A 230,686-nucleotide genomic window follows, 5' to 3' on the forward strand; every position below is an offset into this window, starting at 1 on the left:
CTTTGATACAACGCAATACTGTCATCGCCGCCGCCAATATCCAGACCTTTTCCTGACAGCCAGCGAGTACTGAAACGCGCATCAAGCAATCGCCTGTTAATTGACATACAGGTTGATCCCGGTATCCCCGTTCGAAATACGGGGGCGGCAGTCCGGTCTCCTGCCAGAATATGGGTGTTAACGCCGAATTCTCGCCAGCTTTTAGGCCAAAGTACAACGTAGCCCTGGTCATCGGGGTAATGTTTGATGATATGCGTCCCGCTATAGGCCTCAAGCGCTTCCAGAAACGCGTTCTCAGCGTCTTCTGTGGGAGGAGGGAGCGCTTTGCAGCCGGTGGCCTCATGCATGACGCGAAGATAGATACGGCTATCGTCAATAATAATCAGCGCATTATCCGCAAATTCTTTTAGCTGGCGTAACTCATTGAGCAGAGGAAGGCGCGTTTCCTCATTGTATTTATTGCTCTGGTAGTCCTCGAATTTAAAATCCGCGCCGGGGAAGTGTGCATCCAGAAAAACAACGGCGCGCTTGATGAAAAGAGTGCGTTTAATTTCTTCATGGGACAAAAATGTCAGGCTGTCTTCATTGTACAGATGCAGATTGTCTATTTTTGGCGCGGCATCAAATAACGGTTTATAGATTTCACAGGAATAAACTTCTTCAGCACCTGAGCGTAAGGCATATACACTTGATGCACCTTTACCAAAACCTGTTTCAATTACATGAGTAACACGATAGTGACGAATCAGGTGGGGAAGGTTGAAGCGTCGTAATTGCCCCATAATATTGGCCTCGATGAAAATTACGGATAGAACGCAAACGGAACAAAGTTACAAATCAATAAATTACAGCGCATTACCCCTGCTGATACAGCCAGTTTTCGGGTTCGCTGATATTCAACAGATTGGTCAGAATCTCCTGCTGCATATTCATCAGCATGGCGTTGTATTCATTGGTGGCCTGACATTGCGCGACCTGTTGCTGGAGACTTTGCCAGAGAGCGGAAACGGAAGGCTGGTGGGCGGCAGGCAGGCGGGCAATGAGCGTTTGCATGCCCTGCGCGTTGGCGTTAATGCCTAACCGCTCAAGCAGGCGATAACGTTGCTGACTGTGCTGCGACAAGTGCTGGTAGCATGCCATGATTTGCGCGTTCAGCACGTCAAGCTCTGCGGCGCGGCGCGCAATAATGTGGTCGCGCTGCTGTATGAGTAAATCATTCAGGACATGGTAATGCTTACGGTCTTCGGCCATGTCCTGTATCAGTGTTTTAACGCTCTGAGCGGCGTTAGTCATAATTACCTCTGGAAATACTTCTGCATCGCATCCGTCAGCGAATCGAGGTTAACCGCGATTTTACCGCTGCTGATAGCGTCTTTCATTTCAGCTACGCGCGCCATATCCACTTCCGGCAGCGCAGAGAGTTGTGTTTGCGCATCACCCAGTACTGGATCGATCGCGGCGCTGCGCTCAATTTTCGTGCCTTCCTGAGCGACAGTGCGGGTCTGTTCTGCGGCGCTACTCTTGTTGATTGCGGTTGCCAGATTGTATTGATTCGCTACTACTTTCATCGCTTCGCCTCTTTTTCATCTTTTCGTTATGGTTGCGGATGAATCCTGCCCTGCGGAAGGAGGACTTCCGATGCCCTCACCGTTAAAGAGCGGCCTGTTGCCGGTAAAACTTAAACCGCGAATGAATATTTTTAGTTTCCGCTGGCGTAGACCATTTTGACGACGCCAGCGTCCGCGACAATTGCGCTTACCACCCGCTCGCTGCTCTCATTTTTCACCTTAATCATTTCGCCTTTACGTCCCTTTTTCATGGCTTCCCCCATCGTACGGGCCTCTACGCCTCCCTGTTCGGCGATCATCAGAACGCGCTGACCGCGTTCAACCAGCACCGGAGATTCCAGTTGCGTCAGGGTGATCGGCTGTAGTTCACGAATGCGGCGCTTCACGGTCAGCCCAATGGCCTCATCCGGGTCGGTGAGGTAGTTGCCGCGCGTGCTGCTGATGTTGAGCTTTTTGATGGATACGTCGCTGGCGGATAACACCTGGCCGCGCTCCAGCGAATTTTTGGCGATCACCACCGGAAGATAGACATCCGGTTTGACGGTGACGGCGACATCCCAGCCTTGCGGCCCTTCACAGCGCACATCAAAACGCAGGCGGTTGAGATCGATGCGTTCGCCGCCGGGCAGCGACACGGTTAGCGCGTCAGGGCAGGGAGCGTACCGGGAGACGTCGGAAGGGATAAACAGGTTCATCTTCGCCTGATACTCGGGCCACTTGCGGCGCCCGGCCTCCTGGCGAAGGGCTTGCGCTGCGTGATGTTGAACGGCGGCAGTGACCTGCTTACGCGCGCTCTGCACTTTTTCCGGGGCGGCGAAGGATGGCAGCGCCGTAAAAAGCATCAGCAGGAAGGATAACGTTCCAGGGCGGAAGCAACGCTTCACCCGTGTAGGGATAAAACCAATAAAGCCATTAAAAATCATGATGTTAAAACCTTGGCATGAATATTGCTATACAGGGAAGCAGATCATTGCAGGTTTAGCATCACGAGGGTGTGAGTTGTGAGTATTACTTTTGACAAAGCATTGGGCGTTCATCCACAGGCTGTAGCGCTTCGACTTTCCCGAGCAGAGTTGCTGTCAGCCAATCTGGCAAACGTCGATACCCCCAATTTCCAGGCTAAAGATATTGATTTTGCCGCTGAGATGCAACGTTCATCGTGGAGTTTTTCGAATCCGTCAGCGCCGCAAGAGATGTACCGCGTGCCTTATCAGCCCTCTTCCGATGGCAACACCGTTGCGCTGAACGTCGAGCAGGCTGAGTTTGCGAAGAATACCCAGGATTATCAGATGAGCCTGGCATTTTTAAACATGAAATTCACGGGCCTGAAAAAGGCCATTGAAGGTAAGTAATCCTACGCAGGTGATAACGGAATATGGCTTTTACCGATATTTATCGCGTTTCGGGGTCGGCGATGACGGCGCAAACCGTTCGTCTGAATACCATCGCCAGTAACCTCGCTAATGCGGAAACCGCCTCCGCCACCGAAGACGGCGTCTATAAAGCCCGTCGTCCGGTGTTTGCTGCGGTTTATAAGAACGATGAGTTAATGAATAGCAGGGCGTTAACCGGCGCGCGCGTCCAGGTGATGGATGTTGTCGAAACCGGCAATGCCGTACAGCGTTATGAGCCGCATAACCCGATGGCGAATACGGATGGCTATGTCTACTACCCGGATGTCAACGTGGTGGAGGAGATGGCGGACATGATGTCGGCGTCGCGCGGTTTCGAAACCAATGTTGATGTTCTGAACAGTGTTAAAAGCATGCAGCAAAGTCTGCTGAGACTCGGAGAGGTATAAGGATGAATGTAGACGGCACGTCCACCAGAAGCCAGACAGGAACGTCGGATAGCAGCATTGCCAGTAACAACAATAACAGCAGCGCAGCCGGCATGAACACGCTGTTCATGCAGCTTCTGGTCGCGCAGATCCAGAATCAGGACCCGCTGAACCCTACCGATGGCACCGAGTATGTCAGCCAGCTGGCGCAGCTGACGCAAGTTCAGTCAATGGAAACCATGTCGCAACTGATGGCGAACAGTTCCGTATTGATGGACAACCTGCAAACGCTCACTACCGGCAACCTGGTCGGGCAGCATGTGATGGTGCAGACCGACGCTATCAACTCTGATGGCGAAACGACGATTAACGGACGTCTGACGCTGGATCACGCTTCCGGTGTGACGACGGTCATCGTCAAAGACGCGGCCGGCACCGAGCACAAAATTGAGCTGGGGAAACAGGACGCCGGGCAGGTGGACTTCACCATTGACCCGCAGGAGCTGGGCCTGAGCGAAGGGAAATACACCCTTAGCGTTGTGACCGATACGGGCGAAGAAGGCATTCCTGTTGAAGTGGGCGGCATCGTCAACAATGTGCGCATCCCGCTTGATGGCAGCGCCATCCAACTGAATATCACCGGAATCGGTGAGATTGCTTACAACAATATTACCCAGTTTGGCAGCGACTCGCAGAAACGTGCGTAAGTCGGGTTAAACGTTGAGTTAACAGGAATTTATTATGAGTTTTAATATTGCGACCTCCGGTCTGAATGCGATTACCGAGCAGTTGAACGCCATTTCCAACAACATTGCGAACTCCGGCACCGTAGGATTCAAATCCGGCCGTGCGGAATTTTCCTCACTGTATGCGGAAAGCCAGCCGCTGGGCGTAGGGGTTTCTGGTGTGACCCAGAGTATTACCCGAGGCGGAAATATTTCTACCACCGGAAATGCGCTCGATCTGGCGATCAGCGATAGCGGATTTTTCATGGTGCGCGACAGCGCGGGGACCACGGCATATACGCGTGCGGGCTACTTCGGCACCGACAGCAGCGGCAATCTGATCAACAACCTGGGGATGTATCTTCAGGGCTACCCGGTTAATGCTAACGGCGAGATAGAAGTGGGGACGATTGGCAATCTGACGATCAGCAGCGGCTCTATTCCGGCGAAGGCGACCGACAGCCTCGACTTCACCGCCAACCTGGACGCGCGCGCCGCCGAGCCGGAGACGGCGCCTTTCAACCCAAAAGACAGCACTTCCTATAACAATACCTACACCACGCAGGTCTTTGATTCCCTGGGACGCGAGCACACGCTGAACCAGTATTTTGTGAAAACCGGCGAGAACACCTGGCAGGTTCACTATTACATGGACGACGTGGAAATCCCGGACAGCAGCCAGGCGATAGAATTTACCGAGCAGGGCGTCTTGAAAAGCCCGGTTGGCCTGACGAACCTGACCACATCGATCTCCGGCGCGGCGGATCTCTCTATCGATCTGAGCTACAACGGCACCAGCCAGTACGGTTCTGACTTCTCCGTCAGCAAAAACAACAGTAGCGGCTACGCGTCTGGCGAACGTACCGGTCAGGCGATTGATGAAGACGGCAGCGTTTACGCGACCTTCTCCAACGGCGAACGGATGTTGCAGGGGCAACTGGTGCTGGCGAACTTTGCGAACCCGAATGGTCTGGCGTCAAAAGACGGCACGACGTGGGTACAAACCGCCAGTTCCGGCGCGCCGCTGACCGGAACGCCGGGCACCGGTTTGCTGGGTTCTGTGAAATCCGGCGCGCTGGAATCCTCAAACGTGGATTTGACCTCTGAGCTGGTTGGTCTGATGACCGCGCAGCGTAATTACCAGGCGAACACGAAGGTTATCAGCACTAACGACAACATGATGAACGCTCTCTTCCAGGCGGTGTAATGGATCGTTTGATTTTTACCGCCATGAGCGGCGCATCGCGCAGTTTGTCGCAGCAGCAGATCCATGCAAACAACCTGGCGAATGTGAATACCCAGGGGTTTCGTAGCGATCTTGATAATGCGATTTCCCAGCAGGTTAACGGCGAGGGATATGCCTCGCGTTATATGGCGCTGCCTACTCAGGGCGGTGTGGATATGACGCCTGGCGCGGTACGTGAAACGGGGCGCAATCTGGATATCGCCATTAAAGGCGATGGGCTGATTGCGTTGACCAGCGGTAACCGTGAGGTTTACACCCGCAACGGGCAGATCGACGTCAGCCCGGAGGGCGATCTGTCGATCAACGGTCTGCCGGTTGAAGGTGACAACGGCCCGATCGTTTTACCGCCGTTCTCGTCCGTCAGCATCGGTGAGGACGGTGTGATCACTATCGTGCCTGACGACGGCGATATTGCCGCGCCGGTTGATGTTGACCGCATCAAGCTGGTGAACATTCCGGTAAGCGACCTGAGCAAAAATGTGGATGGCTTTCTGGTGAGCAACACGGCGATTAACCCACGCGATGAAGAGGTGATGGTGGCGTCCGGGCATCTGGAAACCGCTAACGTCTCGGCCATTAATGAGATGGTCGCCAGCATTGCGCTGAATCGTCAGTTTGAAGCGCAAATCAAGATGATGAAAGCCGCTGAAGATCTCGCTAATTCAGGCAACCGTCTGATTCGTGGCACCTGATAACAATAAGAAGGAATAAAGATGAATCCCGCTTTATGGATCAGTAAAACCGGCCTGGCGGCGCAGGACGCCAAAATGACCGCGATTTCCAACAACCTGGCGAACGTCAACACCACCGGGTTTAAACGCGATCGCGCGATGTTCGCCGATCTGTTTTATCAGAATCAGCGCACGCCAGGCGGGCAGCTCGATCAGAACAATATCGCGCCGACCGGCATTCAGTATGGCACCGGGGTGAAGATCGTCGGGACGCAGAAAGAGTTTACCGTCGGCAGCATCCAGAACACCGGGCAAACCTTCGACGTGGCAATCACCGGGCAAGGGTTCTTCCAGGTGGAAACTGCGGATGGCGATATCGCGTATACCCGCGCCGGTAATTTCCAGAAAACGCCAGATGGCGTGCTGACGAATGCGCAGGGGCTGCCGCTGGTGCCGCAGATTGAATTGCCGGAGAACGTCAAAGATTTGCAGATTGGTAAAGACGGCACCATCACCGCGACGGTGGCAGGTGAAACCGATCCGGTGGAGCTGGGGCAGTTGACGCTGGTGAACTTCGTCAATCCGGCCGGTCTGGAGGCGATAGGCGGCAACTTATACCGTGAAACGGCGGCCAGCGGCGAAGCGGTTGAAGGCGTACCCGGCGAGGACGCGCTCGGACAACTGGAGCAGGGCTCTCTGGAAGGTTCTAACGTACAGGTCGTTGAAGAGATGGTCGACATGATCACCGTTCAGCGTGCCTACGAAATGAACGCCAAGATGGTCTCTGCCGCCGATGACATGTTGAAGTTTGTCACCCAGTCGATGTAACGACAGGGCTTTAAAGTGAAAGAGAAATGAAAAAGCAGTTAGTTATCAGTCTACTGGCGCTGTTTTTGTCGGGCTGCGAAAGCCCGGCGTTGCTGGTGAAAAAAGACGATGCGGCGTATGCGCCGCCGGAAGATATCGTGGTGCCTGAAACGCAGGTGCGCGGCGGTGGGTTATATAACGGCAACTACAACTGGTCGTTGACCCAGGATCGCCGGGCTTATCGCGTAGGCGACATCCTGACCGTTAAGCTGGATGAGTCTACTCAGGCCAGCAAGCAGGCGCGCACTAACTTTGGTAAGAAAAACGATGTTTCCCTGGGGATACCGGAAGCATTCGGCCATTCAATCGATAAGCTTTCCGGCTCGATTGACGGCAACCGAAACTTTAACGGTAATGCCACCTCGCAGCAGCAGAACAGTCTGCGCGGCGCGATCACCGTTGCGGTTTATAAAGTGTTGCCAAACGGCGTGCTGGCGATTCGCGGGGAGAAATGGCTCACCCTCAACCAGGGGGATGAGTATATGCGGGTGACGGGCCTGGTGCGCGCGGAAGATATCGAACGCGACAACTCCGTCTCTTCACAGCGAATCGCCAATGCCCGTATCTCCTATGCCGGACGCGGCGCGCTCAGCGACGCGAATGCGGCAGGCTGGCTGACCCGCTTCTTCAACCACCCGCTGTTCCCAATTTAATGGAGGCCATGATGCGTAAACTGGCACTCTTTTTCCTGCTGATTTGCAGCATGAACGCGGCGGCGCAGCGTCTTGGCGATGTGGTCGATATTCAGGGCGTGCGCGGCAACCAGCTGGTGGGCTACAGCCTGGTTGTGGGGCTTGACGGTACAGGGGATAAAAACCAGGTCAAATTCACCAGCCAGTCCGTTACCAACATGCTGCGCCAGTTTGGCGTGCAGTTGCCTGCGAAGATTGATCCGAAGGTGAAGAACGTCGCGGCCGTGGCGATTAGCGCCACGCTGCCGCCGGGCTATGCGCGTGGGCAAAGTATTGATGTAACCGTCTCCTCGATTGGCGATGCGAAAAGCCTGCGTGGCGGTACGCTGCTACTGACTCAACTGCGCGGTGCCGATGGCGAAGTGTATGCGCTGGCACAGGGGAATGTGGTGGTAGGCGGCGTGAAAGCCGAGGGCAACAGCGGCTCCAGCGTGACCATCAACACCGCGACCGTTGGCCGTGTGCCAAACGGCGGCTCGGTGGAGCGCGAAGTGCCGAGCGATTTCCAGCAGGAGCCGGTGGTGATGCTGAACCTGAAACGTCCCAGCTTTAAGACTGCCAACAGCGTCGCAGTCGCGCTGAACAACGCCTTTGGTTCCGGCACGGCGACCGCGCAAAGCGCGACTAACGTGGCGGTACGTGCGCCGATGGGCGCGGGCGATCGGGTGGCCTTTATGTCCTCTCTGGAAGATGTGCAGATTAACGCCGGTAAACAGCCGCCACGCGTGGTGTTCAACGCCCGAACGGGAACGGTGGTCATTGGCGATGGCGTAGTGGTGCGCGCTGCGGCGGTATCACACGGCAACCTGACCGTCACCATCCGCGAGTCGTCGAACGTCAGCCAGCCTGGCGCATTCAGCCAGGGAAGAACGGTTGTCACGCCGGAAAGCGACGTCAACGTTAATCGTGGCCGGGGTCAGATGGTGACTATTGCGGCGGGAACCAGCCTGCGCAGCATCGTGAATACCATTAACAGCCTTGGCGCGGCGCCGGACGACACGATGGCTATCTTACAGGCGCTGCATGAAGCCGGCGCGCTGGATGCTGAACTGGTCGTGATTTAAGGAAATACCATGCTGAATGCCATTAACCGACAAACCGCGATTCTGCCCGGCGATCTCTCCGGGCAGGTAAAGCCGCAGAATCTTGAACAGGCCGCCGAACAGTTTGAGGCGCTGATGCTGCGTTCCATGCTGTCGCAAATGCGCAAGGCGTCCGATGTGCTGGGGGAAGACAACCCTTTCAACAGCAAACAGCAGCGGATGATGCGTGATTTTTACGATGACCGACTGGCGTCTGACCTGGCGTCTCAGCGCAGCACCGGGATTACCCAGATGATCATCAACCAGCTTTCGCCGCAGGTGAATACGCCGCTTAAGAAAACGGATGAAATGACCGCTTTAGAAGAGCAACCGAAAGAACTTAAAACGCCTGTGGTTCCGGTAATGCGCGGGCAGGAGTAAGCCATGAGTATGATTAATATTGCCTTCAGCGGTTTGCAGGCAGCCCAGGTGGGCATGAATGTCACCTCGATGAACATCGCTAACCTGCTGACGCCGGGGTACAGCCGCCAGGGCATTATCCAAAGCTCCATCGGCCCAATGGGGGAAGCGGGTTTTACCGCCGGGAACGGGGTACAGGTTGACAGTATTCGCCGCATCTCCAGTCAGTATCTGGTTAATCAGGTGTGGCAGACCAACTCGAAAGCCAGCTATTTCGAAACCGGAAATCAATATATTGGCGCGCTGGAACAGGTGATCGGCACCGACTCTACCAGTCTTGGTAACGGGCTGGATGATTTTGTCAGCGCCCTGAGCGCATTGACCCAGACGCCGGAATCCCCGGCGCTGCGTCAGCAGCTTATTAACCAGGCGGGCGCGCTGGCGACCCGTTTCAATAACGTTAACAACTTCATCTCCAGCCAGAAAGAGTCGATCAACACCCAGCGCAACGCGATGGTTGACCAGATCAACACCCTGAGTACCAGTATTGCGGACTACAACAAAAAAATTACCGACATGGAGTCAACCGGCGGTAACAGTAGCGTACTGCGCGATCAGCGTGATGAACTGGTAAAACAGTTAAGTACGCTGGCGGACGTGAAGGTGACGGACGATGGTTCCAGCGGGTACACCGTCTCAATGGCGAACGGTCAGCCGCTGGTGAGCGGTAAGGTCGCCGGGCAGCTCAGCGCGGGGCAGGACGCCAACGGCAACTCCACGCTGACGCTGAAATTTTCCACCAGCGAGTTCACGCTGAACCCGTCGGCGGGCGGTCAACTTGGCGCGCTGTATGATTATGAAACCGGCACCCTCCAACAGATGAAAGATTCGGTGCAAGGGATGGCGGAATCGGTGGCAAAACTGTTTAACGATCAGCTGGCGAAGGGCTATGACCTGAATGGCAATTCAGGCAAGCCGCTGTTTACTTTCGATCCGAGCAATCCTGCGGGCATGTTGCAGGTGACGGATCTGAAGCCTGAAGAACTGGCGCTGTCCGGCATCCAGGCCGACGACGGCACGGGCGTACCGGGTAACGGTGATAACCTGAAGGCGCTGATCGAACTGAAAAACCAGAAAACGGATATTCCGGGTCTGGGAAATATGAGCCTGAGCGAAGGGGCTGCGGCGATCATTTCCACTATCGGTATTGCCAGTAAGCAGAGCAAAACAGAAATGGAAGCGGCGTCGACGGTGCGCGACCAGGCGCAGAATCAGCGCGATAACCTGAGCGCGGTAAACCAGGATGAAGAGGCGATTAATCTACAGATCTACATGCAGGCTTACCAGTCGAACATGAAGGTGATCTCCACCGGAAATCAGATCTTCAGCGACCTGCTGGGGATGTTTTAAGCGCCATCAGAGAATTTAAATTATGCGTATTAGTAGTCTTTACAACTCAAATGCCATGCTGGCGCAATTAGGCGTTAACGGCACGCGTATCAGTAAGTTGATGGAGCAGATGTCGACGCAAAAGCGCATTAATGTGCCGTCTGACGATCCTGTTTCCGCAAGCCGTCTGGTGCAACTGAACCGTGAGCAGTCTGCGATTAAACAGTATCAGAGCAATATTTCCAGCCTGAGCGGCGCGCTGTCGATTCAGGAGTCGAACATCACCGCGCTCAGTAACCAGATGCTGGCGGTCGGCGATAAGCTGAAGCTGGCGAATAACAGTACGCTCAGCCAGAAAGATATGGCGGGTTACGGCATGGAGCTTTCTTCAATGCTGGATTCGCTGGTCGCCACCCTGAACGCTAAAAATGAAAACGGCAGCTATCTGTTTTCCGGCACGCAGACCGACAGCCAGACGGTAACGTGGGACGAGGCGAAAGGGCAGTATGTGTACGGCGGCAATGACAGCAGCCGCGAAACGATTGTTGCGAACGGCGTCTCTATTACGGAAAACACCCAGGTTGCTCAGGCATTCTCCGGTTCAGGAAACGACCTTGAGATGCTGAATAAATTGAAAGCGCTCAGCGACAAAATGCAGGACCCGAACGCGAATTACGCTGACTATAAAGACGAGCTGGAGGAGATGATCGGTGTCGCGCAAAATACCAGCGATAACATCTCCAGCCTCTTCACCGATCTTGGCGGCCGTCAGAACCGCCTGACGCTGCTCAGCGATGCGCACAGCGATGTCAGCCTTGCGAACGATCAGGTTGTACGGGACCTGTCCGAAACGGACTGGGCGACCACCAGTATCAACCTGCAACTGTATACGCAGTCGGTGCAGATCACTAATAAGGCTTACAGTATGGTGAGTCAGCTTAACTTGTTTAGTCTGTTGTAATTGTTATGCAGGTAGGTTTAAAAACAACGTCCCTTACGACTTCCGCGCCCGCAACCGGGCGCGGAAGCATTGATGCGCCGCAAACGGTCGGCCGCGTCAACGCGCCAGAAATCACCGCGACCCGCAATGCGTTCCCCGAATCGGCGCTGTTGTCCCGCCGTCCGATGCGCTACAACGTACAGCTAAATCAACAACTCACGGCAGTGCAGCAGGCTGACAGCTATCTGGCGCAGACGGAAACGCAATTGTTGCAGGTGCGTCAGTCGTCGCTTCGCGGCGATGCGACGCAGCCGGCGAATACGCTGCAAAAACATTTGATGCGTCGGACGCAGCTTTCCGGCGGCACTGTCGATCGTCATCTGACCGCGTCGCTGGAGCAAAAAAGCACGGTTAACTTTACGCTTCCCGGCAGTGAGAGGCTTCTCAGCCAGCCGGGGGGAGAAACGCTGGTATTTTCACTGGGCGGGCGGCAGAGTGAGATGACCGCCATTTCGTTGCCGGAAGAGGCGACGCCGCGTCAGACGTTGACCCAGTTGAATGTGGGGCTGGGCCGTCTGGGGATTCATGCGCGTCAGACGGCAAACGGGCAACTGATGTTCAGCGTGGATGAAAGCCGTTGGGAGCGGGTCAGCCAACAGCTCACCGTGCGCGGAGAGGGCAGACATTTCCCCGCCGATGCGTTTACGTTGCTCACGCCACAGGCGGAAACGGCAAGCAGTGATGAGGTTGTTTCGCTGGCGACGCGTCGGGAAAGGGAAAGCCAGGTAAAGCTGCAAAATACGCTGGAGCACATTACCACCCAGCGCAGCAGGCTTCGTCAACAGCAGGAGCGCGTGGCGTCGCGCATCAATGATATGGCGACGGTATACAGCCCGGCGCAGGCCCGGGAAACCGCGCGCGGCCTGGGAGAGGCGCTGGCGAGCAGCGCCAGCAGCTACAGCACCCTCTCCAGGGCGCTGGGCGCGCAGGCCAACGTCAGGCTGGCGACGGTAAAAAATTTGCTGGGGTGATTATCGTAACCGGAAGCGGGCCTCCGCCTCCGGTTTTGACTTACTGCTGGATGGGGTAGAGAAAAATCGACCCGCTTTGCCCTACTACCAACGGTTGCCCGTTAAATGCCAGCGGCTCCATCCAGAAATTGGTGTTCATCAGCATATCGACCAGACCATCTATCATCAGCCCCTTGTGCGTGGTGGTGTAGTAGATGGGCGTCAGGTAAAAATAGAGTTTGCCGTTTTTCCCTGACGTCGGCGTAAATTTTTCCTTTAGTACGAAACGATTGTCATCAGGGCTGGTAATGGTCGCCAGAATGGTGCCTTTCGTTGTTTTCATCCGCGAATTATAAATTTCTTTCGTCTGCGACATCAGGTCATAGAAACCAAGCTGGAAAGTCCCTTCCACATCCGTATTGGGGCGCTCTGCGCCGCCTGTGAGGGCACTGGTGCCGAATGCGATGGCGAGAAGCACGGAAATACTCAACAAAATCACAAGATTAACTTTCTTTGCATGTTGCCATTTCATTCAGTTTTCTCCGGGTTTCACGCATAATCAGGTTGTTCAGCCGTGTCGGATCGATACGCCAGTGATAAATCGTCATCGCTAACTGCTTTTTGTCGCACTGGCTGGTAAGGGCGAACGTGTAGTTCAGCGATGAATTGGTGATGCTAAAGTAGACGCTCATCCTGACTGACTGCATTTTGATCTGCTGATTAATGGTATAAAAAGTGTCTTTCAGCTTGGTATACAAGTTATTGGCGTCATAAGACGGTTCGCTGCTCGTCCCAATGGAATACAGGTTGATGTTGCTGTAAACGTTAGGCTGTATCTCCTGGGCGACCAGATGCTCATGACCTTTCAGTTTCATGTACCAGCCGGTAAAGAGTATGCTGCCGATCGCCGTCAGCGCGAGCAGTAAAAACACGGTGGTCCAGTGGATGGATTTTTTCACTGGCCTGGTCGTTGCAGGCGGCGTTACGCGGACGATATCGTTCGCTTGTTCCGCGACAGGAAGTGACGTCTCGTCGACAACCTCATATTCCCCGGCTAAATCGGAGGGGGCGTTTTCTTCCAGCGGAAGATGATTTTCTTCGGGATCGCGAACCTCGCTCTCTTCTTTTTCGATAAAGCAGCAATAATCAGGCTCAAGCAAATACCCTTTTTTAGGGATGGTTTTGATGATTTTTTGCTTTTTGCCGTCGTCTTCCAGTGCCGTACGCAGCGCGTGGATGGCATTGGGCAGACTGTTATTACCGATGACGCGGCGTTCCCAGACCAGCGTGGTGAGTTCTTCACGCGTAAAGATCTTTCCCGCATCTTGCATGAGCGTTTCAAGGAGCTTGAGTTGATATTCTCCCAGACGTTTACGTTCCCCTGTTGTTAAATGGAGAATAGATCCCGAGGGGATATCAACCAGCCAGTTATTAACGGAGTAATAGCGTTTATTCATTTATTCATCGATGGATATACCACCCCAGTAAATGCAACGGCTAAATATCGCAAGAAAATATAGCCTGAACACGGATGTTGACTATCTGTTAATTCCATTTGAAATTCTTAATGAATGCCGCTTGCCTGCGGGAGGTGAGGAAACGAAAAGCGCTTTTGCCGATGGCTGAATTTGTTTTTCAGCCTGAACAGCACTCAGAAACAAGACACCAGCGGCCTGCTGTTGTTCTGATTATCGCGGAATCATCTTTTCCTGGCGCTCTTTTTACGCGATAAAAATGTGATGTGCAACCTCATTTGCAGTGAAAGATTCGCCTTATTATTAATTCTTCTGATTAAAAGTTAATCGAAATAGTTAAAAGATCCTTATGTAAAATCAGGCCATGCGAATGTGAAAAATTTGTGTTCATCAATCTCCTTTCATGGGGTGTGGGTATATTTTTTGGCAGATTAAAACAATAAACAAGAAAAAATAAAGGAGCGGAGTTAATTTTTTTATCGTTTGTGTCGCCTGATTGCATAATTATGGGGTTGGTTTTATTGCCGGGCTAAAGGTGGTTTATTGAGGATGGTATAATAAGAATAATTAATTGGATATTTTTCGTCTTGAAAAAAGAGGGTGACAAATCTTTAAATAAATTTTCATTAAATGAATTTAATTTTTCGTTGTGGTGGGTCGTTTTTATCAGTCAGCAACGACAAGAACCTGATAAAACAGACAGGTAATCCAAGGAGAAATATATTATGTCGCTTTCGATTTTCACCAGTGCTTCTTCTATGGCATCCACCAATGCCCTGAATAAATCCAACAATCTGCTGTCTACCGCAATGGAGCGTCTGGGCACCGGCAAACGCATCAACTCCGCAGCGGACGATGCGGCGGGCTTGCAGATTGCCACTCGCCTTCAGGGTCAGACCAACGGCATGGCCGTTGCGCAGCGTAACATCTCTGATGCCACCGCATTGCTGCAAACCGCAGAAGGCGCGTTCGACGAAGTGAGCAACATCATGTACCGCATGAAAGATCTCGCCACCCAGGCAGCGAACGACACCAACACCACCAAAGACCGTGATGCCATCAACGCTGAAATGAACGACCTGAATGCCGAACTGAAAAACATCATGGGCAACACGTCTTATGCAGGCGATAAATTATTCGGTACCGGCGGTAAATTTGCCGATTCCCTGAACTTCCAGATTGGTTCTTCCTCTGGAGAAACCATGACCGTGAGCCTGGGTGATGAACTGGGCGGTACAGCGAGTGGCCTGTTTAGCGCTTCTGGTTTCTCGGGTATCGGTGACTGGAACAACACCGCTTCCGGTATCAACATCGGGAGCGCCTCCGACGCTACGGCGATGATGAACTCTCTGGAAACGGCGCTGAATGACGTCGGCGCCGTGCGCTCCAAAATGGGTGCGAGCATTAACCGTCTGGGCCACACCGCGGCCAACCTGGCAAACATGAAAGACAACACCGATCTGGCGCTAAGCAATATTCAGGATGCGGACTTCGCCAGCGAAGCCTCCTCCATGACGCGTAACCAGATGCTGGCGCAGACCAGCATGTCCATGCTGAAACAGTCCAACAGCATGTCCAGCATGGTGATGTCTCTGCTGGGTTAACAGTAAGCCGCCGCTTGCCTGGAAAGGCAGGCGATGTGTTCTTATGACGCTGCATCCTGCACGGGGTGCGGCTTTTTTTGTGTCTGCTGTTGCCGTGCAGCTCCTTTTGCCGTCTTTCTTCGCCATTTTTTTCCCCGGGTTGCCTGAAAAATGGTCATTCGAACGTCGTCGGATTTAATTTTCGAAATGGATGTGTCGTTTTGAATCAGTACAACGAATGAATGACCTGAATGAATAAGGAATATCTATGTCGCTTTCTATTTTCACCAGCGCTTCTTCCATGGCATCCACCAATGCCCTGAATAAATCCAACAATCTGCTGTCCACCGCAATGGAACGTCTGGGTACTGGCAAGCGTATTAACTCCGCAGCGGACGATGCGGCGGGTCTACAGATTGCCACCCGTTTGCAGGGCCAGACCAACGGCATGGCCGTTGCACAGCGCAACATCTCTGATGCCACTGCGCTGCTACAGACCTCCGAAGGTGCGTTCGACGAAGTGAGCAACATCATGTACCGCATGAAAGACCTTGCCACCCAGGCAGCGAACGACACCAACACCACCAAAGACCGCGATGCCATCAACGCCGAGCTGAACGACCTGAACTCTGAGTTGCAGAACATCATGAACAACACCTCCTATGCAGGTGACAAACTGTTCGGCGCTTCCGGTAAGTTTGGCGAAGCGATGAACTTCCAGATTGGCTCTTCCACCGATGAAACCATGCAGGTTGATCTGTCTAAAGAGCTGAAAGGTTCTGGCACCGACTCGCTGATTGATGCCAGCGGCGGTTTTGGCACGATTAGCGATACAGGCAGCAGCTACTACTCGGCCAGCGGCATCAACATTACTGACGCTGCCGGCGCGAAAGATCTGATGAACAACCTGGAAACTACGCTGAATGACGTCGGTGCCGTGCGTTCCAAAATGGGTGCGAGCATTAACCGCCTGGGCCACACCGCGGCTAACCTGGCGAACATGAAAGACAACACCGATCTGGCGCTGAGCAACATTCAGGATGCGGACTTCGCCAGCGAAGCCTCCTCTATGACCCGTAACCAGATGCTGGCGCAAACCAGCATGTCCATGCTGAAACAGTCCAACAGCATGTCCAGCATGGTGATGTCTCTGCTGGGTTAATCCTTCGCGGATATCTGCCCCTAAAACACCGCTGTATGGCGGTGTTTTTGTATCCGGCAATGCGCTTCCTTCTGCCGGAAATTGCGGAAGGGGACATTCCTCCTCTTACGTAACTCATTGATAAATAATTATTAAAAAATTGGCACGATAGTTGCTTTATCTACTGTATGTTGAAAGCGGCGCGCGTGCCCGGAGAAACCCACTATGTCTGATTTTGATCCAACGACACTGGCCACACAGTTGGCAGGCTATGACATTCTTGCGCTGCAAACCTCGCTGAAATCACAGACTTCCACGCTGGAAGCGCAGAAAAAAGCGCTTTCCTCGCTGCGTACCGCCCTGTCGGATTTCCGTTCGGCAATCACCGGGCTGAATTCCTCCAGCACCAGCGTGCTGAAAAATACCGCGACCATGAACCAGGAAGGGATCGCGACCATCACCGCCAGCGCGTCTGCCCGTAAAGGGACATACAGCCTGAACGTCACCCAACTGGCTTCTGCGCAGCAGAAAGGGTTTGACGGGCTTGATGATGAGGCGATTAAAAACGCCAGCGGTACGCTGAAGATCAATCTCAACGGCGAGAGCCTTGAAATTGAGATGGATGATTTAGACAGCCTCGCTGATTTTGCCGACGCCATCAATAATGCGGATTTCCCGAGCGCGTCTGACACCGCGACCTCTGACGACGGTCAGAACGGCGTTACCGCTTCGCTGATGCGTATTGATGGCAAGGTGACGCTGATGATGAGCAGCGATCAGAGCGGCGAGAAATACGATATTCAACTGGATACCAGCGGCATGACCAACGGTCAGGATATCTTTAATGGCGAGAATGTGATTACCGCCGGTAAAGATGCCAAATTCACCGTTGGCGATTCCAGCACCGTTTACTCCAGCAGCTCCAATACCCTGGATAACCTGGTAGACGGCGTTTCGATCAAACTGACCGGCACCACCGAAGCCAACAAGCCGCTGGTTATTTCAGTCGACACGGATGCCACGGGGACAAAGGAGCAAATCCAGGCCTTTATCGATGCCTATAACACGTTGCAGGACACCATCTCCGGGCTGACGGCGACCGGCAGCAGCTCTGATTCGCGCGGCGCGTTTGCCGGTGATGCCAGTATCTCCTCGTTAACCAACGATCTGAGCAACATGCTGCGCGGCACCTTCGGCGATCAAAACATGACGAAGTTCGGCATTACTGCCGACAAAGACGGCAAGCTGTCGATCGACGCCGACACGCTCAATGAGCAACTGAAATCAAATCCGCAATCGGTCGCTGATTTCTTCAACGGGAATAACGGGCTGATTAAAGCGATGGATAAATCGCTGGATAAATACCTGAACACCAGCACCGGTTTATTAAAAGGTCGCCAGGAAACGCTCGACAGACAGCAGCGCGACATCGACACCAAAACCGAAAAAATGAACACGCGTTATGAGTCCTCCTATAACCGCTATCTGAAGCAGTTCACGCAGTTACAGTCGATCATGACGCAGATGAATAACACCATGAGTATGTTTAGCTAATTCTTAGGGAATTTAACTTTCAATGTACGGTAACGAGCAGGAAGGCTTCGGCCTCTATCACCAATCTGACCTGGCGATTCAGGCCGCAGCAGCGAATCCGCATCAGTTAGTGCTGATGTTGTTCAATGGCCTGATGGATGAACTGGTACGCGCGAAAAGCCATATTGCGGCGCGTCGCTACGAACGTAAGGCGCAAAGCATTAATAAATGCATCGATATCCTGAACGCGCTGACCAGCGCGCTGGATTTTGAAAAAGGCGGCGAGCTGGCATTAAGTCTGGCGAATCTTTATGACTACTGCGTTTACCGCCTCTATGACGCCAGCCACAAGCTGTCTGTCGAAAATATTGAAGAGGTGGAAGTTATCCTCGGCAATATTCAGGACGGCTGGGAAAAAATGGGTCAGGGAACATGAGCTATGCGTTGACGATGCGAACGCTGATGCAGGCGTTACGCCAGGCCGCAGCCGACCATAACTGGTCTGCCGTACGGAATGTTGACCTGAAGATTGCTGAACTGCTTACCGCTGTCCGGGGTAAACCCCTGGACGCGGCAGACAGCAAAGCCCTGGGCGAGCTGCGGGAGATTCACCGTCAGGTGCGCGATTACTGTCAGGGGCAGAGCGACATTATTGCGAACAAAATGGCGCTCGCCATGCGCAATCGTGAAGGTGCGACGGCGTATGCCGCGTTTATGGACGCAGAGGATATGGGGTAATGGATATTCTCAATCTTTCTCAAAATGCGGGGCACGCTTCCGGTTTGCCGATGCAGGCGGAGACGATCGCCGGACAGAGCGGCGCTCAGTCATCTGCCGGGCAGACGCAGCCAGGATTCAACGATGCGTTGATGAATGTTGTCAGCACGCTGATGGGCGGGCAGGGCAAAAATGCCCTGGGGATTACCGTCAGCGCGCAGCCGGTGAGCGTGCAGGACGAGGATGATACGGGCGATCGGCATCAGAAGGATGCCTCTCCGTTGAAAGACGATGCGCAACAGCAGCTGTTGCAGGCGCTGTTGATGACCGGGCAGATGCCGGTTAAACCCGTCAGCTACGCGGGTCGTTCGCAAAACGAGATGAATGCGCTGACGTTGCAGACGCAGCCGTTACTGGCGGGACAGTTGCAGGATAAGGGGGCGTTATCGCCAACGCTGCGCCCGACGCTGGCGGCAGGGGTTAACGTAACGCCTGCGACCGAGTCGCCGCAGACGCCAACCGCAGGGTTGCAGCACATTACGCCGCAGCTTATGACCGCAGTCGCTGTGGCGACGCCGACAGTGAATGCGCAGCCGGTCTCCGTTGTCTCCACGACGCCAACGGCGGCGGTGACGCCTGATGCAATGTCTGCGCATACCTCGACATTAAAACTTGATACGGAAACCTCCCGCTGGACGCAGCAGTTGCAAAGCGCGTTGGGCGATCGTCTGCAACTTCAGGTGAAGAACCAGATCCAGCACGCCACTATCCGTCTCGATCCGCCTGAAATGGGCAAGATCGACATCTCGTTGCAGCTTGATAACGGGCGCGTACAGGTACAAATCAACGCCAGCCATGCTGAGGTCTATCGTGCGCTTCAGCAAACGAGCAACGATCTGCGCCAGAGCCTGACCGAACAGAACTTTGTTCAGGTAAACGTGCAGGTCTCCTCTCAGTCAGGGCAGCAGCAGGGCAAAGAACAGCAGTTCGCACAACAACACGCCATCATTCAGGCGGGAGATGAGATCGCGGCAGGTCTGCCGGAATCAGAAAGCACCCGCCGTGAAGATGATTCGGTATTACTGACCGTTTAACAAAAAGACATTTATGAACGCAAAAACAATCTCCTTTGGGCTGGTGATCGCTTTGGTTACCGCTTTACTGACGGCATGTTTAACCGTTGCCGGCACCTGGCTACTTCGCGCGGACACGGCATCGGAGAGCAATCCGTTGACGAGCTTATTTAAATCCTCCACGCCGCAACAGGTGGAGTTCGTGGAAATTAAAAACATCCTCATCACCCTGAAAGGGAAAGGTAATGCGGAGCGTTATCTGATGCTGGAACTGAACCTGGCGACCATGAGCGCGGAAAACGCGCGGACGGCGCAAGACATGATCCCTGCGATTCGCGGGGCGACCGTCAATTTGTTTTCTGAAATGGACTATGACGCCGTGCGTGCGCTAAGCGTCAGCAACCTGCACGACAAACTCAAAGCCGCCTATGCCGCCAGATTCGACAGCCTGAAGATGGACGTCCCCTTTGATGACGTCATCATCAGCAAAATGGTCTTCCAGTGATTGATAAGCCGTATTGGACATGATGGATTTTATCGCAAGTGAAACGCTGACGCCTGCGGATGAAGCGCGCTATGTCAGCACGTATCTGCCGCTCGTCAACAAAGTGGTGAAGCAACTCGCTTACCAGACCAGTAGCGTTATTGATCGGGATGATATGGAACAGATCGCGCTAATGGGGTTATTAACCTCGTTGCGCCGTTACGGTCATCCTGATGAGCAGTTTGCCGCTTATGCCATACAACGCGTTCGCGGCGCGGTACTGGATGAGCTGCGGTTGCTTGACTGGCGTCCGCGTCGTTTGCGACAGAAAACGCATAAGCTCAATGACGCGATCCGCGAGATTGCGCGTCAGCTGGGGCGTACGCCCAGCTTTGAGGATATCAGCCACCATCTTTCCATTACGGCTGAAGAGTATCAGGAATATCTCTTACTCGATTGCGCCAAAACGCTGGAGAGTCTCGACGATCTTTTGGGTAATGACGTATATGCGGGGGCGCTGGATAGCCGTCCGCTTGAAGAAGAGATCATCGTCAGCAGAACGCTACGCAACGCGTTGGCGAGTCTTGATGAGCGTGAGCAACTTATTCTCACGCTCTATTACCAGCATGAAATGAGCCTGAAGGAAATTGCGCTGGTCCTCAATTTAACCGAGGCCAGGGTATGTCAGCTCAATAAAATCATTGCGCAAAAAATTCAGTCTTTTTTCCAGAAGTGAAAGGTTTATGCAGAAATTCTTAGGTATTCTCATCATCATGGGGTGTGTTGTCGGCGGCTTTATTTTGTCAGGCGGACACCTCGCCTCATTCTGGCAGCCGGGTGAAATCATCATTATTCTTGGCGCGGGACTGGGGGCGATGGTACTGGCGAACCCCAAAGCGGTGCTGAGCGAAATGTACCGTCAGTTTCGCGGCATTATGCGCAAAAACGAATATACCGATGAGTATCAGCGCCAGCTGCTGATGCTGCTGTATGAACTGCTGGAACTGGTGCAGGACGGCGGCCTGAAGGTGCTGGATGAGCATATCGAAGCACCGGAAAACAGCGCGTTATTCCAGAAATACCCCCTCATGCTGCACGACAAAGCGCTGGTGACGTTCATCTCCGATAACTTCCGCCTGATGGCGATGGGGAAAATCAACGAGCACGAGCTGGAAGGGATTCTCGAACAGGAACTGGTGGCAATGGAAGAGAACCTTCTGCAACCGTCCCGCTCTTTGCAACGTACTGCGGAAGCGATGCCTGGATTTGGCATCTGCGCGGCGGTACTTGGCATCATCATTACCATGCAATCCATTGACGGCTCGATTGCGGTCATCGGTGTGAAGGTTGCGGCCGCTCTGGTGGGAACCTTCCTCGGCGTATTCTTCTGTTACTGCCTGATGGACCCGGTGGCGAACGCCATGGAGCAACGCACCAAAAAGCAAATCTCGGTGCTGGAGTGCGTGCGTACCGTACTGGTGAACCACGTTGCCGGTAAGCCGACGCTGCTGGCGGTCGATGCCGGGCGCAAAATGCTGCCGATGGACACGAAACCGACATTCGCGACGCTGGACGGTTGGGTAAACCAGATGATGGGTGATGCCTGATGCGTAACCGCAGCAAAGAACATACCACGATCATCAAACGCTCCTCGCGTAAAAGCCATGATGAATTTCATGGCGGCGCCTGGAAAGTGGCCTTCGCAGACTTCACGCTGGCAATGATGGCGCTGTTTATGGTGCTGTGGATCATGGGCGCGGTAACGGAAGAAGAACGTAAAGAGATTGTCTCCATGCTTAATGGCGAGTCGGTCTTTGAAGGCAACTCATTAACGCCCATTACGCAAAAAGAGAGGCAGGGCGGGCAGCTTTCGCTGATTGACAGCCGTCATCCGAAAACGCCTAAACCGTCGAAAACGGCAGAGTCGTCAAAACCGTTGACCGATGCGGAGAAGCAGGTTGCTCAGCAGGCGAAACAGACGGAAAGCCTGGACGATGTGAACGCCCGCTCGCGTAATGAGATTGAAGATCTGGCGCGCATTATCATGAAAATCACCTCGACGTACGATGCGCAAGCCAACCTGAAAATGGAAATTGTGCCGCAGGGGCTGCGTATTCTGGTCTCGGACGATCAAAAACGCGAGATGTTCCAGCGCAGTAGCGCAATCCTGACGCCGTTTTTCAAACGCTTACTGACGGAGTTTGCGCCGGAACTGAACAAGATCGACAACAAGATCATCATCACCGGCCATACCGATGCCACGCGTTTTCGCGATCAGGTGCTTTATAACAACTGGAACCTGTCCGGTGAACGCGCCATGCAGGCGCGGGCGGTTCTGACCACCGGGGGGCTGGATCAAAGCAAAATTCTGCAAGTGAGCGGCATGGCGGATCAGATGTTGCTTGACCCGCAACATCCGCTGAGTTCCGCGAACCGCCGCATTGAAATTATGGTGCTGACGCATTCCGCCAGTGATTCTCTGTACCAGTTCTTTGGGCAGCATGGCGAAAAAGTCATTAAACCGCTGACCGATAAACTGACGAAAAACCATTAATTAGATCGTTATTGCTGTGAAACGTTTCATCCGTTCTGTCCGTTTTGTACCTGCCCGGCATGTTCTGTGCCGCCAGGTACCTTTTTTTTCTCTCATCCTGTTATTGCTGATGCCGACGGGTTACAGCATCGCAAAGCCGAAGCCTGTAGAAGCGGGTATGACGCAGCAGGAAAACGCGTTGCAGATGCGGAAAAAAAATCGCGAGCGGCTGATGGCGAAAGTGAAAAAACGGACTGCCGTCGTACCGTTAACGCCGGAACAAAAGCAGCGGGAAACGGCGAAAAAACTGGCTGACCGCACTAAAAATCGCGAGATGCTGGCAATGCATGCCCGCTGGCAGCCCGGTAGCCTGGGCGGCTCCGACACACTGTGGAGTCAAGCGCGCAAAGGGAAGGACAAAACGGGGCGCATCAGCCCGAAACTGGCGTCCCGATTACATACCGTCATCAAGCGTCTGGAAGACCAGTTAGGTAAGCCCTATGTCTGGGGCGGTAAAAATCCGCTGGAAGGATTTGATTGCAGTGGCCTGGTTTTCTACGCCTTCAATCATGTGCTGGAGCGCAAGCTACCCCGCACGGCAAACGGCATGTATCAGGACCCCACTCTTAAACATATTCGCGTAGATAAACTCCGTCGCGGCGATCTGGTGTTTTTTAACATTAACCAGCGACCGGGCGCCGACCATGTTGGCGTCTACCTTGGAAACGATGAGTTTATTGAGGCCCCGCGTAGCGGGCTAAATATCCGCATTAGCCAGCTTTCAGATGATTTCTGGCAATCGCATTACCTCGGCGCTCGCCGCATTCTGACGGAAGAGGCGACGCTGTAAAATGACCCTTAGATTGAGTTAAAACCCATGACCGCAACACGTATGAAATTCGCCATTGATGATGGCTCAACCAATGTGAAAATTAGCTGGATTGAAAACGGTACGCTGAAGACCGTTGTTTCGCCGAACTCCTTCCGTAAGGACTGGAAAAGCGCGGCGCTGCTGCGTGGTCAGTCGGTATACAACTACACCATCGGCACCACGAAATACACCTATGATGCGACCTCGGATAAAGCGCTTTCCACGACGCACATCGAATACCAGTATGACGATTTGAATCTGCTGGCGGTTCATCATGCGCTGCTGCAAACCGGCCTGACGCCGCGTGACGTTGAAGTTATCGTCACACTGCCGATTACGCAATTCTACAAGCCGGACGATTGCCAGCGTAACGATGAGCGCATCGAAGCGAAACGTCGCAACCTGATGCGTGAGATCTCGCTGAATAAAGGCGAGCTGTTCCGTATCGTTGATGTGCATGTTATGCCGGAGAGCCTGCCTGCGGCGCTGTCGCATCTGCTTAACTCCAACGTGAATGAATTCACCAAGTCGCTGGTCATCGACTGCGGCGGGACAACGCTGGACATGGGGGTGATTGTCGGCGAGTTTGACGATGTTTCCGCAATTTACGGCAACAACGAAATCGGCGTGGCGATGGTGACGGACGCCACGCGTAAATTACTGGCGGCGGCGGACAGCGACTCCAGCTATCTGGTGGCGAACGAGCTGATTAAGCGTCGCAACGATCTGGATTTTGTCAGAAGCGTCATCAACGATGAATCGCGGATTGACGAGATCCTTGAGCGGATCGAGATCAAGATTCAGGAGCTTGGCGATCAGGTGGCTTATGAAGCGAAGAAATTCGCTAAGAACCCTAACCGCGTTTATCTGGTTGGCGGCGGCGCGCATCTGATCGAATCCGCTCTGCGCCAGGCCTATTCGACGCTCGGCGAACGCGTGGTGACGCTCGACAACCCGCAAAGCGCGCTCTCGCGCGAGATCTGCCTGTACCATGCTGAGTCAGGCGTTGAGCAGATTGATTCGCCGCAAATGGTTGAGGTAGGCGACGATGAGTAACAGGCAGATCCGCCGTGTTAACCTCTCATTGCATTTGTCGCCAGAGCGATCGCGCGCGGATTTGCGCGCGATGCTGCAACTAAAAAAATGGTATGGCGCAGTGCAGCGGGACGGGAGCGACGTCAATGACGCCAACATGGAGATCCGCCAGTTTCATCGCAATATCTATCTGTCCGGCCTGCAATTGCATCTTCTCAACCCGCAATTGTGCAGCCATGTTGCAGAATCCCTGAGCCGGGAAGGTTTGAGCCTCGAATCCCTTTGCGCGGAATTGCAGGAGAGCAATTTACTGCCCGTCGCCCTCATGACCGGCGATGGCGATGAAGAAAAAGAGAAAGACTTCAGCGAACAGCAGCTGGCGCAAATGCGTACGCTGATGGCGCAGACCCTGCAAAAACAGCAGGTCGCCGCAGCGCCATCGGATAACACGCAGCATGAGGAGACGGCAAAACTGCGTGAAGAGGTCGCCCAGCTCAAAGTCTTGCTGGAACAGCAGCATCTGCTGTTGCAACAGCTGCGCGTGACGGGGCGCACGTCAGCGGCGGAACCGGCTAAATCCGTAAATGCTGAAGAAGTCGATCTCAGTACCGTAGACGCGCCGACGCAGAAGATGAGTAAAGTGCGTCAGAAAGGGATCTTTTAGACTTTCGCCCGGCGCGTCACCAGTGTTGAAAAGGGAACCCGGCGGTTCCCTTTTTATTTTATGCCGCCGCGCATGGCGTACTACCGGTATACCGGCAGAAGGTTAATGCTGGATAGAATATGGATAAGCGCGTTAGCTGCCCCAAAGCATAAAATCAGGACAATCATCGCGTTGCCTCCCCATACCCGATAGTGCGGGCTGTTAAAGCGTTTGCGCGATGCGCGCGCCAGCAGCGCCGGGACAATCGCCGCCCAGACGGTGGCGGCCAGCCCGGCAAAACCGATGGCGTAGATAAACCCATTTGGCCAGATTAAGCCGCCGGTGATGGGCGGCAGAAACGTGACCAGCGCAGTTTTGAAACGTCCTTTTGGCGAGTCGTCGAACCTGAAGAGATCGGCGAGGTAATCAAATAATCCCAGCGTAACGCCGAGGAACGAACTGGCGACGGCAAAGTTGGAGAAGACGGTCAGCAGCAGATCGAGCGTTGAGCTGTTCAGCAAACCGCTCAGCGTCTGTACCAGCACGTCGATATTGCCGCCTTTTTCGGCGATCTCAATAAACGCCGGACGCGGAATATTCCCCATCGTACCGACCAGCCAGATGATATACAGCACCAGCGCCATCAACGTTCCCAGCAGCAGACAGCGGCGGATGGTCAACGGATCTTTGCCGTAATATTTCATCAGACTGGGCACGTTGCCGTGATAACCAAATGAGGCGAGACAGAACGGCAACGTCATCAGGACGTAGGGCAGGTAGCTGGGGCTGACTTCAGCGGTATTGAGTAAAATCGTCGGCTGGACGTGCCAGAGCAAACCGCCAAACGTCATAAAGAAGGTGAGAATTTTGGCGCCCAGCACAATGGTCGTCATACGGCTCACCGCCCGGGTGCTTAGCCAGACAATAAACGCTACCGCCAGGGCGAATAATAACCCGCCGAGCCTGGCCGGAAAGACGATCCCCATTTGTGCAAAGGTATGGTGAATAACCGAACCGCTGGCGGAAATATAGGCGTAAGTCAGAATATACAGCACGAACGCGACGGTCAGACCGTTAATAATATTCCAGCGATTTCCCAGCAGGTCTTTGGTAATCGTGTCGAAGCTGGCGCCAATATGATAATTCAGGTTTGCTTCCAGGATCATTAACCCGGAATGCAGCATACAAAACCAGGTAAAAATTAATGCCAGCAGTGACCAGAAAAACCAGGCGCCAGACATCACCACCGGGAGAGAAAACATGCCCGCGCCAATAATGGTTCCACCGATAATCATTGCCCCGCCGATCAGCGACGGCGCTTTATTTGCGACCGATAATGTAGCCATAGTGCGTTTTCCTCGCGTGGCTATGCCCGTCATTGTGCAGAGAAAAGGGCGATCCCGCTTTTCTCATGCCTGAATGCGTTGAATATCGTATTAAATAGCGGAATCGCGCTCCCGCAGGGGAGCGCGTATCAGAACGTTATTTCACCGGTTTCAGCCGGGCCACAAAGTGGCGCAGCACCGGCGGTTCATAGGTGAAAGTCAGCCCTTTGATCGATGCGGCGCGGGCTTTTACGGCGATTAACGCATCCGCGATATAGTCCATGTGATCGTTGGTGTAGACCCGGCGTGGGATCGTCAGACGCAGTAACTCCATTGGCGACGGTTTTTGTTTGCCAGTGGCCGGATCGCGCCCAAGCAGCAGAGAGCCAATTTCCACGCTGCGAATCCCGGCTTCCAGGTACAATTCGTTATTCAGCGCATGAGCCGGGAACTGTTCTGCCGGAATGTGCGGCAGCAGCAGCTTCGCATCGACAAATACCGCGTGGCCCCCGGTTGGATACTGGATTGGAATCCCCCCTTCGCGCAGCCGTTCGCCCAGGTATTCCACCTGGTTAATCCGATAGGCGAGGAAATCTTCATTCATCCCTTCTTCGAGGCCGATCGCCAGCGCTTCCATATCGCGCCCCGCCAGCCCGCCGTAAGTGACAAACCCTTCCATCGGCACGCAGCGAATGCGCACGTCGTTGAACAGATCTTCATCATCACGGAAGCAGCACAGCCCGCCGATATTGACCATCGGATCTTTCTTCGCCGACATGGTTAGCATATCCCCATACTGGTACATCTCACGGACGATCTCTTTCACCGTTTTATCCGCGTATCCCTCTTCGCGCTGTTTAATAAACCAGGCGTTTTCGCAGAAGCGGGCGGAGTCGATGACCACCGGAATATTGTGCCGCTTCGCTATTTGATACACCTCGCGCATATTGGCGATGGAAACCGGCTGGCCGCCTGAGCTGTTGCAGGTGACGGTGGTGATAATCGCCGCGACGTTTTCTGCGCCATGTTCCGCGATGGTGGCGTTGAGCAGGTCGATATCAAAGTTGCCTTTCCAGTCGTACCATGAGGTGGTGTCGAACGCTTTTGGCGTCACCACGTTGATGGCTTTCGCGCCGTTTAATTCGACATGGGCGGCGGTCGTATCAAAGTGGAAGTTGGAAATAAAGACCGGTTTTTCGGCGTTGCGGCGGGCAATCAGGCAGGGAAACAGAATTTGCTCGGCGCCGCGTCCCTGGTGCGTAGGGATCGTGAACGGGTAGCCGATCAGCTCTTTTACTTTGTCGCACAGATGGTAATAGTTGCGTGAGCCGGCGTAGGCTTCATCGCCCATCATCAGGCCTGACCATTGACGATCGCTCATTGCGCCAGTGCCGGAGTCGGTCAACAGGTCGATATATACATCATCGCTTCTGAGCAGAAAAGGGTTATATCCCGCTTCTTCAAGCGCTTTAACACGGTCGTCCCAGGTGGTCATACGAATGTTTTCTACCATTTTAATGCGGAACGGCTCAGGAATACGTTTCATATTATTTCTCCAATAGCATGTCGCGCTACGCGAACGTTATTTTTGTGCCTTTAACAGGCGCAAGAAATACCGACCAAACGTAGTGTTCAGTTAATTTTTTATTGATGTTGAACGGCTAAGGAGAATTAACGCGGAAAGTCGTTAGAAATACGCGGATCGAGGTTATACCAGAAGTGCAGACCGCCTGCGGCAATGAGGCGATAAAACGATTTGTGTTTCATTACATCGTCCTCCATGAGTGAAAGGGAATTTAAAAATAGCGGAAGATTAAAATTTATCCGCGATAAAAATCACAAAATGTTAAATCTGATACAGTTCAGTTAAGAAAGTTGATGAGGCGCGCATTTTTGCGTTCATTGGGCGGTGTGAGTTTATTCATCTTAATGTGAGGGAATAGCGGGAATACCCTGCCAGAATTGACAGGGTATTTGGACGAGAAGGATCAGAACTCCATTTTTACCGTGAACTGAACTTCACGAGGGTCGCCAATCTGATTACCCAGATTATTGGTGGCAATGGATGAGGTGTAATACGTTTTATCAAACACGTTTTTCACGTTGAGTTGCAGAGTCACCGGGTATTGCAGTTTCATCTTATAGGCTGCAAAGGCATCGGCCACAAAATAACCAGGCAGATAATAGTCCGCGCCGTTGGTGGCGGAACGACGGCTTACGCCATGTCCGCCGCCGCCAATGGTCAACGTATTGCCCATAAAGGCGTTGTGAATGTCATAGGTCAGGAACAATGAACCGGTATGACGCGGTACGTTAGGCAGCGGTTTCCCTTTGTAATCGGGATCTTCCGTGACTTTCGCTGCGGTATAACCGTAGCTGGCGATGATATTGGTATTGGGCGTCAGCGAGCCCGCGACATCCACTTCCACCCCCTGTGAGCGTACGCGCCCTGCGGTTTTCGCCACGGTTTCGCCATCCACGATTTCGTTGTACAGCACGTTGCGCTTATCAATATTGAACAGGGCGATATTGGCGGTGATGCCGTCAAAGAGATCGAATTTCGCCCCCACTTCATAGGCGGTAGAGGTTTCCGGCGGCAGATCGCCAATGTAGCTGGCAATAGAGTATTGCGGCATAAAGGCGCGCGATACGTTGCCGAACAGCGACACAGAAGGGGTCAGCTTATAGACCATGCCGAATTTCGGCACCCACTGCTGATCCGTGCTGTCGGTGTTGACGTTGAACGGGCGGCCCTTCCCGGCATATTCGGTGTAGTACTGATAGCGCATCCCGGCGACGGCGATCCACTTATCGGTCAGATACAGCGCATCCTGTACGTAAGCGGAATAGCTCTCCTGCTTAATCGTCTGGTCGCTGTCGGAGGCCGAGACGCTGGTGCATTTGCCGAGCGTACCGTAGACCGGATTGTAAATATTAAAGCCTTTCACGTTCTTACAGCGAATCATATCCGTGCGCAGCAGATCGTAATTCTCATAAGAGACGCCGGTCAGGATCTCGTTGTAGAAACCAGCGATATCCACGTTTCCTTGTAAATCGGCGCGGGTCGCGTGCATCCGTTGGGTGGAGCCTTGCGTTGCATCCACGCGGCGGGTCAGGTTCCCGGTAGCGGAATCATAAGCCATCACGCGAGCCTGGTTATCGCTGTATTTATCCTGGCTGAAGCTGTAATCAAATTTCGCCGTCCACGCGCTGTTGAAGCGATATTCGGCATTGAGCTGCGCCAGATCCGATTCGCCGTCGGTGATATTGAATTTCTCATCAAAGCGGGTTTTCCGATCCACGTTAACCGGCTGTTTGGTATTGAGATCGAAAATGGTGCCGCGATCGAACGGGGCTTTGTAATTACGGTGCGAATAGAGCACGCTGACCGTCGCGTTGTCGCCAAACCAGGTCAGGGAAGGGGAGATGAAGCTGCTCTGGTTAGTGCCATAGTTGCGCCAGTAGTCCTCGTGCTGATATTCACCGATCAGGCGATACGCCAGTTGGGTGCCTTCAATCGGCCCGGTGATGTCAAACTGACCTGTGCCGCCGCCGAAGCTGGAGGAGGTGGCGGAAATCGAGCCGCCAAATTGCGTTTGCGGACGTTTGGTTACGACGTTAATCAGGCCGCCGGGATCGAGAATACCGTACAGCGTGGAGGCCGGGCCTTTCAGCACTTCCACCCGCGATGTGGCAGCGTTGAAACTGCGCGGCAATACGGTTTTAAGGCCGTTGGTCATCACGGAACCGTCACGATTCGCGCCGAAACCACGGCGAACAAACGCATCCTGCGTTCCGCCCAGCGTGTTGGTTTGCACGACGTTGCTGACGTTATACAGCGCTTCATCGAGGGTTGTGGCGTGCTGATCTTCCAGCACTTTGTCGCTGACGGTATTGACCACCTGCGGGATATCCAGCAGCGGCATCGACGTCAGCGTGGCGGTGGACGAACTCAGCGGTTGATAACCTGACGTGACGGTCTGATCGGCAGAAGAGGCGTCAGCGCGTACGGTCATCGTCTCTTCATTTTTGAGCGGCGAGTTTTCTTTTTCCGCCGCCATGACCGCAGGAGCCGTCGTGATACCCAAAAACAGAGCGGAGCACAGCGCTCGCCCTTTCATCCCAGAAAAATAAGGAGTTAACTTAGCCATCTTTTATTTATTCCGCAAAATACCCTGCCAAAAACGGGAGGGGAAACAGGTTTATCCAGTTCATTGCCCGGCTTGCTAGCCATGCGTTTTATCCATCTTTTAACCAACGTAAACGGCGTCAGATGTGTAATTGAGAATCATTCAATCATGGGCGTTTGTAGTAGTAAACGTAAAAATGAAAAAGAAACTACAGCGGGGTTAACGTCATAAAACCGTAGTGTTATTGCGGGAAAATAATTTTTAATTTATTGATATTTATCTGTTTTTATAAGTTTGTTCGTCTTTTTCTGCGGCGTTTTTGTTGCGTGAGTACGGTGAGGTAACTACAGGGCGTAATTGCTTGACTACTACAGCGCAACCCAGCAAGATCTTAAAGAGAATGAGTTTTATTTTTATTTGAAAGGCTGCGCGCGCTGGCTTTGCCAGGCTGCGACGGCGCAGGAGTGAACATGCCACAGCATGTGGAAAACACCGCCCACAGAACGGGCATTGAGCTGAAACAGCTTTCTGCTGGCTATCGTCACCACGCCATCGTGCATGACGTCTGCCTCACTATCCCGCAAGGTAAAATGACGGTGCTGGCCGGGGCGAACGGCTCAGGCAAATCCACCTTATTAAGTACGATTGCCCGAATGCTGAAGCCGTTGGGCGGCAGCGTGCTGCTTGATGGTAAAGCGATTCATCAACAGCCGACCAAAGCGGTTTCGCGTCAGCTTGGCATCCTGCCGCAATCCCCGCTGGTGCCGGAGGGATTAACGGTTTTTGAACTGGTTTCGCGCGGGCGTTTTCCCTGGCAGAATTTTCTCCAGCAATGGACCGATGATGACGCACAGGCTGTAGAGCAGGCGTTACAGCTCACCGGAACAACCGACTTCGCCCATTTGCCGGTAGAGAGTCTCTCCGGCGGGCAGCGCCAGCGGTGCTGGATTGCGATGGCGCTGGCGCAGCAAACACCGTTTATTTTGCTGGATGAGCCTACAACCTTTCTCGATCTGCGTTATCAGGTAGAGATCCTTGAGCTTCTGCACTCCCTGACCCGCCATCATGGTCGTACCGTGGTGGTGGTGTTACATGATCTCAATTTCGCGGTGAATTACGGCGATATGCTGGTCTTTCTCAGACAGGGGCGGCTGGAGGGGATCGTAAATGAAGGAGAACACTGTACGCCGGAGCTGATCAAATCGGTGTTTGACGTCGATGTGCAGATGTCGGTGAATCCGTTGACCGGAAAGCCGTTTTTCATGCCGTTTCGTGCCAGGGCTGGAGCGGAAGAATGACGGCTATGGTCATTGCATCAGGCCGCCGTCGTGGTCGATTTCTGCTGGCGCTTCCTGTCTTGCTACTGCTGCTGTTTATGCTGTCGGTGATTCATCTGGGCGTCGGGGCGCGTGCCGTCAGTCCGCAGACCGTCATTCAGGCGTTATTTCACTTCGATGCCAAAAACTTTGATCACCGAATCGTTATCTCTCTGCGTCTGTTGCGTATGGCTGCGGCCATGCTGGTTGGCGCGGCTTTGGGCGTAGCCGGCGTTCTGTTACAGGCATTGATTCGCAACCCGCTGGGTGAACCGCACATTCTGGGGCTGAATGCGGGGGCCGCGTTCTCCGTGGTGCTGTGTACCGCGCTGGGCGTCGCGGGGCTCAGTCAGTCACTGGTTGCGGCAGGGGGCGCAGCGGCACTCTTTTCGCTGGTGATGGCGCTCTCTTCCGCCGGGCGTGGCGGACTGACGCCGCTGAAGGTCACGCTCTGCGGCGTGGCGCTGTCGGCGATGGTGTCGTCGCTCACGGCGGCAATCCTTATTCTGGATGAGCAGACGTTGCTGGCGATGCGCACCTGGCTGGTGGGCGATCTCGCGGGGATGAGTTGGGAAAAAGTACGCCAGGCTCTCCTGCCGTCGCTGGTTGGCGTTGTACTGGCGATAGCGATAGCGCCGGGGCTGAATATTCTGGCGCTAGGCGACCGGATGGCCTGTGGGTTGGGCGTTAATATTCTGCGCATTCGTCTGATGGCGATGATCGCCATTGCGCTGCTGTGCGGCGCGGCGGTATCCGTTGCCGGGCCGCTGGGTTTTATCGGGCTGTTGGTTCCGGGCGTCATCAGACGCCTGGTGACGGAAGACATTCGCCAGATGCTCCCGCTGGCGGCGCTGCTGGGGGCGGCAGTGCTGCTACTGGCGGATATCGTTGCCCGAACCCTGCTTGCCCCGCAGGAGCTGGCTACAGGGGTGATGACCGCGCTGGTCGGCGCGCCGGTGTTTATTTTCATTGCGTCGAGATTTCTTAAATGAGCGTTGTTCTGGCGCGTGCCGGGCTGCGCGCATGGCGGGTGGGGAAATTCTCACGCCTTGTCCGGCTGAAAACGGTGTGGTGTGTGCTGGGGTTTGCCACGCTGGCCGCCGTACTGCTGGTTTCGGGCGTGTTGCAGGGGTCGCTTCCCGTTCCGGCTTCCGCCATCGGGCGTGCGTTGTTCTCTCCGCAGGCGTTAACGGAGCAGCAGCAGTATGTTGTCTGGGATGTCCGTCTTCCGCGTTTGCTGATGGCGCTGCTGTGTGGAGCAATGCTGGGGCTGGCTGGCGCGGCGATGCAGTCGATTACCCGTAACGGCCTGGCTGACCCCGGTCTTATCGGCGTGAAAGAGGGGAGTAGCGTGGTGGTACTGGCGTTAGTGCTGCTCTTCCCGTCGGTCAGCCTGGTCTGGCGACCGCTGGCGGGTATTGCTGGCGGATTACTGGTCGCCGCGCTGGTCATGCTGCTGGCCCGTGATTTCTCCCGCCCGCGATTTGTGCTGATCGGCATTGGCGTCTCATGGTTCTTTGCTGCGGGAATGGGCGTTTTTATGACGACAGCCGATGTCCGCGATGTGCAAACGGCGCTGGTCTGGCTAGCCGGAAGCCTGCACGCCGCCACCTGGCCGTTGCTGTGGGTGGCGCTGGGGTGGGCGTTGCCTGCGGCTGTTCTGCTGTTTGCGACGGCGAGAGCATCGGATGTGGCGCTGCTGGGTAATCACACCGCGACCGGGCTCGGGGTGCGTCTGTCTCATCTGGCGCTGCTGCGTTTTATGGCGCCGGTCTTTCTGACCGCCGCCAGCGTCTCCTGCGTGGGCAGCCTGGGGTTTGTCGGCCTGATGGCGCCGCATATGGCGCGTTTTTGCCTGCGCGGAGGGCAAATGGCGTTGCTGTGGGGCAGTGCGCTCATTGGCGCTCTGCTGGTGCTGCTCACGGATACCATCGGGCGTCTGGCCTTTGCGCCGCTGCAAATACCGGCGGGGATCGTGATTGCGCTGGTCGGCGGCCCTTTCTTTTTACTGTTGCTCTGGCGTCGCCGGGATCGTTTGTAATTTTTAAGAGGGTGTATGCGTTTACTTTTTTCGCTGTTGCTGCTGCTGGGGTGCTCTGTACAGGCAGAGGTTGCCACCCGGCCTTTTACCGACGATCTCGGACGCGTGGTGAACGTGCCGCTGCATCCGCAGCGCATTGTGTCGCTACACGATCTTGATATCACCATTCCACTGATTGAGCTGGGTGTTCCGCCGGTCGCCAGCCACGGCAGAACGCGTCCTGACGGCAGCCATTTCCTGCGTTCGGGCGCGCTGCTGACCGGCGTCGATTTTGATCATTCGACAATAAAGTTTATTGGTACGGCAGACATTGATATTGAAGCGATTGTCGCCGCGAAACCCGATTTGATCATCACCGAGCCGAGTCGCCATACGCCCATCGAACAACTGGAGAAAATCGCCCCGACGGTGAGCATTGATCATCTCGACGGCGGCGCGCCGGAAATTTACCGCAAGCTCGCGCAGCTTACCGGAACTCAGGCGCGACTGGCTATTCTGGAGCGTCGCTACCGGGAAGAGATTGACCGGTTGAAGCACACGGTGGATACCCAACACATCACGGTGTCAGTCATTCAGGCAAACCAGGGAAAAATCAATGCGTTGCACACCTATCATTCGTTAGGACGCGTCCTGCGCGATGCCGGGTTTTCCTTCCCGAAACTGATCGACAGCATTCCGCCTGGAGGGCGGATTGACGTGAGCGCGGAGCGTCTGCCAGAGATGGATGCGGATTTTGTTTTTGCCACCTGGCGCGGTGATACCGGTGGTAAGCCGCAGGATGAAATTGCCGCGATGGATGCCGTGTTGCCGGGCTGGTGCGAGTTTCTTACCGCTTGCCAGCGCGGGCACTACGTTTTGATCTCCCGTGAAGAGGCGATTTCGAACTCCTTTGCATCACTCAGCCTGATGGTTGCACAGGTACAGTCGCATATTGCCGGGCGCCACTTACCGGAGGGGAAATAACCATGCTGACGGCGAAGAAAGTGAAAAATCGTATTGATGTCTACGGCGATCGCTTCCGGGCGCGGGCGCATCTGCTTTCGCCGAGGATGCAGGCGGTGGCGCGTTATATCCATGAGAACCGGGAAGTGGTACTGGAATTTACGGCGATAGAAATTGCGGCCGCCACTCAAACTTCTGACGCGACGGTTGTCCGGGCGATTCAGGCATTGGGGTTTGCCGGGCTGCGCGATTTAAAACAGACCATCGAACACTGGTTTGGCCCGGGTATCACCTCGGAAGAGAAAATGACGACCACGGTGAATACGCTTTCCTGCGATGTAAATTCGAGCATTGATTTTGTTCTGCAAGGGCATCAGCGCACCTGCGACGTGCTGTCTACGCCGCAAAACCGTTACGCGATTGCGCAGGCGGTCGCACTGTTGGTGGAGGCGCGTCAGGTGGGGATATTTGGCATTGGCGCATCCGGGATACTTGCGGACTACACGGCGCGTCTGCTCAGCCGTATTGGCTTGCCGTCGGTGGCGTTTAATCGTACCGGGATTAACCTGGCGGAACAGCTGATTGCGCTACAGCGGGGGGATGTGCTGATTATGATGGCGCAGAAATCGCCACATCGCGAAGGGTTGACGACCATCCGCGAGGCGAAGCGGTTGGGCGTGCCGGTGATTTTACTGACCAATGCGCTGGAATCACGTTTTAGCAAGGAGGCGGATGTGGTGATCAATGTGCCGCGCGGCGGTGAGAACGGGAAAATGCCGCTGCACGGTACGGTGCTGGTTTGCCTGGAAATGATCGTGTTGTCTGTCGCTTCGACAGCCCCGCAGCGTTCGATTAAGTCCGTTAAGCGCATCAATGAATTGTACCGGGGAATTGGAAAGTCAGGGGCAAAGAAATAAATTTAAATATTCTCTCCATTTGATTTTCAGATTTTTTTCATTAAATCTCCATAATCTCTCCATTATTTTCCTGGCAAATAATGCAGGAAAATAATAAGCAAAAAAATCCTTTTCAATGTGCGCAGGAGACGTATAATTAGCCAAAATGAGAACGATCATTCTCACTTTTGAGGTGACGAGGAGATGCGATGAGCAGCAAGCTGGAAATCCGCCAGAAACAACGACAGGATGAGATCATCAACGCCGCGCGCCAGTGCTTTCGCGCCAGCGGATTTCACGGCGCCAGCATGTCGCAGATCGCTGCTGAAGCCCGTCTCAGCGTGGGGCAAATCTATCGCTACTTCGCCAGTAAAGATGCCATTATCGAAGAGATGATCCGCCGTATTATCGACTATCGCATCACGCAGATAGAAGATAAAACCCAGACGGAGCGTATCCCCGGAATCCTGGCCTGGCGGCAAACGCTGAGTGAGGATGACGATGCGCTGATGCTGGAGATGGCGGCTGAATCGACCCGCAATCCTCATGTTGCCGCGATGCTCGAAGAGGCGGATGCGCGGATGTTCGACAACGCTTGCGCGCACCTGAGAAAAACGTGTCCGCAACTCAGCGAGGCCCGCATCCGTTGCTGTGTTGAAGTGATTGCAACCATGATGGAAGGGGCGGTTTACCGTCGCCTGACGCCGCAAAAAAGTGACCCTGATGCGTTACAGGAGATATATCGGGATATCGTTACCATGCTTGTGAATGGCTGAATAAAGAATCTAATAATCAAAGGGAAATAAATTATTTCCCTTATTGTCGTTGTGAGAAATAGCTCATGACGCGATACCGCTGTACCTGAAATAACGTTCAGTCGCCTGGTGCTACCTTGTTAATTTTAACGGGGCAGGCGTTTCTCACCCTGGAAAAAAGATGAAATACATAACAACATCAATTATCGCGCTATTGTTATTATCCGGCTGTGATAATACGCAAACCGACAATACCGCTTCTCCGTCTCAGGAAGTGGGCGTCGTGACCCTTAAAACAGAACCCGTTTCTGTCGTCAGTGAACTGACCGGACGCACCAGCGCAGCGCTCAGTGCCGAAGTTCGCCCGCAGGTGGGGGGCATTATTCAAAAACGCCTGTTTAATGAGGGCGATATCGTCAAAGCGGGGCAGGCGCTGTATCAGATCGATCCTGCCAGCTATCGCGCCGCATGGAACGAAGCGAATGCCTCGCTCAGACAGGCGCAGGCGCTGGTGAATGCCGACTGCCAGAAGGCGCAACGTTACGCGCGGCTGGTTAACGATGACGGTGTTTCCCGCCAGGATGCCGATGATGCGCAGGCCACCTGTGCTCAGGACAAAGCCAGCGTGGAAGCAAAGAAAGCCGCATTAGAAAGCGCGCGTATCAATCTGGACTGGACCACCATTACCGCCCCGGTTTCCGGGCGCATTGGTATCTCATCCGTCACGCCCGGCGCGCTGGTGACGGCTTCACAGGAGACGGCGCTGGCGACCATTCGTGGGCTCGACACCATGTATGTCGATCTTACCCGCTCCAGCGTGGATTTGCTGCGCCTGCGTAAGCAGTCTCTGGCGACCAACAGCGATACCCTGAACGTGACGCTGACGCTTGAAGATGGCACGACCTATAGCGAAAAAGGAAAGTTAGCGCTGACGGAAGTGGCGGTAGATGAGTCTACAGGCTCAGTCACGCTGCGGGCGATTTTCCCCAACCCTCAACAGCAGCTGTTACCCGGTATGTTCGTTCGCGCCCGCATTGATGAAGGGATCATGAACGATGCGATCCTCGCGCCGCAGCAGGGGATCACGCGCGATGCGAAAGGCAATGCAACAGCGCTGGTGGTTACTAAAGACAATAAAGTGGCGCAGCGTACCCTGGAAACAGGCGATACCTATGGAGATAAATGGCTGGTGCTGGACGGTTTGCGTAGCGGCGACCGGTTGATCGTTGAGGGATCAAGTAAGGTCACGCCGGGTCAGCAGGTTAACGCCGTTGATGTACAACTGAACGGAGGCAAAGGCTGATGTTCTCCCGTTTCTTTGTGCGCAGGCCCGTTTTCGCCTGGGTTATCGCCATTCTGATCATGCTGGCCGGTATTCTGGCGATTAAAACGCTGCCGGTTGCGCAGTATCCTGACGTGGCACCGCCGTCGGTGAAAATCTCGGCGACCTATACCGGCGCTTCCGCCGAAACGCTGGAAAACAGCGTGACTCAGGTGATTGAACAGCAGCTTACCGGGCTGGATAACCTGCTCTATTTTACCTCGACCAGCAGTTCCGATGGTTCGGTCAGTATTGATGTCACCTTTGAACAGGGCACCGACCCTGACACCGCGCAGGTGCAGGTACAGAACAAGGTGCAGCAGGCGGAATCCCGCTTGCCGAGCGAGGTTCAACAATCCGGCGTCACGGTGGTGAAATCGCAAAGTAACTTCCTGCTGATTGCCGCCGTGTATGATAAGTCCGACCGGGCGAGCAGCTCAGATATCGCTGACTGGCTGGTGAGTAACGTACAGGACCCGCTGGCACGCGTGGAAGGGGTCGGGAGCCTACAGGTGTTTGGGGCGGAATACGCCATGCGTATCTGGCTGGACCCGGCGAAACTGGCCTCCTATTCTTTGATGCCGTCGGATGTGCAGAGCGCCATTGAAGCGCAAAACGTTCAGGTTTCCGCCGGGAAAATCGGTGCGTTACCTTCCCCTGACACACAGCAATTGACCGCTACGGTTCGCGCGCAGTCGCGCTTGCAGACGGTAGAACAATTCAAAAAGATCATTATCAAAAGCCAGTCTGACGGGGCCGTGGTACGCATCCAGGATGTGGCGCGCGTGGAGATGGGCAGTGAAGACTACACCGCCATCGCTAAACTCAACGGCCATCCGGCTGCGGGGGTTGCGGTCATGCTTGCGCCGGGGGCGAACGCGCTGGATACCGCCACGCTGGTAAAAGATAAAGTCGCTGAATTTAAACGGGATATGCCGCAGGGCTATGACGTGGCGTATCCGAAAGACAGCACCGAATTTATTAAGATCTCCGTAGAGGATGTGGTTCAGACGCTGTTTGAAGCCATCATTCTGGTGGTCTGCGTGATGTACCTGTTCTTGCAGAATCTTCGCGCCACGCTGATTCCGGCGCTGGCGGTTCCGGTCGTGCTGCTCGGTACTTTTGGCGTGCTGGCGCTGTTTGGCTACTCCATCAATACGCTGACGCTGTTTGCAATGGTGCTGGCGATAGGCCTGCTGATCGATGACGCCATTGTGGTGGTGGAAAACGTCGAGCGTATTATGCGCGATGAAGGGCTGCCCGCGCGCGAAGCCACCGAAAAATCGATGGGGGAAATCGCTGGCGCGCTGGTGGCTATCGCTCTTGTTTTGTCTGCGGTATTCCTGCCGATGGCGTTCTTTGGTGGCTCTACCGGCGTCATTTATCGCCAGTTTTCAGTGACGATTATCTCGGCAATGCTGCTCTCGGTCGTGGTGGCGTTGACCCTGACCCCAGCCCTGTGCGGTTCGATTCTTAGCCATACCGCGCCGCATAAAAAGGGCTTCTTCGGGATATTCAACCGATTCTATAGCCGAACTGAACAGGGTTATCAGCGCTGCGTCCTGCATGTGCTGCGTCGCAGCGTCAGCGTGATGGGCGTTTATGCGCTGTTATGCGGGGCGATGGCGCTGGCGATGTGGAAGCTGCCCGGCAGCTTCTTACCGACCGAAGATCAGGGTGAAATTATGGTGCAGTACACCCTGCCCGCAGGGGCGACGGCGTCGCGAACCGCAGAGGTCAATCGTCAGGTGACAGACTGGTTTCTCAATAAAGAGAAAGCCAATACGGACGTTATTTTTACCGTCGATGGTTTTAGCTTCAGCGGCAGCGGGCAGAATGCCGGGATGGCGTTCGTTTCGCTGAAAAACTGGTCGGAGCGTAAAGGCGAAGAAAATACCGCACAGGCTATTGCGCTGCGTGCCAGTAAAGAACTGGGCGCCATTCGCGATGCGACGCTTTTTGCGATGACGCCGCCGTCGGTTGAGGGGCTGGGGCAAAGCAACGGCTTCTCTTTTGAGCTGATGGCGAATGGGGCGACCGATCGCGATACCCTGTTACAGATGCGTAATCAGCTGATCGCCCAGGCAAACCAGAGCGATATTCTGCACGCCGTGCGCGCAAATGACCTGCCGCAAATGCCGCAGCTTCAGGTGGATATCGACAGCAATAAGGCCGTCTCGCTGGGGCTTGGCTTAAGCGATGTGACCAGCACCTTATCCAGCGCCTGGGGGGGAACCTATGTCAATGACTTTATCGATCGCGGCCGCGTGAAGAAAGTCTACATTCAGGGCGACAGCGAGTTCCGTTCTTCGCCTGCGGACCTGGGCAAATGGTTCGTGCGCGGCAGCGATAACAGCATGACGCCCTTTTCCGCCTTCGCCACTACCCGTTGGGAGTACGGCCCGGAAAGTCTGGTGCGCTACAACGGCTCTGCCGCCTATGAGATTCAGGGAGAAAACGCCAGCGGTTTCAGCTCCGGCGCCGCGATGGACAAAATGGAAGCGCTGGCAAACAGCTTGCCTGCTGGCACCACATGGGCGTGGAGCGGGTTGTCATTGCAGGAAAAGCTGGCCAGCGGTCAGGCTATGAGCTTGTACGCCATCTCTATTCTGGTGGTTTTCCTCTGCCTGGCGGCGCTGTATGAAAGCTGGTCGGTACCGTTTTCGGTGATTCTGGTCATCCCTCTGGGGCTGTTAGGCGCAGCGCTGGCGGCCTGGATGCGTGATTTAAATAATGATGTTTACTTCCAGGTCGCGCTGCTGACCACCATCGGCCTGTCGTCGAAAAACGCCATTCTGATCGTCGAATTTGCCGAAGCTGCGGTTGCGGAAGGCTATTCCCTGAGCCGGGCTGCGCTGCGAGCGGCGCAGACCCGTTTGCGCCCAATCATTATGACCTCTCTGGCCTTTATTGCCGGGGTTACGCCGCTGGCTATCGCCACAGGGGCCGGGGCGAACAGCCGTGTGGCGATCGGGACCGGAATCATCGGTGGGACATTAACCGCCACGCTGTTGGCTATCTTCTTCGTCCCGCTGTTCTTCGTGCTGGTTAGGCATCTGTTTACCCGCAAGTCCCGTCGTCAGGAGTAAGTTATGTTGCGTATTTTTCTCTTTGTTTTCGCTCTCCTGAGCGCAGGGTGTGTGTCGCTTGATCCGCACTACAGCACGCCCGATGCGCCGGTTCCGGCAAGTTTACCGGGCGCGCAGGGGCAGGGGAACGCTGTCAGCCGCGACTGGCAGCAGATTGTTAACGACGCGCGGCTGCAACAGGTGGTGAACACCGCCCTTAACAGTAACCGTGATGTCCAAAAGGCGATTGCTGATATCGACTCCGCACGGGCGTTGTATGGCGAAGCGCGTGCCTCGTTGTTCCCGACGGTGAATGCTTCACTCAGTTCTACACGCAGCCGTACGCTGGCGAACGGAACCGGAACGAGCGCTGAAGCCGATGGCGCGGTGTCCAGCTTTGAGCTGGATCTGTTTGGCCGCAATCAGAGCCTGTCGCGGGCGGCGCGAGAAACCTGGCTTGCCAGCGAATTTACCGCGCAGAACACCCGTTTGACGTTAATTGCCGAGATCAGCACCGCGTGGCTGACCCTGGCGGCAGATAACAGCAATCTGGCGCTGGCCAGGGAGACGATGGCCAGTGCGGAAAACTCGCTGAAAATTGTTCAACGTCAGCAGCAGGTCGGGACAGCCGCCGCTACGGATGTCAGTGAAGCGATGAGCGTTTACCAGCAGGCGCGCGCCAGCGTAGCCAGCTATCAGACTCAGGTGGCGCAGGATATCAACGCCCTGAACCTGCTGGCGGGCACAACGCTACCGGAAAGCGTGCTGCCCGGTACGCTGGAAAGCCTTGATGCGCAGGTGATTACGCTGGTGCCCGCTGGCGTCTCTTCTTCCGTGCTGTTGCGTCGGCCGGATATTCAGGAAGCGGAACATAACCTGAAAAGCGCCAATGCCGATATTGGCGCGGCGCGAGCGAATTTCTTCCCGACCATCTCCCTGACGGCAAGCGCCGGTGTTGGCAGCGATGCGCTCTCGTCTTTGTTCAGTCATGGCATGAAGGTGTGGTCGTTTGCGCCTTCCATTACGCTGCCGCTGTTTACCGGCGGCAGCAACCTGGCGCAGCTTCGCTATGCCGAAGCGCAAAAACGGGGACTCATTGCTACCTATGAAAAAACGGTGCAAAGCGCGTTCAAAGATGTGGCTGATGCGCTTGCCCGGCGTGCGACGCTGGATGAACAGCTGGATGCCCAGCGCCAGTATGTCGCCGCAGAACAAAAAACGCTGGATGTCGGGATGCGTCGTTATCGCGCCGGGGTCGGGGATTATCTGACCGTACTGACGGCACAACGCACACTGTGGTCGGCGCAGCAGACGCTTATCGCCCTGCAACTGACGGACAATGAAAACCGCATAACGCTCTGGCAGTCGCTCGGCGGCGGGGCCCGGTAATCAGAGGGAGGTGTTTTTATGGCGCGCGTGTCGCTTTCGTGGGTGCTGATCCTCGGTTTGTTAACCGGGATCGGGCCGCTGTGTACCGATCTTTATCTGCCCGCTCTGCCGGAGATGTCCGAACAGCTGGCAACGACGACCACCCTGACGCAACTGACGTTGACGTCTTCGCTGATCGGTCTTGGGCTTGGGCAACTGCTGTTTGGCCCGCTCAGCGACCGGATTGGTCGTAAGGTTCCGTTGATCCTGTCGCTGTTGCTGTTTATTGCCTCTTCGGTACTGTGCGCGACAACTCAGGATATTCACTGGCTGATCGTCTGGCGTTTTGTGCAGGGCGCGGCGGGGGCCGGTGGTTCGGTGCTCTCGCGCTCTATTGCGCGGGACAAATATCAGGGCGTGACCCTGACCCAGTTCTTCGCGCTGCTCATGACGGTGAACGGCATCGCCCCGGTGCTTTCTCCGGTTCTGGGCGGCTACATTGCCACCGCGTTTGACTGGCGTATGTTGTTTTGGGTAATGGCGGGGATTGCGACACTGCTTTTGCTCTGCTGCATCCTGTTTATCAGTGAGACGCTGCCGCAGCGAACGCGCGGCGCATCGTTATTTTCGACCGGGCGCAGCGTGGTGAAAAATCGTCTCTTTATGCGCTTTTGCCTGATGCAGGCCTTCATGCTGGCGGGGTTGTTTGCTTATATCGGCTCTTCGTCATTTGTGCTGCAAAGCGAGTATGGCTTAAGCCCGATGCAGTTCAGCCTGCTGTTTGGCCTTAATGGGATCGGGCTGATCGTCGCCTCGCTGATTTTTTCCCGTCTTGCGCGTCGAATCACGGCAATGACGCTGCTGCGCGGCGGCTTGCTGTTGGCCGTCATCTGCGCGTTAATCACCTTGCTCTGCGCCTGGCTACAGCAGCCGGTTCTGGCGCTGGTGGCGCTCTTTTTTACCGTCGCCTTTTGCAGCGGAATTGGCACCGTGGCGGGCGCTGAGGCGATGAGCGTGGTGGACGTTCAGGAGTCAGGAACCGCCTCCGCGCTGATGGGGATGAGCATGTTTGTTTTCGGTGGCATCGCTGCGCCGTTGTCGGGGCTGGGCGGCGAAACCATGCTGAAAATGAGTCTGGCGGTGGCGCTCTGTTATGTGGCCGCTCTGCTACTGGCTAGCGGTGGTTCACGCCTTCGTAAATCAGCCTGAGGGCGAACACGCCGATGATCGCGCCAATCACCCTGCTGGCAATGCGCTGAATTCGCCCGTAAGCGCGGCGTACCGCCGGTAGGGAAAAGGCCTGGCTCAGGAAGATGCGCCAGATGACGGAAGAGAGCACGATGCCGGCCCAGGCCATCAGTCTTGCCCATGTCGGGGTTTCCGCGCTGAGCGTGACCGAGAAAATACTGATGAAAAACAGCACCGTCTGCGGATTTGACAGATCGGTTAACAGTCCCCGGCGGAAGAACACGCTCCAGGGGGCGGGAATGGGCTGTTGCAGAGTCGGCATTTGCGGGGTGGCCTGATGGCGGATGCTGTTCCAGGCAAACCATAACAAATATGCGCCGCCGACGATTTTGATCAGCGAGAAAATTTCTTCGCACTGGGTAATCAGGGTCGCCATGCCAAACAGTCCCAGCCCGGAATAAATCGCATCGCCAAGCGCCACGCCCAGCCCCGTTAATACACCGGCCCGACGCCCGGAGGCGAGGCTGGTTTGTACCACCACAAAGAGGTTTGCGCCGGGGTTAAAGAAGGTTAAGACGAACAGGCTGACGGTCAGGACAACCGCGTGCAGAGGTTCCATAGTGAGATTTCCAGGGCCTGATAGTTAACGCCATACTATTTATAGTAAAAGTGCAGGGGTGAGAGAAAGATCACAAATTATGATACATCCGGCTGACTGGATTTTTCCGCTAATCTCAACTAGTTATTTAATCACTCAGAACAGAGCATCCGTTCCGAGAAGGCGATGATAGCGTAATAACACAACCGGAGCTTTTATATGAAGACAGGATATAAAGTATTGATTGGTGCGTTAGCGTTTGTCGTAACCAACGTCTATGCCGCGGAACTGTTGACAAAGGTCGAGTTTGAGAAAGTGGAGTCGCAATACACGAAGATAGGCACCATTAATACCAGCAATGAGACGTCAACTATGGAGGCAAAAGAGGATCTGCTTAAAAAGGCCGATGAAAAAGGGGCTGATGTGGTCGTACTGACCTCCGGGCAAACCGATAATAAAATTCATGGTACTGCGGATATCTACAAGAAAAAATAAGCTGTCATCGTGCCGGATGGCGACGTAAACGTCTTATCCGGCCTACGGTTCAGTGCTGCTCGTAGCTCGTAGGCCGGATAAGCGTCAGCGCCATCCGGCGATAAGTTCTCTCTCTGCTCGTAGGCCGGATAAGCGTCAGCGCCATCCGGCAATAAGTTCTCACTCTGCTCGTAGGCCGGATAAGCGTTAGCGCCATCCGGCGATAAGTCCTCACTCTGCTCGTAGGCCGGATAAGCGTCAGCGCCATCCGGCGATAAACCTTCACTCTTTTAATCGTCGCCAGAATGTCGTCCGGCTAATACCCAGATATCGCGCCGCCGCGGTTTTATCGCCGTTAAACTGCGCCAGAACCTGCTGCGGCGTAAGCGCTGATGGCGCTTCGGGAATCGTCGCCAGCTCGGGTAAAAACTGCTGTAAAAACTGGCTATCCAGACTGGGCTGCGGCTCGACGCTTAAAAAAAGCGCCAGGCGCTCCATCATATTCCGCAGCTCGCGAATATTGCCGGGCCAGGCATAGCGCAGAAGAATGGTCTGGCTTTGCGCCAGCCCCTCGCGCACCGATTCGCCAAACGGCGCGTCTAATGCAGCCAGGGACTGTTTCAAAAATCCCTCTGCCAGCGGCACGATATCTGACGGGCGCTCCCGAAGGGGCGGAAGCGTCAGGCGCAGAATGCTGAGACGATAAAACAGATCGGTGCGAAATTGCCCCTGCTTTATCGCCTGTTCCAGATTGCAGTGCGTGGCGCTGATAACCCGTACATCCACCGGGACAGGCTGATGCCCGCCAACGCGCGTCACCTCTTTCTCTTCCAGTACGCGCAGCAGGCGGGTCTGTAAGGGCAGGGGCATTTCCCCGATCTCATCCAGAAACAGCGTCCCGCCGTGGGCGATTTCAAACAGACCGGCGCGTCCGCCGCGTCGGGAACCGGTAAATGCCCCCTCCTCATAACCGAATAACTCTGCTTCAAGCAGCGATTCGGTAATTGCGCCGCAGTTAATGGCCACAAACGGAGGCGTTTTTTTACCGCTGCGCTGGCCCCGACGGGCAAAAAACTCGCGGTGAATCGCCTGCGCCGCCAGCTCTTTACCGGTGCCGGTCTCGCCCTGAATCAACACCGCCGCGCTGGAGCGGGCGTACAGCATGATCGTATGGCGAACCTGCTCCATTTGCGCGGAATGGCCGCGCATATCTCCCAGATCGTAGCGGGTGCGTAGCCCGTTGCCGGAGGCATATTGGCCGCTATGTTGCAGCGTCAGCCGGGTCATATCCAGCGCATCGCTAAACGCCTGACGCACGGTAGCCGCAGAATAGATAAAAATGCCGGTCATCCCGGCCTCTTCCGCCAGATCGGTAATTAGCCCTGCGCCGACTACCGCCTCAATGCCGTTGGCTTTCAGTTCATTAATTTGCCCACGGGCATCCTCTTCGGTGATGTAGCTGCGCTGTTCCAGGCGCAAATTAAACGTTTTTTGAAAGGCGATCAGCGCGGGGATCGTCTCCTGGTAGGTGATAACGCCAATGGACGAAGTCAGTTTGCCGGCTTTCGCCAGCGCCTGGAGCACGTCGAATCCGCTGGGTTTAATCAGGATCACCGGTATGGAGAGGCGGCTTTTTAAATAAGCGCCGTTGGAACCCGCCGCGATAATGGCGTCACAGCGCTCGGTCGCCAGTTTTTTACGGATATAGTTCACCGCTTTTTCAAACCCAAGCTGGATGGGGGTGATGGTCGCCAGATGGTCGAACTCCAGGCTGATGTCGCGAAACAGCTCGAACAGACGCGTTACCGAGACCGTCCAGATCACCGGCTTGTCATGATTATCGCGAGCGGGAAGGTGCGTGTCAGCCATAGCAGTTGATGTTGTATTGAGGGACCGAGATTTTGTTTTAGTCGTGTTTCATAAATGTTGCAATGAAACAGCGCGAACCGTTTCATGAAACGTTAGCTGACACGCTTTTGTCCTGATGAAAGGTATGGTTAAGTTTGTATTTTTTGTTATTTGTTTGAATTATAAGAAAAAACAAAATTCTCTCTTTTTCAGCGACCGCTCTGGCATTCCCTTTGCTTTATGTGAATCAACATTAAATAACAAGTTGATAACAAGAGGACGGGATATGTCTCTACACTCTCCGGGCCAGGCGTTTCGCGCTGCGCTCACCAAAGAAAACCCCTTACAGATCGTCGGCGCCATCAATGCCAATCACGCATTGCTGGCTCAGCGCGCAGGCTATCAGGCGATTTACCTTTCCGGCGGCGGCGTGGCGGCGGGATCGCTGGGTCTGCCTGACCTGGGGATCTCCACGCTGGATGATGTGTTGACCGACATCCGCCGTATTACCGACGTCTGCCCGCTGCCGCTGCTGGTGGATGCCGACATCGGCTTTGGTTCCTCCGCCTTTAACGTGGCGCGTACGGTGAAGTCGATGATCAAAGCCGGCGCCGCTGCGCTGCATATCGAAGATCAGATCGGCGCGAAACGCTGCGGCCATCGCCCGAATAAGGCGATCGTGTCCAAAGAGGAGATGGTGGACAGGATTCGTGCGGCGGTGGATGCGCGTACCGATCCTGACTTCGTGATCATGGCGCGTACCGATGCGCTGGCGGTGGAAGGATTAGAGGCGGCGATCGATCGCGCGCGGGCTTATGTGGAAGCGGGGGCCGACATGCTGTTCCCGGAAGCGATTACCGAGCTGTCAATGTATCGCCAGTTCGCCGATGCCGTACCGGTGCCGATCCTGGCGAATATCACGGAGTTTGGCGCGACGCCGCTGTTTACCACCGACGAACTGCGCAGCGCTAACGTGGCAATGGCGCTCTATCCGCTGTCGGCATTTCGCGCCATGAATCGCGCTGCCGAGCGTGTCTATAACGTGCTGCGCCAGGAAGGCACGCAAAAAAACGTTATCGACATCATGCAGACCCGCAACGAGCTGTACGAAAGCATCAATTATTACCAGTACGAAGAGAAGCTGGATGCGCTGAACCTGAAGTAGAGCTGTAGGCCGGATAAACGAAGTGCCATCCGGCAATGCCCGATGGCGGCTGCGCCTTATCAGGCCTACGGCTTATCAGGCCTACGGCGGCGAAACGTACACCCTCAATACCCTACATATAACAATGACGAGGACAACATGAGCGATACGACGATCCTGCAAAACAACACCCATGTCATTAAGCCCAAGAAATCTGTCGCATTATCGGGCGTTCCGGCCGGAAATACCGCGTTGTGTACCGTGGGAAAAAGCGGCAACGACTTACACTATCGCGGGTACGATATTCTCGATCTCGCGGAGCATTGTGAATTTGAAGAAGTCGCGCATCTGTTAATTCACGGCAAATTGCCCAATAGCGATGAACTCCATGCCTATAAAAATAAGCTGAAAGCATTGCGTGGATTACCGGCCAATGTACGCACCGTGCTGGAAGCATTGCCTGCGGCGTCGCACCCGATGGACGTCATGCGCACCGGCGTGTCGGCGCTCGGCTGTACGCTGCCGGAAAAAGAGGGGCATACCGTTTCCGGCGCGCGCGATATCGCCGACAAACTGCTGGCCTCGCTCAGTTCCATCCTGCTTTACTGGTATCACTACAGCCATAACGGCGAACGTATTCAGCCGGAAACTGACGACGACTCCGTCGGTAGCCATTTCCTGCATCTGCTGCACGGCGAGAAGCCGTCGCAAAGCTGGGAAAAGGCGATGCACATCTCGCTGGTGCTGTATGCCGAGCATGAATTCAACGCGTCCACTTTCACCAGCCGGGTGATTGCAGGGACGGGCTCCGATGTCTACTCCGCCATCATCGGCGCGATTGGCGCGCTGCGCGGCCCGAAGCACGGCGGGGCGAATGAGGTATCGCTGGAAATTCAGCAGCGTTACGAAACGCCGGAGGAAGCCGAGGCGGATATCCGCAAACGCATTGAAAATAAAGAGGTGATCATTGGTTTCGGCCATCCGGTCTACACCATTGCCGATCCGCGCCATCAGGTGATCAAACGCGTGGCGAAACAGCTTTCGGAGGCCGGTGGTTCGCTGAAGATGTACAACATCGCCGACCGTCTGGAAAACGTGATGTGGGAATCGAAAAAGATGTTCCCCAACCTCGACTGGTTCTCGGCGGTCTCCTACAACATGATGGGCGTCCCCACCGAAATGTTCACCCCGCTGTTTGTGATCGCCCGCGTCACCGGCTGGGCGGCGCACATCATCGAACAGCGTCAGGACAACAAAATTATCCGACCTTCCGCCAATTATACCGGCCCGGACGATCGCGAATTTATTCCGCTGGATCAGCGCCAATAACTTTATTTCTCTAACGATAAAACGCAGGAAATGTACCCTATGTCCGCACAAATAATGAACATTCGCCCGGAATTTGACCGTGAAATCGTGGATATCGTCGATTACGTCATGAACTACGACATCACCTCTAAAGTGGCCTGGGACACCGCCCACTACTGCTTGCTCGACACGCTGGGCTGCGGTCTGGAAGCGCTGGAATATCCGGCCTGTAAAAAACTGCTGGGGCCGATCGTTCCGGGCACCGTCGTGCCGAACGGCGTACGCGTACCGGGCACCCAGTTTCAGCTCGATCCGGTGCAGGCGGCGTTTAATATCGGCGCGATGATCCGCTGGCTCGACTTCAACGATACCTGGCTGGCGGCAGAGTGGGGCCACCCCTCTGATAACCTCGGCGGGATTCTGGCAACCGCGGACTGGCTGTCGCGTAATGCGGTTGCCGTAGGCAAAGCGCCGCTGACCATGAAGCAGGTGCTGGCCGGGATGATCAAAGCCCATGAGATTCAGGGCTGCATCGCGCTGGAAAATTCCTTCAACCGCGTCGGCCTGGATCACGTACTGCTGGTCAAAGTGGCTTCGACAGCGGTTGTCGCCGAAATGCTGGGGCTGACGCGTGATGAGATCCTCAACGCGGTGTCGCTGGCGTGGGTGGATGGTCAGTCGCTGCGCACCTATCGCCATGCGCCAAACACCGGTACACGTAAGTCCTGGGCGGCGGGCGATGCCACCTCCCGTGCGGTGCGTCTGGCGCTGATGGCAAAAACCGGTGAGATGGGCTATCCGTCGGCGCTGACGGCGAAAACCTGGGGCTTTTATGACGTCTCTTTCAACGGCGAGCCGTTTCGCTTCCAGCGTCCGTATGGTTCTTACGTCATGGAAAACGTGCTGTTCAAAATCTCCTTCCCGGCGGAGTTCCACTCGCAGACGGCGGTTGAAGCTGCCATGACCCTTTTTGAACAGATGCAGGCGGCGGGCAAAACGGCGGCGGATATTGAGAAAGTGACGATTCGCACCCATGAAGCCTGCATTCGCATCATCGACAAAAAAGGGCCGTTGAATAACCCGGCCGACCGCGACCACTGCATTCAGTACATGGTGGCGATCCCGCTACTGTTCGGGCGCTTAACGGCGGCGGATTATGAGGACGGCGTAGCGCAGGACAAACGCATTGACGCCCTGCGCGAGAAGATAACCTGCTTTGAAGACCCGGCGTTTACCGCCGACTACCACGACCCGGAAAAACGCGCCATCGCCAACGCTATCACCCTTGAATTTACCGATGGTTCACAGTTTGCCGAGGTGGTCGTGGAGTACCCGATTGGCCACGCTCGCCGCCGTACCGACGGCATTCCGAAGCTTATCGATAAATTCAAAATCAACCTGGCGCGTCAGTTCCCGACTCGTCAGCAGCAGCGCATTCTGGATGTCTCCCTGGACAGAACTCGCCTGGAGCAGATGCCGGTCAATGAATACCTCGACTTATTTGTCATCTGAGCCAGCAGGCAGTAAGTTCAACAGGAGAGCTTCATGTCTTTTAGCGAGTTTTATCAGCGTTCCATTACGCAGCCAGCGTCGTTCTGGGCTGAGCAGGCCCGACGTATCGACTGGCAGCAGCCGTTTACTCAAACGCTGGATCACAGCGATCCGCCGTTTGCCCGCTGGTTTTGCGGCGGAACCACTAATTTGTGCCATAACGCTATCGACCGCTGGCTGGACAAGCAGCCGGATGCGCTGGCGCTGATTGCCGTCTCCTCTGAAACGGAAGAGGAGCGCACGTTTACCTTCAGCCAGTTGTATGACGAAGTGAACGTGGTGGCGTCGATGCTGTTGTCGCTGGGCGTGCAGCGCGGCGACCGGGTGCTGGTTTATATGCCGATGATTGCCGAGGCGCACATTACGCTGCTGGCCTGCGCGCGGATTGGCGCGATTCATTCGGTGGTGTTCGGCGGTTTTGCCTCGCACAGCGTAGCGGCGCGAATCGACGACGCTAAGCCGGTGCTGATTGTCTCGGCAGACGCCGGGGCGCGCGGCGGTAAGATTCTGCCGTATAAAAAGCTGCTGGATGATGCCATCGCGCAGGCGCAGCATCAGCCGCGCCACGTTTTACTGGTGGATCGCGGGCTGGCGAAAATGGCGCGAGTACCGACGCGCGATCTCGATTTTGCGTCGCTGCGTCAGCAGCATCTCGGGGCGCGGGTGCCGGTGGCCTGGCTGGAATCCAATGAGATCTCCTGCATTCTCTATACCTCCGGCACGACCGGAAAACCGAAAGGCGTACAGCGCGACGTCGGCGGCTATGCGGTGGCGCTGGCAACCTCGATGGACACTATCTTCGGCGGCAAAGCGGGCGGCGTGTTCTTTTGCGCGTCGGATATCGGCTGGGTTGTGGGGCACTCTTATATTGTCTACGCGCCGTTGCTGGCAGGAATGGCAACCATCGTTTATGAAGGATTGCCGACGTACCCGGACTGCGGCGTCTGGTGGAAGATCGTAGAGAAATACCGCGTCAGCCGGATGTTCTCTGCGCCGACCGCCATCCGCGTGTTGAAAAAGTTCCCGACGGCGCAGATCCGCAATCACGATCTCTCCTCGCTGGAGGTGCTCTATCTGGCCGGTGAGCCGCTGGATGAGCCGACGGCCGCCTGGGTGACGGAGACGCTGGATGTGCCGGTTATCGACAACTACTGGCAGACCGAGTCCGGCTGGCCGATTATGGCGATCGCCCGCGCGCTGGACGACCGGCCTTCACGGCTGGGCAGCCCTGGCGTACCGATGTACGGCTATAACGTGCAGTTGCTCAACGAGGTCACTGGCGAACCTTGCGAGGTGAACGAGAAAGGGATGCTGGTCATTGAGGGGCCGCTGCCGCCTGGCTGCGTTCAGACTATCTGGGGGGACGATGCGCGTTTTGTGAATACCTACTGGTCGCTGTTCTCGCGTCAGGTGTACGCCACTTTCGACTGGGGGATTCGCGACGCGGACGGCTATTATTTCATCCTCGGGCGCACCGATGATGTGATCAACGTCGCCGGGCACCGTCTGGGCACGCGCGAGATCGAGGAAAGCATTTCCAGTTACCCGAACGTGGCGGAAGTGGCGGTGGTGGGGGTGAAAGATGCGCTGAAGGGACAGGTGGCGGTAGCGTTTGTGATCCCGAAACAGAGCGACACGCTGGAGGACAGGGACGTGGCGCAAACGGAAGAGAAGGCGATTATGTCGCTGGTAGACAGTCAGATCGGTAATTTTGGCCGCCCGGCGCACGTCTGGTTTGTTTCACAGTTGCCGAAAACACGCTCTGGCAAAATGCTGCGTCGTACGATCCAGGCGATTTGCGAAGGCCGCGATCCGGGCGATTTGTCCACGCTTGACGATCCCGCTTCGTTGCAACAAATCCGTCAGGTGATTGAGGAGTAACCGAGGTGCCCGATGGCGTTATCGCTTATCGGGCCTGGAAGAAAATGTATCGCAGGCCGGATACGGTGCTTGCACCGCCATCCGGCAGTTTCCCTTTTACCGCCAGCTTATCTGGTAGTGGTAGCGCCCGGCGCTGAGCTGATATTCCGCTGAAACGGAGGGGCTCCAGGAGTCATCGCCGCCCACGCCCATATGGAAACCGTCAATATTGAGCCAGGTGCCCGCTTCCGGCTGGAGCAGATGGCGGTGGCTGGTTTCCATCAGCTGTTTCTGGCCGTAGCGACCGATGTTGAACTGAAAATCGCCGCGCCACTGATGCGCGGCATAACACAATTCACGCGTTCCGCAGCGCAGGCCGTTTTCGCTCGGGAAAACATACGGGGTGTACATCTCTTCCAGCGGCAGATCCCAGCGATCAAAGCAGGCGGCAGAGAGACGATCCGGGTAGTTTTCGTGCGGGCCTAATCCCAGCCAGTTGACCCGCTCCGCCACCTGCGCAAGCTGGCAGCTCAGGCCGATGCGCGCCGGATGCGGTGTCCCGCTGGCGACATCAACATCTACCGTTATCTGCATTTCACCGTTGCCGTCGATACGGTAGGTTTTCCGGCTGATGAACAGCGTCTCGCCCTGATACTGCCAGGCGTGGGCGGTGGTAATCAGTATCGCGCTGGCAAGCGTGTCGGCATCGCATTGCAGTAATGCCGCTTTAGCCTGGTAATGGCCGGCGGCCTTCCAGCGTTCAACCCAGGCGTTAGGGTCGATGCGGGTTGCCTCGCTCACGCCGATGTCGTTGTCCAGCGGCGCGCGGGTGAACTGATCGACAAGCGGAGTCAGCAACTGTGCCTCTTCGCCAATCCAGAATTGCGTCAATACGCCCTGCTGGCGGCTGAACTCCCAGCGTTTCTCGCCTGCGACAATACGGAATGCCGTCCCGCTGCTGGTGAGGTGTGGCGCGTTGCCAGCGTGCTGCGGCCACTGCGTAGCGAGTTTTTCGCTGAGCTTCCACTGTTGCCAGGCGCTGATATGTCCGGCTTGCGACCACGCGGTTGCCTGCGGCTGTTCAACGCGTACCGTCAGCCATAGCTGGCCTGCGGTTTCCGCTTCCGGGAGCGCTGGCAGCGCGATGATCTGACGTCCCTGCGGCGGGATATCCAGCGTCACAACGCCTGCGGTCAGCGGGTTGCCATCCAGCGCCAGTGACCAGTGGAGCACCTCGTTATCGCTATGGCGGAACAGGTATTCGCTGGTCACTTCAATCTGGCATTCGGCTCCCGGCAGCAGCGTAAACTGGAAAAACTGCTGCGCGTGTTTGGCTTCATACAGTGACGGATGCGGCGTACGGTCGGCGAACACCAGGCCGTTCATACAGAACTGACGGTCGTTAGGCGTGTCGCCAAAGTCGCCGCCGTAGGCTGACCACGGCCGACCGTCGTCGTCATATTTGATAAGCGACTGATCCACCCAGTCCCAGACAAAACCGCCTTGCAGGCGCGGATACTGGCGAAACGCCTGCCAGTATTTCGCGTAACCGCCGAGGCTGTTGCCCATCGCGTGGGCGTATTCACACAGGATCAGCGGGCGCTGCTCGCCCGGCATCGACAGCCATTTTTTGATCGACCATTTCGGTACGGCGGGGAAGGGCTGATCCTGATCGACGCGGGCGTACATCGGGCAAATGATGTCGGTTGCCGCCGTATTCGCGCCGCCGCCTTCATACTGCACGGGGCGGGAGGGATCTTCCGACTTAATCCAGCGGTACAGCGCGTCGTGGTTGGCACCGTGCCCGGACTCGTTGCCCAGTGACCAGATAATAATGCTCGGATGGTTGCGGTCGCGCTGTACCATCCGCGTCACGCGCTGGCTCATGGCGGGCAGCCAGACCGGATCGTCGCTCAGGCGATTCATCGGCACCATGCCGTGGGTTTCGATATTGGCCTCATCCACCACGTACAGGCCGTAGCGATCGCACAGGGTGTACCACAGCGGGTGATTCGGATAATGGGAGCAGCGCACGGCGTTAAAATTGTTCTGCTTCATCAGCAGAATGTCTTTAATCATGGTCTCTTTGTCCATCACCTGGCCGTTTTCCGGGTGATGTTCATGGCGGTTGGCGCCGCGGATCAGCAGCGGCTTACCGTTTAACAGCAGCAGACCGTTTTCAATGCTGACCTGACGGAAACCGACGTCGCAGGCTTCGGCTTCAATCAGCGTGCCATCGGCGGCGTGTAGCTGCACAACGGCACGATACAGATGCGGGGTCTCCGCGCTCCACAGCACCGGGTGTTCGACATTCAGACGAAGGGTTGTGCGATCAGGGTAAGCGCCGCGCTCATCAATGATCCCGCTGCCGAGCGGAGCGGTTTTTTCTCCGACGAATGTTTCGCTATCCCACAGCTGTACCGTCACGCGTAAATCATCGCGTCGTTCCCCCGTTGTTCTGACCTCCGCTTCCAGCACTGCGCGGCTGAAATCATCGTTGAAGCAGGTGGTGATGCGCAGGTCACGGATTTGCGTTGCCGGTTTATGCAGCAGCGAGACGTCGCGAAAGATTCCGCTCATCCGCCACATATCCTGATCTTCCAGATAGCTGCCGTCACTCCAGCGCAGCACCATTACCGCGAGGCGGTTTTCACCCTTAAGCAAAAAATGCGTGAGATCGAATTCAGACGGCAGACGGCTGTCCTGACCGTATCCGACCCAGCGACCGTTGCACCACAAATGGAAGGCGGAGTTCACGCCATCAAAAATGATCCGCGTCTGGCCTGCCTGTAGCCAGTCTGCGTCAATACTGAATGTGAGCGAGTAACATCCGGTTGGGTTATCTGCCGGAACGAACGGCGGGTTAACCGGAATGGGATAGGTGACGTTGGTATAAATGGGGGCGTCGTAACCGTCCATTTGCCAGTTAGATGGCACGCGCACGCTATTCGCCTGTTGCAGATCGCTTGTCCGCCAGCTCTCTGGTACTGCTTCAGGCGATGAAAACCAGGCAAACATCCATTCACCGTTCAGGCTGCGCTTGTGTGCGGAGTCACGGTTCGCGCGGGCGTCATCGGCATTACGCCAGCTGCAAAAAGGAGGGTGCGCCTCCAGGCGATTAAGTTGCGTTACGCCAGGGTTTTCCCAGTCGCGACGTTTCAGAACGACGGCGAGTGAATCTGTATTCTGGGGCATAGCGGTATCCTGATTGAGTTTGTTATTCGCTCACAATTTCAGTCAAAATACGAAGAGGGGATTCCTGCTGTAAAGGACAGGAGGTTCAATGAGTGAACTGACTCACACAATTGTTATGCGTTCACATTTTCGGCGCTAACAGCGAAACCTGCCGAGCCAGTTGGATCAGGGAGTCGGCCAACGCCTGCGGAGAAGTGACCTGAGCATTGGGGGGCTGCACGGTTTTACGCTGAACCAATGAAACGGGGAGTCGCTGGTTATCGGTGGCGGGTTCGCCACGGGAGAGTTGCAGCAGTTTGTCGACGCTGGTTGCGCCAAGCAGGGGGAAATTCTGTCTGATGGTGGTCAGCGGTGGGATGTAGCAGGCGCTGTCTTCGGTGTCATCGTAGCCTATCACCGAGATATCCTGCGGGATGCGCAGGCCAAACTCGGCGATCGCCCGCATAGCGCCCAGCGCCATCTGATCGTTAGCCACCAGTATTGCGGTGGGCATCGTTCCGTCATTGAGCATCTGCATGGTTTGCTGGAAACCGGACATCGCGCTCCAGTCGCCTTCCGTTTCTGCCACCGGTCGCAGCTGATAGTGGGTCAGATATTTATGCCAGCCCGCCAGTCTTAGCCGCGCAGAGACGGACGAGTGCGGCCCTGTCAACAGCGCGATGCGCTGGTGCCCGTGTTCTACCAGATGCTCAACGCCCAGACGCGCGCCGTCGTCATGGGAAAAAATAATGCTGTTAACGGGGAACCGATCGGACACGTCGAGAAACAGTACCGGCACGTTGCCGCAGGCGGCGGCAACGGCAATGGCATCGTTCTCATCAAGCGGGTAGTTGATGATCAACCCGCTTACCCGCTGTGCCAGCAGGTTATGTACCGCCGCTTTGCAGGCGTCTACTCCGTTGCGCTCCACCATCGCGATCACCACGCTGGCGCCTGACCTGTCGGCGCGGGATTTAATCGCCGCGACAATTTGCGACGGCGCGTGCAGCGCGAGGTTAGCGGTGGCGACGCCGATGAGCGGGGTTTGTTTACCCGCCAGCTGCTGCGCGACGCGATTGGGAATGTAATTCAGCTCCGCCATCGCGGCTTCGACTTTTTCACGGGTTTTGGCGGAAACGTGGCTGGCCTGATTCACCACGCGAGAGACGGTCTGATAAGAGACGCCTGCACGGTCTGCAACATCATAGAGCGTTACCGGTTTCACATTCATCACCCTGAATTTGTTGTTATCTGCGCGTTATGATGCCACACCCTGAAGGTTTTTCGCCATTCTGCCGGTCTGACGTCAGTTTGTCGGCTGATATCGCCCCTGGCTCCTGACGTTGTCCTCATTCCGTCGTATGAGTGGGGACGGTATGTTCCCACTTCTGTCTGAGCGCCGGTGCGCCGCCTTGTTGCCAGAGTTGTAAGAGATTCTGGCAGCGGAGGCATTATGAGCTGGCGACCCTTTCTTTATCTCATTGTTACTCCTCACCCGGTGCTGAGCGCCCGGCGCGCGCGTTTGCGGCTGGTACAAGGCTGACGGGTCTTTAATAATTGCGTAGCGCTCCCGATTACCGCCCGGCGCGCTGTGTTATGGTGCTTGTTTCATTGCCGATTTCATAAGCAGAAACAGGAGCCAGACTATGTCGCAACATAATCCGTTGAGCGCCATCCTCGATAAACAGGATTTCCTGTTGCTGGACGGGGCGATGGCGACGGAACTGGAAGCGCGCGGCTGTGATTTAGCCGATAGCCTGTGGTCAGCGAAGGTGCTGGTAGAAAACCCGGCGCTGATCCGCGAAGTCCACCTTGATTACTACCGGGCGGGGGCGCAGTGCGCGATTACCGCCAGCTACCAGGCAACGCCCGCAGGACTTGCCGCGCGTGGGTTTGATGAAGCGCAGTCGAAAGCGCTGATCGGCAAGAGCGTGGAACTGGCGCGCAAAGCGCGGGAAGCGTATCTGGCTGAGAACCCGCAGGCGGGCACGCTGCTGGTGGCGGGTTCCGTCGGGCCATATGGCGCGTATCTGGCCGACGGTGCGGAATATCGCGGGGATTACGTATGTACTCCCGAAACGTTCCAGGCTTTTCATCGCCCGCGTGTGGAAGCGCTGCTGGATGCGGGCGTTGACCTGCTGGCCTGCGAAACGCTGCCGAATTTTATTGAGATTAAAGCGCTGGCTGAGTTGTTAACCGAATATCCACGGGCGCGGGCATGGTTTTCGTTTACGCTGCGCGACAGCGAGCATCTGAGCGACGGTACGCCGCTGCGTGACGTGGCGGCGTTCCTCAACGCCTGCCCGCAGGTTGTGGCGACTGGCGTAAACTGCATCGCGCTGGAAAACGTCACCGCCGCATTGCAGCATTTGCACGGGCTGACCGCGCTGCCGCTGGTGGTTTATCCCAATTCGGGCGAGCGGTACGATGCGGTAAGCAAAACCTGGCATCATCACGGCGAAGCGTGCGCCACGTTGGCGGAGTATTTACCGCAGTGGCTGGCGGCGGGTGCGAAGCTGATTGGCGGTTGTTGCCGGACGACACCGAAGGATATTGCTGAATTGAACGCGCAACGTTGAGTGTGTGGGCTGATCCTTACCCGGCCTACAACGTGCACGAACCGTAGGCCGGGTAAGCGGTAGCGCCACCCGGCATCAATTACACTGCATCTGCTAAAACAAACATCCCGTACGGGTGGATTTCGAGGTAATAATTTTCCCCCACGTCCGGCTGCAATCGGGTGGCGTTAACCTGCAATAAAATCTCCTGTCCGTGCCACGCCACCGTCACCTCATACTGCGGCCCCATATAGGCGACATGCTGAATCACACAGCGCTGGCTCTCTTCGCCGCGATCGCTCAAGGTAATCGCTTCCGGGCGCACGCCAACGGTGCCGGAACCCTGGGCGGCAAAGTGCGCCGGGCGCGGCAGCCGGTAGCCGTAGATATCCACATACTCCTGACTGAACGTCGCCGGGAACAGGTTGGCATCGCCCATAAAGCTCGCCATAAAGCGTGACGCAGGTTGACGGTAGAGATCCTGCGGCGAACCGATCTGCATAATATGCCCCTTGTTCATCACCAGCACGGTATCGGAAACCGCAAAGGCTTCGCTCTGATCGTGGGTGACGTACAGCGAGGTGATATCAAACTGCTTTTGCAGTTCGCGGATCTTGTCGCGCATGCTGCGACGCAGGTTGGCGTCGAGGTTACTTAACGGCTCATCAAACAGCAGCACCTTCGGCTTGAGGATCAGCGCGCGCGCCAGCGCCACGCGCTGCTGCTGACCGCCGGAGATCTGATCAACATAGCGGTCTTCGAATCCTTCCAGATCCACCATCGCCAGCGCCTCTTGCACACGGGCTTTCACTTCGCTGCGCGACACGCCAAGCATCTTCAGACCGTAGCCGACGTTTTCCCCCAGCGACATGTGCGGGAACAGGGCATAAGACTGAAAGACCATACAGATATCACGCTGCTGAATAGAGCGATGGGTGACGTCTTCGCCATCAATGAAAATCTGTCCTTCGCTCGGTTTTTCCAGCCCGGCCACCAGACGCAAAATGGTCGTTTTGCCGCAGCCGGAAGGACCGAGCAGCGTCACCATTTGCCCCTGCGGGATGGTGAGATTGATATTATCGATAACCGTGTTGCTGCCGAATCGTTTGGTGACGTTGCGCAGTTCAACAAAATTTTTCTGACTCATAGTGCGCTCCATTACGCCTGGTTTTTGGCTTTTGAACGGGAGATACGCGCTTCCCCGATCAGCCAGTCAAAGATGAAAATAATCGCCAGCATCACCACGATCAGAATCGAGCCGTAGGCGATCGCCACGCCGTATTCGCCGTCTTCCACGCGGTTGAGGATGTAGGCCGTCGCCACGCGGGTGTCTGGCGTGACGAGGAATACAATGGCGCTGACGGTGGTAATGGCGCGCACAAAGCTGTAGATCAGCGCCGAGAGGATCGCTGGGCGCAGCAGTGGCAGCAGGATGTGCGTGATGGTGCGCAAGCTCCCGGCGCGCAGGCTGAGCGACGCTTCATCCAGCGATTTATCGATCTGGCCTAATCCGGCGATCCCGGCGCGAATCCCAACCGGCACGTTACGCATCACCATCGAAATAATCACAATCGCCGCCGTTCCGGTGAGGTACACCGGGGCGCTGTTAAAGGCGAGGATGTACGACACGCCCGCCACGGTGCCCGGTACGGCGAAGCACAGCATGGTGGTGAACTCGATAGTCTTTTTGCCTTTGAACTGCTGGCGTACCACAATCCAGGCGATCAGCAGACCGAAGATGGCGGTGATCGGCGCGGCAATTCCGGCGTAGAGCAACGTATCAAGCAGGGAAGGCCACGCGCCGTCGCTCATACCCTGGCCGAACAGCTTGATAAAGTTCGCCAGCGTCAGGGTGTAATCCACGCCCCAGTTGACGGTGAAGCTACCGTAGAAAATGCTGCCGTAGAGCAGGGCGTTGAAGGCTATCCACACGGCCAGAATGGCGATGACGCTCCACACCAGGGTGACAGGCAGCGGCTGGACGTCGCCACGGTACGATTTCCCGGAGACCGTGACGTAAGAGCGCTTACCGATCCACATATACTGCACACAGAACACCAGCAGCGAGAACAGCAGCAGGAACGCGCCCAGCGTACTGGCGGCCTGATAATCAAGCTGCGAACCGGTGATATAGAAATAGATCTGCGTCGCCAGCACGTCGAAGTTACCGCCGAGCACCAGCGGGTTACTGAAGTCGGCCAGCGACTGCACCACCACGATCAGGAAGGCGTTCGCCAGCGCCGGTTTCAGCAGCGGGACAAACACACCGTTAAAGGTCTGCCAGCGGCTGGCGCGCAGGGTATATGACGCTTCTTCCAGCGATGGATGGATAGTTTTGATCGCCCCGTCGAGGATCATAAACGCCATCGGCGTAAAGGCCAGCACCTGCGCCAGCCAGATGCCGGTAAACCCGTACAGCCAGTTGGTGTTGGTCAGCCCGAACCACTCGACCATAAATTCGGTGACGTAGCCGGAGCGTCCCATCATCAGCGTAACGCCTAAACCCACTACGAACGGCGGCGTGACGATTGGCAAAATCGAGAAGATGCGGCCAATAATGGCGCTGCGTTTGGCAATGCGGGTGGTGTAAATCGCCAGTACCAGGCCGAAGAAGGTACAGCCCACGCCCACCGCAATCGACAGGGCGATGGAGTTGAGGATCACCTGGATGATATGCGCCTGCGACAGCACCGTCATAAACGCCAGCGGCGCGAATTCCCCGGCGTCGTTGGTGAACATCGGGATGAAAATCGCGATACTCGGCCAGACGATAAAGATGCCGATCAGCGCCACAATGGCGGTAAGTGAGCCGATCACGAAGCGGTCGCCGCCCAGCCATTCCAGACGGGTCAACGCCAGCGTCATGATCGCGCCCAGCGCGACGAACAGCACGATAGTGGCGTAGCCTAAACCACGGCCTTCAACGGTGGCGCTGATGACGATAAAGGCCATACACAACAGCGCCCAGCCCGCATCAAGGTAATGGCGGCTGCGCTGTTCGCGCCTGGCTTCATGGAACGGGCGAATCAGTAGCAGGCTTGGCAGCAGATACCACAGCCAACTGATATTGCGCTGTGACCAGCCGTAGGACTCAAGGATTTCATCGCCCGTGGACTCCAGCAGGCCGTAATCCAGGCTCCAGCTCGGCAGCAGGGCAAACGCCAGCCAGCCCAGCAGAACCCAAAAGAATATCGCATCCCGTTTTTTCACGGGATGGTGTGCAAGTGTGTGTGACATAGCGGTTCCGGTATTGTGGGCCGGGTACGGCGTTACGCCGCCACCCGGCAAATGAACGCAATGTGGGCTTATTTACCCATCTTCACTTCGCTAACCCACTTATTGATAAGCTGCTTACGGACGTCGGTAGAACCGTATTTATCCATGTCGTAGTTGATGAGCTTCAGGTCGTCGAGTTTCAGCGAGTTCGGTGACGTTTCCGCTGTGGTGTTGGTCAGGATCTGATAAGACTTGCCTTTCTTCCACGCCAGTTCTTGTGCTTCTTTTGACAGCACCCAGTCCACGAACAGTTTGGCGTTGTCGAGGTTGCGTGCGCCTTTCAGGATGCTGACGCCGCCAATTTCATAGCCGGTGCCTTCGCACGGAGAGATCAGCTCCAGCGGCGCGCCCTGTTCTTTTTCCAGCGAATAGTCGTGCAGGAAGCCAATGCCGATAGCGGTTTCGCCACGGGCGGCGTTACGTGCCGGGGCAATACCGGATTTGGTGTACTGAGACACGTTGGCGTTGAGCTGTTTCAGGTAATCAAAGGCCTGATCTTCGCCCCACAGCTGGGCGAAGGTCGCCAGTGCGGTATACGCAGTGCCTGAACTTTGCGGGTCGGCAATCTGAATCTCGCCTTTGTATTCCGGTTTGGTCAGGTCTTTCCAGCATTTTGGCACCGGCAGATTTTTCTCTTTCAGGCGCTGGGTATTGACGCCAAAACCGAGAATACCGACATACACCGCTGAAGAGAGGTTGCCTTTTACTTTCGCCGGATCGCGGAATTTCTCCATGACCTGCTCAAGATTGGGAGACTTGTAGGGTTGCAGCAGCCCCATTTCACCCGCCTGGGACTGAGGGTCCAGCGTCCCGCCGTACCAGACGTCCGCCTGCGGGTTTTTCTTCTCGGCATCCACTTTCGCCAGCGTACTGCCGGAGCCGTTGCGGATGAACGAGGTTTTGACGTCATATTTGTCGCCAAACGCTTTGGTTTCTGCTTCGCACATTTCGTTGGTGGCGCTGCAATAAACCACCAGGCGGCCTTTGGCCTGCGCGGCGCCGGTTAAGGTTGCCAGCGCAATGCCGGATGCAATCAGGGTAGAGGTAAGCGTCAATTTCATTGTTTTATCCTTTGACTGAGCGAGGTGGTGATGCCCGCCATCAGCAGCGGCATCAGCAATAAACCCATAAGTACCGCGGCGACCGAGAGCAAACTGAACATGCCCGACCAGCCGTAGCGTTCAATGACCAGCGACAGAGGCCAGCCCGCCAGCGCTGCCCCCAGATAGGCGAACAGGCCGAGAAACCCGGTGATGGAACCGGCCGCCGCTTTGTGCCCGCACTCGACGGCGGCAAGGCCTATCAACATTTGCGGGCCAAAAACGAAAAAGCCCACCGTGAAGAAACAGACAGCCAGCAGTGCGTAATGGTGTACCGGCGCTAACCACAATGCGGCGACGGACACCATCAGCCCCAGCGTGAACAGCAAAATCATCGGCGCGCGCTGGCCGCTGAACAGCAAATCCGACCCCCAACCGGCGAACAACGCGCCGAGCAGACCGCCAACTTCAAACAGCATCACCGTGGCGTTGGCGCTGAGCAGATTGACGCCGTGGCTTTCCGTGAGCCAGATGTTGCCCCAGTCGTTGAGGGCGATGCGGATCAGATAGACCAGCACATATGAGACACCCAGCAGCCAGATCATCGGGTTTTTCAGCATCGTGGTGCGCAACATCTGCCACAGTCCCATCGGCGGGCTTTGCTGCTCCTGTCGCAGCTCCAGCGGGTCATGACGCCATGCGCCGACCGTTGGCAATCCCTCTTCCTGCGGCGTGCCTTTCAGCTGTAGCGTGAGCCAGATACCTAATGCCATGCTGATGATCCCCGGCGCCAGCATCGCCGCCTGCCAGCCCCACCAGTGGGCGGCGAAAGCGCTAATCAGCGGGATAATCGCCCCGCCGATGTTGATCGACATATTCCAGCAGCCCCACCAGAAGCCGCGCTCGTTGCGCGAATACCAGTGGGTCAGCAGTCGGGCGCAGGGCGGCCATCCCCAGCCCTGAAAGAAACCGTTCAGCGTCCAGACCGCCAGCAGCAGCGTCAGCGACTCGCCAAAGGCGAACACCACATTCAGCAGGCCGGTGGCGAACAGGCCGACGCCCATAAACCAGCGCTGCCCGTGGCTGTCGTGCCACAGCCCGGCGGTAAACTTCGACAGGCCGTAGGTCAGGTAAAACAGTGAACCCAACAGGCCGATATCGCCTTTATCGAGTCCGAGATCCGTTTGCAGCGCCGGAAGCACGTAATTCACGCTTTTTCGCGTCAGGTAAAATGCGGCGTACCCGATGACCATGCACATCAGCAACCGCAGGCGTAGCGCCCGGTATCGTTGGTCTGTTTCGTTTACTGGGCGTGGATGCATGGCCGTCTCCGTTTGTGCTGACTATAGGAAAGTGAAAACCAAAGGGGATGAGAGAAAGTCCGCAGTGACTAAGACTTTTTCCTGGTCAGGACGTGGTTTGTTGCAAAATTGTGGGCAAGTTAACAATTACCCGCGTGCCGTGCAGCGATTCGAGCGTCAGTTCGCCGCCCAGCGCGCTGACCCGTTCGCGCATCCCCTGAATACCGAATCCCGGCATTTTTTCAGGCTGGATGCCGGTGCCGTTGTCCCGAACTTCCAGATGGAGGGTCTGTTTCTGCTGGCTTAACAGAATCGTGACCTCGCTGGCTTCGGCATGTTTACAGACGTTGTTCAGCAGTTCCTGCAACAGGCGGTAGAGAGTAAACCTGACGGTTTCATTTTCCGGGGTAAGCGTAAGGCGATACTCAAACTGGCAGCGAATCCCACGTTCGGGGAACGCGAATTCGTTGACCAGATGATGCAGCGCCTCTTTAAACGACAGCTCATCCAGCGCGGGGGGACGTAGCTGGCGTAACAGCTGGCGGGTAGAGTGGTGAATACGGCGGGCGAGATCGTTTATCTGGCTGGCGGCGGCCTGCGTCTGCGCCGGATCGCGCGCGCGTTTCACGAGCTGTGACTGGATCTGAATGGCGGTGATGTTCTGCCCGATCTCGTCGTGCAGCTCGCGCGCCAGGTTTTTGCGCGTATCCTCTTCGGTATGGATCAGCTTTTCGGTCAGCGCCCGGCGCGCCGCCAGCTCCGCCTCCAGACGCTGGCGATAGTGGTGCAGGTTTTGCGCCAGATGCTGCTGGCGGCTGATGGCGATCCCAAGACCTATGCCGAGTAGCGCCTGGGTGGCGAGGAAAATCTCCAGCTCGACCAGGTTGTTAAACCCGACGCCGACCTGGCGGGCGATGGTGATCATCATGCTGCCCAGCAGCCCGGAGAGCACGCCGCCCTGCCAGCCAAACTTCCACGCCATCACCACGTTAGGCAGGAACACCACGATCAGCAGCAGGCGTTCAATTTCCGGCGACAGCACCATTTGCGTGCCGATGCCGATAATAAAGAACAGGCTGCACCAGATGATCAGCGAAGTGCGCAGCGGCGGGTTGTTGGTATCCAGCCCCAACAGATGATAACGGTGCTGCTGGCGTAAAAATTCAAATACCAGGTAAACAAAGGGGGTGAGCAGCACGCCGCCGGTAAACGACGCCAGGCCAGTCAGCATTGCCGGGCTTTTTATAAAGGGCGACAGCAGGGCGGTATTCAGCAGCGAGGCCAGCGTGACGGCGGCCAGCAGCAGCGTGAGACGCTGCCAGTACAGGGGAAAACGGTGCCAGAATTTTTGTCCGATGCTGGCCGGGATCAGGCAGATCAGCGGCGCCGCCAGCAGGACGTAGCCGCTGAGCAGTTGCTCGCTATGGAGCCATAAAGGCATCAGCACCGGCGGCAGTATCAGCGCGGGCCAGTAACGGCGGGAGAGTAAAATCAACAGCGCAAGATAAACGCCGTGCGGCAAAAAGAGCGCCGCCTGTTGGCCGTTATGGGTCAGGTAAAAGCCCAGCGTCCATAGCATCAGCCAACCTGTTCCCCAGGCCAGCAGGATAAACAGTGAGATCACCCAGTAACGCACGCCGCGAGACATCAGTGCCCCGTCAGCAGCTGGTGGTCGAGGGCGAAATGCACCAGCTCGATGGTACTGTGACACTGCAATTTACCCAGTACGTTAGCACGGTGGACGTGAACGGTTTTATGGCTGAGGTCGAGCTTAAATGCGATCTCTTTGACGCTGTCGCCTTTGACCAGTAAATCAAAAACTTCTCGCTCGCGGGGGGTTAACACCTCCAGCACCTGCGCCGGCTGTTCGCCGCCGCGCAGCGCCCGCAACGCATCGGCACACAGATAGTGGCCGCCCATACCGACGGAACGCACCGCCTGAACCAGCTCTTCCGGCCCGCAGCGTTTGGTCAGATAGCCGCTGGCGCCTGCATCCAGCGCGCTTTGCACAAACGCTGGCGTGTCGTAAATGCTGAGGACGATGGCGCGAAACGTGGGTTTTTGCGCGCGTAGCCGCTTTAACAGACTCAGCCCGTTTTCGTCCGGCATCGCGATATCCAGCACCGCGACGTTAACGTCATCGCGCAATAATGCGGGCCAGGCTTCCGCCGCGCTGCTGTACTGGCCTGCTACGTCCAGATCGTCTTCAAGACTTAATAATTGCGCAAAGCCGGAACGCACCACCACATGGTCATCAACCAGCACCACACGAATCATATGCTTACTCTCTTGCCGAATAATGCCTCTATGATGCCTGCCCCCGCTGCGCTGGCAATCATCCGGGTGTGGTTATGGAATGAATGTAACAAAATCGCAATAATTTGCAGGGTGTTGTTGTCGTGGTAGGCCGGATAAGCACAGCGCCATCAGGCATGGATTGCCGGATGGCGGCGCAAGCGCCTGATCTGGCCTGCAACTCAATGCTAAATACATTTCCACACTAACCATTCCCGTTTTTTTTCTAAAAACGCTTTGCTATTAGCAAGAATTTTTAATTCCTTTATCAAACTCGGCCGCAACGAAATACTGCCCCCATAACAAGACAGGGGAGCAGACAATAATGGGTATTTCATCGCGTAACACACTTCTCGCCGCACTGGCGTTTATTGCATTCCAGGCGCAGGCGGTTAACGTCACCGTCGCGTATCAGACATCCGCCGAACCGGCGAAAGTGGCGCAGGCGGATAACACCTTCGCCAAAGAGAGCGGGGCGACCGTTGACTGGCGTAAATTCGACAGCGGCGCGAGCATCGTGCGCGCGCTGGCTTCCGGTGATGTACAGATCGGCAACCTCGGCTCCAGCCCACTGGCGGTCGCCGCCAGCCAACAGGTGCCGATTGAGGTTTTCCTGCTGGCGTCAAAACTGGGGGAATCCGAAGCGCTGGTGGTGAAGAAAACGATCGCTAAGCCGGAGGATCTCATCGGCAAACGCATTGCGGTGCCGTTTATCTCCACCACTCATTACAGCCTGCTGGCCGCGCTGAAACACTGGGGCATTAAGCCCGGGCAGGTCGAAATCATCAATCTGCAACCACCGGCGATCATTGCCGCCTGGCAGCGTGGCGATATTGACGGCGCTTACGTCTGGGCGCCCGCCGTTAACGCGCTGGAAAAAGACGGGAACGTGCTGACAGACTCGGGGAAAGTCGGCGAATGGGGCTCGCCGACGCTGGATGTGTGGGTAGTGCGTAAAGACTTCGCGGAAAAACATCCAGAGGTGGTCAAGGCATTCGCGAAAAGCGCCATCGACGCGCAGCAACCCTACATTGCCAATCCTGAGGCGTGGCTTCAGCAGCCGGATAACATCAGCAAACTGTCGCGCTTAAGCGGCGTGCCGGAAACGGACGTGCCGGGGCTGGTGAAAGGCAATACCTACCTGACGGCGCAACAGCAGGCCGTTGAGCTGAACGGGCCGGTCAATAAAGCGATTATCGACACCGCGCAGTTCCTGAAAGAGCAGGGCAAAGTGCCCGCCGTCGCGACGGATTACAGCCAGTACGTCACCGATCGCTTTGTGCAATAAGGAGGCGCGGATGCTGCAAGTTTCCCATCTCTTTGCTGATTACGCCGGTAAACCGGCGCTGGAAGATATCAATCTGACGCTCGACAGCGGTGAGTTGTTAGTGGTGCTGGGCCCGTCAGGGTGTGGGAAAACCACGTTGCTGAATCTGATCGCCGGTTTTCTGCCTTATCAGCACGGCACGATCCAACTGGCGGGCAAACGGGTCGATGGGCCGGGTGCGGAGCGCGGCGTCGTCTTTCAGAACGAAGGGCTGCTGCCCTGGCGCAACGTGCAGGATAACGTCGGACTTGGCCTGCAACTGGCGGGAGCGGACAAAACCCGGCGTCAGCACGTTGCGCAGCAGATGCTGAAAAAAGTCGGGCTGGAAGGGGCGGGAAAACGCTTTATCTGGCAGCTTTCCGGCGGGCAGCGCCAGCGTGTCGGCATCGCCCGCGCGCTGGCGGCAAATCCTCAACTCCTGCTGCTGGATGAGCCTTTCGGCGCGCTGGACGCTTTCACCCGTGAGCAGATGCAAACGCTGTTGCTGAAACTCTGGCATGAGACCGGCAAGCAGGTATTGCTCATTACGCATGATATTGAAGAGGCTGTGTTTATGGCGACGGAGCTGGTGCTGCTTTCTCCTGGCCCCGGTCGCGTACAGGAGCGGCTGTCGCTTGATTTCGCCCGCCGCTTTGTGGGGGGAGAATCCTGCCGCAGCATTAAATCCGATCCGCAGTTTATCGAGACGCGGGAGTATGTGTTAAGCCGCGTCTTTGAACAACGGGAGGCCTTCTCATGAGCGTGGTCATCAACGATAAGCTGCGTCAACGCGGGTTGAAATGGCGCTGGCCGTTCTCTCGTCGCATTACCCTGAGTATCAGCACATTAGCGGTGATTCTGGCCGTGTGGTGGAGCGTAGCGGCGTTGCAGTTAATCAGCCCGCTGTTTCTGCCGCCGCCGGGGCAGGTGCTGCAAAAACTGATCGCCATCGCCGGGCCGCAAGGGTTTATGGACGCCACGCTGTGGCAGCATCTGGCGGCGAGCCTGACGCGCATTCTGCTGGCGCTTCTGGCCGCCGTGATTATCGGCATTCCGGTGGGCATTGCGATGGGGCTAAGCCCAACGATACGCGGCATTCTCGATCCGATCATTGAACTCTACCGACCAGTCCCGCCGCTTGCGTATTTACCGCTGATGGTGATCTGGTTTGGGATTGGCGAGACCTCCAAGATCCTGCTGATCTATCTGGCGATTTTCGCCCCGGTCGCTATGTCGGCGCTGGCGGGCGTCAAAAGCGCACAGCAGGTTCGCATTCGTGCGGCGCAGTCGTTAGGCGCCGGACGAGTACAGGTATTGTGGTTTGTGATTCTGCCCGGCGCGCTGCCGGAGATCCTCACCGGATTACGCATTGGCCTGGGCGTGGGCTGGTCAACGCTGGTGGCGGCTGAGCTGATTGCCGCCACCCGGGGTTTAGGGTTTATGGTGCAGTCCGCCGGGGAATTTCTGGCAACTGACGTGGTGCTGGCGGGGATCGCGGTGATTGCGGTGATCGCGTTTATTTTAGAACTGGGTCTGCGTGCGCTTCAGCGCCGCCTGACGCCCTGGCATGGAGAAGTACAATGAGTGAACGTCTGAGCATTACCCCGCTGGGGCCGTATATTGGCGCGCTGGTTTCCGGCGCGGATCTGACCCGCCCGCTGAGCGATAATCAATTCGAACAGCTGTATCACGCGGTGCTGCGCCACCAGGTGGTTTTTCTGCGTGAACAAGCCATTACGCCGCAGCAACAGCGCGCGCTGGCACAGCGTTTTGGCGATCTGCATATTCATCCGGTCTATCCCCACGCCGAAGGCGTCGAAGAGATTATTGTGCTGGATACCCATAACGATAACCCGCCGGATAATGATAACTGGCACACCGATGTGACCTTTATTGAGACGCCGCCAGCAGGGGCGATTCTGGCGGCAAAGGAACTGCCCTCTAGCGGCGGGGATACGCTATGGGCCAGCGGCATTGCCGCATATGACGCACTTTCCGAACCGTTTCGCCAGTTGCTGAGCGGTTTGCGGGCGGAGCATGATTTCCGTAAATCGTTCCCGGAATACAAATACCGCAAAACTGATGAGGATCATCAGCGCTGGCTTGAGGCGGTAGCAAAACATCCGCCTTTGCTGCATCCGGTGGTGCGTACCCATCCGGTGAGCGGCAAACAAGCGCTGTTTGTGAATGAAGGCTTTACCACGCGGATTGTCGATGTGACGGAGAAAGAGAGCGAGGCGCTGCTTGGATTCTTGTTTGCGCACATCACAAAACCGGAGTTTCAGGTGCGCTGGCGCTGGCAGCCTGATGACGTAGCCATCTGGGATAACCGCGTCACCCAGCATTATGCCAACGCTGATTACCTGCCGCAGCGGCGCATTATGCACCGGGCGACGATTCTGGGAGATAAGCCGTTTTATCGCGTGCCGTAATAGATAATCACACTATTCGGTTAGGGAACGGTTAGGGAAATTCAGGCCTGATAAGCGCAGTGCCATCAGGCACGATGTGGCACCGCGCCGGATGGCGGCGTAAACGCCTTATTCTGCCTGGAAACCCAAATGCGCGCCAATATAGCGCTGATACCTGTTTGCCTTCAGATAGGTTAAATCGACCAGCACCAGACCATCCACGCAGTTGCTGAACGCCGGATCGTTACCGAAATCAATAAACTGTACGCCGCCGGGGTCGCAAAGTTCGGAGTACTGTTTGTAGAGCGGGGGAATACCGCAGCCCAGATTGCCGAGCAGCGATTTCAGCCGCGTCAGATCGTCGTTGTAGCTTTTGCCTTCAAACTGCGCCAGTACGTCCGGCAATGACGCGGGGTAGGGCTGGCGTGATATTGCCAGCGGGTGCGTCGGCGGGAACCACAGGCGATAAAAGGCCACCAGTAAATCCCGCGCATCCGCAGGCAGACCGCCGGAAATAGACACCGGGCCGAACAGGTATCGGTATTGCGGATAGCGCGCCAGATAAGCGCCAATGCCAGACCAGAGATAGTCCAGCCCGCGACGCCCCCAGTAACGCGGCTGGATAAAACTGCGACCCAGCTCAATGCCGTGCTGCATCACTTGCGCCATCTGCTCGTCGTAATGGAACAAACTGTAGCTGTAAAGCCCTTCTATGCCACGTTTTTCCTGCTGCTGCGCGCAGGGAATGAACCGATAGGCGCCAACAATTTCCAGATCGTCTTCGTCCCATAAAATCAGATGCAGATAGTCGTCATCATAGCGGTCGGTGTCCCGACGCTTTCCGCTGCCTTCGCCAACCGCGCGAAAGGCGATTTCACGCAGCCGCCCCAGTTCCCGCAGGATGGGGACATCCTCTTTGCCGTTGCGCTGCCAGAGGTAAATGTGCTTCCCGTCGGCGGTGTGCCCAAGGCATTCCGCCTGGGCGAGATCGCGTTTGAGGTGCGCTCTGTCTTCTGCGCGGGCTATCGTACTTTCGGTGGTGAATAACCCGGGGTGTCCTTTACCTAATGCCGCGACGTGCTGACGGCATTTTTCGGCCTGCTCGCGGACGTTGGTTTTCGTGGCGGACCACTGCGTCCAGGCGATTTGTTGGCCGATGCGGAGCGGCAGGCTGCTGCGACGCCGACGAAACATCTGCTGCATCAGGAGCAGCAATGCGAAGGTGGGGGACACCAGGCTGCTGGCGTAAAACAGCGAGCTGTTACGCGCGTTGATATGTACGGGAAGCAGCGGCGTGCGGTATTTCTCCGCCACCCGGATAAACCCGGAATGCCATCGGCCTTCCCTGATTCCCTGCGATGTGAAGCGCGCCACTTCGCCCGCCGGAAAGAAAATTAACGCTCCGCCAGCCTGTAAATGCGCATCTATCTGTTGTAGCGATGATTTTGGCGTGCGCCCGCCGATGTTGTCCACGGGAATGAAAAGTGAACTGAGCGGTTGCAGATGCGAGAGCAGGCGGTTGGTCACTACTTTCACGTCACGGCGCACACGCGAGATGGCATACAGCAGAGCCAGCCCATCAAGCGTGCCTGTCGGGTGGTTGGCAATGATGACCAGCGGGCCATGTGCGGGGATGTTTTCGAGGTCGTGTGCGGGGATATCGCAGCGTATTTCAAGGTGTTCGAGAACCTGTTCCACCATGTCCACCCCTTTCAGATGGGGATGGCGGGATGCAAATTGCTGAAATTCTTCTTCATACAGCAACCGCCTGAGCAGATTTTTTTGCCAGGGTGTCGGCCTCGCCTGAGGCCACAGGTCGTCGAGTACGTTATCGAGACTAAACATAGCGGCTCCTCCTCCCGTCCTGTGCTGACAGTAGAAGGTACAAATGTCGTTTGTATGACGATGAGGTGACGTTTTGTGACAGTGCCGGATGGCGGCACCCGGCCCACAGATGTCAATTCCGTAGGCCGGATAAGCGCAGCGCCAGCAGGCACCGCAGGTCAGAAAGGATTAACGCAGGATTTTTTTCTCCGCCAGATCCAGCGCGAAGTAGCTGAAGATCAGATCCGCGCCCGCGCGTTTGATCGAGCCTAAACTTTCCAGCACCACTTTCTCTTCGTCGATCGCGCCCGCCATCGCGGCGAATTTGATCATGGCGTATTCGCCGCTGACCTGATACGCGCCGAGCGGTAATTCGGTACGATCGCGGATATCACGCAGAATATCCAGATAAGCGCCAGCGGGTTTCACCATCAGGCAGTCCGCGCCCTGCGCTTCGTCGAGCAACGACTCGCGAATCGCTTCACGGCGGTTCATCGGATTCATTTGATAGGTCTTACGATCGCCTTTCAGTGCCGTACCGGCCGCTTCACGGAACGGGCCGTAGAAAGAGGAGGCGAACTTGGTGGAGTAGGACATGATGGCTGTATCCGTAAACCCGGCGGCATCCAGCGCCTGGCGAATCGCCTGCACCTGACCGTCCATCGCGGCGGAAGGGGCAATAAAATCAGCGCCCGCAGCGGCGGCGACCACCGCTTGTTTACCGAGGTTCGCCAGGGTTGCATCGTTGTCGACGCCGTGTTCGCACAGCACGCCGCAGTGACCGTGGGAGGTGTACTCACAGAAACAGGTGTCAGACATCACGATCATTTCCGGCACGGTTTGCTTGCAGATGCGCGACATGCGCGCCACCAGGCCGTCTTCTTTCCAGGCATCGCTGCCGGTGTCGTCGGTATGGTGGGAAATGCCGAAGGTCATCACTGACCGAATGCCGGCGTTGGCGATGCGTTCAATCTCGCGCGCCAGGTGTTTTTCAGGAATGCGCATGACGCCAGGCATGGCGTCGATCGCTTTGTAGTCGTCGAGTTCTTCTTCAACAAAAATCGGCAACACCAGGTCGTTTAAACTGAGTGTTGTCTCTTCAAACATGGCGCGCAGCGCAGCGGATTTGCGCAGGCGACGGGGGCGTTGGATTAGGTCTGTCATGGTATGCCTGATGTTTGTGGAATCGAAACGTCGAGTATACCTGAACCTGCCGCGAGGTGTTTTACGAAAGTTGTCCTTATGTGAAGTATTGCGGGTTGCTGTTAATGAAGCGATTAAATATTCGCAATTAGTATTTCTATGAATAAGATTATTTTTGTTAGTGATACATTTATTTCTGGTTTTAATTTTATTAAATGTTGTTTTAAGCTCTTCTGTCCTTTATTTATTGGTGATTTCTTTATTTCTTCATCATATATCATTCAGTTAAATAAGTAACTTCTATTTCCCTTTCTAATTTATTGAAAACTGGCGATTTAAAAAATATCTGTGATTTTGCTGGTGATTTTTTAATTGTCCGCTTTCGGACATTAAACAAAGAATAATTGAACCTTTCAATGCTGACGCCGCATAATCGACCTGCGAAACATAAAATGTTTTCTATGCATTGATAATTGATGGATCAACTATATTACGTCCCTGAGGAGGGATGACAAATGCACTCCTGGAAAAAGAAACTTGTAGTCTCACAATTAGCACTGGCCTGCACTCTGGCAATCACCTCTCAGGCAAATGCTTCTACGGATATTTCTGGAACCACCTACACAACATTCAACCACTATAACGACGCAACCTACGCTGATGGTGTTTATTATGATGGTTACGTAGGCTGGAACAACTACGCGACCGATAGCGTTTATAACGGTGATATTTATCCGGTTATCAACAACGCTACCGTTAACGGCGTAATCTCAACCTACTATCTGGATGATGGTCTTTCTACCAACACCAACAGTAATAGTCTGACAATCAAAAACAGCACCATTCACGGGATGATCACCTCTGAGTGCATGACCACCGATTGCGTGGGTCGCGATGCGACCGGTTATGTTTATGACCGTCTGGCGCTGACTGTTGATAACTCAACCATCGATGATAACTACGAGCATTATACCTATAATGGCACGTACACTGATGGTACGGCGGATACGCATGTTGTTGACGTTTACAACCTGGGTACTGCGATTACGCTGGATCAGGAAGTTGACCTGGTCATCAAAAATAATTCCCACGTTGCGGGTATTACGCTGACTCAGGGTTATGAGTGGGAAGACATTGACGATAATACCGTTAGCACCGGCGTCAACAGCGCTGAAGTGTTCAACAACACCGTCACGGTGACTGACTCTACGGTGACCTCTGGCTCATGGTCAGATGAAGGGACTTCCGGTTGGTTCGGTAATACCAACAACGCGAGCGATTACAGCGATTCTTATACTGCTGATGACGTGGCGATTGCGGCGATTGCGCATCCGAATGCGGATAACGCAATGCAGACCACTGTTAACCTCAGCAATTCTACCCTGATGGGCGACGTTGTTTTCTCCAGCAACTTTGACGAAAACTTCTTCCCGAACGGGGCGGATACTTATCGCGATACGGACGCTGACCTGGACACCAACGGTTGGGATGGCACTGACCGTATGGATGTTACGCTGAACAACGGCAGCAAGTGGGTTGGCGCGGCAATGTCCGTACATCAGGTTGATTCTGATGGTGACGGCGTGTACGACAGCTTTGCTGCGGGCACCGATGCCACTGCGACGCTGATCGACATTGCGGCTAACAGCCTGTGGCCTTCCTCTACTTACGGCATTGACAATAATGACACCGCGTATGGCGAAGATGGTCATGTTGTTGGTAACGAGGTCTATCAGAGCGGCCTGTTCAATGTGACGCTGAACGGTGGTTCACAGTGGGATACCACGAAAACCTCGCTGATTGATACGCTGAGCATCAACAGCGGTTCCGTCGTGAATGTGGCAGACTCTGATCTGGTTTCTGACAGCATCTCCCTGACCGGCGGCGCGGCCCTGAATATCAATGAAGATGGTCATGTTGCAACTGATGAACTGACAATCAACAACAGTACCGTCACGATTGCTGATGATGTGTCTGCTGGCTGGGGCGTGTACGATGCCGCACTGTATGCAAACACCATCAACGTCACCAACAACGGCGTTCTGGATGTGGGCAACAGCACCGCGTATGCGCTGCAAGCTGATACCCTGAATCTGACCAGCTACACCGATGCTAACGGTAACGTGAATGCCGGTGTCTTCAACGTTCACAGCAACAGCTTTGTGCTGGATGCCGATCTGACTAACGATCGTACTAACGACATCACTAAGTCTAACTACGGCTACGGTGTGATCGCGATGAACTCTGATGGCCACCTGACCATCAACGGTAATGGCGATGCCTGGACTGGCGATCAATCTGAAGTCGATAACGCGGGTGATAACGTTGCTGCGGCAACCGGTAACTACAAAGTGCGTATTGATAACGCGACCGGTGAAGGTTCTGTCGCTGATTACAAAGGCAAAGAGCTGATCTACGTTAACGACAAGAACAGCAAAGCCACCTTCTCCGCAGCGAACAAAGCTGACTTGGGGGCATACACCTATCAGGCTCAGCAGGAAGGCAACACTGTTGTTATGCAACAGATGGAACTGACCGACTACGCGAACATGGCGCTGAGCATCCCGTCTGCAAACACCAATATCTGGAACCTGGAACAAGACACCGTTGGTACTCGTCTGACCAACTCTCGTCATGGTCTGGCTGATAACGGCGGCGCATGGGTGAGCTACTTTGGCGGCAGCTTCGATGGCGACAACGGCACCATTAACTACGATCAGGATGTGAACGGCATCATGGTCGGTGTTGATACCAAAATTGACGGTAACAACGCTAAGTGGATTGTCGGTGCGGCGGCTGGCTTTGCGAAAGGTGACATGAGCGACCGTACCGGTCAGGTGGATCAGGACAGCCAGTCTGCCTATATCTACTCTTCTGCTCGCTTTGCCAACAATGTCTTTGTTGATGGTAGCCTGAGCTATTCTCACTTCAACAACGATCTGTCTGCCAACATGAGCAACGGCCAGTACGTTGATGGCAACACCTCTGCGGATGCGTGGGGCTTTGGTCTGAAACTGGGTTATGACTGGAAACTGGGCGACGCTGGCTATGTCACGCCGTACGGTAGCGTATCCGGCCTGTTCCAGTCCGGCGACGATTATCAGCTCAGCAATGACATGAAAGTTGACGGTCAGTCTTATGACAGCATGCGTTATGAACTGGGTGTTGATGCAGGTTATACCTTCACCTACAGCGAAGATCAGGCGCTGACGCCTTACTTCAAGCTGGCCTATGTTTATGACGACGCAAATAACGACGCCGACGTAAATGGCGATTCCATCGATAACGGCGTAGAAGGTTCTGCGGTACGTGTTGGTCTGGGCACTCAGTTCAGCTTCACCAAAAACTTCAGCGCTTATACCGATGCCAACTACCTCGGTGGTGGTGATGTCGATCAAGACTGGTCCGCGAATGTGGGCGTTAAATACACCTGGTAATTGTTTTTCATGATGAAAACGCAGGTGATTTAATCAAAGGAAATGCCCGTCATGGATATGGCGGGCATTAATGCAAGGATGCGCATATGCTGTCTCTGAATAAACCACTTCAGGAATTTAGTAAGCTCGATAAGTGCCTGTCTAAATACGGCACGTACTTTGAGTACGCCGATGAAAAGCAGGTTGTCTATTCGAATGATGCCAATCAAGGCGATACGTTTGTCATTTTAGACGGTCTCATCTCTTTGCGCAGAGGGGAGAACGTGCTTATGGGGATAACGCAGGCTCCCTTTATTATGGGTATTGCTGATGGCGTGATGAAAAATGATATCGAATATAAATTAGTCACGGAAAGTCGTTGTACCGGTTATTTTCTTCCTTCTTCCCACGCGATAAAAATCCTTGAGCAACACCAGTTATGGCGTGAAGCCTTTTGCTGGCTGGCATGGGAAAACAGAACTCTGGAACTGCGCGATCTGCAATTAATTGGCAACAACTCGTATGATCAAATTCGGGCGACGTTGATCGCGATGGTTGACTGGGATGAGGGCCTGCGAGCGCGTATTGGCGTGATGAACTACATTCATCAGAGAACGCGAATTTCCCGTTCCGTAGTGGCTGAAGTGCTCGCCGCGTTACGCAAAGGGAACTACATCGAAATGAAAAAAGGCAAACTGGTCAATATCAACCATTTGCCTTCAGAGTATTGATCAGGACGCAGGCACGATCAGCGGTTTATTTCCGCTCAATTCTGTTACCAGGTCGTTGATGCCATCGCTCATATTAGTAAATCGCGTAAGCGGTGAGCGAGTGACGACCACAAAAGCGCCAACGTTGTGTTGCGGAATCATCGCCATATAGGTGATGAAACCACCGCCGCCGCCGGTTTTTTGAATAATCCCCGGACGTCCGTTTTTAGGCGCCATATAGACCCAGCCTAAGCCCAGCGCATCGGCTTTGCCCGGCACGTCCATACCTGTCACCCGTGTGAGCTGAGTTCGCTGATAAATCAGCGTCTGCATACGATCGGCCTGATTACTGCGATGATAAAAGTCGGATGAGAGATATTGCTGCATCCAGCGCATCATATCTCCCGGCGTGGAATAGACGCCGCCGCTGCCAATTGCCGCCAGCGTGTTGTTACAGGGACTGGCCCCTTTCTCCGCCACCATCAGGCGCTTGCACTGATCGGGGGAGGGGGTAAAGGTTGTGTCTTTCATCCCCAATGGGCGCGTAATCTGTTCTTCAAATAACTGCGTGTAGGGTTTGCCGGATGCGGTTGCCAGCGCGTCAGCCAGCAGGTCAAACGCAAGGTTGGAATAAGACGCCTGCGAGCCAGGAGCCGCTTTTAGCGTTGCGGTAGAGAGGTAGCTCCAGCGCTGTTCGCGGGTTGGCCAGACAAATACCGGGCGATGCGGCGCGCCGCCGGGTTGCTCACGCGGCAGGGCGCTGGTATGGGTCGCCAGATTCACCAGGGTGATAGGCGTTCCGTTGTAGGTCGGTACGCGCGCACCGGGCGGGGCATACTTGCTCAGCGGGTCGTGTAATTTCACCGTCCCCTGATCGAGCAGTTTGACCAGCATCTCGCTGGTCATGAGTTTCGTGATAGACGCAATGCGAATAACGGAGTCCAGTTGAGGATGTACGTTATTGCCGGGGCGAGTCTCCCCGAAACTGCGGAACACGCGTTGATTACCATCAATCACTACCAGCGCCATTCCCGTCGCGCCGCTGCCGTAAAAGATATGGTTGGCATAACGATCAACGATATCGGAAGCGAAAACCGGATCGGTGATTGGCTGTGCCGCCTGGACAGATGTCAATGACGCCGCGCACAGCACGGCAGAAAAAAGCAGACTACGTTTCAACGGTTGTGTCCATCAGTTAAATGAAAAAACTATGCGTATTTATACTACCTGGCGGCGCGTTGCAAAGCGCTAAAAAGACAATAATAGTGTGAAAAACGTAACGACGAGTAAACAGGGCATTTTTTCCCAATCGCGAATGTCCGCTTTTGTGATCCCGCGCTTGTGGTAACCTTGGTCGGTTTTTGGGTTTCGCCTTCCTGTTGCTGTTGAAGGGAGCCGAAACTCGCTGAAACAATTCTGAAAAAACGATGTGCGAACTAAGCTGGCGAATACGGGTCACAATGCTCGGTTTCCGTCGCGGTTTTGTTGGGGCAGGCCCGTCTTGTCGCGCTCAGCGCGGCGGCAAAAGCACAGCAGTCGTCATAACGATAAGAAGTTAGCAGGAGAGCATCATGTTTAAGTCTTTTTTCCCAAAGCCGGGGCCGTTTTTTATCTCGGCGTTTTTTTGGGCGCTTGTCGCCGTCATTTTCTGGCAAGCGGGCGGAGGCGCCTGGGTTGCGCATCTTACTGGCGCTTCCGGTGATGTTCCCATCAGTGCCGCACGCTTCTGGTCGCTGGACTACCTGATTTTCTACGCATATTACGTCCTTTGCGTCGGATTGTTTGCGATGTTCTGGTTTATTTATAGCCCGCATCGCTGGCAATACTGGTCGATTCTGGGCACCTCGTTGATCATCTTTGTGACCTGGTTTTTGGTGGAAGTGGGCGTGGCGGTCAACGCCTGGTACGCGCCGTTTTACGACCTGATCCAGACGGCGCTGAGCTCGCCGCATAAGGTCACTATCGAACAGTTTTACCGTGAAGTCGGCGTGTTCCTCGGGATAGCGCTGATTGCCGTAGTGATTGGCGTGATGAACAATTTCTTCGTCAGCCATTATGTGTTTCGCTGGCGTACCGCGATGAACGAGCACTACATGGCACACTGGCAGCATTTGCGCCATATTGAAGGCGCCGCGCAGCGTGTGCAGGAAGATACGATGCGTTTTGCCTCTACGCTGGAGAATATGGGCGTAAGCTTTATCAATGCCATCATGACGTTGATCGCCTTTTTACCCGTACTGGTTACGCTGTCTGCGCACGTACCGGATCTGCCGATCGTCGGGCATATTCCTTATGGGCTGGTTATCGCGGCTATCATCTGGTCGCTGATGGGAACAGGATTGCTGGCCGTGGTGGGGATCAAACTGCCGGGGCTGGAGTTTAAAAACCAGCGGGTTGAGGCCGCTTACCGTAAGGAGCTGGTCTACGGTGAAGACGACGCCAGCCGCGCTACGCCGCCCACCGTGCGTGAGTTGTTCAGCGCGGTGCGCCAGAACTATTTCCGCCTCTACTTCCATTATATGTACTTCAACATTGCGCGCATTCTCTATCTACAGGTGGATAACGTTTTCGGTCTGTTCCTGCTGTTTCCGTCGATTGTTGCCGGTACGATTACGTTGGGCCTGATGACGCAGATTACCAACGTGTTTGGTCAGGTGCGCGGTTCCTTCCAGTATCTGATTAACTCCTGGACCACGCTGGTGGAACTGATGTCCATCTATAAACGTCTGCGCAGCTTTGAGCGCGAACTGGATGGACAGGATATCCAGGAAGTGACGAATACATTTAGCTAACAAACAAAAGGAAACGTTATGTCGGCGGCGTCCCGTCTTTACCCTTTATCATTCCTGGCTGCGTTGGTGTTGGCAGGGTGTAGTAGCCAGCCTTCGCAACCGCTGAAAAAAGGGGAAAAACCTGTCGATGTGGCAAGCGTGGTGCGCCAGAAAATGCCCTCCAGCGTAAAAGACAGGGACGCGTGGGCGCAGGACATCGCAAAGACCTTCGAAAGCCAGGGGCTGGCGCCAACGGTTGAGAATGTTTGCTCGGTGCTGGCGGTGGCGCAGCAGGAGTCTAACTATCAGGCGGACCCGGTGGTGCCGGGGTTGAGCAAAATCGCCTGGCAGGAGATCGACAGGCGTGCTGAGCGGATGCATATCCCCGTTTTTCTGGTGCATACCGCGCTGAAAATTAACTCCCCGAATGGAAAAAGCTACAGCGAACGTCTGGACGCGGTGAAAACGGAAAAACAGCTCAGTGCGATTTTTGATGATTTTATTAATATGGTGCCGATGGGGCAGACGCTGTTCGGTTCGCTTAATCCGGTGCATACCGGCGGGCCGATGCAGGTCAGCATCGCCTTTGCTGAACAGCACACAAAAGGTTATCCGTGGACCATGAACGGGACGGTTCGCCAGGAGGTCTTTAGCCGCCGTGGCGGACTGTGGTTTGGAACCTGGCATCTGTTGAACTATCCGGCGAATTACAGCGCGCCTGTATTCCGTTTTGCTGATTTTAATGCCGGTTGGTACGCCAGTCGTAATGCGGCATTTCAGAATGCGGTCAGTAAAGCCAGCGGCGTTAAGCTGGCGCTGGACGGCGACTTGATTCGTTATGACAGCAAAGAGGCCGGGAAAACGGAACAGGCAATCCGTAAGCTGGCGGGCAAACTGGACATGAGCGACAGCGCGATTCGACGTCAACTGGAAAAGGGAGACAGCCTCGCTTTTGAGGAGACGGCGTTGTACGAGAAAGTGTATAAGCTGGCGGAAGCCAAAACCGGTAAGGCATTACCGCGCGAGATGTTGCCAGGTATTCAGCTGGAAAGTCCGAAGATCACCCGTAATCTCACTACCGCGTGGTTTGCTAAACGTGTGGATGAACGTCGGGTGCGTTGTATGAATTTGTAGGCCGGATAAACCTGGCGTCATCCGGCACAGGGAGGGTTACTGATGACGGTGACGCCAGCGCAAAATTACGGCAATGACGCCAAAAATCAGGCAACCTGTCAGGAAAGGCACCAGTCCGAAAATGGTGCCGACGCCTAATCCAATTTCCACGCGGGGGCGTCCGGTCTCTTGCATCTGCATCAGATGTTCATAAACGCCAGGCGCGTGAACCAGAAGGTTCAGGATCTGCGCCCCTGCCCAAAAGCAAAACAGCACAAACACGGCATAGGCGATATTACCTGGCGTGGAGGAGGTATCTCGATGTTTCCCGCTAAACAGGGATTTTGAGAGGGTAAAGTCAGCCATAAAGACCTCCGGGATAGTCTTCTGCACGAATCTGGCGTCATGCCAGCGGCTTATCGTGAAGTCTGACAGGTCATCGTGTTTGTCAATATCAGAATGATGGTAATTTCACTCAGGGATGACTCCTGGATTGCGGATTTTTTGTCTGATGTCACAATTTTGTTACCTTAATCTAAATTGATTAACATTTGAGAAATTCCGCACAGGCCACAGACGCTCAGGCAGAAATGTGCGAGGATGATTTTTTATTGTTTTAGCGTCGGAGCTGTCATGAACCTGCCTGTAAAAATTCGCCGTGACTGGCACTATTATGCTTTCGCCATTGGACTGATCTTTATTTTGAATGGCGTGGTGGGGTTGTTGGGCTTTGAAGCAAAAGGATGGCAAACCTACGCGGTAGGCCTGGTGACGTGGGTATTCAGTTTCTGGCTTGCCGGGCTGATTATTCGTCGCCGTGAGGATGATAAAACCGAAGAAGCTTAATGCGGTAGTGTGCCGGATGGCGGCATCGGCCTACGAGCGTAAAACGTCGTAGGCCTGATAAGCCAAAGCGCCATCAGGCGATCAACACCAGATGGCGCATCGTCATCATGACATGCTGGTTTTCAGGGCGTTATCCGCCGCATGACGTTCCAGCGCCAGTTCAATCAGACGGGTAATCAAATCAGTATACCCTAAGCCACTTGCCTGCCAGAGTTTCGGGTACATGCTAATGTTGGTGAATCCCGGCAGCGTATTGATCTCGTTAATCACCACCTCGTTTTCCGCTGTTAAGAAGACGTCCACGCGCGCCATTCCCGCGCAACCTAACGTCTGGTACGCCTGAATGGCGATCTGGCGGATCTTGTCGTTCACCTCTTGCGGGATCTGGGCGGGAACCACGACCTGCGCCCCGTTGTCGTCGATATATTTGGTGTCGTAAGCGTAAAAATCGCTGTTCAGGACGATCTCGCCGCAGGTGCTGGCCTGCGGGTGATCGTTGCCCAGCACGGCGCACTCGATCTCACGGCCTTTGATCCCTTGCTCAACAACCACTTTGTGATCGAATTCGAACGCCAGCGCGACGGCCTGTTCATATTGCGCTTCGCTGGTGACTTTGCTGACGCCCACAGAGGAGCCCTGATTTGCGGGTTTCACAAACAGCGGCAGACCCAGCCGGGACGCCACTTCCGCAAAACGGATCGCATCGCGATTCGCGCGGGTCAGCGTAATAAACGGCGCGATGTTCAGCCCGGCATCGCGCAGCAGACGTTTGGTGACGTCTTTATCCATGCAGGCGGCGGAACCCAGCACATCGGAGCCGACAAACGGTAAATTCGCTACGCGCAGCATCCCTTGCAGCGAGCCGTCTTCCCCCAGCGTGCCGTGTACGATCGGGAAAATGACGTCCACCGTCGGCAACGGCTGGCCGTTCTGTGCGTCAATTAACTGGTGTTCGTGTTTGCCCGGAACCTGCGCCAGGCTGGTAGAAGAGGGGCGCAGCGTAATGTGCGCGGGGTCGTTTGCATTCAGCAGATAGTTTTCGGCATCGCTGACATGCCATTGCCCTTGTTTATCAATGCCTAACAGCACAACGTCAAAGCGGGCTTTGTCGATGGCATCGACAATATTTTTTGCCGATTGCAAAGACACTTCATGTTCCGCTGATTTACCACCAAATACGATACCTACCCGCAATTTTGCCATCTTAAAAACCCATTCCATCGAACGCAAAGCGTATACATTACCACGACAAAACGTCGGATTCGCGGGCTTCTGCCATAATGTTTAAGGGAATCAGAGAGGAGGGGGCGTGAAAGGTAAGGGTTGGCTTGCGATTGTGCTGCTGGGGGCCGTGGGTGTGGTGGGTTACCGCTCTCTTCCGTCGCATTACAATCCTTTTGTTCCCCTGCAACTGTCCGATCCTCCGGGCTGGCTCACCAAATTCAAACTACAGCGTCTGACGCCGCAACAGTGCCAGGGATTACTTGAGCAGGCCAATCGCCAGGGAATGATCTCGTCGCAAACCGTCGCTGACAGCGCGGGCGAATGTCCGCTGTCAGACGTGGTACGGGTCAGGCATTTTGGCTCCGTGTCGTTGAGTAGCAGTTTCCTGGCCTCTTGCCCGCTGGCGCTGAGTTCTGCGCTGTTTGTGGCGCGCCAGGCGAAACCGCTAACCCAGTCGTTTATGGGCAGTCAACTGATCAGTATTGAGCACCTTGGCAGCTATGCCTGTCGCAATATCTATCACCGGGCGGATGCGCGTCGCAGTGAACATGCCAGCGCGCAGGCGTGGGATATCAGCGGTTTTCAACTGGCGGACGGTCGAAAAGTTACGGTTCTGCGGGGATGGAAGGATGAGAAAACCGCCCCCTGGCTGCGCGCGATGCTTAACGCCAGTTGCACTTATTATGGCAATGGACTGGGGCCGGAGTACAACGCCGCGCACGCCAACCATTTCCATCTCGGTATGCGCGGATACGGGCTTTGTCGTTGAAGCATAAATCCCTGTTCTGAGCGGGTATATAATGTGACATATTTCACAAATCTGATGAACGGGGAGATAAAATAGCAAAATAGAGGTTACCGCATCTCTGGAACCGCTTCTGCTGGCGCAACTTGCTAAGCTGGTGAGCGTTTTCAGCTATTTATCGTTATGAGCACTTATGGAATCCTGGAAGGTTAATCTTATCTCCGTCTGGTTCGGCTGCTTTTTTACCGGGCTGGCGATCAGCCAGATCCTGCCATTTTTACCGCTGTATATCTCGCAAATGGGCGTCACTTCGCATGAAGCGCTCTCCATGTGGTCTGGCTTAACCTTCAGTATTACCTTTCTCATCTCCGCGATTGTTTCGCCCATGTGGGGCAGTCTGGCTGACCGTAAAGGCCGCAAACTGATGCTACTGCGCGCATCGCTCGGCATGGCGATCGCGATTTTACTTCAGGCGTTTGCGACCAATGTCTGGCAACTGTTTCTTTTGCGCGGCGTCATGGGGCTTACCTCCGGGTACATTCCTAACGCGATGGCGCTGGTGGCTTCGCAGGTGCCGAGAGAGCGTAGCGGCTGGGCGCTCAGTACGCTTTCCACCGCCCAGATCAGCGGGGTGATTGGTGGGCCGTTAATGGGCGGAGTTATTGCCGATCATATCGGGCTGCGGGCGGTCTTTTTTATTACTGCCACGCTGTTGATGGTGAGCTTTCTGGTAACGCTGTTTTTAATTAAAGAGGGCGTTCGTCCGACTCTCAAAAAGAGTGAACGACTGAGCGGCAAAGCGGTTTTTGCCTCATTGCCCTATCCGGGTCTGGTGATTAGCCTGTTTTTCACGACGATGGTGATACAGCTCTGTAACGGTTCGATCAGCCCCATCCTGGCGCTGTTTATCAAATCCATGCTGCCGGACAGCACGAACATTGCCTTTTTGAGCGGATTAATTGCGTCGGTGCCCGGCGTTTCAGCGCTCATTTCCGCCCCCCGCCTTGGCAAACTTGGCGACAGGATCGGGACGGAAAGGATTCTGATGGCGACGCTGGTCTGTGCCGTGGTGCTGTTTTTCGCCATGTCGTGGGTGACGACGCCGTTCCAGTTGGGGGTTCTGCGTTTTCTGTTAGGTTTTGCCGATGGCGCGATGCTGCCTGCCGTACAGACCTTATTGGTGAAGTATTCCAGCGATCGAATAACCGGCCGTATCTTTGGTTATAACCAGTCGTTTATGTATCTCGGAAATGTGGCCGGGCCGCTGATGGGGGCATCCGTATCGGCGATGGCGGGCTTTCGCTGGGTATTTGTCGCGACGGCGCTCATTGTGCTGGTGAATATCTGGCAACTGGCGATTGCGTTGCGCCGCCGTCACGCTGCCTGAGATCCGCTGCTAATCGTGATCATGTGCAGAAAGCATTCTGTACATGATCCCTTCTTTGCTACCAAATCCAACGTAGATCACAAATTGACCATTAGTTGTGTAAGAGAACTTCTTTTTTCTACTGTTACGCGTATACAGTTACGCGTAACAGCTATCGAAAAAGAGGTTTTTGATGAAAAGTATTTTTAGTCTTGCAGGTAAACGCGCATTGATTACGGGGTCAGCGCAGGGAATCGGTAATTTGCTGGCAAGGGGGCTGGCAGAGCATGGCGCCAGCCTGTTGATTAACGACATTACGCAGCAGCGGGCGGAACAGGCCGCGAGCACACTGACGGCTCTGGGTTATGACGCCGTGGGTTATGGGTTTGATGTCACTCACGCGGCGGAGGTGGAAAAAGCGATTGCGCATATTGAGCAGGAAATTGGGGCGATTGATATTCTCATCAATAATGCCGGTATCCAGCGTCGTTACCCCCTGACGGAATTTCCTGAAGCAGAGTGGGATCGCGTTATTGATGTCAATCAGAAATCCGTCTTCCTTGTTTCTCAACAGGTGGCCAAATATATGATGGCGCGCCGGGAAGGGAAGATTATTAATATTTGTTCCATGCAGAGTGAATTAGGCCGGAAAACAATTACACCCTACGCTGCTTCAAAAGGCGCGGTGAAAATGTTGACGCGAGGAATGTGCGTGGAACTGGCGGAATATAATATTCAGGTTAACGGTATTGCGCCGGGCTATTTTGCCACAGAGATGACGGAAGCGCTGGTGAACGACGACGCCTTTTCCGCCTGGCTGTACCAGCGTACGCCCGCCGCGCGTTGGGGAAAGCCGGAGGAGTTGATTGGCGCGGCGGTTTATCTTGCGGCCCCGGCCTCGAATTTTGTTAACGGTCATATTCTCTTCGTCGACGGCGGAATGTTAGCTGCGGTATAGACTCATTATCAAAAGGAATGTGTATGAACGCTCTTGCTAAATTACCAGCCCGGCGCTGGTGGTATTTAATGCCGATTATTTTTATTACTTACAGCTTAGCGTATCTCGATCGCGCCAATTATGGTTTTGCCGCCGCGGCAGGTATTGAAACCGATCTGGGTATTACGAAAGGAACCGCATCCTTAATTGGCGCGCTTTTTTTCCTCGGGTATTTCTTTTTTCAGGTGCCGGGAGCTTTGTACGCCGTTAAACGCAGCGTACGGAAAATGATCTTTTTCAGCCTGATCCTGTGGGGAATATGTGCCGCCGCGACGGGGTTTGTCAGTAATATTCCCATGCTGATGGCGATCCGTTTTACTCTTGGCGTGGTTGAGGCGGCGGTGATGCCAGCCATGCTGATTTATATCAGCAACTGGTTTACGAAAACCGAGCGCTCGCGGGCGAATACCTTTTTGATTTTGGGTAATCCGGTCACCGTGTTGTGGATGTCGATTGTCTCTGGTTATCTGATTCAGGCCTGGGGATGGCGCGAGATGTTCATTATTGAGGGCATCCCGGCGGTACTGTGGGCATTTTGTTGGTGGGTGCTGGTTCGTGATAAACCGGCCGATGCCAGCTGGCTGACGGCGGAGGAAAAAGAGACGCTGCAACAGGCGATGGATCGTGAGCAAACCCATATTAAACCGGTACGTAACTACGGCGAAGCCATGCGCTCGCGTAACGTTGTCATGCTGTGCGCGGTACATGCTTTGTGGAGTATCGGCGTGTACGGATTCATGATGTGGATGCCATCCATCCTGAAATCAGCGGCCCAAATGGATATCGTATCCGTCGGCTGGCTGGCCGCCGTGCCTTATCTGGCGGCGATCTGTCTGATGCTTACCGTGTCGTGGTTATCGGATAAGTTTCAGAACCGTAAGCTGTTTATCTGGCCGTTGCTGCTGATTGCCGCCATCGCTTTCTTATGTTCCTGGCTGTTGGGGAGCAACGCTTTCTGGCTCTCTTATGGATTACTGGTGGTTGCCGCAGCCTGCATGTACGCGCCTTACGGCCCGTTTTTTGCCTTAATTCCTGAACTGTTGCCGCGTAATGTGGCGGGCGTGTCGATGGGCTTAATCAACAGTTTCGGCGCGTTAGGGGCATTCCTCGGCGCATGGCTGGTGGGGTATCTCAATGGCCTGACGGGCGGGCCGGGCGTTTCGTACACCTTTATGGCGATTTCCCTGCTGGCCTCGGTGGTATTGATGTATAACGTGCGCGCTAATCAGGCGCCGTCGTCCACATCCTTACAAACCGGGAAAGCGGTGGGCTAATCCGGCCGGATAAGATGCAGTCCCTCGCTGGCTGTGTTAAGGTTCTCTGCGAATTGATCACGCTGTCTTTCGCAGAGAACTTCATGAAAAACAATCGGATGACCTTGCAGGATATCGCCACGCTGGCTGGGCTAAATAAGATGACGGTAAGCCGTTATCTTCGCGATCCCAATCAGGTCTCGCAGCGTAGCCGCGAGCTGATTTCGAAGATCATGGAGGAGAATAATTATATTCCCAATCGCGCCCCCGAGATTTTGCTTAATGCGCGCAGTAAAACGATCGGGGTGCTGATTCCCTCCTTTCGCAACCAGATTTTTGCCGATGTCCTGGCGGGGATTGAGTCGGTGACTTCCGCTCATCAATACCAGACGCTGATCGCTAACTATGAATATGACCCGGAGCGGGAAGAGCGCGAAGTGCTTAACCTGCTCTCCTACAACATTGATGCGCTGATTCTGACCGGAAAACAACATACTGAACGTATGGTGCAGTATGTGCGCGCCAGCGGTATCCCCGTGGCGGAGTTAATGGATATCACCGAGCATTGTCTGGATATGCAGGTTGGTATTGATAACGAAAAAGCCGCGTGGGATATGACTCAGGCGTTTCTGGAGGCGGGAAAACGCGCCGTGGCGTTTTTCGGCTCAATGGACGACCCGCGTGATGTCAGTCGCTATCGCGGCGTTGAGCGTGCGCTGAACGAACAGGGGTTACAGCCTTACCATGTGGTGCCAAAAGCCATTTCGTCACTGGCCTTAGGTCGTCAGTTGTTTTTGCAGACGATGCGCGACAGACCGGATATTAACGCGATTTTTTGCACCAATGACGACTTAGCCGTTGGCGCGCTGCTGGAGTGTCAGTCGCAGCAGATCCCCGTTCCGCAACAGGTTGCTATTGCCGGATTTCATGGCCTGGAAATCGGCCGCGCACGTTTGCAAAAAATAGCGAGCGTGATTACCCCCCGCTACGATATGGGAAGCGTAGCCGCAGATATGCTGATTAAACGTCTGGGCGGAAAAGAGACGCTGGACAGGGTCAATCTGGGATATCAAATATATTATGGCGATACGCTTTAAGTTAAATTCTGGCGTATTTACCATAACTTTAATTTATGTAATGGCGTGACTATTTATACCCTGATTTTTTACGGTTGAATTATTTTCTCGCGAGAAACGTTTCGCTCCATTTTGTCAGCACATTATTTACAGAAAGTCTTTCCTTTATCATAAAAATACTACTTTTACCCTCTAGGCAGTCGTGAACCATAATGATAACGTCAGCATTCCTCGGATAAGGAAATACGGTCATGAAAAATCTCATTTCAGAGTTGTTGCTGAGGCTCGCCCAAAAAGAAGAAGAGTCGAAAGAACTGGTTGCTCAGGTAGAAGCGTTAGAGATTATTGTCACGGCGATGCTGCGTAATATGGCGCAAAATGAGCAGCAGAAGCTCATTCATCAGGTTGAGGATGCGCTCGACGGCGTAAAGCCGGATGCCAGCGTTCCAGATTACGATACGGAATTGCTGCGCCAGTATGTAAAAAAGTTACTGAGGCATCCTCGTAGCTGATCGTATTCAGAGTAAACACTGTCATAACCTTGTCACGTCAGTTACCTATAGTCGCTTTGTTTTTATTTTACTGTATTTATACCCGTTGTACTTCAGGTTGCATATGCATTGGCTTTCTGTAACCCGAATTATTTAGGGTAGGCACATGGAGAAAATAAAGTGAAACAAAGCGCTATTGCTATTGCCCTGTTACCTCTGCTGTTTACCCCCATTACGCATGCCAGGACGTCCACGATGACGGTGCTGGATAATCGTGCCGCACAGGGAGATATTACCACGCCGGGCGGGGCGCGCCGATTAGCGGGCGATCAAACGGCGGCGCTGCGAGATTCGCTGAGCGATAAACCGGCCAAAAATATTATCCTGCTGATTGGCGACGGTATGGGTGATTCTGAAATCACTGCGGCGCGAAATTATGCGCAAGGGGCCGGCGGCTTTTTTAAAGGAATTGATGCTTTACCGTTGACCGGGCAATACACCCATTACGCGCTGGATAAAGAAACGGGTAAACCGGATTACGTCACAGACTCCGCCGCGTCGGCAACGGCGTGGTCGACGGGAGTTAAAACCTATAACGGCGCGTTAGGCGTCGATATCCACGAAAAAGATCACACCACGATCCTGGAGATGGCCAAAGCGGCAGGTCTGGCGACGGGCAACGTCTCGACCGCAGAATTACAGGATGCGACACCCGCCGCGTTAGTCTCCCATGTAACCTCACGCAAATGCTACGGCCCCAACCTTACCAGCACTCTTTGCCCGACAAACGCGCTGGAGAAGGGTGGAAAAGGGTCGATCACCGAGCAACTGCTGAATACGCGGGCGGACGTTACGCTTGGTGGCGGCGCGGCCACCTTTGCTGAAATGGCGACAGCAGGCGAATGGCAGGGGAAAACGCTGCGTGAGCAGGCGCTGGCGCGGGGATATCAGCTGGTGAACGATGCCGACTCGCTGAAGGCGGTAACGGCGGCAAATCAGGATAAGCCGCTGCTGGGCTTGTTCTCCGACGGCAACATGCCGGTTCGCTGGGAAGGCCCGAAAGCCTCTTATCACGGCAACCTTGAACAACCTGCGGTGACCTGCAAGGCAAACCCGCAGCGCGATGATACCGTGCCTACGCTGGCGCAAATGACGGACAAAGCGATTGAGCTGTTGAGTAAGAATGAAAAAGGTTTCTTCTTGCAGGTTGAAGGCGCGTCTATCGATAAACAGGATCACGCCGCCAACCCATGCGGGCAGATTGGTGAAACGGTCGATCTGGACGAAGCCGTACAGCGTGCGCTCGCATTCGCTAAAAAAGAGGGCAATACCCTGGTTGTGGTGACTGCCGATCATGCGCATTCCAGCCAGATTATCGCGCCGGAAAGCAAAGCGCCGGGACTGACGCAGGCGTTAAATACCAAAGATGGCGCGGTGATGGTCATCAGCTACGGCAACTCGGAAGAGGAGTCGCAGGAACATACCGGCAGCCAGTTGCGCATTGCCGCATACGGCCCGCATGCGGCGAATGTCGTCGGATTAACGGACCAGACCGATCTGTTCTACACCATGAAAGCGGCGTTGGGACTGAAGTAAACGGACTCCTGACGGCAATACTTTTGCCGTCAGGTGGTATTTTCGTCGTCAGCAGCCAGACTTAGAGTTAGCCTCCTTCGGTTACGGCGCACGTAACCAGAAGGATGACGTGTAGTGTCAACACTCACAGAAGGATGGTGCTATGAAAATAACATTACTGGTTACCCTGCTGTTTGGGCTGGTTTTTTTAACCGCCGTCGGCGCTGCCGAGAAGACATTAACCCCGCAACAACAGCGTATGACGAGCTGCAATCAGCAGGCGACGGCGCAGGCGTTAAAAGGGGATGCGCGTAAGACCTACATGAGCGATTGCCTGAAAAACAGTAAATCCGCCCCTGGTGAGAAAAGCCTGACGCCGCAGCAACAGAGAATGCGTGAGTGCAACCAGCAGGCGACGGACCAGTCGCTGAAAGGCGACGATCGCAGCAAGTTTATGAGTGCCTGTCTGAAAAAATCCGCATAGTGCTAACGGGTGAGCTGAGAAAATCACTCACCCGAAATTTCATACTTCCTTCACAATCCCCCTCTCTATAATTTGGGAAAATTGTTTCAGAATGTTCCCAAAAAATAATGAATGATGAAAACTTTTACAAAAAAGCGGTCGCACAGAGTGAGCCACCTCACTCTCCTCAAAATGACCATCAACGCTCCGGGCTGCGATTCGCCAGGCGGGTGAGACTGCCGCGTGCGGTAGGACTGGGATGGATGTTTCTCCCGATCGCCGCCGTACTGGCTTCACAACCGATTGCGGGAGGATGGTGGTTGTTTCTGGTCGGCTGGTCTTTCGTCTGGCCGCACCTGGCGTGGCAACTGGCGAGTAAAGCCATCGATCCCTTAAGCCGGGAAATATACAACTTAAAGGCGGACGCCATTCTTGCTGGCGTCTGGGTTGGGGTGATGGGCGTCAACGTGCTGCCCTCCACGGCTCTGCTGATGATGATGTGTATGAATTTGATGGGCGCGGGAGGGCTGCGGCTCTTTATTGCCGGTATGGTGTTAATGGTTGTGTCATGTCTGGTGACGTTACAGCTGACCGGAATTACCGTGGCTTTTCGCAGCGCGCCGCTGGAGTGGTGGTTCTCCCTGCCGGTGATTGTGATTTATCCCTTGCTGTTTGCCTGGGTGAGTTACCAGACGGCGACTAAGCTGGCGGAACATAAACGCAGGCTACAGGTGATGAGCATGCGGGATGGCATGACCGGGGTCTATAACCGGCGTCACTGGGAAATATTGTTGCGTAATGAATTTGATAACTGTCGCCGCTACCACCGGGACGCCACGTTGCTCATCATCGATATCGATCACTTTAAGAGCATTAACGATACCTGGGGGCACGATGTCGGAGATGAGGCGATTATTGCCCTGACGCGCCAGTTGCAGATGACGCTGCGCGGCAGCGATGTGATAGGACGTTTTGGCGGCGACGAGTTTGCGGTGATCATGTGCGGTACGCCAGCGGATAACGCGATTGCCGCGATGTCGCGGGTTCATGAGCGATTAAACGCGTTACGCCTGCCGTGCGCGCCACAGGTTATTTTGCGCATCAGCGTGGGCGTTGCGCCATTGACCACGCAAATCGGACACTACCGGGAATGGCTGAAATCGGCGGATATGGCGCTTTATAAAGCAAAGAACGCCGGACGTAACCGTACCGAAGTGGCGGCCTGACGTCCGGCAACTGGCTCAGGACTTACTGAGTTTCTCTGATTTTTCCATACACTTCGCCATCGCTTCGATAATCGACGCCCGGAACCCTCGCTCCTCCAGCACCCGAACGGCTTCAATGGTCGTCCCGCCAGGCGAGCACACCATATCTTTCAGTTCACCCGGATGTTTACCCGTTTCGAGCACCATTTTGGCGGAGCCCATTACGGCCTGCGCGGCGAATTTATAGGCCTGCGCGCGAGGCATTCCGCCCAGCACTGCGGCATCGGCCATCGCCTCAATAAACATGAAGACATAAGCCGGAGCGGAACCGCTGACCCCAACGACGGGGTGGATCATCGACTCGGCAATCACTTCCGCTTCGCCAAAGCAGCGGAAAATGTTCAGCACGTCAGCGGTATCTTCCGGCGTGACCAGCGCATTTGGCGTTATGGAGGTCATGCCCGCGTTGACTAAAGACGGCGTGTTTGGCATCGCGCGAACAATTTTGCGATCGTGCCCCAGCGCGCGCGCCAGCTGATCGAGCGTGACCCCCGCAGCGATAGAGACGACTAATGAGTCCTTGTTCAGGCTGGAGCTGATTTCGCTCAGCACTTTAATCATGATGCCCGGCTTCACGGCGCCGAAAACGATATCCGCAACCTGCGCGACGTCCTGCGCACTCTGCGCCGCATTGATGCCGTACCGATCGTGCAGCGCGGCGACGTTATCCGGGGACGGGGTATAGACCCAGATTTGCCCGGGGAGAACCTGACCGCTGGCAATCAGGCCGCCCAGAATGGCTTTTCCCATATTACCGCAACCGATAAAACCGATTTTCTTCTCCATTTCGTCACTCCCTATGCGTATTTTTAGTTGGGGTTATTAGCTTAACGTGGATTGAAAGTCTCATGAAGGAGAAACAGCACTTTGACGGAAGACAAAAGCACGAGACAATAGACGATTGCACATGAGCCTGGAGCGGTTATGACAATATGGGTGGATGCGGATGCGTGTCCGAATGTGATTAAAGAGATTCTGTACCGTGCGTCTGAACGTATGCAGATGCCGCTTATTCTGGTGGCGAACCAGAATTTACGCGTACCGCCTTCGCGTTTTATCCGCACACTGCGCGTACCCGCCGGATTTGATGTCGCTGACAACGAGATTGTGCGTCAGTGCGAAGCCGGAGATTTGGTCATTACGGCGGATATCCCGCTGGCCTCTGAAGTGCTGGAAAAAGGGGCGGCGGCGCTGAATCCACGCGGCGAGCGCTATACGGAGTCAACGATCCGTGAACGCCTGACAATGCGTGACTTTATGGATACCCTGCGCGCCAGCGGGATTCAGACGGGCGGGCCGGACAGCCTTTCTCCGCGCGATCGCCAGCATTTCGCCGCTGAGCTGGATAAGTGGTGGCTGGAAGTCCAGCGCAGAACGCGCTAAATGTACTGTTATTTTTACACTTTGCTGCTGATGATTTCTTGTTATAGTAAGCGCGTACAATCTTTCACGGTTTTTGTGGAATGATTTATTTACATTTAACGATGTACTAGTTTGGTGGTATGATTATTACTTTGATGACATCAGATCCCGCACCTTTGCGGCTCTCTGGGGAAAGCCCGCTATGACGCAACCTCTCTTTCTTGTTGGCCCTCGCGGCTGTGGTAAAACAACAACCGGTATGGCGCTTGCGCAGGCAGTGGATTTCCAGTTTGTTGATACCGATCGGTGGTTGCAATCGCACGTCCAGATGACGGTTGCGGAGATTGTTGACCGGGAAGGGTGGGACAGCTTTCGCGCCAGAGAAACAGCAGCGCTGAAGGCGGTTACCGCGCCGTCAACGGTGGTTGCGACGGGGGGAGGGATCATCCTCACCGAATACAATCGTCGCTATATGCGCGAAAATGGCATTGTGATTTATTTAAGCGCACCAGTGTCCACGCTGGTGAACCGGCTGGAGGCCGCGCCAGAAGAGGGACTGCGCCCGACGCTAACCGGCAAGCCCTTAAGTGAAGAGGTGCAGGAAGTGCTCGAACAGCGCGACGCGCTGTATCGTGAAGCTGCGCATTACATCATCGATGCGAGCCATGCCCCTGACCAGGTTGTTTCTGAAATTCTTGCGGCGTTGTCGCAGGCGGCGCAACGATTGCAGGGCGGCGTCTATAATTAAAGTTCATCCAGTAAAAAGGAAGAACTATGCCAACAAAACCGCCTTATCCCCGGGAAGCGTATATCGTCACCGTTGAGAAAGGAACGCCAGGTCAGACGGTGACCTGGTATCAGCTTCGCGCCGACTATCCCGAACCTAACGCACTGATCAGCGAGCATCCTTCCGCGCAGGAAGCGATGGACGCCAAAACGCGCTATGAAGATCCTGATAAAAGCTGATAAATCCTGACGTGTGGAACGCCCGGCAAGGCGCCTGAGTCACGTCACAACGTACTTGCATCACACTTTTCACTCATTGCCGCATTCTGCTAAAACTGAAAATTAAGCGATAACAATATACTACTGGAGTGATTTGGAATCTTTACACAATGCATTGCCGATCTCCTGCTACGCTTTTCTGCATTTGTAGCGCAGGGCAGGTAAGTGTTCAGGCATTTACCCGGGAATTAACGACGAAGTAAAAAGAAGGTGGAACAGAAAATGAGTGCGTCGTTGGCTATCCTCACGATCGGCGTTGTGCCAATGAGCGAAGTGCTGCCGCTTCTGACGGAGTATATCGATGAGCAACATATTACCCATCATAGTCTGTTGGGTGAGATCAGCCGTGAAGAGGTGTTGGCGGAGTACGCCGTCGAGGCCGGAGACGATCCGCTATTAACGTTGCTCAGTGATAACCAAATCGTCCATGTTTCGCGCCAGAAAGTGGAGCGCGACCTGCAAAGTATTATCGAAGTGCTGGATAACCAGGGCTACGATGTCATTTTATTGATGAATACCGCCGCGATTAACAGTATGACCGCGCGTAACACGATCCTGCTGGAGCCGTTGCGTATTATCCCGCCGTTAGTGGCGTCGATTGTTGATGGCCACCAGGTGGGCGTGATTGTGCCGGTTGAAGAGTTACTGGATGTACAGGCGAGAAAATGGCAGGTCTTACAACGTCCTCCGGTCTTTTCTTTGGCGAATCCCGTGCAGGGATCGGAACAACAACTGATTGATGCCGGTAAAGATTTGCTGGAACAGGGCGCGGATGTGATCATGCTGGATTCCATTGGATTTAATCAGCGTCATCGTGATTTATTGCAAAGAGCGCTGGATGTTCCGGTCTTGCTCTCTAATGTATTGATTGCACGGCTGGCTTCGGAATTACTCGGTTAATTTTGCGTGACAGGCAGAAGGTCGCGACCCTATATTGGTGCTTAACGTAACCATGAGAAAGGGCCAGTTTATGCTACAAAGTAACGAATACTTTTCCGGCAAAGTGAAATCGATCGGCTTTACCAGCAGCAGTACTGGTCGCGCCAGTGTCGGCGTGATGGCGGAAGGCGAATATGCCTTTAGCACTGCCGCGCCGGAGGAGATGACGGTGGTCAGTGGCGCGTTGAACGTACTGCTTCCGGGGGAAACCGAGTGGAAAGTCTACGCAGCGGGCGAGGTGTTTAACGTCCCTGGCCAAAGTGAGTTCCATTTGCAGGTGGCTGAACCGACGTCCTATCTTTGCCGCTATTTATAATGGCGCTTCCCTCTCCCGGCGGAGAGGGAATATTCACTTAGCGTTGCGCTTCGCCGCCCAGACCTTCAACCAGGCTTTGAATTAACGCCGCCAACTCACCCGTCATCAGAATGAAATCGGCATCAAAACGCTGAGCGTAGTCTTCGCGATCGATATCTTCGTTTTGATCGCGCAGTTCATCGCTGAACTTCAGGCGTTTGATCGAACCGTCATCGCAGATCAAGAACTGAATGCGCTGCTGCCAGTCGAGCGCCAGTTTCGTGACCACTTTACCCGCTTCAATGTGCACGGCGATCTCGTCGCTGACCAGATCCTGTTTCTTCGCGCGGATCACGCCGCCGTCTTCCAGCATTGCTTTCAGTTCTGCTTCGTCCAGCAACTGGAATCCCTGCGCCACCGTACCGGAACGCACCCATTCGGTGAGCGTCAGCTCGATAGGATTTTCCAGCGCCAGCGGAACCACCGGCAGCGAGCCGAGGCTTTTACGCAGCAACGCCAGCGTATCTTCCGCTTTTTTAGCGCTTGCGCAATCGACCATGATCAGACCGTTAACGGTGTCGATCCACATCATTGTCTGACTAAAACGGCTAAAGGCGCGCGGCAGCAGTGAGTGCAGCACTTCATCTTTCAGCGAGTCTTTTTCCGTTTTTTTCAGCTTGCGCCCCTGGTCAGCTTCCAGTTTGGCGATTTTCGCTTCCAGCGCTTGCTTGATCACCGGCGACGGCAGAATTTTCTCTTCTTTGCGCGCGCAGATAATAATTTGGCCATTGGCAGTATGCGTTAACGCATCGCTGTGCGAGCCCATTGGCGGAACCCAGCCCATTTTTGCCATATCCTGGCTGCCGCAAGGGGTAAACGTCATCGAGGCTAGCTGTTTTTCCATCTCCTCGGCGCGCAACGAAATATCGCGGCTAAGACGGTAAACCATTAAATTTTTGAACCACAGCATGATAATTTCCACGGCCTTGTCGTTAAATCCAGCGGGTATAATAACGAATTGTCGGCGGGCTTGCATTGCCAACCAGAACTCCCGCCTCTACTCTGTTGATATTCCCTAAAAATGAGGAGCGATGTGTGCGTATAGGTATCGATTTAGGCGGCACGAAAACGGAAGTGATTGCGCTCGGCGATGCGGGGGAACAGCTGTTTCGCCATCGTCTGCCTACGCCGCGGGATGATTATCGACAAACGATAGAGACCATCGCTTCGCTGGTCGAGATGGCGGAAAAGGCGACGGGCCAGACGGGTACGGTAGGGATGGGTATTCCCGGTTCGATCTCGCCCTATACCGGTGTGGTAAAGAACGCCAACTCAACCTGGCTTAACGGTCAGCCGTTCGATAAAGATTTGAGTGCGCGTTTGCAGCGGGAAGTGCGCCTGGCGAACGACGCCAACTGTCTGGCGGTGTCCGAAGCGGTGGATGGCGCGGCGGCCGGAGCGCAGACCGTTTTTGCGGTGATCATCGGCACCGGGTGTGGGGCTGGCGTGGCGCTGAACGGTCGGGCGCATACCGGCGGCAACGGTACAGCAGGCGAGTGGGGACACAATCCCTTGCCGTGGATGGATGAAGATGAACTGCGCTACCGTGAAGAAGTGCCCTGCTATTGTGGCAAACAAGGCTGCATTGAAACCTTTATCTCAGGAACCGGGTTTGCCACGGATTACCATCGTCTGAGTGGTCATCCGCTGAAAGGGAATGACATTATCCGTCTGGTTAACGAGCAGGACGCGCTGGCGGAACGGGCGCTTAGCCGTTATGAACTGCGCCTGGCGAAATCGTTAGCCCATGTGGTCAACATCCTCGACCCGGACGTTATCGTGTTAGGCGGCGGGATGAGCAATGTCGATCGGTTGTACAACACCGTGCCATCGTTGATTAAACCGTTTGTTTTTGGCGGCGAATGCGAAACGCCGGTTCGTAAGGCGTTACATGGCGATTCCAGCGGCGTTCGCGGCGCGGCATGGTTGTGGCCGCAGGAGTAAATCGTTTTTTACCGGATAAGGCATAATGCCCGGAGGCGCTACGCTTACCGGGCCTACAATGTGCTCCCTGTAGGCCGGATAAGGCGTTTACGCCGCCATCCGGCGTAATGCCCGGTGGCGCTACGCTTACCGGGCCTACAATGTGCTCCCTGTAGGCCGGATAAGGCGTTTACGCCGCCATCCGGTATAATGCCCGGTGGCGCTATGCTTACCGGGCCTACAATGTGCTCCCTGTAGGCCGGATAAGGCGGTTACGCCGCCATCCGGCGTAATGCCCGGTGGCGCTACGCTTACCGGGCCTACAACGTGCTCCCTGTAGGCCGGATAAGGCGGTTACGCCGTCATCCGGCATAGTGCCCGGTGGCGCTACGCTTACCGGGCCTACAACGTGCTCCCTGTAGGCCGGATAAGGCGTTTACGCCGCCATCCGGCAAAACAACCGTCATTCCACAGCAAACATCTTATCCAGTTTGCTGTAACCCAGCCCATTGATTTTCTTCACCTTAATTTGCACAGGAATGCGTTCTTTCATCGCTTCCACATGGCTTATTACGCCAATCGTCTTACCGGTGGCATTCAGCGCGTCCAGGGCATCCAGCGCGGTATCCAGCGTCTCGCTGTCCAGCGTGCCGAACCCTTCATCAAGGAACAGAGAGTCGATGCGCGTTTTGTGGCTAACCAGATCGGACAACGCCAGCGCTAGCGCCAGACTGACCAGGAAACTTTCGCCGCCGGACAGCGTGCGGGTATCGCGAACGGCATCCGCTTGCCAGGTATCGACCACCTCCAGTTCCAGCGCTTCGCTGGCCTTGCGCTGGAGCAGGTAACGACCATGCAGGCGAGTCAGCTGATTGTTCGCCAGCCAGACCAGGTTATCCAGCGTCAGTCCCTGAGCAAATTTGCGGAATTTATCGCCCTCTTTAGAGCCGATTAACGCGTTCAGATAACCCCAGTCCTCCACCTGCTGCGAGGCGTTTTCAATCTCCAGCATCAGAGACTGCTGCTGTTGGCGGTTATCCGCATCCTGTTTGAGCTGCTGGCGGATCTCCCCCTGACGCGTCGTATTGTCCCGCAGTTGTCCGGTTAATTGCGTCACGGCCTGCTGAATGTGTTCAGGCGTGAGCGTGAGATCCAGCCCCTCGGGCGGATGTTGTTGATGTTCTGCCAGCGCCTGGCTCGCCTGAGCGGCTAAGGCCTGCGCCTGCTGTAACTGGTTTTCCAGCGCCTGGCGATATTGTTCGAGGCGGGCGATGGTCTCATCGTCCAGCAGCGCGGCAAGGAAGGCGGCGCGATCGTTAAATACGCTGGCCTTGAGCGCGGCGTCAAAGTGCGCCTGCGCCTGTGCTACCCGCTGCATTTCCTGCGCTTCCTGCTGCTGCAAGGTCTGCCACTGGCTCTGTAGCGAAACGCAATCATCATGTACCTGCCGCCAGTTATCCAGCGCCACGCGCTCATCGCTCTCCGGGAGAATATCTGTTTCCGGTAGTGTCTCCAGCAGGGGAGTCAACTGCGCGATGCGCGTTTGTAGCTCACCCAGTTCCGTCTGGCGCTGTTGCCATGTTTGCGCGTCATCCGCGCGGGCGTTTAACCACGACGCTTCTTCTCCGTCGGCGGGCAGGGATAACCCGTAGCGGCGCAGTTCAGACAGCAGCGTGGTTTGACGCTGGTCGATTTGCTGCTGAAATTGCGTAACCTGCCCGGTATGGGCGGCGATCTGCGCCTGCAACATATGGCGCTGGCTGAGCTGATACAGCTGTTGTTCATAGTCCTGCCGGGCGGTCAGCCACGGTGAAATATCGTCCTGAGGGTGCAGCGTAACGTTCAGCGCGTCACACAGCGTTTGCCATTCTTGAGTGAGCGCTTGCTCCTCTTTTACCAGTGCCTGCGCTTCGCTTTCGTCGCGGTGTAGCTGCTGCGTTAATGTTTCCAGTTGCCCGCGTAAGGCGGCGCCTTCTTCCGTCAGCGTCTTGACCTCTTTTTCCAGTGCATCGCGCCGCGCCTGATTCACGCCGGGTTCGAGTGCCTGATAGGATGCAATCGCCGGATGCGAGGTCGATCCGCAGAGCGGGCATGGCTGACCGGATTGCAGCAGCGCTCGCTGGCTTTCCAGATCTTTGATGCGCGCCTCCTGCTCGCAAATCGTTTTCACATCCATGAACTGCTGATTTTTTTCTTTATATTTCTGCCGCTTATCCTCCAGCGCCGCATTGCGTCGGGCCAACTCCTGCTGACTATTCTGGATAGCGGTTTGCAGTTGTTCCCGTCGTTTTTGCTTAGGCGCTATCTGCCCATGCAGGCTGGCGAGACGCTGACGCAGCGGCTGCTGCTGCGTATGCTGCGCCAGCGCTGCCGTGGCCTCTTCTGGCGTAAGCGTCAGAGGATTCGGTGGAAGCGCGTCACGCTTGCGGATATCGCTTGCACACTGCTGCTGCCATTTAAGCAACTGCGCTTTATCGCTGGACTGTTGAGCAAACAGCGCACGCCAGCCTGCCAGTTCACTGCTCCACAAGCGGAAGCGTTCATGTTCGGTGAGCCACCCGGTCAGCGTCTGCATGGTGGCATGCAGTTCGGCGGATTGTTGTTGAGCGCTGTGTCGAATGCGGCTGCGCAGGTGTAATACGCTTTGTAAGCGAGTATTCACTTCCTGAATTTGCTGGCGTGTGCGCCCGGCGGCAGCGGTTTGTTCCTCAATGCGTTCCCAGTGTGGGCGTAACTGCCGGGCAGGATGCGCCAGCTTCAGCGCGGCCAGCTGCGGCTGCGCGTTTTCCTGTTCTTCCTGGGCGACCCGCAGCGCCTGCTGGCGGCGATTCATTTCAGCCTGCAACTCATTCTGACGGGTCAGCCAGTGCAGATGTTGCTGGTGAAGCTGCTGGCGGGCGAGCAGCTGTTTTTCTTCGTCAGTGAGCGCCTGCAAACTTTCATTGAGGGAATGCTGCTGCTCCGGCGCTAACAGCGAGACGCCGCTGGCCTGCGCCTGAAGCTTTTCCAGGTCGGTACGGGCGGTCTTGTGCTTTTCAAACACCAGCGCGGAGATCTGCCCGTAGATTTCTGTTCCGGTCAGCTCTTCCAGAAGCTCGGCGCGTTCTTTCGGCTTCGCATTGAGAAACGCAGCGAACTGCCCCTGCGACAGCAGCATGGAGCGGGTAAAGCGTCCGTAATCCAGCCCGGTGAGCGATGCCGTCATCTCCAGCTTATCTTTGACCTTATCGGCGAGGATTTTTCCGTCGGCGCAGCGCGCCAGCTCCACGCGCGGCACTTGCAGGTTTCCGTCCGGCTGATTGCGGGCGCGGTTCTGGCTCCAGAAAGCGCGGTAAGACTCGCCTTTAACCTCGAACTCCACTTCGGCAAGGCATTCGGCCGTATCGCGGGTCATCAGATCGTTTTGCGATTGCGAAACGGTGCTCAGGCGCGGCGTCTCGTGATAGAGCGCAAGACAGATGGCGTCGAGCAGCGTGGTTTTCCCCGCGCCGGTCGGCCCGGTGATGGCAAACAGCCCGTTGCTGGCAAAAGGTTCTGCCGTGAAATCGACTTTCCATTCTCCCTTCAGGGAGTTGAGGTTTTTCAGGCGCAGGCTGAGAATCTTCATGCGTCATGCTCCCCGGACAGCGAATGTAGGGTGGTGGTAAAAAGCTGCGTCAGACGTTCACGCTGGGGCTCATCCAGCTCTTCCAGCGCCAGACGGCGGGTAAAAACGTCTTCCACGCGCAGTTCGCTCAGGGTTTCACGTCGTTCGTTAGCCATAATGCGTTCGCGATTTTCCCGACTGCGGCGCACCAGTAAAACCTCAACGGGCAGCGACTCCGTTAATGCCTGAATTTTGCGCTGCATATCGTGAAGGTATTCGTCGGTGGTGATTTCAATATCCAGCCAGACGGGGGGCTCCTGGTGAGCATCTCGCCATTGCTCAAGTTGTTCGGTGATGGAGGCCAGATCGCCTTTCAGCACCGCCAGCGGTTGAGTGACGGGAACGGTGAGGTTCTCTACTTGATGTAATTTGCCGTTTGCAAAACTGACCAGATGGACGCATTTGCTTTTGCCGCACTCATCAAAGCTCAGCGCGATCGGAGAGCCGCAGTAGCGGATGTGTTCCGTGCCGCCAATGATCTGCGCCCGGTGAATGTGTCCCAGCGCGATATAATCGGCAGGAGGGAAGTTTTGCGCCGGGAAGGCGTCCAGCGTGCCGATATAGATGTCACGTACCGCGTCACTTTTACTGGCGCCGACGGTGGTCAGGTGCCCGGTGGCGATAACCGGCAGAGTTTGATCGCCGTCGCCGCGCAGCTTACAGGCTTCCTGATACTGTTGTTGGTAGTAATCCGTGATCGCACCGAGCAGATGCTGCTGTTTTTCATTGCCCGAAAGCCCCGCCTGGCTGGTGATGATGTCGCGCGGGCGTAAAAACGGAATCGGGCAAAGCACGGCGCCCGGCGTACCATCGCGACGGTAAAGGTACTGCGGCGCGTGGCCTGCGCTGGCGACCACGGTGGTGTTGAGAAACGCCAGAATATCGCGGGATTCGTTGAGCGTGGCGACGGAATCATGGTTTCCGGCCAGCACCACCAGATGACAGCCGGTTTGCTGTAAATTGACAACAAACCGGTTATACAACTCGCGGGCATAGCTTGGCGGCGATCCTGTATCAAAAATGTCACCCGCGACAATAATCGCATCCACCTGGCGAGATTGCGCGGTTTCCAGCAGCCAGTTGAGAAACGCCTGGTGCTCGGCGGCGCGGCTTTTGCTGTAGAAGTTTTGTCCCAGATGCCAGTCAGAGGTGTGAAGGATGCGCATAACGGTTCCATGACGAAAAAGCGTGGGCAGGATTATAACCCGTCGGGAACGGTAATATCTTGTTTCGTGACTGTCATAAATCAATAACCTGAGCCGAATGTCGACTATCTTTTTCATAAATCTGTCATAAATCTGACGCATAATGGCGCCGCATTGATGACAACGACTTATTTAAACAGGGCAAATCATGGCGAGACGTATTCTGGTCGTAGAAGATGAAGCTCCAATTCGTGAAATGGTCTGCTTCGTGCTCGAGCAAAATGGCTTTCAGCCAGTAGAAGCCGAAGATTATGACAGTGCTGTGAACCAACTGAATGAACCCTGGCCGGATTTAATCCTCCTTGACTGGATGTTGCCCGGCGGGTCGGGCCTTCAGTTTATTAAACACCTCAAGCGTGAAGCGATGACCCGGGATATCCCTGTGGTTATGCTGACGGCAAGAGGCGAAGAGGAAGACCGCGTGCGCGGGCTGGAAACCGGGGCGGATGACTATGTCACCAAGCCGTTTTCCCCTAAAGAGCTGGTGGCGCGTATCAAAGCTGTGATGCGCCGCATTTCGCCGATGGCGGTAGAAGAGGTGATTGAGATGCAGGGGCTTAGCCTCGATCCAACCTCGCACCGCGTGATGACCGGGGAAAATCCGCTCGATATGGGGCCGACCGAATTTAAATTGTTACACTTCTTTATGACGCACCCTGAGCGCGTCTACAGTCGCGAGCAGCTCCTCAACCATGTCTGGGGAACGAATGTGTATGTTGAAGACCGTACGGTCGATGTGCATATTCGTCGTTTGCGTAAAGCGCTGGAGCACAGCGGTCACGATCGTATGGTGCAAACGGTACGCGGAACCGGGTATCGCTTTTCGACCCGTTTTTAATACATTGCCGCCAGACCGGCATCTCGGTGTGGCGGGCGGGTTTACTATTCTGAAGGGAGTGTGACGCGTGCTGGAACGGCTGTCATGGAAAAGGCTGGTGCTGGAGCTGATCCTCTGCTGCATCCCCGCTTTTATCCTCAGTGCTTTTTTTGGTTATCTGCCCTGGTTTTTACTGGCGTCGGTAACGGGATTGCTGATCTGGCATTTCTGGAATTTATTGCGCCTCTCCTGGTGGCTGTGGGTCGATATGAGTATGACGCCGCCGCCGGGACGCGGGAGCTGGGAGCCGCTGCTGTACGGTCTGCACCAGATGCAGTTGCGTAATAAAAAGCGGCGTCGCGAACTGGGAAACCTGATTAAACGCTTTCGCAGCGGGGCGGAATCCCTCCCCGACGCGGTGGTGCTGACAACCGAAGACGGCGGGATTTTCTGGTGTAACGGACTGGCGCAACAGGTGCTTGGGCTGCGCTGGCCGGACGACAACGGGCAAAACATTCTGAACCTGCTGCGCTACCCGGAATTTACGCAGTATCTCAAAACACGCGATTTTATCCGGCCGCTCAATCTGGTGCTCAACACCGGGCGGCATCTGGAGATTCGCGTGATGCCCTATACCGATCAGCAACTGTTGATGGTCGCGCGCGACGTGACGCAGATGCACCAGCTTGAAGGCGCGCGGCGCAATTTCTTCGCAAACGTCAGCCATGAACTACGCACGCCGCTCACCGTCTTGCAGGGCTATCTGGAGATGATGCAGGAGCAGCCTCTGGAAGGCGCGACGCGGGAGAAGGCGCTGCATACGATGCGTGAGCAAACGCACCGGATGGAAGGGCTGGTGAAACAACTGCTGACGCTGTCGAAAATTGAGGCGGCGCCCGCGCTGCTGTTAAATGAAAGGGTAGATGTGCCGATGATGCTGCGCGTTGTTGAGCGTGAGGCGCAGGCGCTCAGCCAGCAGAAACACACCTTTACGTTTGAAGTGGATGCCCGGCTGAGCGTATTGGGCAACGAAGAACAGTTGCGCAGTGCGATTTCGAACCTGGTCTATAACGCGGTGAATCACACGCCTGCGGGAACGCATATTACCGTGCGCTGGCAGCATGTGACCCACGGTGCGGAGTTCAGCGTGGAAGATAACGGGCCGGGGATTGCGCCTGAGCATATTCCGCGTCTGACGGAGCGTTTCTACCGTGTGGACAAAGCGCGGTCGCGGCAAACCGGGGGAAGTGGATTAGGTCTGGCGATTGTGAAACATGCGCTGAATCATCACGAGAGTCGATTGATTATCGACAGTTCGCCGGGTAAAGGGACGCGCTTCAGCTTTGTGCTGCCGGAACGATTAATTGCCAAAAATTGCGCTTAATTGTGGTTCGTAAGGTTAGCTTTCCATAAGCCAGCGGATGCTGGCTTATTTTCTTTGCAGTAAAGAAGACTCCGCTGAATTTTTCAACGCCTGATGCTTTTTTGTTCGCATGATTAGCCATGACTTTTTCTTATGGATAGCGTTTTGTACTGGTTGCTAATTTCATATCGCTATATTCTTCTGGTTTTTGGATCTCACCTTGCTTTAAAACGTTATAAGCGTTTAAATTGCGCTCCAGATGCTGTCATACCGACTGCATTTACGCGGTAAATCGAAAAACTATTCTTCGCCGCGCCAGCCCAGGAGCATATCCCGCTGGAATTGCTTAAAAATGCCGCTGTATCGTCCCGCAGGGAAGGGCAGAAAATTTAACGTTTTCAACACCACATCCACAGGCAGTAAAACTTTATGACCCATCAGTTAAAATCGCGCGATATTATCGCTCTGGGCTTTATGACATTTGCGCTGTTCGTTGGCGCAGGCAATATTATCTTTCCGCCGATGGTCGGTTTGCAGGCAGGCGAACACGTCTGGACTGCGGCGTTCGGCTTTCTGATTACTGCCGTTGGTCTTCCGGTACTTACCGTTGTGGCGCTGGCGAAAGTCGGCGGCGGCGTTGATAGCCTGAGCACCCCGATTGGTAAAGTGGCTGGCGTTCTGCTGGCGACCGTCTGTTATCTGGCGGTGGGGCCGTTATTCGCAACGCCGCGTACGGCGACCGTCTCCTTTGAAGTCGGGATTGCGCCGCTGACCGGCGATTCCGCACTGCCGCTGTTTATCTACAGCCTGGTGTATTTCGCCATTGTGATTCTGGTATCGCTCTATCCGGGCAAACTGCTGGACACGGTGGGTAACTTCCTGGCGCCGCTGAAAATCATCGCGCTGATTATTCTCTCCGTTGCGGCAATCATCTGGCCTGCCGGCCCGATTAGCGACGCGATGGACGCCTACCAGAACGCGGCGTTCTCTAATGGTTTTGTGAATGGCTATCTGACGATGGATACGCTGGGCGCAATGGTGTTTGGTATCGTTATCGTCAATGCGGCGCGCTCGCGCGGCGTTAAAGAAGCGCGTCTGCTGACCCGTTATACCGTCTGGGCGGGACTGATGGCGGGTGTGGGTTTGACGCTGCTGTACCTTGCGCTGTTCCGTCTGGGATCGGATAGCGCGACGCTGGTCGATCAGTCTGCTAACGGCGCGGCAATCCTGCACGCTTACGTTCAGCATACCTTCGGCGGCGCGGGTAGCCTGCTGCTGGCGGCGCTGATTTTCATCGCCTGTCTGGTGACGGCGGTTGGCCTGACCTGCGCATGTGCGGAGTTCTTTGCGCAGTACGTCCCACTCTCTTATCGCACGCTGGTGTTTATTCTGGGCGGCTTCTCAATGGTGGTATCGAATCTGGGTCTGAGCCATCTGATTCAGATTTCTATTCCGGTGCTGACAGCCATCTATCCGCCGTGTATCGCACTGGTTGTATTAAGCTTTACCCGCTCATGGTGGCATAATTCTTCCCGCGTCATTGCTCCGGCGATGTTTATCAGCTTGGTTTTTGGTATCCTTGACGGGATTAAAGCCTCTGCGATTGGTGACATCTTACCGGCCTGGACCCAGCGTTTACCGCTGGCGGAACAGGGGCTGGCGTGGTTGATGCCAACAGTGGTGATGGTTGTTCTGGCAATTATCTGGGATCGCGCCGCAGGTCGACAAGTGACCTCCAGCGCTCACTAAGATCACTGACAGTATGTTTTAACCACGGGGCTACAGGCCCCGTGGTTTTTTTATTATTTTGATGGGTTCGGAATTGATGGAAAGCAATAACAAGCTAAAGCGTGGGCTGAGCACCCGGCACATTCGCTTTATGGCATTGGGATCGGCAATTGGCACCGGATTATTTTATGGCTCGGCAGACGCCATCAAAATGGCCGGGCCAAGCGTGTTGCTGGCCTACATTATCGGCGGGGTCGCGGCGTACATTATTATGCGCGCGCTGGGCGAAATGTCCGTGCATAACCCCGCCGCCAGCTCGTTCTCGCGCTATGCGCAGGAAAACCTCGGCCCGCTCGCCGGTTACATTACCGGCTGGACTTACTGTTTTGAAATTCTGATTGTCGCCATTGCCGACGTGACCGCCTTCGGTATCTATATGGGGGTCTGGTTCCCTACGGTGCCGCACTGGATCTGGGTGCTGAGCGTGGTGCTGCTTATCTGTGCCATCAACCTGATGAGCGTGAAGGTATTCGGCGAGCTGGAATTCTGGTTCTCGTTCTTTAAAGTCGCCACTATCATCATCATGATTGTTGCCGGCTTCGGCATCATTATCTGGGGGATTGGCAACGGCGGGCAGCCGACCGGGGTCCACAACCTGTGGAGCAACGGCGGGTTCTTCAGCAACGGCTGGCTGGGGATGGTGATGTCGCTGCAAATGGTGATGTTCGCTTACGGCGGGATTGAAATTATCGGCATCACCGCCGGAGAAGCGAAAGACCCGGAAAAATCTATTCCGCGCGCCATCAATTCTGTGCCGATGCGTATTCTGGTGTTCTACGTGGGCACGCTGTTCGTCATCATGTCTATCTACCCGTGGAACCAGGTTGGCACCAACGGCAGCCCGTTCGTCCTGACCTTCCAGCATCTTGGCATTACGTTTGCCGCCAGCATCCTGAACTTTGTGGTGCTGACCGCTTCGCTGTCGGCGATTAACTCCGACGTGTTCGGCGTGGGGCGTATGCTGCACGGTATGGCGGAGCAGGGCAGTGCGCCGAAAGTGTTCGCTAAAACGTCGCGTCGCGGTATTCCGTGGGTGACGGTTATGGTGATGACCATTGCGCTGCTGTTCGCGGTTTACCTGAACTACATCATGCCGGAAAACGTCTTCCTGGTGATTGCTTCGCTGGCGACCTTCGCCACGGTATGGGTATGGATTATGATCCTGCTGTCGCAGATTGCGTTCCGCCGCCGTCTGCCGCCGGATGAGGTGAAGGCGCTGAAATTTAAAGTGCCGGGCGGCGTGGCGACAACCGTTACGGGCCTGATTTTCCTGGTCTTTATTATCGCGCTTATCGGCTACCATCCAGATACCCGTATTTCGCTGTACGTCGGTTTCGCCTGGATCGCACTGCTGTTGGTCGGCTGGATGTTTAAACGCCGCCGCGACCGCCAACTGGCTGAAGTGGGGTGATTCCCCGCCGGATGGCGCTAACGCTTATCCGGCCTACAGGCAACCGTAGGCCGGGTCAGGCGAAGTCGCCGCCCGGCAGTATCAAACAATATCCTCCCCCGGACTCCTCCCCCAATAAACATTAAGATGATGAGTTATCCTTGATGTCGCTATGGCAAGGTGGCTTCATTTTCATCAAAGGGGATACGTGATGTTGAACGCCTGGCACCTTCCGGTTGCCCCATTTGTTAAGCAAAACAAAGAACAACTGACCATAACGTTATGGCTGAGCGGGGAGAACCCGCCCCAGCGTGTGACGCTACGCGCTGAGAACGATAATGAAGAAATCTCGCTGGCGATGCATCGGCTGCGCAGTCAACCGCAACCGGGCGTCACGGCATGGCGGGCGGCGATCGATCTCGCCAGCGGACAGCCGCGCCGTCGCTACAGCTTTAAGCTGCTCTGGCACGATCGCCAGCTGTGGTTCACGCCGCAGGGATTTAGCCGTTTCCCGCCCGCGCGGCTGGAGCAGTTTGCCGTCGATGTGCCGGACAATGGCCCACAATGGGTCGCCGATCAGATTTTCTATCAAATCTTCCCGGATCGCTTTGCCCGCAGCCAGCCGCGCGAAGCGGAACAGGATAATGTCTATTACCATCATGCCGCCGGTCAGGATATCGTCTTGCACGACTGGGACGATCCGGTGACTGCGCAGGCCGGGGGATCGACGTTCTACGGCGGCGATCTGGACGGGATCAGCGAGAAACTGCCGTACCTGAAAAAACTGGGGGTGACGGCGCTGTACCTGAACCCGGTCTTTAGCGCGCCAAGCGTCCATAAATACGATACGGAAGATTATCGTCACGTTGATCCGCAGTTTGGCGGCGATCGGGCGCTGTTGCGCCTGCGGCAGCATACGCAGCAGCAGGGAATGCGCCTGGTGCTGGACGGCGTCTTTAACCATAGCGGCGACTCGCACGCCTGGTTTGACAGGCACAATCGGGGAAGCGGCGGCGCATGCCACAACCCGGATTCGCCCTGGCGTGACTGGTACTCTTTCTCCCCGGAGGGCGTGGCGCTGGACTGGCTGGGGTATCCGAGTCTGCCCAAGCTGGATTTCCAGTCGGAAAGCCTGGTCAATGAAATCTACCGTGGTGAAGACAGCATTGTGCGTCACTGGCTGAAAGCGCCGTGGCATATGGACGGCTGGCGGCTTGATGTGGTGCATATGCTGGGCGAGGCCGGAGGCGCGCGCAATAACCTGCAACACGTTGCCGGTATTACGCAGGCGGCAAAAGAGACGCAGCCTGACGCCTATATCGTTGGCGAGCATTTTGGCGATGCGCGGCAATGGCTCCAGGCGGATGCGGAAGACGCCGCCATGAACTATCGCGGCTTTACTTTCCCGCTGTGGGGATTTCTCGCCAATACCGATATCTCTTACGATCCGCAGCACATTGACGCGCAAACCTGCATCGCCTGGATGGATAACTACCGTGCTGGCCTGTCGCATCAGCAGCAGTTACGGATGTTTAACCAACTGGACAGCCACGATACCGCCCGTTTCAAATCGCTGCTGGGCAAAGACGTGGCGCGTTTGCCGCTGGCGGTCGTCTGGCTGTTTACCTGGCCTGGCGTTCCCTGCATCTATTACGGCGATGAAGTGGGGCTGGACGGTAATAACGATCCGTTCTGTCGTAAGCCGTTCCCGTGGCAGGTTGAAAAACAGGATGCCACGCTGTTGGCGCTGTACCAGCGTCTGGGGAAACTTCGCCAGCGCACGCAGGCGCTACGTCACGGCGGTTGCCAGGTGATTTATGCCGAAGAAGATGTGGTGGTCTTTGTGCGAGTCTATCACCAGCAGCGCGTACTGGTGGCGATCAACCGGGGCGAGGCCTGTGAGGTCGTATTGCCTGCCTCACCGTTGCTTAACGTCAGCGAATGGCGAGGCAAAGAGGGGAAAGGCCAACTGGCTGAGGGTGTTCTCAGCCTGCCCGCCATTTCCGCTACGGTCTGGGTGAATCACTGATAGAGCTGCGCGACTTCCGGGCTGGCGAGCAGGGCTTCTCGCCACCAGCGCTGCGCCAGACCATCGCTGTGGTTGCGCCATGCCATATAGGCGACATCTTTCTGCCGAAAAGAGATGACGGATTTCTCCACCAGCTCGCCGGTGGCAAGCCACGGTTTGGCAATATGGCGGGGGAGGAATCCGCACCCTAAACCGGCGCGCAGCAGCGTCACTTTGCTGTCGAAGTCATCCACGCGAATTTGCGGCTGCTCATCCATTAAATTGGATTGCAGGGGATGGCAGAAGCGGGCGCTGTCGCTGATCACCACCGCCCGGTGCAGACAGAGTTGCTCATTGGTCAGGCCGTCCGTGGCGGCGGCCAGCGGGTGCGAAGGCGCGACCACAAATACGTTGTCCAGGGTGCCGAGCATTTTATATGACCAGGCGGCGGAGGTCGGAGGCTCGTTAATTGCGCCGAGAATGATGTCCGCGCCGTTGTGCGTCAGCTCTTCCCACGATCCCGCCAGCGTATGGTGTGTAAAATTGAGGCGCGTTTGCTTATTCAGCGCATAAAACGCATCAATAACGGGCAGCAGCGTCTCGAAAGGGAAGGAATCATCCAGCGCTATCGCCAGCTCTTTTTCCCAGCCAGAGCTTAACTGCACGGCTTGTTTCTCCAGGTCTTTTGCGGCGTTGAGCAGCAGACGCCCTTTTTCCAGCATCATCCGTCCGGTATCGGTAAATTTTGCCCGGTGGCCGGAGCGATCGAGAAGCTCAATATCGAGATCGTTTTCCAGTTTCTGAATCATATAGCTAAGCGCCGCGGGGGTTTTAAACAGCGACCCGGCCGCAGCGGCAAACGAGCCGTGTTTGTCGATAGCATCAAGAATGAGCAGAACGTCCAGATTGATTCGCATGATCTGAAAATATCCTGAAAATGAAATAAGTACGTTGTACAGACTGTCGAAAAACAATGCCAGTGAATAATTTAGACCAAAGCATGGCATTTTTTTGAGGGTGTCTGTTATGCAAAATAAGATGAAATAACCACATTATTAGCATGGTTCATTTCCTCAATAATGCATTCAAAATGGTCGGCTCTATTCGCCCCGAAGCCGCGTTCTGGTTTACGCTGCGATCCGGCATTTTCACCTTCAGGGATGGCAAAAATGTAATAATCTATGTCATTCTGGTCTGTCCTTGTACAGTGAAGGTGGAAACATGGATGAGCTTTTAATCCTTGGCTGCATTGTTTTATTCTTCGCGCTGGTGGTGGTTCCCATTCTCGCGATTGTCGCGCTCAACCGCAGCGCGTCGGTTCGCTTTGAGCTGGCGGTGTTGCGCCGACGGGTTGAGCAACTTGAACAGCAGCGTGCGGGAGAAGCGCCTGCGGTACAGGTGACGGCGGAACCTTCGCTACCTGCGAAAGAGCGTGTCGCGCCATCGCCGCCTGATGCCATCGAAGCGGCCATACCTGAGCCGGAAAATCCCTGGGCTGCGCAGGAAACCCTCGCAAAACCGCTCCCGGCGCCTGCTAAAACGGCAAAACCTTCCGCGTTCGGCGGCGTTTTCACCTCGCTGGCGCGCTGGTTTATGCAGGGAAATCCGCTGGCGAAGCTGGGCATTCTGCTCCTCTTTTTCGGTTTATCCTTCCTGTTGCGTTATACGGTTGAACACGCGCTGTTTCCGCTTGAACTGCGTCTTGTCACTGCGGCGCTGTGTGCCGTAGTGCTGCTCGCGACAGGCTGGCGTTTGCGACACAAACAGCCGGTCTATGCGCTGATCCTGCAAGGCGGCGCGACAGGCGCGCTCTATCTGACCGTCTTTGGCGCATTTCGGCTGTGGCAAATGCTGCCGATGACGCTGGCGTTTGCGCTGTTGGTGCTGATTTGCGCCGCAAGCGTAGGACTGGCTATTTTGCAAAAAGCGCTTAGCCTGGCGATGCTGGCCAGCCTGGGCGGTTATCTTGCGCCGCTGCTGCTGTCGACGGGCAGCGGGAACTATGTGGCGCTGTTCTCGTTCTATCTCCTGCTGTCGGCAGGCATTCTTGCCATAAGCGTCTGGCAGCACTGGCGTGAGCTTAATCTGCTGGGGTTATTATTCACTTTCGGGGTCGGCGGTCTGTGGGGCGTCAGCGACTACCAGCCTGAATACTGGCTCAACTGCCAGCTTTTCCTGATTGCCAATATCATTATTTTCGGTGTGCTGAGCGTGGCGCTGTCGCTGCGGGCGCAGGAAAAAGGCAAACATATTGTTGATGGCGTGCTGTTGTTTGCGCCGCCGCTGGTTGGGTTTGGCATGCAGTACGCCATTACCCAACATATGGATTATGGTCCGGCGCTCAGTGCGCTGGGCTACGGCGCGTTCTATATGGCGCTGGCGTGGCTGGCGCTGCGCCGCTACCCGTCGATGGGAAGGCCGCTGGTGCTGGCGGCGCTCGCGTTGGGTGGCGCGTTTACCACCCTCGCCATCCCGCTGGCGCTTTCGGCGCGCTGGACGGCAATGGCCTGGGCGCTGGAGGGGCTTGGCGTATTGTGGCTGGGTATGCAGCAACAGCAGCGGCGGATGAGCTATAGCGGCACTGCGCTAATGCTACTGGCTGTGGGCAGCGCGCTGTGGGCGCTGGCCGATGACGCCGCGCCGCTGACGGTGATGATGATCTTCGCCGTGCTGAGTCTGTGCTGGCTGGGCGGCGCGTGGCTGTGGCGCAGCGAGAAGAAGGAGGTCAGTTGGGCGCTGCTGGCGGGCGGCATCGCCTTCTGGATCGTCGCGCTGACGGGCGCCTCGCAACTGGCGCTGGCGCGTTATGCTGCCGAATGGTCTGGCGTGCTGGCGCTACTCGCCGCGTCCGCCTGGCTCTGGCGTTATCTGAGCGGGCGGCTCGCCTGGCGGGCGTTAGGTTACAGCCCCTGGCTGCTGTGGCCTGCGATGCTGCTGGCATTGCTGTACCAGATTGAAGAACGCCAGATTTTCGCCGCAGGCTGGCAAAATCTGGCGTGGTGCGTGGCGCTGCCTTGTGCGGTGTTCATGCTTTATCGTGATGATGCGCATCTGCCGCCGCGCATCTCCCGGGCGCTGCATTTATCCTTGTTCTGGATGGTGCTTTTAGCGCTCGGGATGGAGCTGTTCTGGTTTGTGCAGTCGTTGCCGTGGGGAATGGACGCCTGGCGCAGCGGGTTGATGATGGCGGCGGGCGGAATCGTCATACTGCTGGTACACGCCGCGCTGCGCCGCGATTTGTGGCCGTTCAAATGCTGGCCTGCGTTGTACGGCGCGCTGGCGTTGGCGCCCGTGGCAGCGATCCTGCTGTTGCTTCTGGTGCTGGCGAATTTACAGGATGGCGTGGTTTTCCAACAGCGCTATCTGCCAGTGGTGAACCCGCTTGAGGAGGGAGCCGCTTTCGCCTTGCTGGGATTGTTCCTCCTTGCGCGTTTCTCTCGTCGTTTTCTGCCGTCGCCGTTAGTGAAATATCACGCATGGGCGCCTGTGGTGCTGGCGGCGCTCGCATTCTGGTGGTTGAATGGAGGGCTGATGCGGGCGCTGGCGTGGTATGGCGAGGTGGCGTGGAGCATGGAGACATTGTGGCATTCGCGGTTGATCCAGACCTGTTTCGCCCTGTTCTGGATGCTGACGGCATTAGTTATGATGTTGCTCGCGACCCGTCGCCGTTCGCGGCGGGAATGGTTATGCGGCGCGGTGCTTTTGGGGATCGTCATTGTTAAGCTGATGCTGGTGGATAGCGCGCGCGGCGGCGGGCTGGCGCGCGCCATCGCTTTTATCGGCGTGGCGATCCTGGTACTTATCGTCGGGTATTTCTCACCGTTACCGCCCAAAGCAGGAGAAGAAAAATGAAATGGATGAAAGCGGTAGTCTGGAGCGCGTTGCTGAGTGTGGCGTGGCCGGCGTTCAGCCGTGACGAAGCCCCGGAAACGCCGCAGGATTATGCCATCGGCATGATGCTGGAAGCGACGGGTTCATCGCCGTGGTATCGCGTTTCGCTGCCGCTGGCGCTTTACCAACAAAGCGCCTGGCCGGATTTACGCGATGTGCGGGTTTTTAACCGCCAGGGCGATACGGTGCCCTTTGCGCTGACGGCGCAGAAAACGCCGTCTGTTACGCCAGAGACGGTGGCGCTGCGGCTTTTTCCTCTGGATATGTCGCCAGTATCACCGCGGGAAGGGGAGCGCCGTGGAAGCGAATCCTTTGTCTTGCGTTCAAAGACCGGCGTGGAAATTCATCTGGAAAGCGATGACGTTAACGCGGTTGGGCAGAGCTATTTACTGACTCTGCCGGAAGAGATGACGGCGGCCTTTTCGCTGGCGCAACTGCGCCTGAACTGGAACACGCCTGCGGGCAACTGGCAGGGGAAGGCGTCCGTTTATGCCAGCCGTGATTTACGTTACTGGCAACCCGTGCAAGAAGACGCGCCGCTGATGGATCTGACGCGCGATAACGATCGGCTGAAAATGGACACCATCAGCGCCAGCCTGACGCTCTCTGCGGAAGGCCGTCGCTACCTGCTGGTGATTCTCGATTCGCAAAGTCCGCCGCTGACGTTAAACAGCGTAAGCGCCATTGCGGACAGCGGAGAACCGGCGTCGGAGCGTATTGCGCTGGAGGCCCACGCAAAGAAAGTGTCGGAAACAGAAGCCGTATGGCGCTGGAATCAGCCGCAGCCGCTGACGTCGCTCAGAATTGCGCTGGAAAACGAGGGCGTTTTACCGGTTGAGCTGGCATGGCGCGGCGGGGAAAAAGAGGCGTGGCGTCCACTGACGAAAACGATCCTGTACCGCCTCGACGGGAAGCGTTCGGAAGATATTTTTCTTTCAGGTCAACAGGTTGAAGCTATCCGTATGACCACCATCAACGCCCGATTGCCGGAAACGCTGCCTGCGCTGAGCGGCGCGCGGGACAGTTATCAACTGGTGTTCAATACGCAAGGGAAAGGCCCGTATATGCTGGCCTGGGGAAACCGGGCGGCAGAAAAAGCCGATGTTGAGCTGGATATGCTGATCCCGGCGTCGCTGCGCAAAACGCAGGATGTTAACGACCTGCCCTGGGCGATGACGCAGCAGCGCGTAACGCTGGGCGGTGAGGCGCGGCTGACGGCAACGTCGGCTGCGGAGCAGCAAAGCCGCTGGAAAACGTTACTGGTGTGGGGGGCGTTGATTGCTGGCGTCGCGGTACTGTTGGTGATGGCGTGGCGGATCTGGCGCGAGGTGAAAAAGGACGGCGCGGCGTAAACGCTACGTGTTTGCAGGCCCGGTAAACGGCGAGCCACCGGGCACTACGCCGGATGGCGGCGGAACGCCTTATCCGGCCTACAAAAATCCATAGGCCTGATAAGCGCAATAAAAAAGCTCGCCATAGCGAGCTTTTTTCAATTCGAGCCGATTACAGGCTGGCGACGTTTTCAGTCAGGTATTTTGCCACGCCGTCTGGAGAGGCGTTCATCCCTTCTTTGCCTTTTTCCCACTGTGCCGGGCACACTTCGCCGTGCTCTTCGTGGAACTGCAACGCGTCAACCATACGCAGCATTTCGTCGATGTTACGGCCCAGTGGCAGGTCGTTAACCACCTGGTGACGAACCACGCCGTTGGCGTCGATCAGGAAAGAACCGCGCAGGGCAACGCCCGCTTCCGGGTGTTCGATACCGTAGGCTTTCTGGATTTCACGCTTCACGTCAGCAACCATTGCGTATTTCACTGCACCGATGCCGCCTTTATCGACAGGGGTGTTACGCCATGCGTTGTGGACGAATTCAGAGTCAAAAGAAACGCCGACAACTTCTACGCCACGCGCCTGGAACTCTTCATAACGTTTGTCGAAAGCAATCAGTTCAGACGGGCAAACGAAGGTGAAGTCCATCGGCCAGAAGAACAGAACGGTTGTTTTGCCGTTGGTGTGCTGTTTGAAGTTGAAGTTTTCAACAATCTCACCGCTACCCAGTACGGCGGCTGCTGTGAAGTCCGGGGCCTGACGAGTAACCAGTACCATATAAATACTCCTGCAAAGTTAAGGGGTTTGGAACGCAACGCGGGCAAGTATAGGGAGGGGAAGAGGGCAACTCAACGCGGTGCTGACAATCAATGAGACAGGTTTCACCTATCAATTTTTTGCCTGATGGCGTTACGCTTATCAGGCAGCTAAAGCGACTTCTGACGCGCCTGCGCCATCATGCGCGGGTAGAAGCGCCAGAAGCGCGCTTCTAACGCATCGTAGTGCGCATCCAGATCGTACCAGGAGTCGCGCAGGGCATCGAGGCGTGGGCGGCGATTCGCCATCCCGTTGAGGACATTCTGGATAAAATCCATATCGCGATAACGCTCCAGCCACTTTTCCGACCACAGATAATCGTTCAGATTCACAAAACGCGGCGGCGAGTCGGGCAAAATAGTGCTGACCTGCGCATGGGCGTAGCCCACGAATGCCTGCAACGGGAAATCGGGAGATATTGTCGCCCAGTGGCGCGACAGGAAGTGGTCCCACATCACATCCAGAGTGATGGGGGCTACACGACGGGTTTCGCTGCGAAACCATTCCCGCGCTTCACGCACTTCCGGCAGATTATCGGTCATGACGTCAATCCGCCGATGCATATAAATCCCTTCCACCACGTCAGGGGGAAAATTCGCCTCCGGGTTTCCCCGAACAAAATCAGCCAGTAAATTGCCGGAAAGCGAGCTGTCGGCGAGATGCGCTAAGTGCAGGTGTGCAAGAAAATTCATATCCACTTCATCCTTCAAACTGCCTCTTTGTTGGCTGCGAGTTACTCGGCCCATCCCCGGGCCTCACCCCTGCGGGGCCGCTGCAAGCAGCGTTCAAATTCGTTCCTGACGAATTTGTCATTCAGTTGCCGCCTCGATGCATCCTGAATGATTTTGTCTATAGCTTATATCTCTTAACTTGAGGGGTAACGGTTGCAGGGAGCGCGCCCCGGCACTAGACTACCCGCCTCTTATTTTAGTCTGAGTCAGTGTCATGCGCGTTACCGATTTTTCCTTTGAATTACCCGAATCCCTGATTGCCCACTATCCGCAGCCTGAGCGCAGTCGTTGCCGCTTGCTGTCACTGGACGGGCCGACGGGCGCGCTGACGCACGGTACTTTCACCGATCTGCTCGATAAGCTCAACCCTGGCGATCTGCTGGTCTTTAATAATACCCGCGTCATCCCGGCGCGTCTGTTTGGCCGTAAAGCCAGCGGCGGTAAGATTGAAGTGCTGGTTGAGCGGATGCTGGATGACAAACGCATTCTGGCGCATATTCGCGCTTCCAAAGCGCCGAAACCGGGCGCGGAACTGCTGTTGGGCGATGACGAAAGCATTAACGCCACCATGACCGCGCGTCATGGCGCGCTGTTTGAAGTTGAGTTCAACGACGCGCGCCCGGTTCTGGAGATTCTCAACGCGATCGGCCATATGCCGCTGCCGCCGTACATCGACCGCCCGGATGAAGACGCCGACCGTGAGTTGTATCAGACGGTCTACAGTGAAAAACCGGGGGCCGTTGCCGCGCCAACCGCAGGTTTGCACTTTGACGATCCGCTGCTGGCCGCGCTGCGCGAAAAAGGCATTGAGATGGCGTTTGTGACGCTGCACGTCGGCGCGGGGACGTTCCAGCCGGTGCGTGTGGAGACCATTGAAGATCACATCATGCACTCGGAGTACGCCGAAGTCCCGCAGGAGGTGGTTGATGCGGTGCTGGCGGCAAAAGCGCGGGGCAATCGGATCATCGCGGTGGGCACCACCTCGGTACGCTCGCTGGAGAGTGCGGCGCAGGCGGCGAAAAACGACCTGATCGAACCGTTCTTCGGCGATACGCAAATCTTCATCTACCCAGGTTATCAATACAAAGTGATTGATGCGCTGGTGACCAATTTTCACCTGCCGGAATCGACGCTGATTATGCTGGTGTCCGCTTTTGCGGGTTATCAGCACACGATGAATGCGTACAAGGCTGCGGTAGAACAAAATTATCGCTTTTTTAGCTACGGGGACGCGATGTTTATCACGTACAATCCGCAGGCTTTGAATGAGCGTGTCGGGAAGTAGGTTCGCGGCACAGGTTTAAACGTCAGACTGTTTTTCTGGCGTATGGAGAGAAAATGAAATTCGAACTGGATACTACCGACGGACGCGCTCGCCGTGGCCGCCTGGTGTTTGATCGTGGCGTAGTGGAAACGCCTGCTTTTATGCCCGTCGGTACGTATGGCACCGTTAAAGGCATGACGCCGGAAGAAGTTGAAGCCACCGGCGCACAAATTATTCTCGGCAACACCTTCCACCTGTGGCTGCGCCCGGGTCAGGAAATCATGAAACTGCATGGCGATCTGCATGATTTCATGCAGTGGAAAGGCCCGATCCTGACGGACTCCGGCGGTTTCCAGGTGTTCAGCCTCGGCGATATTCGCAAGATCACCGAGCAAGGCGTGCATTTCCGCAACCCGATCAACGGCGATCCGATTTTCCTCGATCCTGAAAAATCCATGGAGATTCAGTACGATCTCGGTTCCGATATCGTCATGATTTTCGACGAATGTACGCCGTATCCGGCGGACTGGGATTATGCTAAACGCTCTATGGAGATGTCTTTACGCTGGGCGAAGCGTAGCCGCGACCGTTTTGATGGTTTGGGCAACAAAAATGCGCTTTTTGGCATCATTCAGGGCAGCGTTTACGAAGATTTACGCGATATCTCCGTCAAAGGTCTGGTAGAGATTGGCTTTGATGGCTACGCTGTCGGCGGTCTGGCTGTGGGTGAGCCGAAGGAAGACATGCACCGCATTCTGGAGCATGTCTGCCCGCAAATCCCGGCGGACAAACCTCGTTACCTGATGGGCGTCGGCAAACCGGAAGATCTGGTGGAAGGCGTGCGTCGCGGTATCGATATGTTTGACTGCGTTATGCCAACACGCAATGCCCGTAATGGTCACCTGTTCGTGACTGACGGCGTGGTGAAAATTCGTAATGCGAAGCATAAAAGCGACACCAGCCCGCTCGATGCCGAGTGTGATTGCTACACCTGTCGCAATTATTCGCGTGCCTACTTGCATCATCTCGACCGTTGCAACGAAATATTGGGCGCGCGACTCAACACGATTCATAACCTGCGTTACTACCAGCGTTTGATGGCGGGTTTACGCAAGGCTATTGAAGAGGGTAAATTAGAGAGCTTCGTGACCGATTTTTACCAACGTCAGGGTCGACCTGTTCCACCTTTGAACGTTGATTAATTTTAATAATGAGGGAAATTTAATGAGCTTTTTTATTTCTGATGCGGTAGCGGCAACAGGTGCTCCGGCGCAGGGCAGCCCGATGTCTCTGATTTTGATGCTGGTGGTGTTTGGTCTGATTTTCTACTTCATGATCCTGCGTCCACAGCAGAAGCGCACCAAAGAACACAAAAACCTGATGAGCTCCATCGCAAAAGGCGATGAAGTGCTGACTAACGGTGGCCTGGTGGGTCGTGTAACGAAAGTAGCGGAATCCGGCTACATCGTTATCGCGCTGAATGACACCACTGAAGTGGTTATCAAACGTGACTTCGTAGCTGCCGTTCTGCCGAAAGGCACTATGAAGGCGCTGTAATCTATTGTTTTCCCAAAGGGAACTGCCGTGTTAAACCGTTATCCTTTGTGGAAGTACATCATGCTGGTCGTCGTGATTGTCGTCGGCCTGCTTTACGCACTTCCCAACCTGTATGGTGAGGATCCGGCTGTTCAAATCACTGGCGCGCGCGGCGTCGCCGCCAGTGAGCAAACGCTGATCCAGGTCCAGAAAACGTTACAAGAAGAAAAAATTACCGCTAAGTCTGTGGCTCTGGAAGAGGGCGCTATTCTTGCGCGCTTCGACACCACCGACATCCAGCTGCGCGCCCGTGAAGCGCTGGTTGGCGTGCTAGGTGATAAATACGTCGTGGCGCTTAACCTTGCTCCGGCAACGCCTCGTTGGCTGGCGGCCATTAAAGCCGAGCCGATGAAACTTGGCCTTGACCTGCGTGGCGGCGTTCACTTCCTGATGGAAGTGGATATGGACACCGCGTTAGGTAAGCTTCAGGAGCAAAATATCGATAGCCTGCGCAGCGACCTGCGTGAAAAAGGCATTCCTTATACCACTGTTCGCAAAGAAGATAACTACGGTCTGAGCATCACGTTCCGCGATAACAAAGCGCGTGATGAAGCGATCTCTTATCTGAGCGGGCGTCACCGCGATCTGGTGATTACCAGCCAGGGCAATACGGCGCTGCGTGCGGTCATGTCTGATGCGCGTCTGAGCGAAGCGCGTGAATATGCCGTTCAGCAGAACATCAACATTCTGCGTAACCGTGTAAACCAATTGGGCGTGGCTGAGCCGGTTGTCCAGCGTCAGGGTGCGGATCGCATCGTCGTTGAGCTGCCGGGTATTCAGGATACCGCGCGTGCGAAAGAGATCCTGGGCGCTACCGCGACCCTCGAATTCCGTCTGGTAAACACCAACGTTGACCAGTCTGCGGCGGCATCCGGGCGCGTACCCGGTGACTCGGAAGTGAAACAGACGCGCGAAGGCCAGCCGGTTGTGCTGTACAAACGCGTGATCCTGACCGGTGACCATATCACCGACTCCACTTCCAGCCAGGACGAATACAACCAACCGCAGGTTAACATCTCGCTGGATAGCGCAGGTGGCAACATCATGTCTAACTTCACCAAAGACAATATCGGCAAGCCGATGGCGACCTTGTTTGTGGAGTACAAAGACAGCGGTAAGAAAGATGCCAACGGTCGTGCGGTACTGGTGAAGCAGGAAGAGGTGATCAACATCGCCAACATCCAGTCTCGCTTGGGCAACAGCTTCCGTATTACCGGTATCAACAACCCGAACGAAGCCCGCCAGCTCTCTCTGCTGCTGCGCGCCGGGGCGCTGATTGCGCCGATTCAGATTGTTGAAGAACGGACTATCGGCCCGACGCTGGGTATGCAGAACATCAAACAGGGCCTGGAAGCGTGTCTGGCCGGTCTGGTGGTCTCCATCCTGTTCATGATCTTCTTCTACAAGAAGTTCGGTCTGATTGCGACAAGCGCGCTGGTGGCCAACCTGGTATTGATTGTCGGTATCATGTCGCTGCTGCCGGGGGCCACGCTGAGTATGCCGGGGATTGCCGGTATCGTGCTAACCCTTGCGGTGGCGGTCGACGCCAACGTACTGATCAACGAACGTATTAAAGAAGAGTTGAGCAACGGGCGTACGGTTCAGCAGGCGATTGATGAAGGTTATAAAGGCGCGTTCAGTTCCATCTTCGATGCGAACATCACCACGCTGATTAAAGTCATCATCCTGTACGCAGTCGGCACCGGGGCAATTAAAGGGTTCGCGATTACTACCGGTATCGGTGTGGCAACGTCGATGTTTACCGCGATTGTCGGTACGCGTGCCATCGTAAACCTGTTGTATGGCGGCAAACGCATCAACAAGCTGTCAATCTGAGGAGTGCGATGTGGCACAGGAATATACTGTTGAACAATTGAACCACGGCCGTAAAGTCTATGACTTTATGCGCTGGGACTACTGGGCTTTCGGCATCTCTGGTTTCCTGCTGATTGCGGCCATCGTGGTGATGGGCGTGCGCGGTTTTAACTGGGGTCTCGATTTTACCGGTGGTACGGTTATCGAAATCACGCTGGAAAAACCGGCCGAAATGGACGTGATGCGCGATGCGCTGGAAAAAGCGGGCTTTGCTGAGCCGCTGTTGCAGAACTTCGGTAGCAGCCACGACATTATGGTGCGTATGCCGCCGACGGAAGGTGAAGACGGCGGTCAGGTGCTGGGTAGCAAGGTGCTGAGTGTCATTAACGAAGCCACCAGCCAGAACGCCGCCGTGAAGCGTATTGAGTTTGTCGGGCCGAGCGTGGGCGCCGATCTGGCGCAAACCGGTGCGATGGCGCTGATTGTCGCGCTGATCTCTATCCTCATTTATGTCGGTTTCCGCTTTGAGTGGCGACTGGCGGCGGGGGTGGTTATCGCGCTGGCGCACGACGTGATTATCACCTTAGGGATTCTGTCGTTGTTCCATATTGAGATCGACCTGACGATCGTTGCATCGTTGATGTCGGTTATCGGTTACTCGCTGAACGACAGTATCGTGGTATCTGACCGTATTCGTGAAAACTTCCGCAAAATTCGTCGCGGGACGCCTTACGAAATCTTTAACGTGTCGTTGACCCAGACGCTGCACCGTACGTTGATCACCTCCGGGACGACGTTAGTGGTGATTCTGATGCTGTACCTCTTCGGTGGTCCGGTACTGGAAGGCTTCTCTCTGACCATGCTGATCGGTGTTTCTATCGGTACGGCATCGTCGATCTACGTGGCCTCGGCGCTGGCGCTGAAGCTGGGCATGAAGCGCGAGCATATGTTGCAGCAGAAAGTTGAGAAAGAAGGGGCGGATCAGCCGTCTATTCTGCCTTAATCACGCAGTCACGTTATTACTGGAATCCCGGTCGCATGGCCGGGATTTTTTTATCGCTAAAAAAGCCTGTGGTTAAGCGGGCTTCTGCATCCTTCACGGGCAATGGGGTACGCAGAGTGTTAAACTTGCTCATAACCCTACATTCAACGCAGATACAGAGTCACTATGGCGATTATCCCTAAAAACTATACGCGGCTGGAAAACGGCTATCGTGAAAAGGCGCTCAAATTATTTCCGTGGGTATGCGGGCGATGTTCTCGCGAATTTGTTTACTCTAACCTGCGCGAATTAACCGTCCATCATATCGATCACGACCACACCAATAACCCGGAAGACGGCAGTAACTGGGAGTTGCTGTGTCTGTACTGTCACGATCATGAGCATTCGAAATATACCGAAGCCGATCAGTATGGCTCAACCGTTATTGCCGGGGAGGATGCGCAGAAAGATGTCGGCGCTGCGATGCATAACCCTTTCGCTAATCTGAAAGCGATGATGGATCAGAAGAAATAAAAAAGCACCGGCGCGTTGCGCGTTCGGTGCTCTTTCTGTGCCCGGCGCTGTGCTGGCCGGGCGGCAAATAAACCGCTTAGAAGTTGTAACCGACAACCAGGTAGCCACCCCAACCGGTAGCTTTAACCGTTTCGGATTGCCATACCGGCTGAGCGCCGTTTTCCCACTGTCCGCCGTTATGGAAGTAACGAGCCACCACAGAGTAGTGCCAGTGATCGTAGTTCAGCGCCAGGATGTGGCTGGATGCGATAGAGTTGCTGGTACGGTACTGAGAGTCGCCCAGATCGGAGCCCCAGTCAAAGTTAGTGAAACCGATGTAGCTCAGGTTACCGCCCCACAGCTCGGTGAGTGGCACGAAGTATTTCACTTTGAAACGGTAGCCGTCCCACTCGTTTTCGTTATCAGCCAGGTAGTTCTGCCACTGGTACTTCGCATAGACGTTCAGAGACAGGCTCATCGGCAGACCGGTTTCGATGTCAGTACCCAGACCCATGTACCAGGTGCTCTGACGGCCAGACTTGTTACGGCCCATGTCATAGATGTAGTTGTTAGCGAAATACCACTCTTTGAACGGGCCAAAGCTCAGGTCGGCTCCGGTCAGTTTGTCGATAGAGAAACGCGGTTCAATTTCCATGAACAGCGGGGAACCGTGGTTCCAGATACCCTTCGCGTTGGTGTTACCGCCGAAGAATACCGGCGCATCCATATAGCCGTAGAAATCGAACCAGTCTTTTTTCGCGAATGCTTCATATTCCAGATAGGTATCGTTACGGAGCTGCGGTCCGAAACGGGTATGGTAGCTGCCTACGACGTTAACGCTCTGGTGCCACCAGTCTGAAAGGTATTGCGGTTTGTCATTTTCTGCTGCGTTAACAGTAAAGGATGATGAGAGCGCCAGCACTGCACCGGCTGCAAGTAATGTTTTTTTCATATTGTATGCCACTGTTTGAAATCCCTTGAAGGGAATGAAAAAGGCGCAATTTGCGTTTCTAAATATTTCGTGTTTCTGCGGAGCCTATTATAGAAATCATTGCTCACAAAAATATGTCTTGTTTCACAGATCTATCATCTACGTAATCGATTGCGTTCACGTTTGCGTACTTTAAGCGCGGCGATTGTACTGACTTTCATGAATGTTGCCAACTTTTAGCAAAAATTGCGGTGATGTCAGAGGAGTAACAAAAAGCCGGGGAGGGATGTTGCGGAACGCACAAAACGCTCCGCCGGAGGTTTATTGATTAACAGGCTGGATATCGTGAACGCGGACAAAACCTAACTGGTCGGGCGTCAATCCGTTTAATTGTAACGGGATGTCCACATCGCTCGGCGCCAGGATGCTGGCCGGGGCGTTAATCAGTTGATTCTGGACATTCACTTCCTGATAGTTATCCGTGGTGCCCTGAATCTGCCCGTATTCGACAGTACCGCTAAACGCCGGTAACGGATCGTTGGACTCACCCTGAATGCGCAGCGTCACGCGTGTGCCGTCGGCATTGGGCGCGATATTCACCAGGGACATACGCAGCGTACCGATCTGACTGTTCAGGCGGGCAGGCGTTTTTGAACCCGGCAGCAGATAGACCCCGCTGGTGGATTTCGCATTCAACATATTTTGCTGAGTAATCTTCACGGTTTCCTGGTTTAACTGCGCCATTTCCGTATTCAGCGTGCTGACGCTTTGGTTCATCTGGCGAACTTCGCTCTGCTGCGCGCAGGCGCTCAGGCTAAAGAGGCTTCCCACCAGGAGAATTCTTAGGTAACGTCTTGTCATGTAGATTATTTCCTTCATGGTCGCGATACCCTAATGGTAGATCGCAAAGGGGCGTAAGGTATCGATCCTTTGTCTCAAAAGTGCTCCGCCTTTGTTGTCGCGCCAGTTCAGGGTAAAATAGATTTCTGTTAACCACCTGGTCAGGACGCCGTATGCATTGCCCATTCTGTTTCGCCGTAGACACTAAGGTTATTGACTCTCGTCTCGTGGGTGAGGGCTCTTCCGTACGCCGCCGTCGGCAGTGTCTGGTCTGTAATGAACGTTTCACTACCTTTGAAGTGGCAGAGCTTGTTATGCCGCGCGTAGTGAAAAGTAACGATGTGCGTGAACCTTTCAACGAAGAGAAGTTGCGCAGCGGTATGCTAAGAGCGCTGGAAAAACGCCCTGTCAGCTCTGATGACGTCGAAATGGCGTTGAATCACATCAAATCACAGCTGCGAGCCACCGGGGAACGCGAAGTTCCCAGCAAAATGATTGGCAACCTGGTGATGGAGCAACTGAAAAAGCTCGATAAAGTGGCTTACATCCGCTTTGCCTCCGTCTATCGGAGTTTCGAAGACATCAAAGAATTCGGCGAAGAGATTGCTCGCCTACAGGATTAAGCCATGCTGGATGAGTTTTACATGGCGCGTGCGCTGAAGCTGGCGCAGCGCGGGCGTTTCACCACGCACCCGAACCCGAATGTAGGCTGTGTGATCGTCAAAGATGGCGAAATCGTTGGCGAAGGCTACCATCATCGCGCGGGTGAACCGCATGCTGAAGTCCATGCGCTGCGTATGGCGGGAGACAAAGCCAAAGGCGCGACCGCGTATGTCACGCTTGAACCGTGCAGCCATCATGGCCGTACGCCGCCGTGCTGCGATGCGTTGATTGCCGCTGGCGTGGCGCGGGTCGTTGCGGCGATGCAGGACCCCAATCCGCAGGTCGCGGGACGTGGGCTGTACCGTTTGCAGCAGGCGGGGATCGACGTCAGCCACGGGCTGATGATGAGCGAAACGGAACAGCTGAACAAAGGTTTCCTCAAGCGGATGCGCACCGGCTTCCCGTATGTGCAGCTCAAGCTCGGCGCATCGCTGGATGGCCGCACGGCGATGGCCAGCGGTGAAAGCCAGTGGATTACCTCCCCGCAGGCGCGGCGCGATGTGCAGCGTTTACGGGCGCAAAGCCACGCGATTCTGACCAGCAGCGCGACGGTGCTGGCTGACGACCCGGCGTTAACGGTTCGCTGGCCTGAACTGGATGCCTCAACCCAGACTCTCTATCCGCAGGAAAACCTGCGTCAGCCGATTCGCATTGTCCTCGACAGCCAAAACCGCGTGACGCCGGAGCACCGTATTGTGCAGCAGCCGGGAGAAACCTGGTTTGCCCGTACACAGGACGATTCCCGCATCTGGCCTGAGACGGTTCGCAGCCTGCGGGTGCCGGAGCATAACGGTCATCTGGATCTGGTGGTGCTGATGATGCTGTTGGGTAAACAGCAGATTAACAGCATCTGGGTGGAGGCCGGGCCGGTGCTTGCGGGCGCGCTGTTGCAGGCGGGCGTGGTGGACGAGCTTATCGTCTATGTTGCGCCTAAACTGTTAGGAAGTGATGCGCGAGGATTATGTGTGCTGCCGGGGCTTGAGAAACTGAGCGAGGCACCCCATTTTAAATTCAACGAGATACGCCATGTAGGCCCGGATGTTTGCCTGCATTTGATTCCCGCGTAAAGGCTTCGAAATAGAGAAGCGGCGCGTCGAGTATTATGATAAAATCCGCCCCCCTGCGGGGCCATATCGAACCCGAAGGAAGAATATGAACATTATTGAAGCTAACGTTGCTACCCCGGACGCTCGCGTCGCCATCACCATTGCGCGTTTCAACAATTTTATCAATGACAGTCTGCTGGAAGGCGCGATTGACGCCCTGAAGCGTATTGGTCAGGTAAAAGATGAAAATATTACCGTGGTTTGGGTTCCTGGCGCGTATGAACTGCCGCTGGCGGCTGGCGCATTGGCAAAAACCGGTAAATATGACGCGGTGATTGCGCTGGGTACAGTGATTCGTGGCGGTACCGCGCACTTTGAATATGTGGCTGGCGGTGCAAGCAACGGCCTGGCGCACGTCGCCCAGGACAGCGAAATCCCGGTAGCCTTTGGTGTTCTGACCACTGAAAGTATTGAACAAGCTATCGAACGTGCTGGCACTAAAGCTGGCAACAAAGGTGCGGAAGCCGCACTGACCGCGCTTGAAATGATTAATGTATTGAAAGCCATCAAGGCCTGATTTTTGTAAGGGGAAATCCGTGAAACCTGCTGCTCGTCGCCGCGCTCGTGAGTGTGCCGTTCAGGCGCTCTACTCCTGGCAGTTGTCCCAGAACGACATCGCTGATGTTGAATACCAGTTCCTGGCGGAACAGGACGTAAAAGATGTCGACGTTCTGTATTTCCGTGAACTGCTGTCCGGGGTGGCGACTAACAGCGCGTACCTGGACGGATTGATGAAACCGTACCTGTCTCGTCTGCTGGAAGAGCTGGGTCAGGTAGAAAAAGCTGTGCTGCGTATTGCGCTGTTTGAACTGTCTAAACGTAGCGATGTGCCATATAAAGTGGCCATCAACGAAGCGATTGAACTGGCGAAGACCTTCGGTGCCGAAGACAGCCACAAGTTCGTCAACGGCGTACTGGACAAAGCAGCACCTGTGATTCGCCCCAACAAAAAGTAATCTCCAGGTCGGCTGGTGGCGGGATGTATTCCCGCTATCTCCGGCCTTTTCTTTTTTTCTGCTGAGGCATAACGTATGGCATGCGGCGAGTTCTCCCTGATTGCCCGTTATTTTGACCGTGTTAGAAGCTCTCGTCTCGACGTCGAAACCGGTATCGGTGACGATTGCGCTCTCCTGAATATTCCTGAAAAACAGACGCTGGCGATCAGTACCGATACGCTGGTGGCGGGCAACCATTTCCTGACTGATATCGATCCTGCCGATCTGGCCTGGAAAGCGCTGGCGGTTAACTTAAGCGATCTGGCGGCGATGGGGGCCGATCCGGCCTGGCTGACGCTGGCCCTGACGTTGCCGGACGTTGACGAAGCGTGGCTGGAAGCGTTTAGCGACAGCCTGTTTGACCTGCTGAATTACTACGATATGCAGCTGATTGGCGGCGACACCACGCGTGGGCCGCTGTCGATGACGCTGGGTATTCATGGCTATGTGCCCGTGGGACGCGCGCTCAAGCGTTCCGGGGCAAAACCTGGCGACAGGATTTACATCACCGGCACGCCGGGGGACAGCGCCGCTGGGCTGGCGATTTTACAGCATCGCTTACAGGTGGCGGATGCGAAAGACGCAGACTACTTGATTAAGCGGCACCTGCGCCCGACGCCGCGTATTTTGCAGGGGCAAGCCCTGCGCGACCTGGCGAATGCGGCGATCGATCTTTCCGATGGCCTGATTTCTGATTTGCGGCATATCGTTAACGCCAGCGGCTGTGGCGCGCGGGTGGATGTGGATGCGCTGCGGTATTCTGAGGCGGTTACCCGTCATGTTGATCCCGGGCAGGCGCTGCGCTGGGCGCTTTCCGGCGGTGAAGATTATGAATTATGCTTCACTGTACCGGAGTTGAACCGTGGCGCGCTGGATGTGGCGCTGGGGAATCTTGGCGTACCGTTTACCTGCATCGGACAAATGAGTGCGGATGTGGAAGGCATCAGCTTCATGCGTGACGGAAAGCCTGTCACTTTTGACTGGAAAGGATATGACCATTTTGCCACGCCATAAAGATGTTGCCAAAAGTCGGCTAAGCCTGCGTAATCCGTGGCACTTGCTGGCTACCGGGTTTGGCAGCGGCCTCAGCCCGATTATTCCGGGAACAATGGGGTCGTTAGCGGCGATCCCATTCTGGTATCTGATGACATTTCTGCCCTGGCAGCTCTACTCGCTGGTGGTGATGTTGGGGATCTGTATTGGCGTTTATCTTTGCCACCGAACGGCGAAGGATATGGGCGTTCACGATCACGGCAGTATTGTCTGGGATGAGTTTATCGGGATGTGGATCACCCTGATGGCGATCCCTACGATGGACTGGCAGTGGGTCGCCGCCGGATTTGTGATTTTCCGTATTCTGGATATGTGGAAACCCTGGCCGATTCGCTGGTTCGACCGTAACGTACACGGCGGAATGGGGATAATGGTTGACGATATCGTCGCAGGGGTTATTTCCGCCGGTCTGCTTTATTTCATCGGGCACCATTGGCCCATCGGGTTGTTTTAAACCTGTAGGCCCGATAAGCGTAGCGCCATCGGGCGTGGTATGGCCGGATGGCGGCATACATGCCTTATCCGGCCTACATGCTCATCGGGCAATATTATTTAAACCCGACCACCGGGTGCTGTTTATATGGCGTTTCCAGATCTCGTAGGCCTGATAAGCGTAGCGTCATCAAGCAATTATCTGTTTATTATCAGTCCCATAATTTACTCTTTTTTAATCTATATTCTATATAATTAATTATTTATTAATTTACTAAATCAATAATGCAATTGTTACTGGACATAGATATCCGAAATCGAACAAACTAAACGTCTCTTTCTGTAATGGTGTTGATTTGTGATGGCAACCGATCTCAGTTTTGATTTCCTTGAACAGTTTAAAGAAAAGAGCCTAGCGCTCAAACTTCTGCGCTCAACGCACTTCTCGCTTATTACCAGTTTCCTGCATCAAACTTTTGTCATTACCAATCGACGCAGTGTCCCGTACCAGGAGCTTGTTGGCCTACTGGAACAGCATCTTTTTGATATTAAAGAGAGCTATGGTGAAGATAAATTTCCTAAAAATGCCAGAAACTATCTGGACGACTGGATTAATAGCAAAGGTGGCTATTTAAGAAAATATCTGACTGAAGATAGCGATGAGCCGGAATGCGACCTCCTTCCTGAAGTGGAAAAAGTTCTGCACTGGATTGAAGAACTTCAGGGACGCCAGTTTGTCGGAACGGAATCACGTTTGAAACTTTTGTTGGATATGATCGGTGAACTGGTTGAAGGGACCAGTGAAGATCCGCAGCAAAAACTACAGCAGCTCAAACTGCGTAAAGCAGAGATTGAGCAATCTATTGCCGCTGTCGAGCTTGGGCAAGATCAAGGATTTTCAGCAACACAGATTAAAGAGCGGCTTTATTTACTGTCTGATATGTCTCGTCAGCTGTTAGGGGATTTTCGTCAGGTTGAAACTAACTTTCGTCAGCTTGACAAAGACTCCCGCAGGACGATCAGTTCTGGCGGTAATATGAAAGGCGAAGTGCTGGATAAAATATTTGAACATCAGGATGTGATTGATGATTCCGATGAAGGAAAATCATTTAGCGCTTTTTTTGAATTATTGATGACGCCAAAAATGCGCAGCGGTATGCGGGAAAACTTGCAGCTTTTGCTGGATAATGAGCAGGGGCGGGAAGTTATTCGCCACGATCGTCTGTTAATCAATCTATATAGCTGGCTGTTAGATGCCGGAGGGAAAGTTAATACCACCCGGCAGCAAATAACCGATCAGTTACGTCGTTATATTCAGGAGCAATCTCAGGATACTCGCAGGGTGCTGGAGATTATTCGTGAGTTTGAAATTGAAGCGCATCTTTTTGGTGAACGAGATGAGGCGTGCGATTTTATTGCGCTGGGCGGTGTACAGGCTGAGATAAACCCCTTATTAAGCCGTCAGCTCTGGCAGCCCAAACAGGACGAACAGCTTGATAGCCAGGCCGCCGTTGCTGAACGTGAGCCTGAGGTCGATTTTAGCCAACTGCTGGCATTAAGCCACATCAGCGAACGGCAGTTGCAGCGTAATATTCTGCAGTGTCTGATGGATAATCACGGGCAGGTCACGCTTGCTGACGTTCTTGAACGTTACCCACTTGAATTCGGTCTTGACGAGTTGCTTACCTATATTAAGCTAGCCTGCGAGCAGGTTGTGACGGCGGATATCAACAGGCAGTATAAACAGCAAATCTCCTGGCAGCCGGAACCCGGTCTGGTAAGAACGGTTTCGGTACCCAAAATCACTTTTGTTCGGAGTTTATGACTGATGACGGATCTCTTTACCTCCACGCTATTCAGCGAAGATTCCCGCAATATGTCGTCGCGGATTTTGATCCGTTTGTTAAAAGGGCCGCTTTATCGTTCGCGTCACCGCGATCTGTGGGAGGCGATGGTGCGCGATCAGCAAAGCATTCGCAGCTATTTTCAACCTTTAGGTTTGTCGTTGACGCTGGATGAGGCTGAAGGTTTTGCTTTTTTGGTGCAGCAACAACCGGAAAACGATGATTTTCCGCGCCTGATCCCCAGACGCAATTTGACTTTTACTCAGAGCGTGCTACTGGTGTCGTTAAGAAAGCGACTTGCTGAACATGATGCGGAAGAAGGCGCTCCACGCCTGATCGTGACGAGGCAGGAGATTTACTCCTGGCTAAAGCCTTATCTGCCGGAGGTGAATAATGAGGTTAAGCAGAACAAAGATCTGGACGCATTAATTAAGAAATTCAGTGAAATGGGCTTTATTAGCGTACTGACCAATCATCCTGACGAATTTGAAGTATTGCGTATTATTAAAGCGATAGTGACGGCAGAACAGATCAATACTTTCATTCAGTTGTTCAGAGAACGAAATAGTGCTCAGGAGCGGGAAGGAGAAAGCGATGAGTGATGATAAAACGCTAAAAGGGTTTCGTCTTGCGCGTATGGAAGTGTTGAACTGGGGGACTTTTGATCGGAACATCTGGTCAATTACACCGGAGGGAAAAAATAGTCTGCTGACTGGCAATATCGGCAGCGGAAAATCCACGCTGGTTGATGCGCTGACCACGTTGCTGGTACCGCCCCGACGGCTTGCTTATAACAAAGCCGCAGGCGCGGAAGAAAAAGAGCGCTCTGCTGAGTCCTATTTTTTTGGTCACTATACTTCTGTTCAGGATGATAACGGCAAGGCCAGAGCGAAAGGATTGCGTGCAGATGATAAACATTACAGCGTATTACTGGCGGTGTTTTATTCTGAAGCATTACAGAAAACAATTTCGCTGGCGCAAGTTTTCTGGCTGAAACCAGGTGAGACAAAGTTAAAACGTCTCTATATTGTTGCTCAACGAGCAATATCGGTGGAGAGCGACTTTTCTGGTTTTGGTTCCAGAGTTAACGAGCTGCGTAAGAAATTACGTAGAGATAGCGCCCTTGAGCTTGCCGATACTTTTCCTCCTTACCAGCAAGCTTTTTCGAAACAGCTTGGGTTAGGCAGCGATGGACGGGCGCTGGAACTGTTTAACCAGACCATTTCGATGAAGTCTGTTGGTTCGGTGACTGACTTTGTACGTCATAACATGCTTGAACAGCCTGATATTGAGAAACAATTGCTGGAGCTTGAGCGTAATTATGACGCGCTTCGTGGTTTGCATGATGCAGTAGTTGCGGCACGCCAGAAAATCCAGCTTTTGGAACCGGTGAGCCGCCTGGGAGATGAGGCAAAACAGGCCGCTCAGGAACGTGAAACTTATAACCGAAGCCGAAACGTCCTTGAACCCTGGATGAGTACCAAAGCGATTGTTTTATATCGTTCCCGCCTTGAGCGCCAGCAGCAGGATCTGGCAAAACAGGCGATTGAACTGGACAATCTTGATAACTCCGCCATGACCGCACAGCAGCGTATTGAACATATCCGTGACGAGATCGCAGGGAATGGCGGCGGTCGACTCCAGCAGCTTGCTGCCGACATTAAGCAAAAAGAGGCTGAACGCGACGAAAGACGTAAGAATTATCATTTCTATCAGGGAATTGCGCAGGCGTTAGAATTAAATACCCAACTTGATCCTGCGACCTTCGTCAGCAATATTGAGCAGGCGAAAATTCATGCGGAAAGTATTAGCCAGAAACTTGAAGCGCATGAAGAGAGGCGTGATGAATTAAATCGTCGTTTATGGCAAAAAAATTCAGAGCAGAAAAAAATTGCTGACGAACTGACCGCGCTTAACAAGCGCCAATCCAATATCCCCTCACGCCAGTTAGCAATTCGAGAGCAACTGTGTGAAACGCTGGATCTTGCAGAAAATGAGTTACCATTTGTCGGTGAATTGTTGCAGATAAAATCCACGCAGCAGCACTGGCAAGGGGCTGTGGAAAGGGTGATGCATGGTTTTGCCCTTAGTCTTCTGGTCCCCGATGCGTTTTATCAGCAGGTTTCTGATTTTATAGAAAATACCCACCTGGGTGGTCGTCTGGTTTATTATCGGGTTAAACAGAAAAGTGATTTTTTGCCTGCCGTCAATTTGTCCGGGTTATTGCCGGAAAAGATAGAAATCAGGCCTGATAGCCCTTTCTATGCATGGCTTGATAAAGAAATCAGACAGCGCTTTAACTATTGGTGTTGCGACTCATTGACCGATTTTCGTCGTAGTGAAAGGGCGATTACCCTGAATGGCCAGGTAAAGACGGGGCCGGATCGCCACGAAAAAGACGACAGATATCAGATTCAGGATAAAAGTCGCTATGTGCTGGGATGGAGTAATAAAGAGAAAATTCAGCTACTGGCGGTGCAATATAGCCAGATGCAAACTCAGATAGCCAAAATAAATGAGGAACTTGGCGAGTCGCGTAAGTTTAAAGAGTCTCTTGATGAACTTCGGCGAAAAGCTCTGCAGCTTGCTGATTTCAGCTATACATTTGCGCAGATCAACTGGCCACTTTCCAGTGAGCAGGTTGAATCGCTTTTTGCGGAATACCGTCTGCTGGAATCCTCTTCCGATACGCTCAAGCAATTACAAAGCGACCTTGATATGGCGCGCCTTGAACTACGTCAGGTACAGGCCGCGCGTGATGAACTGCACAGTAAGCAAGGAGAGCTGAAAAATAAAATTGCGACCAATCAGGGAGATCTGAATCAGCAGCAGATCCTGGCCTCCACCATCACAGCGCAGCAGCAGGACGAGTGTTATCCTCTGCTGGAAGAGCTGTTTGCGCGTTACGGTGCAGGCGAGGGATTGCGTATTGAAATGCTGACTAATCAACTGTCACTACTGCGCACTAAGCTGAATGAAAAAATCCAGCATCTTGAGGAAAGGCGTACCAAAAAGCAGGACGGTATGATCGCGGCGATGGGGGATTTTATTCATGCTTTTCCGAATGATTCCACAGAACTGGATCGCAGTTTGGCAGCGTTGCCGGAATATCAGCAGCTTTTGGCACAACTGCAAAAAGAAGATCTGCCTCGTCATGAGGCGCGTTTTAAGGAAATGCTCAATCGTGATACGATTCGCGCGATGACTCTGTTCCGCAGTCAGTTAGATAAACAAGAGGAAGAGATTAAGAACAGGATTCGGGTGATTAACCATTCGCTTATTGATTTAGACTACCAGCCAGGTACATATATTGAGGTGATGGGCGTATCGTCTCCAGATGTTGAAATCCGGGAGTTTAAACAGCGGCTTAAGCAGTGTGTGGAATATAGTACCGATGACAATTTTTATTCAGAACAGAAATTTGAGCAGGTAAAATCACTGATTGAACAGATGCGTAATCAGCCTAAATGGACACAAAAAGTGGTCGATGTACGCTATTGGTTTCTGTTCAATGTTATTGAGCGCTACCGGGAAGATAATAGTGAGAAAGAGTGTTACTCCGATTCTGGTGGCAAGTCCGGTGGGCAAAAAGAGAAACTTGCTTATTCTATTCTGGCTGCGGCGATTATGTTGCAATATCATCTTGTTGATGAAGGTGAAAATAACGTCAATGCCAGACGTTTTAATTTAGTGGTGATTGACGAAGCCTTCGCCAGAGGCTCAAAAGACAGCACCCGATTTGGGCTTGAGTTGTTTAAAAAATTGGGGTTACAACTGCTGTTAGTAACGCCATTGCAGAAGTTGGATGTGATTGAGAACTATGTTAATCATGTTCATTTTGTCGATCAGAAAGACAACCGTTCAATGGTGCTAAATATGTCAATTGAAGATTATCGTCAGCGTTTACAGCAGAATAAAGCATTGCAGGGATATGCCGAACTGGTAGAAGAAGGTGACTGTAATGTTTGAAATAAAAGCGTTGCGTGAAAAGCTAATGAAGATGTGGCGGCGATATGACTTTCATCAACGCTGGCTGACGGACAGTTTTGAGTTCCCGTTGTATCTCTCTTTGCCGAAAATAACGGATCGACAACTGATGCATGGTTTTACCGATCTGCAACAGCAGGTCATTCGGTTTCGCAACGACTGCGAAAGTAAGCCGGGTATTGAGTTGGTTGAAAAAGAGTTCAATTTCTCATCAATGGGGCGACAGAGAATACCGGTTGCTGTTGCATTGACATCACTGGATTCGGTATGTCACTTTCTTGGACAGAAAGCCTGTTGGGATAATTTCGTTAATGATGTTGTTTTACTACGTAATCACTTTCCTCAAATTGAACCGTGGCTTAGCGAGAATATTTCTCTAATTGAGCAACACCACGGCGACTGGATTAAGTTAATCCATGTATGCCGTTATTTTCTGGCAACGCCGCATCCGGGACTCTATTTACGCCAGCTTGATATTATTGATATCGACAGTAAGTTTATCGAAACGCATAAGCGAGTTTTGCGACAGCTGCTAGACTATTTGTTGCCGCAAGAATGTATCGATCTACGTTATTCCCAACTAACCGGCCATGGGTTTGAACAACGCTATGGTTTGCAGTATGAAAAACCGGTTATTCGTTTTCGGCTGCTTGATCCTGCGTTGGCAAGGCGTTTTTGTGGCGTTCGGGATATGGCGATCCCGATTGATGAATTTGTGCGTCTGGAATTGTTTCCGAAAAAAATTTATATCACTGAAAATAAAGTTAATTTTCTTACATTTCCTGATGTTCCTGATGCGATGGTGATATTTGGTCAGGGTTATGGTGTTCAAATGTTGAAGGAAGTGGCATGGCTAAATTGGGTGAAAATCTATTATTGGGGGGATATTGATACCAACGGTTTTGCTATTTTATCCCAGCTGCGCGGCTATTATCCCCACGTTGAGTCATTACTGATGGATGAAGAAACAATTCTAGTGTGCAGAACATTCTGGGGTGATGAACCGGAGAAAAATTGCCACTCGGCTGAGCTATTGCCGTTCCTTACCGAAAAGGAATCTCTGGTTTATCAGGGGATTAAATCTCACTATTGGAAAAAGTTTCTGAGAGTTGAGCAGGAGAGAATTCCGTTTCATCTCCTGCAGCAGGCGCTTTCGAAGTTGGGATAATTATTTAAACCCGACCACCGGATGCTGTTTATATGGCGTTTCCAGCTCGGCAATCTGCTCTGGCTTCAACGTCAAATCCACCGCGCTGAGCAACTCATCCAGCTGTTCTTCCCGCGATGTACCGATAATCGGCGCAGCGATGCCTGGTTTACTCAATAGCCATGCCAGCGCCACCTGCGCACGCGTTGCGCCAAGATCCTCACTGACGCCCGTCAGACGCTCTGCAATCCGTGCGTCATTCTCATCGCTCTCGCTGTACAGCGTCTTGCCGAACTCATCGGATACCGAACGTGCGGTGGTTTCTCCCCACGGGCGCGTCAGTCGTCCTCGTGCCAGCGGGCTCCACGGAATCACCGCGATCCCTTCGTGATAGCACAGTGGCAGCATTTCGCGCTCTTCTTCGCGATAGATGAGATTGTAATGATCCTGCATACTGACAAACTGTGCCCAGCCGTGCTGTTTTTGCAGCGCCAGCGCCTGGGCAAACTGCGCGGCGTGCATGGAGGAGGCGCCGATATAGCGCGCCTTACCGGCCTTCACCACATCATTCAGCGCTTCCAGCGTCTCTTCTATCGGCGTGTTGTAATCCCAGCGATGAATTTGCAGGATATCCACATAGTCCATACCCAGACGTCTCAGGCTGTCATCAATGGAACGCAGGATTTGCGCGCGGGATAATCCTTCTGGCAGGTCGCCGACGCGATGAAAAACTTTGGTGGCGACCACCACTTCTTCGCGGCGGGCGAAATCACGCAGCGCGCGACCCACAATCTCTTCGCTGCTGCCTGCGGAATAGCTATTGGCGGTATCAAAAAAGTTAATACCGCCTTCAAGCGCGCGCTTAATGATGGGGCGGCTGCTTTCTTCCGGTAGCGTCCAGGCGTGATTGCCGCGATCCGGTTCACCGAACGTCATGCAGCCCAGACAAAGGCGAGAAACCCGTAGATCTGTTTTTCCTAAGGTGTTGTATTGCATTGTTCCGCTCCTGTTATACCCGTTATTGATTAAGCATAGCAGGAGCGGGGAGGGGATTATGCCAGCCAGTCCTTGATTTTGGCCTCAATTCCGGCGGCATCCAGACCGAGTTCCGCGCGGGCCTCGTCCTGTGTACCCTGCGGGATAAAGAAGTCCGGCAGGCCGATATTCAGTACCGGAACGACTTTACGATGCGCCATCAGCACTTCGTTAACGCCGCTGCCTGCGCCGCCCATAATGGCGTTCTCTTCAAGAGTGATCAGCGCTTCGTGACGTTCAGCCATCTCCAGAATCAACGTTTCATCCAGCGGCTTCACAAAGCGCATATCGACTAAGGTCGCGTTCAGGGATTCGGCGACTTTTGCCGCTTCCGGCAGTAGCGTACCAAAGTTCAGAATCGCCAGTTTTTCACCCTGACGTTTGACGAGTCCTTTGCCGATCGGCAGTTTTTCCAGCGGCATCAGTTCCACGCCAACGGCGTTGCCACGCGGATAACGCACTGCCGTTGGGCCATCGTTATAGTGATAGCCGGTGTACAGCATCTGGCGGCACTCGTTTTCATCGCTCGGCGTCATAATGACCATTTCCGGGATGCAGCGCAGGTAAGAGAGATCGAACGCGCCCTGGTGCGTCTGCCCGTCAGCGCCGACGATACCGGCGCGGTCGATAGCAAACATTACCGGCAGTTTTTGGATCGCGACGTCATGCAGCACCTGATCGTAGGCGCGTTGCAGGAAGGTGGAGTAGATCGCCACGATCGGCTTATAACCACCGATCGCCAGACCGGCGGCAAAGGTCACTGCATGCTGCTCGGCAATCGCCACGTCAAAGTAGCGGTCGGGGAATTTACGTGAAAACTCCACCATGCCGGAACCTTCGCGCATTGCCGGGGTGATTGCCATCAGCTTGCTGTCTTTGGCGGCGGTTTCGCACAGCCAGTCGCCGAAGATCTTTGAATAGCTCGGCAGGCCGCCGCTGCTTTTTGGCAGGCAGCCGCTGGATGGATCGAATTTTGGCACCGCGTGGAAGGTGATCGGATCTTTTTCCGCCGGTTCATAGCCACGACCTTTTTTGGTCATGATATGCAGGAACTGCGGGCCTTTCAGATCGCGCATGTTCTTCAGCGTGGTAATCAGCCCCAGCACGTCGTGACCATCGACCGGGCCGATATAGTTAAAGCCCAGCTCTTCAAACAGCGTGCCTGGCACGACCATGCCTTTGATATGTTCTTCGGTGCGTTTGAGCAGCTCTTTGATAGGCGGCACGCCGGAGAACACTTTCTTCCCGCCTTCACGCAGGGACGAGTAGAGCTTGCCGGAAAGCAGCTGCGCCAGGTGGTTGTTCAGCGCGCCGACGTTTTCCGAGATCGACATTTCGTTGTCGTTGAGAATGACCAGCATGTCCGGCTTGATATCGCCCGCGTGGTTCATCGCTTCGAACGCCATCCCGGCGGTGATCGCCCCGTCGCCAATGACGCAAACGGTGCGACGGTCTTTGCCTTCTTTTTCTGCGGCGACCGCAATGCCAATACCTGCGCTAATGGAGGTAGAGGAGTGGCCGACGCTCAGTACGTCGTATTCGCTTTCACCGCGCCACGGGAAGGGGTGCAAACCGCCTTTCTGACGAATGGTGCCTATTTTATCACGACGCCCGGTGAGAATTTTGTGCGGATAAGCCTGATGCCCCACGTCCCAGATTAACTGGTCAAACGGGGTGTTATAGACATAGTGCAGCGCCACGGTGAGCTCCACCGTGCCCAGCCCGGAGGCGAAATGTCCGCTGGAACGACTGACGCTGTCGAGTAAATAGCGGCGCAGTTCGTCGCAGAGTTTCGGCAGACTCTCTTTTGGTAGCAGGCGTAACTCCGAAGTGGAGTCGACCAGTGCCAGGGTCGGGTATTTGGCTATATCAAAACTCATCAGAGGCCTATTAAGTAAGACTTGTTGTTTGTTTATTTATCACGCTGGATTATGTAGTCCGCTAGCGCTTCCAGTGCCGAGGTATCGAGTGAGAGGTCTGCCAGCTGCGTTAACGACTGACGGGCGTCTTCGATCAGATCCCGGGCTTTATTCCGGGCTTGCTCAAGGCCCAGAAGTGCAGGGTAGGTACTTTTGCCAAGTTGCTGGTCAGCCCCCTGACGTTTACCCAACGTTGCAGTATCGCCCACCACATCCAGAATGTCATCCTGGACCTGGAAGGCAAGGCCGATACTTTCTGCGTACTTATCGAGTATCGGCAAGGCGTTTCGTCCGATTTCTCCGGCACTTAGCGCGCCAAGACGAACCGCAGCGCGAATCAGCGCGCCCGTTTTATGACGATGGATACGCTCCAGCGCCTCCAGCGGCACCTGTTTCCCTTCGGCATCAAGATCCAACGCCTGGCCACCGCACATTCCGGCGATGCCGCTGGCGTTCGCCAGTTCAGAAATCATAGCAATGCGGTCGCGGTCGGCCACTTCCGGCATCGGGGCATCGCTGATGATAGAAAACGCCAGCGTTTGCAGGGCATCTCCGGCCAGAATGGCATTCGCTTCGCCAAATTTGACGTGACAGGTCGGCAGACCGCGACGCAGGTCGTCGTCGTCCATCGCGGGTAAATCGTCATGAATCAACGAATAAGCGTGAATGCACTCAACGGCGGCTGCCGGGGCATCCAGCGTGGACAGGCTTACGCCAAACATCCTGCCCGTTGCGTAAACCAGGAACGGGCGCAGACGTTTACCGCCTAATAATGCGCCATACTGCATGGTTTCGACCACGGGAGTGTTCTGAAAGGGCAGTGGTGCGATAAAACGGCTCAGCGCCTGGTTGGCCTGCTCGACGCAAGCCTGTAGCTGCTGCGAAAAGTCCATTTACTCATTATCCGGTGTAAAAGGCTCAGGAGATGCATCTTCATTGTCAGACAGCAGAATCTGCACACGCTGTTCGGCCTGTTGCAACTTTGCCTGCCCCTGACGCGCCAGCTGCACGCCACGTTCAAATTCGTTCAGCGCCTCTTCCAGCGGCAGGTCGCCGCTTTCCAGACGGGTAACAATCTGTTCCAGCTCGCTCAGCGCTGTTTCAAAGCTGGCGGGCGCCTCATTTTTCTTCGGCATAATGAATATCTGACTCTCAATATTTTCAGCTCTGATATGGTAACGGACTCAGAGCAATTATCAAATAACGCGCAATGTGCACAGGACGACCATGATGGTGGTATACTTCCGCGCCTGGATGCAGCTCCATGTATGGGCTGCTGTACTCTTTTCTCCACGACAAGCCTTGATGCTTGCTTAAGAACCATTGCCGCCATGAAGTTTATCATTAAATTGTTCCCGGAAATCACTATCAAAAGCCAATCTGTGCGTTTGCGCTTTATAAAAATTCTGACCGGGAACATCCGTAACGTGTTAAAGCACTACGATGAGACCCTCGCCGTTGTTCGCCACTGGGATAACATTGAAGTTCGCGCCAAAGATGAAAATCAACGCCTGGCGATTCGCGACGCGCTGACCCGTATTCCGGGCATCCACCATATTCTCGAAGTCGAAGATGTGCCGTTCACTGATATGCACGATATCTTTGAGAAAGCGCTGGTGCAGTATCGCGATCGGCTTGAGGGCAAAACCTTCTGTGTGCGCGTTAAACGTCGTGGTAAGCATGAGTTTAGCTCCATTGAGGTGGAACGTTACGTCGGCGGCGGTTTAAATCAGCATATTGAATCGGCGCGCGTGAAGCTGACCAACCCGGATGTGACGGTACATCTGGAAGTGGAAGACGATCGTCTGCTGCTGATTAAAGGCCGTTACGAAGGTATCGGCGGTTTCCCGATCGGCACCCAGGAAGATGTCCTGTCGCTGATCTCCGGCGGTTTCGACTCCGGCGTTTCCAGCTATATGCTGATGCGTCGCGGCTGCCGCGTACACTACTGCTTCTTTAACCTTGGCGGCGCGGCGCATGAAATCGGCGTTCGCCAGGTGGCGCATTACCTGTGGAACCGCTTTGGCAGTTCGCATCGCGTGCGTTTTGTCGCCATCAACTTTGAACCGGTGGTCGGCGAGATCCTCGAAAAAGTCGATGACGGTCAGATGGGCGTGGTGCTGAAGCGCATGATGGTGCGCGCGGCGTCGAAAGTGGCGGAGCGCTACGGCGTACAGGCGCTGGTGACGGGTGAAGCGCTGGGGCAGGTTTCCAGCCAGACGCTGACTAACCTGCGTCTTATCGACAACGTTTCCGATACGCTGATCCTGCGCCCGCTGATCTCTTACGACAAAGAGCACATCATCAACCTGGCGCGCCAGATTGGTACGGAAGATTTTGCCCGCACGATGCCGGAATACTGCGGCGTTATCTCGAAAAGCCCGACGGTGAAAGCGATCAAGGCGAAGATTGAAGCGGAAGAAGAGCACTTCGACTTTAGCATTCTCGATAAAGTGGTTGAGGAAGCGAGCAATGTCGATATTCGCGAAATCGCCCAACAGACCGGGCAGGACGTGGTGGAAGTGGAAACCGTCAGCGGCTTTGGCCCGAACGACGTGATTCTGGATATTCGCTCCGTTGATGAGCAGGATGACAAACCGCTGAAAATCGAAGGCGTGGATGTGGTTTCTCTGCCGTTCTACAAGCTGAGCACGAAGTTTGGCGATCTTGACCAGAGCAAAACCTGGCTGCTGTGGTGTGAGCGCGGCGTGATGAGCCGTTTGCAGGCGCTCTATCTGCGTGAGCAGGGCTTCCAGAATGTGAAGGTGTATCGTCCGTAATTGTTAGCACGATTGCAGGCCTGATATGCATCGCGCTATCAGGCGCAACGTATTGCCGGATGACGGCGTAACCGCCTTATCCGGCCTACGCACCGCCATCCGGCGCTATTCGTAGTAATTATAAATTCCCGCCGCCATCACCAGCTGTGACGCCACTTCATGGGCTTTTTCACGGCCAACCAGCAGATCGATAATTTTCAGTCCGAAGTCAATCGACGTTCCTGGCGCCTGGCTGGTCAGCAGCTTCACGCGCGGGTCCCACACCACACGTTTATCCTGCCACTGTTCGGCGGGAATGTTGTCTTTCAACGCCGGGAAGCCGGTCATATTGCCGATGGGAAAGATATCGTGCGGAACGAGAACCGTGGCGGCCGCTGCGCAAATCGCGGCGACAATACGCCCGGAACGGTGGAACTGCTTAACGGTTTCGACCAGCAACGGGCTGTCGCGAAAACACTCCGCCCCCTTTATGCCGCCAGGCAATACAATGATGTCGTAATCGCCGTCGGCTACCTCGACCAGCGGCGCATCCGCCAGCAGTTTTACGCCACGCGAACAGACAATGGTGAGATTTCCGTCACTGGCGACGCTCGCGGTCGTGACCTGAATACCGCCACGAACCAGCAGATCGATAGTGGTGACCGCTTCGGTCTCTTCACTACCAGGGGCGAGGCATACCAGTGCCGATGCGCTCATACTCACTCTCCTTTCGCTTTACCATTTCAAACAGACGGGCATTTTCCGGGACGGCGATGCCATGCGCGCGGGCGCGCTTTAACAAATAACCCGTAATATAGTCGATCTCGGTATGACGCAGGGCACGCATGTCCTGCAACATAGACGAGATATTTTCTGCCGTACTCTCAATCACTTGATCGACATAATAACGTAAATCGTCCGCCGACGTATGGTGTCCTTCGCGCTCGATAACCGCAGCGACCTCCTGACATATCGCCATTACCGCTTCCGGGTGGTGGCGTAATTCGCCGTTGGGGCAGTCCCATAGCGCGGTAAGGGGATTAATCACACAGTTTACCGCCAGTTTGCGCCACATCTCTGCGCGAATGTTGTTGTGCCAGGCGACGTCAGGCAGCACGCCCTGCAAAATATCGGCCAGATAGCTGTAGTCCCCGTCCTGCTCACGCGCCGGGCCAATATGGGTAGTGCCGTTGGCGACATGAATGATGACATTCCCGTCGCGTCTGGCGGCATGCGTCGTGGTGCCCATCAGTAACGGCTGCGGGATGTTTTGCAACTCTTCGATTGTGCCCATCCCGTTGTGAATCAGCAGGATCGGCGTGGTTTCAGGCAGAGTGGCGACCAGACCTCTTACGGCATCGTAGACCTGCCAGGCTTTCAGCGTGACCAGCAGCAGATCGCTGTTGGCCAGAAAATCAGGATCGTTCGCCGTCAGGGATTCGTTAAATATTGAACCGTCCGTCTCTATCAGATTCACGCTGCAATAGGGTTGCGGTACGCGCAGCCAACCCTGTACTTCATGTCCATGTTTGCACAGCGCTGTAAGCCAAAGTTGCCCTAAGGCTCCGCATCCCAGTACGGTAATTTTCATTGTTCCTCCTCACCTGCAACAGCGCCAGGTGTTATGGCCTAAGTATAGCGCCATCAGCTAAGCTTCTCGTTATGTCTCGTTACGGGTATTATGCTTCGCATCAAAAACGAAGGGAGAGGAAAAGATGCCATCTTTCGATATTGTCTCTGAAGTCGATCTTCAGGAAGCGCGTAACGCAGTAGATAATGCGACTCGCGAAGTTGAATCACGCTTTGATTTTCGTGGCGTTGAGGCCACGTTTGAATTAAACGACGCGAACAAAACCATCAAAGTACTGAGCGAATCGGATTTCCAGGTGAATCAGCTGCTGGATATTCTGCGCGCGAAGCTGCTCAAGCGCGGCATTGAAGGCAGTTCGCTGGATGTGCCGGAAGCGTTCGTCCACAGCGGTAAAACCTGGTTTGTGGAAGCGAAGCTGAAGCAGGGCATTGAAAGCGCGGTTCAGAAGAAGATCGTGAAGCTGATTAAAGACAGAAAGCTGAAAGTGCAGGCGCAAATTCAGGGGGAAGAGATCCGTGTGACCGGAAAATCCCGTGACGATCTGCAATCCGTCATGGCGCTGGTGCGCGGCGGGGATTTGGGACAGCCGTTCCAGTTCAAAAACTTCCGCGATTAAGTTGTGATGCCTGATGGCGCTGCGCTTATCCGGCCTACGGACAATGCGGTCTTGTAGGCCGGATAAGGCGGTAGCCGCCATCCGGCATTTCTCACGCCAGCCTGATCGCCTGCTCAACCTCAAAACGGTTGGTCACTTTGCTGTCGATCTTCACATAGGCGGAATGCTCTTTCTCTGCGATCAGTACCTCACTCACACCTTCAGTCGCCAGCAGACGCTGTTTCAGCGCGTCATCGGCGGCAATCTCCGGCGGAATTTCCACGCGTAAGCTGCTGACATACGGCGGTTCTTTCATCGTACTTGCTACCGCCAGCCAGACGACGGTCAGCAATGCGCCAGCCAGAAATACCGCCTGACCGCCGAACAGACCATTCACCCAGCCGCCCAGCGAGCCGCCAATCGCGACGCCGAGGAACTGGCTGGTGGAGTAAACGCCCATCGCGGTGCCCTTATAACCGGCTGGAGACTCTTTGCTGATCAGCGAGGGGAGGAGGGCTTCCATCAGGTTAAAAGCGAGGAAGAACAGCTGTACCCCGGCAATTAACCCCCAGAAGTGCACGCCTGCGCCCCACAGCACGACTTCGGCAATCAGTATCAACGCGACGCACAGCAGAAAGACCCGCTTCATCCGGCGTTTGACTTCGGCGTAGATAATGAACGGGACTACGGAGCCAAATGAGATCAGCATTGTGACCAGATAAATCTTCCAGTGTTCGGCGGCGGGGAAACCAGCAGCGGCAAGTTGGCCGGGGAGGGCGACGAAGGTCGACATCAGCAGAATATGCAGACACATGATGCCGAAGTTAAGCTTCAACAGCTTAGGTTCGGCCAGCACTTTGCTGAAACTGCCTTTCACCATGCCGGATTCACGGTTCAATACGTGGGTTGTGCTGTTGGGGACAACCCAAACGGTCAGGGCGATGCCGAGCGCGGCGAGTGCGGCAATCATCCAGAACAGGGCGTTCAGCCCCAGTTTGTGGGTGACGATCGGCCCAAGCACCATCGCAATAGCGAAGGTAATACCAAAACTGACGCCGATAAACGCCATCGCTTTGGTTCGGTTTTGCTCGCGGGTTAAGTCAGACAGCAGCGCCATGACGGCGGCGGCGATTGCGCCAGAGCCTTGCAGCGCGCGGCCAAGAATAATCCCCCAGATGGAGTCAGACAGCGCGGCGATCACGCTACCCAGCACGAACACGGCCAGACCGCCGATAATTAACGGCTTACGCCCGACGCGGTCTGAGAGTAACCCAAAGGGGATCTGGAAAACGGCTTGCGCCAGGCCGTAAATACCGATAGCAATGCCGATCAAGGCTTCGCTGGCGCCCTGAAGCGCCATACCATAGGTGGTCAGAACCGGCAGGACCATAAACATGCCAAGCATGCGCAAAGAAAATACAGTCCCTAAACCCCAGGTGGCGCGCAACTCACCCGGCGTCATTTTGTAATCGTTCATTCCCACCTCTGTATAAAATCCGCGACTAGTGTAAAGCGGCGAGGTAACAGGGTAAACCACTACGGTATGTAGAATTGTGTTGAGACTTAAAAGAAATAGTTACCAGTGCAACTAATTTACTTGCGATAATTACAGGCGTAGTCTTTTTGTGGTTATTTCTAATGGAAAGCGGGAAAAGGAAAATGGCGATTCCAGGCAATATGTGGATTTATGACGATGGCGGCGCGCTGATTAAGGGTGGCTGCGATGTAAAAGATAGGGAATACAGTATTGAATTTAAAGGCTTTCACCACAATTTATCTATTCCAACTGATAACGCAACAGGTAAGCCGACGGGCACACGCCAGCACTCACCGATGATGATCGTCAAAGAGTTCGATTACTCCAGCCCGTATTTATACAAAGCTGTTGCAACAGGCCAAAATCTTAAATCAGCAGAGATACGCTGGTACAAAATTAACGATGCGGGTCAGGAGGTCGAGTATTTTAATATGTTGCTCGAAGGTGTGCGGATTGTTTCTGTCTCTCCAACGATGGCAGGGCCAGAAGACAAGAACAACAACCATCTTGAAACCATAGAATTACGTTACGAGAAAATCACCTGGAAGCACTGTGATGGCAATATTATCTACAGTGATGCATGGAATGATCGGCAGTCCGTCTGAGGGAGGCGTCAATGGATACGACGGAAGAAGCGAATGGAACTTATTGGTATCATGGGCACGCTAATGTAACGCCTGGTGAACTATTTGATTTGATATTTATTGAGCAGTTAGCTGATTCATTAGGGATAACCACTGAAGCCGCTACGTTAGTGTTGATAGGTCAACCATTGATTCCCGTAAAAGGAAAATTATCAGCAGCCACGAACACACCGGGTACCAGCATTGCATCTATCTTATGCAGAAAACTTCTGAAAGGGGCTCGTTTCCCATTTGGATTAAGACCGCATGCGCCTATGGGGAAATTTTCTAAATTGAAGATGGTTCCCACAAACCAAATTGCAACTTATATAGGTCGATGGATTCCTTTTATCGGTCATGCTCAGCTAATCATGCTGCTGTTCATGGTTACAAAACATACGCGTGATAAATACAACCTTATCGCACGACCCAAAGATCGCATACAGTGGACATCTTTCTGATGAGAAATTATGAAGCTGAAGTAATTGAGTACATCATGAAGAACTACCCAATCAGGGAACGTTGGTTTAGGCCTGGCCTTAAACAGGTTACTAAAGAGTGGACCCTGGAAGATGATTTTCAGTTTGTACCAGAAGATGCCGATGATTTTTTAGTCGATTTATTTGAACATTTTGATATTGAGTATTCAAACTTTGATGCGCGGAATTATATTGAATATGAATATCCATTCTGGCAAAAAAAGCTGCCTGAAATAGAGTTAAAGCCTTTGACAGTAGAGATGATTATAGAGTCAGCAAAGGCGGGTAAATGGCTTTATGACTGAATAACATCCCTCAGATAAAAAAGGGTGCCGAAGCACCCTTGTAGCATTCGCTGATTTTACCCGACCCAGGTCAGCAGGCTGTGTGAGTCCGGCACCATAAAGTCGACGGACATCATCACGCTTAACGCAGTGATGGCAATGATGGAAAAGCCGAACAGCTTACGCGCCCAGACTTTGTCATCTTCCACTTTGTAACCGCGCAGGGCCATACCGAGCCACCAGACGCTCACGGCTGCCGCGACCACCAGATATTTGTATCCGGCATAGCCGCCCAGGGAGAGCATCAGCGTCGCAACGGCAAAGGCGATGATATACAGCGTGATATGGTTCTTCGCCACCGAGATGCCTTTCACCACCGGCAGAACCGGAATGTTGGCAGCCTGATAATCCTTGAAGCGGAAAATCGCGATGGCGTAAGAGTGCGGCATCTGCCACAGGCTAAAGATCGCCAGCAGAATCAGCGCGCCGCTGTCGAACTCGCCCGTTACGGCGCAGTAGCCAATCACCGGCGGCGCAGCGCCGGAGAGAGAACCAATCAGCGTGCCGTAAACGGAGTGGCGTTTCATGTACAGACTATAAATGCCGACATACACCACGAAGCCCATCACCCCCAGCCAGCAGGCCAGAGGATTCGCGCCAAACCACAGCAGCATAAAGCCAGCAATACCCAGCAAGGTGGCGTACACCAGCGAGACAGCAGGAGAAATCAGGCCTTTGACCAGCACCCGATTCTTGGTCCTTTCCATCTTCCTGTCGATATCCCTGTCGATGTAGTTGTTAAATACACAACCCGACGCCACAACCAGTGACACCCCGACCAGCGTATAGATAAACAGGGGATAGTCGATGCTGCCTTTAGAAGCCAGCAGGAATCCCCCAATCACCGAGATCAGGTTGCCAAAGATGATGCCTGGTTTCGTTACTTGCAGGTATTGCTTAAACATCATAACCGCCGCTCTTAGTGCATCATCATATTGTAGTTCAGGTTCCACATAATCCAGATGGAGCCCACCACCAGAATGGCAATGATCAGCACGGTAAAGACAAAGGCCGTCATGTTCCAGCCTTCGTCAGATTTCGTATTCATGTGCAGGAAGCACACCAGATGCACCAGAATCTGCACCACTGCCATCGCCAGGATAGTCCCCAGAATCACGGCCGGGGAACCTGTACCCGTCATCACCATCCAGAACGGAATGACCGTCAGGATGATCGACAGAATAAAACCTGTCATGTAGGTTTTTACGCTGCCGTGGGACGCGCCGCTGTGATCGGTAGAATGACTCATTACATCGCCCCCATCAGATAAACAACAGTGAACACACAGATCCACACCACATCCAGGAAGTGCCAGAACAGGCTCAGGCACATGATGCGGGTACGGTTAGTGCTGGTCAGGCCGCGACGGGCGATCTGCACCATCAGCACCGCCATCCAGATAAGACCGGAGGTGACGTGCAGACCGTGCGTACCGACCAGCGCGAAGAACGCAGACAGGAAGCCGCTGCGATCCGGGCCCATGCCTTCAACAATCAGGTGATGGAATTCGTAGATTTCCATCCCGATAAATCCGGCACCGAACAAGAAGGTCAACGCCAGCCAGGAGACAACCTGGCTCTTGTTATCCTTGTGCATGGCGATCGCCGCCATGCCGTAGGTGATGGAGCTGAACAACAGCAGGAAAGTTTCAACCAGAACGAACGGCAGTTCAAAAATGTCCTTACCTGTCGGGCCGCCTGCGGTGCCGTTCACCAGAACGGCATAGGTTGCGAACAGAATAGAGAACAGAATGCAGTCGCTCATCAGGTAGATCCAAAATCCGAAGATTTTGGTCTGGCCTGCATCGTGGTGCCCGTGTTCGTGCGCGTGGGCAGTCGCGTGCGTTTGCGCTAAAGTATCAGTTGCCATTTTTCAGCCCTGCCTTAGAAATCTCATCGAAATGCTGGTTTTCCAGTTTTTCGACTTCCGGGACTGGTACGTAGTAGTCCACGTCCTCGTCAAAGCTCTTAACAATCCAGCTGATGATCATGCCTGCGAAGCTTGCAATCGCCAGCCACCAGATATGCCAGATCATGGCGAAACCAAAAATAGTGGAGAAGGCGGCGATAACGATGCCCGCACCGCTGTTTTTCGGCATATGAATTTCTTCATAATGCGCAGGCTGTTTGTACGCTTCGCCTTTTTCTTTCATTTCCCAGAAGGCATCACGCTCGTGAACGTGCGGCACAACGGCAAAGTTATAGAACGGAGGCGGAGAAGAGGTTGCCCACTCCAGCGTACGCGCGCCCCACGGGTCGCCGGTCAGGTCGCGGTTCTGCTCGCGGTCGCGAATAGAAACGAAGATCTGAATCAGCTGGCACAGGATGCCCAGTGCAATCAGCGCGGCGCCACAGGCGGCAATCAGCAGCATTGGATGGAACTGCGGGTCAATCTGCTGGCTGAGACGACGGGTCATCCCCATGAAGCCCAGCACGTACAGCGGCATAAACGCCACGAAGAAGCCGATGATCCAGAACCAGAATGCGCGTTTACCCCAGGTCTCGTTCAGCGTGAAGCCGAACGCTTTCGGCCACCAGTAGGTCATACCGGCGAAGCACCCGAAGACCACACCGCCGATGATAACGTTATGGAAGTGCGCAATCAGGAACAGGCTGTTGTGCAGAACGAAGTCCGCGCCCGGAACCGCCAGCAGAACGCCAGTCATACCGCCGACCGAGAAGGTCACGATAAAGCCGATCGTCCATAGCATCGCTGAGTGGAAGACGATACGCCCCTGGTACATGGTGAACAGCCAGTTGAAGATCTTAACCCCGGTCGGGATTGCGATAATCATCGTGGTAATACCGAAGAAGGCGTTTACGTTCGCGCCCGCACCCATGGTGAAGAAGTGGTGCAGCCAAACGATGAACGACAGAACGGTGATACACACGGTCGCCCAAACCAGCGAGGTGTAACCAAACAGGCGTTTACGCGAGAAGGTTGCGGCGATTTCGGAGAACACCCCGAAGACCGGCAGAACCAGGATGTACACTTCCGGGTGGCCCCAGGCCCAAATCAGGTTGATGTACATCATCATGTTGCCGCCCATATCGTTGGTAAAGAAATGGGTGCCCAGATAGCGATCCAGGGTCAGCAGCGCGACGGTGACAGTCAGAATTGGGAAGGAGGCGATAATCAGGATGTTCGCGCACAGCGATGCCCAGGTAAATACCGGCATCTTGAACATGGTCATGCCCGGCGCACGCATCTTCAGAATCGTCACGAAGAAGTTGATACCGGTCAGCGTCGTACCGATACCGGATAGCTGGAGACTCCAGATCCAGTAATCGACCCCGACACTCGGACTGTACTCTATTCCCGAGAGCGGCGGATAAGCCAGCCAGCCGGTCTGCGCGAACTCACCAACGCCCAGAGACAGGTTAACCAGGATAACGCCGACAACGGTGAACCAGAAGCTCAGGTTGTTCAGGAACGGGAACGCAACGTCACGCGCGCCGATCTGCAACGGAACCACCAGGTTCATCAGACCGATAACGAATGGCATTGCCACGAAGAAGATCATGATCACGCCGTGAGCGGTGAAGATCTGATCGTAGTGATGCGGCGGCAGGAAGCCCGCTTCACCCGCAGAAGCCAGCGCCTGCTGGCTACGCATCATGATGGCGTCGGCAAAGCCGCGTATCAACATAACAATTGCGACGATGACATACATGATGCCAAGACGCTTGTGGTCAACCGAAGTAAGCCACTCTTTCCATAGGTAGGTCCACTTACCGAAGTAAGTGATCAAGGCTAAAAGCGCCAGACCCCCGACGATAATGGCAGCGATCGTAACCATGACGATAGGTTCATGGAACGGGACTGCATCCAGTGTCAATTTTCCGAACATCGTTTTCTTCCTCGGCCCCTTAGTGAGCGGATTCCGCGTGGCTCATGTCCATGCCTTCATGCGAGCTGTGCTCACCTTCCGGTTGGGTCATGTCCATGCTCTTACCGTGAGCCATAAATTTGTTAATGACGTCTTTAAACAAATCCGGTTTCACGTTGGAGAAATATTCCACCTGGTTGTATTCGCTTGGCGCAGCCACTTTCTCGAACGCAGCCATGTCGCTCATGGTGTTCGGTGACTGTTTAGCTTTAGCAACCCACTGGTCGAATGTGGCGCGGTCCGGCGTGGCGATAGCTTTGAACTTCATACCGGAGAAACCAGGGCCGCTATAGCTTGCGGAAATACCATCATAGGTACCGGCTTCGTTGGCAATCAGATGCAGTCGAGTCTGCATACCGGCCATGGCATAAATCTGGCTACCCAGACGCGGGATAAAGAAGGAGTTCATCACGGAGTTGGAGGTCACTTTGAAATAAACCGGAGTGTTCGCCGGGAAGGCGATTTCATTCACGGTTGCGATGCCCTGTTCCGGGTAGATGAAGAACCATTTCCAGTCCATGGAAACCACTTCGATGGTAATGGGCTTCTCGTCATGCGCCAGCGGCTTGCTTGGCTCAAGAGCGTGAGTGGTTTTCCAGGTAAGTACAGCAAGGAAAATGATGATCAGAATCGGCACCGTCCAGACCACAGCTTCCACTTTATTGGAGTGTGACCAGTTCGGGCTGTACTTCGCATCTTTATTGCTCGCACGGTACTTCCAGGCGAAACCAACAGCCATCAAGATGGCGGGAATAACGACAATCAACATCAGGCCAAAAGCCGTCAGTATCAGTGAACGTTGTTCCAGTCCAATCTGTCCTTTGGGGTCAAGAAGTGCAGAATTACAGCCACTGAGTAATGCAGTGCCTGCAATTAATGACAACCATCCCAAACTTTTATTGTATTTCCTGAGTCTCATTTAACGACCTCAATTCCACGGGACCTGGTGGCGTTTAAAGTGTGTGGGCATTTTACGGGAAGGTTACATTACTGTAAACATGATTGGATCTGTGTTACTGGGTTCTGCCGGGCATGTCACATATGTTGCAGGATATGTCGCGTTGACTTTAAGAACCTGTTGCAACATCACGTTATAACGAAAGAGGGCTGGAAGGCAGGGCTTACAGGGTAATTGGTATAACCAATGCGAAATTAAAACAATTGTTTAACAATTAATTATCAACAAAGAGACAAATGAAAAACAAAAAATAAAACTATATTGGCTGAATCGAGTAAGGAAAATAAAATCTATAAAAGGCGTCAATAATTTCCAGATGCTATTGCGCACAAAACAACAAATATTATTTTTCGCAACTGCCGCTTATTTAGCCGTTATAATTTCGCTCTGTTATTACAACGGCAAATAACGTTGCCCGCTTACACAAGACGTGTTTTGCGTAGCGCCAGATAATCCAGCACCCCGCCGAACAAAATGCCGCATATCGCCACCATGACCCCCGCCTCAAGCAGTTCGGGCAGGAAGGAGAAGCGAGTGTAGTCCACGGCGTTCATCGTCAGCAGCAACAGCCATACCGCCAGCAGGCCGCAACCGATCATTAGCGTCAGCAGCGCCAGACCATACGCCCCGCGAAATTCCGTACGGGGGATGAAGCTTTCGCTTTCCCAACTGTGTTCAAGGGTTTGACGACAAACCAGCAGAAGCAGAAGGCCAGGCACGGCCGCTGCGACGGAGAAGAGATAAAACGTGGGCCAGCCATGCGCTTCGACAAACCATCCGGCAACGGGGCCGACATACACGCGTCCCACCGCAGAGAGCGCGGAGAGCAGGGCAAACTGGGTGGCGGAAAACGATTTGTTGCACAGCGTCATTAACAATGCGACAAAGGCCGCCGTTCCCATCCCGCCGCACAGGTTCTCGAAGAAGACCGCTGCGGCCATGCTGAACATATGCTTGTCCGTCACGGAAAGCAGCCAGTAACCGGCGTTGGAAACGCCTTGCAGAATGCCGAAAATCAGCAGCGCGCGGAAAAGGGAAAGGCGCTGCATCAGGATGCCGCCGTACAGCGCGCCGACAATCGTCGCCAGCAGTCCCAGCGTTTTATTGACCACGCCGACTTCACCGGCATCAAAACCAACGCCGCGAATCAAAAAGGTGGTGGTCAGACTCATGGCGAACGCATCGCCCAGCTTATACAGCACGATTAACAACAAGATCAGCCAGGCGTTGTTGCGGCCAAAAAAGTCGCGCAGCGGAGCGGCGACCGCCTGTTCCAGCGTTTTAGGCACTGGAATGGAATCTTCAGGTTCAGGGGCCAGGAGCGTGGCGATAATACAGGGCACAAGCAGCGCCGCCATCAGCCAGTACATCCCCTGCCAGCCGAGCCAGCGATCCGCCAGCCACAGCGCCAGACCACCGGAGACCAGCATTCCTAGCCGATAGCCCAGTACGCTAATCGCCGCTCCGGTGCCGCGTTCTTCCGCAGGCAGAACATCCGTTTTCCACGCGTCAAAGACAATGTCCTGAGATGCGGAACAGAAGGCGATGATAACCGCCAGCGCCGCCATCCAGCGCAGCTGCGTACCGGGTTCCAGAAACCCCATCGCCGCAATGGCGAGCAGCAGCAGAATCTGCGTGGTAATCAGCCAGCCGCGACGACGACCTAAAAAAGGCGGCGTGTAACGGTCCATGACCGGAGACCAGAGGAATTTAAAGACGTAGGCCTGGCCCACCAGAGAGAAGAAACCAATGGTTTTGAGATCGATATTCTCAACGGTCATCCAGGCCTGTAGCGTGCCGGAGGTGAGCGCGAGGGGTAAACCTGATGCAAACCCCAGAATCAACAGGATAGCTGAACGCGGTTGCTGAAAAATACGTAAATATTGGTTGGGCATGGGCATCTACAGGCCCGACAAGCGCCGGGCCATCTGGACAGAAATTAACGTGCGTTCTGCTTAATGAATTCGTGAATGCTGGTGTCCTGAGACATATCAGCGATGGTGTCGGTCAGGACGCTGTTAACCGCGTTGGCGATATTCTGGTTGGACGCCTGGAATGCGCCTTCAACAGAGTAGCTCGCACGGTAGTTTTTCGTCATCTTGTTGCCGTTTGCCGCCGTCGCGATGATGGCGATATCCGCTTTGGTGGCGATGTTGTAGCGAACGTTACCCTGAGATACATCGGCATACAGCTGATTTACGATGATTTGCAGGTTAACAGCGCCGTTTGGCCCCACCATATAACCGCGTGCGGTCATCTGTTTTTCCAGCACTTCTTGCAGCAGGAAGCGCAGATCGCGGGAGGCGGTCAGAGTAACCAGTTGGTTATTACGCGTAACTTTCGCCAGCGCCTGATCCTGACGCTGGTCGGCGCCGTTGATGCTCACAGTAACGCCCATCAGACTTGGATCTTGTTGCGGCAGTGTGATTTTCGGCGATACGTCAATGGTTGTCGGCGGTGTTGCGCACCCTGCCAGCATAACCAGAGCAATTAATGGAAAGAGGATTTTCTTTAACATGTTCGGGCTCTCAGTGACTCTTAAGCGTGATAGATAAAAATTCCCGCCATCATAACATTGCCAACGGCGAGGGGAAGTGGTCAACGCATGTAAATTCATCGCGTTGTCTGTTTTCTGACCCTCGGTACACCTTACTTCGGGTTTTCGCAACCAAATGAATGGATAAGTCAGTAAACTTCATACGTTTGAATGAAAATATCAGACGAACGCTAAATTTTTGTTGTCATGATGTAATGTAAACGGTAAAAGCGGCTAGTATTTAAAGGGATGGGTGACATCTCAGCGTTGTCGGAGGAGATATTTCATGATGATACGTGAGCAAATAGAAGAAAAATTAAGGGCAGCGTTCGAACCCGTGTTCCTCGAAGTTGTGGATGAAAGCTATCGTCACAATGTTCCGGCAGGCTCTGAGAGCCACTTTAAGGTTGTGCTGGTCAGCGATCGCTTCACTGGCGAACGTTTTCTTAATCGCCACCGGATGATTTACGGTACGTTAACGGCAGAACTCTCCACAACCGTACATGCGCTGGCCCTGCATACCTATACCATTAAGGAGTGGGAAGGATTGCAGGATACGATCTTCGCATCGCCTCCTTGCCGTGGCGCAGGAAGCATCGCGTAGAAAAACGCATTTGCAACTGTTGGCGCTTTTCCAGTATGTTGCTACAGATTATGTGAAAACGGCCTGCGGGCCGTTTTGTTTTGTCTGAATTTTGAGCGAGATGTACAGTATTCAGACCAAAATTAGCCGGGAATTGTGAAAAAAGCCGCAGCAACGCGCGATAACCGTTCTCGACTCATAAAAGTGATGCCGCTATAATGCGGCGTCTTATTTTTCGGAATGTCTTCGGGATGATTCTGACGACAGGGAATGTGATTGATTATGAGAACATCCCGGTTCCGCGAAGCCAACAACCTGTGCTTGCGGAGTAGAGTTGACCGAGCACTGTGATTTTTTGAGGTAACAAGATGCAAGTTTCAGTTGAAACCACTCAAGGCCTTGGCCGCCGTGTAACGATTACTATCGCTGCTGACAGCATCGAGACCGCTGTGAAAAGCGAGCTGGTCAACGTAGCGAAGAAAGTGCGTATTGACGGCTTCCGCAAGGGCAAAGTACCGATGAATGTTGTTGCTCAGCGTTATGGCGCTTCTGTTCGCCAGGACGTTCTGGGTGACCTGATGAGCCGTAACTTCGTTGACGCGATCATCAAAGAAAAAATCAACCCGGCTGGCGCACCGAACTATGTTCCGGGCGAATACAAACTGGGCGAAGACTTCACCTACGCTGTAGAATTTGAAGTCTACCCGGAAGTTGAACTGACCGGTCTGGAATCCATCGAAGTTGAAAAACCGGTTGTTGAAGTGACCGACGCCGATGTTGACGTGATGCTGGACACCCTGCGTAAACAGCAGGCAACCTGGAAAGACAAAGACGGCGCTGCTGATGCAGAAGACCGTGTAACCATCGACTTCACCGGTTCTGTTGACGGTGAAGAGTTCGAAGGCGGCAAAGCGTCTGACTTCGTACTGGCGATGGGCCAGGGTCGTATGATCCCGGGCTTTGAAGACGGTATCAAAGGTCACAAAGCAGGCGAAGAGTTCACTATCGACGTGACCTTCCCGGAAGAATATCACGCTGAAAACCTGAAAGGTAAAGCCGCTAAATTCGCTATCAACCTGAAGAAAGTTGAAGAGCGCGAGCTGCCGGAACTGACCGAAGAATTCATCAAGCGTTTCGGCGTTGAAGATGGTTCTGTTGCTGGTCTGCGTACTGAAGTGCGTAAAAACATGGAACGCGAGCTGAAAGGCGCGGTGCGTAACCGCGTGAAGTCTCAGGCGATTGAAGGCCTGGTGAAAGCGAACGACATCGACGTTCCATCTGCGCTGATCGACAGCGAAGTTGACGTTCTGCGTCGTCAGGCTGCACAGCGTTTCGGCGGCAACGAGAAACAAGCGCTGGAACTGCCGCGTGAACTGTTCGAAGAACAGGCTAAGCGTCGCGTTGTTGTCGGCCTGCTGCTGGGCGAAGTGATTCGCACTCAGGAGCTGAAAGCTGACGAAGAGCGCGTTAAAGGTCTGATCGAAGAGATGGCTTCTGCGTACGAAGATCCGAAAGAAGTTATCGAGTTCTACAGCAAAAACAAAGAGCTGATGGACAACATGCGTAACGTCGCTCTGGAAGAGCAGGCCGTTGAAGCCGTTCTGGCGAAAGCGAAAGTGACTGAAAAAGCCACTTCCTTCAACGAACTGATGAACCAGCAGGCGTAATTCGTCGCTTAATTAGCACGAAATTCGCACAAGAGCCCGTCACCTCCAGGTGGCGGGCTTTTTTTTGTCACGCATTTTGCATGGAAGAGTGCGAAAACAGCGTTTCAGTGTTAGCGTTACAACAAAAGATTGTTATGCTTGAATTATGGCGATGCCGTACCCATAACAGAGGGACTAGCTGATAATCCGTCCATAAGGTTACAATCGGTACAGCAGGTTTTTTCAATTTTTATCCAGGAGACGGAAATGTCATACAGCGGCGAACGAGATAACTTTGCACCCCATATGGCGCTGGTGCCGATGGTCATTGAACAGACCTCACGTGGTGAGCGCTCTTTTGATATCTATTCTCGTCTACTTAAGGAACGTGTCATTTTTCTGACCGGCCAGGTCGAAGACCATATGGCTAACCTGATTGTGGCGCAGATGCTGTTCCTGGAAGCGGAAAACCCGGAAAAAGATATCTACCTGTACATTAACTCCCCAGGCGGGGTTATCACCGCAGGGATGTCTATCTACGACACCATGCAGTTTATTAAGCCGGACGTTAGCACGATTTGTATGGGCCAGGCGGCTTCTATGGGCGCGTTCCTGCTGACTGCTGGCGCAAAAGGCAAACGTTTCTGCCTGCCTAACTCTCGCGTCATGATTCACCAGCCTCTCGGCGGTTATCAGGGCCAGGCGACAGATATTGAAATTCATGCCCGTGAAATCCTGAAGGTGAAAGGGCGCATGAATGAACTTATGGCGCACCATACGGGTCAGTCTCTTGAGCAGATTGAACGTGATACCGAGCGCGACCGCTTCCTCTCCGCGTCTGAAGCGGTGGAGTACGGTCTGGTCGACTCGATTTTGACCCATCGTAATTGATGCCCAGGGCGCAGGTGTGCCGCTATAATACTATCCAGGGGCGGCACAACGCTGACAAGCGACTTGCGCCTGAGAATGGCATTTGCGTCGTCGTGTGCGGCACAAAGAACAAAGAAGAGGTTTTGACTCATGACAGATAAACGCAAAGATGGCTCGGGCAAATTGTTGTACTGCTCTTTTTGCGGCAAAAGCCAGCATGAAGTGCGCAAGCTGATTGCCGGTCCATCCGTGTATATCTGCGACGAATGTGTTGATCTATGTAACGACATCATTCGCGAAGAGATTAAGGAAGTGGCACCGCACCGTGAACGCAGTGCGCTGCCGACGCCACATGAAATTCGCAACCATCTGGACGATTATGTTATCGGCCAGGAGCAGGCGAAAAAAGTGCTGGCGGTCGCGGTATACAACCACTACAAACGTCTGCGCAACGGCGACACCAGCAATGGCGTTGAGTTGGGCAAAAGTAACATTCTGCTGATCGGGCCGACCGGTTCCGGTAAAACGCTGCTGGCCGAAACGCTGGCGCGTCTGCTGGACGTACCGTTCACCATGGCGGATGCCACCACCCTGACTGAAGCCGGTTATGTGGGCGAAGATGTTGAGAACATCATTCAGAAGCTGTTGCAAAAATGCGATTACGATGTGCAGAAAGCGCAGCGCGGTATTGTCTACATCGATGAAATCGACAAGATTTCCCGTAAGTCTGACAACCCGTCCATTACCCGTGACGTTTCCGGTGAAGGCGTACAGCAGGCGCTGTTGAAACTGATCGAAGGGACGGTTGCCGCCGTTCCGCCGCAGGGAGGACGCAAGCATCCGCAGCAGGAGTTCTTGCAGGTTGATACCTCTAAGATCCTGTTTATCTGCGGCGGCGCGTTCGCCGGTCTGGATAAAGTGATTGCTAACCGTGTTGAAACCGGCTCCGGCATTGGTTTTGGCGCAACGGTCAAAGCGCAATCCGACAAGGCCAGCGAGGGCGAACTGCTGGCGCAGGTTGAGCCGGAAGATCTGATCAAATTTGGTCTGATTCCTGAGTTCATTGGTCGTCTGCCGGTTGTGGCGACGCTGAATGAGCTGAGTGAAGAAGCGCTGATCCAGATCCTGAAAGAGCCGAAAAACGCCCTGACCAAACAGTATCAGGCGCTGTTTAACCTGGAAGGCGTCGATCTGGAATTTCGTGACGAAGCGTTGGATGCTATCGCGAAGAAAGCGATGGCGCGTAAAACCGGCGCTCGTGGTCTGCGTTCCATCGTTGAAGCGGCGCTGCTTGATACCATGTACGATCTGCCTTCTATGGAAGACGTCGAAAAAGTGGTTATCGACGAGTCCGTCATCGGCGGTCAGAGCAAGCCGTTGCTGATTTACGGCAAGCCGGAAGCGCAGCAGGCATCTGGTGAATAATTAACCAACTCATACAATCAGTTAACGAAAAAGGGGGGATTTTATCCCCCCTTTTATTTTTCCGTAAACATGGCGTTGAATGTGTGGGAAACATCCCCATATACTGACATACATGTTAATGGCTGCGTGAAGCACAGTCGCGCAGTCTGATTACCTGGCGGACACTAAACTAAGAGAGAGCTCTATGAATCCTGAGCGTTCTGAACGCATTGAAATCCCCGTATTGCCGTTGCGCGATGTGGTGGTTTATCCGCACATGGTCATACCCTTATTTGTAGGGCGGGAAAAATCTATCCGTTGTCTGGAAGCGGCTATGGACCATGATAAAAAAATCATGCTGGTCGCCCAGAAAGAAGCATCAACGGATGAGCCGGGTGTAAACGATCTTTTCACCGTCGGGACCGTGGCCTCAATTTTGCAAATGCTGAAACTGCCTGACGGTACTGTCAAAGTGCTGGTTGAGGGGTTGCAGCGCGCGCGTATTTCTGCGCTGTCAGATAACGGCGAACACTTTTCCGCTAAGGCGGAATACCTTGAATCGCCGGCGATTGATGAGCGCGAGCAGGAAGTGCTGGTGCGCACTGCCATCAGTCAGTTCGAAGGCTACATCAAGCTGAACAAAAAAATCCCACCGGAAGTGCTGACGTCGCTCAATAGCATTGACGATCCTGCGCGTCTGGCGGACACCATCGCTGCCCATATGCCGCTGAAACTGGCGGATAAGCAGTCCGTGCTGGAGATGTCCGACGTTAACGAACGTCTGGAGTATCTGATGGCGATGATGGAATCTGAAATCGATCTGTTGCAGGTTGAGAAGCGTATTCGCAACCGCGTTAAAAAGCAGATGGAGAAATCTCAGCGTGAGTACTATCTGAATGAGCAAATGAAGGCCATTCAGAAAGAACTGGGCGAGATGGACGACGCGCCGGATGAAAACGAAGCGCTGAAGCGTAAAATCGATGCGGCGAAAATGCCGAAAGAGGCAAAAGAGAAAGCGGAAGCAGAATTGCAGAAGCTGAAAATGATGTCTCCGATGTCGGCGGAAGCGACGGTTGTACGCGGCTACATCGACTGGATGGTGCAGGTGCCGTGGAACGCGCGTAGCAAGGTCAAAAAAGACCTGCGTCAGGCACAGGAAATTCTCGACACAGACCATTACGGTCTGGAGCGTGTGAAAGATCGCATCCTTGAATATCTCGCGGTACAAAGCCGTGTAAACAAAATCAAAGGGCCGATCCTGTGTCTGGTTGGGCCGCCGGGGGTAGGTAAAACCTCTCTGGGCCAGTCCATCGCCAAAGCGACCGGGCGTAAATATATCCGTATGGCGCTTGGCGGCGTGCGTGATGAAGCAGAAATCCGCGGCCACCGCCGGACATACATCGGCTCTATGCCGGGTAAACTGATCCAGAAAATGGCCAAAGTGGGCGTTAAAAACCCGCTGTTCCTGCTCGATGAGATCGACAAAATGTCTTCCGACATGCGTGGCGATCCGGCCTCTGCGCTGCTTGAGGTGCTGGACCCTGAGCAGAACGTGGCGTTCAGCGATCACTACCTGGAAGTGGATTACGATCTCAGCGACGTGATGTTCGTTGCCACCTCCAACTCCATGAACATTCCGGCGCCACTGCTGGATCGTATGGAAGTGATTCGTCTGTCCGGTTATACCGAAGACGAGAAGCTGAACATTGCTAAACAGCACCTGCTGCCGAAACAGATCGAGCGTAACGCGCTGAAGAAAGGCGAGCTGACGGTTGAGGATAGCGCCATTATCGGCATTATCCGTTACTACACCCGTGAAGCGGGCGTGCGTAGCCTGGAGCGTGAAATCTCCAAACTGTGCCGCAAAGCCGTGAAACAGCTGCTGCTGGATAAGTCGCTGAAACACATTGTGATCGATGGCGATAACCTGCATGACTACCTCGGCGTACAGCGCTTTGACTATGGCCGCGCGGACAACGAAAACCGTGTGGGTCAGGTAACGGGTCTGGCATGGACGGAAGTGGGCGGCGACCTGCTGACCATCGAAACCGCCTGTGTGCCGGGTAAAGGCAAACTGACTTACACCGGTTCTCTCGGTGAGGTTATGCAGGAGTCTATTCAGGCTGCGCTGACCGTGGTGCGTGCGCGTGCGGAAAAACTGGGTATTAATCCAGACTTTTACGAAAAACGTGACATCCACGTTCACGTACCGGAAGGGGCGACGCCGAAAGACGGCCCGAGCGCCGGTATTGCGATGTGTACCGCGCTGGTCTCCTGCCTGACGGGTAATCCTGTTCGCGCTGATGTGGCGATGACCGGGGAAATTACCCTGCGAGGCCAGGTACTGCCTATCGGCGGCCTGAAAGAGAAACTGCTGGCGGCGCACCGTGGCGGGATCAAAACCGTGTTAATTCCGTTTGAGAATAAACGCGATCTGGAAGAGATTCCAGACAACGTTATTGCCGATCTGGACATTCATCCGGTGAAACGCATTGAGGAAGTTCTGACTCTTGCGTTGCAAAATGAGCCGTCCGGCATACAGGTTGTCACCGCAAAATAGTGACCTCGCGCAAATAGCGCTAAGAAAAACAGGGCTGGCAGGGCATTTCGTGCTTGCCAGCCTTTTTTTGTATAGCTAATTTAGATGACGGATCGGGCTTGCCATCATTAACGGGTGTTGTAAGGGCATGGCAGGCCTGATATAACTGCTGCGCGGTCGCACTTTGAAGGATTCCGGTGCGATATAAATTATAAAAGAGGAAGAGAAGAGTGAATAAATCTCAACTGATCGACAAAATTGCTGCAGGGGCTGATATCTCTAAGGCTGCGGCTGGACGTGCGTTAGATGCAATTATTGCTTCTGTCACTGAATCACTGAAAGAAGGTGATGATGTAGCGCTGGTAGGTTTTGGTACTTTTGCTGTTAAAGAGCGTGCTGCCCGTACTGGTCGCAACCCGCAAACAGGTAAAGAGATCACCATCGCCGCCGCTAAAGTGCCGGGTTTCCGTGCAGGTAAAGCGCTGAAAGACGCGGTAAACTAAGAGCTTCTCCCCCTGGGGATGTGACAAAGTACAAGGGCGCATCATCTGATGTGCCTTTTTTATTTGTCCAGTACTACTTTATTTGAGTTTATGCTGGTTGTGGGCTGACAATTACCCCGGTTTCTTGTCACAATACAGCTTTCCGCGCAGCGTTCAGAAAACGCTATGCTGCGTGAAGTATGAATACGCAAAACAGTCACCTACAGCGGAGTGTGGTTACACCATGATGGACAGCTTACGCACGGCTGCTAACAGTCTCGTGCTCAAGATTATTTTCGGTATCATTATCGTGTCGTTCATTTTGACCGGCGTGAGTGGTTACCTGATTGGCGGAAGCAATAACTACGCCGCAAAAGTGAATGACCAGGAAATCAGCCGCTCGCAGTTTGAGAATGCGTTTAACAGCGAACGTAATCGTATGCAGCAGCAGCTGGGCGATCAGTATTCTGAACTGGCGGCGAATGAAGGCTACATGAAAACGCTGCGTCAGCAGGTACTGAATCGTCTTATCGATGAAGCCTTGCTGGATCAATACGCGCATGAGCTTAAACTCAGCATCAGCGACGAACAGGTTAAGCAGGCCATCTTTTCAACGGCGGCTTTCCAGGTTGACGGCAAATTTGATAACAACCGCTACAACGCGATTGTGAATCAGATGGGGATGACAGCCGATCAGTATGCTCAGGCATTGCGTAACCAGCTCACCACCCAGCAACTGATTGCTGGCGTTGCCGGTACTGATTTCATGCTGAAAGGTGAAACGGACGAGCTGGCGGCGTTAGTCGCGCAGCAGCGTGTGGTGCGTGAAGCGACGATTGACGTGAACGCACTGGCTGCGAAGCAGCAGGCTACCGATCAGGAAGTGTCCAGCTACTACGAGCAGAACAAAAACCGCTTTATGACCCCGGAGCAGTTCCGCGTGAGCTACATCAAGCTGGATGCGGCTGCTATGCAGGAAACGGTCAACGATGCGGATATCCAGTCTTACTATGACCAGCATCAGGATCAGTTCACCCAGCCGCAGCGTAACCGTTACAGCGTCATTCAGACCAAAACGGAAGATGAAGCGAAAGCGGTGCTGGACGCGCTGAACAAAGGCGGTGATTTTGCCGCGCTGGCGAAAGAGAAATCCGCAGACATTATCTCTGCGCGCAACGGCGGCGATATGGGCTGGCTGGAAGACGCCACCACGCCGGACGAACTGAAAAATGCCGGCCTGAAAGAAAAAGGCCAGCTGTCTGGCGTGATTAAATCCTCTGTTGGCTTCCTGGTTGCGCGTCTGGATGATGTTCAGCCTGCGAAAGTGAAGCCGCTGAGCGAAGCGCGTGATGACATTGCCGCGAAAGTGAAGCAGGAAAAAGCGCTGGATGCCTATTACGCGCTGCAACAAAAAGTCAGCGATGCGGCGAGCAACGATACCGAATCTCTGGCGGGCGCTGAACAGGCCGCTGGCGTGAAAGCGGTTGAAACCGGCTGGTTCAGCCATGACAACCTGCCAGAAGAGCTGAATTTTAAACCGGTTGCCGATGCTATCTTCAACGGTGGTCTGGTTGGCGAGAACGGTACGCCGGGCAGCAACTCCGATATCATCACCGTGGATGGCGACCGCGCATTCGTGCTACGCATCAGCGAGCATAAACCTGAAGCGGTTAAGCCTCTGGCTGACGTGAAAGAGCAGGTGGCTGCGCTCGTTAAGCACAACAAAGCAGAGCAGCAGGCAAAACTGGATGCTGACAAACTGCTGGTTGAGCTGAAAGCGGGTAAAGGCGCAGAAGCGATGAAAGCGGCCGGTCTGAGCTTTGGCGAAGCGAAAACGCTGAGCCGTACCGGGCAGGACCCGGTAAGCCAGGCTGCGTTTGCGCTGGGCCTGCCAGAGAAAGATAAGCCGAGCTATGGCGTCGCTAACGATATGCAGGGCAACGTTGTGCTGCTGGCGCTGGACGACGTGAAAGCGGGCTCTATGCCGGAAGAGCAGAAAAAAGCGATGGTTCAGGGTATTACCCAGAATAACGCGCAGATTACCTTTGAAGCGCTGATGAGTAACCTGCGTAAAGCGGCGAAAATCAAAGTCGGCGATGCGCTGGAACAGCAGTAATCACCGAGACGCTTCGCAAAAAACTGCAAAAAGTTGTAACCCTCAAAGGCCGCCTTCGCGGCCTTTTCCATTTCTGATATTTGCTATTTGTTTGCCTTTCTCCGCCCCGCTATCGTGATGCCACTGTTAACACACAAGGAGAAAACAGTATGAAACATGGAATCAACGCACTGCTGGTCACGATGACTCTGGCCTGCGCAGGCATGACGCACAACGCGCTGGCTGCCGGAACGGTAGAGAAAAATCAGGTGGTACAAACAAAGGCGGATTCGTCTGCGTCCGCGCAGACTAAAGCCTCCGTGCCAGCAAAGGCCAGCGATGATGAAGGCGCGAGGGTCAGTATCAACACGGCTTCAGCGGAAGATCTGGCGCGGGTGATGAATGGCGTCGGGCTGAAAAAAGCGCAGGCGATAGTCAACTATCGGGAAGAGTATGGGCCGTTTAAAACGGTGGATGATTTAAAGCAGGTTCCGGGGATGGGGAGTTCGCTGGTGGAGCGCAATCTGGCGGTGCTGATGCTGTAATAACTTGCACTGTGGCAAAAGTTTGCCAGGATAATGAGGTCATACCAGTTATGGCCTCTGTTCCTATAACAACAACGTAAGGTTATTGCGCTATGCAAACACAAATCAAAGTCCGTGGTTATCACCTTGATGTTTATCAGCACGTTAATAATGCCCGCTATCTTGAGTTTCTTGAAGAGGCACGCTGGGATGGGCTGGAAAACAGTGACAGCTTTCAATGGATGACGGCCCGCAATATCGCTTTTGTGGTGGTGAATATTAATATTAACTACCGTCGCCCCGCCGTGCTGAGCGATCTGCTGACCGTCACCAGTCAGGTGCAGCAGTTAAACGGGAAGAGCGGCATTTTAAGCCAGGTCATTACGCTTGAGCCGGAAGGGCAGGTTGTGGTGGACGCACAGATTACTTTTGTCTGTATTGATTTGAAAACGCAGAAAGCATTGCCGCTGGAAGGTGAGTTACGCGAGAAACTGGAGCAGATGGTGAAGTAACGGAAAGTTGCCTGATGGCGCTTCGCTTATCAGGCCTGCGGGCGACATTGACCACGGTGAATGTCGCCAGGCCGGATAAGGTGCGTGCACCGCCATCCGGCAAAACGATCACTTTAACCCTGTTTTCTGCTTCATTGCCGCCATCACTGCCGGTTTATCCGTCAGATAATGCTTCAGGCCGTTGGCGCGCAGATTACAGGCGGCGCACTGCCCGCAACCGTCACCTTTGATGCCGTTATAACAGGTCAGCGTCTCTTCGCGCACCAGATCCAGCTTGCCCCAGTAATCGGCGAGTGCCCAGGTTTCGGCTTTATCAATCCACATCAGCGGGGTTTCAAAGCGAATATCCTTCGCCATACCCAGGGTGACGGCATGATTCAGCGCTTTGACAAACTCATCGCGGCAGTCCGGGTAGCCGGAGAAATCCGTCTCGCAAACGCCGGTGATCACCGCTTCGGCTTTCACCTGATAGGCATAAATCGCCGCCAGAGTCAGAAACAGAATATTACGCCCAGGGACAAACGTATTCGGAATACCGTCGGCATCCGGTTCATAGTCCGGTACGGGAATGTTATCGCGCGTCAGGCTACTGACCGCCAGTTCGCTCAGCAGCGTTACGTCCAGCACCTTATGCGCACGCGCGCCGAGTTTTAAGGCCAGATTACGTGCGACATCAATCTCAGCGCGATGACGCTGACCATAATCAAAGGTGACACAGTGCACTTCATCATACTGATGCAGCGCTTGCGCCAGACAGGTTGTGGAGTCCTGGCCTCCACTGAATACAACGACGGCACGTTTCATAACTTATCCTGACAAAAACGAAAAACGCTATGGTAGCGCCTGCGGATGGCCGCGACCAGCTTCTTCACCGCGCGGCGGCGGAAGCCATGCTTTCTCAAACTCAAACCAGCCGCGTGGATTGAGTTGAACGCCATTGACGCCCGGCGGCGCGCTAATACGGTAGTGATAGTTAAAAAGCGGCGTAAGCGTGGCGTCATTCATCAGACTCGTGAATACCTGTTGTAACGCAGTATAGCGGTCGTCTTCACCGGGCTGCGTTTGTAAGGCATCCAGCGTGGCCTGAAGATGGGCGAAAGCAGGGGCATCCAGCACATGCGGCCAGAGTTGATCGCAGCGTAGCCACTGCTCAAGCGTATATTCCGGCGCTTCGCCAATCAGTCTGTCGCCCATCATGAGATCCGCTTTTGCCAGCGAAGGGCAGTTATCCCAGTTTTTCGCGTTGTGGAAAATCAACGTTAATTCACAGCCGAGCGTTGCCAGATATTGCTGGAGTTGCTCCGCCATGGTGTGCAACTCAACGGGAAGGTGGTAGACCAGCGTCAGTTTTTTCGGTAACTCAACGGATTCTAGCCCCTTCCATTGCGGCATTACCCAGCCTGGCAGCAGCGCGTTGCTGGGCGTGATTAGATTTTCATCTACCGGCAGCGTCTGTAATAACGACGTATGATGAATGATGTCTACCAGGCGACGCGCCTGTTGCAGGCTGAGTTTCGAGCCTTTTTTAAGCGTCAGGTAGCAAAATCCCAGGCTAATACCGCTGCTCACCTGGCTAAGTGAGGCCAGCTCCTCTGGGTTGCCGATGGCAATCTGTACCGGATGACGACAGCTGGTGCCTAAATCCTGATCAAAAAGCTGAGGCGTGATCCAGTATTCAATCGCCTTTAGCAGCGGGTGGCAAAGGTGATAATTGTCGTGGCTTTCCAGGCGTACCAGCTCCGGCGTAAATAACGTCAGCCGAAAAGGTCCGGTGCCTGACAGCGGCTGATGCGGGTGCGCCAGGTGGCTACAGTAGCTTGCCAGACGGTGCGCCAGCCAGTAATCAGGGCGATGGAGAATGAACGTCAGGCATTGCGGATGGGTGACTTCAATCCGCTTGACGCTGATAAACAATTTATTGAGGGCTGGCAGGTCAAGCAGCATCAGCAGGCGCGTGTGCAGCTGCGCAGTTTTTACCGTATCGCCATTATGCCAGTGCAGGGTAGAGCGAATATAAAAATCCCAGCGCATACCGTCGGCGGAGATATCCCAGTGATGTGCTAAATCCCCGCAGGGGCGCTGGCTGGCGTTGTCAAAGCGGGTGAGGCCGGAGAAAATTTGTCCCGCAAGATGCTGTTCTGCGCGACCGGGCAGAAATCCCGGATGCAACGGGTCCAGCGGACGATAGTAGGGAATACGCAGGGTCGGCGTGTCGTTTTGCCACTGACCGCCCATAAACGGTTGCAGCATGGTACGCAGTTCGCCTGGCGCCAGCTGTGCCAGCTCCAGCACATTAAGCTGCTGACCTTTTTCCAGCGCTTGCTCCATCATGGTATTGCGCAGTGACTCCGGCGTGACCAGAAATTGCAGTTTACCGCGCTTACCCCGCCCGGATTGCGCCTCCCATGTTAACCAACCGGCTTCCTGCGCCTGGCGTAGTAGCGTACGGATGTGGCGTTCGCTACAAAAACAGCGCTCCGCCAGTTCCCCAACGGTGACCGACTGAGGTTCTCCGGCCGAGGGCTGCCAGAGACGTTGATATTGTTTTAAACGGTTGAGAAGTCTCATTGAAACCCGGAACAATTCATTTTATCTATTCACTATTACTTCCGTATATCTCAGGTGATACTCAATCACAAGTTAATTGCGTCACAGTGTGGAGAAAGAGATGGCTCGTCTGGCTGCATTTGATATGGATGGCACGCTTTTGATGCCAAACCACCATCTGGGTCATGAGACCCTTGCAACGCTGGCGCGTCTGCGTGAACGCGATATCACTTTGACGTTTGCGACCGGTCGGCATGTGCTGGAAATGCGGCATATTCTGGGGTCTATCTCAATGAATGCGTTTTTGATAACCGGCAACGGGACGCGCATTCATTCGCAGGAAGGCGATATGCTGCATCGCCAGGATCTGGACCCCGCCATTGCGGATCGCGTATTGCACCAGGCGTGGGATACCCGGGCCAGTATGCACGTATTCAACGATAATGGCTGGTTTACGGGGAGCGCGATCCCCGCGCTATTACAGGCGCATGTCTACAGCGGGTTCCACTATCAGATCGTGGATGTCAAACGTATCCCGGCCCACCAGGTCACGAAGATCTGTTTCTGTGGCGATCACGACGATCTGATCCGGCTGCGTATTCAACTGAATGAGGTGCTGGGCGAGCGGGCGAATCTCTGCTTTTCCGCTGTGGATTGCCTGGAAGTGCTGCCGCTCGGCTGTAATAAAGGTTCCGCGCTGGCGGTATTAAGCGACCATTTGGGGCTGTCGCTGACGGAATGCATGGCGTTTGGCGATGCGATGAACGATCGCGAAATGCTGGAGAGCGTGGGACGTGGTTTGATTATGGGCAACGCGATGCCGCAACTGATCGCTGAACTGCCTCATCTTTCAGTGATTGGCCATTGTCGTAATCAGGCGGTCTCTCACTTTTTAACGCATTGGCTGGATAATCCGCATCTACCTTATTCCCCCGAATGAGCGATCCTTTCCAGCAAGCCAGGCCCGTAAAGCCTGGCTTTTTTTATGCCGCTTAACGGACGTTCAGCAGTTGGGTAATTTCCGCCTGCCACGGCGCTAAATCGCCAATGTGATCGTTAACCCACTGGGGATTGTAATAGGTGTCGAGATAGCGTTCGCCGCTGTCACACAGCAGCGTGACGAGAGAACCGGTCTCTCCGGCGTCGCGCATTCTGGCTGCGATCTGCAACGTTCCCCACATATTAGTGCCGGTGGAGGCGCCCACTTTACGGCCCAGCTGCGTTTCCAGCCAGTGCGCGGTCGCGACGCTGGCGGCGTCGGGTACGCGCAGCATTTCGTCCACCACATCCGGGATGAAGGAGGGTTCCACGCGCGGGCGGCCAATCCCCTCAATTTTGCTGCCCACCGGGCTGCGCAATGTGGCGTCGCGATCCTGCCAGTAGGGCAGGAAGACCGAGTTTTCCGGGTCAACCACCATCAGGCGCGTGTCATACCCATGACAGCGAATATAGCGGCCAATTGTCGCTGACGTGCCGCCTGTCCCCGCGCTCATCACGATATGCTTCGGCACCGGATTCGGCTCACGCTGCATCTGATGGAAAATACTGTCGGCGATATTATTGTTGCCGCGCCAGTCGGTGGCGCGTTCGGCATAGGTGAACTGATCCATATAGTGACCGTTCAGTTCGTGCGCCAGTTGCTCAGAGGCGGCGTAAATCTCGCAGGCGCTTTCGACAAAGTGGCAGCGACCGCCATAAAACGCAATTTGTTCGATTTTGCGTTTTGCCGTGCAGGAAGGCATTACCGCGATAAACGGCAGGCCGAGCAGTCGGGCGAACCAGGCTTCGGAAACCGCCGTTGAACCGGAGGAGGATTCAATAATGGTCGTGTTTTCTTTAATCCAGCCGTTACACAACCCATACAGGAACAATGAACGCGCCAGACGGTGCTTCAGGCTGCCGGTCGGATGGGTGCTTTCATCCTTCAGGTAGATCTGGATGCCCGGAAACGCCGGTAGCGACAACCGGATCAGGTGCGTGTCGGCTGAACGCTGATAGTCAGCGTTAATTTCATTAATGGCGTTTTTAACCCAGGTGCTATTCATCATTAATTTCCATTTGTCATTTTGTGCCCAGATTAGCGAAAAGCACGGAAAAAATTGTTGCCATTTCACCTTTAAAATAGAATGTAAGGAGAAAAATCTTCTCTGTGGGGTGGGTATGTTAGATAAAATTGACCGTAAGCTGCTGCTTTTGTTGCAGCAGGACTGCACCCTCTCTTTGCAGGCGCTGGCCGATGCCGTTAATCTGACCACCACACCCTGCTGGAAACGGCTGAAACGTCTGGAAGACGACGGCATTCTCCTCGGTAAAGTCGCGCTGCTGGACCCAGAGAAATTGGGTCTGGGGTTAACGGCGTTCGTACTGATCAAAACCCAGCATCACAGCAGTGAATGGTACAGCCGCTTCGTGACGGTGGTCACCGAAATGCCGGAAGTGCTGGGGTTCTGGCGTATGGCCGGGGAATACGACTATCTGATGCGGGTTCAGGTAGCAGATATGAAGCGTTATGACGACTTCTACAAACGTCTGGTGAACAGTGTTCCGGGATTGTCAGACGTAACGTCGAGCTTTGCGATGGAACAGATTAAGTACACAACCGCTCTGCCTATTGAATAATTCTCCCGGAAAATATTGCCGGAAATCATGTCAGGATATAACGCGTGCGATTATTTGCTCAATTAAGCTGGTACTTCCGTCGGGAGTGGCGTCGCTATCTCGGCGCCGTGGCCTTGCTTATCATTATCGCTGTCCTTCAGTTGATCCCGCCCAAAGTGGTCGGGATCGTTGTGGATGGCGTCACTGCGCAACATTTCACTACCGGTCAGGTATTGATGTGGGTGGGCACGATGGCCATGATTGCGGTAATCGTCTATTTGTTGCGCTATGTCTGGCGCGTGCTGCTGTTCGGCGCCTCTTATCAACTGGCGGTTGAACTGCGTGAAGATTACTACCGCCAGCTCAGTCGCCAGCACCCGGAATTTTATCTGCGACACCGCACCGGCGACTTAATGGCGCGCGCGACTAACGACGTCGATCGTGTCGTCTTTGCCGCCGGGGAAGGGGTGCTCACGCTGGTGGATTCGCTGGTGATGGGCTGCGCCGTGCTGATCGTGATGTCAACGCAGCTCAGTTGGCAACTGACGCTGTTCGCGCTGCTGCCTATGCCGATTATGGCGCTGATGATCAAGCGCTACGGCGACCGTCTGCATAACCGCTTCAAACTGGCGCAGGCGGCGTTTTCCAGTCTGAACGATCGTACCCAGGAGAGCCTGACCAGCATTCGCATGATCAAAGCTTTTGGCCTTGAAGATCGACAGTCGTCGCTGTTTGCGGCGGACGCGGAAGATACCGGGAAGAAAAATATGCGGGTAGCACGTATCGACGCCCGTTTTGATCCCACGATTTATATTGCCATCGGCATGGCTAATCTGCTTGCCATCGGCGGCGGAAGCTGGATGGTAGTGCACGGTACGCTGACGCTTGGGGAACTGACCAGCTTTATGATGTACCTCGGGCTGATGATCTGGCCTATGTTAGCGCTGGCCTGGATGTTTAACATTGTTGAACGCGGTAGCGCAGCGTACAGCCGTATCCGCGCGATGCTGGCGGAAGCGCCGGTCGTCAACGACGGAACGGAGGCGGTGCCGGAAGGTCGGGGAGCGCTGACGGTCTCCATTCGTGAATTCAGCTACCCGCAAACCGCGCATCCGGCGCTGGAAAATGTGCAATTCCAGCTTGAGCCAGGGCAGATGCTGGGGATCTGTGGGCCGACAGGCGCGGGGAAAAGCACTCTTCTTTCGCTTATTCAGCGCCATTTCGATATTACGCAGGGGGATATCCGTTTTCATGATATTCCGCTGACGCGCTTGCAGCTTGATAGCTGGCGCAGTCGCCTGGCGGTCGTCAGCCAGACGCCGTTCCTGTTCTCCGACACGGTCGGCAATAACATCGCGCTGGGGCGCCCAAACGCGACGCAGGAAGAGATTGAACAGGTGGCGCGGCTGGCCAGCGTGCATGAGGATATTTTGCGTCTGCCTCAAGGATATGACACCGAAGTGGGCGAACGCGGCGTCATGCTGTCCGGCGGACAAAAACAGCGCATTTCTATTGCGCGTGCGTTACTGCTCAATGCGGAAATCCTGATTCTGGATGATGCGCTGTCGGCGGTAGATGGCCGTACCGAACACCAGATCCTGCATAATTTACGCCAGTGGGGAGAGGGGCGCACCGTGATTATTAGCGCGCACCGCTTATCCGCTCTGACGGAAGCCAACGAGATTATCGTGATGCAGCATGGCCATATCGCCCAGCGTGGCGATCACGATGAATTAGTGCTGCAAACGGGCTGGTATCGCGATATGTATCGCTATCAGCAACTGGAGGCGGCGCTGACTGACGCTCCTGAAATCAACGAGGAGACGGCAGATGCGTAGTTTTGGACAGTTATGGCCGACCCTGAAAAGGCTGCTGGCGTATGGTTCGCCGTGGCGTAAACCGCTTGCCATCGCCGTGGTGATGCTGTGGATCGCGGCGGCGGCGGAAGTCAGCGGCCCGTTACTTATCAGCTACTTTATCGACAATATGGTCGCGAAGAGCCACCTGCCGCTGGGCATGGTCGCGGGTCTGGTGGCGGCGTACATTGGCTTACAGTTTCTGGCGGCGGGGCTGCATTATGCGCAGTCGCTGTTGTTTAATCAGGCGGCCGTCGGCGTAGTGCAACAGCTGCGTACCGATGTGATGGATGCCGCTTTGCGCCAGCCACTGAGCGCCTTCGACACGCAGCCGGTGGGGCAACTGATCTCTCGCGTGACCAATGATACGGAAGTCATCCGCGACCTTTACGTTACGGTCGTGGCGACGGTGCTGCGTAGCGCGGCGTTAATTGGCGCGATGCTGGTCGCCATGTTCAGCCTCGACTGGCGGATGGCGCTGGTCGCGATGGCGATTTTCCCGGCGGTGCTGGTGGTGATGGTGATTTACCAGCGCTATAGCACGCCGATTGTGCGCCGCGTGCGGGCATATCTGGCGGACATCAATGATGGCTTCAATGAGGTCATTAACGGCATGAGCGTCATTCAGCAGTTCCGCCAGCAGGCGCGGTTCGGCGAGAGAATGGGGGAGGCCAGCCGCTCGCACTATATGGCGCGGATGCAGACCCTGCGACTGGACGGCTTTTTATTGCGCCCGCTGCTCAGCCTTTTTTCCGCGCTGATCCTCTGCGGATTACTGATGCTGTTTAGCTTTACCTCGCGCGGCACCATTGAAGTCGGGGTGTTGTACGCCTTTATCAGCTATCTGGGGCGTCTGAACGAGCCATTGATTGAACTGACGACCCAACAGTCGATGTTGCAGCAGGCTGCGGTGGCGGGGGAGCGCGTATTCGAACTGATGGACGGCCCACGCCAGGATTATGGTCGGGATGAGCGCCCGTTGCAGTCGGGCAGGATTGACGTTGATGACGTCTCCTTCGCCTACCGTGACGACAATCTGGTGCTGCAAAACATTACGCTCTCCGTTCCGTCGCGCAGCTTTGTGGCGCTGGTCGGGCATACCGGCAGCGGCAAGAGTACCCTCGCCAGCCTGCTGATGGGGTATTACCCGCTTACACAGGGAGACATTCGCCTTGACGACCGTTCGCTGTCAACGTTGAGCCACGGGGTTTTACGTCAGGGAGTCGCGATGGTGCAGCAGGACCCGGTGGTGATGGCGGATACGTTCCTGGCAAACGTCACGCTGGGGCGCGATATTTCTGAGGAACAGGTCTGGCAGGCGCTGGAAACCGTGCAACTGGCGGAGCTGGCGCGTAGTCTGAGCGAGGGTATCCACACCCGGCTGGGCGAGCAGGGCAATAATCTGTCCGTCGGGCAGAAACAGCTGCTGGCGCTGGCGCGGGTGCTGGTTGATACGCCGCAGGTTCTGATTCTGGATGAAGCCACCGCCAGCATTGACTCCGGTACTGAGCAGGCGATTCAGCAAGCGCTGGCGGCAGTGCGTGAACACACCACGCTGGTGGTGATTGCACATCGCCTGTCAACCATTGTTGATGCGGACACCATTCTGGTGCTGCATCGCGGGCAGGCGGTCGAGCGCGGTACGCATCAACAACTGCTCGAAGCGCAAGGGCGTTACTGGCAGATGTACCAACTACAGCTTGCCGGTGAAGAGCTGGCGGCCAGCGCGCGTGAGGAATCGCTCAGCGCCTGATGGTGCTGCGCTTATCAGGCCTACGGACAATGCGCTCTTGTAGGCCGAATAAGGTGCTTACGCCGCCATCCGGCAATCAACAATCTGGTGCAAAAATGTAACGTACCATGCACCGTTATAGTGCGTTTTTTCTTTTCCTTCCCCGGCCGCACCCTACAAGCCTGAATTATCCCGCGTTTTTCATTTCTGGCACACCCCTTGCAATATCCCTGTCGTGAAGCGGCAGACATTATCGAATTCTGACAGGAGGGGATCTATGAAGCTGGTTACCGTGGTAATCAAACCGTTCAAACTGGAAGACGTCCGTGAAGCACTGTCTTCGATTGGTATTCAAGGGCTGACAGTCACCGAAGTGAAAGGCTTCGGGCGTCAGAAAGGTCATGCCGAGCTGTACCGCGGTGCGGAATACAGCGTCAACTTCCTGCCCAAAGTGAAGATTGATGTGGCGATTGCCGACGACCAGCTTGATGAAGTCATTGAGGTCATCAGCAAGGCGGCCTACACCGGAAAAATTGGCGACGGCAAAATTTTTGTCGCTGAGCTGCAACGTGTCATTCGTATTCGTACCGGCGAAGCCGACGAAGCGGCACTGTAACTCCTGGCACACAGTGATAGGGAACGAAAAGATGAAGATAGCAACGATGAAAACTGGCCTTGCTTCACTGGCTTTGCTTCCAGGTCTGGCAATGGCGGCTCCGGCGGTTGTGGATAAAGCCGACAATGCCTTTATGATGATTTGCACCGCGCTGGTGCTGTTCATGACCATTCCGGGCATTGCCCTGTTTTATGGCGGATTGATCCGTGGAAAGAACGTGCTGTCGATGTTGACGCAGGTTGCCGTCACCTTCGCGCTGGTCTGTATTTTATGGGTTGTTTACGGCTATTCGCTGGCCTTTGGCGAGGGGAACAACTTCTTTGGCGACTTCAACTGGGTGATGCTGAAAAATATTGAGCTCACGGCAGTGATGGGCAGTTTCTACCAGTATATTCACGTTGCTTTCCAGGGCTCTTTCGCCTGCATTACCGTCGGGCTGATCGTGGGGGCGCTGGCTGAACGTATCCGCTTCTCTGCGGTACTGATTTTCGTGGTGGTGTGGCTGACGCTCTCCTATATCCCGATTGCGCATATGGTCTGGGGCGGCGGTTTGCTGGCTTCTCACGGCGCGCTGGATTTTGCGGGCGGTACGGTCGTGCATATCAATGCGGCGATTGCTGGTCTGGTGGGCGCTTATCTGATTGGCAAACGTGTCGGCTTTGGTAAAGAGGCGTTCAAACCCCATAACCTGCCGATGGTTTTCACCGGCACCGCGATCCTCTATATCGGCTGGTTTGGCTTTAACGCCGGGTCGGCAGGGATGGCGAACGAGATTGCTGCACTGGCCTTTGTTAACACCGTGGTGGCAACGGCTGCCGCTATTCTGGGGTGGATTTTCGGCGAGTGGGCGCTGCGCGGTAAACCGTCTCTGCTGGGCGCCTGCTCCGGCGCTATCGCGGGACTGGTCGGCATAACGCCAGCCTGTGGTTACATTGGCGTCGGCGGCGCGTTGATTCTCGGTGTCGTTGCGGGGCTGGCGGGTCTGTGGGGCGTGACGATGCTTAAACGTCTGCTGCGTGTGGACGATCCTTGCGATGTGTTTGGCATCCACGGCGTTTGCGGCATCGTTGGGTGTATCCTGACCGGGATCTTTGCATCCACCACCCTCGGCGGTGTAGGGTTTGCCGAAGGCGTGACGATGGGGCATCAGCTGCTGGTACAACTGGAGAGTATCGCTATCACCATCGTCTGGTCTGGCGTAGTGGCGTTTATCGGCTACAAACTGGCAGATATCACCGTTGGGCTGCGCGTACCGGAAGAGCAGGAGCGCGAAGGTCTGGACGTCAACAGCCACGGCGAGAATGCGTATAACGCCTGATTATCAACAGGCCGGAGGCGACGCTTTTGCGTCGCCATTCGGCCATTTTCAATTGCGATTGCGCATCACGCCTTCCTGAACGGTCGATGCGACCATCACGCCATCCCGCGTGTAAAACTCCCCACGAACAAAACCACGGGCGCTGGAAGCCGAGGTGCTCTCTACGCTGTACAGCAACCATTCGTTCATGTTGAAAGGACGATGGAACCACATTGAATGGTCGATCGTGGCAATTTGCAGACCTTTCTCCAGAAAGCCGATGCCGTAGGGTTGCAGCGCGACGGGCAGGAAATTCAGATCGGAAGCATAACCCAGCAGATACTGATGAATGCGGATATCATCCGGTATCGTACCGTTGGCGCGGATCCAGACCTGGCGCGTCGGGTTCGCAACGTGGCCTTTTAACGGGTTGTGGAACTCTACCGGGCGGATCTCCAGCGGGCGGTCGCTGATAAATTTCTCTTTCAGCACGGGCGGCAGCAGATGCGCCAATGAACGGGCGATCTCCGTCTCCGATTGCAGCGTTTCCGGCGCAGGGGCGTCCGGCATGGTTTTCTGATGCTCAAATCCCTCTTCCGGCGCCTGGAAGGAGGCTGTCATATAGAAAATAGGCTTCCCGTTCTGGATGGCGGCGACGCGACGCGCGCTGAAACTGTTGCCGTCGCGCAGAACTTCCACATCGTAAATAATGGGCTTCAGGCTGTCGCCGGGGCGCAGAAAGTAGCTGTGAAAAGAGTGAACCAGACGTTGTTCAGGTACGGTCTCTTTGGCGGCATACAGCGCCTGACCGACCACCTGACCACCAAAAACCTGACGTAATCCTAAGTCTTCACTTTGGCCCCGAAAGAGTCCTTCTTCAATTTTTTCCAGATCTAACAATGACAGCAAATTATTCAGTGCCTGACTCATACGTGCTCTCCAGGTAACAACGGCGCCGAAGCGAGGTAGGCAGAGTATAACGCAATTTTGAAAGTGGTCCGATGGGTGCAATAGTCTGAATTACGGACTAATTCCAGGCAAAAATAAGTGAGATATGCCACACTTAGTCACGTTATGTCTTTGTTAACCACTCTTCCGGCGGGTAAAACACCTCCCGCTGATGCATTGATGATAAGGAGAATTTAATGAAACTCGTGCACATGGTAAGTGGTTTAGCGGTTGCGGTTGCTCTGGCAGCCTGCGCAGACAGAAGCGCAGATATCCAGACGCCTGCGCCTGACCCAAATACTTCTGGCGTGGCTACACAGTCAACGATTCAGCAACCTAATGTCTCCGGTACCGTCTGGATCCGTCAGAAAGTGGCTCTGCCACCGGATGCCGTACTGACTGTGACGCTGTCTGATGCCTCACTGGCGGATGCGCCGTCGAAAGTGCTGTCGCAGAAAGCGGTGCGCACCGAGGGGAAACAGTCGCCATTTAGCTTTGTACTGCCGTTTAACCCGGCTGACATCCAGCCAAATGCGCGGATTCTGTTGAGCGCCGCCGTGACGATTAATGACAAACTGGTCTTTATCACCGATACCGTACAGCCGGTCATTAATCAGGGCGGCACGAAAGCGGATCTGACGCTGGTGCCGGTTCAGCAAACGGCAGTGCCTGTTCAGGCCAGCGGCGGCGCAGCGACAACCGTACCGTCAACGTCACCGACGCAGGTGAACCCGTCTTCCGCCGTACCGGCGCCGACACAGTACTAAGCTCTCACAGGACAACCCTCTCCGGCCGGAGAGGGTTAATAAATCCAGCGATATCGTTGCATATCGATTTGCCCACTCCCCGAGACCACCACGCCTTCTGACAGTAACGCCTGACGTTGGCGTTGCAGGTCTGGCCCGGTCAGGGAGATGGCGCCATGACGATTCACGACCCGATGCCAGGGGAGTGTGCTGCCTTCCGGCAATCGTTTTAATACGCCGCCGACCTGACGCGCGGCACGAGGTGAACCGGCGAGGCGGGCGACGTCGCCATAAGTCGTGACAAACCCTTCGGGGATTGAGGCCACGATTTGCCAGACGCGTTGGGGGAAAGTGTCTTGTCTGTCCATCATTCATTCCTGCGATAATCTCCCAGCATAATCGTGAACCGCCGGGGAGTGAAGTCTCATTGCGCAAGAAAACAGCATCCGATGTTGGATGGGTTGCATTTACAGGGGCCAGCAGTGATAATGCGCCTGCGCGTTGGTTAACAACGCTCTCAATGGGGGCTCTGTTGGTTCTCCCGCAACGCTACTCTGTTTACCAGGTCAGGTCCGGAAGGAAGCAGCCAGAGCAGATGACGTGTGTGCCGGGATGTAGCTGGCAGGGCCCCCACCCAATTCTGCCGTCCGGCAACCTCTTCATTTTCCTCCTCTTGTCATATTAACGTCATTATTTTGTCATCAAATGCTGGCAGAGTGTTATCGGGACGTTATTAATCAGTTTGTGCCCTGATATTCACGCGGTGACGATAGCTGTGTCGCACACGACGTGTTTTGCCTGTTTACAAGGACTCTTTACGATGGCTACTGCTGTACTAAATGTCAAAATCGATGAGACGTTAAAAGAGAAGCTTCGCCATTATGCCGAAGCAAATAATGAGAACTTAAGTATCACCACAGAAAAACTGCTGCTGATTGCATTTGAGGCCGCAGAAGAGGCGGGAGTCTCGGCGAGTGATATCGACAGTCAGCATACGGAAGAATCCGTGGATGAGCCGCTTACTCCTAAAGAAATCAAAGCATTACGCAGATTACTCAAGAAGAAAAAATGAAACAACAACTCTCAATCGCCAGTAATTATGGCGAAGCCTGCGAATTACTGCGTTCCGGCTATGTGAAGCATGTTCGTCTTAACTGGAATGTTGGTAGTGATGAATTCTTTCGTATTGCCTCCGACTGGTGCGATGCCGGGGCAAAAATAAAGAAAGACGGCGAGAACTTCATTATTTCCCTGAAAGGTTTCCCCGTCCCACGCCAGCAATAAAACGACGATGACAGGCCATATTAGATAATTTTGCGTATTTTCCCTGCGCTGTTTTGTGAGCGCAGGTTGTCCCATATCGGCTGTAATGTCTGAAAAGCCGATCGCAGTGTTTCATCCGGCAGGGTGAACGGCATACGTAAGAAACGATCAAACGCACCCGCGAGACCAAAACGCGTACCGGTGCCCAGTTGAATCCCTTCGCTTTCGGCGCGCGTTGCAAAGAGCGTGGCCAGCGTGTCGGGTAACTCCACCCAAAAAGAGAGCCCGCCCTGCGGCTGCCTGAAGCGCCATTCAGGAAAATGCGCGTGCATCAGTTCACAACACAAGTCGCGTCGTTGGGACAGCAACTGCCGTCTGTCAGGAAGAAAGCTGGCGGCATTATCAAGCAGCCAGCCGGTCGCTAACTGCTCCAGTACCGGCGATCCTAAATCAAACGTATCCCGGGTTTGTACCAGCGCGGCGATTGTCCGTGATGAGGCGCGAACCCACCCCAGACGCAACCCGCCCCAGAAACTTTTTCCTGCCGATCCCAGCATAATAATCGGCGCGTCGGCGTTGTAATGTGCGAGCGGGGGCGGCGGCGGGGCGTTGTACCACAAATTAACCATCGTCTCGTCCACAACCAGCGTGGTATGCGTTCTGGCGGCAATATCCGCGACCGCTTGCCGCGTGGCGGCATCCATACAGCGCCCGGTGGGATTATGGAAATCCGGCATCAGATAAGCCATTCTCGGCGCGGTTTGCGCAATGGTCGCCATCAGACCGGCGGTGTCCCAACCCTGTTCGGGCAATGAGACGCCAACGGGGCGACAGGAGGCTCCCTGAATCGCGGCGATTGCGAGCGGGTAGGTCGGGTGATCCACCACTACGCGATCGCCCGGGCCCGTCAGGAGTCGCAGGAGTAGCGCCAGCCCGCTCACGGCGCCATTGACCACCATGATTTCATCAGGGCGGGTTGGCAAGCCGCGCTCGCAATAGTGCCGGGCGATAGATTCACGTAAAGAGAGCAGACCTTGCGGCAGATACCCGGAACTCAGCAGATGCTGCGGCATTGCGCAAAGCGCCTGCTGGTAAGCCTGGTGAATTTCAGGGCCTGCGCTGAGCGCGGCGGTAGAGAGATCCAATGCCATATTGGCTCCGCCGCGCGTGGGCACAGGGTGGATGGCATCCGGTAAGATCACCCGCGAGCCGCTACCCTGACGGCTTTCCAGATAGCCTTCTTCCCGAAGTTGCGCCATTGCGCTGGCGACGGTTGTTCGGCTGATCTTCAATACGGCGGCCAGTTCGCGTTCGCCGGGCAGTCGGCTATCGAGCGCCAGTCGGCCATCAAGAATCAGCAGGCGCAGGGCCTCCGCCAGCTGACGCCAGACAGGAGTACGTGAGGGAGTCTCCTGCCAGTGCCCAAGCAGGCGCTGAAGAGACTGGCTTCCATAGCGGCGTGATGACATAGCAGTCCACTTTTTTAAAACTGGACATTAATCATAGTGCCAATTGCGGTGAAGATGAAAGGTATCTGAACGGGGAGAATGGAAGAATGCTGCGTCGTCTGATTCAACTGTATACCGGTCTGGCTCTTTATGGCGTATCGACCGCAATGTTTGTGCGTGCGGACTTAGGGGCCGATCCGTGGAACGTTTTCCACCTTGGCGTGGCGAATTTGCTGTCAATGAACATTGGCATGGTGATTATCGCCGTTGGCGTGCTGGTGTTATTACTGTGGATTCCGCTGCGTCAACGCCCGGGCCTTGGCACCATCAGCAACGTAATCGTTATTGGGCTGGCGGCGGATGTTGCGCTGGCCGTACTGCCCGCTTTTGAGTCGTTGCTTGTCCGCAGTGTTCTGTTGATCTCCGCTGTAGTGATCAACGCGCTGGCGACCAGCATGTATATTGGGGCCGGTTTCGGCGCAGGCCCGCGAGATGGCCTGATGACCGGGATTCACGCGCGCACCGGTTGGTCGATACGCGCCATCCGCACGGCGATTGAAGTTTCGGTATTGCTGAGCGGCTGGTTGCTGGGGGGGACGCTGGGCGTCGGTACGGTATTGTATGCGCTGGCTATCGGGCCGCTGATTCAGATCTGCTTGCCGTGGTTTCGCTATCAACCCCGGGCACGCATTCGGGTTCGTCATTCGCCCACAGCAGAGTAACGCGATGGCGACTAGACTTAACAACGACTGACGCGGCCAGAATTGGCTTGCCGCGCAGTACGCTTCGGAGGTTTTTCTCATGAAGTATGTTGATGGTTTTGTGGTTGCCGTACCTGCTGAAAACAAGGAGGCGTATCGGGAAATGGCGGCAAAAGCGGCTCCTCTCTTTAAAGAGTTTGGGGCGTTACGCGTCGTTGAGTGTTGGGCTGATGATGTGCCGGACGGCAAATTGACCGACTTTCGCATGGCGGTAAAAGCGGAAGATCACGAAGAGGTGGTGTTTAGCTGGATTGAATACCCTTCGAAAGAGGTTCGCGACGCGGCGAATCAGAAAATGATGTCAGATCCACGAATGAAAGAGTTTGGCGATGCCATGCCTTTTGATGGCAAGCGCATGATTTACGGCGGATTTTCTCCCATTCTGGATGACTGAAGCGACAGGCTGTGCGGCGTGCCGCCAGCCGTCCCCATTCTAAATCCGTTTTTCCGCCCATAAAATAAATTCTGCGGCGGGCAGCGCTTTGCTGTAAAGCCATCCCTGACCATACTGCACGCCGTGCTGGCGTAACCAGTCCTCCTGATGCGTCGTTTCAATACCTTCCGCCACCATTTTCAGCTTCAGCGTTTTCGCCATTTCAATAATATGCGGCGTCACATTTTTGTAGGCCAGCGCATCAACAAAGGACTTGTCGATCTTCAGAATATCCACGTCCAGATTCTGTAAGTAGCAAAGACTGGAATAGCCGGTGCCAAAGTCATCAAGATAAATCGCGTGACCGGCTTTGCGGTATCTGGCAATGACTGGCGCGCTGGTTTTGGGATCGGCAAACTCACGCTCGGTCAGCTCCAGCGCGATTTGCGACGGTGAAATCTGACTCCGGTTAAGCAACTGGCTGAGATGTACCGGAAGTTTCTCTGACGCAAGGGTCGTTGCCTCAATATTGATAGAAATGTGCTGCTCAGGGTGTTGTCGCAGCCATGTTCCCATCTCCTCAAAAACGGTCTCTAAAATCAGGTGGGTGAGCGGTTCGGAAAGCCCCGTTTGTTCTGCGAGGGGAATAAACATTTCCGGCGAAAGGTAGCTGCCGTCGGTTTGCGGCCAGCGAGCCAGCGCTTCCGCGCCTGCTATCTTCCCGCTACTCAGCGAAATAATCGGCTGATAATGCACCTTAATATCACGGTTATGGATGGCGTCCAGTAAACGGTGGCGTGGTGATTGTAAGCGGCGAAGAATGCGCAGAATAAACGCCGCCGCCAGCAGGCTCGCCATCATCCCCAGCGGCAGCCAGGTAAAAGCCTGGCGATACCAGTTCTTTTGTAGCGGCAGCGTGGAGGCCCAGGTCACGATGGCGATGTTCATTTCAGGAGAGCGCTGAATCGTGTAGACACTGTTGCGATCTTCCCGGTATTGACCGGGCGACTGCTGCAATTGTCGAATAATGTCGGGATCGAGCCGATTGCTACTGGCGGCCACGATGTTATTTGCTTCGCCAATAATAGCGGCATCAATATGCCATGAACTAAATGGGATCACATCAATGAAGGAGGCGGGGTCCATCATGACCACATAGTGTCCTTTACCCACAGCGACCATAAAGCGCTTGAGCCCTAAATCATTTTGCGAGGTAAGCCATATGCGGTAGCCGTCCAGGGTGATCTTTTCCGGTTTGGGGAAAACGAAGGGGGCGCTTTTTTGCTCCAGCGATGAGCAAACAGGCATATTTTGGTCGAGGTATAGCACTTCCTGAATGTAGCGTAGGCTGTAAGATATTCGGCGCATTGTCAGTAAATGCGCATTACTACAAGGCGTACCGCGAAAGGCGTTTAGCTGGTCTAACGCCAGTTTGCTCTGGGAGGCAACTTTGTCAGCGCGTAAGGCTACGCGTGATGAATAGACGTTAAGTTCCTCAATAAATTTCTTTTCAACCTGGCGATGAGCGAGCCAGAGGCTTAATCCAACAGGGGCAAGGACAGACAGAATGAGCACCCCTGTGACCAGGCTGACCAAATGTCGTGTTGTCACGGTGATATCCTTATTGATGCAGCATATGGCGAGTATATCTGAACGTAAAAAAGCCCTTCGTTTAATCACGTTATTCTAACTGCTTTTGCTCTTTCTGGCTCAATAAGGGCTTGTTTCGACTTAAAACGTACAATGTTGAAGGATAACCACATCATTATGAGGGTTGAAAAGCGGCAATTTGCGGCGTATTTTATTGTTACGTTATAACATAATATTGAGGCTGTCATGAAACCGAATATCCATCCTGCCTATCGCACCGTGGTGTTCCACGATACCAGTGCGAATGAATACTTTAAGGTGGGGTCAACGATCAAAACCGAGCGTGAGATTGAGCTTGAGGGCGTGACCTATCCGTATGTCACCATTGAGGTGTCTTCTAAATCACACCCTTATTACACCGGAAAACAAAAAACCTTTGATAACGAAGGCAGCGCAGCACGTTTCCAGAAACGTTTCGGAAATTTTATTGGCGCTAAGCGAGGATAAGATGCAGGTACTGAATTCATTGCGTAGCGCAAAGCAGCGGCACCCGGACTGCCAGATAGTTAAACGCAAAGGGCGTTTATATGTGATCTGCAAATCCAATCCACGTTTTAAAGCGGTGCAGGGTCGTAAAAAAAGACGTTAATGATTTGCCAACATTGCAGGGACTACAGTGCGTGCCAGGGACGGTACGCACTTTTTACATCTGCAACAGTGAGAAAACTAGTGGCTTGTTTCTGTGCGAGTGAGCGTGAAAACATCGTAGAAAGAGAGTTCGCCTTTACGCGTTATCATCTTCTGTAATTGTGCTTTCTGGTCGCTGCCAACATGCGGTGACTGAAGAATAGCGTGGATCAGCGCAGGAGGAACGAAGCGCGTGTTATACCATTCTCCGTTATAGCAAACCCTGAAATCCAGCACGTCGATATCCTCGTAGCGATAACGCGGGGCGACATCAAAAAAGAAAAAACCATTCAACAGGACGAATAATACGACCAGCAGCCACACTGAATCCACCAGCGTGTCTGATTGCAGCATGACGGCCAGCGTGGCCAACCAGGCGATATACATGCCAATAAACAGCCCCGGATGTTTGCGAATAAAACTAATACTGAAACGCGGTCTGTTGTCGCGTTTCTCGCGAGCATTGAGATCGTCAATCGTTTCCGTCAGCAGGCGCTGTATTTCTGTCATCATTTGCCTTTGTGATTTCTGTAACATTCAGGGAACAGCCCATTTTAGAAGGGCGAACTTCATGAAAAAAGTAACAGATTAACCACAATTTATCATAACAGTTACAATTCGCTTTACAGCGTTTTAATGATTCGCGCGGGATTTCCACCGACCACAACGTTGGCCGGAACGCTTTTGGTCACGACGGCGCCCGATGCGACAACGGCGTTGTCGCCAATGGTGACGCCAGGGTTAATCACGGCGCGACCGCCGATCCAGACATTATTCCCGATGGTTACAGGTTTACCCAGTTCCCTACCGCTGTTGCGTTCTGTGGCATCCAGCGGGTGCGTCGCCGTATAGATATGCACGCCAGGCGCGAGCATACAATTGTCGCCGATATGAATCGGGCAGACATCCAGCATCACACAGTCGAAGTTAGCGTAAAATGCTTTGCCGAGGTAAATATTGTAACCGTAATCACAGCGGAAGGAGGGCTCAATATACGCACCGTCGCTCTGGCCTAGCAGGTCGCTCAGAATAGCCTGTCGCGCATTCTTCTCGTCCGGTGCGGAGTGGTTGTATCGATGAAGCAACTGGCGCGCCCGCAGGCGGTCGTTGCGCAATGTCTCATCGGCCGGGCAATATAACTCACCGGCAATCATCTTCTGCTTTTCTTCGCTCATTATGCACTCTTCTGTTTGTGGATTAACTGCCGCAGTACAGTAAAGCGCAACGCCTTTTAAGGGAACGTTCCCGTTACCTTGATGTGATCTAAATCACGAGACGTAAAATAGGAATTAACGGTAAATACAGGGAAACCCTCAGTCAGGCAGAACGAACGTATTCTCCATAGCGTTATGCAAAAATTAGCGAATGAATTTCCACACGGAGGTGGGAATCTTGTCGTAGAGCTTATTCATCGTCAATTCTGCAAGACGGTGATCTGCTGCTGAGTAAAATACAGCCAATTCATTGTCAGACAATTCATATTTATTTTTCTCTATTACACGTTCCAGCGTGTCTATTGTCTGGCAGCGTCGTAAACGCATCAAATAATCTGTTTTCGTTAATGGTTTATCGGACATAAATCTTACCTATGATTGTAATAATTTTTAACATGACAAGCTAACAGGATTCGCCCTGGTGGCATTGACGAAGCAGCGAAACAGGCGGTTTCCTGATTTTCGCCATTTTTGCAGATCCTGCGCATTAATGCCGTAACTGCTGAACAACATAAAGGTGTCATCCAGATATTCATCTATCTGTGCAATCAGCTTATTGTCCTCATTATACTTAATTTTATAATTAAGTGCGAAGGTTGCAATATGCTCTATCAGTTCATTGAGCTGAAGATTGATTGCCGAAGTAGGGTCATTAACCCAACCGTGGTTGCTTTCTTCAAGGTTTGCAAGACAGTCATGATACAGGGTTTCACAGAGAAATTTAAGCTGTGCGATATCATGTCTTTTGGGTGAGTACTCATCCATAACGCATCCCCTTCTTAGTGGCTTGAACTAACCGAACACCTTTCGGGATGGATACAACTAACTGACCTGGAACTTGCGCTCTTCTCCTGATGTTTTAACTATAATCCACTCTAAAAAAGATTTCATCGTCCTATTACGAAAAATTACAATTAGGTAAAAGTATGTTGCCCCAACGCAATTTTACATTTTAACCGTAAAAGACGATGCCTGAAATGAGGCGATCTTTTTATTGTTTTTGCAATCATTGAGTTATCGTCATTTGTGCTAACGACGATTGTTAAGAAGGCTGTTACACTCACGATATACCAGGAATAATCTTAATGATTTCTTAATTAACGGAAAAAATAAGAAATGACCAGACTCTCTAAGAATAGCCTTTAGCACGCTGGGGATTATATGTCTTATTTATTCTACGGTGAATAAACAAACTAACAATAAGCGCTTTTTATGATTTTTATCCAGAAAAAAGGCCGCTTGCGCGGCCTTTTCACAGGAGATGAATCAATGATGCTCTACCGAATGGCTGTGCTCAATGTCTTCGCTCTTGCGACTAAAGCGGCGGCGTACCACCACAAAGAAGACCGGAACGAAGAAGATAGCCAGAACCGTTGCGGTGACCATCCCGCCCATTACGCCGGTGCCCACAGCGTTCTGCGCGCCGGAACCTGCGCCAGAGCTGATAACCAGCGGCATAACACCGAGGATAAACGCCAGAGACGTCATCAGGATCGGGCGTAAACGCATACGTACCGCTTCCAGCGTTGCTTCTATCAGACCTTTGCCTTCTTTATCCATTAAGTCTTTGGCGAATTCGACGATAAGTATCGCGTTCTTCGCCGACAACCCAATGGTTGTGAGCAGGCCCACCTGGAAGTAAACGTCGTTGGTCAGGCCACGGAAGGTTGCCGCCAACAGCGCGCCGATAACCCCGAGCGGCACCACCAGCATAACGGAGAACGGAATAGACCAGCTCTCATACAGCGCCGCCAGACACAGGAAGACCACGATCAGTGAAATGGCGTACAGGGCAGGCGCCTGGTTGCCGGACAGTCGTTCCTGATAAGACATCCCGGTCCAGTCGTAGCCGATGCCGGATGGCAGTTTGCTTGCCAGCTCTTCCATCATCGCCATTGCTTCACCGGTACTCTTACCTGGTGCCGCCTGGCCGAGGATTTCCATTGAAGGCAGACCGTTATAGCGCTCCAGACGCGGTGAACCGTATTCCCAGCGCGAGGAGGAGAAGGCCGAGAACGGCACCATCTGACCATCGCTACCGCGCACATACCAGTTTCCGATATCTTCCGGCAACATACGGTATTTCGCTTCAGACATGACGTAAACTTTCTTCACACGACCACGGTCGATGAAGTCGTTCACATAGCTGCCGCCCCATGCTGCGCCCAGCGTCGTGTTAATATCGCTAATGGAAACACCCAGCGCCTGCGCTTTTTCCTGATCGATATCGACCTTGAACTGCGGCGTATCTTCCAGACCGTTCGGACGAACGCCGACCAGCAGATCCGGGTGTTTTGCAACTTCGCCAAACAGCTGGTTACGCGCCTGCGTCAGTTTTTCATGACCGAGGCCGCCCTGGTCAATCAACTGGAAGTCGAAGCCCGTTGCCGTACCCAGTTCGACAATCGCTGGCAGGTTAAAGGCGAACACCATCGCATCTTTAATCTGGGAGAATGCGCCCATCGCGCGACCGGTGATCGCATCGACTTTATTCTCATCCCCCGGACGGTCGGCCCAGTCTTTCAACGAGACGAACGCGATACCGGTGTTCTGACCACGACCAGCAAAACCAAAGCCGTTAACCGCAAAGACGGATTCAACGTTATCTTTCTCTTTGGTGAGATAATAGTCGGTCATCTCATCGAGAACTTTCTGCGTACGCTCCTGGGTTGCGCCCGCTGGCAGCTGCGCCATGCTCAGGAAGACCCCCTGGTCCTCGTCCGGCAAGAAGGAGCTTGGCAGACGAACGAACAGGTAAGCCATGCCGACCACGATGATCAGATAGAGCAGCAGATAACGACCGGTGCTGCGCAGGATGTTGCCTACGCTGTCGGTGTAGTGGTGCGTGCTCTTCTCGAACATGTTGTTGAACCAGCCAAAGAAACCTTTGGTTGACCCGTGGCTGCCTTTGGCAACCGGCTTAAGCATGGTGGCGCACAGGGCTGGCGTCAGGATCAATGCCACCAGCACTGACAGCGCCATTGCGGACACAATGGTGATGGAGAACTGACGATAAATAGCCCCTGTAGACCCGCCGAAGAAGGCCATCGGGATAAATACCGCTGACAGCACCATTGCGATCCCCACCAGCGCGCCCTGAATCTGGCCCATTGATTTTCGCGTGGCTTCTTTCGGCGGCAATCCTTCTTCGGACATTACACGCTCAACGTTCTCTACCACCACGATGGCGTCATCCACCAACAGGCCGATGGCGAGCACCATCCCGAACATTGTTAGCGTGTTTATCGAGAAACCGAACGCCGAAAGCACGGCGAATGTCCCCAACAGCACCACCGGCACCGCGATTGTCGGAATCAACGTCGCGCGGAAGTTTTGCAGGAACAGGTACATGACCAGGAACACGAGGATGATGGCTTCTACCAGCGTTTTCACCACTTCGTGAATGGAGATCGTCACGAACGGGGTGGTGTCATACGGGTAAACGATCTTCATCCCTGACGGGAAGAACGGTTCCATCTTCTTCAGTTCTGCACGGATGGCGTTTGCGGTATCCAGCGCGTTCGCACCGGTCGCCAGCTTGATCCCCAGACCAGACGCAGGCTGTCCGTTGAACTTCGCAATGATGTCGTAGTTCTCACCGCCCAGTTCAATTCTTGCTACATCGCGCAGGCGAACCTGGGAGCCGTCCTGGTTCACTTTCAGCAGAATTTTACCGAACTCTTCCGTAGAGGTCAGACGCGTTTGTGCGATGATGGAGGCGTTCAGTTGCTGGCCTTTCACCGGCGGCGTACCGCCAAGCTGACCGGCCGCAACCTGGGCGTTCTGCGCTTTGATCGCGTTAATCACATCCACTGGCGTGAGCTGGAAGTTGTTCAGCTTCGTTGGGTCCATCCAGATACGCATCGCGTACTGCGAACCAAACAGCTGCACGTCACCCACACCTGACGTACGGCTGATGGCGTCTTTCATGTTCGCCGCAACGTAGTCAGAGATATCCTCCTGTGTCATGGTGCCGTCGGTGTTAATGACGCCCACAACCATCAGGAAGCTGCTGGATGATTTCTCAACGCTCACACCCTGCTGTTGAACCTCCTGAGGAAGCAGCGGCATGGCCAGTTGCAGCTTGTTCTGCACCTGAACCTGCGCGATATCTGCATCCGTACCGGATTCGAAGGTCAGGGTGATCTGCACGGTACCCGTGGAGTCACTGTTTGAGGACATGTACATCAGGTTATCGATACCGTTCATGTTCTGTTCGATAACCTGCGTCACCGTGTCCTGCACGGTTTTCGCATCAGCGCCAGGGTAAGTCGCGGAGATCGTCACTGCGGGCGGCGCAATCGTTGGATATTGCGCTACCGGCAGTTTGAGGATCGCGAGGCCCCCTGCCAACATGATGATAATGGCGATCACCCACGCAAATATAGGGCGATCGATAAAGAAATTAGGCATGTCTTAACGGCTCCTGTTTAAGTTAAGACTTAGACTGTTCAGACGGGTTAGCGCTTGCGGCTTGCTGTTCATTATCCGCGGTGACTTCCTGCGCTTTAACCTGCGCGCCAGGACGCACTTTTTGCAGCCCGGTAACAATCACGCGATCGCCCGATTTGAGTCCATCAGTGACTAACCACTTATCGCCAATCGCCTGGTTTGCGACGATCTGACGGGTTTCCACTTTGTCATCGGCGCCGACAACCAATGCACTGGCATCACCGCGTGGCGTACGGGTAACGCCCTGCTGGGGAACCAGCAATGCATCAGGATTGGTGCCTTCTTCCAGACGTGCGCGAACAAACATACCAGGCAGTAAGGTATGGTCCGGGTTAGGGAAGATTGCGCGTAACGTAATCGAACCGGTGGTTTGGTCGACGGTGACGTCAGAAAACTCAAGCGTACCGGATTGCGGATAGGTAATGCCGTCGCTGGTGACCAGCTCGACTTTCGCTTTGCCGTTCTCTTGCTTCAGTTTGCCGCTCGCCAACTCCTGTTTCAGGCGCAGGAAGTCGTTGCTTGACTGCGTTACATCCACATAGATCGGGTCGAGTTGCTGTACTGTCGCGAGGGCGGTAGCCTGGCCGTTTTGTACCAGCGCGCCTTCCGTTACGGATGATTTACCGATACGGCCGTTAATCGGGGAGGTCACTTTGGTATACGCCAGATTAATGCGTGCGGTTTCAACGGCCGCTTTTGCCGCCACAACAGACGCATTCGCCTGTTGCGCATCTGCCAGCGCGCTATCGTAGTCTTGTTGGCTGATGTATTTCGTACCCAACAGTTTCTGATAACGTTTAACCGTTAACTGAGCGATATTTGCAGCCGCCTGCGCTTTAGCGAGATCGCCTTTGGCGCTTTCGTAAGCTGCCTGGTAAGTCGCAGGATCAATCTGATAGAGAGACACACCCGCTTCAATGTCGCCGCCTTCCGTAAAGTTACGTTTCAGGATAATTCCGCTTACCTGAGGACGAACTTCCGCAATACGGTATGCATTGGTGCGACCCGGGAGTTCAGTAGTGATCTGTAGAGGTTCAGTTTTGAGCGTCACAACCCCAACTTCTGGCATCTGCTGACCACCTTGTTGGGCCTGTTTGTCGTCACATCCTGTTAGCGCTAAGCTGCCTGAGAGCATCAGAACGACCGCCAGAGGCGTAAACCCTCTGTTTTTGTTCATATGTAAACCTCGAGTGTCCGATTTCAAATTGATCAATGGTCAAAAGTCCACAAACCCATTGCTGCGTTTATATTATCGTCGTGCTATGGTACATACATCCACAAATGTATGTAAATCTAACGCCTGTAAATTCACCGACATATGGCACGAAAAACCAAACAACAAGCACAGGAAACTCGGCAACACATCCTGGATGTAGCTCTGCGTTTGTTCTCGCGACAAGGGGTATCATCCACTTCGCTCGCGGAGATTGCAAAAGCCGCTGGCGTCACACGCGGTGCAATCTATTGGCACTTCAAAAACAAGTCGGATTTATTCAGTGAAATCTGGGAGCTATCAGAATCCAATATTGGTGAGCTTGAGATTGAGTATCAGGCAAAATTCCCCGACGATCCACTATCAGTATTAAGAGAAATTTTAGTCCATCTTCTTGAAGCAACCGTGACGGAAGAGCGCCGACGTTTATTGATGGAAATTATATTCCACAAATGCGAATTCGTGGGTGAAATGGCGGTAGTGCAACAGGCGCAGCGAAGCATCTGCGTGGAAAGCTATGATCGCATTGAACAAACGCTAACACATTGTATTAAAGCAAAAATGCTCCCGGGAAACCTGATGACGCGTCGTGCGGCAATATTAATGCGCGGCTATATTTCCGGCATCATGGAAAACTGGCTCTTTGCGCCGCAATCCTTTGATCTGAAAAAAGAAGCGCGAGATTACGTCGCCATCTTGTTGGAAATGTATCTGCTTTGCCCGACGCTGAGAGCGGCGCCTGTCCTCGAAAGCCCCTGATATCATTCCAGGAATTATCCTGGACATTTTCCGTTCCGCTATTCTGTCCGTCACCGCCGTGATATTCTTGTGGCTTGACTATTTCCGGTCATTCTTCCGGTTCAGAAACCTTCACTCCCATGACTATGTTGCAGCTCTATAAACGTTCATCGCATCTTGTTTTTATCTCAATCATTTTCTTTGTGTTATTGCTGTGCGGTCAGTCGTCGGCGTTTGCCCGTGCGCAAACGAATGGCGATCTGCCGTCGAAAGCGGACGTGCAAAGCCAGCTGGATGCGCTGGGTAAACAGAAAGACCTCTCGGCGCTGGATAAACTGGTCCAGCAGGATCTCATCGATACGCTCGCCACGCTTGATAAAATCGATCGGGTAAAAGAGGAGACCACGCAATTACGTCAGAAAGTCGCGCAGGCGCCGGAAAAAATGCGTCAGGCGACGGACGCGCTGAATGCCCTCAGCGATGTGGATAATGACGACGAAACGCGAAAAACGTTGAGCACGCTTTCGCTGCGCCAGCTGGAACTTCGGGTTGCGCAGGTGCTGGATGATTTGCAGAACTCGCAAAACGATCTGGCGACTTACAATAGTCAGCTGGTTTCGCTCCAGACGCAGCCTGAGCGTGTGCAAAACGCGATGTATACCGCGTCGCAGCAAATGCAGCAAATCCGTAATCGACTGGACGGCACCAGTGTCGGGGACGGCGCATTGCGCCCGAGTCAACAGGCTCTGCTACAGGCGCAACAGGCGTTGCTTAACGCGCAAATCGATCAGCAGCGCAAAAGTCTGGAAGGCAATACGGTTTTGCAGGATACCCTGCAAAAGCAGCGCGATTACGTCACGGCGAACACCAATCGACTGGAACACCAGCTCCAGCTTTTGCAGGAAGCGGTCAACAGCAAACGTCTGACGCTAACCGAGAAAACGGCGCAGGAGGCGATCTCGCCGGATGAAACGGCGCGTATTCAGGCTAACCCTCTTGTGAAGCAGGAGCTGGATGTCAATCATCAACTGAGCCAGCGCCTGATCACGGCAACCGAAAACGGCAACGCGCTCATGCAGCAGAACATCAAAGTCAAAAACTGGCTTGATCGCGCGCTGCAATCAGAGCGCAATATCAAAGAGCAGATTGCGGTGCTGAGAGGCAGTTTGCTGTTGTCGCGTATCTTGTATCAGCAGCAGCAAACGCTGCCGTCGGCAGATGAACTTGTCGATATGACCAACCGGATTGCGGATTTGCGTCTGGAGCAGTTTGAAGTTAACCAGCAGCGTGACGCTTTGTTCCAGAACGATGCCTTTGTGGCCAAACTGGAAGAAGGGCACACTGACGAGGTTAATGACGAAGTGCATGATGCGCTGCTGCAAGTGGTTGATATGCGCAGGGAATTACTGGATCAGTTGAATAAGCAGCTGGGCAATCAGTTGATGATGGCCATTAACCTGCAAATCAATCAACAGCAGCTGATGAGCGTCTCGAAAAACCTTAAAGAGATCCTGACTCAGCAAATCTTTTGGGTTAACAGTAACCGCCCGATGGACTGGGACTGGATTAAAGCCTTCCCGCAAACGCTGAAAGATCAGTTCAGGTCGATGAAAATTACGGTGAACTGGGAAAAGGCCTGGCCTGCGGTATTCATCGCATTCCTCGCGGGGCTGCCTTTGCTGCTGATCGCCGGGGTGATTCGCTGGCGACTGAAATGGCTTAAAGCGTACCAGGAGAAGCTGGCGGCCGCGGTGGGATCATTGCGTAACGACAGCCAGCTCAATACGCCGAAAGCGATTTTCATCGATCTGATTCGCGCCTTGCCGGTTTGTCTGATAATCCTTGCGGTAGGGCTGATCCTCCTCACCATGCAGTTGAATATTAGCGACCTGTTATGGGCGTTCAGTAAAAAGCTGGCGTTGTTCTGGCTGGTATTCGGTCTGTGCTGGAAGGTGCTGGAGAAAGAGGGCGTTGCCATTCGGCACTTCGGCATGCCGGCGAAATTGACCAGCCACTGGCGCCGTCAGATTGTGCGCATCAGTCTGGCGCTACTGCCGCTGCATTTCTGGTCGGTGGTCGCTGAACTTTCTCCGCTGCACCTGATGGATGATGTGCTGGGGCAGGTGGTGATTTTCCTCAACCTTCTGCTTATTACTCTGCTGGTGTGGCCAATGTGCCGCGATAGCTGGCGTGATAAGGAGTCGCATGGTTTACGTCTGATCACGATTACCGTGCTCTCCATCATTCCCGTCGCGTTGATGGTGTTGACCGCGACGGGCTATTTCTATACCACGCTACGCCTGTCCGGGCGCTGGATTGAAACCGTCTATCTGGTGATTATCTGGAACCTGCTGTATCAGACCGTGTTACGCGGCCTGAGCGTCGCGGCGCGTCGTATTGCCTGGCGCCGTGCGCTGGCGCGTCGTCAGAATCTGGTGAAAGAGGGGGCAGAAGGCGCGGAGCCGCAGGAAGAACCGACCATTGCGCTGGAACAGGTTAACCAGCAAACGCTGCGCATCACCATGCTGCTGATGATTGCCCTGTTCGGGGTGATGTTCTGGGCGATTTGGTCCGATCTGATCACCGTGTTCAGCTATCTCGACAGCATCACGCTCTGGCACTACAACGGCACGGAAGCGGGCGCCGCGGTGGTTAAAAACGTTACGATGGGCAGCCTGCTGTTTGCCATTATTGTGTCAATGGTGGCCTGGGCGCTGATCCGTAACTTACCTGGCCTGCTGGAAGTTCTGGTACTTTCCAGACTGAAAATGCGCCAGGGGGCTTCGTATGCGATCACCACGATCCTCAACTACATCATCATTGCCGTTGGCGCGATGACGGTATTCGGATCGCTTGGCGTATCGTGGGACAAACTACAGTGGCTGGCGGCGGCGTTATCGGTTGGTCTTGGTTTCGGCTTGCAGGAGATTTTCGGTAACTTCGTCTCTGGCATTATTATCCTGTTTGAACGCCCGGTACGCATTGGCGATACGGTGACTATCGGCACCTTCTCCGGGACGGTCAGCAAGATCCGTATTCGTGCGACCACCATTACCGACTTCGATCGTAAAGAGGTGATCATTCCGAACAAAGCCTTCGTGACCGAACGATTGATCAACTGGTCGCTGTCCGACACCACCACCCGGCTGGTGATCCGCCTTGGCGTCGCCTATGGCTCGGATCTGGACAAAGTGAAAAAAGTGCTGTTGCAGGCGGCGACGGAGCACCCGAAAGTGATGCGTGAGCCAGAACCTGCGGTGTTCTTTACCACGTTTGGCGCCAGTACGCTCGATCATGAACTGCGTCTGTACGTGCGTGAACTGCGCGATCGCAGCCATACAGTGGATGAGCTGAACCGGACCATCGATCGTTTGTGCCGTGAAAATAACATCGACATCGCTTTTAACCAGCTTGAAGTGCATCTGCGCAATGAGAAAGGTGACGAAGTGACGGAAGTTAAACGCGAAATCAAAGGCGACGATCCGACGCCATCGGTGGGCTAAGTTCTGTTCAGGGCGGCCAGGCCGCCCTGAGTGTCTCTAATGGGAGAGCGCAGACAGCTCTTCTGGCGAGAGTCCGGTTAGGTGGGTGATCAGATCGGGGGCCAGACCGCTGTCGAGCATTTTGAGAGCGATGCTGCGTGCTTCGGCCTGACGACCTTCTTCTAAGCCCTTCTGCCGTCCTTGCTGCATTCCTTTTTGCAGCCCGTCTGCTCTGCCTTTCTCTTCCAGCCATTCGGCAATGCTCATCAGTTGCTCCTTATACTGGGGGGCGCTGCTGGCCAGTTTGCGGATCAACGCGCCGGGGTTCGTGGTATTCCCAACCTGCAACATATAGTGTATCAGCACGCTGATTTGGCTACGGGTCAGGTGTTCCTGCGTTAATAGCGTGATTAATTGATCCTGTAATTCGGCCAGATCGCGTCGGCGTATATGCTTTTGCAGTAACTCCAGCATCGCCATCCGCCGATGCCGCATGATCTGATTATCCGGCATTACGGTCAGGTCCACCAGCGCAAATTCATTGCTGTAAAGGCTATTGGCAAGCGCGGGCTCACAAAACATATTCTGCCAGTTCAGGCTGTAGGGCCACGGACTAATTGATCCGTGGTAGAACAGTAAGGGAACCACTAACGGCAGCGTGTCGTGCCCGGCATCAAGATGCCGCTGCATGGCGGCGATGGCATAACGCATCAGGCGAAACGCCATGAATTTATCGGGTTTGCTTTGATGCTCAATCAGCGCATAAACGTAGCCTGGTCCATGCGTAGTTTGCAGGGAATAGAGGATGTCTGAATAGCTGGCCCGTAAGTTGTCTTCGACAAAACTTCCTGACTCCAGCGTCAGGGAATCCAGATTGCAGATGCGAAGAAAGGTGTCAGGTAAATGGATCTGTAAAAAATCCCGCGCGATCGCTTTTTGCGTCAGCAGTTGCCGAAATACCGCATCATGCGGCGTGGTTGAAAGTCGTTCCATGAACTGTCCGTCGTCATTGTGTCCCGACGCAGACTCTGACATTGACGGTGGGGACGCACCAGCTCCCTTTTAATCGCTTTGCGAGGCGTCTTCCGCGTTTTTTAGTTTGTTTTCATAATCACGCTTCACAATTTCCAGCGCGCGTAGCACGGTTTGCGCGGGCAGCTGATTCTCTTCAAGCAGGACGATCAGATCGACGGCCAGTTTGACGTCGTCCGGGGCATTCTCAAGCGACATATTTTCTCCAGTGGTTAACGGGTCAGGCGCGCCAGTACGCGCTCTATTTTTTCCAGCGCATGGCGACAGCGCGCCAGACGGCCTTCAAACGCCTCGATTTCCCGGTGCAGCGCCTGCTGCTCGGTGAAGCCGGTGACCTGTGCCAGACGGGCTTTACGCTCCTCGGTCATTTCCAGCAGACGACGCTCAAACTCCTGATGTTTTACGCGTTTACGTTGCCAGCGCGCCAGCCCCGGGGAGGCGCTGTCCCACTCCCTGAGCGACCAGGTCGCGGTTTCCCGTGTTATCGCCTCAATCTGTGAAACCAGGCGTTCCGCCAGCCAGGCAATCTGCGGCAACGTCTGTTGTTCAACCGCATGGCGCAACGCGTCAAGGTTGGTTCCGGCTTCATCCAGATACGCCTTCAATAGCGTGCTGCGGGTGCGAAAAAGATGCCTGTCAAAGCGTGCGCTGAGCGTCGCATGCTGTGCCAGCGGCGCGCTCTGCTGGCGCAGACTGGCGAGCTGGCTTTCCAGCCTGTGTAACAGCATGGCGGTTTTCAATGTAACACTCCGATGAAAATGATAACTGTTATGCTACAGTAGCAGCCTTGTGTGCTACGTACTGTCATTATGAAACGTACTATTTTAATCATCATTGGCTGGCTGGCGGTAGTGTTAGGGACGCTGGGCGTCGTGTTGCCGCTATTGCCTACTACGCCGTTTATTTTACTGGCGGCCTGGTGTTTTGCCCGTTCGTCGCCGCGCTTTCATGACTGGCTGCTTTACCGCTCCTGGTTTGGCGGCTATTTGCGTCACTGGCAAAAGCATCGCGCGATGCCGCCGGGGGCGAAACCGCGCGCTATTGCGTTGATATTGATTACATTCGGTATCTCGCTTTGGCTGGTGCATATGATGTGGGTACGAATACTGCTGCTGGCGATCCTGGCCTGCCTGTTGATTTTTATGTGGCGGATACCGGTGATTGATGAAAAGCAACAAAAGCACTGAAGCGCAATAATCGCTGTTGCAATTGTCTTACGCAGCCAGTAAATTCGACCGTTTTCGAGCACAGGCGCAGACGGTTAAAGGTTAAACAATCGTTACTTTGACCCCCTTAATTCGCGCCGTGAGTAACACCGTAATAGCAGGCATATATCCATGACCGCGACTGCACAGCAGCTTGAGTTTCTCAAAAATAGCATTAAAAGCATTCACGACTACCCGAAACCGGGCATTCTTTTCCGTGATGTCACCAGCTTGCTGGAAGACCCGAAAGCCTATGCGCTCAGCATTGAGTTGCTGGTTGAACGATACAAAAATGCAGGCATCACCAAAGTTGTCGGCACCGAAGCGCGTGGCTTCCTGTTTGGCGCGCCGGTCGCGCTGGGCCTGGGCGTCGGGTTTGTTCCGGTGCGTAAACCGCGCAAACTGCCGCGTGAAACGATCGCTGAAAGCTATGAGCTTGAGTACGGCACCGATCAGCTGGAAATCCACGTTGATGCCATCAAACCGGGCGATAAAGTGCTGGTGGTGGACGATCTCCTGGCGACCGGCGGCACAATCGAAGCGACTGTGAAGCTGATCCGTCGTCTGGGTGGGGAAGTGACCGATGCCGCTTTCATCATCAATCTGTTCGATCTGGGTGGTGAGCAGCGTCTGGCAAAACAGGGGATTACCTGTTATAGCCTGGTTCCCTTCCCGGGGCACTGATTCAGGCTATCTTATTCGCCACTCCGGTTCCGGCCAGTGCTCGGCAAAACGCATTTGCGTTTTGAACGCCGCTTGCGGCGGCCCAAAAGGGTGAGCGTCGCGAATAAAGCCTCACAACCTCGCTGTATTTGCGAGGTTGTGTTAGCATTCCCCCCATGAATCCACCTTCCAGCGTTTCAGAGCCAGCCAATGAGTTATCAGGTCTTAGCCCGAAAATGGCGCCCACAAACCTTTGCTGACGTCGTCGGCCAGGAACATGTGCTGACCGCACTGGCGAACGGCTTGTCGTTAGGGCGTATTCATCACGCATATCTTTTTTCCGGCACCCGTGGCGTCGGTAAAACCTCCATCGCCCGTCTGTTGGCGAAGGGACTGAACTGTGAAACCGGTATCACCGCCACGCCGTGCGGCGTATGTGACAACTGCCGGGAAATCGAGCAGGGGCGTTTTGTCGATCTGATTGAGATCGACGCCGCATCGCGCACCAAAGTGGAAGATACCCGCGACCTGCTGGACAACGTCCAGTACGCGCCCGCGCGCGGCCGGTTTAAGGTCTATCTGATCGACGAAGTGCATATGCTCTCGCGGCACAGCTTCAACGCGTTGCTTAAAACGCTCGAAGAACCGCCCGCGCACGTCAAGTTTCTGCTGGCGACCACCGATCCGCAGAAGCTGCCGGTGACGATCTTGTCGCGCTGCCTGCAATTCCATCTCAAGGCGCTGGATGTCGAACAAATTCGCCATCAGCTTGAGCATATCCTTAACGAAGAACATATCGCGCATGAGCCGCGCGCGCTGCAACTGCTCTCCCGCGCAGCGGATGGCAGCCTGCGCGATGCGCTAAGCCTGACCGACCAGGCGATCGCCAGCGGTGACGGGCAGGTCTCCACCCTGGCGGTGAGCGCGATGCTCGGCACGCTGGATGATGACCAGGCGCTTTCGCTGGTCGAGGCGGTGGTTGCCGCCAATGGCGAGCGCGTGATGTCGCTGGTGAATGATGCCGCCGCGCGCGGTATTGAGTGGGAAGCGCTGCTGGTCGAAATGCTGGGGCTGTTGCACCGCATTGCGATGGTGCAGCTGTCGCCTGCCGCGCTGGGTAACGATATGGCGGCGATTGAGCAGCGCATGCGTGAACTGGCGCGAACTGTGCCGCCAGCGGACATACAGCTTTATTACCAGACGCTGTTGATTGGCCGCAAAGAGCTGCCTTACGCGCCGGACAGACGGATGGGCGTTGAAATGACGCTATTACGCGCGCTGGCATTCCACCCACGTATGCCGCTGCCGGAACCGGAAAGACCGCAGCAATCTTTTGCGCCGGTCGCGCCAACGGCGGTGATGACGCCGACGCAGGTGCCTTCGCAACAATTCGCTCCGGTACGCCAGGAGGTGCCGTTGCCAGATGCCACCAGCCAGGTGCTGGCGGCGCGCAACCAGCTTCAGCGTGCTCAGGGAGCAACCAAAACAAAAAAGAGTGAACCGGCAGCCGCTTCCCGCGCGCGGCCGGTAAATAACGCTGCGCTGGAAAGATTAGCCTCTGTCTCTGAACGCGTTCAGGCGCGTCCGGCGCCGTCTGCGCTGGAACAGACGCCGACGAAGAAAGAAGCCTACCGCTGGAAGGCGACCAATCCGGTGGTGGAAGTAAAAGAGGTTGTGGCCACGCCGAAAGCGCTGAAAAAGGCGCTGGAGCATGAAAAAACACCGGAACTGGCGACCAAACTGGCCACGGAAGCGACCGAACGCGATCCGTGGGCGGCACAAATTAGCCAGCTCTCCCTGCCGAAGCTGGTGGAACAGGTGGCGTTAAACGCCTGGAAAGAGGAGAACGGCAATACTATTTGCCTGCATCTGCGCTCCACGCAGCGACACCTTAACTCCACTGGCGCGCAGCAAAAGCTGGCGGAAGCATTGAGTGCCCTGACGGGAACGACGGTTGAACTGACCATCGTTGAAGATGATAATCCGGCGGTGCGAACGCCGCTGGAGTGGCGTCAGGCGATTTATGAAGAGAAACTTGCGCAGGCGCGTGAGTCGATTATCGCGGATAACAACATTCAGACGCTGCGTCGATTCTTTGACGCGGATCTGGATGAAGAGAGTATTCGCCCCATTTGATCGTAAGCCCGGCTTGCGATTGTAAACCATCAAGAGAGAGAGCTTATGTTTGGAAAAGGCGGTCTGGGCAACCTGATGAAGCAAGCCCAGCAGATGCAAGAAAAAATGCAGCAGATGCAGGAAGAAATCGCCAAACTGGAAGTCACCGGCGAGTCTGGCGCAGGTCTGGTGAAAGTGACCATTAACGGTGCGCACAACTGCCGCCGCGTGGAAATCGACCCAAGCCTGCTGGAAGACGACAAAGAGATGCTGGAAGATCTGGTCGCTGCGGCGTTCAACGATGCGGCGCGTCGCATTGAAGAGACCCAGAAAGAGAAGATGGCGTCTGTCTCCTCCGGTATGCAACTGCCGCCTGGCTTTAAGATGCCGTTCTGATGCAAACCAGCCCGCTGTTAACTCAGCTTATGGAAGCACTGCGCTGTCTGCCGGGCGTTGGCCCGAAGTCAGCGCAGCGCATGGCGTTTACGCTGCTTCAGCGTGACCGCAGCGGCGGGATGCGTCTGGCGCAAGCGCTCACCCGGGCGATGTCGGAAATCGGCCACTGTGCCGATTGCCGCACCTTCACTGAGCAGGACGTGTGCAATATCTGTTCGAATCCGCGTCGTCAGGAAAACGGTCAAATCTGCGTGGTGGAGAGTCCGGCGGACATCTACGCCATTGAGCAGACCGGGCAATTCTCTGGCCGCTACTTCGTGCTGATGGGGCATCTGTCGCCGCTCGACGGCATCGGGCCGGACGATATCGGTCTCGATCGTCTGGAGCAGCGTCTGGCGTCAGAACAGCTCAGCGAAGTGATCCTCGCGACCAACCCGACGGTCGAAGGGGAGGCTACCGCGAACTATATTGCCGAACTTTGTGCGCAATATGGCGTTGAAGCCAGCCGTATCGCCCACGGCGTACCGGTGGGCGGCGAACTGGAAATGGTCGACGGCACCACGCTGTCCCACTCGCTTGCCGGGCGTCATAAGATTCGTTTTTAATCAAACGGGAGAACATTCGCGTTCTCCCGCTTGAAAACTCATTTCCCGTCCCCATCTCTCCCTCAACGCATTTTGACCTTGTAAATGGCATTGTTGAGGTATTTATCCAATGAAAGGACAAGAAACTCGTGGTTTTCAGTCAGAAGTAAAACAGCTTCTGCACCTGATGATCCATTCTCTGTACTCCAATAAAGAAATTTTCCTGCGTGAGCTTATCTCTAACGCCTCAGATGCGGCGGACAAGCTGCGTTTTCGCGCGCTGTCGAACCCGGATCTGTATGAAGGCGACGGCGAGCTGCGCGTGCGTGTCTCCTTCGATAAAGATAAGCGTACGCTGACCATCGCCGATAATGGCGTGGGGATGAACCGTGATGACGTTATCGATCATCTGGGGACCATTGCGAAATCCGGCACTAAATCTTTCCTCGAATCAATGGGTTCCGATCAGGCGAAAGACAGCCAGTTGATCGGCCAGTTCGGGGTCGGCTTCTACTCTGCGTTTATCGTCGCGGATAAAGTGACCGTGCGTACCCGCGCGGCGGGCGATAAGCCGGAAAACGGCGTGTTCTGGGAATCGGCGGGCGAAGGTGAGTACACCGTCGCGGATATCACTAAAGACGATCGCGGTACGGAAATCACCCTGCACCTGCGTGAAGGCGAAGACGAGTTCCTTGATGACTGGCGCGTACGCTCCATCATCAGCAAATATTCCGACCATATCGCACTGCCGGTAGAGATTGAAAAACAGGAAGAAAAAGACGGTGAAACGATCGTCTCCTGGGAGAAAATCAACAAGGCGCAGGCGTTGTGGACGCGTAACAAGTCAGAAATCAAAGACGACGAGTATAACGAGTTCTACAAGCACATTGCTCACGACTTCACCGACCCGCTGACCTGGAGCCACAACCGCGTGGAAGGTAAGCAGGAGTACACCAGCCTGCTGTACATCCCGTCTCAGGCGCCGTGGGATATGTGGAACCGCGATCACAAACATGGGCTGAAACTGTACGTACAGCGCGTCTTTATCATGGACGACGCCGAGCAGTTTATGCCGAACTATCTGCGCTTCGTGCGTGGTCTGATTGATTCCAACGATCTGCCGCTGAACGTTTCCCGCGAAATCCTTCAGGACAGCACCGTTACCCGCAACCTGCGCAGCGCGTTGACCAAACGTGTTCTGCAAATGCTGGAAAAACTGGCGAAAGATGATGCGGAAAAATACCAGACCTTCTGGAAACAGTTTGGTCTGGTGCTGAAAGAAGGCCCGGCGGAAGATCATGCCAACCAGGAAGCCATCGCGAAACTGATGCGCTTTGCCTCAACGCATACGGACTCTTCCGCACAAACCGTCTCTCTGGAAGATTATATCTCCCGCATGAAAGAAGGGCAGGAGAAGATCTACTACATCACGGCAGACAGCTACGCGGCGGCGAAGAGCAGCCCGCACCTGGAGCTGCTGCGTAAGAAAGGCATCGAAGTGCTGCTGCTTTCCGATCGCATTGATGAGTGGATGATGAATTACCTGACCGAGTTTGACGGTAAGGCGTTCCAGTCCGTATCTAAAGTTGACGAATCGCTGGAAAAACTGGCGGATGAAGTCGATGAAAGCGCAAAAGAAGCGGAAAAAGCGCTGACGCCGTTCGTTGAGCGCGTGAAAACCCTGCTGGGCGATCGTGTGAAAGAGGTGCGTCTGACGCATCGTCTGACCGATACTCCGGCCATTGTCACCACCGACGCTGACGAGATGAGTACCCAGATGGCGAAGCTGTTTGCCGCTGCCGGTCAGGCCGTGCCGGAAGTGAAATACATCTTTGAACTCAACCCGGATCACGTACTGGTGAAACGCACGGCGGATACCCAGGACGAAGCGCAGTTTAACGAGTGGGTAGAGCTGCTGTTGGATCAGGCGCTGTTTGCCGAACGCGGTACGCTGGAAGATCCGAACCAGTTTATCCGTCGTATGAACCAGTTGCTGGTGTCTTAATCGGCACCGCGTCATGCCGGATGGCGCTAATGCTTATCCGGCCTACGAGCAGGTTGCTTATGTAGGCCCGATAAGCGCAGCGCCATCGGGCATTTTTTATTTTATCCTCTCTTTTTCTTCATTTTCCCGCCGTTAACCGTTTCAGCGCAGGGCGCCTTCCTTGAGCGAATTGCGTGATGGTGGTATCGTTTAGCGCTTTTTTAAAAAATATCGACAACCTTTAAGGGGATTTTCGTAATGCGTATCATTCTGCTTGGCGCTCCGGGCGCGGGTAAAGGAACTCAGGCTCAGTTCATCATGGAGAAATATGGTATTGTGCAAATCTCCACTGGCGACATGCTGCGTGCCGCCGTGAAATCTGGCTCCGAGCTGGGTAAACAAGCGAAAGACATCATGGACGCCGGCAAGCTGGTGACCGATGAGCTGGTGATTGCGCTGGTAAAAGAGCGTATCGCGCAGGACGATTGCCGCAACGGTTTCCTGCTGGACGGCTTCCCGCGTACAATTCCGCAGGCCGACGCCATGAAAGAAGCGGGCATTGCGGTTGACTATGTTCTCGAATTCGACGTACCGGACGAGCTGATCGTTGACCGCATCGTGGGCCGTCGCGTGCACGCGGCGTCTGGCCGTGTTTATCACATCAAATTCAATCCGCCGAAAGTGGAAGGCAAGGACGATGTGACCGGCGAAGAGCTGACCACCCGTAAAGACGATCAGGAAGAGACCGTTCGTAAGCGTCTGGTGGAATACCATCAGATGACTGCGCCGCTGATTGGTTACTACCAGAAAGAAGCGGAAGCGGGTAACACTAAATACGCGAAAGTGGACGGTACTCAGGCCGTTGCCGATGTGCGTGCCGACCTTGAAAAAATCCTCGGTTAAGTTTTAGCGCGGTTAATGCCGGATGGCGGTGTAATCACCTTATCCGGCCTACGATTTTCTTGTAGGCCCGATAAGCGTAGCGCCATCAGGCAAATTCTCATCTTACCTCTCACAGCAATTAGTTCTTCTTCCTCGCTTTTCCGCTACAATTATCAACAATTTGAATCAACAAGAGGCGGTAATGCGTCAGACGAAAACCGGTATCCTGCTGGCTAACCTCGGCACTCCCGATGCCCCAACTCCTGAAGCGGTTAAACGCTATCTGAAGCAATTTTTAAGCGATGAGCGCGTGGTGGATACTTCCCGCCTGCTGTGGTGGCCGCTTTTGCGTGGTGTGATTTTGCCGCTGCGCGCGCCGCGTGTCGCAAAACTGTACCAGTCTATCTGGCAGGAAGGCGGATCGCCGTTGCTGGTTTACAGCAGGGAGCAACAGCAGGCGCTGGCAGAGCGTCTCCCGGATACGCCCGTTGCGCTGGGGATGAGCTACGGTTCGCCGTCGCTGGAAAGCGCGGTGGATGAACTGCTGGCGAACCACGTCGATCACATCGTGGTGCTGCCGCTCTACCCACAATACTCCTGTTCGACGGTGGCGGCCGTCTGGGACGAACTGGCGCGTATTCTGGCGCGTAAACGCAGTATTCCAGGCGTCTCGTTTATTCGTGACTACGCTGATGACAATAGCTATATCACCGCCCTGGCAAATAGCGCCCGTGCCTCGTTTGCCCAACATGGCGAGCCGGACTTGCTGCTGCTCTCGTATCACGGCATCCCGCAGCGTTACGCTGACGAAGGCGACGACTACCCGCAACGCTGTCGCGATACTACCCGTGAACTGGTCTCCGCGCTTGGTCTGGCGCCAGAAAAAGTGATGATGACCTTCCAGTCGCGCTTTGGCCGCGAGCCGTGGCTGACGCCGTATACTGACGAAACGCTGAAAATGCTGGGCGAAAAAGGCACCGGGCATATTCAGGTGATGTGTCCGGGTTTTGCGGCGGATTGTCTGGAAACGCTGGAGGAGATCGCGTTGCAAAACCGGGAAATCTTCCTTGAGGCGGGCGGTAAAAAATACGAATACATTCCGGCGCTCAATGCCGCGCCGGAACACATCGATATGATGCTGAAGCTGACCGCACCGTACCTCTGAGGCTATTTTAACTGCGCCATAAAGAAACGCGCGCCATCCTGTAGCGCATCGTCAGCGGTTTTCATCATGCGTGAATAGTGCAGGAAGGCGTGCAGCGTGCCGGGGTACATCCGGTACTCACTGGGCTGATTATGCGCCTGGAGCGTCTGGTGCAGCAGACGGCTGTCATCAAGTAACGGATCGAACTCCGCGCCGGCAATAAAGCAGGGTGGCACATTGCGGGTCAGATCGTTATTGAACAGGCAATACCAGGGGGATTCGCGATCCTGCTCATCACGCAGATAGGCGTTTTCATACCTCTCCAGATCCTGACGGGTTAAGCCGTCCCATTCCCCGCCAAATAAACGGCGGCTGGGCGAATCCTGTAACCCGTAGAGACCATACCACAGCAGCGTGGCGATCACGTTCCCGCATACAATCTGCTTATCGCGCAGCCACAGCGCGCTGGCGAGCGCCAGCATAGCGCCTGCGGAATCCCCGGCAAAACCGATTTGCGCCATGTTCAATGCGTATTCATCGGCGCGTTGATGAAAGAACCGACATGCCGCGATGGTCTCCTCAATCGCCTGTGGGAAACGCGCCTCGGGAGAGAGCGTATAGTCGATGCCGACGACCGTACACCGCGTATAGCTCGCCAGCAGCCGCATAATGCGGTCGTGGGTATCCAGATTGCCGAGAATAAATCCGCCGCCGTGCAGATAAAACAGCGTTGCCCTGCTGTTGTGCTGTGGATAATACAGACGCGTGGCGACCTCGCCGTAGGGTGTGGGAACCGCCGCCGTCCGCGTTGCCATCTGCGGCGCTCCGGCGTTCCAGAACTGGCGCTCGCGGGTGTAGTGCTGGCGCTGCGCCGCAATGTCATCCGCAGGCCACGGCGGCAGCTCCGCCTGATGAACGTTGATGACGGCCCTCATCTGCGCAGAAATAAGATCGAGAACGGGAATTTTGTTTTCCGGCTTCATAACGCGCTCCTTGTGAAATGCCTCCATTGTAGAAAGCGATCGCCAATAAACTGCGATCTCACCGTCCGATATTGAAACTCCGCGCCTCGTCGCGCGGGCAGGGGGGAATGTGCTACCATGCACCGCTCAGTTATCCACCTGTAAACACAATCATGAAATTTCCCGGTAAACGTAAATCCAAACACTATTTCCCCGTTAATGCCCGTGACCCGCTGTTGCAACAAATTCAGGCTGAAAATGAAACCAGCGCGTCATGGGTGGTTGGTATCGATCAGACGCTGGTGGATATTGAAGCGAAAGTCGATGATGACTTTGTGAAACGTTATGGATTGAGCGCCGGGCATTCTCTGGTGATTGAGGATGATGTCGCAGAAGCGTTGTATCAGGAGCTGGTGCGTGAAAACCTGATCACCCACCAGTTTGCCGGTGGCACCATTGGTAACACTATGCACAACTACTCGGTGCTGGCGGACGATCGCTCCGTTCTGCTGGGCGTGATGTGCAGCAACATTGAGATTGGCAGCTACGCCTATCGCTATTTATGTAACACATCGAGCCGTACCGACCTCAACCACCTGCAAGGGGTTGATGGCCCCATTGGCCGCTGCTTTACGCTGATTGGCGAATCCGGCGAGCGTACCTTCGCCATCAGTCCCGGCCACATGAACCAGCTTCGGGCGGAGAGCATCCCGGAATCGGTGATTGCGGGCGCATCTGCGCTGGTGCTGACCTCCTATCTGGTGCGCTGTAAACCGGGCGAGCCGATGCCGGAAGCGACCATGAAAGCCATTGAGTACGCGAAAAAGCATAATGTGCCGGTGGTGCTGACCCTGGGGACGAAGTTTGTTATCGCCGATAATCCGCAGTGGTGGCAGGCGTTCCTCAAAGAGCATGTCTCCATTCTGGCGATGAATGAAGAAGAGGCGGAAGCGTTAACCGGCGAGAACGATCCGCTGCTGGCGTCTGACAAGGCGCTGGACTGGGTGGATCTGGTGCTGTGTACCGCCGGGCCGATTGGGTTGTATATGGCGGGCTTTACCGAAGATGAAGCGAAACGCAAAACCCAGCACCCGCTGCTGCCGGGGGCGATTGCCGAGTTTAATCAGTATGAGTTCAGCCGTGCGATGCGGCATAAAGATTGTCTCCATCCGCTGCGGGTCTACTCGCACATCGCCCCGTACATGGGCGGGCCGGAAAAAATCATGAATACCAATGGCGCGGGAGACGGCGCGCTGGCGGCGCTGTTACATGATATTACCGCCAATAATTATCACCGCACCAATGTGCCTAACTCCAGTAAGCATAAATTCACCTGGCTGACTTATTCGTCTCTGGCGCAGGTGTGTAAGTATGCGAACCGTGTGAGTTATCAGGTATTGAACCAGCATTCCCCGCGGTTGACGCGCGGTCTGCCGGAACGGGAAGACAGCCTCGAAGAGTCTTACTGGGATCGCTGAGTTATTGCCCGATGGCGCTGCGCTTATCGGGCCTACAAGAAAATCGTAGGCCGGATAAGGTGATTACACCGCCATCCGGCATCACACCGTTTAACCCGTCACCACTTCGCCTGCGGGCGGGGTTTCCAGCAGCTCCAGCATGGTGCGGGCAATTTCACGCTCGCCCATTACCACCTGATTCGCCCCGCGCTCGGTGATGTATTCCACCTCATCGTCATAATGCGCGCGTGCGATAATCTCAATATGCGGGCATTTCTCGCGGGCGGAGGCCACGATTTCACCGGCCTCGTAACCGTTCGGAATGGTCAGCAACAGCCAGCGAGCGCAGTCCAGATGCGCCAGGTTCATGATCTCTTCGTTAGCGGCATTCCCCAGTACGGCGCGAATACCGCGTTCACGCAGCTCATCCACGCGGGTACGTGAGGTTTCAATGACCACCAGCGGAATGCCTGCCGCCATCAGTTTTTCGCCCAGCAGACTACCGACGCGGCCAAAACCGACCAGCAGCGCGTGGTTGCAGATATCCACCGGAATCTGTTTCTCTTCTTCGATCGCTTCTTCCAGCGTCTGCTCTTCCAGCGTTTCCGTTTTGGCGAGGTATTTCTCTAACAGCGCAAACAGCACCGGGTTGAGCATAATCGACAGAATCGCGCCCGCCAGCACCAGGTTCTGCCCTGCCTGCGGCAGCAGATCCAACGCCATGCCCAGACCTGCCAGAATAAAGGCAAATTCACCAATCTGCGCCAGGCTGGCGGCGATGGTCAGCGCGGTGCGCGGCGAGTGCCCGAACAGGCGAACCAGGAAGAAAGCGGCAACCGATTTACCAAAGATAATAATGGCCAGCGTAGCCAGTACCGCCATCGGCTGTTGAATCAGGATTAACGGGTCAAACAGCATCCCGACGGAGACAAAGAACAGGACCGCAAAGGCGTCGCGAAGCGGCAGCGTATCGTGCGCGGCGCGGTGGCTCAATTCTGATTCGTTTAACACCATCCCGGCAAAGAAAGCGCCCAGCGCAAAGGAGACATCGAACAGCTCGACGGCGCCAAAGGCGATGCCCAGCGCCAGCGCCAGTACGGAAAGGGTAAACAGTTCACGGGAGCCGGTGGCGGCGCTGCGCGCCATAATCCACGGCACCAGACGGCGCCCAACCAGCATCATAATGGCGATAAACGCCACCACTTTACCGATGGTGATACCCATATCGACCGCCAGCGACGCGAAACCGACATCGCCTTTTTCCAGCATTCCCGCCACGGCGGGCAGAAGAACCAGCGTCAGAACCATCACCAGATCTTCCACAATCAGCCAGCCGATGGCGATTTGCCCGCGCTGACTGTCAATAAGCTGTCTCTCTTCAAGCGCGCGCAGCAGCACCACGGTACTGGCGGTTGAAAGACATAACCCGAAGACGATACCGGTCATGAGCGACCAGCCCAACACCGCTGAAAGCGCCATACCCAGCAACGTCGCCACGGCTATCTGGGCGATCGCGCCGGGAATGGCGATGGCCTTTACCGCCATCAGATCCTTCAATGAAAAGTGCAACCCGACGCCGAACATCAGCAGGATTACGCCAAGCTCCGCCAGTTCAGGCGCAAGTTTGGTATCCGCGACAAAACCCGGAGTAAATGGCCCCGCAAGAACGCCCGCTAACAGATATCCCACCAGAGGAGAAATACGCAGTTTATTGGCAAGCATGCCGAGTATAAAAGCGAGCACGAGGCCGCCAACAATGGTGGTAATAAGCGGGGTGGCGTGATGCATTCCGTCTCCTTTGGTCGTTATGTTGATCCATTTTTGGTCGCCCTGGCGTCATCGCTCGCACAGCCTCACAAGCGATGGCGCCAGAGAAACCAAAATTCCAGGTAATAGTTTATGACAATTTCGATGTTTATGTTTATGAATAATTGTTGAAATTTGATGAAAAGTGGAATTTAGAATAAAAAAGGCACGGATTGGAAAACTGGCGGGGTGTCTGTGAGCTAAAGGCTTACGGTGACTGGAAGAGAGTGCGACCAAAGTTTACCTTTGGCCGCAGGAAAATCAGGCTTTATGTCGGTTGTCAGGCAAGAATATGGTCAGTATCCCCAGAAGTGGCAGGAAAGCACATATTTTGTAGACCAAATCAATACTGGTGTGGTCGGCGAGCAGGCCTAATACCGCAGCGCCAAGGCCTCCCATACCGAACGCGAAACCGAAAAAGAGCCCAGAAACCATACCGATACGCCCCGGAAGCAGTTCCTGCGCATACACCAGGATGGCAGAAAAGGCCGATGCGAGGATAAAACCAATTATCACGGTTAAAATCCCCGTCCAGTGCAGGGTTGCATAGGGTAAAACGAGAGTAAACGGCGCTACACCCAGAATTGAGCCCCAAATAACATATTTTCGGCCTATTTTATCACCCAGAGGCCCGCCGATTACCGTTCCAGCCGCAACGGCAAACAGGAAGGCAAACAGATGAAACTGTGCGTTTTGTACCGATAATCCGAATTTTTGCATCAGATAAAAGGTGTAATAGCTGCTGATGCTCGCCATATAGAAGTATTTGGAGAAAATCAGGACTAACAGCACGCTGACGGCAAGTATCACTTTATTGCGCGGCAGCGGATTGACGATGGTCGCCTTCGGTTTTCCTTTACTTATCCGGTGTTGCGCGGCATACCAGCGGCTGATCTGCGCCAGCACAATAATGGCCAGCAACGCGGCCAATACAAACCAGGCCACATTACCTTTGCCATATGGCGCGATGATGACAGCAGCCAGTAGCGGCCCCAGCGAACTGCCGAAGTTGCCGCCAACCTGGAAGATGGATTGCGCCAGCCCGTGGCGCCCGCCGGAGGCCATACGCGCCACGCGGGAAGATTCTGGATGAAATACCGAAGAACCGGTGCCGACCAGCGCCGCCGCCAGCAGCACGGCGCCAAAACTGCCCGCCAGCGCCAGCAGTACCAGACCGCTCAGCGTAAAGCACATCCCAATGGGGAGCGACCACGGCATGGGATATTTATCCGTCCAGTATCCGACGACCGGCTGGAGCAGGGAGGAGGCGAGCTGGAAGGTCAGGGTAATCATCCCTATCTGCATAAAGGTCAGGGAAAACTCTGATTGCAGCAGCGGGTAAATCGCTAAAATTAGCGACTGGATCATATCGTTCAACAAATGAGACAGGCTGATCGCGCCTAAGATGCCAAACGAGGTGCGTGCTTTAGTCGCCGCAGCAGAGGCGCCCGCTAACGGCTGGGTTGGTTCACTCATTGCCATAGAATGTCACTTCTGTTTTGTTTGCGATGTTGGGGATAATCGAATTTGTAATTATTACTCGACTAACATACCTGTGGACGGTGTTTGAAGGAAGTCTCAATTCTGAAAACATTTTCGACTATTATTTCAGATCATTGTAATTTCAGCGGTTGATATTGAGTCAGGGAGAGAAGCATGAAATTTTTGAAACGGGGTGTGGCGCTGGCATTGTTTGCCGCGTTTACGCTGGCAAGCCAGCCTGTTCAGGCTTATGAAAAAGATAAAACCTATAAAATCACCATCCTGCATACTAACGATCACCACGGCCATTTCTGGCGCAGCGAATACGGCGAGTACGGTTTATCGGCGCAAAAAACGCTGGTGGACGGCATTCGCAAAGAGGTCGCGGCTGAAGGCGGCAGCGTGCTGCTGCTTTCCGGCGGCGACATTAACACTGGCGTACCGGAATCCGACTTGCAGGACGCGGAACCTGACTTTCGTGGTATGAACCTGATTGGCTACGATGCGATGGCCGTCGGTAATCATGAGTTTGATAATCCGCTTAGCGTGCTGCGTCAGCAGGAAAAGTGGGCCAAATTCCCCTTCCTCTCCGCCAATATCTACCAAAAGAGTACCGGAGAACGCCTGTTCAAGCCCTGGGCTATTTTTAAACGCCAGGATCTGAAAATCGCCGTCCTCGGATTGACGACGGACGACACCGCGAAGATCGGTAACCCGGAATTCTTCACCGATATCGAGTTCCGTAAACCGGCTGAAGAAGCGAAGGTGGTGATTCAGGAACTGCAAGTGAATGAAAAGCCGGACATCATTATCGCCACTACCCACATGGGGCACTATGACAACGGCGATCACGGTTCGAACGCGCCGGGCGATGTTGAAATGGCGCGTAGTCTGCCAAAAGGCTCGTTGGCGATGATTGTGGGTGGTCACTCACAGGACCCGGTGTGCATGGCGTCCGAAAACAAAAAGCAGGTTGATTATGTGCCGGGTACGCCTTGCGCGCCGGATAAGCAGAACGGCATCTGGATTGTGCAGGCGCATGAGTGGGGGAAATACGTTGGCCGCGCGGACTTTGAGTTCCGTAACGGCGAGATGAAAATGGTCAACTATCAGCTCATTCCGGTAAACCTGAAGAAGAAAGTCACCTGGGATAACGGGAAAAGTGAGCGCGTACTTTACACCCCGGAAATTTCAGAAAATCAGCAAATGCTCTCGCTTCTGACGCCATTCCAGAACAAAGGTAAAGCACAACTGGACGTGAAGATTGGCAGCGTCAATGGTCGTCTTGAAGGGGATCGCAACAAAGTTCGCTTTGTGCAGACTAATATGGGCCATCTGATTCTGGCCGCGCAAATCGCGCGCACCAGCGCCGATTTCGGCGTGATGAGCGGCGGGGGGATTCGCGACTCCATTGAAGGCGGCAACATTACCTATAAAAGCGTGCTCAAGGTGCAGCCGTTTGGCAACGTTGTGGTCTATGCCGACATGAGCGGTAAAGAGGTGATTGATTACCTGACCGCCGTCGCGCAGATGAAGCCGGATTCCGGGGCGTATCCGCAGTTTGCGAACGTCAGTTTTGTGGCGAAAGACGGCAAACTTCATGACCTGAAAATTAAAGGCGAGCCTGTTGACCCGGCGAAAACCTACCGTATGGCGACGCTGAGCTTCAATGCGACGGGCGGCGACGGGTATCCGCAAATTGATAATAAACCGGGATACGTGAATACCGGGTTTATTGATGCGGAAGTGCTGAAAGAGTACGTGCAGAAGAACTCACCGCTGGATGCCAGCGCGTATGAGCCGAAGGGCGAAGTCAGCTGGCAGTAACAGGGCGTAGTGCCGGTACGGGTCAATGCGGTTTGTAGGCCTGATAAGCGTAGCGCCATCAGGCAATCATTCTAAAATCGCTTAATCCCGGCGAGCGATATCGGCGAATTTCGCATCCAGAATTTTGGCTAAATCGCCCGCCGCCAGCTCGATGTCCAGCCCGCGTTTGCCGCCGGAAACATAAATGGTGGCGAACGTTTGGGCCGGTGCGTCAATCAGCGTCGGCAGCCGTTTTTTCTGCCCCAGCGGGCTGATGCCGCCAACCAGATAACCTGTCGTCCGTTGGGCGACCATCGGATCGGCCATATCGACCTTTTTAGCCCCCAGCGCTTTCGCTACTTTTTTCAGATCCAGCTGTCCGGCAACGGGCGTTACCGCGACCGCCAGGTGCTTCATATCGCCGTTTACGGCAACCAGCAGCGTCTTGTAAACCTGATCAGGATTCAGGCCTAATTTGCGCACCACTTCATCGCCAAAATTGGTTTCTGACGGATCGTGATCGTAGGCGTGGATCTGAAAAGTAATGTTGTTTTTTTCGAGTAATTTTACGGCGGGTGTCATAGCAATTATTCCTGGCCCAGACAAAATACCCTTAAAGCATACGCCTGATGGTGGTCTAAAAAATAGTACCATCTTGCGCAATAGTATTGGCAGGATGGTGACTTTGAGCGACAATCGACATAACCAGGGCGCTACGTCCTGGCATAATAATAACGATGAAATTCCTCTTTGACGGGCCAATAGAAATATTGGCCATTTTTTTAACGCATTAGCGCAGGCAAATTGCCTTCCCCGTAAAGATGAAGCGCGCCGACCGCCACGACGTACCGACCCGGCGGCATGGCATGCAGACGCTCCCGCCAGGCGACATTTCGCTGATGCATCAGCACATCATACAGCGACTGACTGAAGGTATTCGGCAACGAAATAGCATTATTCTGCGGGGGCGATTTCAGCCACCAGCTCATCATCTGTTGCAGCAGTCTGGCGTTGGTATGCCAGTGCGTCAGGGTATCATCCAGTAGCGCCAGTCCGTTATCAGGGAGCTGGCACAGCAGATCGATCTGGCTGGAAGCGCCTTCCAGTTCGATGATCGGTTTTTGCGCCTGTTTTGCCGTTTTCAGCAACTGGTAATCAATACCGTATTCCGGTCGCAGCCCCAGTTGTTGCGCCTGAGTCGCCTGCAATATCATGGCGATTTGCCATAACGGCTGGGTCGAAAAGAGAGAAGGGGAAATGCCCAGTTCATGGGTGATTTTATGCAGGCGCTGACGTAACTCGTCGCTAATTCGCTCATCCAGGTCGGCAAAGGCAGGCAGGTCGGTAAAAGGCGAATCGTTGCCTGAAACATCGGCTTCAACAATCAGCGCGTCCGCCTGCCTGAGCTTTTTAAGCAGTTTTGCCGGAAGGGGGGCCATATCGCGCGTTCCCATGTGAATACTGCCCACAAGATGAAAACAGCGATCGCCGGGTAACATGATGTCGATGGCAGGCCAGGTATAATGGTTGCCGCGCAGTGCAGCCCATAACGCTTTTACCCGGTATAACAGATCCATACGCCCTCCCTTAGTGGAAAACCATGCTAGCGTGTGGCTCTGGAAGGTGCAATGCGTGAAATGCCGGATGGCGACGCAAAAGCGTCTTATCCGGCCTACGATGAGAGTGCTGCGTAGGCCGGATAAGCGTTAGCGCAGGCGCCTTATTCTTTTGGTTTAAAGCGCAACAACCGGTTGGCGTTGCTCACCACGGTAATTGAGGAAAGCGCCATTGCCGCGCCTGCCACAACCGGGTTAAGCAGCGTGCCGGTGAACGGCCACAGAATCCCGGCGGCAACGGGGATGCCGATGCTGTTATAGATAAACGCGCCGAGCAGGTTCTGCTTCATGTTTCGCAGGGTCGCCCGTGAGATGGCCAGCGCGTCAGCTACGCCCATCAGGCTATGGCGCATCAGGGTTATCGCCGCAGTTTCAATCGCCACGTCGCTGCCGCCGCCCATAGCGATGCCGACATCCGCCTGCGCCAGCGCCGGTGCGTCGTTGATGCCATCGCCGACCATTGCGACCTGACGCCCCTGACTTTGCAGACGCTTAATCGCATCGGCTTTACCGTCCGGCAGCACGCCCGCGATCACCTCATCAATCCCGGCTTCTTTGGCAATGGCGTTGGCGGTGGTCGGGTTATCCCCGGTTAACATCACCAGACGATACCCGGCGCGGTGCAGGCGCTGAAGCGCTGCGACGCTGTCGCTGCGCAGCGGATCGCGGATCGCCAGCAGCGCCGCAGCTTTTCCGTCAATCGCCAACAATACGGGCGTTGCCCCCTGAAAAGCCTGCGCTGAAATTTCAGCGTCCATTGCGGTCGTGACAACCTGTTGTTCATTCAGCAGCGCCTGATTGCCTAACAGCAACGTATGCCCGTCCGCTTCGCCGCTAACGCCTAAGCCACGTAGCGTCCGAAAGTTATTCACCTGAGGCAGGGTGGCGTCGGCGGCTTTTTCCAGGATAGCGTGCGCCAGCGGGTGGCTGGAGCCTTGTTCCAGCGCGGCCGCCAGACGTAAGGCGTTCGCCTCATCGGTATCGCCAAATGTCCTGATGGCGACGACCTGCGGTTTACCTTCCGTCAGCGTACCGGTTTTATCAAATATCACGGTGTCCAGCGTGCTGGCGCGTTGCAGCGCGTCGGCATCGCGTACCAGGACGCCAAATTCAGCGGCGCGTCCGACGCCAGAGATAATCGACATCGGTGTCGCCAGGCCCAACGCACACGGACAGGCGATAATCAGGACGGTGGTGGCGATCACCAGCGTGTAAACAATTTGCGGCGCCGGCCCAAAGACATACCAGATACCTGCGCTCACCAGGGCAATCACCACCACGACTGGCACGAACACCGAGGAGATTTTATCGGCAAGCTGACCGATTTCCGGTTTGCTGCTCTGTGCCTGGCGCACCATGCGAATAATGCGCGACAGGGTGGTATGGCTGCCGACTGCGCTTGCGCGAAACAGCACGCTGCCGTCCTGCACCACGGTTCCGGCATGAACGCTGTCGCCTTCGCCTTTCTGCTGCGGGATCGGTTCGCCAGTGAGCATCGCTTCATCCAGCCAGGCTTCGCCCTGAGTGATTTCTCCGTCTACCGGCACACGGTCGCCGGTGGTCAGACGCAGCAACATGCCCGGCTGTACATCCGCCAGAGGTACGCTTTTTTCACCGTCATCAGTGACCACGCGCGCCGTCGGCGGGGTTAAGTCGAGCAATTTTTCCAGCGCTTTAGAAGAGCGCTGACGCGCGCGGGCTTCCAGCATGTGTCCGAGGTTGATCAGACCGATGATCATCGCACTGGCTTCATAATAGAGATGGCGCGCTTCCATCGGGAACCACTGCGGCCACAGGTTGACGCTCATCGAGTAGAGCCAGGCCACCCCGGTGCCGAGCGCCACCAGCGTATCCATCGTGGCGGTGCCGTTCATCAGGCTTTTCCATGCGCTGCGGTAGAAGTGTCCGCCCGCAAAAACCATCACGGCAAGGGTCGCCAGGCCGATTGCCAGCCACAGGCTGCGGTTATCGGCAGTGACCATCATGTTGTCGCCGAGCATCCCCCAGACCATCACCGGCACGCCGACCAGCAGCGCGACAATCGCCTGCCAGCGGAAGCGTTTCATGGTAGCGAGTGCGGTTTCCTGCTGGCGTTCGCGGCGTTTAACGTCATCTTCGATCGCTTCTGCGCCGTAGCCTGCTTTCTCTACCGCCTGCACTAAATCTGCGGCGGACGCGCTGCCCATTACCAGCGCAGTGCGTTCCGCCAGGTTTACCCGTGCCTGTGTGACGCCCGGTACGCTTTGCAACGCGTTTTGCACCCGGGAAACACAGCTGGCGCAGCTCATGCCGCTTAACAGCAGCTGTTGGCTTTCATCATCATCGGCCGTCGCTGCCGGAAGCTCAGGGGGAACCGCTGTCAGTGCTTCCGACGGGATTGATGACTCCGCCAGCGGTTTAGCCTTTGGGTGGCTTAACTCCGCGCCGTAACCGGCTTGTTTAATGGTTTCAATAAGCGCTTCGGCACTGGCGCTGCCGGTAACGTGCGCTTCAGTTACCGTGACGTCTGCCTGTTCAACGTCAGGACGTTGTTCAAGACTTTCTTTCACGCGTTTGACGCAGTGGCCACAGGACAGACCGTCCAGGGTCAGGTCGATAGTTTGAGACATAACACACTCCTTTATGACAGGATTAACTGACTGTGATAAAGGGTAAACCTTCCATCAAGGGGAAGGTCAAGCGAGTTTTATTAAGCAGGGAAACATTTCTGTAAAAACGGGAGCGCCACGGCTGACGCTCCCGCTAAGTCAGTGATCCAGAACGATGAACGGAGTGTGATTTCCCGGTTCGTTTAAAACCGTGATATCCGCGCCGTAAAGCGTTTTCAGCGCCTGTTGTTTCAGCACCTCCTGCGGCCTGCCGTTATCAATAAGGCGGCCGTTTGCCATCAGCACCACCCGGTCGGCATAGCGTGCGGCAAGATTGAGATCGTGCAGCACGCAGCAGACGTTGAACTGCCGTTCACGCACCAGTTGGCGCAGCAGACGGAAAAGATGCTGCTGGTGGTGAATATCCAGCGCGGAGGTGGGTTCATCCAGAAACAGCCATTTGGGCGAGGGCTCGGGTTCCCAGAGCTGAACCAGCAGGCGCGCCAGCTGTACCCGCTGCTGTTCGCCGCCTGACAACTGCCGGTAATCACGCGAGGCCAGCTGGCTGCAATCGCACAACGCCATGATGTGCTCGGTTTCATCGCGTGGATTATGCGTCCGATGAGGATGCCTGCCCATGCGAATGACTTCCCGAACGCTGAACGGAAACGCCATGTGGCTGTTCTGGCGCATTACCGCGCGGGTCTTCGCCAGTTCCGTCAGCGGCCATTCGGTCAGCGGCTTGCCCAGAAGCGTACAGCGACCAGAGTCGGGCTTCAGATACCCGGTAAGCTGGCGCAGCAGCGTGGATTTCCCGGCGCCATTCGGCCCTAAAATAGCGACGATTTCACCACCAGGCAGAGTCAGCGAAACATTGTCCGTTAAACGGCGTCCATGAATGCTGTAAACCAGATTTTGGGCATCAATCATACCACCCTCCGGCTGTTCAGAATGAGCCACAGGAACCAGGGGCCGCCAATCAGGCTGGTCAGAAGGCCGACCGGCATCTCCGCAGGCTGTACCAGCGTGCGTGCCAGCGTGTCGGCAACCAGGAGCAAACATGCCCCTGCAAGTGTAGAGCAGGGAATGAGCCAGCGATGGTCTGCGCCGATGATCATGCGAATTAAATGGGGAACCACCAGACCGATAAAGCCAATTACGCCGCTTACCGAAACGGCAGCGCCCACCAGCAGGGAACTGAGCAACAACAGCTGCTGACGTTTACGCTTTACGTTTACCCCCAAATAGTGCGCCTCTTCATCCCCTAATTGCAGCAGGTTCAGCGTCCCGGAAAGACAGGCGGTGGCGGCGATGGCGGGCAGTGCGAACGAACTGGCCACCAGTAGCGTCGGCCACTGCGCCTGACCGAGGCTGCCCATCATCCATAGCGTCAACTGACGTAATTGCTGTTCGTCGCCAACATAGCTCAGTATGCCGATAGCCGCCCCGCACAGCGCATTAATCGCAATCCCGGCCAGCAGCAGTTGCATCATGCCGCCGTGAGCGTGGCGCAGGCTGATCAGAAAAATAACCGCGCAGACCACCACGCTGCCTGCGACGGCAAAGATCATCTGTTCATAGAGCGCCAGAACGAAGGGCAACGAAAGAGGGAAAACGATCGCGACGCCGACCATTAACGCAGAGCCGCTGCTGACGCCGAGCAACCCCGGATCGGCCATCGGGTTGCGAAAAAGTCCCTGCATGATCACGCCCGCCGTCGCCAGCGCGCCGCCAACCAGCACGGCCAACAGAACGCGGGGCAAACGGATGTTCAGCCAGATATCCCGGTACTCTTGGTTAAACAGCGCGCTGAAGCTGATGTTCAGCGCCCCCTGGCTGGCGCCGAACAGCACCAGTGCGATCAGCAAGAGTGAAAGCCCCGTCAATACACTGAGGGAAGAGAGTGAATCCTTGAACACTCGAATCTCCATAACGTCATTGCGGCGCGGATGTCCGCGCCGCGAGGGGATCACACCGGCTTTAGTTCAGGCTCAACCAGACTGTAGATCTGATTGTTAAGCGCAGGCGCGCAGGCCAGTTCATGAATATGGGCGGCGACATCCGCACGCATCACAAACCCGTGGCACTCCTGTCCCTGGTAGCGCTGCGCTTTACCTGTCGCATCGCCATTCAGTAAACCGCCTGGCCGCAGGATGGCATAATCCAGCTGACTGGTTTGCAGCCAACTTTCCGCCAGCGTTTTTTCCCGCACGGCCTGGCCGAATGCGGCTTTCGCGCGAGGGGATAAAAATGCCCAACTGTCGCCGCATCCCAGCGACGTCACCAGAATCATGCGTTTGATGCCCACTTTTTCGGCTTCATCAATAACGGTTCTGTGCGCCAGATAATCCTGGTTTCCCCCCATTGATGAAATGACAAGCGCCTCCGGCCCTGCGGCATGGCAGGCGCAGGACACGACGCTTGCGTCGCAGGCATCGCCAATAAATACCTGAACGCCTTTGCTTTGCAAAAGGGCCGCGGTTTCCGGGTGACGAATCACGGCAACGACCGGGCGCTGTTGCGCCAGCGCGAGTTCAAGCGTTCTGGCACCCACGCCTGTACCGCCGGCACCGAAAAGTAACCACGGCGTCATCAGGCGTTTTCCTTCAGAGAGGAGGCCAGTGTGCGGAAGGCGTCAACCTGTTCGCCCAGTAGCTGACGATGCTCGTCGCGACCGAGGAAGACTTTAAACATGGCGCTGCCCGCCTGGTTGAGGAACAGAATAGACGCAGTGTCCATGCCCATAAACTTGCGTTCCACTAAGGCGATGTGCGTGCAGTTTTCCGCTTTGATATGGCCGGTCATGCCTTTTTTACCGCGCAGATTGAAATAACCGTGACGATGGAAGCCGGAGGGCAGTTCACCGGTAAATTCGAGAATGACATCGGCGGTGTGCACCAGGGTTGTGACTTTGCCCCATTCGCTGACGGTGTCCCAGACGGTATCGAATTTATCGCCGCTGACCAGGGTATGAGAGGGCAGGTTTTTGACTACGTCTAAAAGCGTGGTGTTGTACTGTGCGGCGATCGCTTCCAGCGTTCCGTCCGGCTCAGTGCGCAAAAAATCCTGTAAAGAGACATGGCTCATAAGTTACTCCTTTTATGGTTTATCTACCGCGATGCGCGGTGCGTTAATTTCCTGAATCAGCTCGTCAAGAGACTGCAAAATATTGCTTGCCCAGAAGCGTCCTTCGTTGGTCAGACGCAGGCAGGTTGACGCATCGCGGGTCAGCCCCGCGTTGTGCCATTGGGTCAGTAACGGAATCAGTTGCTCCGCGTGAGGCGTCAGCTCATCAAGCGGTACGCGCGCCGTTTCAATCCCCGCCTGTAACGTATGGCGCCACTGAAAGCCGCGTTCGGCGGTACGCATCATCATCATTAACGGCTTTTTCCCGGCGGCGATAGTTTCATGCCAGGTGGAAAGGTTTCTCTCCACCATCCAGGAGTAGCCGTTGACCGAACCGCCTGCGCCGGAGCCGAAGGCGAGGCAGTCAGCGCCTTGCTTGATCAGCAGGTTGTACAGGTTGCGTTCTCGGGTGGTACGCGCCCAGTGGCTGTTGCTGATGCAACGCCAGCCCGCGCTATCCATAAAATCGCAGCCCTGAAGGTAGAGGTCGCGACGCGCTGAGGGGGAAGGAACGGTCGTCCGGCCACTTTCAACCGCTTTACCGAGCGGCGTATTGGGAAGCAAATTCAGCGCATACAGATCGATCCCATCCAGCCCGATATCGCGGGCTATCGCCAGATCTTCGCCCCACAGGGTGGCATCCTGACCGGGCAGGCCGAACAGCAGATCGCACACCACGGCGGCGCGATCCCGCCGCACCAGGCCGTTCATAAAGGCGATGGCGGTTGGGCCGTCCGAGGTGCGCGCCATTTTCTTGCGGATCTTGCTGTTGAAAGACTGAATGCCGATAGAAAACCGATTGGCGCCCGCATCAAGACAGGCATCAACACGGGCATCATCAAAGTTGAGCACCCGACCTTCGATAGTGATTTCGCAATCCGGCGCCAGCGGCAGTTTTTCACGCAGCGTGGTGATGATCCTGGCCAGATCCCTGGCCGACAGCGCAGATGGCGTTCCGCCGCCGAAATACACCGCATGAATGGGCGCTGACTGGTGCAGCGTGCTGTCGGCTTCCATCTCTATTTCACGTAGCAGAGCGTCGGTATAGCGTGCGCAGTGATCCTCTTCAAAGCGGTTCTGATAAAAACCGCAGAAAGTACAGTGGGTTGCGCAAAAAGGGATATGTAAATACACCAGTCTTTTGCGCGGTGGAACGGTCTGGCTGATGACGTTCTGCCAGGTTTGCGACAATTGCTCTTTTGCAACAGGAATCGCACCACGCCACGGCATCGTGGCCCGACGATCCTTAAAGGGCTGGTTCCCCTCCAGCGCGAAATGTGGAGTGAGATCCAGCGTGTGTTGAGTATTCATAATTGTAATGCCAAATCCATTTAATGAGGCCAGAGTTGCTGGTGCAGAGTTTCAACGGCGTCAGCGACGCGGGGACCCATCCCCAGAATCAACGCCTGATCAATGGCGACGATCCGCTGATTTTTCCAGGCGGAGGTATGGGTGATACCGGCAATGGCGCGCAGGCGATTGATGTCGCCCTCGACCATCTGTGATGTCACAACAATCACCTGCGGGTTTGCCGCAATCAGCGATTCCGCGCTGTAACTTTTATATTGCGCATGCTGGGCGACATTCTGCGCGCCAGCGAGGGTCAGAATCGCGTCAGCGACGCTGCCCTTACCGGCGATCTGCGGGGCGCTGCCCCCCGCAGAAAGAATAAACATCGCCTTAACCGGCGCGCCTTTCGCCTTCACGCTGTCCTGCACACGATCCAGCCGCTGGCGAATGCGGTTAACCAGCGCGTCGCCCTGTTCAGGAACCTGGAGCGTGTTCGCCAGGGCATGAATATTGGCATACATCTGGTCAACGGTGGCCGGAACGCGCGGCAGGGTGACAACGTTGACTTTCTGGGTGCGCAACTGCTCCAGCACAATATGAGGGCCCGCGTCCTGCCAGGTGATAAAGCTGTCCGGGCGCAGCGATAAAATGCCCTCACTGTTCAGTTGCTTCCAGTAGCCAATATGCGGCAGTGCAGCGGTTTCGGGGGGATAAGAGGTGGTTTCATCCACCCCGACAACGCGATCGCCGATGCCCATTGCAAAAATAAGCTCGCTGAGAGAACCGCCCGCCACCACCAGTCGTTCGGCCGCCTGCACGCTGAAGGCGCTAACCAGCGCCAGCAAGCCAATGACAAGTCTCTTCATCGTCAGAAATTCCACGCAAAACCAATCGCCGCGTTAAAGCCCGCCGCTGGAATGGATTCATGAGCGGTCTGGTAACGTTTATCGGTCAGGTTGTTCAGCGCCAGATTGACCTGATACTGATCCTGCGGACCAAACTCAGTATTAAAGGCGAGGTTAAGCGTCGCCCAGCCCGGATAGCGAATTTCAGTCTCTCCCGTGTTGTCTTTGGCGCTGGATGCCGCACGGATGAAGAGATCGGAAGTGATATTCGCGGCATTGAGCAGCAGCGTGTGTTTCAGACCTGCGCGGCCTGTCAGCATCGGTTCGCCGGTATCCCAGGTTTTCTGCACGTCGCCTTCATACTGACGACGAATCAGGTTGCCGCTCAGATAAGGTGATACGGCCCAGGCGTTGTATTCCGCCGTCAGCTCCATCCCCCAGGTTTTGGCGCGGTCAATGTTGTCGTAGTAGTAGGATGAGGTGCTGCTGCCATTACAAATTGCTTGCCCTGAACAGGCGAGACTGGCGATATAGTCTTTGGCTTCGGAGTAGTAAATCGCCCCGTCAATCAGCCACATATTGCCTTTGTAACGCGCACCCAGTTCATAGTTATTGGAGTGCTCAGCCTTCAGGTCAGGATTGCCATAGGTGATTCTGCCGCCCGCAGACGTTTGCATAAACAACTGAACCAGCGTCGGGAAGACATATCCCTGAGCATAGGCTGCGCGTAGCTCAAGATTATCAAAACCGGAGTAACGCAGGCTGGTTGAGGTGACTAACTCATCGTCATGCGCTGACTTTCCACCGGATGACTGCCAGGTTGTGCCGCTCAGACTGTCGCTACGGTTCAGTTTAGAAGAGAGCCAGTACTGACGTGCGCCGACGGTCCAGGTCCAGTCATCGGCAAAACGCCAGTCGTTTTGCGCAAATATTGAGGCGTTACCTTGTTCAGCCTCAATATGTGACAGGGTATTGGTCTGGATATCGAAGACGCCGGTTGCCGCTGTCTGACGCGTGCTGCTATTGGTGTCCTGCTTCACTTTGTCGTGCTGATACTGCGTCCCGATAACCAGCTCGTTGTTCGCTGGCAGTGAGAAGTTGCTCTGTAACGTCACACCCTGCGTGTACTGTTTATCATTGGTGTTGGTCTGATTGCTGACTGTCAGCGCCTGAATCATCGGGCTTGGGATGACCTGGGTGGTTTTTACCCGATTCTCAAATTTACGCTCAATGGTCTGGCTGTAAGCGTCGAGGTGGATTTTTTTCAGGTAATCGCCATCGGCATCATAGTCATAGAAAACGCCGACCTTTTCGCGTTCCAGTTTCGGAATACGGACGCTGAATTCGTCATACTGGTTATCCGCATCGCTAATCCAGGTTTGGGTAGACGTTTTGTAGCGATCGAGTGATAGTCCAAATTTATGGCGATCGAGATTGTAGCCAAGCCAGACGCCCTGGCTGTTGTTGCGGAAATTGGTGTTGGGCAATCTGCCGTCAGGCGTGTCGCGGTTGCCCTGATCGGAATAACTGCCGTTAATGCGGTAGTCAAAGTTGCCGATGCTGCCCCAGGCGGCGGCCGACTCCTCCCAGCCTGCGGTCGCGGAGTTGTAAACGGCTTTGACGCTTCCGCCAAGCGGCTTATCGCCGCCTTTTTTCGTAATAAAGTTCACCACGCCGCCAATGGCCTGCGAGCCATAGAGCACCGAGTAGGGGCCTTTAACGATTTCAATACGCTCAAGCGACGATTCATCAATGAGCAAGCCGGCGCCGTAGTTTTGCCCGGCGCGCTGATAGCTGACGACCTGGCCGTCAATCAAAATTAATACGCGTGAAGAGGCTTCGCCGCGAATGCGGATCTGTTTGCGTCCTGCCAGAGAGTTATCAGTAACCTCAACGCCGGGGATGTCCTGTAGGTCGTCCGCAATCGACACGCTGGTGGAATTCTGTATGGCCTGGCGGTCGATAACCTGAATCGTGGCCGGGCTTTCCCAAAGGCTACTTTCTGAGCGGTTAGCGGTGACGATTAACGTGTCGTCATCCGATACTTTATGATGTTGTGCTGTAGTTGTCGTGGCTGCTGAAACAGCACCTGAAACGCATAATGTCAGGGCCGAAAGAATAAATGGCCGTTGGCTAATCCGTGGCAACATGTGAGAACCTTTATGAGTATGTAAATGATCATCATTATCATTCGTGTTTATATAGAAGATGTATCCACAAGTTCAAGGTTGAAAGGTGTATAATTAATACACCTTTGATCTGTATCAATATGTTGCAAGCAAGACAGCCATAAGTGTGAGCGAGATCGCACATAACAGTAGGATTGATAAGGATTTATTGCACAGGCGCCAGGGGCATTCCACCCCGTGATAGCATGGGGGCGATGTGGGTTATAATGAGCTTCGGCATCAACATGCTCTGCGGGGGGAGATGTGAATATTAGCGATGTTGCGAAAAAAACAGGCTTAACCAGCAAGGCCATTCGATTTTATGAAGAGAAAGGGCTGGTGACGCCGCCGCTGCGCAGTGAAAACGGATACCGCACTTACAGCCAGCAGCATTTAAACGAGTTAACGCTGTTGCGTCAGGCGCGTCAGGTCGGTTTTAACCTGGAAGAGTGCGGTGAACTGGTGAATTTGTTTAACGATCCGGGGCGCCATAGCGCAGATGTGAAAAAACGCACGCTGGAAAAGGTCGCTGAGATTGAACGCCATATCAGCGAATTGCAGGCTATGCGCACGCAATTACTGGCCCTGGCGGAGTCATGCCCGGGTGATGACAGCGCCGATTGCCCGATCATTGATAATCTTTCCGGCTGCTGTCATCACAAAGGTAAAGCCCACCGTTGATCACACGGCCCTAATGCGCAACGTTATCCCTTCGATGGCAATCACCTCCACCTGCGTTCCGGCGCTCAGATCCGCGTCGGCGCTGACGGGCCAGGAGCTGTCGCCGACGCGCATGTGGCCGCGTCCGTTGACCAGCGCGGTTTCCAGAATAAAGCGGTGGCCTACCAGCTGTTTCCCGCGTTGATTAAGGTGACTGTCAGCCGGTTTTTGCTCACGCACGCGCCGTGCCAGCCACTTCCACCACAGCCAGGCCGCCAGCAGCGTCAATACGGCGAACATAACGCCTTGCCACTCCCAGCCGAGCGGCACCAGCCAGACCACCAGGCCAGTAATCACGGCGGCGACACCGCTCCACAGCAGGTAGCCGTTCCCTCCCAGCATCTCGGCGGCCAGCAGTAGCCCACCAAGACTCAGCCAGAAAATATGCGGGTGAACCAGAATCATCGCTATCATGATTTGTTCCGTTCGCTGGTGCTGTCCTTGATAAGTTCGGTGATCCCGGCAATGGAGCCCATCAGACTGCTGGCGTCCAGCGGCATCATGACAACCTTACTGTTGCCCGACGAACCAATCTGCTGCAACGCTTCGGTGTATTTCTGCGCCACGAAGTAGTTCACCGCCTGAATATCCCCGGCGGCGATCGCTTCAGAGACCATCTGGGTGGCGCGGGCTTCCGCTTCGGCGGAACGTTCACGCGCTTCAGCCTGTAAGAAGGCAGACTGGCGTTCGCCTTCCGCTTTCAGGATCTGCGACTGTTTTTCACCCTCAGCTTTCAGAATTTCAGCCTGGCGCACCCCTTCCGCCTCCAGAATGTAGGCGCGTTTGGTACGTTCCGCTTTCATCTGGGCGTTCATGGATGAAATCAATTCCGCCGGTGGACGAACATCGCGGATCTCAATACGCGTAACCTTGACGCCCCAGGGATTGGTGGCCTCATCGACAATGTGCAACAGGCGCGTGTTGATGCTGTCGCGCTGGGAAAGCATTTCATCCAGCTCCATTGACCCCAGTACGGTACGGATGTTGGTCATGGTGAGGTTGATAATGGCCAGCTCAAGATTGCTGACTTCATAGGCCGCGCGCGGAGCGTCGATAACCTGAATAAAGCACACCGCGTCAATGGTGACGTTGGCGTTATCTTTTGAGATAACCTCCTGCGACGGGATATCGAGTACCTGTTCCATCATATTGATCTTGCGACCAATTCTGTCCATAAACGGCACCACCAGGCTCAGGCCTGGTTGCAGGGTTTTGGTGTAACGGCCAAAACGCTCCACGGTCCACTGGTATCCCTGTGGGACAATTTTGACGCCTGCGCCGACTATCACCAACGCCACGAAAATGAGAATAGGGATAAAAATAAGCATTGATAAACCTCCTGTCGTGCTGTCCATGTAAAAAAACGGTCTTTGCGGTCTGTTTAATCAAATTATACCCGATTAATCAAAGTGAGTTCCCCTCTTATAAATTACAGGGATACACTGTTTACTTTAAAGATGTGAAAAATGGATGTGAGATGAAAGAGAGCAGCCCTTTGCTCCAGCTAAGAAAGGTGGGATACCAGGCTGGCGCCACAAAAATTCTCAATAACATCAGTTTCATGCTGAATGCCGGGGAATTTAAACTGATTACCGGCCCATCCGGGTGCGGTAAAAGCACATTGCTAAAGATTGTGGCGTCATTAATCAGCCCGGATACGGGGGATATCCTGTTTGAAGGCGAAGAGATTGCCACGCTTAAGCCCGAAACTTACCGCCAGCAGGTCTCTTATTGCGCCCAGACGCCAGTGCTGTTTGGCGATACGGTGTATGACAACCTGATTTTCCCCTGGCAGATCCGCAACAAAACGCCGGAACCGAAGGCTTTTCTCGCCGATCTGGCGCAGTTTGAGCTACCGGAAACCATTTTACAGAAAAACATTACGGCGCTTTCCGGCGGGGAAAAACAACGTATCTCATTGATCCGTAATTTACAGTTTCTGCCGCAGGTTCTGCTGCTGGATGAGATCACCAGTGCGCTGGATGAGCGCAATAAAGAGAATGTGAATGACATTATTCATCGCTATGTTCGCGATAAAAATATTGCCGTGCTGTGGGTAACGCACGATAAAGATGAAATTAATCATGCGGATAATGTGATTACGCTTCAGCCTCATGCCGGAGAAATGCAGGAAGCTACCTATGAACGAGCATAATATAACGAATGAGTCGCTGGCGTTATCGATGATGCTGGTGGTTGTGGCTATTCTGATTAGCCACAAAGAGAAACTGGCGCTGGAAAAAGATATTCTCTGGAGCGTTGCCCGGGCGGTAATCCAGCTTGTTATCGTCGGCTATGTTCTGAAATACATTTTTGGCGTCAATCACGCCATCCTGACATTATTGATGGTGCTGTTTATCTGTTTTAACGCGGCGTATAACGCGCAAAAACGCAGTAAATATATTGATAAAGCGTTTACCTCGTCGTTTATTGCGATTACGACCGGAGCGGGGCTGACGCTGGCGGTACTGGTATTGTCAGGATCTATCGAGTTTACGCCGATGCAGGTGATCCCGATTTCCGGCATGATTGCGGGTAACGCGATGGTGGCGGTAGGGCTGTGCTACAACAATCTGGGCCAGCGATTCAGCAGCGAGCAGCAGCAAATTCAGGAGAAGCTCAGTCTGGGCGCAACGCCGAAAACGGCGTCTGCGGGGCTTATTCGCGACAGTATTCGCGCGTCGCTGATCCCGACCATTGATTCGGCAAAAACGGTTGGGCTGGTGAGCTTACCGGGGATGATGTCCGGGTTGATTTTTGCCGGTATCGATCCGGTAAAAGCGATTAAGTATCAGATAATGGTGACTTTTATGCTGCTATCCACAGCAAGCCTGTCGACCATTATCGCCTGCTATTTAACCTACCGGAAATTCTATAATTCGCGCCACCAACTGGTGGTGACGCATTTAAAGAAGATGTGATGCCGGAGGGATCGGTATTTTTAGCGTTTGTAGGCCCGATAAGCGTAGCGCCATCGGGCAAAATGTAGCGGATTAGTACAACAGCGCGTACAGCTGGCGGCGGAATTTCGACGCCAGCGCATCGCCGGTGCCTAACGCGGCGAGGATCTCCTGGAACGTTTTCCGCGCCTGACCGTCTGCGGCGGCGAGATCTTTCTTCAAATGGCTGAACAATAACTCCAGCGCCTCTTCGTTACGCCCGACCTGATGCAGTTGCAGCGCCAGTTGCGCCGCCAGCGCCGCATCTTCTGGATTGTCCGCAACCTGCTGTTGCAGTTGCTGGATTTCCGGGGTGTCGGCCGCCTGTTTCAGTAAATCAATCTGCGCGACCAGGCCCTGATAGCGGGTGTCCTGATCCTGTAACGGAATGGTTTTCAGCACGGCTTCGGCGTCTTCCGTACGGTTGAGGGCAATCTGGGTTTCCGCCAGCAGCAGGCCGATCTCGCCGTTCTGATGAGAGAGCTGCCAGGCGTCTTTCAGCAGCGGCAGCGCTTCAATGTAGTTGCCTTCCTGCATCAGTTGCATCGCCTGCTGCGCTTTCAGCTCTTCTTCACGCGGCAGCACTTTGTCGAGCAGCGCGCGAATCGCTTCTTCCGGCTGCGGCCCCTGGAAGCCGTCGACCGGCTGACCGTTCTGGAACAGATACACGGTAGGAATAGCGCGCAAGCCAAACTGGGAGGCGATCATCTGCTCGGCGTCGCAGTCGAGCTTCGCGAGGATAAACTGGCCGTTGTACTGTGCGGCAAGGCTTTCCAGCACCGGCGTCAGTTGCAGACAATGCTGGCTGCGTTCAGACCAAAAATAGAACAGAACCGGGGTGGTCATCGACTGTTCGAGGGTCTGTTGCAGGTTAGATTCGTTAATATTGACAATATTTTGTACGGACATGGAGTCACTCTCTTTATGTCTGGTTCTCTTTTACATGGGGGCTGACGCGCGTGCTTCAACTCAACCCTGCAAAATTTTGTCCATCGCGCGTCCCGGCAGCACGCGCTTCAGCAGCGTGATCGCCCACGTCACCATCGTAACCGGGTAGCGTAATTTCGGTTTGTCGCTCTCAAAAGCATGGCGGACTTTAGCGACAACGGCTTCTGGCCCGAGCGTAAAACGCGCGGCAATCCCCGGATTTTCTACCGGTTTGTCGCTCTGGGTCTGGCTGACGTTATCGGTAAACCGGGTACGAATCGGGCCGGGTTCGATCAGGCTGACCTTAATACCCGTGTGGCGCAGCTCCATGCGCAGCGCATCGGACCAGGCTTCCAGCGCATATTTGCTGGCGGCATAGGCGCCGCGCCCTGGCGTGGAGATCAGCCCCATCACGGATGAGGTCATCACAATGCGCCCTTCGCCGTACGGCAGCATAGCAGGGAGCAGGCGCATAGTGAGCTGGTGCGCGCCAAAGAAATTGGCGGAAAACTGCTGCTCCATCTGCGCGCGGCTGATAGTGGTAAGCGGGCCATACACGCCGTATCCGGCATTGTTAAAGATCCCATATAAACGATTATCGGTCAGGGCGATCACGTCGTCTGCGGCGCGATCCACGCTTTCCGGCGAGTCGAGGTCGATCAGCACGCCGGTGAATCCCATGCTGTTCATCCGCGTGACGTCATCGGGTTTACGGCAACCTGCCAGAATTTGAAAACCCTGACGTTTCAGTTCAAGAGCGCTTTCCAGACCGATTCCGCTGGAACATCCTGTAATTAAGACCGATTTTTGCATAACTTTACCTGTCAGGATCTCCGTTGATTTACGAGTCGTGGTTAACTAATGGGGTTAGTTGTTGCGCCATCCAGTCGGCAATAAACGGCTGGGCGTCGCGATTAGGATGAATACCGTCGTCCTGCATCCATTGTGGTTTCAGATAAACCTCTTCCATAAAAAAGGGCAGAAGCGGAATATCAAACTCTTTAGCAAGCCGTGGGTAGATGGCGCTAAAGGTTTCATTATAACGGCGACCATAGTTTGCGGGCAGACGAATTTGCATGAGCAACGGCTCGGCGTTTGCGGCCTTCACATCCAGCAGAATTTTACGCAGGGTTTGCTCGGTTTGCTGAGGTTGAAAACCGCGCAGGCCGTCATTGCCGCCAAGCTCGACCAGAACCCAGCGGGGCTGATGCTGCTTCAGCAGCGCAGGCAGACGCGCCAGGCCTTGCTGCGAGGTGTCGCCGCTAATGCTGGCATTGATGACCGGCGTTTTGTCCTGCCATTTGTCGTTAAGCAGCGCAGGCCAGGCCGCGCTGGCGGACATGCGGTATCCGGCGCTCAGGCTGTCACCCAGAATTAATAACGTGTCCGCTGCGGCGGCGCGGAACGTTAACAGGACCAGAAACAGGAAGGGCAAATGCCAGCGGAAAACATTGTTGAAGTTCATCGTCTTAAGAAGTCCGTCGGTCAGGGTGAGCATGAGCTTTCCATCCTTACCGGAGTTGAACTGGTTGTCAAACGCGCCGAGACCATTGCGCTGATCGGCGAGTCAGGATCGGGGAAATCGACGCTGCTGGCGATTCTGGCCGGGCTGGATGATGGCAGCAGCGGCGAGGTGAATCTGGTCGGGCAGTCTCTGCACACGATGGATGAAGAGGCGCGGGCGCAGCTGCGCGCGCAGCATGTCGGCTTTGTTTTCCAGTCTTTTATGTTGATTCCCACGCTGAATGCCCTGGAAAACGTTGAACTGCCCGCCTTGCTGCGGGGAGAGAACAGCGGGAAAAGCCGCGATGGCGCGAAAGCGTTGCTGGAACAGTTAGGCCTGGGGAAACGTCTTGATCATCTTCCGGCCCAGCTTTCCGGCGGCGAGCAGCAGCGTGTGGCACTGGCGAGAGCGTTCAACGGGCGGCCGGACGTGCTGTTTGCCGATGAACCGACGGGAAACCTTGACCGGCAGACCGGGGATAAAATCGCCGACCTGCTGTTTTCGCTTAATCGCGAACATGGCACCACCCTGATTCTGGTGACGCATGACCCGCAGCTGGCGGCGCGTTGCGACCGGCGATTACGCCTGGTGGATGGGCAGTTGCAGGAGGAGGCATGATTGCACGCTGGTTCTGGCGCGAATGGCGCTCACCTTCCTTACTGATTGTCTGGCTGGCGCTGAGTCTGGCGGTGGCCTGCGTGCTGGCGCTGGGCAATATCAGCGACCGCATGGAAAAGGGTTTAAGTCAGCAAAGCCGTGATTTTATGGCCGGAGACCGGGCGCTGCGCAGTTCGCGCGAGGTGCCGCTGGCGTGGATCGATGAGGCGCGCAAACGCGGTCTGAAAGTGGGCGAACAGATGACCTTCGCCACCATGACCTTCGCGGACGATACGCCGCAGTTGGCCAGCGTCAAAGCGGTGGATGACGTTTATCCGATGTACGGTGAGCTGCAAACGAATCCGCCGGGGTTAAAACCGCAGCCGGGTTCCGTGTTGCTGGCGCCAAGACTGATGGCGCTCCTCAACCTGAAAACGGGTG

General features: G+C 54.6%; 213 protein-coding genes, 1 other RNA gene, 1 pseudogene and 1 other annotated feature (2 of these 216 only partly in view). Of the genes and pseudogenes, 133 read left to right on the top strand and 82 right to left on the bottom strand.

Features of this window, described 5'->3' with window-relative positions:
* The 4 genes from OGX80_RS03345 to flgA form a co-directional block, all read right to left on the bottom strand.
* Positions 1-782: the 5' portion of a class I SAM-dependent methyltransferase gene (locus OGX80_RS03345; protein WP_172958462.1), read on the bottom strand. Its footprint begins 466 nt before the window's first position; 782 of the gene's 1,248 nt are visible here — the first part of the coding sequence; it begins with the start codon at positions 780-782; its stop codon lies beyond the left edge, outside the window.
* Between the two features lie 73 nt (positions 783-855).
* On the bottom strand, positions 856-1,293 hold the full coding sequence (locus OGX80_RS03350; RefSeq protein ID WP_012133706.1) for a flagella synthesis protein FlgN: 438 nt from the start codon (positions 1,291-1,293) through the stop codon (positions 856-858).
* Between the two features lie 2 nt (positions 1,294-1,295).
* Positions 1,296-1,568, bottom strand: coding sequence for a flagellar biosynthesis anti-sigma factor FlgM (gene flgM, locus OGX80_RS03355; protein WP_012133704.1), 273 nt, complete (start codon positions 1,566-1,568; stop codon positions 1,296-1,298).
* A gap of 131 nt (positions 1,569-1,699) precedes the next feature.
* Positions 1,700-2,491 carry a flagellar basal body P-ring formation chaperone FlgA gene (gene flgA / locus OGX80_RS03360; protein WP_047458630.1) on the bottom strand — a complete coding sequence of 264 codons (792 nt, stop codon included), beginning with the start codon at positions 2,489-2,491 and terminating at the stop codon, positions 1,700-1,702.
* A gap of 78 nt (positions 2,492-2,569) precedes the next feature.
* Between flgA and flgB the strand changes: the two genes are divergently transcribed.
* Genes flgB through OGX80_RS03420 form a run of 12 tightly spaced genes read left to right on the top strand, consistent with a single transcriptional unit; the run spans position 2,570 to position 12,351 of the window.
* Entirely contained in the window at positions 2,570-2,920 is a 351-nt protein-coding gene (gene flgB, locus OGX80_RS03365) for a flagellar basal body rod protein FlgB (RefSeq protein ID WP_012133701.1), read from the top strand.
* Positions 2,921-2,943: 23 nt separating this feature from the next.
* Positions 2,944-3,369 carry a flagellar basal body rod protein FlgC gene (gene flgC, locus OGX80_RS03370; RefSeq protein ID WP_012133700.1) on the top strand — a complete coding sequence of 142 codons (426 nt, stop codon included), beginning with the start codon at positions 2,944-2,946 and terminating at the stop codon, positions 3,367-3,369.
* A 2-nt stretch (positions 3,370-3,371) separates the two neighbouring features.
* On the top strand, positions 3,372-4,055 hold the full coding sequence (flgD, locus tag OGX80_RS03375) for a flagellar hook assembly protein FlgD (protein WP_012133699.1): 684 nt from the start codon (positions 3,372-3,374) through the stop codon (positions 4,053-4,055).
* 34 nt (positions 4,056-4,089) lie between these two features.
* Entirely contained in the window at positions 4,090-5,280 is a 1,191-nt protein-coding gene (gene flgE / locus OGX80_RS03380; protein ID WP_115181939.1) for a flagellar hook protein FlgE, read from the top strand.
* A complete protein-coding gene (locus OGX80_RS03385; protein ID WP_058668668.1) occupies positions 5,280-6,011 on the top strand; it encodes a flagellar basal body rod protein FlgF in 732 nt (243 codons plus the stop codon). The genes flgE and OGX80_RS03385 overlap by 1 nt, the downstream gene beginning before the upstream one ends.
* Positions 6,012-6,032: 21 nt before the next feature.
* Complete coding sequence (gene flgG / locus OGX80_RS03390; RefSeq protein WP_012133696.1) at positions 6,033-6,818, top strand: flagellar basal-body rod protein FlgG; 786 nt, start codon at positions 6,033-6,035, stop codon at positions 6,816-6,818.
* A gap of 26 nt (positions 6,819-6,844) precedes the next feature.
* On the top strand, positions 6,845-7,510 hold the full coding sequence (gene flgH, locus OGX80_RS03395) for a flagellar basal body L-ring protein FlgH (protein ID WP_012133695.1): 666 nt from the start codon (positions 6,845-6,847) through the stop codon (positions 7,508-7,510).
* Positions 7,510-8,613 carry a flagellar basal body P-ring protein FlgI gene (locus OGX80_RS03400; protein WP_012133694.1) on the top strand — a complete coding sequence of 368 codons (1,104 nt, stop codon included), beginning with the start codon at positions 7,510-7,512 and terminating at the stop codon, positions 8,611-8,613. The genes flgH and OGX80_RS03400 overlap by 1 nt, the downstream gene beginning before the upstream one ends.
* 9 nt (positions 8,614-8,622) lie before the next feature.
* Complete coding sequence (locus OGX80_RS03405; RefSeq protein ID WP_012133693.1) at positions 8,623-9,012, top strand: rod-binding protein; 390 nt, start codon at positions 8,623-8,625, stop codon at positions 9,010-9,012.
* A gap of 3 nt (positions 9,013-9,015) precedes the next feature.
* On the top strand, positions 9,016-10,401 hold the full coding sequence (flgK, locus tag OGX80_RS03410) for a flagellar hook-associated protein FlgK (RefSeq protein WP_012133692.1): 1,386 nt from the start codon (positions 9,016-9,018) through the stop codon (positions 10,399-10,401).
* Between the two features lie 22 nt (positions 10,402-10,423).
* On the top strand, positions 10,424-11,341 hold the full coding sequence (flgL, locus tag OGX80_RS03415) for a flagellar hook-associated protein FlgL (RefSeq protein WP_071818870.1): 918 nt from the start codon (positions 10,424-10,426) through the stop codon (positions 11,339-11,341).
* 5 nt (positions 11,342-11,346) lie between these two features.
* On the top strand, positions 11,347-12,351 hold the full coding sequence (locus tag OGX80_RS03420; protein ID WP_233644129.1) for a hypothetical protein: 1,005 nt from the start codon (positions 11,347-11,349) through the stop codon (positions 12,349-12,351).
* Positions 12,352-12,391: 40 nt separating this feature from the next.
* On the opposite strand, the gene OGX80_RS03425 is transcribed toward OGX80_RS03420, so the two are convergent.
* Both OGX80_RS03425 and OGX80_RS03430 read right to left on the bottom strand, forming a co-directional pair.
* A complete protein-coding gene (locus tag OGX80_RS03425; protein ID WP_047458624.1) occupies positions 12,392-12,862 on the bottom strand; it encodes a hypothetical protein in 471 nt (156 codons plus the stop codon).
* A complete protein-coding gene (locus OGX80_RS03430) occupies positions 12,834-13,787 on the bottom strand; it encodes a winged helix-turn-helix domain-containing protein (protein WP_012133688.1) in 954 nt (317 codons plus the stop codon). Before OGX80_RS03430 ends, OGX80_RS03425 begins: the two co-directional genes overlap by 29 nt.
* Positions 13,788-14,530: 743 nt before the next feature.
* Here OGX80_RS03430 and OGX80_RS03435 point away from each other — a divergent pair.
* The 13 genes from OGX80_RS03435 to OGX80_RS03495 all read left to right on the top strand — a co-directional run bounded on the left by OGX80_RS03435 (position 14,531) and on the right by OGX80_RS03495 (position 25,439).
* Complete coding sequence (locus OGX80_RS03435; protein WP_024130628.1) at positions 14,531-15,409, top strand: flagellin N-terminal helical domain-containing protein; 879 nt, start codon at positions 14,531-14,533, stop codon at positions 15,407-15,409.
* Between the two features lie 247 nt (positions 15,410-15,656).
* Positions 15,657-16,550 carry a flagellin N-terminal helical domain-containing protein gene (locus tag OGX80_RS03440; RefSeq protein WP_058668671.1) on the top strand — a complete coding sequence of 298 codons (894 nt, stop codon included), beginning with the start codon at positions 15,657-15,659 and terminating at the stop codon, positions 16,548-16,550.
* Between the two features lie 204 nt (positions 16,551-16,754).
* Positions 16,755-18,083 (top strand): flagellar filament capping protein FliD, encoded by a 1,329-nt coding sequence (gene fliD / locus OGX80_RS03445; RefSeq protein ID WP_047458617.1) that lies wholly within the window; start codon positions 16,755-16,757, stop codon positions 18,081-18,083.
* Between the two features lie 22 nt (positions 18,084-18,105).
* Complete coding sequence (gene fliS / locus OGX80_RS03450; RefSeq protein WP_012133681.1) at positions 18,106-18,498, top strand: flagellar export chaperone FliS; 393 nt, start codon at positions 18,106-18,108, stop codon at positions 18,496-18,498.
* Positions 18,495-18,800 (top strand): hypothetical protein, encoded by a 306-nt coding sequence (locus OGX80_RS03455; protein WP_115181937.1) that lies wholly within the window; start codon positions 18,495-18,497, stop codon positions 18,798-18,800. The genes fliS and OGX80_RS03455 overlap by 4 nt, the downstream gene beginning before the upstream one ends.
* The gene (locus tag OGX80_RS03460; protein ID WP_115181936.1) at positions 18,800-19,873 is read left to right on the top strand and encodes a flagellar hook-length control protein FliK; all 1,074 of its coding nucleotides are present in this window, start codon (positions 18,800-18,802) and stop codon (positions 19,871-19,873) included. The genes OGX80_RS03455 and OGX80_RS03460 overlap by 1 nt, the downstream gene beginning before the upstream one ends.
* Before the next feature lie 13 nt (positions 19,874-19,886).
* A complete protein-coding gene (locus OGX80_RS03465) occupies positions 19,887-20,357 on the top strand; it encodes a flagellar basal body-associated FliL family protein (RefSeq protein ID WP_115181935.1) in 471 nt (156 codons plus the stop codon).
* A gap of 19 nt (positions 20,358-20,376) precedes the next feature.
* A complete protein-coding gene (locus OGX80_RS03470; protein WP_012133675.1) occupies positions 20,377-21,072 on the top strand; it encodes a FliA/WhiG family RNA polymerase sigma factor in 696 nt (231 codons plus the stop codon).
* A 7-nt stretch (positions 21,073-21,079) separates the two neighbouring features.
* Positions 21,080-21,943: a flagellar motor stator protein MotA gene (gene motA / locus OGX80_RS03475; protein WP_012133674.1), complete on the top strand. Its 864-nt coding sequence runs from the start codon at positions 21,080-21,082 to the stop codon at positions 21,941-21,943.
* Positions 21,943-22,890 carry a putative lateral flagellar export/assembly protein LafU gene (gene lafU, locus OGX80_RS03480; RefSeq protein WP_115181934.1) on the top strand — a complete coding sequence of 316 codons (948 nt, stop codon included), beginning with the start codon at positions 21,943-21,945 and terminating at the stop codon, positions 22,888-22,890. Before motA ends, lafU begins: the two co-directional genes overlap by 1 nt.
* A 16-nt stretch (positions 22,891-22,906) precedes the next feature.
* Positions 22,907-23,719, top strand: a complete 813-nt coding sequence (locus OGX80_RS03485) for a C40 family peptidase (RefSeq protein WP_309544871.1) — start codon at positions 22,907-22,909, stop codon at positions 23,717-23,719.
* Positions 23,720-23,761: 42 nt separating this feature from the next.
* On the top strand, positions 23,762-24,796 hold the full coding sequence (gene parM, locus OGX80_RS03490) for a plasmid segregation protein ParM domain-containing protein (RefSeq protein ID WP_196491298.1): 1,035 nt from the start codon (positions 23,762-23,764) through the stop codon (positions 24,794-24,796).
* Positions 24,789-25,439, top strand: coding sequence for a hypothetical protein (locus tag OGX80_RS03495; RefSeq protein WP_115591170.1), 651 nt, complete (start codon positions 24,789-24,791; stop codon positions 25,437-25,439). Before parM ends, OGX80_RS03495 begins: the two co-directional genes overlap by 8 nt.
* 80 nt (positions 25,440-25,519) lie before the next feature.
* Here the strand turns inward: OGX80_RS03495 and mtr are convergent, their stop codons facing one another.
* The 4 genes from mtr to OGX80_RS03515 all read right to left on the bottom strand — a co-directional run bounded on the left by mtr (position 25,520) and on the right by OGX80_RS03515 (position 30,894).
* A complete protein-coding gene (mtr, locus tag OGX80_RS03500) occupies positions 25,520-26,764 on the bottom strand; it encodes a tryptophan permease (RefSeq protein WP_024130622.1) in 1,245 nt (414 codons plus the stop codon).
* Between the two features lie 136 nt (positions 26,765-26,900).
* A complete protein-coding gene (tnaA, locus tag OGX80_RS03505) occupies positions 26,901-28,289 on the bottom strand; it encodes a tryptophanase (protein WP_012133668.1) in 1,389 nt (462 codons plus the stop codon).
* A gap of 125 nt (positions 28,290-28,414) precedes the next feature.
* Complete coding sequence (tnaC, locus tag OGX80_RS03510; protein WP_024130621.1) at positions 28,415-28,510, bottom strand: tryptophanase leader peptide; 96 nt, start codon at positions 28,508-28,510, stop codon at positions 28,415-28,417.
* A 221-nt stretch (positions 28,511-28,731) separates the two neighbouring features.
* The gene (locus tag OGX80_RS03515; RefSeq protein ID WP_024130620.1) at positions 28,732-30,894 is read right to left on the bottom strand and encodes a TonB-dependent siderophore receptor; all 2,163 of its coding nucleotides are present in this window, start codon (positions 30,892-30,894) and stop codon (positions 28,732-28,734) included.
* 449 nt (positions 30,895-31,343) lie between these two features.
* On the opposite strand from OGX80_RS03515, the gene OGX80_RS03520 reads away from it, so the two are divergent.
* The 10 genes from OGX80_RS03520 (at position 31,344) to OGX80_RS03565 (ending at position 43,789) form a co-directional block, all read left to right on the top strand.
* Entirely contained in the window at positions 31,344-32,171 is an 828-nt protein-coding gene (locus tag OGX80_RS03520) for an ABC transporter ATP-binding protein (RefSeq protein WP_115181932.1), read from the top strand.
* Complete coding sequence (locus OGX80_RS03525; protein ID WP_104869025.1) at positions 32,168-33,181, top strand: FecCD family ABC transporter permease; 1,014 nt, start codon at positions 32,168-32,170, stop codon at positions 33,179-33,181. Before OGX80_RS03520 ends, OGX80_RS03525 begins: the two co-directional genes overlap by 4 nt.
* Complete coding sequence (locus OGX80_RS03530) at positions 33,178-34,230, top strand: FecCD family ABC transporter permease (protein WP_047458603.1); 1,053 nt, start codon at positions 33,178-33,180, stop codon at positions 34,228-34,230. Before OGX80_RS03525 ends, OGX80_RS03530 begins: the two co-directional genes overlap by 4 nt.
* 15 nt (positions 34,231-34,245) lie before the next feature.
* Positions 34,246-35,193 carry an iron-siderophore ABC transporter substrate-binding protein gene (locus OGX80_RS03535; protein WP_012133661.1) on the top strand — a complete coding sequence of 316 codons (948 nt, stop codon included), beginning with the start codon at positions 34,246-34,248 and terminating at the stop codon, positions 35,191-35,193.
* A gap of 2 nt (positions 35,194-35,195) precedes the next feature.
* Positions 35,196-36,089, top strand: a complete 894-nt coding sequence (locus OGX80_RS03540; RefSeq protein WP_012133660.1) for a MurR/RpiR family transcriptional regulator — start codon at positions 35,196-35,198, stop codon at positions 36,087-36,089.
* A 188-nt stretch (positions 36,090-36,277) separates the two neighbouring features.
* Positions 36,278-36,844, top strand: a complete 567-nt coding sequence (locus tag OGX80_RS03545; RefSeq protein ID WP_049009383.1) for a TetR/AcrR family transcriptional regulator — start codon at positions 36,278-36,280, stop codon at positions 36,842-36,844.
* A gap of 160 nt (positions 36,845-37,004) precedes the next feature.
* On the top strand, positions 37,005-38,126 hold the full coding sequence (locus OGX80_RS03550) for an efflux RND transporter periplasmic adaptor subunit (RefSeq protein WP_012133656.1): 1,122 nt from the start codon (positions 37,005-37,007) through the stop codon (positions 38,124-38,126).
* Positions 38,126-41,233, top strand: a complete 3,108-nt coding sequence (locus OGX80_RS03555) for an efflux RND transporter permease subunit (protein ID WP_286471103.1) — start codon at positions 38,126-38,128, stop codon at positions 41,231-41,233. The genes OGX80_RS03550 and OGX80_RS03555 overlap by 1 nt, the downstream gene beginning before the upstream one ends.
* 3 nt (positions 41,234-41,236) lie before the next feature.
* The gene (locus OGX80_RS03560) at positions 41,237-42,601 is read left to right on the top strand and encodes an efflux transporter outer membrane subunit (protein WP_012133654.1); all 1,365 of its coding nucleotides are present in this window, start codon (positions 41,237-41,239) and stop codon (positions 42,599-42,601) included.
* 18 nt (positions 42,602-42,619) lie between these two features.
* Entirely contained in the window at positions 42,620-43,789 is a 1,170-nt protein-coding gene (locus tag OGX80_RS03565; protein WP_115181930.1) for a multidrug effflux MFS transporter, read from the top strand.
* Here OGX80_RS03565 and OGX80_RS03570 read toward each other — a convergent pair.
* Positions 43,755-44,387 carry a LysE family transporter gene (locus OGX80_RS03570; RefSeq protein ID WP_115181929.1) on the bottom strand — a complete coding sequence of 211 codons (633 nt, stop codon included), beginning with the start codon at positions 44,385-44,387 and terminating at the stop codon, positions 43,755-43,757. The genes OGX80_RS03565 and OGX80_RS03570 overlap by 35 nt on opposite strands.
* Positions 44,388-44,585: 198 nt before the next feature.
* On the opposite strand from OGX80_RS03570, the gene yahO reads away from it, so the two are divergent.
* Positions 44,586-44,861, top strand: coding sequence for a DUF1471 family periplasmic protein YahO (gene yahO, locus OGX80_RS03575; protein ID WP_012133651.1), 276 nt, complete (start codon positions 44,586-44,588; stop codon positions 44,859-44,861).
* A 261-nt stretch (positions 44,862-45,122) separates the two neighbouring features.
* Here yahO and prpR read toward each other — a convergent pair whose 3' ends face one another.
* On the bottom strand, positions 45,123-46,709 hold the full coding sequence (gene prpR, locus OGX80_RS03580; RefSeq protein ID WP_058668678.1) for a propionate catabolism operon regulatory protein PrpR: 1,587 nt from the start codon (positions 46,707-46,709) through the stop codon (positions 45,123-45,125).
* 265 nt (positions 46,710-46,974) lie between these two features.
* Between prpR and prpB the strand changes: the two genes are divergently transcribed.
* From prpB to prpE, 4 genes are all read left to right on the top strand, one after another.
* Positions 46,975-47,853, top strand: coding sequence for a methylisocitrate lyase (prpB, locus tag OGX80_RS03585; RefSeq protein WP_024130618.1), 879 nt, complete (start codon positions 46,975-46,977; stop codon positions 47,851-47,853).
* Between the two features lie 138 nt (positions 47,854-47,991).
* Entirely contained in the window at positions 47,992-49,161 is a 1,170-nt protein-coding gene (gene prpC / locus OGX80_RS03590) for a bifunctional 2-methylcitrate synthase/citrate synthase (RefSeq protein WP_024130617.1), read from the top strand.
* Positions 49,162-49,200: 39 nt separating this feature from the next.
* Positions 49,201-50,652, top strand: a complete 1,452-nt coding sequence (locus OGX80_RS03595; protein ID WP_115181928.1) for a bifunctional 2-methylcitrate dehydratase/aconitate hydratase — start codon at positions 49,201-49,203, stop codon at positions 50,650-50,652.
* A 33-nt stretch (positions 50,653-50,685) separates the two neighbouring features.
* Positions 50,686-52,572, top strand: a complete 1,887-nt coding sequence (prpE, locus tag OGX80_RS03600; RefSeq protein WP_114847692.1) for a propionate--CoA ligase — start codon at positions 50,686-50,688, stop codon at positions 52,570-52,572.
* A 96-nt stretch (positions 52,573-52,668) separates the two neighbouring features.
* On the opposite strand, the gene OGX80_RS03605 is transcribed toward prpE, so the two are convergent.
* Both OGX80_RS03605 and OGX80_RS03610 read right to left on the bottom strand, forming a co-directional pair.
* On the bottom strand, positions 52,669-55,746 hold the full coding sequence (locus OGX80_RS03605; RefSeq protein WP_115181927.1) for a beta-galactosidase: 3,078 nt from the start codon (positions 55,744-55,746) through the stop codon (positions 52,669-52,671).
* A gap of 121 nt (positions 55,747-55,867) precedes the next feature.
* Positions 55,868-56,950 (bottom strand): LacI family DNA-binding transcriptional regulator, encoded by a 1,083-nt coding sequence (locus OGX80_RS03610; RefSeq protein WP_112002472.1) that lies wholly within the window; start codon positions 56,948-56,950, stop codon positions 55,868-55,870.
* Positions 56,951-57,371: 421 nt separating this feature from the next.
* On the opposite strand from OGX80_RS03610, the gene mmuM reads away from it, so the two are divergent.
* A complete protein-coding gene (gene mmuM, locus OGX80_RS03615; protein WP_012133641.1) occupies positions 57,372-58,304 on the top strand; it encodes a homocysteine S-methyltransferase in 933 nt (310 codons plus the stop codon).
* A 79-nt stretch (positions 58,305-58,383) separates the two neighbouring features.
* On the opposite strand, the gene fbpC is transcribed toward mmuM, so the two are convergent.
* The 6 genes from fbpC to OGX80_RS03645 form a co-directional block, all read right to left on the bottom strand.
* The gene (fbpC, locus tag OGX80_RS03620; protein ID WP_024130614.1) at positions 58,384-59,430 is read right to left on the bottom strand and encodes a ferric ABC transporter ATP-binding protein; all 1,047 of its coding nucleotides are present in this window, start codon (positions 59,428-59,430) and stop codon (positions 58,384-58,386) included.
* Positions 59,431-59,441: 11 nt separating this feature from the next.
* On the bottom strand, positions 59,442-61,520 hold the full coding sequence (locus tag OGX80_RS03625) for an ABC transporter permease (protein ID WP_012133639.1): 2,079 nt from the start codon (positions 61,518-61,520) through the stop codon (positions 59,442-59,444).
* 68 nt (positions 61,521-61,588) lie between these two features.
* Positions 61,589-62,620: an ABC transporter substrate-binding protein gene (locus OGX80_RS03630; RefSeq protein WP_012133638.1), complete on the bottom strand. Its 1,032-nt coding sequence runs from the start codon at positions 62,618-62,620 to the stop codon at positions 61,589-61,591.
* Positions 62,617-63,921 carry an MFS transporter family glucose-6-phosphate receptor UhpC gene (uhpC, locus tag OGX80_RS03635; protein ID WP_024130613.1) on the bottom strand — a complete coding sequence of 435 codons (1,305 nt, stop codon included), beginning with the start codon at positions 63,919-63,921 and terminating at the stop codon, positions 62,617-62,619. The genes OGX80_RS03630 and uhpC overlap by 4 nt, the downstream gene beginning before the upstream one ends.
* Before the next feature lie 85 nt (positions 63,922-64,006).
* Positions 64,007-65,548, bottom strand: a complete 1,542-nt coding sequence (locus OGX80_RS03640; RefSeq protein ID WP_012133636.1) for an MASE1 domain-containing sensor histidine kinase — start codon at positions 65,546-65,548, stop codon at positions 64,007-64,009.
* A complete protein-coding gene (locus OGX80_RS03645) occupies positions 65,548-66,177 on the bottom strand; it encodes a response regulator transcription factor (protein WP_047458568.1) in 630 nt (209 codons plus the stop codon). The genes OGX80_RS03640 and OGX80_RS03645 overlap by 1 nt, the downstream gene beginning before the upstream one ends.
* 343 nt (positions 66,178-66,520) lie before the next feature.
* Here OGX80_RS03645 and tauA point away from each other — a divergent pair, with 343 nt between their 5' ends.
* The 4 genes from tauA to tauD are packed head-to-tail and all read left to right on the top strand — an operon-like array spanning position 66,521 to position 69,933.
* Positions 66,521-67,483 (top strand): taurine ABC transporter substrate-binding protein, encoded by a 963-nt coding sequence (gene tauA / locus OGX80_RS03650; RefSeq protein WP_012133631.1) that lies wholly within the window; start codon positions 66,521-66,523, stop codon positions 67,481-67,483.
* Between the two features lie 10 nt (positions 67,484-67,493).
* Positions 67,494-68,261: a taurine ABC transporter ATP-binding subunit gene (gene tauB, locus OGX80_RS03655; RefSeq protein WP_012133630.1), complete on the top strand. Its 768-nt coding sequence runs from the start codon at positions 67,494-67,496 to the stop codon at positions 68,259-68,261.
* Positions 68,258-69,085, top strand: a complete 828-nt coding sequence (tauC, locus tag OGX80_RS03660; protein WP_012133629.1) for a taurine ABC transporter permease TauC — start codon at positions 68,258-68,260, stop codon at positions 69,083-69,085. The genes tauB and tauC overlap by 4 nt, the downstream gene beginning before the upstream one ends.
* On the top strand, positions 69,082-69,933 hold the full coding sequence (gene tauD, locus OGX80_RS03665; protein ID WP_115181926.1) for a taurine dioxygenase: 852 nt from the start codon (positions 69,082-69,084) through the stop codon (positions 69,931-69,933). The genes tauC and tauD overlap by 4 nt, the downstream gene beginning before the upstream one ends.
* A gap of 108 nt (positions 69,934-70,041) precedes the next feature.
* Here tauD and olsF read toward each other — a convergent pair whose 3' ends face one another.
* Both olsF and hemB read right to left on the bottom strand, forming a co-directional pair.
* Positions 70,042-71,757: a bifunctional ornithine lipid synthase OlsF gene (gene olsF / locus OGX80_RS03670; protein ID WP_115181925.1), complete on the bottom strand. Its 1,716-nt coding sequence runs from the start codon at positions 71,755-71,757 to the stop codon at positions 70,042-70,044.
* Positions 71,758-71,925: 168 nt separating this feature from the next.
* Complete coding sequence (gene hemB, locus OGX80_RS03675; RefSeq protein WP_012133626.1) at positions 71,926-72,900, bottom strand: porphobilinogen synthase; 975 nt, start codon at positions 72,898-72,900, stop codon at positions 71,926-71,928.
* Between the two features lie 494 nt (positions 72,901-73,394).
* On the opposite strand from hemB, the gene ehaB reads away from it, so the two are divergent.
* A complete protein-coding gene (ehaB, locus tag OGX80_RS03680) occupies positions 73,395-76,316 on the top strand; it encodes an autotransporter adhesin EhaB (protein WP_012133624.1) in 2,922 nt (973 codons plus the stop codon).
* Between the two features lie 86 nt (positions 76,317-76,402).
* Positions 76,403-77,026 carry a hydrogen peroxide resistance inhibitor IprA gene (gene iprA, locus OGX80_RS03685; RefSeq protein ID WP_047458555.1) on the top strand — a complete coding sequence of 208 codons (624 nt, stop codon included), beginning with the start codon at positions 76,403-76,405 and terminating at the stop codon, positions 77,024-77,026.
* On the opposite strand, the gene ampH is transcribed toward iprA, so the two are convergent.
* Entirely contained in the window at positions 77,027-78,184 is a 1,158-nt protein-coding gene (ampH, locus tag OGX80_RS03690) for a D-alanyl-D-alanine-carboxypeptidase/endopeptidase AmpH (RefSeq protein WP_049011959.1), read from the bottom strand.
* A 392-nt stretch (positions 78,185-78,576) separates the two neighbouring features.
* On the opposite strand from ampH, the gene sbmA reads away from it, so the two are divergent.
* Both sbmA and OGX80_RS03700 read left to right on the top strand, forming a co-directional pair.
* A complete protein-coding gene (sbmA, locus tag OGX80_RS03695; protein WP_047458548.1) occupies positions 78,577-79,797 on the top strand; it encodes a peptide antibiotic transporter SbmA in 1,221 nt (406 codons plus the stop codon).
* Positions 79,798-79,815: 18 nt separating this feature from the next.
* Positions 79,816-80,910, top strand: coding sequence for a DUF1615 domain-containing protein (locus OGX80_RS03700; RefSeq protein ID WP_115181924.1), 1,095 nt, complete (start codon positions 79,816-79,818; stop codon positions 80,908-80,910).
* 36 nt (positions 80,911-80,946) lie between these two features.
* Here OGX80_RS03700 and OGX80_RS03705 read toward each other — a convergent pair whose 3' ends face one another.
* Positions 80,947-81,255 carry a YaiY family protein gene (locus OGX80_RS03705; protein WP_024130611.1) on the bottom strand — a complete coding sequence of 103 codons (309 nt, stop codon included), beginning with the start codon at positions 81,253-81,255 and terminating at the stop codon, positions 80,947-80,949.
* Between the two features lie 267 nt (positions 81,256-81,522).
* On the opposite strand from OGX80_RS03705, the gene OGX80_RS03710 reads away from it, so the two are divergent.
* The gene (locus tag OGX80_RS03710; RefSeq protein WP_024130610.1) at positions 81,523-81,735 is read left to right on the top strand and encodes a DUF2754 family protein; all 213 of its coding nucleotides are present in this window, start codon (positions 81,523-81,525) and stop codon (positions 81,733-81,735) included.
* Between the two features lie 105 nt (positions 81,736-81,840).
* Here OGX80_RS03710 and ddlA read toward each other — a convergent pair whose 3' ends face one another.
* Positions 81,841-82,938, bottom strand: coding sequence for a D-alanine--D-alanine ligase (ddlA, locus tag OGX80_RS03715; protein WP_047458545.1), 1,098 nt, complete (start codon positions 82,936-82,938; stop codon positions 81,841-81,843).
* A 106-nt stretch (positions 82,939-83,044) separates the two neighbouring features.
* Between ddlA and OGX80_RS03720 the strand changes: the two genes are divergently transcribed.
* The 9 genes from OGX80_RS03720 (at position 83,045) to adrA (ending at position 92,151) form a co-directional block, all read left to right on the top strand.
* Positions 83,045-83,728: an extensin-like domain-containing protein gene (locus OGX80_RS03720; RefSeq protein ID WP_115181923.1), complete on the top strand. Its 684-nt coding sequence runs from the start codon at positions 83,045-83,047 to the stop codon at positions 83,726-83,728.
* Between the two features lie 169 nt (positions 83,729-83,897).
* Positions 83,898-85,091, top strand: coding sequence for a multidrug efflux MFS transporter (locus OGX80_RS03725; RefSeq protein WP_012133614.1), 1,194 nt, complete (start codon positions 83,898-83,900; stop codon positions 85,089-85,091).
* A gap of 172 nt (positions 85,092-85,263) precedes the next feature.
* Positions 85,264-86,028: a gluconate 5-dehydrogenase gene (gene idnO, locus OGX80_RS03730; protein WP_115181922.1), complete on the top strand. Its 765-nt coding sequence runs from the start codon at positions 85,264-85,266 to the stop codon at positions 86,026-86,028.
* A gap of 23 nt (positions 86,029-86,051) precedes the next feature.
* The gene (locus OGX80_RS03735; protein WP_024130608.1) at positions 86,052-87,341 is read left to right on the top strand and encodes an MFS transporter; all 1,290 of its coding nucleotides are present in this window, start codon (positions 86,052-86,054) and stop codon (positions 87,339-87,341) included.
* Positions 87,342-87,424: 83 nt separating this feature from the next.
* The gene (gene idnR / locus OGX80_RS03740; protein WP_024130607.1) at positions 87,425-88,417 is read left to right on the top strand and encodes a DNA-binding transcriptional regulator IdnR; all 993 of its coding nucleotides are present in this window, start codon (positions 87,425-87,427) and stop codon (positions 88,415-88,417) included.
* A gap of 230 nt (positions 88,418-88,647) precedes the next feature.
* Positions 88,648-88,908: an anti-adapter protein IraP gene (gene iraP, locus OGX80_RS03745; RefSeq protein WP_012133608.1), complete on the top strand. Its 261-nt coding sequence runs from the start codon at positions 88,648-88,650 to the stop codon at positions 88,906-88,908.
* Between the two features lie 159 nt (positions 88,909-89,067).
* The gene (phoA, locus tag OGX80_RS03750; RefSeq protein ID WP_012133607.1) at positions 89,068-90,483 is read left to right on the top strand and encodes an alkaline phosphatase; all 1,416 of its coding nucleotides are present in this window, start codon (positions 89,068-89,070) and stop codon (positions 90,481-90,483) included.
* Between the two features lie 142 nt (positions 90,484-90,625).
* Positions 90,626-90,946 (top strand): phosphate starvation-inducible protein PsiF, encoded by a 321-nt coding sequence (psiF, locus tag OGX80_RS03755; RefSeq protein WP_012133606.1) that lies wholly within the window; start codon positions 90,626-90,628, stop codon positions 90,944-90,946.
* 107 nt (positions 90,947-91,053) lie between these two features.
* The gene (gene adrA / locus OGX80_RS03760) at positions 91,054-92,151 is read left to right on the top strand and encodes a diguanylate cyclase AdrA (RefSeq protein ID WP_012133605.1); all 1,098 of its coding nucleotides are present in this window, start codon (positions 91,054-91,056) and stop codon (positions 92,149-92,151) included.
* A gap of 15 nt (positions 92,152-92,166) precedes the next feature.
* Here adrA and proC read toward each other — a convergent pair whose 3' ends face one another.
* Positions 92,167-92,976 (bottom strand): pyrroline-5-carboxylate reductase, encoded by an 810-nt coding sequence (proC, locus tag OGX80_RS03765; RefSeq protein ID WP_047458533.1) that lies wholly within the window; start codon positions 92,974-92,976, stop codon positions 92,167-92,169.
* Positions 92,977-93,114: 138 nt separating this feature from the next.
* Between proC and OGX80_RS03770 the strand changes: the two genes are divergently transcribed.
* The 5 genes from OGX80_RS03770 (at position 93,115) to ppnP (ending at position 95,812) form a co-directional block, all read left to right on the top strand.
* Positions 93,115-93,573 (top strand): YaiI/YqxD family protein, encoded by a 459-nt coding sequence (locus tag OGX80_RS03770; protein WP_012133603.1) that lies wholly within the window; start codon positions 93,115-93,117, stop codon positions 93,571-93,573.
* Positions 93,574-93,754: 181 nt separating this feature from the next.
* Positions 93,755-94,300, top strand: coding sequence for a shikimate kinase AroL (gene aroL, locus OGX80_RS03775; protein ID WP_047458531.1), 546 nt, complete (start codon positions 93,755-93,757; stop codon positions 94,298-94,300).
* Positions 94,301-94,326: 26 nt separating this feature from the next.
* The gene (gene yaiA, locus OGX80_RS03780) at positions 94,327-94,518 is read left to right on the top strand and encodes a protein YaiA (RefSeq protein WP_012133601.1); all 192 of its coding nucleotides are present in this window, start codon (positions 94,327-94,329) and stop codon (positions 94,516-94,518) included.
* Between the two features lie 261 nt (positions 94,519-94,779).
* Positions 94,780-95,457, top strand: a complete 678-nt coding sequence (locus OGX80_RS03785) for an AroM family protein (RefSeq protein WP_012133600.1) — start codon at positions 94,780-94,782, stop codon at positions 95,455-95,457.
* A gap of 70 nt (positions 95,458-95,527) precedes the next feature.
* A complete protein-coding gene (ppnP, locus tag OGX80_RS03790) occupies positions 95,528-95,812 on the top strand; it encodes a pyrimidine/purine nucleoside phosphorylase (RefSeq protein ID WP_024130605.1) in 285 nt (94 codons plus the stop codon).
* 37 nt (positions 95,813-95,849) lie between these two features.
* Here the strand turns inward: ppnP and rdgC are convergent, their stop codons facing one another.
* Entirely contained in the window at positions 95,850-96,761 is a 912-nt protein-coding gene (gene rdgC, locus OGX80_RS03795) for a recombination-associated protein RdgC (protein ID WP_024130604.1), read from the bottom strand.
* A gap of 125 nt (positions 96,762-96,886) precedes the next feature.
* Between rdgC and mak the strand changes: the two genes are divergently transcribed.
* Complete coding sequence (gene mak / locus OGX80_RS03800; protein WP_047458524.1) at positions 96,887-97,795, top strand: fructokinase; 909 nt, start codon at positions 96,887-96,889, stop codon at positions 97,793-97,795.
* Between the two features lie 442 nt (positions 97,796-98,237).
* Here mak and sbcC read toward each other — a convergent pair whose 3' ends face one another.
* Both sbcC and sbcD read right to left on the bottom strand, forming a co-directional pair.
* Positions 98,238-101,381 (bottom strand): exonuclease subunit SbcC, encoded by a 3,144-nt coding sequence (gene sbcC, locus OGX80_RS03805; RefSeq protein WP_115181921.1) that lies wholly within the window; start codon positions 101,379-101,381, stop codon positions 98,238-98,240.
* Positions 101,378-102,586, bottom strand: coding sequence for an exonuclease subunit SbcD (gene sbcD, locus OGX80_RS03810; RefSeq protein WP_115181920.1), 1,209 nt, complete (start codon positions 102,584-102,586; stop codon positions 101,378-101,380). Before sbcD ends, sbcC begins: the two co-directional genes overlap by 4 nt.
* 187 nt (positions 102,587-102,773) lie before the next feature.
* Here sbcD and phoB point away from each other — a divergent pair, with 187 nt between their 5' ends.
* From phoB to malZ, 5 genes are all read left to right on the top strand, one after another.
* Entirely contained in the window at positions 102,774-103,463 is a 690-nt protein-coding gene (gene phoB / locus OGX80_RS03815) for a phosphate response regulator transcription factor PhoB (protein WP_012133591.1), read from the top strand.
* Positions 103,464-103,530: 67 nt separating this feature from the next.
* Entirely contained in the window at positions 103,531-104,826 is a 1,296-nt protein-coding gene (phoR, locus tag OGX80_RS03820) for a phosphate regulon sensor histidine kinase PhoR (RefSeq protein ID WP_012133590.1), read from the top strand.
* Between the two features lie 408 nt (positions 104,827-105,234).
* The gene (gene brnQ / locus OGX80_RS03825; protein WP_012133587.1) at positions 105,235-106,554 is read left to right on the top strand and encodes a branched-chain amino acid transporter carrier protein BrnQ; all 1,320 of its coding nucleotides are present in this window, start codon (positions 105,235-105,237) and stop codon (positions 106,552-106,554) included.
* 76 nt (positions 106,555-106,630) lie between these two features.
* The gene (proY, locus tag OGX80_RS03830; RefSeq protein WP_024130602.1) at positions 106,631-108,004 is read left to right on the top strand and encodes a proline-specific permease ProY; all 1,374 of its coding nucleotides are present in this window, start codon (positions 106,631-106,633) and stop codon (positions 108,002-108,004) included.
* A 190-nt stretch (positions 108,005-108,194) separates the two neighbouring features.
* Positions 108,195-110,012 carry a maltodextrin glucosidase gene (gene malZ, locus OGX80_RS03835; protein WP_048902404.1) on the top strand — a complete coding sequence of 606 codons (1,818 nt, stop codon included), beginning with the start codon at positions 108,195-108,197 and terminating at the stop codon, positions 110,010-110,012.
* Here the strand turns inward: malZ and OGX80_RS03840 are convergent.
* Positions 110,006-110,908 (bottom strand): LysR family transcriptional regulator, encoded by a 903-nt coding sequence (locus OGX80_RS03840; protein WP_115181919.1) that lies wholly within the window; start codon positions 110,906-110,908, stop codon positions 110,006-110,008. The genes malZ and OGX80_RS03840 overlap by 7 nt on opposite strands.
* A gap of 304 nt (positions 110,909-111,212) precedes the next feature.
* Here OGX80_RS03840 and OGX80_RS03845 point away from each other — a divergent pair, with 304 nt between their 5' ends.
* Positions 111,213-113,843 (top strand): DUF2339 domain-containing protein, encoded by a 2,631-nt coding sequence (locus tag OGX80_RS03845; RefSeq protein WP_115181918.1) that lies wholly within the window; start codon positions 111,213-111,215, stop codon positions 113,841-113,843.
* The gene (locus OGX80_RS03850) at positions 113,840-115,234 is read left to right on the top strand and encodes a DUF3999 domain-containing protein (RefSeq protein WP_115181917.1); all 1,395 of its coding nucleotides are present in this window, start codon (positions 113,840-113,842) and stop codon (positions 115,232-115,234) included. The genes OGX80_RS03845 and OGX80_RS03850 overlap by 4 nt, the downstream gene beginning before the upstream one ends.
* Positions 115,235-115,385: 151 nt before the next feature.
* Here the strand turns inward: OGX80_RS03850 and OGX80_RS03855 are convergent, their stop codons facing one another.
* Positions 115,386-115,988: a peroxiredoxin gene (locus OGX80_RS03855; protein ID WP_115181916.1), complete on the bottom strand. Its 603-nt coding sequence runs from the start codon at positions 115,986-115,988 to the stop codon at positions 115,386-115,388.
* Between the two features lie 149 nt (positions 115,989-116,137).
* Positions 116,138-116,719 carry an ACP phosphodiesterase gene (acpH, locus tag OGX80_RS03860; RefSeq protein ID WP_049009713.1) on the bottom strand — a complete coding sequence of 194 codons (582 nt, stop codon included), beginning with the start codon at positions 116,717-116,719 and terminating at the stop codon, positions 116,138-116,140.
* A gap of 253 nt (positions 116,720-116,972) precedes the next feature.
* Here acpH and queA point away from each other — a divergent pair, with 253 nt between their 5' ends.
* From queA to yajD, 6 genes are all read left to right on the top strand, one after another.
* Positions 116,973-118,043: a tRNA preQ1(34) S-adenosylmethionine ribosyltransferase-isomerase QueA gene (gene queA, locus OGX80_RS03865; protein ID WP_012133575.1), complete on the top strand. Its 1,071-nt coding sequence runs from the start codon at positions 116,973-116,975 to the stop codon at positions 118,041-118,043.
* A 53-nt stretch (positions 118,044-118,096) separates the two neighbouring features.
* A complete protein-coding gene (gene tgt, locus OGX80_RS03870; RefSeq protein ID WP_012133574.1) occupies positions 118,097-119,224 on the top strand; it encodes a tRNA guanosine(34) transglycosylase Tgt in 1,128 nt (375 codons plus the stop codon).
* A gap of 22 nt (positions 119,225-119,246) precedes the next feature.
* Positions 119,247-119,579 (top strand): preprotein translocase subunit YajC, encoded by a 333-nt coding sequence (gene yajC, locus OGX80_RS03875; RefSeq protein ID WP_012133573.1) that lies wholly within the window; start codon positions 119,247-119,249, stop codon positions 119,577-119,579.
* 27 nt (positions 119,580-119,606) lie between these two features.
* Positions 119,607-121,454: a protein translocase subunit SecD gene (gene secD, locus OGX80_RS03880; protein ID WP_102987559.1), complete on the top strand. Its 1,848-nt coding sequence runs from the start codon at positions 119,607-119,609 to the stop codon at positions 121,452-121,454.
* 10 nt (positions 121,455-121,464) lie between these two features.
* On the top strand, positions 121,465-122,436 hold the full coding sequence (gene secF, locus OGX80_RS03885) for a protein translocase subunit SecF (RefSeq protein ID WP_024130598.1): 972 nt from the start codon (positions 121,465-121,467) through the stop codon (positions 122,434-122,436).
* Between the two features lie 165 nt (positions 122,437-122,601).
* On the top strand, positions 122,602-122,949 hold the full coding sequence (gene yajD / locus OGX80_RS03890; RefSeq protein WP_047458501.1) for an HNH nuclease YajD: 348 nt from the start codon (positions 122,602-122,604) through the stop codon (positions 122,947-122,949).
* Between the two features lie 76 nt (positions 122,950-123,025).
* Here the strand turns inward: yajD and OGX80_RS03895 are convergent, their stop codons facing one another.
* Both OGX80_RS03895 and OGX80_RS03900 read right to left on the bottom strand, forming a co-directional pair.
* The gene (locus tag OGX80_RS03895; RefSeq protein WP_012133569.1) at positions 123,026-123,880 is read right to left on the bottom strand and encodes a nucleoside-specific channel-forming protein Tsx; all 855 of its coding nucleotides are present in this window, start codon (positions 123,878-123,880) and stop codon (positions 123,026-123,028) included.
* Between the two features lie 300 nt (positions 123,881-124,180).
* Positions 124,181-124,720: a SadB/YajI family lipoprotein gene (locus OGX80_RS03900; protein ID WP_024130597.1), complete on the bottom strand. Its 540-nt coding sequence runs from the start codon at positions 124,718-124,720 to the stop codon at positions 124,181-124,183.
* Between the two features lie 152 nt (positions 124,721-124,872).
* Here OGX80_RS03900 and nrdR point away from each other — a divergent pair, with 152 nt between their 5' ends.
* The 10 genes from nrdR to OGX80_RS03950 all read left to right on the top strand — a co-directional run bounded on the left by nrdR (position 124,873) and on the right by OGX80_RS03950 (position 135,947).
* Positions 124,873-125,322, top strand: coding sequence for a transcriptional regulator NrdR (gene nrdR, locus OGX80_RS03905; protein WP_012904816.1), 450 nt, complete (start codon positions 124,873-124,875; stop codon positions 125,320-125,322).
* Between the two features lie 3 nt (positions 125,323-125,325).
* Positions 125,326-126,429: a bifunctional diaminohydroxyphosphoribosylaminopyrimidine deaminase/5-amino-6-(5-phosphoribosylamino)uracil reductase RibD gene (gene ribD / locus OGX80_RS03910; protein WP_058668695.1), complete on the top strand. Its 1,104-nt coding sequence runs from the start codon at positions 125,326-125,328 to the stop codon at positions 126,427-126,429.
* Positions 126,430-126,514: 85 nt separating this feature from the next.
* Positions 126,515-126,985 carry a 6,7-dimethyl-8-ribityllumazine synthase gene (gene ribH, locus OGX80_RS03915; RefSeq protein WP_001021161.1) on the top strand — a complete coding sequence of 157 codons (471 nt, stop codon included), beginning with the start codon at positions 126,515-126,517 and terminating at the stop codon, positions 126,983-126,985.
* Positions 126,986-127,004: 19 nt separating this feature from the next.
* Positions 127,005-127,424, top strand: a complete 420-nt coding sequence (gene nusB / locus OGX80_RS03920; RefSeq protein ID WP_000801129.1) for a transcription antitermination factor NusB — start codon at positions 127,005-127,007, stop codon at positions 127,422-127,424.
* Between the two features lie 75 nt (positions 127,425-127,499).
* On the top strand, positions 127,500-128,477 hold the full coding sequence (thiL, locus tag OGX80_RS03925; RefSeq protein ID WP_012133565.1) for a thiamine-phosphate kinase: 978 nt from the start codon (positions 127,500-127,502) through the stop codon (positions 128,475-128,477).
* On the top strand, positions 128,455-128,970 hold the full coding sequence (gene pgpA / locus OGX80_RS03930; RefSeq protein ID WP_115181915.1) for a phosphatidylglycerophosphatase A: 516 nt from the start codon (positions 128,455-128,457) through the stop codon (positions 128,968-128,970). The genes thiL and pgpA overlap by 23 nt, the downstream gene beginning before the upstream one ends.
* 339 nt (positions 128,971-129,309) lie before the next feature.
* Positions 129,310-130,773: a DUF3375 domain-containing protein gene (locus tag OGX80_RS03935; RefSeq protein ID WP_115181914.1), complete on the top strand. Its 1,464-nt coding sequence runs from the start codon at positions 129,310-129,312 to the stop codon at positions 130,771-130,773.
* 3 nt (positions 130,774-130,776) lie between these two features.
* On the top strand, positions 130,777-131,394 hold the full coding sequence (locus OGX80_RS03940; RefSeq protein ID WP_115181913.1) for a DUF4194 domain-containing protein: 618 nt from the start codon (positions 130,777-130,779) through the stop codon (positions 131,392-131,394).
* Positions 131,387-134,761: an ATP-binding protein gene (locus tag OGX80_RS03945; protein ID WP_115181912.1), complete on the top strand. Its 3,375-nt coding sequence runs from the start codon at positions 131,387-131,389 to the stop codon at positions 134,759-134,761. Before OGX80_RS03940 ends, OGX80_RS03945 begins: the two co-directional genes overlap by 8 nt.
* Positions 134,754-135,947: a Wadjet anti-phage system protein JetD domain-containing protein gene (locus OGX80_RS03950; protein WP_115181911.1), complete on the top strand. Its 1,194-nt coding sequence runs from the start codon at positions 134,754-134,756 to the stop codon at positions 135,945-135,947. Before OGX80_RS03945 ends, OGX80_RS03950 begins: the two co-directional genes overlap by 8 nt.
* On the opposite strand, the gene yajO is transcribed toward OGX80_RS03950, so the two are convergent.
* From yajO to xseB, 4 genes are read right to left on the bottom strand one after another with little or no spacing between them, the layout of a single operon-like run.
* Positions 135,948-136,922 (bottom strand): 1-deoxyxylulose-5-phosphate synthase YajO, encoded by a 975-nt coding sequence (yajO, locus tag OGX80_RS03955; protein ID WP_115181910.1) that lies wholly within the window; start codon positions 136,920-136,922, stop codon positions 135,948-135,950. It abuts the gene before it with no gap.
* A 56-nt stretch (positions 136,923-136,978) separates the two neighbouring features.
* A complete protein-coding gene (dxs, locus tag OGX80_RS03960) occupies positions 136,979-138,841 on the bottom strand; it encodes a 1-deoxy-D-xylulose-5-phosphate synthase (protein WP_115181909.1) in 1,863 nt (620 codons plus the stop codon).
* 32 nt (positions 138,842-138,873) lie between these two features.
* Positions 138,874-139,773: a (2E,6E)-farnesyl diphosphate synthase gene (gene ispA, locus OGX80_RS03965; protein ID WP_115181908.1), complete on the bottom strand. Its 900-nt coding sequence runs from the start codon at positions 139,771-139,773 to the stop codon at positions 138,874-138,876.
* The gene (gene xseB / locus OGX80_RS03970) at positions 139,774-140,016 is read right to left on the bottom strand and encodes an exodeoxyribonuclease VII small subunit (protein ID WP_012133560.1); all 243 of its coding nucleotides are present in this window, start codon (positions 140,014-140,016) and stop codon (positions 139,774-139,776) included.
* Positions 140,017-140,211: 195 nt separating this feature from the next.
* On the opposite strand from xseB, the gene thiI reads away from it, so the two are divergent.
* The gene (thiI, locus tag OGX80_RS03975) at positions 140,212-141,660 is read left to right on the top strand and encodes a tRNA uracil 4-sulfurtransferase ThiI (protein WP_049008398.1); all 1,449 of its coding nucleotides are present in this window, start codon (positions 140,212-140,214) and stop codon (positions 141,658-141,660) included.
* A 105-nt stretch (positions 141,661-141,765) separates the two neighbouring features.
* Here thiI and yajL read toward each other — a convergent pair whose 3' ends face one another.
* A complete protein-coding gene (yajL, locus tag OGX80_RS03980; protein ID WP_012133558.1) occupies positions 141,766-142,356 on the bottom strand; it encodes a protein deglycase YajL in 591 nt (196 codons plus the stop codon).
* Complete coding sequence (gene panE, locus OGX80_RS03985) at positions 142,319-143,230, bottom strand: 2-dehydropantoate 2-reductase (protein ID WP_047458477.1); 912 nt, start codon at positions 143,228-143,230, stop codon at positions 142,319-142,321. Before panE ends, yajL begins: the two co-directional genes overlap by 38 nt.
* Before the next feature lie 124 nt (positions 143,231-143,354).
* On the opposite strand from panE, the gene OGX80_RS03990 reads away from it, so the two are divergent.
* Positions 143,355-143,846, top strand: a complete 492-nt coding sequence (locus OGX80_RS03990; protein WP_115181907.1) for a YajQ family cyclic di-GMP-binding protein — start codon at positions 143,355-143,357, stop codon at positions 143,844-143,846.
* A gap of 91 nt (positions 143,847-143,937) precedes the next feature.
* On the opposite strand, the gene OGX80_RS03995 is transcribed toward OGX80_RS03990, so the two are convergent.
* Positions 143,938-145,302: an MFS transporter gene (locus OGX80_RS03995; RefSeq protein WP_012133555.1), complete on the bottom strand. Its 1,365-nt coding sequence runs from the start codon at positions 145,300-145,302 to the stop codon at positions 143,938-143,940.
* A gap of 182 nt (positions 145,303-145,484) precedes the next feature.
* On the opposite strand from OGX80_RS03995, the gene OGX80_RS04000 reads away from it, so the two are divergent.
* From OGX80_RS04000 to OGX80_RS04010, 3 genes are read left to right on the top strand one after another with little or no spacing between them, the layout of a single operon-like run.
* Entirely contained in the window at positions 145,485-145,967 is a 483-nt protein-coding gene (locus OGX80_RS04000) for an Hcp family type VI secretion system effector (RefSeq protein ID WP_115182354.1), read from the top strand.
* 11 nt (positions 145,968-145,978) lie between these two features.
* On the top strand, positions 145,979-146,446 hold the full coding sequence (locus OGX80_RS04005) for an STM2901 family protein (protein ID WP_071259901.1): 468 nt from the start codon (positions 145,979-145,981) through the stop codon (positions 146,444-146,446).
* Positions 146,446-146,769: a DUF1493 family protein gene (locus OGX80_RS04010; RefSeq protein WP_071259899.1), complete on the top strand. Its 324-nt coding sequence runs from the start codon at positions 146,446-146,448 to the stop codon at positions 146,767-146,769. Before OGX80_RS04005 ends, OGX80_RS04010 begins: the two co-directional genes overlap by 1 nt.
* Before the next feature lie 56 nt (positions 146,770-146,825).
* On the opposite strand, the gene cyoE is transcribed toward OGX80_RS04010, so the two are convergent.
* The 7 genes from cyoE to OGX80_RS04045 form a co-directional block, all read right to left on the bottom strand.
* A complete protein-coding gene (cyoE, locus tag OGX80_RS04015) occupies positions 146,826-147,716 on the bottom strand; it encodes a heme o synthase (RefSeq protein WP_081353222.1) in 891 nt (296 codons plus the stop codon).
* Positions 147,717-147,727: 11 nt separating this feature from the next.
* A complete protein-coding gene (locus OGX80_RS04020) occupies positions 147,728-148,057 on the bottom strand; it encodes a cytochrome o ubiquinol oxidase subunit IV (protein ID WP_012133553.1) in 330 nt (109 codons plus the stop codon).
* On the bottom strand, positions 148,057-148,677 hold the full coding sequence (locus OGX80_RS04025; RefSeq protein ID WP_012133552.1) for a cytochrome o ubiquinol oxidase subunit III: 621 nt from the start codon (positions 148,675-148,677) through the stop codon (positions 148,057-148,059). The genes OGX80_RS04020 and OGX80_RS04025 overlap by 1 nt, the downstream gene beginning before the upstream one ends.
* A complete protein-coding gene (gene cyoB, locus OGX80_RS04030) occupies positions 148,667-150,658 on the bottom strand; it encodes a cytochrome o ubiquinol oxidase subunit I (protein ID WP_115181906.1) in 1,992 nt (663 codons plus the stop codon). Before cyoB ends, OGX80_RS04025 begins: the two co-directional genes overlap by 11 nt.
* 19 nt (positions 150,659-150,677) lie before the next feature.
* The gene (cyoA, locus tag OGX80_RS04035; protein WP_115181905.1) at positions 150,678-151,616 is read right to left on the bottom strand and encodes a cytochrome o ubiquinol oxidase subunit II; all 939 of its coding nucleotides are present in this window, start codon (positions 151,614-151,616) and stop codon (positions 150,678-150,680) included.
* Positions 151,617-152,074: 458 nt separating this feature from the next.
* On the bottom strand, positions 152,075-153,550 hold the full coding sequence (gene ampG / locus OGX80_RS04040; protein ID WP_024130594.1) for a muropeptide MFS transporter AmpG: 1,476 nt from the start codon (positions 153,548-153,550) through the stop codon (positions 152,075-152,077).
* A gap of 44 nt (positions 153,551-153,594) precedes the next feature.
* On the bottom strand, positions 153,595-154,173 hold the full coding sequence (locus tag OGX80_RS04045) for a lipoprotein (protein ID WP_012133548.1): 579 nt from the start codon (positions 154,171-154,173) through the stop codon (positions 153,595-153,597).
* 304 nt (positions 154,174-154,477) lie between these two features.
* Here OGX80_RS04045 and bolA point away from each other — a divergent pair, with 304 nt between their 5' ends.
* From bolA to fadM, 9 genes are all read left to right on the top strand, one after another.
* Positions 154,478-154,795, top strand: a complete 318-nt coding sequence (gene bolA / locus OGX80_RS04050; RefSeq protein WP_012133546.1) for a transcriptional regulator BolA — start codon at positions 154,478-154,480, stop codon at positions 154,793-154,795.
* 347 nt (positions 154,796-155,142) lie between these two features.
* A complete protein-coding gene (gene tig, locus OGX80_RS04055; protein ID WP_012133545.1) occupies positions 155,143-156,441 on the top strand; it encodes a trigger factor in 1,299 nt (432 codons plus the stop codon).
* A gap of 246 nt (positions 156,442-156,687) precedes the next feature.
* On the top strand, positions 156,688-157,311 hold the full coding sequence (gene clpP / locus OGX80_RS04060) for an ATP-dependent Clp endopeptidase proteolytic subunit ClpP (protein WP_003021624.1): 624 nt from the start codon (positions 156,688-156,690) through the stop codon (positions 157,309-157,311).
* Between the two features lie 129 nt (positions 157,312-157,440).
* Positions 157,441-158,715 (top strand): ATP-dependent protease ATP-binding subunit ClpX, encoded by a 1,275-nt coding sequence (gene clpX / locus OGX80_RS04065; RefSeq protein WP_115181904.1) that lies wholly within the window; start codon positions 157,441-157,443, stop codon positions 158,713-158,715.
* A 184-nt stretch (positions 158,716-158,899) separates the two neighbouring features.
* The gene (gene lon / locus OGX80_RS04070) at positions 158,900-161,254 is read left to right on the top strand and encodes an endopeptidase La (RefSeq protein ID WP_012133542.1); all 2,355 of its coding nucleotides are present in this window, start codon (positions 158,900-158,902) and stop codon (positions 161,252-161,254) included.
* A gap of 209 nt (positions 161,255-161,463) precedes the next feature.
* Positions 161,464-161,736: a nucleoid-associated protein HU-beta gene (hupB, locus tag OGX80_RS04075; protein ID WP_003021629.1), complete on the top strand. Its 273-nt coding sequence runs from the start codon at positions 161,464-161,466 to the stop codon at positions 161,734-161,736.
* 223 nt (positions 161,737-161,959) lie between these two features.
* Positions 161,960-163,831 (top strand): peptidylprolyl isomerase, encoded by a 1,872-nt coding sequence (gene ppiD, locus OGX80_RS04080; RefSeq protein ID WP_012133541.1) that lies wholly within the window; start codon positions 161,960-161,962, stop codon positions 163,829-163,831.
* Between the two features lie 149 nt (positions 163,832-163,980).
* Positions 163,981-164,355: a helix-hairpin-helix domain-containing protein gene (locus tag OGX80_RS04085; RefSeq protein WP_115181902.1), complete on the top strand. Its 375-nt coding sequence runs from the start codon at positions 163,981-163,983 to the stop codon at positions 164,353-164,355.
* A 92-nt stretch (positions 164,356-164,447) separates the two neighbouring features.
* Positions 164,448-164,846: a long-chain acyl-CoA thioesterase FadM gene (gene fadM, locus OGX80_RS04090; RefSeq protein ID WP_012133539.1), complete on the top strand. Its 399-nt coding sequence runs from the start codon at positions 164,448-164,450 to the stop codon at positions 164,844-164,846.
* A gap of 108 nt (positions 164,847-164,954) precedes the next feature.
* Here the strand turns inward: fadM and queC are convergent, their stop codons facing one another.
* Both queC and OGX80_RS04100 read right to left on the bottom strand, forming a co-directional pair.
* Positions 164,955-165,650, bottom strand: coding sequence for a 7-cyano-7-deazaguanine synthase QueC (queC, locus tag OGX80_RS04095; protein WP_047458463.1), 696 nt, complete (start codon positions 165,648-165,650; stop codon positions 164,955-164,957).
* 27 nt (positions 165,651-165,677) lie between these two features.
* Positions 165,678-167,414 carry an SgrR family transcriptional regulator gene (locus OGX80_RS04100; RefSeq protein WP_115181901.1) on the bottom strand — a complete coding sequence of 579 codons (1,737 nt, stop codon included), beginning with the start codon at positions 167,412-167,414 and terminating at the stop codon, positions 165,678-165,680.
* A gap of 100 nt (positions 167,415-167,514) precedes the next feature.
* On the opposite strand from OGX80_RS04100, the gene cof reads away from it, so the two are divergent.
* Complete coding sequence (gene cof, locus OGX80_RS04105; RefSeq protein ID WP_115181900.1) at positions 167,515-168,333, top strand: HMP-PP phosphatase; 819 nt, start codon at positions 167,515-167,517, stop codon at positions 168,331-168,333.
* Positions 168,334-168,385: 52 nt separating this feature from the next.
* On the opposite strand, the gene OGX80_RS04110 is transcribed toward cof, so the two are convergent.
* Entirely contained in the window at positions 168,386-169,441 is a 1,056-nt protein-coding gene (locus OGX80_RS04110; RefSeq protein WP_115181899.1) for a PLP-dependent cysteine synthase family protein, read from the bottom strand.
* A 112-nt stretch (positions 169,442-169,553) separates the two neighbouring features.
* Here OGX80_RS04110 and decR point away from each other — a divergent pair, with 112 nt between their 5' ends.
* From decR to amtB, 5 genes are all read left to right on the top strand, one after another.
* The gene (decR, locus tag OGX80_RS04115; RefSeq protein ID WP_012133534.1) at positions 169,554-170,012 is read left to right on the top strand and encodes a DNA-binding transcriptional regulator DecR; all 459 of its coding nucleotides are present in this window, start codon (positions 169,554-169,556) and stop codon (positions 170,010-170,012) included.
* Positions 170,013-170,056: 44 nt separating this feature from the next.
* Positions 170,057-171,829 carry a SmdA family multidrug ABC transporter permease/ATP-binding protein gene (locus OGX80_RS04120; protein WP_024130591.1) on the top strand — a complete coding sequence of 591 codons (1,773 nt, stop codon included), beginning with the start codon at positions 170,057-170,059 and terminating at the stop codon, positions 171,827-171,829.
* On the top strand, positions 171,822-173,600 hold the full coding sequence (locus OGX80_RS04125) for a SmdB family multidrug efflux ABC transporter permease/ATP-binding protein (protein ID WP_047458452.1): 1,779 nt from the start codon (positions 171,822-171,824) through the stop codon (positions 173,598-173,600). Before OGX80_RS04120 ends, OGX80_RS04125 begins: the two co-directional genes overlap by 8 nt.
* A gap of 256 nt (positions 173,601-173,856) precedes the next feature.
* Positions 173,857-174,195: a P-II family nitrogen regulator gene (glnK, locus tag OGX80_RS04130; protein ID WP_012133530.1), complete on the top strand. Its 339-nt coding sequence runs from the start codon at positions 173,857-173,859 to the stop codon at positions 174,193-174,195.
* A gap of 31 nt (positions 174,196-174,226) precedes the next feature.
* On the top strand, positions 174,227-175,513 hold the full coding sequence (gene amtB, locus OGX80_RS04135; RefSeq protein ID WP_024130590.1) for an ammonium transporter AmtB: 1,287 nt from the start codon (positions 174,227-174,229) through the stop codon (positions 175,511-175,513).
* A gap of 48 nt (positions 175,514-175,561) precedes the next feature.
* On the opposite strand, the gene tesB is transcribed toward amtB, so the two are convergent.
* Positions 175,562-176,422 (bottom strand): acyl-CoA thioesterase II, encoded by an 861-nt coding sequence (gene tesB, locus OGX80_RS04140; protein WP_012133528.1) that lies wholly within the window; start codon positions 176,420-176,422, stop codon positions 175,562-175,564.
* 215 nt (positions 176,423-176,637) lie between these two features.
* Between tesB and OGX80_RS04145 the strand changes: the two genes are divergently transcribed.
* Complete coding sequence (locus OGX80_RS04145) at positions 176,638-177,207, top strand: YbaY family lipoprotein (RefSeq protein WP_012133527.1); 570 nt, start codon at positions 176,638-176,640, stop codon at positions 177,205-177,207.
* Positions 177,208-177,242: 35 nt separating this feature from the next.
* Here the strand turns inward: OGX80_RS04145 and OGX80_RS04150 are convergent.
* A pseudogene (locus OGX80_RS04150) lies at positions 177,243-177,632 on the bottom strand (MGMT family protein).
* 84 nt (positions 177,633-177,716) lie between these two features.
* Between OGX80_RS04150 and ffs the strand changes: the two are divergent.
* The 3 genes from ffs (at position 177,717) to OGX80_RS04165 (ending at position 178,470) form a co-directional block, all read left to right on the top strand.
* Positions 177,717-177,813, top strand: an RNA gene (ffs, locus tag OGX80_RS04155) — signal recognition particle sRNA small type.
* Positions 177,814-178,006: 193 nt separating this feature from the next.
* Positions 178,007-178,258: a hypothetical protein gene (locus OGX80_RS04160; RefSeq protein ID WP_012133525.1), complete on the top strand. Its 252-nt coding sequence runs from the start codon at positions 178,007-178,009 to the stop codon at positions 178,256-178,258.
* Positions 178,255-178,470: a hypothetical protein gene (locus OGX80_RS04165; RefSeq protein WP_012133524.1), complete on the top strand. Its 216-nt coding sequence runs from the start codon at positions 178,255-178,257 to the stop codon at positions 178,468-178,470. Before OGX80_RS04160 ends, OGX80_RS04165 begins: the two co-directional genes overlap by 4 nt.
* Positions 178,471-178,490: 20 nt before the next feature.
* On the opposite strand, the gene yczR is transcribed toward OGX80_RS04165, so the two are convergent.
* Positions 178,491-179,918, bottom strand: a complete 1,428-nt coding sequence (gene yczR / locus OGX80_RS04170) for a MocR-like transcription factor YczR (RefSeq protein ID WP_104868984.1) — start codon at positions 179,916-179,918, stop codon at positions 178,491-178,493.
* A gap of 86 nt (positions 179,919-180,004) precedes the next feature.
* On the opposite strand from yczR, the gene yczE reads away from it, so the two are divergent.
* Entirely contained in the window at positions 180,005-180,619 is a 615-nt protein-coding gene (gene yczE / locus OGX80_RS04175; RefSeq protein ID WP_115181896.1) for a membrane protein YczE, read from the top strand.
* Positions 180,620-180,698: 79 nt separating this feature from the next.
* Positions 180,699-181,052 (top strand): DUF1428 domain-containing protein, encoded by a 354-nt coding sequence (locus OGX80_RS04180; RefSeq protein WP_012133521.1) that lies wholly within the window; start codon positions 180,699-180,701, stop codon positions 181,050-181,052.
* Between the two features lie 39 nt (positions 181,053-181,091).
* Here the strand turns inward: OGX80_RS04180 and pdeB are convergent, their stop codons facing one another.
* Complete coding sequence (pdeB, locus tag OGX80_RS04185; protein WP_115181895.1) at positions 181,092-182,642, bottom strand: cyclic di-3',5'-guanosine monophosphate phosphodiesterase PdeB; 1,551 nt, start codon at positions 182,640-182,642, stop codon at positions 181,092-181,094.
* A gap of 225 nt (positions 182,643-182,867) precedes the next feature.
* On the opposite strand from pdeB, the gene OGX80_RS04190 reads away from it, so the two are divergent.
* Both OGX80_RS04190 and ykgO read left to right on the top strand, forming a co-directional pair.
* Positions 182,868-183,128 carry a type B 50S ribosomal protein L31 gene (locus OGX80_RS04190; RefSeq protein ID WP_012133519.1) on the top strand — a complete coding sequence of 87 codons (261 nt, stop codon included), beginning with the start codon at positions 182,868-182,870 and terminating at the stop codon, positions 183,126-183,128.
* A 1-nt stretch (position 183,129) separates the two neighbouring features.
* Positions 183,130-183,270 carry a type B 50S ribosomal protein L36 gene (gene ykgO / locus OGX80_RS04195; protein WP_003859006.1) on the top strand — a complete coding sequence of 47 codons (141 nt, stop codon included), beginning with the start codon at positions 183,130-183,132 and terminating at the stop codon, positions 183,268-183,270.
* 77 nt (positions 183,271-183,347) lie between these two features.
* On the opposite strand, the gene OGX80_RS04200 is transcribed toward ykgO, so the two are convergent.
* From OGX80_RS04200 to acrA, 6 genes are all read right to left on the bottom strand, one after another.
* Complete coding sequence (locus OGX80_RS04200; protein WP_115182353.1) at positions 183,348-183,818, bottom strand: YlaC family protein; 471 nt, start codon at positions 183,816-183,818, stop codon at positions 183,348-183,350.
* Positions 183,819-183,931: 113 nt separating this feature from the next.
* Positions 183,932-184,483 (bottom strand): maltose O-acetyltransferase, encoded by a 552-nt coding sequence (gene maa, locus OGX80_RS04205; protein WP_047458424.1) that lies wholly within the window; start codon positions 184,481-184,483, stop codon positions 183,932-183,934.
* A 183-nt stretch (positions 184,484-184,666) separates the two neighbouring features.
* A complete protein-coding gene (gene hha, locus OGX80_RS04210) occupies positions 184,667-184,885 on the bottom strand; it encodes a hemolysin expression-modulating protein Hha (protein ID WP_002892050.1) in 219 nt (72 codons plus the stop codon).
* 27 nt (positions 184,886-184,912) lie between these two features.
* Positions 184,913-185,287, bottom strand: coding sequence for an Hha toxicity modulator TomB (gene tomB, locus OGX80_RS04215; protein WP_012133514.1), 375 nt, complete (start codon positions 185,285-185,287; stop codon positions 184,913-184,915).
* A 501-nt stretch (positions 185,288-185,788) separates the two neighbouring features.
* Positions 185,789-188,935, bottom strand: coding sequence for an efflux RND transporter permease AcrB (acrB, locus tag OGX80_RS04220; protein WP_012133513.1), 3,147 nt, complete (start codon positions 188,933-188,935; stop codon positions 185,789-185,791).
* 22 nt (positions 188,936-188,957) lie between these two features.
* The gene (acrA, locus tag OGX80_RS04225; protein WP_047458420.1) at positions 188,958-190,151 is read right to left on the bottom strand and encodes a multidrug efflux RND transporter periplasmic adaptor subunit AcrA; all 1,194 of its coding nucleotides are present in this window, start codon (positions 190,149-190,151) and stop codon (positions 188,958-188,960) included.
* A gap of 141 nt (positions 190,152-190,292) precedes the next feature.
* On the opposite strand from acrA, the gene acrR reads away from it, so the two are divergent.
* Complete coding sequence (gene acrR / locus OGX80_RS04230) at positions 190,293-190,946, top strand: multidrug efflux transporter transcriptional repressor AcrR (protein ID WP_058668709.1); 654 nt, start codon at positions 190,293-190,295, stop codon at positions 190,944-190,946.
* Between the two features lie 119 nt (positions 190,947-191,065).
* Positions 191,066-194,428, top strand: a complete 3,363-nt coding sequence (mscK, locus tag OGX80_RS04235; RefSeq protein WP_047458417.1) for a mechanosensitive channel MscK — start codon at positions 191,066-191,068, stop codon at positions 194,426-194,428.
* A 36-nt stretch (positions 194,429-194,464) separates the two neighbouring features.
* On the opposite strand, the gene OGX80_RS04240 is transcribed toward mscK, so the two are convergent.
* The 3 genes from OGX80_RS04240 to priC form a co-directional block, all read right to left on the bottom strand.
* Positions 194,465-195,400 (bottom strand): Rpn family recombination-promoting nuclease/putative transposase, encoded by a 936-nt coding sequence (locus tag OGX80_RS04240; protein WP_115182352.1) that lies wholly within the window; start codon positions 195,398-195,400, stop codon positions 194,465-194,467.
* A gap of 69 nt (positions 195,401-195,469) precedes the next feature.
* The gene (gene rsmS / locus OGX80_RS04245; protein WP_012133507.1) at positions 195,470-195,637 is read right to left on the bottom strand and encodes a pleiotropic regulatory protein RsmS; all 168 of its coding nucleotides are present in this window, start codon (positions 195,635-195,637) and stop codon (positions 195,470-195,472) included.
* A gap of 14 nt (positions 195,638-195,651) precedes the next feature.
* Positions 195,652-196,179: a primosomal replication protein N'' gene (priC, locus tag OGX80_RS04250; protein ID WP_024130585.1), complete on the bottom strand. Its 528-nt coding sequence runs from the start codon at positions 196,177-196,179 to the stop codon at positions 195,652-195,654.
* 69 nt (positions 196,180-196,248) lie between these two features.
* Between priC and OGX80_RS04255 the strand changes: the two genes are divergently transcribed.
* The 8 genes from OGX80_RS04255 (at position 196,249) to hemH (ending at position 204,433) form a co-directional block, all read left to right on the top strand.
* Positions 196,249-196,626 (top strand): DUF454 family protein, encoded by a 378-nt coding sequence (locus OGX80_RS04255; RefSeq protein ID WP_012133505.1) that lies wholly within the window; start codon positions 196,249-196,251, stop codon positions 196,624-196,626.
* 150 nt (positions 196,627-196,776) lie between these two features.
* Positions 196,777-197,328, top strand: coding sequence for an adenine phosphoribosyltransferase (gene apt / locus OGX80_RS04260; RefSeq protein WP_012133504.1), 552 nt, complete (start codon positions 196,777-196,779; stop codon positions 197,326-197,328).
* Positions 197,329-197,517: 189 nt separating this feature from the next.
* A complete protein-coding gene (gene dnaX, locus OGX80_RS04265) occupies positions 197,518-199,443 on the top strand; it encodes a DNA polymerase III subunit gamma/tau (RefSeq protein WP_115181894.1) in 1,926 nt (641 codons plus the stop codon).
* Positions 198,776-198,840 (top strand) — a sequence feature (DnaX frameshifting element). It overlaps the preceding gene by 65 nt.
* 45 nt (positions 199,444-199,488) lie before the next feature.
* Positions 199,489-199,818 (top strand): YbaB/EbfC family nucleoid-associated protein, encoded by a 330-nt coding sequence (locus OGX80_RS04270; protein ID WP_001515903.1) that lies wholly within the window; start codon positions 199,489-199,491, stop codon positions 199,816-199,818.
* Positions 199,818-200,423: a recombination mediator RecR gene (recR, locus tag OGX80_RS04275; RefSeq protein WP_012133502.1), complete on the top strand. Its 606-nt coding sequence runs from the start codon at positions 199,818-199,820 to the stop codon at positions 200,421-200,423. Before OGX80_RS04270 ends, recR begins: the two co-directional genes overlap by 1 nt.
* A 109-nt stretch (positions 200,424-200,532) precedes the next feature.
* Positions 200,533-202,407 (top strand): molecular chaperone HtpG, encoded by a 1,875-nt coding sequence (htpG, locus tag OGX80_RS04280; protein WP_012133501.1) that lies wholly within the window; start codon positions 200,533-200,535, stop codon positions 202,405-202,407.
* 237 nt (positions 202,408-202,644) lie between these two features.
* A complete protein-coding gene (gene adk, locus OGX80_RS04285; protein WP_012133500.1) occupies positions 202,645-203,289 on the top strand; it encodes an adenylate kinase in 645 nt (214 codons plus the stop codon).
* A gap of 181 nt (positions 203,290-203,470) precedes the next feature.
* A complete protein-coding gene (gene hemH / locus OGX80_RS04290) occupies positions 203,471-204,433 on the top strand; it encodes a ferrochelatase (RefSeq protein ID WP_047458399.1) in 963 nt (320 codons plus the stop codon).
* Positions 204,434-204,435: 2 nt separating this feature from the next.
* Here hemH and aes read toward each other — a convergent pair whose 3' ends face one another.
* On the bottom strand, positions 204,436-205,395 hold the full coding sequence (aes, locus tag OGX80_RS04295) for an acetyl esterase (protein WP_115181893.1): 960 nt from the start codon (positions 205,393-205,395) through the stop codon (positions 204,436-204,438).
* 152 nt (positions 205,396-205,547) lie between these two features.
* On the opposite strand from aes, the gene gsk reads away from it, so the two are divergent.
* On the top strand, positions 205,548-206,852 hold the full coding sequence (gene gsk, locus OGX80_RS04300; protein ID WP_047458391.1) for an inosine/guanosine kinase: 1,305 nt from the start codon (positions 205,548-205,550) through the stop codon (positions 206,850-206,852).
* 90 nt (positions 206,853-206,942) lie between these two features.
* Here the strand turns inward: gsk and ybaL are convergent, their stop codons facing one another.
* A complete protein-coding gene (gene ybaL, locus OGX80_RS04305) occupies positions 206,943-208,619 on the bottom strand; it encodes a YbaL family putative K(+) efflux transporter (RefSeq protein ID WP_012133496.1) in 1,677 nt (558 codons plus the stop codon).
* A 279-nt stretch (positions 208,620-208,898) separates the two neighbouring features.
* Positions 208,899-210,119, bottom strand: a complete 1,221-nt coding sequence (gene fsr / locus OGX80_RS04310) for a fosmidomycin MFS transporter (protein ID WP_012133495.1) — start codon at positions 210,117-210,119, stop codon at positions 208,899-208,901.
* 174 nt (positions 210,120-210,293) lie between these two features.
* Here fsr and ushA point away from each other — a divergent pair, with 174 nt between their 5' ends.
* Positions 210,294-211,946: a bifunctional UDP-sugar hydrolase/5'-nucleotidase UshA gene (gene ushA, locus OGX80_RS04315; RefSeq protein ID WP_115181892.1), complete on the top strand. Its 1,653-nt coding sequence runs from the start codon at positions 210,294-210,296 to the stop codon at positions 211,944-211,946.
* A gap of 81 nt (positions 211,947-212,027) precedes the next feature.
* Here the strand turns inward: ushA and ybaK are convergent, their stop codons facing one another.
* The 10 genes from ybaK to OGX80_RS04365 all read right to left on the bottom strand — a co-directional run bounded on the left by ybaK (position 212,028) and on the right by OGX80_RS04365 (position 223,540).
* Positions 212,028-212,507 (bottom strand): Cys-tRNA(Pro)/Cys-tRNA(Cys) deacylase YbaK, encoded by a 480-nt coding sequence (gene ybaK / locus OGX80_RS04320; protein ID WP_012133493.1) that lies wholly within the window; start codon positions 212,505-212,507, stop codon positions 212,028-212,030.
* A gap of 200 nt (positions 212,508-212,707) precedes the next feature.
* Positions 212,708-213,502 (bottom strand): TraB/GumN family protein, encoded by a 795-nt coding sequence (locus OGX80_RS04325; protein WP_047458383.1) that lies wholly within the window; start codon positions 213,500-213,502, stop codon positions 212,708-212,710.
* A gap of 143 nt (positions 213,503-213,645) precedes the next feature.
* Positions 213,646-216,150, bottom strand: coding sequence for a copper-exporting P-type ATPase CopA (gene copA / locus OGX80_RS04330; protein ID WP_115181891.1), 2,505 nt, complete (start codon positions 216,148-216,150; stop codon positions 213,646-213,648).
* A 138-nt stretch (positions 216,151-216,288) separates the two neighbouring features.
* Positions 216,289-217,059 (bottom strand): heme ABC transporter ATP-binding protein, encoded by a 771-nt coding sequence (locus tag OGX80_RS04335; RefSeq protein WP_115181890.1) that lies wholly within the window; start codon positions 217,057-217,059, stop codon positions 216,289-216,291.
* Positions 217,056-218,048: a FecCD family ABC transporter permease gene (locus tag OGX80_RS04340; protein ID WP_115181889.1), complete on the bottom strand. Its 993-nt coding sequence runs from the start codon at positions 218,046-218,048 to the stop codon at positions 217,056-217,058. Before OGX80_RS04340 ends, OGX80_RS04335 begins: the two co-directional genes overlap by 4 nt.
* A gap of 50 nt (positions 218,049-218,098) precedes the next feature.
* A complete protein-coding gene (gene chuY, locus OGX80_RS04345) occupies positions 218,099-218,722 on the bottom strand; it encodes an anaerobilin reductase (protein WP_012133484.1) in 624 nt (207 codons plus the stop codon).
* A complete protein-coding gene (gene hutX, locus OGX80_RS04350; protein WP_012133483.1) occupies positions 218,722-219,216 on the bottom strand; it encodes a heme utilization cystosolic carrier protein HutX in 495 nt (164 codons plus the stop codon). Before hutX ends, chuY begins: the two co-directional genes overlap by 1 nt.
* Positions 219,217-219,228: 12 nt before the next feature.
* A complete protein-coding gene (hutW, locus tag OGX80_RS04355; RefSeq protein ID WP_115181888.1) occupies positions 219,229-220,566 on the bottom strand; it encodes a heme anaerobic degradation radical SAM methyltransferase ChuW/HutW in 1,338 nt (445 codons plus the stop codon).
* A 20-nt stretch (positions 220,567-220,586) separates the two neighbouring features.
* Positions 220,587-221,411 (bottom strand): heme/hemin ABC transporter substrate-binding protein, encoded by an 825-nt coding sequence (locus OGX80_RS04360; RefSeq protein WP_012133481.1) that lies wholly within the window; start codon positions 221,409-221,411, stop codon positions 220,587-220,589.
* Positions 221,412-221,413: 2 nt separating this feature from the next.
* The gene (locus tag OGX80_RS04365; RefSeq protein WP_012133480.1) at positions 221,414-223,540 is read right to left on the bottom strand and encodes a TonB-dependent receptor; all 2,127 of its coding nucleotides are present in this window, start codon (positions 223,538-223,540) and stop codon (positions 221,414-221,416) included.
* 282 nt (positions 223,541-223,822) lie between these two features.
* Between OGX80_RS04365 and cueR the strand changes: the two genes are divergently transcribed.
* A complete protein-coding gene (gene cueR / locus OGX80_RS04370; protein WP_110494574.1) occupies positions 223,823-224,239 on the top strand; it encodes a Cu(I)-responsive transcriptional regulator in 417 nt (138 codons plus the stop codon).
* Here cueR and OGX80_RS04375 read toward each other — a convergent pair whose 3' ends face one another.
* A complete protein-coding gene (locus OGX80_RS04375; protein WP_012133478.1) occupies positions 224,240-224,692 on the bottom strand; it encodes an NfeD family protein in 453 nt (150 codons plus the stop codon).
* A complete protein-coding gene (locus OGX80_RS04380; protein ID WP_012133477.1) occupies positions 224,689-225,606 on the bottom strand; it encodes an SPFH domain-containing protein in 918 nt (305 codons plus the stop codon). Before OGX80_RS04380 ends, OGX80_RS04375 begins: the two co-directional genes overlap by 4 nt.
* A 149-nt stretch (positions 225,607-225,755) precedes the next feature.
* On the opposite strand from OGX80_RS04380, the gene fetA reads away from it, so the two are divergent.
* Positions 225,756-226,433, top strand: a complete 678-nt coding sequence (fetA, locus tag OGX80_RS04385; RefSeq protein WP_047458355.1) for an iron efflux ABC transporter ATP-binding subunit FetA — start codon at positions 225,756-225,758, stop codon at positions 226,431-226,433.
* Positions 226,420-227,199, top strand: coding sequence for an iron efflux ABC transporter permease subunit FetB (gene fetB / locus OGX80_RS04390; RefSeq protein ID WP_047458353.1), 780 nt, complete (start codon positions 226,420-226,422; stop codon positions 227,197-227,199). The genes fetA and fetB overlap by 14 nt, the downstream gene beginning before the upstream one ends.
* A gap of 72 nt (positions 227,200-227,271) precedes the next feature.
* On the opposite strand, the gene OGX80_RS04395 is transcribed toward fetB, so the two are convergent.
* Genes OGX80_RS04395 through tesA form a run of 3 tightly spaced genes read right to left on the bottom strand, consistent with a single transcriptional unit; the run spans position 227,272 to position 229,609 of the window.
* On the bottom strand, positions 227,272-228,126 hold the full coding sequence (locus tag OGX80_RS04395; protein WP_058668720.1) for a co-chaperone YbbN: 855 nt from the start codon (positions 228,124-228,126) through the stop codon (positions 227,272-227,274).
* A gap of 60 nt (positions 228,127-228,186) precedes the next feature.
* Positions 228,187-228,957, bottom strand: a complete 771-nt coding sequence (locus tag OGX80_RS04400; protein ID WP_101743903.1) for an SDR family oxidoreductase — start codon at positions 228,955-228,957, stop codon at positions 228,187-228,189.
* A gap of 28 nt (positions 228,958-228,985) precedes the next feature.
* The gene (gene tesA, locus OGX80_RS04405) at positions 228,986-229,609 is read right to left on the bottom strand and encodes a multifunctional acyl-CoA thioesterase I/protease I/lysophospholipase L1 (RefSeq protein WP_024130579.1); all 624 of its coding nucleotides are present in this window, start codon (positions 229,607-229,609) and stop codon (positions 228,986-228,988) included.
* On the opposite strand from tesA, the gene ybbA reads away from it, so the two are divergent.
* Together ybbA and ybbP are read left to right on the top strand one after the other, a co-directional pair.
* Positions 229,580-230,266: a putative ABC transporter ATP-binding protein YbbA gene (gene ybbA / locus OGX80_RS04410; protein ID WP_012133471.1), complete on the top strand. Its 687-nt coding sequence runs from the start codon at positions 229,580-229,582 to the stop codon at positions 230,264-230,266. The two genes, tesA and ybbA, sit on opposite strands and share 30 nt — an antisense overlap.
* Positions 230,263-230,686, top strand: partial view of a putative ABC transporter permease subunit YbbP gene (ybbP, locus tag OGX80_RS04415; protein WP_115181887.1) — the start only. It continues 1,991 nt past the right edge of the window; the window shows 424 of its 2,415 coding nt (coding positions 1-424); the start codon lies at positions 230,263-230,265; the stop codon falls past the right edge of the window. The genes ybbA and ybbP overlap by 4 nt, the downstream gene beginning before the upstream one ends.

The organism is Citrobacter sp. CK194 (genome assembly GCF_030333395.1).
GTDB lineage: Bacteria > Pseudomonadota > Gammaproteobacteria > Enterobacterales > Enterobacteriaceae > Citrobacter_B > Citrobacter_B koseri.

Bases quoted from the DNA above. Each gene is read 5' to 3' on its own strand.
- OGX80_RS03565 (WP_115181930.1), top strand. From the start codon at position 42,620: ATGGCGCGCGTGTCGCTTTCGTGGGTGCTGATCCTCGGTTTGTTAACC.
- yczR (WP_104868984.1), bottom strand. From the start codon at position 179,918: ATGTCATCACGCCGCTATGGAAGCCAGTCTCTTCAGCGCCTGCTTGGG.
- prpC (WP_024130617.1), top strand. From the start codon at position 47,992: ATGAGCGATACGACGATCCTGCAAAACAACACCCATGTCATTAAGCCC.
- OGX80_RS04375 (WP_012133478.1), bottom strand. From the start codon at position 224,692: ATGATAGCGATGATTCTGGTTCACCCGCATATTTTCTGGCTGAGTCTT.
- OGX80_RS03895 (WP_012133569.1), bottom strand. From the start codon at position 123,880: ATGAAAAAAACATTACTTGCAGCCGGTGCAGTGCTGGCGCTCTCATCA.
- OGX80_RS04200 (WP_115182353.1), bottom strand. From the start codon at position 183,818: ATGACAGAAATACAGCGCCTGCTGACGGAAACGATTGACGATCTCAAT.
- flgK (WP_012133692.1), top strand. From the start codon at position 9,016: ATGAGTATGATTAATATTGCCTTCAGCGGTTTGCAGGCAGCCCAGGTG.
- OGX80_RS03570 (WP_115181929.1), bottom strand. From the start codon at position 44,387: ATGGAACCTCTGCACGCGGTTGTCCTGACCGTCAGCCTGTTCGTCTTA.
- iraP (WP_012133608.1), top strand. From the start codon at position 88,648: ATGAAAAATCTCATTTCAGAGTTGTTGCTGAGGCTCGCCCAAAAAGAA.
- uhpC (WP_024130613.1), bottom strand. From the start codon at position 63,921: ATGCATCCACGCCCAGTAAACGAAACAGACCAACGATACCGGGCGCTA.
- ybbA (WP_012133471.1), top strand. From the start codon at position 229,580: ATGCCAGCGGAAAACATTGTTGAAGTTCATCGTCTTAAGAAGTCCGTC.
- decR (WP_012133534.1), top strand. From the start codon at position 169,554: ATGTTAGATAAAATTGACCGTAAGCTGCTGCTTTTGTTGCAGCAGGAC.
- OGX80_RS03940 (WP_115181913.1), top strand. From the start codon at position 130,777: ATGACGGATCTCTTTACCTCCACGCTATTCAGCGAAGATTCCCGCAAT.
- phoB (WP_012133591.1), top strand. From the start codon at position 102,774: ATGGCGAGACGTATTCTGGTCGTAGAAGATGAAGCTCCAATTCGTGAA.
- lafU (WP_115181934.1), top strand. From the start codon at position 21,943: ATGCGTAACCGCAGCAAAGAACATACCACGATCATCAAACGCTCCTCG.
- ampG (WP_024130594.1), bottom strand. From the start codon at position 153,550: ATGCCCAACCAATATTTACGTATTTTTCAGCAACCGCGTTCAGCTATC.
- sbcD (WP_115181920.1), bottom strand. From the start codon at position 102,586: ATGCGCATCCTTCACACCTCTGACTGGCATCTGGGACAAAACTTCTAC.
- OGX80_RS03540 (WP_012133660.1), top strand. From the start codon at position 35,196: ATGCTGACGGCGAAGAAAGTGAAAAATCGTATTGATGTCTACGGCGAT.
- acpH (WP_049009713.1), bottom strand. From the start codon at position 116,719: ATGAATTTTCTTGCACACCTGCACTTAGCGCATCTCGCCGACAGCTCG.
- lon (WP_012133542.1), top strand. From the start codon at position 158,900: ATGAATCCTGAGCGTTCTGAACGCATTGAAATCCCCGTATTGCCGTTG.
- OGX80_RS04005 (WP_071259901.1), top strand. From the start codon at position 145,979: ATGGATACGACGGAAGAAGCGAATGGAACTTATTGGTATCATGGGCAC.
- prpR (WP_058668678.1), bottom strand. From the start codon at position 46,709: ATGGCTGACACGCACCTTCCCGCTCGCGATAATCATGACAAGCCGGTG.
- clpX (WP_115181904.1), top strand. From the start codon at position 157,441: ATGACAGATAAACGCAAAGATGGCTCGGGCAAATTGTTGTACTGCTCT.
- tauB (WP_012133630.1), top strand. From the start codon at position 67,494: ATGCTGCAAGTTTCCCATCTCTTTGCTGATTACGCCGGTAAACCGGCG.
- OGX80_RS04100 (WP_115181901.1), bottom strand. From the start codon at position 167,414: ATGAGACTTCTCAACCGTTTAAAACAATATCAACGTCTCTGGCAGCCC.
- OGX80_RS04240 (WP_115182352.1), bottom strand. From the start codon at position 195,400: ATGGAACGACTTTCAACCACGCCGCATGATGCGGTATTTCGGCAACTG.
- ppnP (WP_024130605.1), top strand. From the start codon at position 95,528: ATGCTACAAAGTAACGAATACTTTTCCGGCAAAGTGAAATCGATCGGC.
- maa (WP_047458424.1), bottom strand. From the start codon at position 184,483: ATGAGCGAAGAAAAGCAGAAGATGATTGCCGGTGAGTTATATTGCCCG.
- mtr (WP_024130622.1), bottom strand. From the start codon at position 26,764: ATGGCTACATTATCGGTCGCAAATAAAGCGCCGTCGCTGATCGGCGGG.
- OGX80_RS03710 (WP_024130610.1), top strand. From the start codon at position 81,523: ATGAACCTGCCTGTAAAAATTCGCCGTGACTGGCACTATTATGCTTTC.
- ybaK (WP_012133493.1), bottom strand. From the start codon at position 212,507: ATGACACCCGCCGTAAAATTACTCGAAAAAAACAACATTACTTTTCAG.
- amtB (WP_024130590.1), top strand. From the start codon at position 174,227: ATGAAGATAGCAACGATGAAAACTGGCCTTGCTTCACTGGCTTTGCTT.
- dxs (WP_115181909.1), bottom strand. From the start codon at position 138,841: ATGAGTTTTGATATAGCCAAATACCCGACCCTGGCACTGGTCGACTCC.
- OGX80_RS03460 (WP_115181936.1), top strand. From the start codon at position 18,800: ATGGATATTCTCAATCTTTCTCAAAATGCGGGGCACGCTTCCGGTTTG.
- OGX80_RS04125 (WP_047458452.1), top strand. From the start codon at position 171,822: ATGCGTAGTTTTGGACAGTTATGGCCGACCCTGAAAAGGCTGCTGGCG.
- OGX80_RS03430 (WP_012133688.1), bottom strand. From the start codon at position 13,787: ATGAATAAACGCTATTACTCCGTTAATAACTGGCTGGTTGATATCCCC.
- OGX80_RS03725 (WP_012133614.1), top strand. From the start codon at position 83,898: ATGGAATCCTGGAAGGTTAATCTTATCTCCGTCTGGTTCGGCTGCTTT.
- OGX80_RS03595 (WP_115181928.1), top strand. From the start codon at position 49,201: ATGTCCGCACAAATAATGAACATTCGCCCGGAATTTGACCGTGAAATC.
- yaiA (WP_012133601.1), top strand. From the start codon at position 94,327: ATGCCAACAAAACCGCCTTATCCCCGGGAAGCGTATATCGTCACCGTT.
- OGX80_RS04325 (WP_047458383.1), bottom strand. From the start codon at position 213,502: ATGGATCTGTTATACCGGGTAAAAGCGTTATGGGCTGCACTGCGCGGC.
- parM (WP_196491298.1), top strand. From the start codon at position 23,762: ATGAAATTCGCCATTGATGATGGCTCAACCAATGTGAAAATTAGCTGG.
- OGX80_RS04335 (WP_115181890.1), bottom strand. From the start codon at position 217,059: ATGATTGATGCCCAAAATCTGGTTTACAGCATTCATGGACGCCGTTTA.
- OGX80_RS03525 (WP_104869025.1), top strand. From the start codon at position 32,168: ATGACGGCTATGGTCATTGCATCAGGCCGCCGTCGTGGTCGATTTCTG.
- queA (WP_012133575.1), top strand. From the start codon at position 116,973: ATGCGCGTTACCGATTTTTCCTTTGAATTACCCGAATCCCTGATTGCC.
- sbcC (WP_115181921.1), bottom strand. From the start codon at position 101,381: ATGAAGATTCTCAGCCTGCGCCTGAAAAACCTCAACTCCCTGAAGGGA.
- cyoB (WP_115181906.1), bottom strand. From the start codon at position 150,658: ATGTTCGGAAAATTGACACTGGATGCAGTCCCGTTCCATGAACCTATC.
- OGX80_RS03560 (WP_012133654.1), top strand. From the start codon at position 41,237: ATGTTGCGTATTTTTCTCTTTGTTTTCGCTCTCCTGAGCGCAGGGTGT.
- aroL (WP_047458531.1), top strand. From the start codon at position 93,755: ATGACGCAACCTCTCTTTCTTGTTGGCCCTCGCGGCTGTGGTAAAACA.
- OGX80_RS03545 (WP_049009383.1), top strand. From the start codon at position 36,278: ATGAGCAGCAAGCTGGAAATCCGCCAGAAACAACGACAGGATGAGATC.
- OGX80_RS03495 (WP_115591170.1), top strand. From the start codon at position 24,789: ATGAGTAACAGGCAGATCCGCCGTGTTAACCTCTCATTGCATTTGTCG.
- iprA (WP_047458555.1), top strand. From the start codon at position 76,403: ATGCTGTCTCTGAATAAACCACTTCAGGAATTTAGTAAGCTCGATAAG.
- thiI (WP_049008398.1), top strand. From the start codon at position 140,212: ATGAAGTTTATCATTAAATTGTTCCCGGAAATCACTATCAAAAGCCAA.
- OGX80_RS03845 (WP_115181918.1), top strand. From the start codon at position 111,213: ATGGATGAGCTTTTAATCCTTGGCTGCATTGTTTTATTCTTCGCGCTG.
- cyoE (WP_081353222.1), bottom strand. From the start codon at position 147,716: ATGATGTTTAAGCAATACCTGCAAGTAACGAAACCAGGCATCATCTTT.
- queC (WP_047458463.1), bottom strand. From the start codon at position 165,650: ATGAAACGTGCCGTCGTTGTATTCAGTGGAGGCCAGGACTCCACAACC.
- OGX80_RS03400 (WP_012133694.1), top strand. From the start codon at position 7,510: ATGGAGGCCATGATGCGTAAACTGGCACTCTTTTTCCTGCTGATTTGC.
- OGX80_RS03465 (WP_115181935.1), top strand. From the start codon at position 19,887: ATGAACGCAAAAACAATCTCCTTTGGGCTGGTGATCGCTTTGGTTACC.
- acrB (WP_012133513.1), bottom strand. From the start codon at position 188,935: ATGCCTAATTTCTTTATCGATCGCCCTATATTTGCGTGGGTGATCGCC.
- flgD (WP_012133699.1), top strand. From the start codon at position 3,372: ATGAATGTAGACGGCACGTCCACCAGAAGCCAGACAGGAACGTCGGAT.
- OGX80_RS03855 (WP_115181916.1), bottom strand. From the start codon at position 115,988: ATGGTACTGGTTACTCGTCAGGCCCCGGACTTCACAGCAGCCGCCGTA.
- OGX80_RS04360 (WP_012133481.1), bottom strand. From the start codon at position 221,411: ATGAAGAGACTTGTCATTGGCTTGCTGGCGCTGGTTAGCGCCTTCAGC.
- flgH (WP_012133695.1), top strand. From the start codon at position 6,845: ATGAAAAAGCAGTTAGTTATCAGTCTACTGGCGCTGTTTTTGTCGGGC.
- OGX80_RS03640 (WP_012133636.1), bottom strand. From the start codon at position 65,548: ATGTCTCGCGGCGTGCGTTACTGGGTGATCTCACTGTTTATCCTGCTG.
- OGX80_RS03350 (WP_012133706.1), bottom strand. From the start codon at position 1,293: ATGACTAACGCCGCTCAGAGCGTTAAAACACTGATACAGGACATGGCC.
- OGX80_RS03515 (WP_024130620.1), bottom strand. From the start codon at position 30,894: ATGGCTAAGTTAACTCCTTATTTTTCTGGGATGAAAGGGCGAGCGCTG.
- fadM (WP_012133539.1), top strand. From the start codon at position 164,448: ATGCAAACACAAATCAAAGTCCGTGGTTATCACCTTGATGTTTATCAG.
- OGX80_RS03630 (WP_012133638.1), bottom strand. From the start codon at position 62,620: ATGAAATTGACGCTTACCTCTACCCTGATTGCATCCGGCATTGCGCTG.
- OGX80_RS04395 (WP_058668720.1), bottom strand. From the start codon at position 228,126: ATGTCCGTACAAAATATTGTCAATATTAACGAATCTAACCTGCAACAG.
- tnaC (WP_024130621.1), bottom strand. From the start codon at position 28,510: ATGAAACACAAATCGTTTTATCGCCTCATTGCCGCAGGCGGTCTGCAC.
- OGX80_RS03550 (WP_012133656.1), top strand. From the start codon at position 37,005: ATGAAATACATAACAACATCAATTATCGCGCTATTGTTATTATCCGGC.
- tgt (WP_012133574.1), top strand. From the start codon at position 118,097: ATGAAATTCGAACTGGATACTACCGACGGACGCGCTCGCCGTGGCCGC.
- OGX80_RS03440 (WP_058668671.1), top strand. From the start codon at position 15,657: ATGTCGCTTTCTATTTTCACCAGCGCTTCTTCCATGGCATCCACCAAT.
- tomB (WP_012133514.1), bottom strand. From the start codon at position 185,287: ATGGATGAGTACTCACCCAAAAGACATGATATCGCACAGCTTAAATTT.
- sbmA (WP_047458548.1), top strand. From the start codon at position 78,577: ATGTTTAAGTCTTTTTTCCCAAAGCCGGGGCCGTTTTTTATCTCGGCG.
- OGX80_RS04145 (WP_012133527.1), top strand. From the start codon at position 176,638: ATGAAACTCGTGCACATGGTAAGTGGTTTAGCGGTTGCGGTTGCTCTG.
- hutW (WP_115181888.1), bottom strand. From the start codon at position 220,566: ATGAATACTCAACACACGCTGGATCTCACTCCACATTTCGCGCTGGAG.
- hutX (WP_012133483.1), bottom strand. From the start codon at position 219,216: ATGAGCCATGTCTCTTTACAGGATTTTTTGCGCACTGAGCCGGACGGA.
- OGX80_RS03850 (WP_115181917.1), top strand. From the start codon at position 113,840: ATGAAATGGATGAAAGCGGTAGTCTGGAGCGCGTTGCTGAGTGTGGCG.
- tesB (WP_012133528.1), bottom strand. From the start codon at position 176,422: ATGAGTCAGGCACTGAATAATTTGCTGTCATTGTTAGATCTGGAAAAA.
- OGX80_RS03425 (WP_047458624.1), bottom strand. From the start codon at position 12,862: ATGAAATGGCAACATGCAAAGAAAGTTAATCTTGTGATTTTGTTGAGT.
- nrdR (WP_012904816.1), top strand. From the start codon at position 124,873: ATGCATTGCCCATTCTGTTTCGCCGTAGACACTAAGGTTATTGACTCT.
- OGX80_RS04010 (WP_071259899.1), top strand. From the start codon at position 146,446: ATGAGAAATTATGAAGCTGAAGTAATTGAGTACATCATGAAGAACTAC.
- OGX80_RS04270 (WP_001515903.1), top strand. From the start codon at position 199,489: ATGTTTGGAAAAGGCGGTCTGGGCAACCTGATGAAGCAAGCCCAGCAG.
- ushA (WP_115181892.1), top strand. From the start codon at position 210,294: ATGAAATTTTTGAAACGGGGTGTGGCGCTGGCATTGTTTGCCGCGTTT.
- OGX80_RS03935 (WP_115181914.1), top strand. From the start codon at position 129,310: ATGGCAACCGATCTCAGTTTTGATTTCCTTGAACAGTTTAAAGAAAAG.
- OGX80_RS03700 (WP_115181924.1), top strand. From the start codon at position 79,816: ATGTCGGCGGCGTCCCGTCTTTACCCTTTATCATTCCTGGCTGCGTTG.
- fetA (WP_047458355.1), top strand. From the start codon at position 225,756: ATGAAAGAGAGCAGCCCTTTGCTCCAGCTAAGAAAGGTGGGATACCAG.
- ribH (WP_001021161.1), top strand. From the start codon at position 126,515: ATGAACATTATTGAAGCTAACGTTGCTACCCCGGACGCTCGCGTCGCC.
- OGX80_RS04025 (WP_012133552.1), bottom strand. From the start codon at position 148,677: ATGGCAACTGATACTTTAGCGCAAACGCACGCGACTGCCCACGCGCAC.
- OGX80_RS03945 (WP_115181912.1), top strand. From the start codon at position 131,387: ATGAGTGATGATAAAACGCTAAAAGGGTTTCGTCTTGCGCGTATGGAA.
- yajD (WP_047458501.1), top strand. From the start codon at position 122,602: ATGGCGATTATCCCTAAAAACTATACGCGGCTGGAAAACGGCTATCGT.
- OGX80_RS03735 (WP_024130608.1), top strand. From the start codon at position 86,052: ATGAACGCTCTTGCTAAATTACCAGCCCGGCGCTGGTGGTATTTAATG.
- dnaX (WP_115181894.1), top strand. From the start codon at position 197,518: ATGAGTTATCAGGTCTTAGCCCGAAAATGGCGCCCACAAACCTTTGCT.
- fliD (WP_047458617.1), top strand. From the start codon at position 16,755: ATGTCTGATTTTGATCCAACGACACTGGCCACACAGTTGGCAGGCTAT.
- OGX80_RS03530 (WP_047458603.1), top strand. From the start codon at position 33,178: ATGAGCGTTGTTCTGGCGCGTGCCGGGCTGCGCGCATGGCGGGTGGGG.
- cyoA (WP_115181905.1), bottom strand. From the start codon at position 151,616: ATGAGACTCAGGAAATACAATAAAAGTTTGGGATGGTTGTCATTAATT.
- brnQ (WP_012133587.1), top strand. From the start codon at position 105,235: ATGACCCATCAGTTAAAATCGCGCGATATTATCGCTCTGGGCTTTATG.
- OGX80_RS03995 (WP_012133555.1), bottom strand. From the start codon at position 145,302: ATGAACGATTACAAAATGACGCCGGGTGAGTTGCGCGCCACCTGGGGT.
- ybaL (WP_012133496.1), bottom strand. From the start codon at position 208,619: ATGCATCACGCCACCCCGCTTATTACCACCATTGTTGGCGGCCTCGTG.
- fbpC (WP_024130614.1), bottom strand. From the start codon at position 59,430: ATGAGTCAGAAAAATTTTGTTGAACTGCGCAACGTCACCAAACGATTC.
- OGX80_RS03950 (WP_115181911.1), top strand. From the start codon at position 134,754: ATGTTTGAAATAAAAGCGTTGCGTGAAAAGCTAATGAAGATGTGGCGG.
- olsF (WP_115181925.1), bottom strand. From the start codon at position 71,757: ATGTTTAGTCTCGATAACGTACTCGACGACCTGTGGCCTCAGGCGAGG.
- OGX80_RS04180 (WP_012133521.1), top strand. From the start codon at position 180,699: ATGAAGTATGTTGATGGTTTTGTGGTTGCCGTACCTGCTGAAAACAAG.
- OGX80_RS03785 (WP_012133600.1), top strand. From the start codon at position 94,780: ATGAGTGCGTCGTTGGCTATCCTCACGATCGGCGTTGTGCCAATGAGC.
- OGX80_RS03435 (WP_024130628.1), top strand. From the start codon at position 14,531: ATGTCGCTTTCGATTTTCACCAGTGCTTCTTCTATGGCATCCACCAAT.
- fetB (WP_047458353.1), top strand. From the start codon at position 226,420: ATGAACGAGCATAATATAACGAATGAGTCGCTGGCGTTATCGATGATG.
- apt (WP_012133504.1), top strand. From the start codon at position 196,777: ATGACCGCGACTGCACAGCAGCTTGAGTTTCTCAAAAATAGCATTAAA.
- flgM (WP_012133704.1), bottom strand. From the start codon at position 1,568: ATGAAAGTAGTAGCGAATCAATACAATCTGGCAACCGCAATCAACAAG.
- glnK (WP_012133530.1), top strand. From the start codon at position 173,857: ATGAAGCTGGTTACCGTGGTAATCAAACCGTTCAAACTGGAAGACGTC.
- fliS (WP_012133681.1), top strand. From the start codon at position 18,106: ATGTACGGTAACGAGCAGGAAGGCTTCGGCCTCTATCACCAATCTGAC.
- pgpA (WP_115181915.1), top strand. From the start codon at position 128,455: ATGACCATTTTGCCACGCCATAAAGATGTTGCCAAAAGTCGGCTAAGC.
- OGX80_RS03470 (WP_012133675.1), top strand. From the start codon at position 20,377: ATGATGGATTTTATCGCAAGTGAAACGCTGACGCCTGCGGATGAAGCG.
- cof (WP_115181900.1), top strand. From the start codon at position 167,515: ATGGCTCGTCTGGCTGCATTTGATATGGATGGCACGCTTTTGATGCCA.
- malZ (WP_048902404.1), top strand. From the start codon at position 108,195: ATGTTGAACGCCTGGCACCTTCCGGTTGCCCCATTTGTTAAGCAAAAC.
- OGX80_RS04160 (WP_012133525.1), top strand. From the start codon at position 178,007: ATGGCTACTGCTGTACTAAATGTCAAAATCGATGAGACGTTAAAAGAG.
- bolA (WP_012133546.1), top strand. From the start codon at position 154,478: ATGATGATACGTGAGCAAATAGAAGAAAAATTAAGGGCAGCGTTCGAA.
- yczE (WP_115181896.1), top strand. From the start codon at position 180,005: ATGCTGCGTCGTCTGATTCAACTGTATACCGGTCTGGCTCTTTATGGC.
- aes (WP_115181893.1), bottom strand. From the start codon at position 205,395: ATGAAGCCGGAAAACAAAATTCCCGTTCTCGATCTTATTTCTGCGCAG.
- motA (WP_012133674.1), top strand. From the start codon at position 21,080: ATGCAGAAATTCTTAGGTATTCTCATCATCATGGGGTGTGTTGTCGGC.
- ehaB (WP_012133624.1), top strand. From the start codon at position 73,395: ATGCACTCCTGGAAAAAGAAACTTGTAGTCTCACAATTAGCACTGGCC.
- ykgO (WP_003859006.1), top strand. From the start codon at position 183,130: ATGCAGGTACTGAATTCATTGCGTAGCGCAAAGCAGCGGCACCCGGAC.
- yahO (WP_012133651.1), top strand. From the start codon at position 44,586: ATGAAGACAGGATATAAAGTATTGATTGGTGCGTTAGCGTTTGTCGTA.
- OGX80_RS04165 (WP_012133524.1), top strand. From the start codon at position 178,255: ATGAAACAACAACTCTCAATCGCCAGTAATTATGGCGAAGCCTGCGAA.
- OGX80_RS03385 (WP_058668668.1), top strand. From the start codon at position 5,280: ATGGATCGTTTGATTTTTACCGCCATGAGCGGCGCATCGCGCAGTTTG.
- OGX80_RS03520 (WP_115181932.1), top strand. From the start codon at position 31,344: ATGCCACAGCATGTGGAAAACACCGCCCACAGAACGGGCATTGAGCTG.
- xseB (WP_012133560.1), bottom strand. From the start codon at position 140,016: ATGCCGAAGAAAAATGAGGCGCCCGCCAGCTTTGAAACAGCGCTGAGC.
- ppiD (WP_012133541.1), top strand. From the start codon at position 161,960: ATGATGGACAGCTTACGCACGGCTGCTAACAGTCTCGTGCTCAAGATT.
- psiF (WP_012133606.1), top strand. From the start codon at position 90,626: ATGAAAATAACATTACTGGTTACCCTGCTGTTTGGGCTGGTTTTTTTA.
- chuY (WP_012133484.1), bottom strand. From the start codon at position 218,722: ATGACGCCGTGGTTACTTTTCGGTGCCGGCGGTACAGGCGTGGGTGCC.
- clpP (WP_003021624.1), top strand. From the start codon at position 156,688: ATGTCATACAGCGGCGAACGAGATAACTTTGCACCCCATATGGCGCTG.
- hha (WP_002892050.1), bottom strand. From the start codon at position 184,885: ATGTCCGATAAACCATTAACGAAAACAGATTATTTGATGCGTTTACGA.
- OGX80_RS03455 (WP_115181937.1), top strand. From the start codon at position 18,495: ATGAGCTATGCGTTGACGATGCGAACGCTGATGCAGGCGTTACGCCAG.
- yajC (WP_012133573.1), top strand. From the start codon at position 119,247: ATGAGCTTTTTTATTTCTGATGCGGTAGCGGCAACAGGTGCTCCGGCG.
- OGX80_RS04085 (WP_115181902.1), top strand. From the start codon at position 163,981: ATGAAACATGGAATCAACGCACTGCTGGTCACGATGACTCTGGCCTGC.
- tauA (WP_012133631.1), top strand. From the start codon at position 66,521: ATGGGTATTTCATCGCGTAACACACTTCTCGCCGCACTGGCGTTTATT.
- hemH (WP_047458399.1), top strand. From the start codon at position 203,471: ATGCGTCAGACGAAAACCGGTATCCTGCTGGCTAACCTCGGCACTCCC.
- tesA (WP_024130579.1), bottom strand. From the start codon at position 229,609: ATGAACTTCAACAATGTTTTCCGCTGGCATTTGCCCTTCCTGTTTCTG.
- panE (WP_047458477.1), bottom strand. From the start codon at position 143,230: ATGAAAATTACCGTACTGGGATGCGGAGCCTTAGGGCAACTTTGGCTT.
- OGX80_RS04190 (WP_012133519.1), top strand. From the start codon at position 182,868: ATGAAACCGAATATCCATCCTGCCTATCGCACCGTGGTGTTCCACGAT.
- OGX80_RS04020 (WP_012133553.1), bottom strand. From the start codon at position 148,057: ATGAGTCATTCTACCGATCACAGCGGCGCGTCCCACGGCAGCGTAAAA.
- OGX80_RS03625 (WP_012133639.1), bottom strand. From the start codon at position 61,520: ATGTCACACACACTTGCACACCATCCCGTGAAAAAACGGGATGCGATA.
- prpE (WP_114847692.1), top strand. From the start codon at position 50,686: ATGTCTTTTAGCGAGTTTTATCAGCGTTCCATTACGCAGCCAGCGTCG.
- thiL (WP_012133565.1), top strand. From the start codon at position 127,500: ATGGCATGCGGCGAGTTCTCCCTGATTGCCCGTTATTTTGACCGTGTT.
- fsr (WP_012133495.1), bottom strand. From the start codon at position 210,119: ATGGCAATGAGTGAACCAACCCAGCCGTTAGCGGGCGCCTCTGCTGCG.
- adk (WP_012133500.1), top strand. From the start codon at position 202,645: ATGCGTATCATTCTGCTTGGCGCTCCGGGCGCGGGTAAAGGAACTCAG.
- OGX80_RS03840 (WP_115181919.1), bottom strand. From the start codon at position 110,908: ATGCGAATCAATCTGGACGTTCTGCTCATTCTTGATGCTATCGACAAA.
- flgL (WP_071818870.1), top strand. From the start codon at position 10,424: ATGCGTATTAGTAGTCTTTACAACTCAAATGCCATGCTGGCGCAATTA.
- acrA (WP_047458420.1), bottom strand. From the start codon at position 190,151: ATGAACAAAAACAGAGGGTTTACGCCTCTGGCGGTCGTTCTGATGCTC.
- idnR (WP_024130607.1), top strand. From the start codon at position 87,425: ATGAAAAACAATCGGATGACCTTGCAGGATATCGCCACGCTGGCTGGG.
- ribD (WP_058668695.1), top strand. From the start codon at position 125,326: ATGCTGGATGAGTTTTACATGGCGCGTGCGCTGAAGCTGGCGCAGCGC.
- OGX80_RS03900 (WP_024130597.1), bottom strand. From the start codon at position 124,720: ATGACAAGACGTTACCTAAGAATTCTCCTGGTGGGAAGCCTCTTTAGC.
- OGX80_RS04380 (WP_012133477.1), bottom strand. From the start codon at position 225,606: ATGCTTATTTTTATCCCTATTCTCATTTTCGTGGCGTTGGTGATAGTC.
- prpB (WP_024130618.1), top strand. From the start codon at position 46,975: ATGTCTCTACACTCTCCGGGCCAGGCGTTTCGCGCTGCGCTCACCAAA.
- OGX80_RS03770 (WP_012133603.1), top strand. From the start codon at position 93,115: ATGACAATATGGGTGGATGCGGATGCGTGTCCGAATGTGATTAAAGAG.
- adrA (WP_012133605.1), top strand. From the start codon at position 91,054: ATGAATGATGAAAACTTTTACAAAAAAGCGGTCGCACAGAGTGAGCCA.
- OGX80_RS03555 (WP_286471103.1), top strand. From the start codon at position 38,126: ATGTTCTCCCGTTTCTTTGTGCGCAGGCCCGTTTTCGCCTGGGTTATC.
- yajO (WP_115181910.1), bottom strand. From the start codon at position 136,922: ATGCAATACAACACCTTAGGAAAAACAGATCTACGGGTTTCTCGCCTT.
- ddlA (WP_047458545.1), bottom strand. From the start codon at position 82,938: ATGGCAAAATTGCGGGTAGGTATCGTATTTGGTGGTAAATCAGCGGAA.
- ispA (WP_115181908.1), bottom strand. From the start codon at position 139,773: ATGGACTTTTCGCAGCAGCTACAGGCTTGCGTCGAGCAGGCCAACCAG.
- flgE (WP_115181939.1), top strand. From the start codon at position 4,090: ATGAGTTTTAATATTGCGACCTCCGGTCTGAATGCGATTACCGAGCAG.
- flgC (WP_012133700.1), top strand. From the start codon at position 2,944: ATGGCTTTTACCGATATTTATCGCGTTTCGGGGTCGGCGATGACGGCG.
- gsk (WP_047458391.1), top strand. From the start codon at position 205,548: ATGAAATTTCCCGGTAAACGTAAATCCAAACACTATTTCCCCGTTAAT.
- OGX80_RS03405 (WP_012133693.1), top strand. From the start codon at position 8,623: ATGCTGAATGCCATTAACCGACAAACCGCGATTCTGCCCGGCGATCTC.
- proY (WP_024130602.1), top strand. From the start codon at position 106,631: ATGGAAAGCAATAACAAGCTAAAGCGTGGGCTGAGCACCCGGCACATT.
- OGX80_RS03420 (WP_233644129.1), top strand. From the start codon at position 11,347: ATGCAGGTAGGTTTAAAAACAACGTCCCTTACGACTTCCGCGCCCGCA.
- rdgC (WP_024130604.1), bottom strand. From the start codon at position 96,761: ATGCTGTGGTTCAAAAATTTAATGGTTTACCGTCTTAGCCGCGATATT.
- mmuM (WP_012133641.1), top strand. From the start codon at position 57,372: ATGTCGCAACATAATCCGTTGAGCGCCATCCTCGATAAACAGGATTTC.
- flgG (WP_012133696.1), top strand. From the start codon at position 6,033: ATGAATCCCGCTTTATGGATCAGTAAAACCGGCCTGGCGGCGCAGGAC.
- mscK (WP_047458417.1), top strand. From the start codon at position 191,066: ATGACTATGTTGCAGCTCTATAAACGTTCATCGCATCTTGTTTTTATC.
- OGX80_RS04000 (WP_115182354.1), top strand. From the start codon at position 145,485: ATGGCGATTCCAGGCAATATGTGGATTTATGACGATGGCGGCGCGCTG.
- tnaA (WP_012133668.1), bottom strand. From the start codon at position 28,289: ATGAAACGTATTCCTGAGCCGTTCCGCATTAAAATGGTAGAAAACATT.
- htpG (WP_012133501.1), top strand. From the start codon at position 200,533: ATGAAAGGACAAGAAACTCGTGGTTTTCAGTCAGAAGTAAAACAGCTT.
- OGX80_RS04110 (WP_115181899.1), bottom strand. From the start codon at position 169,441: ATGATGAATAGCACCTGGGTTAAAAACGCCATTAATGAAATTAACGCT.
- tauD (WP_115181926.1), top strand. From the start codon at position 69,082: ATGAGTGAACGTCTGAGCATTACCCCGCTGGGGCCGTATATTGGCGCG.
- copA (WP_115181891.1), bottom strand. From the start codon at position 216,150: ATGTCTCAAACTATCGACCTGACCCTGGACGGTCTGTCCTGTGGCCAC.
- hemB (WP_012133626.1), bottom strand. From the start codon at position 72,900: ATGACAGACCTAATCCAACGCCCCCGTCGCCTGCGCAAATCCGCTGCG.
- rsmS (WP_012133507.1), bottom strand. From the start codon at position 195,637: ATGTCGCTTGAGAATGCCCCGGACGACGTCAAACTGGCCGTCGATCTG.
- tig (WP_012133545.1), top strand. From the start codon at position 155,143: ATGCAAGTTTCAGTTGAAACCACTCAAGGCCTTGGCCGCCGTGTAACG.
- OGX80_RS03990 (WP_115181907.1), top strand. From the start codon at position 143,355: ATGCCATCTTTCGATATTGTCTCTGAAGTCGATCTTCAGGAAGCGCGT.
- flgA (WP_047458630.1), bottom strand. From the start codon at position 2,491: ATGATTTTTAATGGCTTTATTGGTTTTATCCCTACACGGGTGAAGCGT.
- OGX80_RS04255 (WP_012133505.1), top strand. From the start codon at position 196,249: ATGAAACGTACTATTTTAATCATCATTGGCTGGCTGGCGGTAGTGTTA.
- OGX80_RS03705 (WP_024130611.1), bottom strand. From the start codon at position 81,255: ATGGCTGACTTTACCCTCTCAAAATCCCTGTTTAGCGGGAAACATCGA.
- OGX80_RS04400 (WP_101743903.1), bottom strand. From the start codon at position 228,957: ATGCAAAAATCGGTCTTAATTACAGGATGTTCCAGCGGAATCGGTCTG.
- OGX80_RS03605 (WP_115181927.1), bottom strand. From the start codon at position 55,746: ATGCCCCAGAATACAGATTCACTCGCCGTCGTTCTGAAACGTCGCGAC.
- proC (WP_047458533.1), bottom strand. From the start codon at position 92,976: ATGGAGAAGAAAATCGGTTTTATCGGTTGCGGTAATATGGGAAAAGCC.
- yajL (WP_012133558.1), bottom strand. From the start codon at position 142,356: ATGAGCGCATCGGCACTGGTATGCCTCGCCCCTGGTAGTGAAGAGACC.
- OGX80_RS03645 (WP_047458568.1), bottom strand. From the start codon at position 66,177: ATGATTCGTGTGGTGCTGGTTGATGACCATGTGGTGGTGCGTTCCGGC.
- acrR (WP_058668709.1), top strand. From the start codon at position 190,293: ATGGCACGAAAAACCAAACAACAAGCACAGGAAACTCGGCAACACATC.
- OGX80_RS03535 (WP_012133661.1), top strand. From the start codon at position 34,246: ATGCGTTTACTTTTTTCGCTGTTGCTGCTGCTGGGGTGCTCTGTACAG.
- tauC (WP_012133629.1), top strand. From the start codon at position 68,258: ATGAGCGTGGTCATCAACGATAAGCTGCGTCAACGCGGGTTGAAATGG.
- idnO (WP_115181922.1), top strand. From the start codon at position 85,264: ATGAAAAGTATTTTTAGTCTTGCAGGTAAACGCGCATTGATTACGGGG.
- recR (WP_012133502.1), top strand. From the start codon at position 199,818: ATGCAAACCAGCCCGCTGTTAACTCAGCTTATGGAAGCACTGCGCTGT.
- OGX80_RS04045 (WP_012133548.1), bottom strand. From the start codon at position 154,173: ATGTTAAAGAAAATCCTCTTTCCATTAATTGCTCTGGTTATGCTGGCA.
- OGX80_RS04365 (WP_012133480.1), bottom strand. From the start codon at position 223,540: ATGTTGCCACGGATTAGCCAACGGCCATTTATTCTTTCGGCCCTGACA.